The following is a 228,249-nucleotide window of genomic DNA, read 5'->3' as shown; positions in this document are numbered from 1 at the left end:
CGTATTCCGATATAGTGGCCCGAGCGCCGGATAGCAAATTCCGGTCCAGGAGGCTGGGTATGGGGCCGACGGGCTTCGACTTCGAGAAGGTCGTCGTGGTGCGCACCGGTACTCGTGCGCTCGACGGGTTCAGCGCCGCCGTTCCCGGGCAGGGCGTGACGGCGGTCTACGGCCCCTCGGGGTCGGGCAAGTCCACGCTGCTGCGGCTATGTAATCGCCTCGAGGTGCCCACCGAGGGGCGGGTACTGTTCGGCGGGAGGGATATTGCCGGTCTGGATCCGTTGCGCCTGCGCCGGCAGGTGGGCATGGTGTTCCAGCGGCCTACGCCTTTCCCGGGGACGATCGCCGAGAATCTGCGCACCGCGAGCCCGGACGCTGATCTGCCCCGGATGGAACAGGCGCTGGCCGCTGTCGGCTTGCCCGGTTCCTGGCTGGACCATGACGCGAACGCGCTGTCCGGCGGTGAGGCCCAGCGAGTCTGCCTGGCGCGCACGCTGATCACCGGACCCGAGGTGCTGCTGCTCGACGAACCGACCTCCGCCCTCGACGAATCGGCGGTCGGCATAGTCGAACGAGTTGTACTCGGCCTGGCGCGCGCAGGCGTGACCGTGCTGTGGGTGACACACGATCCGCGGCAGGTGCAGCGGGTCGCGGACCGTGTGCTGCGGATCGAAGCGGGCCGCTGCGTCGGTGTGGACCCGGTCGACCGACCGGAGGAGGTGGGAGCATGAATGATCTGATCGGGGCCGGTGGCCTGGCGACCTCGCTGGCGTTGATCGGTGTGGCCGCTGTTGTCTCGCTGTGGCAGCGGCTGGGACTCGAGCGGCAGATCCTGTGGGCCTCCGCCCGGGCCCTGGTGCAACTGCTGCTGGTCGGGGCCGCGCTGACACTGCTGCTGGAACCGGGACGATCCGTGGCGTGGTCATGGCTGTGGGTAGTAGCGATGGTCGCCTACGCCGGTGACGTCGCCCGGCGGCGAGCACCGGAGGTGCCGCGGGTGATGCCGCTGACCATCGCCGCGTTCGCCGCGGCCGCCGCGATCACCCTCGGCGTCGTTTTCGGCTTCCGGGTGCTTGCCCTGGAAGCGCGCACGCTGGTCCCGATTGCCGGGATGATGGTCGGGAATTCCATGACCGCAACAGTTCTGGCGGCACGGCGGCTGGTGGACGAACTGCGCGACAAACGCGACGAGGTCGAAGCGCGGCTCGCGCTCGGCCAGCCGTCCCGGCAAGCCGCCACCCCCTACGTGCGGGCCGCGCTGCGCTCGGCGCTGACCCCGCAGATCGAGACCACCAAAGCCACCGGACTGGTATTCCTGCCCGGCGCGATGACCGGCCTCATCCTCGCCGGTGTGCCTCCAGTCCAGGCCGTGCTGCTGCAAGCGGTGGTCATGTTCCTGGTCCTGGCCTCGGTGTCCAGCACCACCGTGGTCGTCACCCTCGGACTGGTGCGGCGCGTCTTCACCCGCGACCACCGCCTGCTCCCGCTACCCCGGTCGCCGCGGCGCGGTGGGACGGCTACCGCGGAGCGCTCGGCTGCGTGACCGCAGACGACCACCCCTTCGGCGCGCCTTCCAGGACCTCAGCGCACGGGATGAGGCAGGCGCATCGAGGTACTCACGTCCTAACCATCCCCGTTGTAGTGACCGGTCAGCTGGTGACCGGCTGTGCGGTGGTGTGGGTGGCGCGCAGGCGAGCGTCGAGCGACCAGGCTCCGGCGCCGACGAGCAGCAGGAACAGGCTGCCGCACAGCATTGCCAGGTCGGTGCGGGATTCGTGGACGAAGTCCCACCACCCGGAGTCCTTGGTGAACAGTGGTGCGTCGCCCCACAGGATGGGCAGTTTGGTGATCAGCAGCGCGCCTGCCATGTTCACGATCATCGGGATGACCGCGAGACGGGTGAGCAGTCCAGCGAGAATCAAGGCGCCGCAGGCCATTTCGAAGACACCGTCCAGGGGTGCGACGAAGCCGGGGGCGGGGATTCCGGCCTTGTCGAAACGTCCGGTGCCGAGCTGGTCGGGGTAGAGGAATTTCTGGATGCCTTCGAACAAGAAGATCGCGCCGACGTAGAAGCGGATCAGCACCACCGCCGCGGGTGCGGAGGTCGTGGTCAGGCGGGTTATCCAAAGATTGATGGCGGACACGAGCGGGTTCCCTCTTTCCGTTCGGTGTTTCGGGTCATTGTCCGACCTCGTTGTCCTCGGTTCTCACCAGCGCGGCGGTGGTGGCCGCCGGAGCGCTCGTACGACGGCGTCGGTGACGCCGAGGCGGCGACGCAGCTGCCCCGCCGCGTCCTCGGCGAGGGTGGTGCTGGGCCGGTCGGCGTGGGTCACCGGAATCTCCTATCGTCTTCCGATATCGGATGCCGATAGACTCCGCGCGGCCCAACTCGCCACCCGGCAACTCGAACCGACGAACAGACGACAAGCCGCGGCGGGGGAGCGTTCAGCGTGATACGACGTTGCGCGGCTGCCCGCGGGCGAAGGCTTCGATGTTGTCCAGCGTCGTCTAGATGATCCGGTGTAACGCCTCGTCGGTGTTGTAGGCGTTGTGTGGGGTGATCACGGTGACCGTGACGACCGACGAATTCGATCGCCACTCGCGGGTTGGGCATGTTCGCTGTCGACCGATGCGGATGACGGTCTTTCCAGGGCCGACTCCTACCGGAGCCCGTAGGTAACCGGGGGGATGGGCCGATCGGCCCTATCCCGCCGGTGCGGTTGAGACGCAGCCTGTGCTGGACAGCTGGATCGGTGCCGCCGGCACGGGCACCGCGAGTGAGGAGGAGCCATGATGTTCTGGTACGGCGACGGTCTGAACGGGTGGGGGTACGGCCTGATGACCGTCGGCATGGTGGTGTTCTGGGCGCTGGTGATCGGCGGGATCGTCATGCTGGTCCGGTACATGGGAGGGGGTCCGGCAGGCGGTGACCTGTTTCCGCCACAGCAGAGGCCGACCCCGCAGCAGGTGCTCGCCGACCGGTATGCGCGCGGCGAGATCGATGACGAGGAGTACACGCGGCGTCTGAAGACACTGGGGTCCGGCACGCCCCCGACCGCCACGGCCTGAGCACGTGCCGGCGCGCGGACGGTCAGGAGTGACCAGCACATGACTCGTGGAGCCGAAGTCGAGGTCGAAACCCGGTACACGGCACAACCGTTGACGCCAGAGCAGCTGGCAGACATCGATGCGTGGTGGCGGGCGGCGAACTATCTGTCGGTGGGCCAGATCTTCCTGATGGACAACCCGCTGCTGCGGGAACCGTTGCGGCCGGAGCACATCAAGCCGCGGCTGCTCGGTCACTGGGGCACGACACCGGGATTGAATTTCATCTACGCCCACCTGAACCGGGTGATCATGGCGCGGGATCTGAACATGATCTATGTGATGGGCCCGGGACACGGCGGTCCCGGGCCGGTGGCGGCGGCCTGGCTGGAGGGCACCTACAGCGAAACCTATCCCGAGGTGTCCCTGGACGAGGCCGGGATGAAGCGACTGTTCACGCAATTCTCGTTCCCGGGCGGCATTCCCAGCCACGTCGCACCCGAGACCCCGGGCTCCATCCACGAAGGTGGCGAGCTGGGATACTCCCTCACGCACGCCTACGGGGCGGCGTTCGACAATCCGGATCTGATCGTGGCCGCGGTGATCGGCGACGGGGAAGCGGAGACGGGCCCGCTTGCGGCGGGCTGGCACTCGACGAAGTTCGTGAATCCGCGGCGCGATGGGGCGGTGCTGCCGATCCTGCATCTCAACGGCTACAAGATCGCCAACCCCAGTGTGCTGGCGCGCATCGACGACGACGAACTCGACCATCTGCTGCGCGGCTTCGGACATATCCCCTACATCGTGGCCGGTTCGGACCCGGAGCAGATGCATCAGGCGTTCGCCGCCGCACTGGACCGGTGTCTGGACGACATCGCGGCGATCTGGCAGCGCGCCCGGCGCGACGGTGTCACGCAGCGGCCGCGCTGGCCGATGATCGTGCTGAAATCCCCGAAGGGCTGGACCGGCCCGAAACAGGTCGACGGATTGCCGGTGGAAGACTATTGGCGCGCACATCAGGTGCCTTTCGGTGATGCGCGGGGGGCGGAGCACCGCGCGGTGCTCGAGCAGTGGCTGCGCGGCTACCGGCCCGAGGAACTGTTCGATGCGACCGGCGCCCCGGTGGCCCGAATCCGGCAGCTGCATCCGGTGGGGGAGCGGCGGATGAGCGCGAACCCGCACGCGAACGGTGGGCCGACGGTGCGCGGGCTCGACTTTCCCGATTTTCGTGACTACGCGACACCGGTCGCGCAACCGGGCTCCGCGACGGCCGAGTCCACCCGGATCCTGGGTGCGTTCCTGCGGGATGTGATGCGCAAGAACATGACGACGTTCCGGATGTTCGCCCCGGATGAGAACAACTCCAACCGGCTCGGCGCCGTCCTCGAGGTGACCGACCGCGCCTGGAATGCCCGGGCTCTGCCGACCGACGACCACTTGGCCCCAGACGGGCGGGTGATGGAGATCCTGTCCGAGCACACCTGCCAAGGCTGGCTCGAGGGCTATCTGCTGACCGGGCGGCACGGGTTGTTCTCCTGCTACGAGGCGTTCATCCATATCGTCGACTCGATGTTCAACCAGCACGCGAAGTGGCTGCGCACCACCAACCGGATTCCGTGGCGGCGGCCGATCCCGTCGCTGAACTATCTGCTCACCTCGCACGTGTGGCGTCAAGACCACAACGGGTTCTCCCACCAGGACCCGGGCTTCATCGACCATGTGGTCAACAAGAAGTCCGACGTGATCCGCGTGTATCTGCCGCCGGACGCCAACACCCTGCTATCGGTGGCCGATCATTGCCTGCGCAGCCGCCAGTACGTCAATGTGATCGTCGCCGGTAAGCAGCCGCAGGTGCAGTACCTGAACATCGACGACGCGATCGTGCACTGCACCAAGGGAATCGGCATCTGGGAGTGGGCGAGCAACGACGACGGGGTGCGGCCGGATGTGGTGCTCGGCTGCGCGGGCGATGTGCCGACGATGGAGACGCTGGCGGCGGTCGACATTCTGCGGCATCTTTTGCCGGACTTGCGGCTCCGGGTGGTGAACGTGGTCGATCTGATGCGGTTACAGGACGACCGTGAGCATCCGCACGGGCTGTCGGATCGGGAGTTCGACGCGCTGTTCACCACCGACACCCCGGTCGTGTTCGCCTACCACGGTTACCCGTGGCTGATCCACCGGCTGACCTACCGGCGCAGCAACCACCACAACCTCCATGTCCGTGGCTACAAGGAAGAAGGCACCACCACCACACCGTTCGACATGTGCGTGCTCAACCAGATCGACCGCTACAACCTCGCCATCGACGTCATCGACCGGGTGCCGCGGCTGCGACCGATCGCCGCCCACGCGCGAGAACTATTGAAGAACAAGCTGGTCCAGCACCGCCAGTACATCCGCGCCCACGGCCAGGACATGCCCGAGATCACCGGCTGGCACTGGCCGTTTCCGCCACACGGCACCCGCCCCGCTGCGGCCCCGCGGCCGGAGGCGACATGACCGCCCGCGACACCCGCACCGCCTCGGCGACAGGGCGCGAATCCCTGGTCGCCGGAGCCACGCCGCCCTACGACGCGGTCATCTTCGACATGGACGGTGTGGTCACCGACACCGCCGCCCTGCACGCGCAAGCGTGGAAACAGCTGTTCGACACCGCCCTACAGGATCCTCGCGCCGGCCGGAACGCGGCGCGGGAGCCGTTCGACATCGTCCGCGACTACCGCCGCTGGGTCGATGGCCGGACTCGGGAGGACGGTGTCGTGGCCTTCCTCGGTTCGCGTGGGATCGAGATCCCCTATGGTGACGACGGCGATCCGGGGGACGGCTGGACCGCATACGGTCTGGCCGCCCGCAAGAACTCGATCTACCAGGATCTGCTGGCGCGGCAAGGGGTCCGGGTGTTCCCGGGAACCGTCGCCCTGCTGCACAGGCTGCGCGCGGGCGGGATCCGCACCGGGCTGGTCACCGCCAGCCGCAACGCCGGCCCGCTGCTGGAAGCGGCACAACTGCGTGAATTGTTCGACGTCGTCGTCGACGGCGTCGTCGCGATGCGAATGCACCTTGCGGGCAAACCGGATCCGGCCATGTTCCTGGAGGCGGCCCACCGGCTCGGCGTGCGACCGCGGCGCAGCGCGATCGTCGAAGACGCCGTCGCCGGGGTCGAGGCCGGGATTCGTGGGGGATTCGGTCTCGTCGTGGGCATCGACCGTACTGGACAGCGCGCCGCGCTGGAGCGGGCGGGAGCGCACCTGGTGCTCGGCGATGTCGCCGAACTGGATCTCGGTGCGCTGCGTCGGGACCCGTGGCTGCTGGTCTACGAGGGCTTCGATCCGGCGCACGAGGGACATCGCGAAGCGCTGACCGTCTTGGCCAATGGATATCTGGGCACCCGAGGCGCGGCAACCGAACACCGCGCCGACTCGGCGCACTATCCGGGCATCTACCTCGCGGGTGTCTACAACCGGGTCACCAGCACGCTGCACGGTCGTGCGGTCGAGGACGAGCACATGGTCAACACCCCGGACTGGACGGTGCTGGACCTGAGCATCGACGAGGGGCCGTGGTGGTCGGCAGGTGGTCTGAGCGTCCGGCAGGAGCGACGCGAGCTGGATCTTCGCACCGGCGTTCTGACCAGGACCGTGCAGCTGGTCGACGCGGATGGGCGGGTCCTGCACCTGAGTCAGCGTCGGCTGGTGTCGATGGCCCGCCCGCACGTGGCCGCGCTGCAGACCACCCTCCTCGCGCAGGGATGGAGCGGCCGGGTCCGGGTGCGGTCGGGCATCGATGCCGGTGTCAACAACTCCAACGTTGCCGAATATCGGGCGCTCAACAGCCAGCACTTGGTCGGTCTCACCGCTGGCCACACGCCCGACAGCCTTCTGCTGGTGCAAACCCAGACCTCGCTGAGCCGGATCCGGATCGCGACTGCCGTCCGCACCACCGCCAGCAGTGGCAGGACTCGTCATCTTCACTCGGATGAGGTCGACCGCACCGGAATTCACGCGCAGCAGGCGGATGTCCGGCTCCTCGACGGGCAGCCGGTGGTGATCGACAAGACCGCGGCTATCGTCACCTCGCGGGACCCGGCCATCGCGTCACCGAGTCTGGCCGCGTTGACCGAATTGCGTCGCACGCCCGGCGGATTCGCCGACCTGCTGCCCAGCCACCGCGATGCCTGGGCGCAACTGTGGGACCGCTTCGCGATCGAGCTGGACGGTGCGGGCATCCAGCGGCAGCTGGTGCTCAACCTGCACCTGTTTCACCTCGCGCAGACGCTCACCACGCACACCGCGGATCTGGACGCCGGAGTTCCCGCCCGCGGATTGCACGGCGAAGGCTACCGCGGCCATGTGTTCTGGGACGAGTTGTTCGTCCTGCCTATCATCACACTGCACCTACCCGAGGTGGCGCGGTCGCTGCTGCGCTACCGGTCCCGGCGGCTGCCCGCCGCCCGTGCCGCCGCGGCGGCAATCGGCTCGGGCGGCGCGATGTTTCCCTGGCAGAGCGGCAGCGACGGACGCGAGGAAACACCAGCGCACCTGTTCAATCCGCGCTCGGGGCGATGGATGCCCGACAACTCCCACCGGCAGCGCCACATCGGCCTGGCCGTGGCCCACAACGCCTGGCAGTTCTACGAATGCACCGGTGATCTGGATTGGCTCGCAGCACACGGTGCCGAACTCATCATCGAAGTGGCCCGGCTGTTCACATCGATGGCGACCTACGACGCGCAAGCCGGCCGCTACCACCTGGCCGGTGTGGTCGGCCCCGACGAATACCACGACGGCTACCCCGAGACCCCAGGATCCGGGCTGCGCGACAACGCCTACACCAACATTATGACCGCCTGGGTCTGCCGCAGGGCGGTCGAAATCCTCGACCTGCTCGACGGCCACACCCGCGACGAACTCACCGCCCGCATGCGGATCGACGAAGCGAGCGAACCCGACGCCTGGCTCCGGCTGAGCCGCAAGCTGTTCGTCCCGTTCCACGACGGCGTGATCAGCCAGTTCCACGGATACGACGCCCTGGCGGAACTGGATTGGGAACGCTACCGGGCACAATACGGCAACATCGGCCGGCTCGACCTGATCCTCGAAGCCGAGAACGACAGCACCAACCGGTACAAGCTGTCCAAACAGGCCGACGTCCTGATGCTCATCTACCTCCTCGGCCCCGACCAGCTGCCCGAAATCCTCGACCGGCTCGGCTACCCCTGCCCACCGGATCTGCTCGATCGCACGGTCGACTACTACCTCCAGCGCACCGCACACGGATCAACCCTGAGCCGCGTGGTGCACGCCTCCGTGCTGGCCCGGATGCGCCCGGCCCAGGCATGGACCGTTTTCGAGGAAGCCCTTGTCGCCGATCTCGACGACACCCAGGGCGGCACCACCGCACACGGCATCCACCTGGGCGCCATGGCCGGCACCATCGACATCGTCCTGCGTTGCTTCGCCGGATTGCGCTGCCACGGCGGCCAACTCACCTTCGACCCCCGGCTCCCCGGCAACCTGACCGCGATCCGGTTCGGCCTGCACTACCGGGGTCACCGCATCGACGTCGACCTCGACCACACCCGGCTTCGGCTGACCAGCCGCCGCAGCGCCACCGCCGCCGACATCCGGGTCGAGGCGGGCGGGGTTCGAACCTCCCTGAGCGGCGGCGAAGTCCGGGAGTTCCCGCTCGCGCCGACCGGGTATGCCACCACCGAACCAGATACCCGACCGGATCCCGTGACCTCGACATCTGACTGCATCGGTCGGAGCAATCGCGGACTACCAGGCTGATCAGGTGAGATGAGCTTTATGGCGTACCGGTATGACAGTCGTCGCACAGGCATGGTGAGCTGGCGGGGTTGTCACATGGGCGCAGCCAGCCGTTCTCCTCGGTGTTGCGGTACACCCAGCATGTTCCGATCGCCGGGCCATCGGTCGATCACCGGGACGCGCTGATAGCCACGGCTCAACCGCTCGGGCAGGCAGCGCCGGAAGAACCTCCCGCCCCCGTCCGATCCTGCTGCGTCGCCGCGCGAGCAGGCATCGCCGAATGCCAAGCAATTCGGCGCGACACGGGGTCGGTTCACATCAGATGAGCAGCGCTGGATCTGGAGTCGGACCGGATTGTGCACACGATCATGAACTGGCCGCACCGGCAGCAGGGCAATTCCGGCGCCGATGCCACGGTGGTCCGACCGTCCGCTCGTCGGATACCCGAGTCCTGCGGGTTGGACCGCGTCGGATACCCGAAGTCTGTCCGAGGTGGTGGCCGGGCACAGCCTTTTCTGGAGTTGGCGCTCGAGCCCGGCCGCTGTGTCCTACGCGATCACCCGTGTCGCCTGGGAGGTTCCAGCGTGCGCCGGTTTCGGTGTGGGGAGCCGGAGTCGTTTGAGAGCGAGGGCGTTGACGGCGACGATGAGGCTTGATCCGGACATGGACAGTGCGGCGATCTCCGGGCGCAGCATCAGGCCGAAGGCGGGTTCGAAGACGCCGGCGGCGATGGGCAGGGCGATGGTGTTGTATCCGATGGCCCAGGCAAGGTTTTGGCGCATTTTGCCTAGCGTGCCGCGGCCGATGCGCAGGGCGGTGGGCACGTCGAGCGGGTCGGAGCGCATGAGCACGACATCGGCGGTTTCGATGGCGACGTCGGTGCCGGCGCCGATGGCGATGCCGAGGTCGGCTTGGGCGAGGGCGGGGGCGTCGTTGACGCCGTCGCCGACCATGGCGACCTGGCGGCCGCCGGTTTGTAGTTCGGCGATCTTGGTGGCTTTGTCGCCGGGCAGTACTTCGGCGACGACGGTGTCGATGCCGAGCCGCTCGGCGATGCGCCTGGCGGTGGCTTCGTTGTCGCCGGTGAGCATGACCACCTGGATGCCGAGATCGTGCAGCGCGGCGACGGCCGCTGGCGAGGTTTCGCGGGGCGCGTCGGCGATGCCGACGATCGCTGCGGCCTTGCCGTCTACGGCGGCGATCACCGCGGTGCGTCCGGTGGCGGCCAGTTCGTGGCGGCGGGCGGCCAGCGCGCCGAGGTCGATGCCCTCTCGTTCGGCCAGCCGCCGGTTGCCGACGACGACACGGTGGCCCTCGACCTCGGCGATCGCACCGTGGCCGGGGACGTTCTCGAACTTTTCGGCCCGAACCCGAGCTACCCCTGCGTTTTCCGCGTAGCGGACGACGGCTTGGGCAAGGGGGTGTTCGGATTCGCGTTCCACCGCGGCGACCAGGCGCAGCATCTCGGTTTCGCCGATGCCGTTGGTGATGACGTCGGTGACCTCGGGTTCGCCCTTGGTGAGGGTTCCGGTCTTGTCCATAACTACCGTCTGGATTCGGGCTGAAGTCTCCAGTGCCATCGCGTTTTTGAATAGCACACCGCGTTTGGCGCCGAGACCGGTGCCGACCATGATCGCGGTGGGGGTGGCCAGTCCGAGGGCGTCGGGGCAGGTGATGACCACGACGGTGATCGCGAACAGGATCGCTGCCGAGAACGGGCGATCGGACAGCAGCAGCCAGGCCGCGAGCGTGCCGCCACCGCCGATCAGGGCGACGAACACCAGCCAGAAAGCTGCTTTGTCGGCCAGACGCTGGCCGGGGGCCTTCGAATTCTGTGCTTCTTGCACGAGTTGCACGATCTGAGCCAGCGCGGTGTCCGCGCCGACCTTGGTCGCGCGCACCCGCAGGGTGCCGTTGGTGTTGATGGTGGCGCCGATGACCGCGGAGCCGGGGGCCTTGTGCACCGGCAGGCTTTCGCCGGTGACCATCGATTCGTCGATCTCGCTGTCGCCGTCCTCCACGACCCCATCTACGGCGATCTTTGCGCCCGGACGCACCAGCAGCAGATCACCGACCGCGACCGCGGCGGTGGGGATCTCCACGGACTCGCCGTCGCGCAGCACCAGCGCTTTCGGCGGAGCGAGGTCGAGCAGGGTGCGGATGGCGTCGTTGGCGCCGCCGCGGGCGCGCATCTCGAACCAGTGCCCCAGCAGCACGAACGCGGCCAGCACGGTCGCGGCCTCGTAGAACACTTCGCCGCCGCCGGTCAGCGTGATCACCAGCGAGTACAGCCAACCCGAGCCGATCGCGACCGCGACCAGCACCATCATGTCCAGCGTGCGGGCCCGCAGCGCGCGAGCGGCGCCGTCGAAGAAGATCCACGACGAGTAGAAGATCACCGGCAGACTCAGCAGTAGCGCCCAGAGGTCTTCACGCAGACCGAACGGAACCGGCACGTCCAGCCCGAGCACGTCGCGGCCGATGGGTGACCAGATCACGATCGGGATCGAGAACACCAACGCCACCAGGAACCGGTTGCGCATGTCGGCCACCATGGATGCCATCGACATCCCGGCATGCCCGCCGTGGCCCATCGCCTCGTGCGGAGAACGCAGGTCGCCGGCACCGGCTTGGCGTTCGGTGTGAGCAGGGGCCGCCACGGTGTGGCCGACATCGTCGATGGGCTCCGCAGTCGCCAGCTGACCAGCATGTCCGGCGTCATCGTGGTGCCCGGCGTCCACGGGTGGGTCCGGTTCGGTCAGAGGGTCGCAGAGGTGGGCGGGCAGCGACCGACCGGCGCAGTGGTAGCCGCAGTCGATCACCCAGTCCCGCAGCGCGGCAATCGTGGTCTGTGTCTGGTCGTAGACCACGGTGGCGGTCTGCGCCACCGGGTTGACCTCGACTCGATGCACGCCGGGGCGGCGAGCGAGCCTCGCGGCGACAACGTTCTGCTCCGAGGCGAACAGCAGGCCACGCACATCGAGCACGGCGGTGGCGCGTTCCTTCGGCGGGTGTAGATGAGTATCAGAATTGGTTGTCACGGGGGCACTCCTCCAGAGGCCGATAGTCAAAAGTATTAGTCGCGGACGGTGTTTCGGCGCGGGATGCACGACGTGGATCACCGAGCAGTCGGCCATAGTCAATGGGCGGGCGGCGCGACACAGGCGCCGCGTCGGACCGCGAGGCAAATCGACTCCCTCGGCCACGAGGCTGTCCGGGTACGAATCGCTACCCGTCACCGGGGCTCTTCGGACCTGCGCCGGAGCCGATATCGCCGCGCAGCGTAGCCAGTCGATGGTGGTATTCGTCGGCATCGATCTCACCGCGGGCGAATCGCTCGGCCAGCACTTGCTCGGCGCTGGGGCGCACGATCGGCGCGCCGCCGACCGGTGCCGACGGCTGAGCCAGGTATCGGACTGTGAGGATCACCCCGCCGATCACCAGTACCCAGAACACCACCATGCCAACGGTCATGAGCCCGTAATCCCACCCACTCATCCCCTCGTCGCCATACCAGAACATCATCGGACGCTCCTCAATCGATGCGATTCACCAGCGTCGTCGCGACGCCCCATTCCGCTGATGTGTCGGCTTGGGGGTGCGATCGGCGCTTCCTACGGTGCGCGCCGCTGACCGCGGCAGCTAGAGACAAGGTGCCCTTCCGACGCATCCGAAGGTCCCTACCCCCCGCGGGTATTACCGCGCAGACTCGACGTACACGCCGCCGACCTGCTGTCACCGGCTCCGCAAGGTGGCTCCCGCCTGTAGGCGGGCCATTCCGAGCAGATGTAGAAGAGCCCGGACGCCCGCGCGGAGGCCGCGAGCCCTGTCATGCGAGGGATCACAGCCTCGCCAGCAGCGAGATGTCGGCGGACGAGATACGAGCGGTGGCCCCTCATGGAGGTGATCGGATGGGCGAGGTAATGCGCCCGGCGATCGAGGTCGTGGCTATCGCGGTGCGCTGCAACGAGCTGAACTCCGGTCGACCACCCTCATCGACCGACACCTCGTTTCAGTGGTGCGGCGTTTTGTTGCGCCACCCACCGTGCCTAGCCGGGTGAGTTGGGAGCTTGGGGTGGGTGTCACATCGGCTGCCCCATCATCGGGCAACCACCCATCAGGCTGCACATCCACTGACACAACATGTGCATGGGGTTCATGACGCGATTTCCTTCTCGTCGAGCGATCCGGCCGCAGTGGCCGGTCCGCAGGGGTTGGTCGTGCGGTGCCACCGAGGTTGCGCGTCGATACCCCGCGTGCGTAGGGACCTTTGGCGGTTGGATGGGGGTCCTTCGGCGCCGCTCGAGGCGACCTCGTCCCGTCCTGCGCAACCGGTGTGCGAGCGCAGACTCGAGGTGATCGCGAGAGAAGGGAACTGCGATGAACACTCGGCATCTTCCGTGGTACGCGCTGGCGTTGGCGGTCCTGGTCGCCGGTCTGGCCATTTCCGGAGTGTCGATGTCGACACTGCTGGTGCTCCTGGTGGTGCTGGCCTGCCCGCTGATGATGATGTTCATGATGGGCGGCCAGGGACACGGCAACGACGATCAGTCACACCGGATGAGCAAACGCAACGACCACGACCCCACCTCCGACCGACCGTAACCGTGCCGCTAAACGGGACCGTACGAAGGTGCGCCACCCACGGTACGACGGGTTTCTGCTGGTGATGATCGGGTTCCTCTTGCAGTGGCCGACCACTTCGGTTCCTGATCGCCATCGGGGCCTACGTGCGGTTGGCGCACAGCCAGGAACGTGAGCTCGCCGCCGACTTCGGCGATGAATGGGCCGCCTACGCCGCGCGGGCACCGGCGTTTGTGCCGCGGCTGTCTCGCCCCGGGACGAGCGGCCGTGGCGCGATGACTCACCATCGGTACGACGAGCGGTCGGCGGGCTACACGGGAGTACCGCACGTGACGAACCGTTCCGGCAGCGGGCTCGATCACCGCACCTGATCAACTGAGCGGAGCACTCGATGTCCACACAGCATGCCCGGTCTGACACTCCAACCACCGAAATGCTCACAACGGCGACGACCTGTGCGCCGGTGTTGACCGCCTCTGGGATCGGGAAATCGTTCCGTCGTGGCGGGTGGCCCTTCTCGTCGAGGCAGATGGTGCTGCGCGGCGTGGACCTGGCGTTGTGCCCGGGTGAGGTGGTGGGAATGGTCGGGGAGAACGGGTCGGGCAAATCGACGGTGATGAAGATCCTGGTGGGCGAACTGCAACCGGACACCGGCACCGTCACTCGATCTGGGCTGCTCGGATACTGCCCGCAGCAGCCGGTGATCTACGAACGGTTGACCTGTGACGAGCACATCGAGCTGTTCGCCCGCGCCTACCGGATGACCCGGGCGGATCAACAGCGCGCACAGCGAGAACTGTATGCGGCGTTGGGTTTCGAGCGTTACGCCCGGACCAGGGCGGATCGTCTGTCCGGGGGGACGCTGGCCAAACTGAATCTCACCCTCGCCCTGCTGGCCGATCCCGCCGTGCTGCTGCTCGACGAGCCCTACGCCGGATTCGACTGGGACACCTACCTGAAATTCTGGGATCTGGTCGCTCACCGCCGCGCCGCGGGCCGCTCGGTGTTGATCATCAGTCACTTCGTCGCCGACGAGGACCGCTTCGACCGCATCCTGGAACTACGCGACGGGCAGGTGACACCGCGAATCGCCGGCGCTGCGGCATCGGACCGACCGCCCTCCACCAGCGAGCCGCGGCCATGAACCGATCCGTGCTGCCCTACGTGCGGGCCTTCGTCACCGATTACGCCCGCAACCCAGTGAACCTGGTGGTGCTGGTGCTTGTGCCCGCACTGTTCGTGTTCGTCGCCGCGGGAACGATCTCCGATGCCATGGAACTGCTCGGCGGTATCGAGATGTCGGTGGAGACCGCGACAGCCGGCTGGTCAGCTGGTTTCCTCGCGGGCCTGGCGATGTACTTCCAGATCCGCGCTGCCCGCGCCGCCGACCGGCGGCTGGTGATCGCCGGGCTGGCGCCGGGACGACTGGTCGCCGCCCGCGCCGCCACGGGACTGGTGCTGGCCGTGCTGGTGTCCGCGGTGTCGCTGGCGGCGTTGGCAGCGCGCACCGGCCTCGACCACCCGCTCCGCACGATCGCCGGGACGCTGATGTTCGCGGTGATCTATCTGGCCATCGGCGCCGTGATCGGGGTGCTGGCCACCAACCCGGTCAACGGCGCGGTGCTGGTGTTGTTCGTGTGGATCATCGACGTGTTCTTCGGGCCCTCCCGCATGGGCACCGATCAGACCTTTATTCGCTGGTTGCCGACGCATTTCGTGACCTTGTGGATGATCGACCTGCCCTCCGGGCACGGCGGACGGATCACCGACCTCGGCTACGCCCTGCTGTGGTTGATCGCGGCGGTCGCCGTCGGCTCGGTCGTGCTTGTCCGCGCCGCCCGCGCCGCGCCGCCCGCGCGCCGCCCGTCCGGGCAGCTGGTCACCGGGCTGCGGTTGGGTCTGGTCGATCTGCGCCGCAACCCGGCGCTGCTGGCGTTGCTGGTGGTCGTGCCGGTGGTGTTCATCCTGCTCGCCAAGGTGACCACCCCAGAACGCACCATTGCGATCTCGGTGCGTCACGGCGATCGGACCGTTGCCGACACATTCTGGTTCCCCGAGGTACACGCGGGCACGATGGCACCTATCGCGGTCGCCGCGTTGGCCACCCTGGCCGGGCTGTTCGTGGTGGCCGACTCCGAGGCGGGCGATCGACGACTGCGACTGGCCGGATACCGCCGCAGCGTACTGCTCGCCGTTCGTTTCGGCGTCCTCACGGTCGCGGTGGCGGTCATCGGCCTCGCCGCCCTCGCGATCACAGCGACGGTCTTCACGCCCGCGCAGTGGGCCGGATTCATCACCGCCCTCATGCTCGCCGCGATCACCTACGCCCTGATCGGGATGATTCTCGCCCCGCTATTCGGCCGCGTCGCCGGCGTCTTCGTCGCCTTCCTGATCCCGTTCCTGGACCTCGGCCTGATCCAGAGCCCGATGCTGCGCCCCGAACCCGCGCCCTGGGCGCGGTTCTGGCCCGGATACGCGAGCACCCGATTACTGTTCGACACCGGCCTGACCACCGACTTCGACCTGCCCGCAACACTGCTGCTCGCCCTGGCCTGGCCGAGCGGGTTGGTCGTAATCGCAGCCGTGCTCTTCGGTCGCGGCACGCGAGCGCGACCACGCCTGGGCATCTGATCGGGAGGAGCGCCAGTGAAGATCGCGATATACGAAGTCCAGCAGTGGGAACACACAGCGTGCCTACGGCTGCAACCGGAACATGAGCTGATCTGCTCCCCCGCGCCGCTGGACACGCATACCGCGGCCGAAGCGGCCGATGCCGACGTGCTCAGCACGTTCATCCGCTCGCGGCTCGACGCCGATGTGCTCGAACGGTTCCCTAAGCTACAACTGGTGGCCACCCGGTCCACCGGCTACGACCATATCGATCTCGGGTACTGTGCCGCGCACGGCATCACCGTCAGCAATGTTCCCGACTACGGCGACTCCACCGTCGCCGAACACGTCTTCGCCCTGATCCTCGGCCTCGCCCGCCACCTCGTCGACGCGGCCGAACGCACCCGCCGCGGCGGGTTCTCCCAGGCCGGACTGCGCGGATTCGAGCTGCGCGGCAAGACCCTGGGTGTGATCGGGGCAGGGCGGATCGGCCGCCGCGTCATCGAGATCGCGGGCGGGTTCGGCATGGCCGTCGTCGCGACCGACCTCCATCCCGATCATGCGGTCGCCGCGCGTCTCGGATTCCGATACGCCGACCTGGACGACACGCTGGCCGCCGCCGATATTCTCACCCTGCACGTTCCGGCCACCGCGGACACGGTTCATCTCATCTCCGACCGGGAGTTCGACCTGATGAAGGCCGGGGCTGTCCTCATCAATACCGCACGGGGCCGCATCGTCGACGTTGCCGCCCTCATCAGGGCGCTGACCAACGGAAAAGTGAAAGCGGCCGGACTGGACGTGCTGCCCGAGGAATCGGTCATCCAGGAAGAAGCCGAGATCTTCCGGGATCGCGCCCTCAGCCCCCTCGAGCTGAGAACGCTTGTCGCCGAACATGTCTTGTTCGGCTTCTCCAATGTCTTGATCACGCCGCACAACGCCTACAACACTGACGAGGCAGTACACCGGATCATCGAGACAACGCTGCGGAACATCGAAGCATTCGCGCGGGGGGAACCGCGCAATACCGTACCGCCCTGAGCCGGACTCGAATCGCGCGCAGGCGGATCATCCGTTGCGATTGCGGTCAGTTCTGCATTCGGCTCGGTAGACCACGACCGGTCCTCACTCCGAGACCTCCAACCGGTGCCGACCGATGCCAGACCGACATCGACACCGGGTACATCACCCTCGCTCCACCGCGGCTCGTCTGTCGGATGATCGGCACCGACTCACCGTCTCCGTCGACTACCTCTCGAACGAACAACAAGCCGCGATACCGCGCGGCCAACACGACGTGTTTTCTCGGCAGGATAGGACCACCGGATTCGCCTCGATCGGCTACGCACCATCCCGCAGCCTGCGTTCATCCCGGCGGCGTGCTCGTCGTCACCCCGGTGTCATTGGTCCCGGACCGGGATTGCCATCGGCCCTGCCGGTTGTCTGTATACCGGCCCATAGTGGAGGCGTAGGCGAATCGGAGTTCGCGACACCGGAGGCGGCCGACATGACCGGCATATATGGCTTGGTGGCGAGCGGTGTATGGCTGGCGGTCGTGCTGGGCGCTGTGCTGATGGTCATCCTGGCGGCATACGAGGTCTCCGAGCTCGCCCGGCGAGACCTCCAGCGACGGCTGCAGCGAGAAAGCGAACGATCTCAACCACAACACCGCTCCACCGTCGCGCCATCGCCGCCCAGAACGGTCCCCGCCGCTGCGCCACCCTCGACCCTGGCCGATATCTTGCCTGCGCTGCAAGGCATTTCCGAAAACGACGCCGAACTGCTCGACGCGGAGTCGCAGATCACCCGTGACCTGTTCGCCGGCAAAGTCGGTGGAACCGACTACCAACGTCGGATGCGTGATCTGGCCGAACCGAGGCGTACATCGAAGAGTCCCCGGCGAACAGGATGACGCACGTCCCGAGCCACACCTGCCGACGTCACAGCAGTCAGAGCGCATCTGAGAACTCAGCCTCAGGTGCGCTTCGAAGCTTATTCGGTGCTGATCCCTATCTTCGGGGTCGTATCCGGCAGTGGTGCGGCGCGTTCGACCGGTCGCGGTGAGCTTGGACAGTGTGTTTACACGTTAGGGCCGGCGAGCGCATCATCGAGCGGAACAGCGTTGCGTGCGGAGAACTTGCGGCGGGCGCGAAGTTCGGCCCGGGTCCGCGGCCGGTACTTCGGTACCCGGCCACAGCCGCACGGTTCGAAGCCCTCGTAACGCAATCCGGCGCCGACCACGGCAGCGACTACCGACCAAGCCCGGGTGTCACGGCGAGGGGGCGCCGCGAAATCATGCCCCGCACACAGCATCGGTTTACCGCATCGCGGGCAACGGTGCGCTACGCCAGCAGTCGGCGGGTGCCGTTTGAACGACACCCGGCACTCCACGCACACATAGTGCAGTTTGTAGTGCACGAAGGCGTAGGTACACATGAAGCGACGGTATCCCCGATTGGTCCGGCCGGCCATCGCTTGCCACCAACGCTGGGGAGTTCTCGTTGGCCGACCTTCTCCTCGGTCGACACTTCCGGCTGGGGGTTCGATCTCGGTCAAGCCGGAAGGGGCGGGTCGATCGCTCGTCATGCGCGGCGTCGCTCGAGGGCGCGAGGGCGCTCACCGTGCACAATGCTCCCGTCAGCTGACCTCGGCGGGTTCGTGCGCACAGATGACCAGTGCGATCAGGGCAACCTGCCCGATTCCCGGCACCGCAAATGTAGAGGACTCCCGGTACGACTGAAGTTTCCACACTATCTGTCGTAACCCCAGAGTCCCTGTGCCAGTGTCGCTTACCTGCTCGTGTTCGTCGTGCCCGGCTCACAAGTCGCCGGCCGAGTCGCCGAAGTGCCCGTTCTACCCTTCCTCGTCGCTGACCGACCCCGAGTGGACGCTGCTCGAGCCGCTGTTGCCGCTGCCAGGCAATCACGCTGGCCGCGGCGGGCGGCCGGAGAAGTGGCCGCGGCGGCTGGTGTTGGACGCGGTCTTCTACCTGGTGCGCGGCGGGATTGCCTGGGCACAGCTGCCGCACGACTTCCCGCCCGCGAAAACCATGTATGACATCTATCGGCGGTGGACAAAGGCCGGTGTGTGGCAACGCATCCACGACGTGTTGCGGGGACCGGGCACGAGCGCAGGCAGGGCGTGACCCGCGGCCCACTGCCGCGGTAATCGACTCGCAGACCGTTCGTGGCGCCGACACCGTCGCCGCCGGCACGACCGGCTACGCGCGGGCAAGAAGATCAAAGGCCGCAAACGCCACATCGCCACCGACACCAGTGGACTGCAACTGGCTGTCGTGGTGACCGCCGCCTCGATCCAGGACCGCGACGCCGCCAACCGGCTGCTGGTCGCCGTGCGTGCCCGCTTCGCCACCGTGCAGCTCGTGTTCGCTGACAGCGGCTAAGCCGGACGGTTGATCGAACGGGCGAAATCCGTTCTCGCACTGACGATTCAGATCGTAAAACGCAGCGACACCGCGACCGGCTTCGAGGTGCTGCCCCGCCGCTGGGTCGTGGAGCGGTCGTTCGGCTGGCTGACCAAACACCGCCGCCTGGTCCGCGACTACGAAACCCGACCCGACCACCACGAAGCCATGGTCTACATCGCCGCCATCCACACACTGACCAGACGACTCGCCCACACCAGCGACCCAACCTGAGTTCTCAGATGCGCTCTCAGACATGGATGCGTGGGTAGTCACGGCCACAAAAGCCAATCAGCCCCGCCTGCATCGCTGGGCCGGCACCACCATCACGGGACTTGTCACGCCCGGGCGGAAGCGTGAAGCCGCAGCCATCGAAACAGTTCGCCCGCGAGGCGGCGGCCGTGGATTCGGCTGCTGTGGTGCAGGACCGAGGAGCCCGAAGGAGGTGACCCGGGATGGGGTGGTCGATCGCTGCGGTCGTAGTCGGGCTCGCGGTGGTGGTGTTGGCCGCCGAGCAGCTGGTCAAGGTCACTGTCGGACTGGCGCGGGGGATCGGCGCGTCGACGTTTCTGATCGCGGTCGTGTTCCTCGGTTTCGACCCGGAGAACCTTGCTGTCGGCGCGGTCGGGTCCGCGCAGAGCGCGCCGGGCATCGCAGCGGCGACCGTGATCGGTTCGGCGATGGTGGCTATCGCGCTGGCTCTGGGCATCGCCGCGCTGGTGGCGCCCATGCGGTTCGAGCACATGCCGCGACGCATCCTGGCTGTTCCGGTGATCATGGTCGTCCTCATCATCGCCCTGGCGCTCGACGGGCGGCTGTCCCGCCTCGACGGCGCCATGGTGGTGATGGCCTATCTCGCTGCCCTGCTGTGGCTGGGTTGGCTCGGCCGCTGCGGCCTGAACATCCAGCCCGCGGAAGAAACTGCCTCGAGCCGAACGGCTCGGCCCGGTCAAAGCCGCGCTCCTGCTGATCGCCGTGCTGGCTGCGATCGTGGCAGCCAGTGGACTGCTGGTCACCGGAATTCGCGACATCCTCGCCGAACTCGGCTGGTCGCAAACCATCTTCGGCATGACCGCGCCCGCTCTCGCGCTCAGCGCCGAAGAGTTCGTCCGCGTGGTCACCCCCGCCCGGCGCGGCCATCCTGAAATCGCATCGGCAACGTCGTCGGCTCTGTCCTGGCGTTCTTCGGCCTCAACGCTGGCATCATCGCGCTCATCCGGCCTCTGCCCATCGATACCCCTACCCGTGGCTTCTACCTCCCCGTAGCCACTGCCACCGTCTTGGCCTTCTCCGCGGTACTGCTCACCACACGACAGCTGCCACGCTGGGGCATCGGTCTGCTCGCCCTCTACGCCGTCTTCCTCCTCGGCGGATACCTCCGCTACGGCGTCACCATCACCGAGTGAGGTCCGCGGATCACGAGGCACTGGAGATCGTCCGCCGGGTCTGTGCTTGTCGGGCCCAGAGCATCGGACTTCCTGCCCCCAGGATGGCGTCGCGGCTCCTGCAGTGACTGGCGATCTCAGCGATATCAGGAGGACCTGGCGGCGGGGCCGACGGTTTGTTCGGTCGCCCTCGCTGGCGCGATCAGGTAGAACGACGCTGCACGTCCAGGCGCAGATCATCTGCAGCGGTTCCTAGCGTGTTCCTCCTGTCTGTTGTGGTTATCGCACTTCGTGTGGGCCCTGGCGTGGACTCCGGTGCGCGGTCAGCGCACGTAGGACACGACGCTCATCATTCCGGCCTCGCCGTGATAGATGTTGTGGCAGTGCACCATCCACTGGCCGGGATTGTCGGCGTCGAAGTCGACCTCGAGCGTCTGGGTGGGGGGCACGATCGCGGTGTCTTTGCGGGGGCCGCCGCCGCCCGGTCCGACGACCTGGAAGGTGTGGCCGTGCAGGTGCATCGGGTGGAACATCATCGTCTGGTTGACGAAGCGCAACCGGATTCGTTGTCCCTCGGTCACGTCCAGCGCCGCGTGGTCGGGAAACTGTTTGCCGTTGATGGTCCAGATGTATTTGTTCATGTGCGAGCCCAGAGTGACATCGAGCGTCCGGTCGGGTGTGCGGTTCGGCAGTCGCACCGATTCGATCGCGGTGAGCCGGTCGGCCGTGATCGGTGGGCCGGCGAGTTCGGCCGGGTGCACGTCGGCCGGTGGAGGGCTGCCTGCACCGGTGCGAATCAGCGCAAAGCCCTGTCCCGCTTTACCTTCGGCAGAGGCGACCAGAGGAAAGACTCCATCGGCCAGGTCGACGATCACGTCATAGCGTTCACCCATGCTGATCAGCAGGCTGGCACCGGTGACCGGCCGCACCGGGTAGCCGTCGCTGTGGGTGACGCGCAGTTGGTGGCCGCCGACGACGACGCGGAATGGGGTATCTGCGGCGGCGTTGATGATGCGCAGCCGCATCCGCTGGCCCGGCCGGCCGGTGAAGGTCACCGGATCGGTGCCGATCCGGCCATTGATCAGGTAGTAGGGGTATCGCACGTCGCCGGCGTCGGAGCCCAGCGGCGCATTGGGGTCGGTGGGCATCGACATCGTCGACGAACCGCCCATGCTCATGCGACCATGATCCATGCCGCCCATGTTCATCCCGGACATGCCCTTGTCACGCAAGTGCTGTAACTCCTTGTCGGGGTCGCGGCTGTCGACGCCGTCGAGCCAGTCATCGAGTACGACAACAGCTTCCAGGTCATAGTCGTTGCCGTCGGCGGGGTCTTCGATGATCAGCGGCGCGTACAGTCCGCGGTCGAGCTGGACCCCGACATGGGGATGGAAGAAGTAGGTGCCGGCATCGGGCACGGAGAACTCGTAGCGGAAGCCGCTGCCCGGCGTGACCGCGGGCTGGGTGAGATCCGGCATGCCGTCCATGTCGTTGCGCAACGCGATGCCATGCCAGTGAATCGTCGACGGAGCCGGCAGCGTGTTCGTGAACTCTGCCCGCAGCACGTCGCCGCGTGCGAGCCGGATCTCCTGGCCCGGCAGCTTGCCGCCGTAGGTCCAGGTCTGGACCTGCACGCCGCCGAGGTCCATGGTGGCGGGTTCGGCGCGCAGTCGCACCTCCCGGACCTTCGCCGATGCTGCCCGGCGGTTGTGCTCGGCGGCGCGCACGGCATCGGAATCGGGTTGGACGAGAGCGCGTGAGCCTTGTGAGTCCTTGCTGCACGCGGTAAGGACGGCTGCTGCGGTGGCGCCGGTACCGAGGACCAGGAAGCCGCGCCTGGTCATCGGTGTCGGGTGTGGAAATTGCTTGGACGACATGGATTCTCCCTGGTTTCTGGTGTTCGGGTGCATCGCGCCCTCGTCATGCAGGGACGGCGGGGCGTGCGGAGCTCCCGTTCGAGGCGATGAGTTCCTGCCATGGCGGATACTGGGTAGCCGAAGACCGCCTCCGAGCTTGTCGGGCCACGGAACGGGAGGATCTGTCAGATCCGCAGGATCGACAACTCAGCCAGGGAGGGCACCGTCCACGGCGGTGGGCGTTCGTGGTTCACTCGCCAATGCGAGGCTATCGGTACGCCGCTGTCGTCGGTGCCGGTCCCGATCAACCGGTAGAGCAGCATGAGCCCGATCGTCAGGGCGGCGGCGGACAGGATGAATACACACATGTGCATCGCTTCGTGCCCAACGCCATCGTGATCATTCACCGGCACGAGCCCATCGGCTGGGTGGTGATCGGCCATCCTGGTTACCGTGACCGCGGTGCCGGCTTGAATGCGGTGAGAGCCGGGTTGACTCCAGAGCACGCCGATATGCATGGCCGCGACGCCACCGAGCAGCACCAGCAGACCGAGCACCCGGACCGCCCCGGATACCCGACACCGACGGTGCCGATCGACCATGACGTCATCATAGGCGCGCGTAGGATCACACGCGCGATAACCCCGAGGGGGTATACACCGACCCGGCCCGCTGTGCGGACCGCACGCCGCTGGCACACCCAGCACTATCCACGACCTCAACTAATGCAGCTGTCGCGCCCCGCGCTATAACGACCGTCCCACAAACCCTTCGCTCGATGCATACCGTCGCTCCCCGGTGGTATCAGTCGGAGAAGTGCCGCGGTGAACCTGCTGCGGCCGAGATATCGATCGAAGACGTGCGCCACAGGGTTCTCTGTGTGCACCGACCGAGTCGATGGTGTTCTGACCGCGATGGACGCCGCAGCCAGAACCATGCCGCTGAACGTGTGGCAAGCGCTCCGATTCGACCAACGCTCGCAGTTCGAGACGCCAAGGAGTTCACCAATGTACCCAGCATCGACATTGTTCCGGCGGGGCGTTGTCATCGTCGCCGCTGCCGCGATTGCCCTGGTCGGTTGCGGTGACGGCGATGACCAGGGTGGGACGGCGGGGACGACGACACCCGGTGAGACGATGCCGGGGACGACCCAGCAGACGCCAGGGCAGGCGGACTACAACGACGCCGATGTCACGTTCCTGCAGATGATGTATCCACACCACGCCCAGGCGGTGCAGATGGCGGACATGGTGCCCTCGCGCTCGCAGAATCAGCAGGTGCTGGATCTGGCGGCAGCCATCAAGGCTGCTCAGCAGCCGGAAATGGCCCAGATTTCCGCGTTGCTGCAGCAGTTCGGCAAGCCTGCGCCTACGGCGAACCACGGCATGCCAGGGATGCCGGGAATGCCGGGAATGATGTCGCCGGAAAGCATGGCATCGCTGCAATCGATGTCCGGTAGCGAGTTCGACCGGATGTGGCTGTCGATGATGATCGAACATCACCGCGGCGCGATCGAGATGGCACAAACCGAACTGGCGAACGGCAAGAACCCCGAGGCCCGCAAGCTCGCCGAAACCGTCATCTCCACCCAGCAGAGCGAAATCGACCAGATGCAGCGCATGCTGCAGCAGAGCTGACCAGATACCGTCCGCATGGTCTGACTTCCCGCGCAGGTGCGTTCTCGGGCGCTATGTCCGTGTTTGCTGGTTGTGAACTGTCTGGCGTATCCGATATTAGCCGGGTCGTCAGGCGATAACCGACGCTGATAGCGGCAACGAAATGCCCACGCGACCGACCGATGCTGCTCGTCGAGTCGACAGTGTCGACAGCGGTGTTGCATCGCGTTCCACACGCCTGCTACGCACTGGCGATGGCCAAGCGACTGAAAACGATGGGCGCCGACAAGTACCAAGCCGACGGAGACCCCAGGACCTCCGGGCCAGGGTTCGGCGTGACCATTCACCATGCAGCGCTGGACATTCCAACCCAATGGCGGAAACGCGGCTGGTGTTCGTCAACAGCATGAGCGACCTCTTCCACGCCAGGGTGCCGGAATCCTTCATCCGCGACGTGTTCGACGTGATCCGCCAGACACCGCAGCACACCTACCAAGTGCTGACGAAACGGTCGCTGCGCGCTCGCCGGTTGGCCGATCGCCTGAACTGGCCTGCGAACTTGTGGATGGGCGTCTCGGTGGAGAACCAGGAGGCCGTTGTCCGGGCTGAGCACTTGCGGCAGATCCCGGCCGCGGTGCGGTTCGTGTCCTGCGAGCCACTGCTGGGACCGGTCAATTTGTGGCCGAGTCTGTTTCCGAATCCCTGCCCCGCCAGGTGCGGATGCCGGGGAGGCATAGACCGCAGCTGGAACAACTGTGAAAGCCCGGGTGACTGCTGCGACTGGGAGCCGGAACCACAGTTGCATTGGGTCATGGCCGGCGGGGAGTCCGGGCCCGCAGCGCGGCCCATGCGACCGGACTGGGCACGTCAGCTCAACTACCAGTGTCGCCACGCCGGGGTGCCGTTCTTCTTCAAACTTCTCTGCACCATGACTGGCGCAAGCCATGACGAGGTGCTGAGTTTGTCAGGCGCTGCGCAGCCGAATTCTTCGGGTCGCGTCGAGATGTCGGTCGACGGTGAACTGTGCGGTGGTGCCGATGACGGGGGGCGTGCCGGACCAGGACAGGACGGACCAGAGGCCATCGAATACGACGACGTATTCGCGGTTGCTGGGGAAGACGTCGGTGATCTCGGCGGTGACTGCGGAGCCGACGGGGTGGCGGTTCTTGGCGGCGCACCATTCGGACTCGCTCATGATGGGAAACCTTGTTGTGCTCGATCGGAAGGCGGGATCGAGAGGCCAGAGGCGAACCTGGCCGCGTGTGTGCTGGAGGACCTCGAACTCGGTTACTGTGCCGACAGCCGGCCATTGGTCGGCGGAAAACGGCAGATTCAGGATGTCGACGAATCCGGTGGGTGGATGGCCCAAGTCGGCGAACAGTCCGATGACGCCGGGTCGCGGAATCAGCGTGACCACTCCGGTCACATGGTCGCCGATCGGGTAAAGGCTGTGAGCGGCGTTGAGTTCCTCTTCGAGTTGGGGGTCAGGTTCGATCATCGTTGGACTATTTCAACGATCACTTCTGCCGGTTGTCAATGGTCAGGACATGGTGGGAGATCGGTCCCGACCGTTGCCCACGGTGCATTCGTGGTGCAGTCAACTGGGCAGTGGGGCGGCCGAACCCCGAAGCAGCACGGCCGCATCCTCGACGGCCAAACCTGGAACCAGATGCCCAAACCGAATCATGCTCAAGAAAGCCAAATTACAAAGCGTCACTTCGACAGAAAGGGGGCGGTCCATGAAAGATAACGCGCAACTCCAGCCATCAGAGTGGTACACCACCGAAGAGGTAGCGGTGGTCCTCCGCGTGGACGCCTCCAGTCTCCGCCGCTGGCGCACCGCCCGCCCGCCCCAGGGACCCCCGTTCGTGGTGGTCTCCGACCGGGTGATCCGCTACAGCGGTGCCGACCTCATCGCCTACCTAAAGAACCAGCGCATCGATCCGGCGGCGGCGTGATGGACGGTCAGATACAGGTGATCCCACTCGGGGTCTCGATCCGCGGTGACATCGAGTTCCGGGGGAAGGTCGGCGCGCACCGGGCGCGGGTGCGCTGGACCGACCCGGTAACGAAGCGACGCGCGTCCAGGTCCGAGTCGTTCGCCACCCGCGAGGCGGCGGAGGCTTGGATCGAACAGATCGAGCAGGCCGCCGCTCGCGGCGTTGACCCGAAGACCGCGACCGCCACTCTGGCGGAGTACGGAAATGCGCACTGGGACACCGCTATGCGCGGTGTGGAGCCGAAGACGTTAGATCCGTACAGGGCGGGGTGGCGGCTCCGCATTGTGCCAACGCTCGGGCATCTGCCGGTCACGATGATCACGACCGGCCTTGCCGATCGGGCTGTGTCCGCCTGGATTGCCGACGGGTGCGGTGAGTCCACCATCAAGAACACGCTCGCCGCGTTGGGACGCGTGATGGACCAGGCGGTTCGCGATGAGGTCATCGACCGCAACCGTGTTGATGTCGGCGGGTGGCAGCGGCAGCTTGCGAAGCATGAGGATGAACTCGACAATCCGCGGGCGCTGGCTTTGCCGGACTGGTCGACGCTCCAGCAGCTGTCTGCCGCACTCGTCGCCGCTTCGGCTGGCCGGTATCAGGGTTGGGGTGATGTGGTGAAATTCGCGGCTTGCACGGCGACCCGGATCGGCGAGGTCTCCGGCTGTCGGATACGCGACATCGACACCGAGCAGTGGGTGTGGACGCTGCGGCGCCAGACAACCCCCGGTCCCGGTGGGATGCGGGACAAGCGGACGAAAGGCAAACGGGCACGGCCGATCCCGCTCATCGAGGAGATTCGGCCGCTGATCTTGCGCCGGATCAACGCCGCTCGCACCCGCGTGGACTCCGATCCTGCTCTACACAGCGCGAGCGATGAGGACCGACGAGAAGCGTTCATGAGCGAGCGGTTGTTCGTCGGGCCGCGTGGCGGGCGGATCGCTACCGGCGTCCTTCGCGATGCCACCCATTGGGATGACGTCGTCGCGCAGCTGGGCTACGAGCACCTTCGGCGGCACGATCTGCGGCACACCGGGTTGACCTGGTTCGCCGACGCTGGGGTTCCCCTGCACCGACTACAGCGGATCGCCGGACACACCGATCCCCGCATCACGCAGCGGTATCTGCATCCCGATGTCAAGGCATTGCAGAACGATGGCCAGCTGCTGTCGCGGTTCCTCACGACGCCGAACAGCGGACCCCAGATCCCCGAGCTACTGGCCCGCATGGGACCCGGCCATCCCCGCGAAACCGCCGATGGTCCCAAATTGGTCCCAAGGCTACGAGTGGTCGAATAACAGCAAACCCCCTCCGACGCTGGTCGGAGGGGGTTTTTGATTGTCGGGGTGAGCGGACGGTATTTGAAACAGTGGGAACCGGACTGGCTTGCCAAGGTCATCGCCAAGGTGGAGGCTGCTCCGGCCCGTCGGCCTGCGAAGACGGCGAGCAGCAGCGTTCAACCACGGCGGCTGGATCGGCGGCTGTCGGCTGCCACCATCGCCGAGTTGGTCGATGCCTACCAAGGCGGTACCTCCACCAACCAACTGTGTGAGCGGTACGGCCTGTCCAAAGGTGGGCTGCTCAAGATCCTCCAGGAGCATGGCGTCCAGATGCGGTACCAACCGATGACTGAGGAGGAGATCGACTGGGCGGTGCGGCTTTACGGCGCTGGCGACTCCCTCAACAAGGTGGCGCGGACGCTCGGGAAGAGCAAGGGAAGTGTGTGGAAGGCGCTGCGAGGACGTGGAGTTGAGATGCGACCGTCTACGAGGTCGTAGTGCACCTCGAACCCCTAGCGGCGCGCACGCAGTGGAGCGACGAAATCAGCCTGCGATGAAGCATGCTCGCCTACCCAGCGTTCGACCCACCTATTGGCCGGTTTTAATGGTGAAGCAGCGACAGCCAGTACTTCAAATGCACAATCCACTGCCTCACGGCTTGTGGCTGCGTTGAATCTTGCCAGCTCGGCGGTGGACATCACTCCGCCCGGATGTGCCTCAAGTGGTGCCAATTCCGAGTACGGATGAACAGCGAAATTCCGTCGCTCAAATAGCGATTGGAGTCTTGAACCGAGACGCTGTGTAGTCGATTCCGTAAGACCGAATGCGACGCCAAGTGTGTTGCGGACAATCTGGAACTGCTTGTTCTTGCGTCCAGACGTGGTCAGTTTCTGGGAGGGCACAAGGTACTTCAACTCTGCATACAATGCCTCGACTGTGAGAGCGCTCGCGGTTATCGCCACCAGCGATGCGGAGAATTCATCCCCTAGGGCTGAGCTGGAAGGATCAATGTTTGTTCCGGCCGCTCTTGCTTCCAGTTCATGGCGAACTGCAATGTCGATCCAGGACAGCCACATGACCTGACGACCGATTACGCCCACACCGGGTGCTCGGTTGCCGCTCGCTATGTCCTCTTCTCTGTGCCGGGTTCGCTCCGCAACGAAGTCTGCTTGAATCTTCTCCCGCTCTGCATCCGTCGTAGCCGAAGCGCGATCCCGTTCAAACTGCTCTTCCCTGTCTCTGAACCGTTCGCGCCGCTCGACTGCAGCGCGTCGCTTCAGCTCATCTGGTGTTTCCCCTTGTGTCCGGGCGACGGGAGGCATCCCAGTATCATCGCATCGAGAAGGCAGCCCGACAAGATGCTTGCCACGCCAACACTCGATCAGGGATGATCAGAATCGACGGTTAGTGAATTTTTCCTGCCACTCTCGGATGACATCGAGTGTGATGTCAAGACCATACAGATCGAACAACCGCCGTGCAGCATCTGCGGCAAGGTCAAGATGTGAAGATCGCAGTTCCTCAAGGCTCACGTCGTAGCTGCGATCAAACCGTTCCGCACCGGTCGAATAGTCATGAAAGAAGATGCCTGGATCGGATCGAAGCACATGATCTTTCAGTCCAGTCACGCCCAGGTGAATAATGAAATCACCACTATCGGCTACTAAAGCCGCACATCGGCTGGCAAACACAAAGTATTCGGTAATGGTATAGATTGCGGACACATAGCTAATCGAGCCAGCATACCTGTCGGTAAAATCCTCACTAATTAATGATCGCCATGTGAACAGCCCTGATCGATAGAATCGGTGTGCCTCATGGTAGTGAGCCCAGTGCGTGACAGACTGGATGCCGTCCTCAAAGATATGATCATTCTCGCGATCTACGTGCGGAAAGTCCCAACCGCGAAGTGACACCACAGATTCTCGCCGGATCTCCTTCAGTCGGACAACGGTAGGGACGCGCTCCTTGTCATATACCCTGGGAAGAATTTCGACATACCAGTACGCCTTGGGGCTGGTAAGCTCTTCCTTAGAGTACAGGTCCGCAGCGGATGCAATTTCGCTCTGGTAAGCATCTGGCGGACCACTTGCCTCGATGATTAGAGGAGAGCCAACGAGTCCTCGGATCTGAGTTAGAAGAGCTTCTCCTCGTTTCTGAACGGCCAGATCGAGGAAGGCGCGCATGGACTCACCCGAGTCAATGGCAATGCTGCGGGCGTCGACGGTGCGCACGTAAATACTTCCCGCCCGTAGGATAGCCTTGCTATTTTCATCGTGCAGGTCCTTGGTGCAGACAATCGGTTCATTGTCAAATTCTCCAACACGCAGCAAAAGGAGGTCGATACCATCGATTGCTACTACGTGTGAGGAGACCTCAGGAAGGAGCGAGAAATGGTTTTTGGCAAATTCGCCAATCCTCGTCGGGTCAAACGAGGCAGCTTGCTCGGCGGATATCCCAGCCGGTACGAACCGACCGCCGGTTTGTTCTACACCGATAAGTACGTACCCACCATCACGGGTGTTGGACAAAGCAACGATGTCTTGGAGGATCTTGCCCTTATCCTTCTTTGCTGGGCCAAATGACATTGGCGCCTTATAGTCAAGGCTTCGGGACTCAGCTTGCCGGTCCAGTAGCTGCCTGACTAGTGTTGGAAAATTATCGCTAACGGACTCAGTCATAGTATGCGTTGCCTTGCTCTCTTTTCTTGTGGTTAACAGCAACAGTCAACCAGCTGCTGCAGCGACGATGAAGTCGTGTCCAGCAACATAGAACTTCCATCGTGTCAGTTGTCCAGATGCTAAAGCGCGGCCCACACATCGTCTCTAATCTGCTCGGAAATCTCAGTGGCCTTTCCTCGGTACTCAGGATCACGCAGGCCCATCATGCTCAACCGGAACACGAGAAGCGTATCTAAGTACCGTTTTCTGCGTACGCGCTGGCACTGACGGCAGCGCAGCGTTGCATCGAACAGGTGGCCCATCGGCGAATAGCCCACGATCTCTACCTCCTCTATGTACCACGACCGTGGATGTAGATGGAGGTTCATGCCGCTACTCCCAGCGCCCGACGTGGCGTGCCTTTCTTCGGAGCATCGGCAATCACCTTGTCCAGCCAGGCCACGAGGGCTATAGCATCTGGATTGTCTTGCAGTGCATCGCGGACACGCACAAGAAACCCGCTCTTGGCGTAGTTTTGCCATGTCTGGTCGAGGCGGTCGCCGTAGCGTGGTGGCACCTCGGTCCATCGCACGCCCTCCGCGAATTTGTAGCGGATTCCATTGAGATTGCGACGTCTCTGGGCAAGCTGAGACTCTTTCCACGGGCGGAACACGATTTCACCTCTTCGGGTTCCAATCTTTCGCGGTGGTATCGCCGACTCAATGAGCCGCCATTCGTCGTCAGTGAGATCAGATTCGGCCGGACCAAATTGCCACTGCCATGCTGCAAGGAGTTCCGGTGGCGACAGCACGCGCACCAGATCCTGAGGTGCCACCGCACGCCCGTGGTTCCCCATCAGGATGTCTTGTAGCTCGTCGTGGTTGCTTGCTTCCGCAACCGCACGCCACTCGGTCATCGTGGAATTGGCTTCTAACCACACGATGGCGTCGGCCGACTCCTCTCCAGAGGGCCAGGTGTCGAGATGGCCGATCAGCTCGCGAAGTGTCGGAACCGCAGCCACCGCGGCGTTGCGCACCTCGAAGGCTACTTCCCAGGGTTCCAGCTGGAGCAGCTGATCGACTCGTTCCTCAACATCGACGTCAGTAGTGGCACTGTCTTTGGTGCGAAACAACCCATTCCGAACATCCGCCGGTAGTTCGTGGAGCAGATACTGTCTCACTGCGATGCGAAGCTCACCGGTCCATTCCTGGCCGTCAAAACCAGCGTCTTGCCCTTCGCTCAGGTTGTATTCATAGATGTTGCCGAATTGAGCATAGAGCGCTCTCGCGAGGAGTTCGTATTGTGGATAGTCTGGGTCCATCACTATTAATTGTGACATCTTTGCGGCATTAATCAATGGGACGGCTACCGGCATCTTGATTCTCCTCTTACCTTTACTGTTTTAACTCCTTCCGAGAGCAACATCAATAGATCCCGAAGAAAACTGGATGTGGATTTTAGGCCGAATGGCAATTTTCACGACTCAGTCTGGCCCGTTCCCAGTGAATGAGACCGCTCGGTACTAGAGTCCTGTTGGCCCTGGTGAGGGCTGGAAGGGACGATAGGGATCATGGCTGGACGCAAGCGGCATTCCGCGGAGGAGATCGTGCGGAAGCTGCGGCGTGCCGACGAGCTGGCTGCCGAGGGGTGCACTGGCGAGCAGGTCGCCGCCGAGCTGGGAGTGTCGGCGGCGACGTTGTATAACTGGCGCCGGCAATACGGCGGGATGGATACCGATGCAGCCAAGGAGCTGAAGGAACTGCGGGAACAGAACGCCCGCCTGAAGCGGCTGCTGGCCGAGTCGGAGCTGGTGCGGGAGATCGCCAAGGGAAAATGGTGAGCCCAGCGGCCGGACGCCGCGTCGTCGGCATGCTCACGGACGTGATGGGCTTGTCGGAGCGGTTCGCGTGCAAGGTTGTTGGGCTGGCTCGGTCCACCTATCGGCGGGTGCCGGCCGCGCAGTCCCCGGCCGATCCGGACGCTGGTTTGCGGGCATGGTTGCGTTCGTATGCCACGAAACACCCTGGGCACGGGTTCCGGCGGGCGTGGGCGGCGTTGCGGTTCGATGAGGGCTCGGAGGTGAACAAGAAAAAAGTGCACCGGCTCTGGCGTGAGGAGGGCTTGCAGGTTCGCGCCCATTCGCCGCGCAAGCGGGCTGGTGCGTCGTCGGTGCCGCCGATCGGCGCCGATGCACCGAAGGTGGTGTGGGCGTTGGACTTCCAGTTCGACTCCACCGTAGACGGCAAAGCGGTGAAGATCGCGTCGATGATCGACGAGCACACTCGCGAATCGCTGCTGCACCTGGTGGAGCGGTCGATCACCGCCGAAAGACTGGTCGCCGAGTTGGAGAAGGTGTTCACCGCGCGGGGCGGGCCGCCGCGAGTGCTGCGCATGGACAACGGTCCGGAGATGATTTCCCATGCACTGCAACGGTTTTGCGCTGATCGTGTCGGGATCGTCTACATCCCGCCGGGCACGCCGTGGAACAACGGCCATATCGAGTCGTTCAACCGGCGGCTGCGCGCTGAGTGTCTCAACCGCAACCACTGGACCAGCCTGCTCGAGGCCCGGGTGGTGATCGGCGACTTCAAGAACGAACACAATCGACGGCATCGGCATTCGGCGCTGGGCTATCTGACCCCGGCCGAGTACGCTGCCCGCTGCAGCCACACCCACCACCCCGTGGCCTGCAGCATCAACTGAAATTGGATCGAAAACAACCCGGACTCAAGAACCGGGTGGTCCTGTCATCGGGGACCGGTCAAGTCCTCAAGCATCAGGGATATTTACGCGCAAGTCGTTCGATGCGATTCGATCGAAGATCCCACGATGGCTCCGTTGGGTCGAGCTCGATCAACTGTCGAATTGATACTTGCGGATCGCGGCGGTACTTTTCAGCTGCCATGTGAAGCGCTGCGCCGTCGATCTCCTCTGCACCGTCAGGCTGAAGATTCGCTAACCCGATCGTTTCAGCACCGATAACTGATGCGACACCTCGCCGGAGACGAAGGCGCTCAATAGCTGACAAGGCACGCATTGCCGTGTTGGTCGCCGATGCCAGCTGTAGCGCTGCCTTGAAAACCTGATCCACTTCGACAGTCTGATTTTCAAGCCGCTGAAGCCGCGCGCGCCTGTACTCGTGGCGAAAAGTGCGCAGAGATTTTCCGACGTCTGCTCGTGCATCAATTCGCCGTTTGCCTCGCTCCTCACGTTCTGCCTTGGTTGAACCGGCGAGAATGTTCACCACGCCACCGGCTGTCGCTCCGGAAACAGTACTCAGGACGATCTGAGCCCAGCTTATAGATTGTGCCATATTACTATTTTCTGGGCTCCGTGAACTGTTGTGGATGCAAGTCGCAAGGTATCTCCATCCAAGGAGTCTTTGGCATTGCCCGCGCGAGGCGCTTTTGTTCCTTCAGGCGCGTACGTTTTTGGTGGCGATTCTCGGGAGAGAATATGCATTGCCGATGGATATCAATCGGTATCGGTGCGTGAGTTGCCAACTCCACTTCCAAGTCGGTGGTTTCCGATGCCTGTGTGGCGAAATAATACTCATGCCGAGTTATGGGATACGGCCACATGAAGTTCAGATGTTGCCCGCTTGGCAGGATAAGATGATCGATCTCTTCCGGTTCATTGATTAGCGAGCGAAGGTACCAATGTGTGAGCAGCGAACCGGGAAACAAGGCATCGGCGAGATTGGTTCTCTCGTCAAATATGCACATCGTATGATGTTTGGCCATCACCTCTTGCGATGAGTGAGGAAATCTCGCTAACTCAAATAACCGAGCAAATAGCCATGCTGCTTCCGGTGAGGAAAAGTCCCAATCATGTGGTACGTATGTCACCAGTTCGGAACGACGGGTTGGCTTGGTGCTATCACGTGGAACGTCCGCTGCTCCCATGCCTGACGTAGCGAGGGTGACAAATGGTCGTGTTGGCGATGTTCCGTATATGTAGATATCGAGGTGTACATACTCAGATATTCTCTCATGGAACATACGGAATCGGTTATCTCCGAGGAATCGGTCGTAGTGTGCTTCAAGAGCACTCTGATCCTCCTCGGAATATCGTGCGACCGCTCCCGCTTGGGCTTCGTCCCCCAGGTCCAGCTGGTGATCTTCCATTAGTGGACTTCTCCGTCACTACGCACGTACCAATATATCTTTAGCAACTAGTGATCGACCGGCCGCCTGAGCGTGGTCGGCTATCAGCGTACGTCCGTCCATCTGTCGCGAGGTTGCGCCACGCTGTGCGTTCACCACGTTAGGAGAGCGCAGTCCACCCTGCCCAAGGCCGCGATCCCCATTCCCCTCGGATGCACCCCAGTCGATGAAGCGCTTGCTCCTGGTAGGCCGGATTGGCTGTGGCTGCCTGCGCCGCCATCGTGGTCATCCGTAGTTCCCGGATGTCCCGCAGCAGCTCGAACCCCTCCCAGGTGGCGACATCATGGCCGTACACCTGACAGAACTCGGCGTACTGCTGTTCGGTGATCCACCCGAACGAACTCTGCTTGATCGCCGTGTGCACCAGATCCCATTCCGGTGGCCCGACCGATGTCCGCTCCAGATCGAGGAGGACGGCCTCACCATCTTCTATCGCCGCCACGTTGCCGATCCAGGCATCCCCGTGGATCACAGACCAAGGAAGCCCCTTCGGAAGCGACTCCCACCGTTGCCGGAGGTCCGCCAAATGTTCTCGGAGCCAACGCCTATCGGGATCCGACAGGGTATGGGCGGCGGCGATCCGCTCGTCCAGCCGCACGAACGGCGCGATTCTCCCGAGGTTGAGTTCGGTTGGAATCGGCAGATGGTGGAGCTGCTTGAGCAGGGCAGCGACCTGCGTCGGGGTGCCCTGATGGTGCGGCGGTAGTTCGCGCCAGAAGGTAATCGCGTGGCCTTCGACCTCGACGGGCTGGTCGACATCAGGAACAACCTGCACCGCTGGAACGCCGGATTGCTGCAACCAGCGAGCCACGTTGACCTCGCGCCGTGCTGCTGCCAGTTGCCCTGGCCGACTCACCCGAGCGACAACCGATCCTGGTAGCCGGTAGATGGCGTTCTCACTGACCTGAATCGGTTCGGCATGGTCCACGTCCAGGCCGACCGCGGTGCCGGCCGAACGCACGATCGCCAGCCAATCGGTTCCGGTCACGTCCGTCATGCGGAAACCAGCGTGCTGTCGATCTGCGAGCGCAGTTCATCAACCTCCGTTGTTTGGGCATGTGGCTGGGTGAACATGCGAAGCTCACGCAGATCATCCGCCGCCCGGCGGGAACGAAGGTGTCCAGCGTCGCCGAGCGCAGTCTGGCCGAAGGAGGCAGCCTCTACCGGATCGCCAGTGGCCATGGTGAGCGACGCCAGCTTGATGCCAGATATTGCCCGCGAGCGGACAAAGGCGTCGGTGTGTCCGGCAACGGCAATCTCCAATCGTTGCCGGGCCTCACCGACGAACCGGCCTTCGAGTGCCACATCGAACAAGGCATGCCCGGTATCGCCGGAGTGCTGGGCATGGTCGTAGTAGGCCATCCAGGGCGGATCGTTCTCCGGCGCCGCCTGCGCGAACTCCTCGTCAGCTTGTCCAACCGCTCGCACGGCTTCGTCGGTGCGGTGCAGTTTGGCCAGCGCTCGGGCTCTTGCCGCGTGCAGCATGGCCCGCTCCGTCGCCGTTAGTCGATCAGCCCGGACCATAGCCAGTTCGATGAAGGTGAGCCCATCGTCGGGGTGCCCGCACCAGATGGCCTGACGAGCCATAGACGACAACACCTTGCCTCGAAGGTGCCAGTTGCCGACCTCTTCGGCGCAGGTCAGCCCGAGCTGAAACATGCTGCGGGCATCAGCGTGCGCGTAGGCATCGAAGGCCATGAACCCGGCCGTATGTCCAAGGAACCCGACTGCGCTGTGCAGGTCCATGCGGTGCTTCTCGGCACAACTGGCACCCAGCAAGTTCACGGCATAGCGAAGCTGGGCCGAGACCGCTTCTCGAACCAGGCCACCGCCGTAGGTGTGATCCCAGGAGCTGAACTCGCGCGCGGCAGTTCGCACCTGCTCGATTTCCGCCAGGCCGACCGTCGACGGGACAGGCGTTGGTTCAAGCTGGGCCAGCAAATCCAGCAGCGGCTGTTTGGTCGCGACCGCCGCAGTGACGCCCAGCGCGGCGCGAACAAATTCCTGGCGTTTCACATCACCGAGCGTAGCGCCGGACTTTGCTGGCAGCTTGAACCAAAGCAGCTCGGGCGGCACTTCCAGCGCCTCCGCCCAACGGATCAGTTTCGACAGTTGCTCGGGTGCTGGCCCCTTCTCGATACGGCTGAGTTGGGCCTGGGTGAGGCCAAGCCAGGTGGCAACCAGCTCCTGCGGCAGGGGCCGATGGTGAAATGGGTGCGTGCGGTAGGCGAAGATCACCCGGCCCATGTGCCAAGTGGCGAGCGCATCGCGCATCTGATCGGTTTGCCAGAAGGCTGGTGGTACCGGCGACGGCTGCTGTCGTTCATCCCGGAGCGCGATTTCGCATGGCGCGCAACGCGATTCAAGATTGTACCGATTGAGCCTGCTCCCACAACGAGCGCAGTACCGCTCTGTCTGGGGTCCCCGCGTCATGATGGCCGCTCCCGGGTTTTCCTGGGTTTTCTCGCCGTTTCGCTTTGGTCGCGTGACCCTACCAGCGCTTGACAGGCGACGCTATACGTTTCATACATACCCCGAATACCCCCTTGTCGTGGCCCTTTTCACCCCAGAAACCGACCCTTGGGCGGGTCACGAAAACCTTGCCGAGGAAAGGGGTAGGCCGTGGCGTTGTCCCTAGTAGTTCCCATCTTTGGTCCGCCAGCAGCGGGCAAAACGACGCTGACGATGCAGCTCGGATCGGCACCTGGGCGCCGGGTGTTCCGACTGCGGGAGCATGTCTCGCAGGAGGTGCTGGCCGCAACGGCGGTTACGCCGGAGCAGTTGGGGTGGATCGACGACTACACCGTCGCAGCAGCACTCCGCTCCTACTTCGAGACCGTCAATGCGGACCCGACGGTTCAGGCAGTGCTGCTCGACAATTTTCCCGGTTCCGCGGCGCAGGTTGATCAGCTGCTGGCGATCCTGTCGTCGCTGACGCCCTGCCACATCGAAGCCATCGAAGTGGTGACCGACGTCAAGACGCTCCGGCAGCGCGCCCGGAACCGGAAGGTCTGCCATCGCTGCGAGCGTGACCCGATCAACGATCCCCGCTTGCCGGCGATCCCGAGTGATGCCGACCCGTGGCAGTGCGGCCGGTGCGGGGGCTTGCTGCATCCCCGACGCGGCGATTCACCGCGGCTGTTCAAAGCGCGTATGCAGCGCTACCACCAGGCGGCAGTCGGCATCCGCGATGGCTTCGCCCGTGCCGATGTCACCCTCACCCAGCTCGACACCACCAACACCATCGACGGGGCGGCCAATTTACTTGCCCCGCTGCTTATTTCCCGGAGTGCACCACGATGACAACCGTTGATCTGCCTACCCCTGGCCTGCGAGCCAACGGCGACCGCTATGGCCATGCCCGCATGCCCCGTGGTGCCGACGTTCCTGAACCGGACCGGATTGACCGCGTCGCGTACGGCCGGTTCCGCAACGTCTACCTCTACATCACCGAAGCGTGCCAATTACGCTGCGAACACTGCTACATGGGTGAGCGGCTGGACCGCGCGCTCAAGATGCCCTTGCCGCAGATTGTGGACACCCTGACCACCTGGCGGCGGATGGGCGGTGACAAGCTGACCATCCTCGGTGGCGAGCCGACGCTGCACCCGCACTACTGCGAGGCGATTCGTCTCAGTCGGAAATTGGGCTACAAGCACGTCATCACCACGACCAACGCCCAGAAGCCCGCGCTCAAGAAGTTCCGCAAGCTCGAACCCGAGGATTTCGCCTACATCCAAGTCAGTTTGGACGGGGGTAGCGGCGACAGCCACGATGCGATCCGTGGTGCGGGGACCTTCACCCAGGCGCTGGAAACCACCGCCGAACTGACCCGCCGCGGTTTCGACACCCGCATCATCTGCACGGTGAACAAGGCGAACGAGCAGGACGTGCTGCAACTGCTCGACATTGCCGATCAGCTCGGGGTCAGCCTGGTGAAGTTCCATGTCTTCTCGACCATCGGCACCGGGCACGGCAACCCGGAGATGGCCATGAATCCGCAGGAGTGGGTGGACTTCTGCGACAACTTGAATGTTGTTGCACCACAGTATAACACGCGGGTGTGGTATCAGCCGACCTATGCCCGGCGTGACCAAATGGAGCGCTACGCCGCCGAGGGTTACCAGGGGTGCATCGGCCGGACCTTAGATCGGATCTCGATCTTCCCGGACGGCCGCTGCTACGTCTGCTCCTATCTGTTCGACACCGAGCTGCACTTCGCGCAGATGGTCGACGGTCAGGTGCAGCTGAATCACGGGGTCAATGAGTTCGACCTGTTCACCAGCGCGCTGGCCGAAAGCTCCTGCGGCGGTTGCAAAGCCAGTGCCTGCCAGGGTGGCTGCCCGGCCGAGGAGCTGGTGATGGGCAAGGCGTCGTGTGCTGCCTACGACGACATCGTGCCGGTCTGCCGGTTGTGGAAGTCCAGCGCCAAACCCGAAAGCGAGCCTGCCTGATGGACACCATGGAAACCCTGGTCGAGAGTCTTCGCGACCTGGATTGGAACGATATCGACGCCGTCGAAACCGCCTGCATCGAAGTGCTCGACATCTTGGTCGAGGACCCCAGCATCGTGCGCAATCGGATCGCCGTCTTGCCCGCTAGGCCGGAGTTGTTCAACTTGTGCGAGCACTACGACATTCTGGACAAGCTGGTGCTGCACGATGACGCCGAGGCCGGCTTCCGCGTTCGGCTGCACATCTTCCTGCCCGGCTACTTCGACCGGCCGCACAATCACCGGTGGTCGTATGCCAGCCGGATCCTGCGCGGCCAATACCGGCACTATCTGTTTGGCAACGCCGAGGTGGACGAGCATGTCGATCCGGCCAAACTGCCGGTGCTGCAGGCGCGAGAGGAACTCGTCGGCTCCAGCTACGCTCTGCACCACTCGATGGTGCACGCCGTGGTAGCCGAGCCCTACACTGCCTCGTTGGTCATCCGTGGTCCGGCCGTCAAGGATCGCTTCCTGGTCATGGATCGCCTGACGAACGAGGCGTGGTGGCAGTACGGAGCCAAGCAGGAATCCGACGAAGACGCCGTACGGAAGCGGATGACGCCCGAACGACTCGACTGGCTGATCGGGCAGCTGGATGAGTGGAAACTGTTCTGAGCTGCGCAAACGATCAAGATCGACTGTCGGTCCCTCGGATTACGCTCTGCCCGTGAGCACACAGAGCACGAAGAAGTGCAAATACTGCAATGGGCCGGTCCGCTAAGTCGATAGCCCCATCGAGGGCCACGGCGCTGGCGAACCGGCTCGGGTGGACCGGATGTATCACTGCCTACGCGGCTGCGACATGTCGCGCCTCACGGGCGAGTGCGGTCACGACATGCATCGGATTAGCTAGCGTGGCGTGACTGCTGACGCTGGAGACCACCGCCAGCGACGACGGCCTCCAGCTCCGCCAGCGTCGGCAGTGGGGCACTGTGGTGTCGTGCGCACCGCAGTGCCCCACTCGCCGACCCGAGCACCATACTGCTCGCCATCGACCACCCCTCCCGCAGGCCATAGAGCAGCCCGCCCGAGAACGCAGCGCCAGCGCAATGGGTATGCCGCACCGCCACCGGAAAGGCAGGCACGGCAACTTCGTCCGTGGGGCTCACTGCCACCGCCCCGTAGGCTCCAGCCGTCACCACCACCCAGGCCGCGGCCGTTCCCGCCAGCAGCGAACGGGCGACGGTGAACGCTTCGGTATGGGCGCGGTCATCGACGTTGGTTTGCACGAGCAGCTTTTCGTAGCCGGCCGCCGCGGACCGAATCCCATCCGACAGCGGCGATCCGCCGAGGTTAACGAGCACCGGCACCTGCGCCGCACGCGCGGTTTCAATCACTCGCACCGCCGCTGTCTCGATGAGCTGGTAGGCATCGACGTACACGAACGATGCCGTGGCGATTGGTGACAGGTCGACAGCGGCGAGCTGTTCCACCACCCCCGGCAGATGCGCGAACCAGGTCCGGGTGTGGTGCTGATCAGCAATCACCACGATCCATGGCGTGACGACTCCGGGATCGGACATGGCGGTCGTCGTGACATTGCGGCGCCTCAACCAGGTTCGGACAATCCGGCCGTCCTCATCGTCACCAATATCGTTGCCTACGAGAGTGGTTGGCGCATCCAATGCCGCTAGCACCGCTGCGGCCATCGGGCCATCGGCAGCGATGGACTGCTCGGTGGCCCGAACCTCGGCACCGTGGTTGGCAACCGGAAACAGCGGCACGCTCCAAAGTTCGGCCAGGGCAAGATATGAAACACAGACGATCGGGCCGTCAGCACATGCCGCCATCACCACTACCAGCCGTAGACCGAGAAAGGTGTGCTCTTGGCGATGTGCTGCATGGCTGTGCTGCAGTAGTCAATCATGTGGTCGGGCAGGGCATCTGCCGCGAACCACTCAAGCGCGCTGCACTTGTCCGGCTCCAGGTTGGTGGGTTCACCCTGCCAACTGCGCACGGTGAAGAAGAACGCCATCCGGCCGCCCGAGGACGAGTTGTGCATGATGTGGCTGAACTGCACATCAGCCGGAGCGATCGTCACGCCGATCTCTTCTTCGGCTTCACGGATCAGAGCGTCGATGACGGATTCGCCGGCCTCAAGGTGCCCCGAGGGCAAATGCCATGCCCCATCTTCGAATCCGGTGTTCTGTCGTTGACCGAACAGCACTTCGTTACCGCGGCGCAGCAGCAGATGGACATCGCCGGTGACCTTGTGACGCTGGGGCTTGGTTTCGTGACTGGATTCAGTCGTGACGCTCATACGGGCGCGTTTCCTTTCACCTGGACTATATCGCTGACCTGGACTTTTACCGAACTTCGGGGTGAATCACGCCGAGCCTAATCCCTTGGTGACGTCCGGCCTATACGCCGGACGCATAACGCGTCGAGCCAACGCGGTATAGCCCCTGACCAGGGGTTACGCGAATTCTGGACCGCACCAGCCCGCCGGACAACGGCCAAACCGCAAGGGAGGCAACCGGAATGCGTACGAAGCCACGTCATATTCACATCGAAAGCGGTGCCCTGACGCTCGACTACCAGGCCAGTGCCGAACAGGCTCAAAACGTGGCAGCTGAGCTTTCCAGCGGCTACACCGATCTGCAACTCGTGGTGACGATCGACGACAACGTGCCCGAGGATCTGCCGCCGTTGCCCTGCGCGGATTTGTGGGAGTGAGCGCAACGATGGCAAATCCCGTGGAACACAGAACCTTCGTTCATGCCGACGGTGTGCTGGCAGAGTTCATGTGCCAAGTCCACCTACTCGAACTAGCACCGGAACGCGCCAGGGAGTTGCGGCATATCCACCGCAAGCACCATCCAGACGACTGCGTGGTCCATCTGGAGGCTGCCTGGCTTCTACTGCTCGGTGACGAGGCGTGGTGACGGTGCAGCTCCTTCACGGGGCTGGCTGCTGATTCGGATGGCCTCGTCTCTTGTCCCCATCCTCTGGCCCGCCTCGGTGTTATTCACGGCGCTGCTCGGCTTCCGAGTTGGTCGGTGGTGGCAGGGGGTTCAGAAGGAAAACCGCCACACTGTCGCGTTCATCCGGCGTCACAGTGACGCTACGGATTCGACTGACACATCAGGCGATGACAGTGGGGATGACGGTTCCTGGCTGCCGAGGCCGCCGACCTCGCCGCCGGACGGGTGGATGGAAGATGAAGCGGGCGAAGGGTATTCGGACGATCCACGATCCGACATAGACGCTGCTACCTCCCCGATAGAACGGGTGCCGGCCAAGGGCAAAGCTGCGCGATGGGCGCGGGAGGATGAGGACACGGCGGTTTTGCCGCGGTTGCAGGACATCCGGCCTCCGTTGCGGGCGACGCCGATTCGACGGCCACCGTGGGTGTGACGTTGCAGATGACAAGAAACGACACAAGAACGTGCTCCTTGATGTCATTCGATCAGATTATAAACAGCGCTATCACTGCCTTGCGTTCCGCTTTCACCCAGTCGGCAATCCGCAGCTTATCCTGTCGCCCAATTTCCGTCAGCGCGGTAGTGCAAGCAATGCGTGCCGCCTCAATCGCATCAGATGAGCTATTGCGGACAATTTCCAGGACATATCTGGTAATGAGTGCATCGGCATTCCAGTAACGGCACTTCACCTCATTCATGTGAGCCGCAATATCATCGAGCGCCTCTGCGCATAGATCGAGATCATAGCCGTCGGACTCAAACATTTCCAGCTTGATCGCACTCAAAGCGCAGATAAAGACACCTGTTGTGTAGCCGAAACTTTCACACCATGTACCAATCCGAATAAACCAACTGCGACAAAGCGGATGGCCCTCAGGTATATCCGTCATTGGAATCAAGTGATAGAAGTTCACCTCGGCGGCCGCAAGGCCGAGACCCGAATCATTGTAGGCCATAGCGGATTCCTCAAACGATTTACTGAGGAGAGTAACGTACTGCCTATTGCTCTGTCCTTCAGCGGGGTGATTTACTCGCACTATGAGAAGTGCAAGGTTTCTGATTTGCTCATACCGCAAGGCGAGTAGATTATCAAATTCATTGCTAGTGTCGAAGGGGCCGCTTCGGGGAAAATTCGGGTCCGCTTGCAGAAGCGCATCGCCGTACAAGATATATTTCTGTACCAGCGAATAGTTACGACTGTATATCCCCAGCTCGATCAAGCGATGTGCGTACTGAATACGTAGCCGCCCGACTTCTGGATGCAATTGCCGCAATTCTTCACAACGTTCGATCGAGCTTTCCAGCCAAAATTGCGAGGTTTCCCACTGCCCTGCATGGAGATTTGCAACTCCAAGCCACAACCTGCTATTCAAGTCTGCTTGCCAGTGCAGCTGCGCTAGAATGTAAAAGCTGGTATTTTCATTAAGTGGGTCGAATTTTGGCGAGCGGCTTAGTGGATGAAAAAAGCTTCCCAGTGTCGCCTCATAGAGGTACAGGTCAGAACTCATGTCATTCTTCAAAACCTCGCCGAGCGACACGCCTTCCTGATCTATTTCCCCATCCAGATATCCAAGCTCCATTGCCTCACGCTGCAGCGGATTGACCGTGTTGCGATTTTCAATTATGAGTTCATACTTGATGAGGTCGACGAGCATCACGCGGAGTGAATCAGTAAGCATGGCGGTCTCTCTGAACTGCCGCAGCATGGCACCGGTAAAATGGGGCATAATTTCTTGCATGGCCGATATGTCGGCATCTGACATAGTCGCTGGGCGCGTAAGACGAGGCAAGTTCATTGCGGTGTACTGAAGGACCAGCATCGCAATAGAAGGCCAACGGGTTGGAGACGGAAAGCCTCCGATCCAAGATCGAATATCTAGGTGGTACGCTAGCGATCGAATTCCATCATAGACTACCTCAGATATTTCGTCGTGCCGAATCTCATCTATCAAGATATCGGCCGTCAGACTATGGATCACGTACCGGTCCGACCGGCGGATCAAACTGCGCTGTTCCAGTATGTCGAGATATTTTCCCAAGCGAGCAATCTCTATGTAAGCGACCTTCATCGGTTCGCCTTTTTCTGAGAACAGGAGAGGGAATACCGTATCGAAGTTGTTGAAGTACGGGCCGAACGCAACGATTAGATCCAGTACGCGAAGCACCGCATCCCCGTTTTCCTCAGCGGCAAGTTGTCTGGTGATAATCGTGTAGATGGCGTACAGTGTGCGGTCCTGTGCGCGGATGCCTCTACTTTTCTGTGGAGTGTAAGTGCTAAGGACGGCAGGAAGGTCGTCGCAGAATGCATCGACATCGTTAAAGTATGGCGCTTTTGTAAGGCACGTGGAGCCATGAACAATCGCAAGCGGGCGGCAATCGAGCGCTTGCGCTAACTTTATTGCCGCCTCCTCGGACACGCTGGGCAGTTCGTTGCGTATCAGACTCACAGCCTCGGGTTCTTCCATCACGCCGATGCTGATTACTTTTGATGACCCCGGAATTGCATGTACGTGCCGACTTGTGACGATTACCCGACTGTGTGGTTCGTCGGGCAAAATTGCATCTAGTAGGTTGTCACCCTCATCTCCATCTGGGGCGTTGTCAATTAATACAACTGAAGGTGCATTGTCGCCAGCAAGGAGCTTCTTGAATTCCCGGCGCAGCGTGTAGGGATCGGTGCTATTAGGAAGTGCGCGAGCCTCTTCGAGAACGGCCGCGATGGTGTCGGTCAGAGACTGTTCTGTGTGAGCAAAGATAATTGCAGGCAGGGCCGCTTCTTTCCGTGCTACATACTTGGCTAGAGTGCTCTTGCCCATCCCGGCGTCACCATGGATCAAAATGACGTGCTTGCCATCCAAGATGGCTTGATGGATCTGTTTTTCGATTTCAAGGCGAGGAATGTAGTCGAGGTCTACTAGCGGCGGTGATGGCTCATCTGGAGTCATATCCTGGAGGACGAGCACTAAGATTTCACAGAGTAGAAGCAGCTTCCGCCTAACCTTGCTCTCACTGATGGAATCTGTATTCGAATTCCCGGACTCGGCCTTGATAAGATCCACCCGGTCGTTGTAACGTAGCGGAGCTCCCGTAATTTTCTCCTGCTTTACCACACGAGGGTCTATCATGTAGATAAGCTCACCCAGTTGCCGCCAGGAATGCGAGCCAACCTTTCCATACTGCTGTTCGAGTTCGTATGAATCTAGCTTACCGACCGCAGCCTCTATTAACCGCCCGACCGCAGCAGTTGGGTTTTCTGCCCACTCCCTTTTTCCACGTATTCGTATAGTCGCCTTTGCGAGAAAATCATAGTACTCAACATCATTAGTACCGGGGAGGAAGATCTGAAGATCCTTGAGTGTCGCCTCATGTAGTCTATTGGCATCTAATGTCAGGTGTTTGGGCAGCTTGGGCTGCGGTTTAAAGAGCGGTAGCGCCACACACCGAGTATGCCACTAGACGGGCTTGCCCGCAGCTATTCGAGCAGCCTCAACCTGCTCTATGCGCACCCCGAGATCGGCGCCCTGTTCGGGCGTGACGCGCTTCCGTAGACCAAGAAGGCAAACACCGGCCATATCCCACGCGGACTCGGAATTCAGGTATCGCTCAAGAAGTACGCTGCTCGAAAATGCATATTCCGTCGAGCCAAGATAGTACGCCGCTTTGCAGGCAGTTGTGTCGAATACTTCCTGCCAATGAGGGTCATTTGCAAACTGGAAGCCAGTAATGATCTCTTTAGCTCGATCGGGATCTCCGTCTTCGGCAATCCCGGCGATCGCCGCATGGAATATGGACTCAAGCAGGGATTCATCATCAGCCCCGGGAATGGGGTCGCCATAGTCTGTATTCCCCGCCGTATACTCGTCGAGCTCACAGATGACCGCCACATTAAGTCGCTTCAACGTATTGAGGCTGGCGCGGCCAAGCTGAAACATGTGACGCTGTTCGTGCGCCACTCGCTCATAGCCCGGTCTTTCATGGTTCAGCGAAGTCATATGTAGTTATGTCAACCATTGTCGCATGATTTGTATCAATGTCAACCATATGTTGACGTTGCTGCCGCTATCCCATCATCGGCGCGCTCATGTCATACGTGACACCGAAAGTGACACGAGGAGCACCTGTCGGTGTCACCGCCCTTCTACGAAGCTCAGAAGCATCAACTTGATGCTTGAAAACTCCACAGCGTGAACCTCATAGAACCCATTCGGGAACCTGCCCATGAAGTATGTAAGGAGGTGCCCAACCATGGGTACCAAAATGACCCCCGAAACCACCGGCCTGGATATGGCCGAGTCGCTGTACCCGGTCGTTCCGGACAGTGATGACATCAAGGTGGCGAGCGAAATCTTCGCCTTCGCCCATGCCCGCCTCAAGGAGCTGCGCCGGGATCTGGATTCCGTCTTGGCCGAATGCGAAGAGCTCGCCCCCTTCGCGGTCACGCACACCAAGCGCCTCGGTGACCTCCTGGCCAAGGCCCACATCGGCTGGTTCTTCCACTGGCCGCACGAGTAGCTCCGACTCAAGCCGTTCCGGGTGGACATCAGGCGGTGCGCCTGGTGTCCACCCGATCCCAACCATTTGCATTTCTTCTGAAGGAACCCATGTCTCCACCCACCACAAGCGGGCGTATCCACCGCCTGTACCTCCGCATCGCCATCCTGATCGCCATCACCGCCGCCCTGGCTGCATCCCTCGGCCTCACCGCCTGTACCCCAGACACCACTGCCGCATCCGCCCCGATCGTCATCGTGGCCCCATCCACCTCGGCCGAACCGCAGCCCAGCATCCCCAAACCCCTTGAGGCAGAACTTGTCTCCTACGCCAGCTCGGCCAAGAAACCCGGCGACGCTGTGGTGCGCATCGTCAGTTCGGTCAACGGCCCGGTTATCGGGAGGGATTTGACGCCTCTTCGCGGCAAGGACGTCGAACACGGTAGTGCCAAGGACCGCAAGATCCATGAGAGCATCGCGGCCCTGCAACAGGACCTCGCTAACCTTCAGGCATCGGCGCCGGGGTTGGAGCTGGTTCGCCTCATGGATCGCGGCAGCCAATACCCCCGCGCTCGGATGTTCGTACTGAGCAGCGGCGCAAGTACCGAACCGCCCGTTGATTTGGATGCTCGCGGTCTGAACTTCAATCCAGAGGACATCGCCGAATCCATCCATCGTCAGGGTCTCTTGAACCTGACCGGCCACCATGTCACCTATGCCGGCCTCGGCGTGGTGGGTGGCAGCCAGCAGCCCCGACTGCCTGCCTTCGCCCGGAAGCAGTTGGAAGCCTTGTGGCTTCAGATCTGCGAGAAGGCCGGTGCCGACCGTTGCGTCGTTGCCGAATCCGAACCGGTGACGGTACCACCGCGGGCGACCTTGCCCGTCCCGATCGTGCCGGTCCCAGCGGCCTACACCGACGCCGATGGGTGCGCCCGCTACGCCCAGTTGGACGACCAAACCTTGCATTTCGCCCCGGACAGTGCCGCATTGCCCGCTTCCGCCGATGAAGTGCTGCGGCCTCTGGTGGAGTCGGCCCGACGCTGCCGGGTCCGGCAAGTGGATGTGATCGGGCACATTGCCTGCACCACACCGGATGGTCGGGACAGCAGCAACCTCAGTGGCCGGCGGGCCGAAGCTGTGGCAGCACGCCTTGTCGCCCTGGGCCTGCCATCCAGCCTGCTGGGCACCGTGACTGGCCGCGGGGCGAATGAGCCGGTCATCCCGAATCTGACGCCCGATGGCCTCCAGTTCATCGAAGCGGCGGCCGTGCTGAACCGTCGAGTCGAAGTGACGCTCGAACAGTGACGTTTGCCGGTCGGTCCGTGCCGTGAACACGGATGTATTCGTCTCGGCTGCAACGCCTTCCACCCCTTGCACCTGCCAACTAACTCCGAAGGAGTCTGTATGTCCCGTCCGCTGAGCCGGAGATCCCGCTCAACACCGAGAGCGTCCAGCTCGTCACCGCCATCCCCGGCGTACACACCGCCACAGGTATCCAAGGCAGATGTATGGACCGCCGTGCGTGGCCGGTCATCCTCCCGCCGTCAAGCGGCACCGATCGTGTGGGCGCTGTTCCGGGAACAGCTGCGCATCAACAAGTCTCGCTCCGCCGATCGCGTGAGCTACTTGGAGGCCGAAGTTGCCAGCGAAGGCATCCAGGCCGCCACCAAGATTCGGGATGAGGCAGTGGCCAACCTCGGCAAGCTCACCCAGCAGGCGGTGCAGCTACGCGGCACCATCACGCTCGTGGAGGCCGACATGGCCCGCTTGGCGACTCGGCCCATCGTCGGTGCCCATGACGAGCTGCTAACAGCCACCGAGGGCGAGCAACGCCAGTCCGCCGTGGATGCGCAGATCAGGAAGGAAACCGGCACCGGCAGCCTGAAACACCGTCGCGTACCGAAGGCCATACGCCTGGCCGCACTGCTGGTGCCGGTTGTCGATCTGCCGGTGTTCACACTGTTCGCCGGGGACATGTTCAACGTGGCATGGGATCAGGTGGCCGAAGGACGGGCGCTGCTGCCCGCCATCACGTCTGTCGTGTTCGGGTTGCTCGCCACCGCGGGCCTGGCGTTGGCGCTGCATGTGGTGGGCTTCGACCTGCGCGGTACCAAGGATGCTCAGGGCCAGCCGAACATACCGAAGGGGCGGCCTGGAATGGTTTCCCGGCTGCTGATCGCTGGCGTGGCTTCTCTCGGCATACTGACAGCCGTCGTGATGGGCTTCCGGGTGATTCGGGAATCCTTGGCCGCCGAGGTCGGGGTACCCGGCGCGGTGATCCTGGGCTTGTTCTTCGCCTGCGTGGTGGCGGTCCTGAACCTCGTGGTGGCCGTGACGGTGTTCCGCGATGGCTCGGTGCTGACCGACGAACTGTCGCACCTGAGGCGGCAGCTGCGACCCGTGCGGAAGCAGCGGCAACGGTTGGAACGGAAGCGGGATGAACTCGCGAACCGGATCGACCTGCTCATCGCCAAGGGGCAGCAGGTGCGCACGCTGACGGTACTCAAGATGGCCCGGCCCATCGCGGGAGCGGATCAGCTGAGGGCTATCGCCCGCTCCCTGCACCAGGGGTGCGGCTGGGGCGTGGAGTTCCTTCCGGTGGGGCGGGATTCGTTCGGGCTGTTCGCTCCCGCCACCCTCGTGGATACATCGGTGCTGGACGAACTGGTGGTCCGCCTCGAAGGGCTGGCCGTGCGCCGGGATGCAGCCGAGGCCGGCGACGGCAAGACATCGGGCAGCCCGAACCCGGCTACGGCCAACGGGCAGAAGCCGCCTGCGAACACGGTAGCAACGGGGGATCAGGATACGCCGGGCGGTATCACCGACGCAGCAGCCTGATCACTGCCATTCCTGTTACCTCATTTCTACGCAATTCCTGCGGTGCTGCCGCCCTGCCAAAAACAGGCGGCAGCACCGCCGCGCCAACCATTTAGGCGGAAATTATGCCGACCGAAAAGGGAGTTTTTCCATGTCGAATCAACCGGCCGATCCCAACAAGAAACGGAAGCCGCAGCCGAGGCCCTGGGAAGCCGACAGCGGAATTCCGCACGGTGATCATCCCATTGTGGCACGTCACCTCGCGGATTCCACGGTCAGGAAGCTGTCCCTTGTACTGCGCGAAATGATAGATATGGCGGAGGTGCATGAGCAGATGGCCCCGGAAACTGCGGGGCGTGTCTGGGAGCTGGTGACTATTTACCGGGGCGAGCTGGTGGCCTGGGTGAAACGGTGGCGACCGTGAGCGGTCACGAACAACCGGGACTCATCGACCGGCTGGTCGGGGTATGTCTGAAGGTGCTGGGGGCGGCGATTGCTCTCTACGTGGCGGTGTACCTTGTCCAGTCCGTTCTGCCGTTTGTCTTGATGGTTATCGGGTGCGCGGCGTTGTGCTGGCTCGGAATCGTTGTATATAAAACATGGCGCGAGCGGTGGTGAAACCACTGCGCTTAGTGACATTCTCACCGGAGATGTGATGCGGGCGCATCGGGTGTTGTGGAATCCACTGCGACCCTGTCAACCGGATTGAGCCGACGAACAATACCGTGTTACACCGGAATAGACGGGTGTTGGCGCGCAGCAACGATTGCTGCATCGCGGCAGCGTCGTCGGGGGTTATCAAAGTAGTCATATGAAGGAGGGTTTATGTCAAAAACACATCGCGAAAACTATCGGAGACCGGCCAAGGGAGGAATCGTATGAACCGGCCGGAGCGGCAGATCAAGGTACGGAGTGTGCGGCGGCAACCGTTCGATCCACGTCCGTTGGGTCGCGTGGCGATCACGCAGGCGTTGGCGGAAGCGGAGGTCGAGAAAGCGGCTGAAACCGAAGCCGCTCGACAGTCGGAGGGGCACCATAAGGAAGGGGGTGCCAATGACAGCGAGTGACCAGCAAGCACTTCCCCTCACAGCGGATTCTATTGTCTGGTGCCAGGTTTGGTTTCCGCGACCGTACTCGGAAGCGGCGGCATTCGGCCTCATGCGTCACTGGGCGTCGCAGTCCTCACCACAGATCATCCTGGAAGCACGCTCCTCGGTGGGCAAGAACGGCCCGACCGTCGATTACCTGATCGGCTGCCGCCGTCGCTACCGTGAGCGCGTCCAACAGACGGTCGAAACGCTGGTACCGGGCAGCGTGGTGACGAGCTTCCTGGATCGGCGCGATTCGGTGGCCACTGCGCGCCGAGTCGGAGTATCGACAACGGCCCGCTTGCTCGAACCAGCCGATCCAGTGGGATCTGCCAAGTCGGTACTCCAGGCACTCACCGCTATCTCGGCGAACGAGCAGCTCGTCCTGCAGCTGTCGCTTGGGCCGCGGCACCGTCCGCAGCTGCCACCGCCGGAACCGCACCACGAGGAACAGTCGGTGCTCTCCAAGGTGCTCGATGGAATCAAGCCGGCCCCGGCGACCGATGCCAAGCAGGCCCTTACCAAGAAGCGCGGCCAGCACGGATTTTCGGCGACGCTGAGGATCGGTGTGTCTGCGTTCTCTGGGGAGCGCCGTAAGTCCTTGCTGCTGGGCCTAGCGTCGGCGCTGGGTACGGCGAACGCTCCAGGTGTTCATCTCGTTCTGCGGCCGGACAACATCCGGCGGATCAACGATCCGGGAGCCTCATGGGTGTACTGGCCTCTTATCGGGCAGGCGCGGCACCTGGTGGTCAGTGAAGTTGTTCGGCTCAGCGGCTGGCCGGTCAGCGAGAAGGAAGAAGCCTTCCCCGGTCAGGGTTCGCTGCATCCTCGGAAACTACGCCCCACACCAGCGCTGTTGACCGGCGAACGGGTGATCGCCACGGCGAATGCGCCTGGTGTCGATGGAACGATCGGGTATGGGGTTGATGACGCCATGCGGCATACCCATGTGCTCGGTCCGAGCGGCACCGGTAAGTCGACGCTGCTGCTCAATCTGATCGTGGCCGATCTGGAAGCAGGCCGGCCGATCGTCGTCATCGAGCCCAAGGACTTGGTCACTGACATCCTGAGCCGGATTCCCAAGGAACGACAGCGCGACGTGGTGATTCTGGACCCGCTCGACGATCATCCGGTCGGTATCAATCCGCTCGATCGTCTGCGTGCTGGCACACCGCCGGAGGTGGTGGCCGACAACATCTATCACATCTTCCATTCGCTCTACGGCGACGCTTTGGGACGGCGCAGCGGTGACATCCTGCGTGAATCGCTCAAGGCAATCGCTTTGCGCGCCGATCCGTCGCTCATCATGCTGCCGCTGATCATGACGAATTCGCAGTTCCGTCGGCCATTGGTCCATAAGGCGGTCGAGCGTGATCCTTTCGCGGCAGGGACGTTCTGGGGCTGGTACGAGGAACTGTCGCCTGAAGGGGTAATGAACAACATCGCACCGCTCAGCAACAAGGTCCGCCCCTTCCTGGATGTCTACCTGAGAGGCGTTCTGGCACAACAGCATCCGCGCTTCAACGTGCGTCAGACGCTAGAGCAGAAGAAGGTGCTCTTGGTGCCGCTACAGCCTGGTGTCATTGGTCCGGACCGAGCCCAGCTGCTTGCAGCCATGGTGCTGGCGGAACTATGGAACGCCATTCGGGAACGGGCTGCCGTTCCGGAGGCCAAACGGGACCATTTGATGATCTACGTGGACGAGGTACAGGAGTTCTTGAACCTGCCAGTTGATCTTGATGACGCATTGGCTACTGCCCGCAGTCTGCGCACCGGATTCCATCTGGCTCATCAGTACACCAGTCAACTGCCCCCGGCTATGGCTCGGGCCTTCAAGAACAATGCAAGAAACAAGATCGTCTTCCAGCTTGGGCCTGATGACGCCAAGGACATGGCCGCTGGCCAATCGGTCCTGACCCCGGAGGACTTCACTGCCCTCCCGGCTCATGAGGTGTTCGTGAAGTTGATCCGCAATAACAGCATCCAGGCGTGGGCCTCGGGCACGACATTGCCACCTCCAGCGAAGACCAGTGATCCGAATACGATCCGTCGCCTGAGCCGTGAGCAGTACGGCCGCCCACGGGAAGAGATCGAGGCGGAGTTCCGGCAGCTGCTCGAAGGACCAACAGGCGGCCAGCAGCGTTCATCCACGCCTTCCCGCGGCCGTCGACGGAGGCAATCATGAGTACGCACCAGGGGCCAGATGGGAGCCAGATCGACGATCGCTTCGCCGGGCGTTTCGCTCCGGCGGGCACTGCGGAATCGTCCCAAGTCGGTGCCGTTTCCGTGCCGGTAACAGCACCGACTGATAGTGCCTCCGGCACTATCTCCCCGCCACTTCGCCGCGTCTCCCATCGTGATCTGCTGTCCATCGCCGAATCCCTCAGTGATCGTGACCGGTCGATCCTGAAATCTGTAGCTGCCCATCGTTTTCTGACCGTCGACCAGATCCGCCGCTTCCACTTCGCCCACCTCAGCTCGTCATCGAGTTCACGGCTGGCGCAGAAGGCACTCCAACGCCTGCGCCGCGATCGGCTGCTCGCGGCTCTGGATCGACGGGTTGGAGGGGTCGGCTTCGGGAGCGGGAAGCTCGTTCACTACGTCGACGTGGTGGGGTACCGCCTCCTCCAACAGGAGCAGGGCCTGACCGCTCGGCGGCACACCAGGGAGCCAACCGAGACGTTCCTCCGTCACACGCTGGCCGCAGCGGAAACGCACCTGCGGCTCATCGAAGCCGATCGCCGGGGCGAACTGGAACTGGTCCGGGCGGATCTCGAACCAGCTGGCTGGCGCAGCTATCTGTGCCTCGGCGGTGTACGTCGGTGGGTAAAGCCGGATCTGTACATCGAAACGAGTACGGAACGCGGCAGCGATGAGGTGGACAGCGCCTTCGTTGAGGTCGACCTGGGCACAGAGAGCATCCCGCGGCTGATCCGAAAATGCCACGACTACCAGGACTACGAACGAAGCGGCATCGAGCAGAGTGACGACGCACAGGAGTTCCCGCGTGTCATCTGGACCATGGCACATCGCAACATGGCCACTGCCGAACGGCGCCGGCGATCACTGCTGGAAGCCATCGACCATGACCGGAAGCTGATCACCTCTCTGTTCCAGGTCATCGCACCGGATCAGCTGATCCGATTGCTGACGACGGGAGCAGCGGTATGACGAAGCGCTACCGCACACTGCTAATAGATCCCCCGTGGGACGTGCTGCAACGTGGGCACTACGGCGCCAGCGAACACTATCCGTTGATGACGCTGGAGCAGATAAAGGCCCTGCCGGTGGGTGATCTCGCCGAGGACGATGCGCATATCTACCTCTGGACCACCAACGCCACATTGAGACACGGATTCGAGATGCTGGAAGCCTGGGGATTTTCGTACCGCTCGCCTTTGATCTGGGTGAAGCCTCGCCTCCAACTAGGCCAGTACCTGCGCAATATGAACGAAACGATACTGTTCGGCACGCGCGGTCATGCGCCGGTGAACTTCCGCGCGCAACCGACCTGGTTTTTCGCCCCTGTTCACCCTCAGCACAGTCACAAACCAGAAGAGCAGTTCGCCATCATCGAAAGAGTAAGCAGCGGACCGTATTTGGAGCTTTTCGCCCGCAGGCGGCAACCTGGTTGGGACGTGTGGGGCAACGAGATCGACTCGGACATAACCATTCTGGGGTACCCGGTGCCATCGGATCGGAAGTTCTGGACGGGAGAGGCAGCGTGAGACATGTCAGGATCACGGTTCGGGCTGGCCCCGGGGGTAGGTAACGGAGTCGTCCTCGTCGGTGGGCTGCGGCTGGTCGTTCGAGCGCCATGCTGGCACTCACCAGTCGCACCTATCGAGGAGGTAGCTGCTATGTCCATGCCGGACAACGACTCCCAACGCAAGACCATGGCGATTCGGGTAGACCCGGAAATCCATGCGGAGCTGAGTTTGATCGCTCAACTCCGCGGCAAGACGCTGGCAGACGAACATCTGCAAGCCGTGCTGAATCACATCGAGAAAGCACGCGAGGAGGCCGATCTTGCGGAGCGCGCAGAAGAAGCAATAGCCGAGATCGAGCGCGAAGCAGCGATCCGACGGGATGCGATCAACCGGCTGCGACGTTCCAAGCCCACGGCTGCCGCCGAGGCGAGCGAACCCAGCAGCACAGAACCGCCGGCTTCTCCCCAGAAGCGTGGACGGCGCACCGCTGATCCGTCGACGGACTGAGCCCAACTTTCTTCAGGACGTGATGCTCGATTTCTGAGCACGCAGGTCCTGACGATTCCAATGGCTCAGCCGTGAGGGAAACCGGATGCTCGGCAGGTTGGGTGACGGATGGTCACCGCCACTATCGCCTGCCTGCCGGGCTTCGACCACCCTTTTAAAAACACAGTAATCCAGCATGTTAATTGCACATCGATTCCGTACCTCTATTTTTCCAAAGAATTCAACTTCCAGTTGTTGATTTTCGCCAACAAAGGAGTTATTCTTCGGTCAGATTTTATTAACGGAGAATTAAATCGGAATGGATCAGAAGAACGCCTTGCGAGTCGCCGTCAAGATTACCGCCGCACGCGAAGCGCACAACTGGTCGATCAACGAGCTTGCCCGGCAGTCAGGGATTGACAAGAAGACCATATGGCGGATTGAGCAGGGGCATGCGCTTGACACTCGACCGCGCACCTTGCGTGCCTTGGGCGAAACTCTCGGTATCTCAACGGCCGATCTATTTCAGGCCGCCGATTGGATCGGCAAGTGGGAATTGCCAGGGCTGACCAATTATCTGCGCTGCAAGTACCCCAAACTGCCCGCAGGTGGTCGGCGGAAGATGGAGGAGGCTTGTAAGGCAATTGCCGCTGAGCATGGGTTCGACTTTACGACCCTGGATACGGCACCGAACCGCCTCACCGGCCAGCTCCACGCAGGAGCGAAGATTACCACAAAACAAATGGAGGAACGCATACTACACGACATATCTAATACGTAGGGAGGAGGTGACTATGACCAAGACGCCGAACGACAGCAAACTCGATTCAGACCGGATGCTTCGCCTGCTGGCGAACGTGGCCGTGCGGATCGCCGATGGCGAAGTCCTGGACCGCAAGTGGCTCATTGAGCAGATCAATGCCCCGCCGCAATCCGATGACGCTGCGAATGCCAAGGCGCGCGGCCCGCTGCTGACGGTACCCGAGGCGGCAAGTCGGCTGCGTATCAGCCGGTGGGGAATCTATGACCTTATTCATAAGCGGCACCTCCTTTCGGTGAAGATCGGTAGTCGCCGCTTTGTGCCGAGCAGCGAGGTTGCGCGGTATGTCAACTCACTACCCTTAAGCGGCGGGCAGTTGCTATGAGCCGTCGAGTGCGAGGTGGAGGCAGTGTTTACCGGCGAAAGGATGGCCGATGGGAAGGCGCGGTGTATCTGCCGACTGCTAGTGGTGCCTCGCGGCGAATCCGGATCTATGGGAAGACCGCCAAAGAGGTTAACGACAAGCTGACGGTTCGGATGGCTGATACTGAGCGGGGGATCCCTACTCCTGAACGTTCATGGACAGTTCGCGAGTATCTGGATTACTACCTCAACGAAGTTGCGCCGAAAAAGCTGCGGCCATCAACCGTTGCCGTCTACGAGAGCATCGCCCACCTCTACGTAGAGCCATTATTCGGCTCGCGATCGCTGACGCATCTGAGTGTTTCCGGCCTCCAGAAAGTAATGGATGAGCAACTGGCCAAGGGTATGACTACATCAAGGGCCGTTCACGTTAAGACTGTGCTCATGTCGATGCTCACCCAAGCGATGCGCGAAGACCTTGTAGCACGCAATGTTGCGAGGCTGGTAAGTATCGGGCAATACGAACCAAAAGCTTTCACACCGTGGAGAGTTGACGAGGTGAGCCACTTCCTAAAGTCGAATCGCACTGAACGGCTATATCCGGCTTTCCTCATGCTGTCGCTATACGGTATGAGGGAAGGCGAAATTCTTGGTCTGCGTTGGTCGGACATCGACTGGGATCATGGAGTAGTCCGTGTTCGTCAGCAACTTTTGTGTGTGCGCAATAGGTTGCAAACAGGGCCGCTGAAAACCAAACGAAGCAAACGAGACCTCCCACTTCTCGCGCCGATTCGGCAAGCGTTGATCGACTACCGGGACGCCATTGCTGAGCTTGGTGTTCAGCCGGTGGATGATTGGAACCTGGTATTCCGGACCGAAAGTGGTGAGCCTATGAAGGCTAGTAGATTTGCAAGCCTATTCCACAAGCTTGCAAGAAAAGCTGGTCTTCGGCGGACGAAGTTGCACGGATTCCGGCACTCGGCTGCAACCATCCTCAAAAACTTTAGGGTTCCCGATAAAGACATCCAGATGATACTTGGACATGCCCGGCTCGCGATCACACAGGACGTCTACGAACATGCAGATCTTGAAACGCAGATACATGGTCTGACTCGGCTGGAGGGTGCGCTGTTGCATGACGGCGGCGGTGCGATTAGCCGTCAAAATTCACCGTCAAACCCACATTTCGTTGCAGGAACGACATCATTTCAATCTGTTGAAATGATGTCGAGGGGCAAATTCAGCAGAAATATACCATCTTTTTCCCCACTTGTCTCAGACCCAGCTCTCACCTCTGTTATTCACCAACTCCGAGCACGTACAAACGCGCACATTTTCGGTTCATTAGCCGTCAGATTCACCGTCAAAAGCCGTCAGTCCGAGCAGTCGAATATAGAGCTGTGGCAATGGATCTCCCTCCGCGATGCCCTTGCTCCGCAACCCCGACGGTTCGTAGATCGCCTTGCCGCCACCGCATCGACCACCAGGAGCCACGATTGAGAACCACCAGTACCCCGCCGGAAGATCTCGCCCTTCCGGGTGCCCGCAAGAAATCCGTCCTTCTCCTCCGTGTCTCCACCAAAGACCAGCTGACTACCGCGGTTGATGTGGACCCGGAGGGCCTCTCCATCGGCACCCAGCGTGCCGTGTCCGAAGACAAGTCAGAGAAGCTGAACGCGGACGTGGTGAAGGTGTTCATCGAGCCCGGCTACTCGGCTGGGAAGCTGACCATCGACGAGCGGCCGGTGTTCCAGGAGTTGCTGACGTTCGTGCGGACGAACCCGGACATCGACTACGTGATCGTCTACATGCGCTCTCGAATCTTTAGGAACCGCTACGAAGCCGCCATCGTGGACTACCAGCTCAAGAAGATGGGCATTCGCCTGATCAGTGCCAAGGAGGACTTCGGCGAAGGACCCTACGCCGAAGCCATCGAGGGCATGGTCGACGTGATGAACCACTTCACCAACAAGATTCAGGGCCTCGACATCCAGGAGAAGCTGCGCCGCAAAGCAGTTGACCTCGGTGGCACCATCTCCCGTGCCCGGCTGGGCTATCTGAACGTGCGGGTGGATCACGAAGGCACCCTCGTCAACTCCATCGCGGTGGATACGAAGCGGGCACCGTTGGTGCGCAAGGCATTCGAGCTATACGCCACGGGCAAGTACCCAATCGAACGCCTCGAAGCCACCATGGCCGATCTGGGCCTCACCACGCGGCCTACAAAGCGCTACTCGGAGCAGCCGGTGTCCGGCAGCAAGCTGCATGACATGCTCTCCGACCCTTATTACGTGGGTTTATCGTCTATAAAGGCGATATCTACCCCGGCCGGCATGAGCCGATCATCACGCCGGATCTTTTCGAGCGGGTGCAGGAAGTGCTGAAGGCCCGCAGCGGCCGAGGCCAGCGGGATCGGGTGCACCACCACTACCTGAAGGGCTTCCTGTTCTGCGATCGGTGCCATCAGCATGGCCGCACGAGCCGCATGATCTTCGCCGAGGTCACCGGCCGAGGTGGCACCAAGTACCGCTACTTCGTCTGCCGCGGCCGGGAGGATGGTCTCTGCGATCTGCCGCATCTGCGCGTCGAACTGATCGAGCAGGCCATCATCGACCACTACGAGACCCTTCGCCTGCCGGACGACTTCGTGAGCGAGCTTCGTGCCCTGCTGGACGAAACCTTGGCCGATGAATCCGCCGGAGTGAAGGAACGCCACGCCGCCCTGCAGCGACAACTGAAGAAGCTCGATCAGCAGGAGGACCGGCTGGTGGTGGCGCTGGCCGATGACACCATGCCTACGGGCAAGATCAAGGCCAAGTTGCAAGAGATCACCATCCAGCGTGCCCGTATTCAAGCCGGACTGACCAACACGGCGGCAGAACTGAGCCTCGGTGTCGAGATGATGCGGGACGCGCTGCGTCTGGTTGCCAATCCCCGCCAGCTCTACCTGGACGGCACCGACGCGATCCGTCGCCTCCTCAACGAAACATTCTTCGAGCGCTTCTACCTGGATGACCCGGATGTGGCCACGGACGAGAAGACGCCGCTCTTTACCGAACTGCACGATGCTCAGCGGGCCTACCGGCAACGAGCCACTGCCGAGGCTGAGGGTATGCGGCTAGCATCCGATCGGGCCGGACATCACCCGGCAAACGGATCGAAGGGAGCGAAAGGACGGAGGCGTCCACCAACCTCAGATCCAACCGCTGAACAGCAGGTCAGCATGGGAAATGCTCCCAGAAACGACAGTGGCCTTACCCTCGCCAGTGTCTTTTCAGTCACTGGTTCAGGTAAGGCCGTTCTGGTCGGGCTGACAGGATTTGAACCTGCGACCACTTGACCCCCAGTCAAGTGCGCTACCAAACTGCGCCACAGCCCGTTGCGTCCGCTTCGCGGTGCTCGAAGAGATTACCGCACGAGCCGGGGAGGGAGCTAATCGCCTAGTCAGAGTGGGTTCGGATCAGCTGGGTGTTGGGGGAGTGGGGTGACGGTAAGGGGACCCGAGGAGGCGCGGGCGGCTTGGCGGGCCTGGTGCCGCGACTCCTGTGAGGTGTGTCTGTGTCACCTCCATCCGGGGGATGAATCGAGCACGAATAGCGAGTACCGCGCTACTCGGGATTTGGGTGGTCGGTGGGGCTAGGTTCATGCTGGTGCTCGGTTGGCGGGGAAGGAGATCACTGTGCCTACGGCGAATTTCGGTACGAAGGACGATCCTGGTTTCGAGCTCGAGCAGAGTCCGGATCTGATCGTGGTGCGGACCCACATGGGGCGCGGGGTACGGCGGAAAACCGGGTCGGTGCGAACGCCGCTGGCCGGTGAGCTCGATGACGCCACGTTGGTGCAGGCCTACCCGGAGGCGGGGGTCGAGGTGTATCGGCTGCCCGCCGGGGAGTCGGTGGAGGCGCGTAAACCGGTGCTGAACGCCGCGCCGGAGGTGCGGTTCGCCGGGCGCGTGCTGGTGGACCCGGGTACCGACGAGCCGGTGCTGTACACCGAGAACATCTTCGTGAAGTTCGTCGACCGGGTCGATCACGAGCATTGTCTCGGCGTCTTGGCGGAGGCGGGTCTGCGGGTCAAAGAGGTGGTCGAGTATGCGACCAACGCGTATTTCACGGCGGCACCGGAGGGTACCGGGCAGCGGGTGTTCGATATCGCGAACTCGCTGCTGAGCCGCGATGACGTCGAGTACTGCCACCCGGAGCTGATCCGCCGCCGTTCCCGCAAGGCGGTCTTCCCGCAGCAGTGGCATCTGAAGAAGACGGTGATCGGCGGCGCGACGGTCGACGCGCACGCCGGGGTGGAAGCGGCGCACACCGTCACACGCGGCGCCGGGGTGACGATCGCGATCATCGATGACGGCGTCGACATCGACCATCCCGAGTTCACCGGTGGCCGGAAGGTGGTCGCACCGCGCGATGTCACCTTGCAGATCAACGATCCGCGCCCCAAGGACGTGTTCGGCACCGGTCCCGACAACGGCGAGAACCACGGCACCGCGTGCGCGGGTGTGGCGTGCGCGAACGGCAAGGCAGGGGCGTCGGGAGTGGCGCCGGAGGCGGCGCTGATGCCGATCCGGCTCGCCTCGGGCCTCGGATCGCAAGCCGAGGCGCGCGCGTTCGTGTGGGCCGCCGATCACGGTGCCGACGTCATCTCGTGCAGCTGGGGGCCGCCGGACGGCGCTTGGTTCCGGCCGAACGACCCGCTGCACAACAAGGTGGTGCGATTGCCCGCCAGCACGCGTTTGGCGATCGAACACGCTGTCACCAAGGGACGCGGCGGTAAGGGCTGTGTGGTGCTGTTCGCGGCGGGCAACGGAAACGAGTCCGTCGACAACGACGGCTATGCCAGTTTCGCCAAGGTCATCGCCGTCGCGGCCTGCAATGACACCGGGAAACGCAGCGTATACAGCGATTTCGGCAAAGCGGTGTGGTGCGCGTTCCCCAGCAGCGACTTCAGGCACGCACCCTTCGGGCATCCAGCCCCGCTGACTCCGGGCATCTGGACGGTCGACCGGCGCGGTCGGGACGGCTACAACTCGGGCAATCCCGACTCCGGCGATGGAGCGGGCAACTACACCAACGACTTCGGCGGCACCTCCAGCGCGTGCCCGGGTGCTGCCGGTGTGGTGGCTCTGGTGTTGTCGGTGAATCCGGATCTGGCCTGGCATGAGGTCAAGGACCTGCTCAAAGGAGCCTGCGACAAGATCGATCCGCAGGGCGGACGCTACGGCGCGGACGGGCACAGCGACAAGTACGGCTACGGCCGGCTCAACGCGCTCACCGCGGTTCGAGCGGCCCGGCCCGCGGTGCCCAGCCCACTGCCGGTGCGCTGAATCAAAGAATGCGGGTGCGGCTACCTCCGACCCGGCCGTATGACAGCCGTCAGGTCACGCGGGAGCATGCGAGCGAGGTGCTGCTGGAACGTGGTGGAGCCGTCTCACGGCGGGTCGGGTCGTACCGCGCGTTCCCCGGCTGTTGGTCGGGGAGACTGAGTAGGTGATGCAGGACGGTGATCGGCTGATCGTGGTGGACGCCGCGAATGTCATCGGCTCGCGGCCCGATGGATGGTGGCGCGATCGTTCCGGTGCGGCACGGCGACTGCTCACGAAAATGTCCAGGCTCGATGAGCACCTGGCGCAACCGGCCGAGTTGGTCGTCGTGCTGGAGGGAGCGGCGAAGGCCGCTGTTGCCGGTGCGTCGGACCCGGAATTCGCCCACCTCCGTATCGTGCAGGCGGACGGTTCGGGAGACGACGCGATAGTCGGTGTGGTGGCCGCGGCGGGCGCGGAGGACGGCGATCGTGCGATCACGGTCGTGACGGCGGATCGGGGGCTCCGGGACCGCGTCGAGGCGATCGGGGCGAACACGGTCGGTCCTCGCTGGCTCCTGGACCGCATCGGGTCATAGCGATGCAGCGATGTAGCGATCAGAGATGTCGCGGCTCAGCACACATTCGGCGTTTCACCTGTTCGTCCAGTCCGATTTGATGCACTCTGTGCGGTATGACCGCCTCCGACGCCGTGGGGATGCCTCTGCTGTACCTGGTCGAGATCTCCGAACCAGGGTATTTCGGCCAGCCGTGGTGGAAGATCGCCAGCGCGGGCGGGCCGAGCCAGGTCACTGCCGCGCTGATGGAACTGGCCGTCCGGACCGAACGCGATATCCAGCGTGGTCGCAGCGACGGACGCTGCTGGTACCGCTATGACGTGCGGTGGTCCGACGGCGCCATGCTGGAGTGTTTCCAGGGCGCCATCCGATCGGTGCTGATCCCCGGCGAGTTGCGCTGCCTGGCTCTCGCCATTGCCTCGGCCTCGGGCGCCGACCTCCGCTCCGTCGAGCGGCCGCCGTACTGAGCATTGCCCGGTACCGCGGCATCCGGAATCCGCCGGCTCGGCAGAGCATGCTTTCGTCGTGCCCGGCCGCAGCGAAGGCGGGCTTTCCGAACCGCGGATGCTGCGCTCAGTCGAGCAGCGCCGGATCCTGGTTCTGCTCCGGTGCAAGATCAGGTGTTTGCGTCATGCACCGAGAAGAATCGCTTGCGCTAAGCAACTAAGAGGGCGCGTTCACGGCCCGGCGACGTGACGCGCGCTGACTACACACCCAAGGGTGGGATCGGGCCCACCCGGGGTTTGCTGGGCGATCCCTGAGGTTCCTGGTTGCGCGGTTGTAGACGGCAGACAGTAGTAGCCGACACCGATGCCGAGCCCTCCAAAGGAACCACGAGATGCAGCCGAGCTACGTTCACCACGTAAGGCAGCAAATTTTCGACTATGGGGAGACCAGGTCCTACACCTACCTTCGTGAGGCCGGGCGAGAGCTCAGCGAGGATGTCGTCACCTACCTCGAGCTCGACCGCGACGCCAGGGCTGTCGCCGTGTGGCTGGCGGACCGTCCGGAATCGGCTCAGCCGGTCGTGCTCCTCTACCACGACGGGCTGGCGTTCCTCCGGGCTTTTCTCGGGTGCTTGTACGCGGGCGTGATAGCCGTTCCCGCGCCTTTGCCGCACGACGAGCGCAGCACCCAGCGGTTGGCCGGCGTGATCGCCGACTCCGGCGCGCAGCTGGTGCTCACCACCAGTGACGTCCGGCCACTGGTCGCGGACGCGACAAGCCAACTCGTCGCCGCGACCGACGGTCCGCTCGGTGACCCCGACGACTGGCGGATGCCCGACATCGATGCCGGGACGATCGCCTTCCTCCAGTACACCTCGGGCTCCACGGGTACCCCTAAGGGCGTCGTCGTGACGCACGGCAACCTCATGCACAACGAAGCCGCCATCGCCTCGATCGGGCTGAACGACGCCGCGACCGTCGTCAGCTGGATCCCGCACTTCCACGACATGGGCCTGATCGGCTCGCTGCTCGGGGCGTTGTACATCGGAGCGAACCTGGTGTTCATGGCGCCGACGACCTTTCTCAAGCGTCCGGTGCGCTGGCTGCAGGCCATCAGCACCTACCGCGCCACCTATACCGCCGCACCGAACTTCGCCTACGACCTGATTGCTCGCCGGGTGACCGATGTGCAGGTAGCCGAACTCGATCTCAGCACCCTCGAAGTCGCGCTGAGCGGCGCCGAACCGGTGCGTGAACGGACGATCGCCGCCGTGCTCGAGCGTTTCGCGCCCGCAGGCCTGCGACCCACCGTCTTCCTGCCGGCCTACGGGTTGGCCGAGGTGACGCTGTTGGCCAGCGCGGGATCCATCGCCGCCGCGCCGGTTCACCTGGATCACGGCCGCGGGACCCGGCTGGTCGGCTGTGGTCGGGCTGCCCGCGGTCTGGACGTCCGCATCATCGACCCGCACACGCGGCAGCAGCTTCCGGAGGACGAGGTCGGCGAGATCTGGATTCGTGGTGGCAGTGTGGCGGCGGGCTACTGGAACCGTGCCGAGGCGACCCGCGAAACATTCGACGCGTATATCGGCGCCGAGGGGCCGTTCCTGTGTACCGGCGATCTCGGCCTGTTGCACGATGGCGAGCTGTTCGTCACGGGCCGCAGCAAAGATCTGCTGATCATCAACGGCCGCAACATCTATCCCCATGACATCGAAGACCTGGTACGCGATCTGCACCCCGCGCTCGGCGCCGCCGGTGTGGCCGTGTCCGTCGACGCGGGCGGGCGGGAGCGGCTCGTCGTGCTACAGGGCGTGAAGACGGCCCGGCAAGGCGGCAAAACGCTGGTCGACCTGTCCTCGGCGATCAAGAACGCCGTCGCCCGCGGATTCGACGTGGCCGCACCGAGTGTCGTTCTCGTGGAGCCCCGATCGGTGCACCGCACCACCAGCGGCAAGGTCCAACGCAGCTCGATGCGGGAGTCGTTTCTCGCGGATCGCCTCGAGAGTGTCCTGCTCGAGGATCTCGAACCGGCGCTGAGCCGATCACTGACCGCCTGACCCACCCATACCTCATAGGAGCCGAAACATGTTCAGCACCACCGTCACCCGCCCGGCAACCATCCAGGATTGGCTCGTGGAGCGCGTGGCCGACTACACCGAGCGCGCACCCCACCAGATCGATCCCGTGGTCCCGCTCGCCGAACTCGGCCTGGACTCGGTGTCGGCGGTCAACCTGTGTGGCGAGATCGAGGATCAGTGGTCGCTGGAAGTGGATCCGACGCTGGTCTTCGATTACCCCACCATCGCCGACATCGCCGCTCACATCGCGGCCGAATTCGCCCTGGCCGCATGACCGACATCGCCATCGTCGGCCTGGACTGCCGATTCCCGCAGGCACCCGATCCGGCAGCGCTGTGGCAGCTGCTGATCGACGGACGCGACGTGATCGCCGAGGTTCCGGCGAACCGCTGGAACGCCGACGACTTCCACGACCCGGCCGGTGCGCCGGGCACGATCAACACCCGCAGCGGCGGCTTCATCGACGATGCCGATGCGTTCGACGACGAGTTCTTCGGCATCACTCCGCGCGAAGCCGGAGCGATGGACCCGCAACAGCGGTTGCTCTTGCAGGCCACCTGGCGAGCCTTCGAGGACGCCACCCTCGACCCGCGCGCCGAGGCGGGCTCGCGGACCGGGGTCTTCGTCGGGGTGATGGCCAACGAATGGGCCAACCTACAGATGAGCGACTATGCCGCGATCACGCCGCAGCACGGCTCCGGCAACGGGTACTTCATGACCGCCAACCGGCTGTCCTACCAATTCGACCTGAAGGGGCCGAGCATCGCGGTCGACACCGCCTGCTCGTCCTCGCTGGTGGCGATCCATCTCGCCTGCGCGGCATTGACTTCCGGGGAATGCGACCAGGCGATCGCCGGTGGCGTCAACCTCGTGCTCACCCCGGCCGTCGGCGTGTTCTACACCCAAGCTGGGCTCTCCGCGCCGGACGCGCGGTGCAAACCGTTCAGCGGCAACGCCGACGGAATCGTGCGCGGCGAGGGTGTAGCCGTGCTCGTGCTGCGGCGGCTCGCCGACGCCCAGGCCGCGGGCCTGCCGATCTACGCGGTGATCAAGGGCAGCGCGGTCAACTCCGACGGGCGAAGCAACGGCATCACCGCACCGAACCGCTGGGCGCAGCAGCAGGTGATCGGCGAGGCGTGCGACCGGGCCGCAGTCCTGCCCGAGGACGTCGATTTCCTCGAGGCGCACGGCACCGGCACGGTGCTCGGCGACATGATCGAAGTCAAGGCGCTGGGGCAGTTGCACGGCAAGAACCGCGTGCGTCCCTGCGGAATCGGTTCGATAAAAGGCAATCTCGGCCACACCGAGGGCGCTGCAGGCGTCGCGGGCTTGATCAAGGTCGCACTCGCTCTGCACCACGGTGTCGTTCCGCCGTCGAGGTTCGCCGACCAGGAGAACCCGCGGCTGCGGATGGCGCAGCACGGCCTGCGACTGCTCGCCGAACCCATGCCGCTGGAGCGGTCCGCGCACGGCGGTGTCAGCAGCTTCGGCATCGGTGGCACGAACGCCCACATCGTGCTCGGTAGCGCACCCGCGATGGAATCTCCCTCGTCGTCCGGCGGCGGTGTGCTCACCCTGTCGTCGAACGACGCGGCCGGGCTGCGGCGCAACGCGCATCGGATGGCCGAGTCGTTGGCGGCGATGCCGCCGGATCACTTCGCACAGCTGTGCTGGACGAGCAATCGCGCCAAGGCGTCGGGCGCACACCGGCTCGCGATCGTCGCCGCCGACCGCGACGACGCGATCGCACGTCTGCGTGGCGACCTGGAACACGGTGTCGCGCAAGCGGTCCGTATCGGCTGGATGTTCACCGGCCAAGGCTCGCAATTCGCGGGAATGGCCAGGGCGTTGGTCGCGGCGAGCCCATTGTTCCGGCGCGCCCTCGCGGCGGTCGACCACGCCATGACGGCCCATCTCGGCCGTTCGGTGCGCGAGCTGCTGCTCGACCAGAGCGTCGACACTCAGCGATGGAGTGAGCGGTCGCGCATGGACACTCAGCGATGGAGTGAGCGGTCGCGCATGGACATCGACCGGACCGAACTCGCGCAGCCCGCGATCTTCGCGATGGAGTACGCACTCGCCAAGTCGCTCGCCGACGCGGGCGTCCGGCCCGCCTGGCTGATCGGTCACAGCATCGGCGAATTCGCGGCCGCCGCGGTGGCCGGGGTATTCGACCTGGACGACGCCTGCCGACTGGTTGTCGCGCGCGGCGCGCTGATGCAACGGTTGCCGGACGACGGCGCGATGCTCGCCGTGCGCACCGGCACCGAACAGATCGCCGACCTGCTCGCGGACGAACCGGAGGTCGCGCTCGCCGCCGTCAACGGACCTGGAGAGCTCGTGCTCTCCGGTGCGGCCGAGGCGCTCGGCCGGATACGGAATGTGCTCGCCGCGCGTGCGGTGAGCACCAAGGAGCTCAACGTCTCCCACGCATTCCACAGTCCGCTGATGACGCCGATGCTGGAGCAGTTCGAGGCGGTCGCGCGCGAATGCACCTATCGTGCGCCGGTTCTTCCGATCTACTCGACCGTGCACGGCCGCCTACTCGGCGAACACGAGGAGATGGACGCCGCGTATTGGACCGCACACGTCCGTGCCACGGTCCGGTTCGGCGATGCCGTCGAGGCCGCTCTGGCAACGGATCCCACGCACGTGATCGAAGTCGGTCCACGCCGTGTGCTCGCGGCTCTGGTCGGCCGGATTCGTCCCGATCTGGCAGCGCGCTGCCTGGTACCCAGTCCGGGGCCCGCCGCGACCGGCGGCGAATTGGCCGAGACGCTGGCCGCGCTGTACCGCGATGGATTCGACCCGAACTGGGACGAGCTCTACGAACCGGCACACCGCGAGCGCCGTCGCCTGCCGGTGTACGAGTTCTCCACCGAGCACCGGTTCTGGGTCGAACCACCGACTCTCCCTTCGACTTCCGCCCACCCCGAGGAAACGACCATGGATCAAGTGATTTCGTTCTTCCGCGAGCAGAACGCGGTGCTAGCGAGCCTTGTGGCAGGCACAGGGCAAAGCGGCGCGGCGCAACCGGCCGTCCCAGCGATGGTGGCGCCCCAGTCGGTCGCCCCGCAGACGGCCGCGGAGCCCACGGCCCTCCCCCCGGACGCAGCCGCCGGTGTGGTACGCGCGGAACTGGCCCGGGTGAGCGGATTCCCCGTCGATCGACTACGCGACGCGCATACCCTCAGCGACGACCTCGGATTCGATTCGCTGATGCTGACCGACCTGTTCGCCGGACTCATCCGCAAGCTGCCCGGACTGACCATCGACCCCACCTGGTTCACGCGGACGACGACGCTCGGCGACATGATCGGTTACGTCACCGGCCAGGTCGGCGGACCCGGTTCCGGCCCGCCCGGCCCCGGTCCGGGCGCGACGGCTGTGCGCCCGTCCGAACCCAGGCCCGCCGCCGTCGAGGCGGAGTACCGGATCGCCGACTTCGCCGAGGTGAAGGCGATCGCCGATCGACTCTCCGGCGTGGAAGCACTCGGTCTGTCCAATCCCTACTTCCTCGTCAACGACGGGGTCACCACCGACACTTCGGTGATCGACGGGGAACCGACGATCAATTTCTCCAGCTACAACTACCTGGGTCTGTCCGGCCATCCGGCGGTCGTCGCGGCTGTCCAGGACGCCGTGGCGCGCTACGGCAGTTCGTGCTCGGCCAGCCGGATCCTCTCCGGCGAGAAGCCGGTCCACCGCGAGCTGGAGGCCGAACTCGCCGCCCTGCTCGGCACCGAGGACGCGATCGCGCTCGTGGGCGGCCATTCCACCAATGTCACGATCATCGGCCACCTGGTGGGCCCGGAAGACCTCGTGATCCACGACGCTTTGGCGCACGACAGCATCCTGCAAGGCTGCAAGCTGTCGGGCGCGACGCGGCGGCCGTTCCCGCACAACGACCACGCCGCACTCGACCGGCTGCTCACCGAGATCCGGCATCAGTACCGGCGGGTGCTCATCCTGATCGAGGGCGTGTACAGCCAGGACGGCGATATTCCCGATCTGCCCGCGATCATCGCGATCAAGAAGAAGCACAAGGCGCTGCTGATGATCGACGAGGCGCACAGCGTCGGCGTGCTGGGCGAAGGCGGCGGCGGAATCGGCGAATACTTCGGCGTCGATCGCGACGATGTCGAATTGTGGTCCGGCACCATGTCGAAGGCGCTCGCCGGCTGCGGAGGCTACGTCGCGGGCAGTGCGGAGCTGATCCGCTTCTTGAAATACACGACGCCCGGATTCGTCTACAGCGTGGGTATGACGCCGATGAACGCGGCCGCCTCGGCGGCGGCGATCCGGCAGCTGCGAGCCGACCACGAGCCGCTCGAACGTCTGCGGCGCAACGCCCGGCTGTTCCTGCGCCTGGCCCGCGAAGCGGGGATCGACACCGGCGACAGCCACGACACACCGATCATTCCGTGCATCGTGGGCGACTCGCTGAAAACGCTGAAGCTGTCCAACGCACTGCTGCGCCGAGGCGTCAACGTCAACCCGATCCTGTATCCGGCGGTGCCGGAAGACCTCGCGCGTCTTCGGTTCTTCGTCACCGCCTGCCATACCGAAGACCAGATTCGCGACACCATCAAGATCCTCGCCGAGGAAGTCTCCCTGCTTTCGGGGGACTGATCCGAGGCGTCGGCCACAAGTGTTGCCGAGCTTGCGCGGTGCGCGTCGACGCGCTGGGGTCGCGGTAGCATCTGTCCGAGCTGCATGCCGCCGGCCTGGCTGGTCGAGGGCTACTGGTTGGGCTGATGAAGGTCGTTGCTGCCGACCGTAGCGACCGCATCGGAGGTACCCGGCAGCAATGATTCGCTCGGTCATGCGATCCGCGATCTCGGGAATCGCGGCGATCGGCCTCTCGTTGGCGGGCGCTCCGGCGCCCGCGGTCGCGTCGGCGCCACCCCTGGTGGTCGTGACCGGCGGGGAGATCTCCGGGTTCGCCGCGGATGGAATCGTCAAGTATCTGGGTATCCCGTTCGCCGCACCCACCAGCGGTGACGCTCGGTTCCGTGCCCCGGAGCCTCCGGCGCCGTGGCCCGGTGTCCGGCCTGCCCACGACCACGGTCCGCTGTGTCCGCAGAACGGATATCTGCCCGGCACACCGCCAATGGGCCCCACCAGCGAAGACTGCCTGACCATCGACCTGTACGCGCCAGAGGGCGCACGCGACAAAAATCTGCCGGTCATGGTGTTCTTCCACGGCGGCGGTTACGTCACCGGTTCCAACAGCCAATACGACGCACCCGCCCGGATGGTCGCCGAAGGCGACGTGATCGTTGCGGTGCCCAATTACCGCCTCGGACCGTTCGGATTCATGTCCTTACCCGAACTGGCCGCGGAGTCGGATGGAGCGACCGGAACAGTGGGCATCCAGGACCAGCAAGCCGCGCTGCGGTGGGTGCACGAGAACGCCTCCGCCTTCGGCGGTGATCCCGGCAACGTCACGATCTTCGGTGAATCGGCCGGTGGCGGAAGCGTCTGCACACACCTGGCCGCACCCGGCTCCGACGGTCTTTACCACAAGGCCATCGTCCAAAGCGGATCCTGCGCACAGTCGCCCTTGGTTCCCGGCAGCCGCGAGGGTGCCTTCACGCGCTCGCAGCGCTACGCCGAGAGCGTCGGATGCGGCGACCCCGTGACCCAATTGGCGTGTTTGCGGTCCCTGCCCGCCGCGAAACTCCTCGATTCGCCGACCGTCCAATTCGACGGCCCGATGCCCATCTGGGTGCCCAGCATCGACGGCGTCGTCGTCACGCGCACGCTCGACGTCGCCCTGGAAGTGGACGACCGGAAGATACCCCTGATCATCGGAAGCAACGGCAACGAAGGGGCGTTGTTCGTCGCAGAATCCGACTACGCGCGCGGTCATGCACCGGATGCCGCAAGCTACGAACGCTACGTCCGCCAGTCATTCGGCCCCTACGCCGATCGAGTACTGGCCGAATACCCCCTCGATCACTATCCCGCACCCGCGGCCGCTCAATCCGCGGTCATCACCGACGGACTGTTCGCCTGCCCGGCACTCCTCACCAGCCGCGTGGCCCGCGACACCGGACATCCCCTGTGGCAGTACGAATTCGACCAGGCGCCCTTCGGCGAGAGCGATCCCGTGCTGCCGGGCGCCTTCCATTCCGCCGAACTGCCCTACCTGTTCACCGGTCTGATGGGCGTGCCGATCCCGTGGACCGGGGCGTCCGACGCCTTCGCCCGGCAGATGCAGCGATGGTGGACCACCTTCGCCCACACCGGCGACCCGAACGGACCGGGCTTGCCGCAATGGTCTGCCTGGCCCGAGCACGGTGGCCGGACCGACGGTGCGGTGCTGCTCATGCGGGCGACCGGCAGCACCATGTCCCACGACTTCGCCGCCAGGCACAGGTGCGATTTCTGGTCCCAGCTTCCGGGCTGAATCCGAGGGCAAGGGACCGGCGGTCAATCACCGACACCGACAGCCGTCAGTAACACCAGAACTACGGTCGTGACCGCGAATACGCCGTGACCCGCGACGACCGCCACGGGAAAGTGGCTCTCGGCGTTCTCCGGCGTGCCGGATGCGGCCCGTGCGCGGTAGACGGGCAGCCAGCGGGCGAACATGAACAACCCGAGCAAGGCCACGGGAAGAAGGAGAATGAACGCCGTCCACGCGAGCGCGACTTCGTCGGCGAAGAGATAGATGAGCCAGACGATCAAACCGGCGACGGCGAGGACGAAGTGTCCGAAGACGACCGGCGGCGGCAGATTGGTCGTGCCGGGTTGCCGGGTAGCGCCTTTGGAGATCCAGGTGGCGAGCAGGACGAAACCGCCCGCCGCGGTCAGCAGCCAGGTGATCAATGCCGCGATGGCCATGACGATTCCTTTCGATCCGAACGAATAGGGATCAGCGCTGGTAGCCGGCGGCCTGGCTGGCCTCGTCGGCCACTCGGACGCCGTAGTGATAGGCGAGCTTTCCGCCGAGGAAGCCCGATACCCCCAGCACGGCGAGACTCGCCGCGGTCAGCAGCAGCGGGCCGAGGGCGACCGGACCACGCGGCCCATCGCCGGCCTGTCGCCACAGGAAACCGATCGCGAAGGCGACCGTGACGGCGAGATTCAGACTCATGTGCAGCAGCCCGGTCCGGAACGCCCGGGTGCCGCTCGGGATGGCCAGCAGATCCAGAAACCCGATCGCCGCCGCGGCCAGTGCGCCCAGCACGCCGATCGCGATCAGCCACAGCGCGCCTTCGGCGAGGAAGTCCGGTTCGTCCACGACCCGGGAGCCGATGTCGAACACCAGGCTTGCCACCCACGCGCCGATCGGCACGGTCACCAGGATCGGATGGAACGGGTGCCCGTAGGGGCCCGCCAGCAGCGCGCTCACCGGGCGCTTGGCCTGTTGTGGATCGCTGGTCACGACAACCTCCGGGCTGGGCGAATGGTGCCTTGCGATGTCACTGCGGTGCGGCGGCCAACGCCCAGGCAATACCCACTGCATCCCGGATATCACGATCGGCGTCTGCTCCGTTCGGCGCTCGTGGATCGGTGCGGTCGGCCGAGCACGATGTCGGTCTGCGGAACCGCCGACGGACGGCTCGCGGTTGGCGCGTGGACGCTATCGGGCGCCGGTGGTTGTGTGGGCCGGTGTCAGTAAGCGAATGGGTAGTCCTCGTCGGGAAATGGTGTGAGAAAGGACTGCTCTATGCGGTCGTCGGTTCCGGCGGATTCGAACGCGCCACGGATGCGCTCGGCCAGCGGTGTGAGCGCTGTGGTGTCCAATCCGGCCTCCTGATCGGTTCGACAGGCAAAGGTGTGTTGCTCGGCGTGATCGGCGTCGTTGCTCGAGGGAAGCGGGGGCATGCGGAATCTCCTTTCGCTGTCGCTGCTGACCGGCCGGGATATCGCGCCGGGGAAGGGGCCCGTTGCCCCTTCCCCGGCGATTGAAAGGCATACCTGCATATGAGCCCGCGGTAGCCTGCCGTCATCCCTGTGGTGCCACGGGCGTGGCTATGCGCGTAGAGCTGGTCGAACATCGTGCTCGAATGCGCCTGGGGCAGGGTCTGCGGCGGCATTCCGCGGAGCTCGTTGCTCATGGAATACGGGCATCACCTCGCTTTCACTTCGTCGCTTGGGTAATTCGCGGCGCAACTGTGTCCTGCGGAGGACCACGCTGGGTAGCGCGCCCGGTCTCGGGTCGCCGGTCACGCGGCTCCAGCGGCTCCTGGGCGGATTGCCGACCTCCCGTGCGACGTGACCTCGGCGCCGGCCCCCGCATGCGGGCACGGGCGTCGCACAGGATCGCATCGACCTCCGCGAACAATCGTTCGAGGTCCGGGTCCAGCAACCAGACGTCCAGGTCGTCGGGCGATTGCGAGCACGGAACGAGACCGGTCATGACCTGCCTCCACTCGACCGTCCGGTCAGGCGTCGATCGCCGTGTGTCCGTCGCCGCGGTCTATTTCGATCTTGCGCGGCTTGGCCTTCTCCGCGAGCGGAATCGCCAGACGGAGGACGCCGTCGCGGTAGTCGGCGCGGACATGCTCGGTATCGACATTGTCGCCCAGGAACAGCTGGCGGCTGAATTCGCCGCGTGGGCGTTCCGTGGCGATCACTTCCCGATTGACGTCGAGTTCCGGGCGGCGCGCCCGAACCGTCACGGCGCCTCCTTCGACCTCCAAACCGAGGGAGTCCCGGTCGATGCCCGGGGCGTCGATCTCGACCACGAACTGGTCACCCTCGCGCCAAGCGTCCATCGGCAGCACCGTCGGCCCGGCCACCGTGCCGAACACCTGCTGCGTCAACCGCTCCAGATCGCGGAACGGATCGGTGCGCATCAGCATGGTCGTCACCTCCAACCCACTCTATGTCTTCATAGAACGAATCAGAAAACCTGTGCCAAGTGACACAGATTTCTTATAGCACCAACTTTCCTCCGGCGCAAGTGGTTGGGCGGGAAAATATGGCAGATGCCGAGGGGGGTGTGAGCCGCGGACGACGGGGTAGGAGCACACCATGCCTACTACAGCTCCGCTCCCGGAGGATCGCGCGGGTGCGCCGCTGCGGGCCGTGGTCACCGGAAGCGACTCCGGCATCGGCGCTGCGGTCGCGGTCGCGCTCGCGGGCGGTGGAACCGATGTGGGACTGACGTTCCACAGCGACCGGCAGGGTGTCGAGAACACCGCCGCGCAGGTGCGCGAACGGGGTATGACCGCCGCGATCCGCCGGCTCGATCTGGCGGATCTGCCGACCGCCGCCTCGGTGATCGATGAACTGGCCGAGGAGCTCGGCGGCCTCGACGTCTTGGTGAACTGTGCCGGGACCGGCTCGGCCCAGCAGGTCATGGACATGGACTTCGATACCTGGCGGCACGTCTTGTCGGTCGACCTCGACGGTGCGTTCCTCTGCGCGCAGCGCGCCGCCCGGCACATGATCGCCGCCGGCAAAGGCGGGCGGATCATCAACATCACCAGCGTGCACGAGCACGCACCCCGGGTCGGCGCCGCGCCGTACTGCGCGGCCAAGGCGGGCCTCGGTGCGTTGACGAAAGTGCTGGCACTGGAGCTGGCCGAACACGACATCACCGTGAACTCGGTTGCGCCGGGCGAGATCTCGACGCCGATGACCGGCCAAGAAGATGTCGATCCGCGCGACCAGTATCGGCCGGGGGTACCGCTGGGGCGTACCGGTCACGCCAAGGAGGTCGCCGCCGTGGTGGCCTTCCTCGCGACACCGGCGGCAGGCTATGTCACCGGCGCCTCCTATGTCGTCGACGGAGGAATGCTCCTGATGGGCCCGCAGGCCAGCACGCTGCTGCCGGACGAGAAGTGGCGCACGCCTTAGCTTTCCGTCGAGATCGCGCTTGCCGTCCTCGATATCGATACCGAGAGGCATCGGGTGGCCTTCGGGATCGCCGCAACGGTCCCGTTACCGGCGAGGGCCAGGATGCGCGCCCGGTTCTGGACGCCGAGCCTGGTGACGGGCAGTTGGAACCGGTTCATCGCACCTCGGCCGGAAAGGTCCGATGGCATGATCGTGATACCGGGCCGAGCAGTTGCGTGTGCCCCAGCCCGCCGCGGAGGCGGGACTACACTGATAGCCCCAGTAGGAGCTAGGAGCACACTCACGCGATGAACGAATCGGGCGATCCGATCGTGGACACGGCCGAAGGAACGGTAGCCCGGGTGGTCGGTGCGGGCACGCCCCAAACCGCGGGGAGTTTCCGGTTCTGGTTCGGCGATCAGCGGTGGGAGTGGTCGGACGAAGTAGCCGCGATGCACGGCTACGCGCCGGACACGGTGACGCCGACGACGGAGTTGTTGCTGGCCCACAAGCATCCCGAGGATCGGGAGCACGTCGCCGAGGCGATCGAGAAGTCGGTCCGCAACGCCGAGCCGTTCTGCAGCCGCCACCGCATCATCGACACCGCCGGGTCGGTGCATCACGTCATCGTGCTCGGCGACACGATGACCGACAAGGACGGCACCGTGGTCGGCACCGCGGGTTACTACATCGATCTGACCGCAACCATCGCCGAAGAACGGCAGGATTTGCTCGACGACACGCTGCCGAAACTGGTCGAGTCGCGCGCGCTGATCGAGCAAGCCAAAGGCGTGCTGATGCGCATATACCGGATCAACGCCGAGCAGGCATTTCACGTACTGCAATGGCGCTCGCAGGAAACCAACATCAAGCTTCGTGACCTGGCCGCACAGATCATCGCCGAGATGGATCAGGTGCCCCCGGCGCCACCGCAGGTGCAGACCGCCTTCGACCACCTGCTGCTGACCGTGCACGAGCGCGTTCCGAAGCGGTGACGCTCGGCGGTCGGATCCGGGCCGCCGGACTCAACGGTGCCGCAGCAGGGCGCCGACGCCGTCGCGCAGCGCTGTGGCGTCGTCCACCACGGTGATCGCGGCGTCGGTCGCCAGGGCGGCCACCGGCAGCGCCTCATCGGCTCGGCGCATCTCACCCGCCGTGCTGTTCGCCGCAGGGCCGATCAACGGGTTCGGGGTGGTCCCGGCCAGTACGAGCCGGTCGCCGAGTGTCCCGCGGTGGAGCAGCATCCGTTCCACGTTGGCGTCACGGAGCGCATTGGAGGTCCCGGCGAGGCCGTTCACCGCCAGGCCGTCCGGACGCCCGAGCTCGGCGGCGAAGCGGTCGAGCAGCTGCCTGCGCCGGTCGGTCGCCACCCGGTGCAGGATCTCGCGTACTTCGGCGTCGAGCGCTTTCGGATCCGAATTCGGTGCCAGCGTGCCGGATTCGGCCTCGATGACGTCCCGTCCCTTCGCGCCGATCTCCGTGCGCAACTCCGAGCGGGCCTGCACCTCTCCGGCGAGGACGATGACGTCCGCGTGCACTGTGTCGGCCAGTCGGTCCACTTCGCGGGCGAATTCGCGGATATTGCGCCGGGTGGTGTTCTCGACCCGTTGCTGAATCGTGCGATGGGACCACCCGCCGCGCCGCACCTTGTGCACCGGATGATCCGTCCCCCGCAGGGTCTCGCCGAATTCGTCGCGGTGCTCGTCGAGCGAGTAGAGTTCCGAGCCCACCCGGTCCACGACGGCGACCACGTGCGGTATCTGCTCGGACTCCACCTCGATCAGCGGCAGCAGGTAGGGCAGCGGCGAGACCCGGACCGTCTCGGCATCCGGTGGGCTCGGCAGTCGCTCGTCGGCGAGCACCTCGGTCTCATCGGCGATCAGCAGTCTGCCGCACCGTCCCTGCATCGGGGGATGCCGTTCGATCTCTTGGGCGAGCAGCCGGCGAATGCGGGGCCGCGCTCCGCTGCTTTCCAGCTTGGCGTCGATCGAACTCCACCGCAGCTCGAGTTGACGCGCCGCGTCTTCGGTGTCGTGGGAACTGTCGAAACAGACCGATGCGAAGGGGCCGTGCTTTTCGATTATCCGCCGAAGGTCGGCCATCGGTATCACCTGTTTCCGGTATCCCCTGTTTCCCTTTAGCGCACGAATATCCTCGCCGCTGACGCGCGTCTGCGAACGCCCGGAATCACGCGACCTGCGAACTCTCGGCGCCGCGGTGGGTTCGGACCAGCGGGTCGCTGGGGGAGTACCCGCGAATCCCGTTCCGAATCAGCACTCGTCCGTGCGGGCACGAGCGTGTGCCGTTCCGGCTCACGCCGCCGTACCGGTTGTGCGCGAACGCTTTTCGAATATTTTCGGCGGTGCGACGATTGGCCGGGATCGCTTCGGGTAGCGCTGTCGGTGTGGCCGTTGCGGACGGTCACGGATTTGGTTACAACGCACCGAAGGAGGATCCGCGATGCCTGACCCGAAGAATCCAGGTCAGTTCGGCAACCGTTCGGACACCGAGGAGCAGGCGCGCCGCGGCGGCAAGGCCAGCACCGGTAGCTTCGGCGAGAGCAACTCGGCCGATCCCAGTGCGGCCGGGCGCAAGGGCGCGGAAGCGCAGCCGACCGAGGCGAAGGTCCGTGGCGGCGAACACAGCCGCGCCGGACGCTGACGCCAGGAGCTCGAAGGGGCCGGGCGGCGAGTGACCGCCCGGCCCCTTCCCGGTGCGGATGATGACACGCGGGCGAGTGGCCATTTCTGCTGGTCGAACGCCCCGGAGCGGGACCGTGCGCCCTGCGGCGCCGCCGGCGGAAAACCGGAAAGATCGGTTTGTTCTGCGTTCCGCGTGGTATTGGTGGTATATATCGGACCGACAGCGTGGTCGTCCGACCCACGGGCGAGGAACCCGCGCTGCTCGACGACCAGCCGATTCGAAGCGATTCGTCGCGAACCACCGGTGCCGCGCGAACACGAGGGCCCTCCGCACATACCGCTCAGCGCAGAGGAACGTCATCGTGATCGAGAAGCCCGAAGCGCGCGTCGCAGACGACGACGATCGAGATCCCATCGTGTGGCCCGACCCCAGCCCGTTGAGCGGCTGGTGGGCCGAGGTCATGGCCCATCGCCGCATCACCCGATCCCACACGACCGCCGACCCGAGCCGCAACTGAGCCGCCCGGCGACACCCTCAGCGCGCCGGCCGTTGGATTGCTGACGCGTTGCCCAGGCCATCGAGCGCGAGTTTGAAGACAAGGACGCGTTCCGGAGTGGCGGCCCGACGAGTGAAGCAACGCAGCAGCAGCGCGTTGGTCAGCAGGTCGGCCAGGTCCGCGGCGGGCTGGTCGCCGGCGAACGTGCCGTCGCGCTGTCCGTGTTCGATCACCGGAACCACCAGAGCGGGGAAGCTCAATTCGCGTTCCACCGAAATGCGTCCGTCCGGTTCCGCGTATGTGTCATGGGCGACGACGGCCACCAGCGCGTGCATGAACGCGCGTTCGCTGGCGACCAGGCGTGCGAAACGCAGGAAATGGTGCTCCACCACCGAGGCGAATTCCTGGCCGAGCGCGATGTCGTCGGCGATGCCCTGCGCTCGCATGCGATGCCGAGTCGATGCGAAGTGTTGTCACGGAGGTCAGATCGCGGACCGGTGCGGCGGTATCGGTCGATCAGGGGATAGCCGACGACTCCGCTTTTCGCGTCACCGGTCGATCATTCGAACGATATTCCGACTGTCGTGGCGGTGCTACGTTCCCGCGCAGCACCGAAATCATCTATGTCGACGCCGAAATCAGGCATGACGAGAACCACTGGCTGCCGCGGTGCCGGCGTCTTCGAAATATCGGATGACCAGTATGTCGATGTAGCCGGGATCGTCTATGTGCCAGGGTGCCAACGACTTTGCAGTCTGCTTGAATAGTGCCCACATTCGGCGGAGGACACGGGGGTGTTATGTCCGGCACCAGAGTTGTCTCCTTCCAGGGAGTCGACGTGCTCGAAGACTTGCTGCGTTGGTTGGTGCGGCGGCCGCCGCGCGGCGAACGGATGCTGCCGATGGTCGGCCTATCCGGTGATCGCACCAATGTCGGGGCCTGCCTGGAGATGTTCGCCACCGCGCTCGGCAGCGCTGTGCACGTGACCATCGACGCGGCGCGTCTGGAACCCCTGCCCGAGGGCAGCTCCCTGGTGGAGGACACGACACCGGGGCTGACGGCATTGCGGCAACTGCTCTACAGCCTCTGCAAGGGCTTGTCGGCCGATCGCTTCGGAGGATTGCGCCCGTTGCCCTTTCGGCGCTACCGGCTGGCCGAGTGGCTGATGGCGCGCAAGCTCGAGTCCGACAACGAGCTCGACGAGCTGGCGAAGATGCTGCGCGAGAACTTGGGCCGATGGGGCGAGGAGCTGCTCGGCGAAGCGCAGCACTCGGTGGGGCCGCTGCAACGCTTGCTGTTGGGCGTGTTGCGGATCGTGTTGCCGACGGCGGTGTTCCGGGCACGCACCGGCGGACGGATTCCGGGCATCGGCCGCGAGTTCCGCTGGTTCATGCGCCAGCAGTATCTGGCGCCGGAGCAATCCAGTCAGTTCGTCGGGTTCGCCCACCGGCTCACCGAGGGCGCCCGCAGACACGAGAACGCGGAGCAACTGGCCAGGCTGCTGGTGCACGCCTTTCTCGAGGATCTGCGGGTGGCGTACCGCCGTCGGTGGTGGAGCATCGGCGCGGCACGGCGAACCACCTATCCCGTCGTCGTCCTGCGCTCGCTCGACGCCGAAATCGGTCCACGGTTGCTGGACCTGATCAACGACGTCCGCAACGAAACCGGCAAGGACGACCCGCTGCTGGTGCTGATCGGCACTCATACAGCGCCGGCGGACGTCACCGAGCGACCGGCGTATCGAGTGCCACGGATGTACGAGATCTGGCTGGACGGGCTCCCGGTCGCCCGGCAGCGCCAGCGACCGCGGGCTTGGCAGCTGTGGTTCGCGGTGCCCGCGACCAGAACCGACGACTACGAGCCGGATCCGTTCCGCCGGATTCAACCCCCCGCGCCGCCGTGGTGGGCGCGCCGGGTCAAGTCGGTGAGCGTCGCACTGCTGGTGGTCGTGATCGCGGTGGCGGCGGGCGGGTTCGCGGTATGGCAGCCGTGGGGTACGGGCAGGCCCGCGTGCGGCACAGGCGAACCCGTGCGGTGGGTGCGAATCGTGCCGAGTGGGGGCGGCAACTGTGTCGGTTTCAGCGCCTACGATCCCGATGATCCGGCCACCGGCGGTCGCGGCTTCCTGTTCGCCGGCGACGAGCCGGGCAGTCGCCGCCTGGTGGAAGTGCAGCGGCGGGTGTACCGGCAGAATCTGCGCGCCGAGCAGCTGGCCCGTGCGCAGCCGACGCGACCGCTGTTCACCCTGGTCTATTTCGGCCAGCTCAGCGGTGTTCCGGGCGATTACCCGGCGCAGAGCGAGGACATCGAGGGACTCGCGCTCGCCCAGTACCACGCGCTGGAATCGGTGCCGCCGTCGGAGCAGGTCACGCCGGACACGGTCCCGCTGATCCGGCTGTTGCTGGCCAACACCGGTCCGGCCAACCTGCAGGGCGAGCAGGTGGTCGCCCTGCTGGCCCCGCTGGTCCGCGCCGAGCCGAGCATCGTCGGGGCGATCGGACTCGATCAGAGCCGTACCGCGACGCTGGCCATGATCAACGAGCTGACCGGGCTCGGCGTGCCGATGGTGGCGCCGAGCCTGTCGGCCGACGAGATGGTGCGGTCCTCGCCGCTGTATTTCCAGATCGCCGCGCCGAACTACGCGATCGCCGACATGATCAGGCAGTATCTGAACTCCCTTCCCGGGTTTGCCCGGCGTGGGGCGCGCATCTACCACCGTCCCGATCCCACCGATCTCTATACCGAGAACATGGCCGCGGACCTGCACATCCTCGCCGAAGACGGGCGTGCGATCTGGGATGGGTCGTGGGACCTGCGCGACGCGTTCGTCAAGCCCGACAACACGGACGCGTGCGACGAGGTGCTGTTCTTCGCAGGCCGGGATTCGGAGTTCCCGGATTTCCTGCGCAGCCTCAACAAGGCCTGCGGCGACCAGCGCGTCATGCTGATCGCGGACGATTCGGTGAACCGGTTCATGGCCAGCGCGGAGCGGCGCCGGGCGGCCAACAGCGCACGCCCGCTGATCTATGTGGCCAAAGCCAGCCTGGTCACCTGCCGGAACAAAGGCCAGGGATTCCGTAGCCGCGTCGAGTTCTACAACCTTGCCACCACCGTGGATCCGGAGATCCCGAGTTGGAACGCCTGCGCCGAAGCGGACAAGCCCTTGGGTGAACGGGTTCAGTTGCATCCGCTGGGCGAGCGCGTCGCGTTGACCTATGACGCGGTTGGATTGTTCGTACGGGCCGTGCAGGCGTTGGCTCCGGCCGTCTCCGGTGTCTGGACCGAGCCGATCCCGATCAGCGCGGCCGCGGTGTGGGCCGCGCTGCGTGATCTGCCGCGTCAACCGGTGATCGAATCCAGCAGCGGCGTGCTGGATTTCTCGGTGAGCGAGGGCGCGGACGCGGGCCGGGTGGCGCAGGACAAGTGGGTCGGCCTGCTCAGTGTGGAGCAGATCTGGGATCCCTCGACCACCGCGGAGCCCGTGATGATCTACGGCTGCGGCCGGGCCACCGCGACCGACACCGCGCAGTGCCGTCCCTATCCGCTGGGCGGAGGCTGAGCGGCGGCCGTGCGAGCCGGCTCGCGGGTCGCGCTGAGCGGTTCGGCGAGCTCCTCCAGCGCACGCCGTTCGGCGCGCACGCCGTACGCCAGCTCCACCAGCCCGGCGGCGAACATGGCCAGCGCGCCGATGGTGAATGCCAGGGCGGTCTTGCCGGGGTCGCCCTCGTCGGACAGTTCGGCGAACACCAGCGGTCCCGCGACGCCGCCCGCGACGGTCCCGATCGCGTAGAAGAAGGCGATGGCCATCGCCCTGGTCTCCATCGGAAAGATCTCGCTGACGGTCAGATAGGCCGCGCTCGCGCCGCAGGAGGCGACGAACAACACGGCGGTCCAGCAGACGGTGAGCGTCACGGCGGACAACTGGCCCGCCGCGAAAAGCCATGCGGTGCACAGCAGGAGCACGGCGGAGCCGAGGTAGCTGCCCGCGATCATCGGTTTGCGGCCGACCGTGTCGAAAAGCCTGCCCAGCAACAGCGGGCCGAGGAAGTTGCCGAGGCACAGGACGGCGAAGTAGTAGCCGACCCGGTGGTCGGGAACGCCGAACGCTCTGGACAGGATGAGCGCGTAGTTGAACGTGATGGCGTTGTAGAGGAACGCCTGCCCGATGAACAGCGCAAGCCCCAGCGCGCTGCGGCGCGGATAATGCCGCACCATCACCGCCGCGATCTCACGGAAGGAGATGGCGCGCCGCTGCCGGATAACGATCCGCTGATCGGAGACATCGTCCAACGCCGCACCGCTGTCCGCACGGACCTGCTGTTCGATCGCGGTGACGGTCCGCTCCGCGTCGTCCTCGTGGCCATGGATGAACATCCAGCGCGGGCTTTCCGGAACATGCCTGCGCACCACCAGGATGACCAGCCCGAATACGGCGCCGAGCGCGAAAGTCAAGCGCCAGCCGATATTCGGTGCGAACAAGTCGGTGTTGAGCGCGACGATGGACAGCAGCGCGCCGCCGACCGCGCCGAGCCAGTAGGTGCCGTTGATGACGATGTCGGCGCGTCCGCGGTACTGGCGCGGAATCAGTTCGTCGATCGCGGAGTTGATCGCCGCGTATTCGCCGCCGATGCCGAAGCCGGTGAGGAAGCGGAAGAGCACGAACCACCACATCGAGAACGACAGTGCCGTCAGCGCGGTGGCGCAGAGGTACACCGCGAGGGTGATCAGGAAGAGCTTCTTGCGGCCGAATCTGTCGGTCAGCCAACCGAAGAACAGCGCGCCGGAGCCCGCGCCCGCGACGTACATCGCCGCGGCGACGCCGGATACCTGTGCCGCCGTGATGTTCAGGCCACTGGCCGGTTCCGACAACCGGCTCGCCACGCTGCCGACGACGGTCACCTCTAGCCCGTCGAGGATCCATACCGACCCGAGTCCGATCACGATCATCCAGTGCCAGCGTGACCACGGCAGACGATCCAGCCTGGCCGGGATATCGGTAGATATGGTCCGCACGGGTCACCACCTTCGCCGAAGACTGACGATCGGTTACCCCGGGCCGCCGCGGCCAACCGCTTGGTGGGCTAGGCTCGGAACGCGAGTGAAACGTGTTCTAGAAAGTGGTCCGCGGATGAAGACGATCTTCGCGCTGTGGGGTGTTCGGGACCTGCTGCAGGCCGACCTGGCGGCAAAACTGACCGGGACGGACGCGGTGCAGGTGAACGTCTCGGATGCCGCGGTCGCGACGGCGATGCTGCGGATCACGACGTTCGACACGCCGGTGCAGGCCGTCGTCAGCGTGTGGTGGACCGCGGATCCCCGACCGGCCGGGGCAGTCCAGGTGCTCGGCACCGTCGCCGAGCGGGTCGCGGGCTGGCACGTCGAGGAGGTGACTCCGATTCCGCCGCCGGTGGTCGCTCCGTTGGAGCGTGCGCCGGGACTGTCGAACATCGCTTTCCTGCGCAAGCCGGACGATCTACCGCATGCCGACTGGCTGGACCGCTGGCGCATCCGGCACACGCACGTCGCGATCGAGACCCAGGCGACGTTCGGCTATGTGCAGAACATCGTGACCGGACCCGCAACGGACGACGCTCCCGCCATCGCGGGCATCGTGGAGGAACTCTTCCCGATCGAGGCGCTCACCGATCCGCACGCCTTCTACGGCAGCGGCGGTGACGACGCCGAGCTGGCGCGCCGCGTGGACCGGCTGATGACCAGCGTGGCGACCTTCGGCGGTGACCGGAACCTGGACGTGGTGCCCACCAGTCGATATCGGCTGCGGTGACCGCTCAACGGTGCGAACGTCCCGCCGATTCGCGCAGCGCCACCCGCGCGGCGCGCACTGCGGGATGGTTGCCGGTGCCGCGTCGATAGGCCAGGCGGGTCCTTCGCCGCGTCGGCAGCGGGCTGAGGACGACCCCGGCCGGGCATTCCCGCGCGCCGAATTCGGGAACCAGTGCGACACCCTGTCCCGCGGCGACCAGCGCGAGCACGGTGCCGAAGTCGTCGGCATGGTGGCGGATGCGCGGGGTGAATCCGGCCGCCTCGCAGGCTCGCACGGTCATCGTGTGACACAGTGTGCCGGGAGTGCTTGCGATCCACGGGCTTTCGCGGTGATCGGCGAGGGGTTCGGTGCCGCGCGCGGCGAGGTAGACGATCTCTTCGAACAGCGGCTCGCTGTGCAGGGCGGGGTCGGCCGCGACCGGCACGTAGTCGTATTCCTGTACCAGCGCGACATCCAGCGTCTCGGCCCGCAGCGCGTCCGGCGCGAGCGCCGGATCCAGTTCGGTCACCCGCAGTTCCAGCCGAGGATGCGCAGTGCTCAGGGCGACGAGCGCGGAAGCGAGGATGGTCCGCACCGCGGTCGGGAACGCGCCGATGCGCAGCGTTCCGGTCAACTCGGTCCGGGTCGTGGCCAGTTCCGCGGTGGCCTGCTCGAGCACCGCGAGAATCGTCTCGGTGTGCGCGACCAGGGCCAGAGCCGCCGGGGTCAGCGTCACCCGGCGGCCGGTCCGCGCCAGCAGCGGTACGCCCGCCTCGCGTTCCAGCGCGGCGAGTTGCTGCGAGACGGCGGACGGCGTGTAGGCGAGCGCCTCGGCGACGGCGGCGATGGTCTCGCGGTGCGCGAGTTCCCGCAGCAGCCGAAGCTTGCGGACATCGAGCATCAGCTCAGCTTAAGTTCTGCGATAGAGATGTGAACTGGTTCTGATGTATTGATGCGATCAGGCTGGTGACATGACGCTCGCAGGTCTCTTCGTCCCTTTGATCACGCCGTTCACCGCCGATGGCGCGCTGGCCGCCGACGCTCTGGAGCGACTCGCCTGCGAGGTGCTCGGCGGCGGTGCGACCGGGATCGTCGCGCTCGGTACCACCGGGGAACCCGCGACGCTGACGGACTCCGAACGCGCGCAAGTGATCGGCATCTGCGCGCGGGTCTGCCGGGAGCACGACGCGCCGCTGATCGTCGGTGCGGGAACGAACTCGACGACCGGCTCGGTGGCGGCTCTCGCGCGGCTCGACGCCGGCAGCACCGCCGCGCTCGCCGTGGTCCCGTACTACACCCGGCCCTCTGAAGCCGGAGTCCTGGAGCACTTCCGCAGACTCGCCGCCGCCAGCCCGGTCCCGCTGATCGTCTATCACGTCCCATACCGGACCGGTCTGCCACTCGGCGCGGACACCTTGCTCGAACTCGCCGATCTGCCGAACGTTATCGGCCTCAAACACGCCGTCGGAGCCATCGACGACGCGACCATCGCGCTGATGAGTGCGCGTCCGGCCGACTTCGCGGTGCTGGCGGGCGATGACCGCTTCGCGGCACCGCTGCTCGCTCTGGGCGCATCCGGCGCGATCGCGGCCTCGGCGGTCGTGCACACCGCACCGTTCGCCGCGCTGGTCGATGCTTGGCGCGCCGGGCCGGTTGATTCGGCCCGGCTGCTCGGTCACCAGCTCGCGCCCTTGTCGGCCGCGCTGTTCGCCGAACCCAATCCGGCGGTCATCAAAGCAGTGCTCGCGGCGCAGGGCCGCATTCCGAGTCCGGCGGTCCGATTGCCCCTGCTGCCTGCGAGCGACAGTGCGACACGAGCGGCCTTGACGGCGCTGGCGGAATTGTCGGCACCAGGAATGCCGAATCGCTAGTGCGAACCTCGTGGAGCTGCCACCCTGAAGCGGTGACACAACCTCCGGATACCCAGGCGGCCGGGCCCGGCCCGACGGCCGACAAACTGGACGCGGCCGTCTTCAAGGTCGCGGGCGTGGTCGTCCTCGGCGCGATCATGTCGATTCTCGACATCACCGTCGTCAGCGTCGCGATCCCGACCTTCCAACGCGAGTTCGACACGAGCTACGCCATCGCGGCGTGGACGATGACCGGCTACACCCTCGCGTTGGCCACCGTGATTCCCTTGACCGGGTGGGCGGCGGACCGGTTCGGCACCAAGCGCCTGTACATCATGGCGCTGACTTTCTTCGTGCTGGGCTCGGTGTTGTGCAGCACGGCGTGGAACATCGAGTCGCTCATCGCGTTCCGCGTGATCCAGGGCATCGGCGGCGGCATGCTGATGCCGCTGGGCATGACGATCATGACGCATGCGGCCGGCCCGCAGCGGGTCGGCCGCGTGATGGCGGTGCTCGGCGTGCCGATGCTGCTCGGCCCGATCGGCGGCCCGATCCTGGGCGGCTGGCTGATCGAGAATTTCAGCTGGCATTGGATCTTCCTGATCAACCTGCCGATCGGCGTGGTCGCGCTGGTGCTGGCGGTCATCGTGTTCCCCGGGGACAAGCCGGAGCCGTCGGAGTCGTTCGACTTCCTCGGCATGCTGCTGGCCTCACCCGGTCTCGCGCTGTTCCTGTTCGGCGTCTCCTCCATTCCCGAGGAGGAGACGGTCATCGCGGCGAAGGTGCTGATTCCCGCCGCCATCGGCGTGCTGCTGATGGTCGCGTTCGTGTTCCACGCGCTGCGCACCGAGCACCCGCTGATCGATCTGCACCTGTTCGGCAACCGCGCGCTGACCTTCGCGGTGCTCACCATGGTGCTGTTCGCGATCGCGTTCTTCGGCGCGGGTCTGCTGCTGCCGACCTATCTGCAACAGGTGCGCGGTGAATCGGCGCTGCAAGCCGGTCTGCTGATCGCGCCGCAGGGCATCGGCGCGATGCTCACCATGCCGGTCGCAGGCCGCCTGGTGGACAAGATCGGCCCCGGCAAGATCGTGATCTTCGGCATCACGCTGATCGCGATCGGCACGGCCTACTTCGTCCAGCTCGACGCGGACAGCCCCTACCTCCCCATGATCGCCGCCTTGTTCGTGATGGGCCTCGGCATGGGCTGCACGATGATGCCGATCATGACCGCGGCCATCCAGACCCTGACCCACCAGCAGGTGGCGCGCGGCTCCACGCTGATGAACATCGTCAACCAGACCGCCGGTTCCATCGGCACGGCGACGATGTCGGTGGTGCTCACCAACCTGCTGAACAACGAGCCGCTCGCCCGCCCCGCGATCGCGGCGAACTTCGATCCCACGCTGGCGGAGAAACTTCCGCCGGGTGCGGTGGAAACCGGTCTCCAGCAGGCGGCGGAGGCATTCAGCCAAACCTACGTGGTGGCGCTGGTGCTGATCGTGCTGACGTTGATCCCCGCGTTCTTCCTGCCGCGGACCAAGCCGACGAATCCGGAGGTCGCCGAGGCGGCGGCCGCGGTGCACGCGTAGCCTCTTTCGTCCCGAGATCGCGTGTCCGAATGGCGATCTCGGGACGTCGCGTCCGATCGGCCGAGTGTCGGGTCGTACGTCCCTGCGCGGTCAGTGGTTCCCGAGGCCGTCGAGCACGATGGACCGCGGCCGACAAATCGAGATCGGCAATACCGGTTCGTTATAACAAAATTCGATGAATTGCGTTCAGGCGTAAAGGGCGATGAAACGGTCGAGGGATCGTTGGATATCCCCTTTGACGGCGCGGGCGACGCCCGAGCCGATCGGGCCGAACAGCGGTGGGCCGCCGAGTTCGATGTCGACGGTGACTTCCGAACCCGAGCCCTTCGGGCTGACGAGCAGTTGCAGGCCCAGTTTGGTGCCGCCCTTGCCCGCGCCGGTCAGTTGCAGCCTGCGTGGCGGTTCGGCGGCTCGCACGGTCCAGGTCACCCGGTTGCGCAGGCCCTTCACGGAGGCGATGCCGACCAGCTGGGTGCCGACGGTCAATTCGGCCGGAACGTCGCCGCGCCACGTTTCGTGCATGGTCAGCCACTTGTCGAGTTCGGCGAGGTTGGACGTGTGCGCCCAGGCCTCCGCGGGGGAGATCGGGACGTCGACCGAGACCTTCAGCTTTGCCATGGGCGCATGGTATCCGGTACCGGCGGTCCGCCCTCATCGGCGAACGCGGCTTCTGTCCGCTGATCTTCCGGACTCGGGTCCTACGCAGGGCGAACGGTGATCGAGTTACAGGGCAGCCCAACATTATTGCGCATCTATGTCGTGATCAGCGGCACCTATCGTCCCAGTTCGGAGAATCCGAAAAGTGTCTGCAGGATCGGCAGAGACTTCGCTGGAATGCTGCTAATGTGCGAATGGTCGGGTTCTGGTAACCGTTCGGACACGATTCGGGCGGTCGGCGATTCACGTGTAATCGCCTGTCCTGTGGGCACTGTGCGGTAGGGCGCTTCGGCGAGCGCCGGTGTCGACGCGGGGCTCCGGGGCTCCGACGCGGACTCAACCGACCGGTCCGTCCATGGTCGGCAGGCGAGGGAAGGCGAGCGAAGCAGGATGGCAGAGGGCCGATTCCCCGAGACCAGTCAACGACGAAAGAACTGATGAATCAAGATATCGCCGTGGTGCTTTCATGGATCCTCGCCGTCGCTGTGGTGATCGCCGTAGCGGTGGCGTTGTACGCAGTACAGTATGCCAAGGCTCAGCGGGTCAAAGTCGAGGCTCTGACCAGGGAACAGCGCGCGACGGAGGACACGCTGGAGCGGTTCGCCGCCACCACGCTCCCCGCGGTGGCCGAATCGATCCGCCGGTTCGACCCGCAGGTGCCGCCGGTCGAAGTCCAGGCGGGCATGGAGAATTCGCGGCTGGCGCAATGCCTGCGCTGGATCTCCGAGCGGTACGCCGACGAACTGAGCCTGATGCGCTCGGAGACCAGGGAACAGACCAACGCCGAAGCGCAGCAGGCGATCAAAGGCGCCGAGGAGGCCGCGCGTAACGAGGTCGCCGCCGCGTCACGCCAGGCGTCCAGCGCCGCGGTCCGCTCGTTCGGTACCTCCGTGGTCAGCCTCGGCGCCGACGTCAGCCAGGTGGTCAGCGCCGCGCTGCGCGAACACCGCGATGACCAGGTGTACGAAACCCTTACCCGGATCGACCACACCGTGCAGCAGATGATCCGTCAGGCGCAGTCCTACGTAATCGTCTGTGGTGGCCTGCCCGGCCGTCGCTGGCCCGCGCAGACGCTGACCGACGTGATCGGCGGCGCCATCGGCCGCGTCCGCGAATACCTGCGCGTGCGGCCGGCCCAGCTCGATCGCGTGGTGATCAGCCGTGCGGTGGAACCGCTCGTGCACACGCTGGCGACCTTGCTCGACAACGCGTTGCGGTATTCCCCGCCGACCTCCCACGTGGACGTCAGCTTCCAGGAGGGCCACCACGGCGTCACCGTGATCATCGATGACGCGGGCGTGCGGATGAACGCCGAGCAGATGGAGGAGGCCCGCCAGGTTCTCGCGCACGAGCGCCCCGTCGACATCCACCAGCTCGGCCCGTCGCCGAAAGTCGGCTTCCCAGGTATCGCCGCGCTGGCGCGCCGCTACGGCTTCACCGTCTACATCGACGGCCCGAACGTCTACGGCGGCATGCGCGCGATGGTCTACATCCCGGAGTCGCTGCTGGTCACCCCGCAGAACGTCCAGGAGGTCGCGCCCGTGACGGAGGCACAACCCGATCCGGTCACGGTTCCGGCTCCGGACGCGCCGAGCGAGCGGTCCGGCGAGGACGAGCAGTCGCTCGCGGTGCACGAGATCACCAGTGGCGGCCTACCGAAGCGACGCCGCCGAACGGTCGCGTTGGCCCCGGTCGGGCCGCGCACCGAACCCGGTCTCGCTCGCCCCGAGATCGCCGCAGCTTGGCAGACGGGTTCCAAGAGCGGCCGCGCCGCCGCATCCGATGACACGGAAGGGATGACATCCTGATGGCCACACCCGTGACCGACAGCAGCAACAAACTGGGCTGGCTACTCGAAGATCTCAGTATCGCCGGGGTCAGATTCGCGGTATTGCTGTCCGAGGACGGCCTGCGGATCGCGCACTCAACGGGGATCACCCGCGACGAGGCGGAACGTTTCGCCGCCGCCGCCTCCGGTCTGCGCTCGCTCGGCAAGGCGCTGGGCGAGTTCTGCGGTGATGCCACCAACGGTGTGCGGCAGAACATGACCGAGTACGACCAGGGCATGATCCTGATCACCGCCGCGGGGGAGGGCGCGCTGCTCGGCGTCGCGACCACCAACGACATCGATGTGGCCCTCATCGCGCACCGGATGAACGAGCTGGCCGGCCGGGTCGGACGCGAGCTGGGCAGCCAGCCGCGCAGGCGTGTAGACGGCGGCGAAATGCCATGATCGAGTGCGGCGAGCGAGTCACAGGCACCGCGCCGCTGGGCAGTACGGACCCGAGTAACCGCGAGGGACTGTTATGAGCAAGCCGCGGCGCGATCCGGACCTGGTCCGGGCTTACGTGCGCACCGGAGGACGCACCCGTCCCACTCGCGAGCTGGACCTGGTCACTTTGGTCCTGACCGCCAAAGATCCACTCCCCGGCGCGTCGCCCGATGCGCGCCGGGTCATGGCCCTGTGCAGTCGTCGGGGTGCGCTGTCGATCGCGGAGATCGCCGCGTACCTCGACCTGCCGCCATCCGTTGTCAAGATCGTCGCGTCCGACCTCATGGACGGCGGACATCTGGTCACTCCCACCCCGGCCGAGTCCCTGCCGGAGATCGCTCTGCTGGAGGAGGTACTCAATGGGCTCCGTGCTCTCGCCGTCTGATCGCGCCGTCGACTACGTGCCCGAGACCGTGACGCGCTCGGTGAAACTGTTGGTCGCGGGCAATTTCGGTGTCGGCAAGACCACGTTCGTGAGCAGCGTCTCGGAGATCAAGCCGCTGCGCACGGAGGAGACCATCACCGAAGCCAGTGTCGGCGTCGACGACATGGCCGGACTGCCCGGCAAGTCGCAGACGACCGTCGCGATGGACTTCGGCCGCATCACCCTCAGCCCCAAACTCGCGCTCTACCTGTTCGGCACGCCGGGCCAGCAGCGTTTCGTCCCCTTGTGGGAGGAGCTGGCCCGCGGTGCCCTCGGTGCGCTGGTGCTGGTCGACACCCGCCGCATCGAGAAGTCCGACGAGGTTTTGTCGGTGCTCGAAGAACGCGGTGTCCCGTATTCGGTGGCGGTCAACCAGTTCGAAGGCGCGCGGCACTACCCGCTCGACGAGGTGCGCGATGCTCTCGACCTGGAACCCGGCACGCCGCTGACGTCGCTGGACGCGCGGGACCGTGGCACCTGCCTGCGTTCGCTGATCACGCTCGTCGAATTCTTGTTCCACCGTTTGGAGTCTCGTCTTTGACCACGCCCCAGTCCTCGTCGACGCTCACCACCCATATGGCGGCGGCCGGCTGTCCGGTCGCGCACGGATCGCCGATCGACACCGATGGCCCCCGCATTCCGCTGTACTCGGAGGAATTCGCGGCCGATCCGCACGGGATCTACCGGGAGATGCGCAGACGTCACGGTTCGCTGGTGCCGATCGAACTGTCACCCGGTGTACCGGCCACGCTGGTGATCGGATACCAGGAGGCCGTGCGGATCCTCAACGATCCCGAGCACTTTCCGGCCGATCCGCGCACCTGGCAGAAGAACATTCCCGAGGATTCGCCCATCCGCCCCATGATGGAGTGGTACCCGAACGCGCTGCGCAACAGCGGGGCCGCGCATGCCCGCTATCGGGGTGCGTACACCACCAGCATCGACGCCATCGACCTGCACGAGGTGCACGCGACGGTCGAGCGCATCGCCATCCCGCTGATCAACACCTTCTGCCAGGCCGGATCCGCCGACCTCGTCACGCAATACGCGTTCCCGCTCGTCTTCGAAGTGCTCAACCAGATGGTGGGCTGCTCGGCGGAGCTGGGTCAGCGCGTGGCGACCGGCATGGCGATGCTCTTCGACACGGTCGAAGCCGCGAAGGGTATGCAGATGCTCTCCGAGGCGCTGATGGAGCTGGTGCACCTGCGCCGTGCGGATCCCGGCGACGACGTCACCTCGCGGCTGGTCCATCACCCGGCCGGCCTCGACGACGAGGAGATGCTGTCGCAGCTGATCAGCCTCTACGGCGCGGGAATCGAACCGCAGCAGAACCTGATCACCAACACGCTGCTGCTGATGCTCACCGACGACCGCTTCGGCGGCGACGTGCTCGGAGGCAGCCTGTCCACGCGCGACGCGCTCGACGAGGTGCTGTTCAACGACCCGCCGATGGCGAACTTCTGCATCACCTACCCGCGCCAGCCCATCCTCATCGCCGACACCTGGCTGCCCGCCCATCAACCGGTGCTGGTCAGTCTCGCGGCCTGCAACAACGATCCGGCGATCCGCGGTGGTGATCGCGCCGGTAACCGCTCCCATCTGGCGTGGGCGGTCGGACCGCACGCCTGCCCCGCGAAGTCCGTGGCGTCCGTGGTCGTCCAGGAAGCCATCGATCAGCTCCTCGATGCTCTCCCCGAAATGCGGTTGGCCGTGCCCGCGGACCAAGTGGTCTGGCGGCCCGGCCCGTTCCACCGGGCGCTGGCTGCCTTGCCGGTGGTCTTTCCCGCGTCCCCTCCGTTGAACCTCGTATAGGAGAGCGTCCCGATGTCGCATGAACCGATCGTCCTGGACCTCACCGGTTCCGATATCCAAGGCGAGTCCGCGCGGCTGCGCGAGCGTGGGCCGGTGGTCCTGGTGGAACTACCCGGCGGGGTGCCCGCGTGGTCGGTCACCGACGCCGTCGTGCTGAAGAGCCTGCTGGCCGACCCGCGGGTGTCGAAGGACCCACGGCAGCACTGGGCGGCCTTCATGAACGGTGAGATCACCCAGGAGTGGCCGCTGCACCCCTGGGTCGCGGTGGACAACATGTTCACCGCGTACGGGTCCGATCATCGACGGCTGCGCAAGCTGGTCGCGCCCGCGTTCACACACCGGCGCACCATGGCGCTGCGTCCACGCATCGAGGCGATCACCGAAAGCCTGCTCGACCAGCTGGCCGCGACCCCGCCGGGAGAGGCGGTCGATCTGCGCGAGGGCTACGCCTACCCGGTGCCGATCCAGGTCATCACGGAGCTGATGGGTGTGCCCGAGCACCTCGGCCCGGCCGTGCGCACCTGTGTCGACGGGTTCTTCGACACCTCGTTCGGGCCGGAACAGGCCCAAGCCAATTACCTCGAAATGTACCGGCTGATGAGCGAACTCGTGGCGTACCGGCGGGAGACTCCGGGCGAGGACATCACCAGCGTGCTGATCGCCACCCGTGACGAGGACGACGGGTCGCAGCTGACCGAGAAGGAACTCGTCGACACGCTGATGCTCGTCATCAACGCCGGGCACGAGACCACCGTGAACCTGCTCGACCAGGCCATCTTCGCGCTGCTGACCCGCGCGGACCAGCGCGCCGACGTGGTCGAGGGCCGGGTCCCCTGGTCCGACGTGGTGGAGGAGGCGCTGCGTTACGAGGCGCCGGTCGCGCACCTGCCGCTGCGGTATGCCGTCGACGAGATCGAGATCGCCGGTATCCGTATCCCCAAGGGCGAGGCGATTCTCGCCTCCTACGCGGCGGCCAACCGCGATCCGAAGGTGCACGGCCCCACGGCCGGCGAGTTCGACGTGCGGCGCTCCAACAAGGACCACTTGGCGTTCGGTTACGGCGCGCACCACTGCCTGGGTGCGCCGCTGGCCCGGATGGAAGCCGAGATCGCACTGCCCGCCATCTTCCGGCGCTTCCCGGAGATGCGCCTTGCGGTCGACCCGTCCGAAGTCGGCACCGTGCTGAGTCTGATCTCCAATGGACACTCCGAACTGCCGGTGTTCCTGGCGGCGGAGCAGTAGGACCGACCGACCGGGTCGAATTAGCACCGCGAACACGAACTTCGCTGACATGACATGCCAGACCGAAACCCGCGTAACCCTGATGGGAGACGCGGGTGCGGGTCTGTTCTCTGCTGCGGGCGAAGACGCCATCTCGGCCCGCATTGCGGTTTCGGCGCGAGATATGCTGTGCCCCAGGCGAATACGGCATCAGTCCGGATCCGCCACGACCACATCGACCACCTCGACGCACGTGACCGAGGCACGTGCGGTGCGCTTTCACCTTGCTCGTCGAACGTTTTGTCCCCGTTTTGGAGTCACGTTTTTGACCACGCCACAGTTCTCGCCGCACCCTACGGCCGCCGCGAACGGCTGCCCTGTCAAGCACGGTTCGCCGATCGATACCGACGGCCCGCGCGTCGCCCTGTACTCGGAAGAATTCGCCGCGGACCCGCACCGCGTCTACCGCGAGATGCGCAGCCGTTACGGGCCGCTGGTGCCGGTGGAACTGGCGCCCGGTGTACCGGCGACGCTGGTGGTCGGCTATCACACCGCGCTGCGCATCCTGAACGATCCCGACCACTTTCCGGCCGATTCGCGCACCTGGCAGGCAACGGTGCCCAGTGACTGCCCGGTCCTGCCGATGCTGGAGTGGCGTCCGGCCGCGATCCGCACGACCGGGGCGGCGCACACCCGCTACCGGCAGGCCACCGTCGCGGGCATCGAAGAGATCGACCTGTTCGGGCTGCGCGCCACGGTCGAGCAGATCGCGATTCCGCTGATCAACACATTCTGCGGCGAAGGTTCCGCCGACCTGGTCGCTCAGTACGCGTTCCCGCTGGCCTTCGCGGTGATCAACGCCATGCTCGGCTGCCCGCCGGACATCGGGCAGCGGGCGGCGATAGGCCTGGCCGCGATGTTCGAAGGTATCGAGGCCGAGCAGGGCAATGCGATGTTCGCTTCGGCGATGGCGGATCTGGTCGCGCTCAAGCGAACCCAGCCCGGCGACGACATCGTCACGGGGCTGCTGCGGCATCCGGCCGGGCTCGACGACGAAGAGATGATCCACCAGGTGCTGTCCGTGTACGGCGCCGGCATAGAGCCCACGAAGAACCTGATCATCAACACCCTTCGGCTGATGCTCACCGACCAGCGATTCGCGGGCGGCATTCTCGGTGGCAGCCTCTCGACCCGCGACGCGCTGGACGAGGTGTTGTTCACCGATCCGCCGCTCTCGAACTACTGCGTCACGTTCCCGCGGCAGCCGATGCTGATCGACGGTGTCTGGCTACCGGCGCACCAGCCCGTGGTCGTCAGCATGACCGCCTGCAACAACGATCCCCAGATCAACACGGGTGCGTACACCGACAACCGAGCGCACCTCGCCTGGAGTGTCGGTCCGCACGCCTGCCCGGCCAGGTCGGTGGCCTACCTGATCGTCCAGGACGCCATCGACCAGTTGCTCGACGCCCTGCCCGAGATGCGGCTCGCGGTCACCGCCGAGGAGCTGGTCTGGCGGCCGGGTCCGTTCCAACGGGCGCTGGCCGCGCTCCCGGTCGTCTTCCCGCCATCCCCTCCGTTGAACGTATTCCCGGACCCTCGAGGACCGTCGGCGTCATAGCCTCGATCCGCTCGGCGAGAGGACTGTCGCATACCGATTCAGAAGGGAGACAACCGCCCAGGGGCGTGTACATCGAGGTACGCGCCGATCGACCTGGCACCCCCGATACGCCTGTACCGAGTCGGCGTCCGTGACCGGAGCGCGTGCCCGCATGCTCGACCGCGGTCGCCGGCTGTCTGTTCGTTTCTGGAGTTACCTTCGTGACCACGCCACACTTCCCGCCGCCCGCCTCACCGAGCGGTTGCCCTGTCCAGCACGGTTCGCCGATCGACACCGACGGGCCCCGCTACGCGCTGTATTCGGAGGAATACGCCGCCGATCCCCATCGGGCCTACCGAGACATGCGCCGCAAGTACGGTCCGCTCGTTCCGGTGGAGCTGTCGCCCGGTGTGCCAGCCACCTTGGTGATCGGCTACCACACCGCGCTGCGCATTCTCAATGATCCCGAGCATTTCCCGGCCGACCCGCGCACTTGGCAGAAGGGCATTCCCGGCGAGTGCCCGATCCTGCCGATGCTGGAGTGGCGGCCGAACGCGTTGCGCAGCGCGGGCCTGGAACACCTGCGCTATCGGCAGGCGAACGTGGCGAGCATCGCGGAGATCGATCTGCACGCCCTGCACAGCACCGTCGAGCGGATCGCCATCCCGCTGATCAACGCCTTCTGCGAGGACGGCGCCGCGGATCTGATCAGCCAGTACGCCTTTCCGCTCACGTTCGCGGTGCTCAACTCCATGCTCGGCTGCCCGCCGGATATCGGGCAGCAGGTCGCGACCGGCATGGCCGCCATCTTCGAAGGCGTCAACGCGGACAAGGGCAACGCCATGCTCACCGATGCGCTGTTCGAGCTGGTGCAGATGAAGCGGAAGGAACCGGGCGACGACGTCACTTCCCGGTTGCTGCGGCACCCCGCGAACCTGGACGACGTGGAGATGATCCACCAGCTGGTCACCTTGTACGGCGCGGGCATCGAGCCGCAGCAGAACTTGATCGTCAACACCCTGCGGCTGATGCTCACCGACGACCGGTTCGCGGGAAACTTTCTCGGCGGGAGCCTTTCGACGCGCGACGCCCTCGACGAGGTCTTGTTCAACGACCCGCCGATGGCCAACTATTGCGTCAGCTATCCGAAGCAGCCGATCCTCATCGACGGGGTGTGGTTGCCCGCGCACCAACCGGTCGTGATCAGCATGGCCGGCTGCAACAACGACCCGGCGATCGGCGTCGGCGAACGCACCGACAGCCGCGCGCATCTGTCCTGGAGTGTCGGACCGCATGCCTGCCCCGCCCGGTCGGCCGCCTACCTGGTGGTGCAGGACGCGATCGATCAACTGCTCGACGCACTGCCCGAGCTGCGTCTGGCCGTCGCGCCGGAGCAATTGACCTGGCGGCCCGGTCCGTTCCACCGCGCCCTGGTGTCCCTACCTGTCGTTTTTCCGAAATCCCCTCCGTTGACAGTGCTTTAAGGAGATCCGATGGACACACAGCCCCTAGTACTAGACCCCGCGGGCACCGATATCCAAGGCGAGTCCGCTCGACTCCGTGCGCGTGGACCGGTCACCCTCGTCGAGCTGCCCGGCGGCGTGCGTGCGTGGTCGGTGACCGATGCCGAGCTGCTCAAGCGCCTGCTGGCCGACCCGCGGGTGTCCAAGGACGCCAGGCAGCACTGGCCTGCGTTCATCAACGGGGAGATACCGCAGGACTGGCCGTTGTTCCTGTGGGTGGCGGTGAACAACATGTTCACCGCGTACGGCGCCGATCATCGCAGGCTGCGCAAGCTGGTCGCGCCCGCGTTCACCCACCGCCGCACCCAGGCGATGCGTCCGTTGATCGAGGAGATCACCGAGAACCTGCTGGCCGAGCTGGCGGCGACCCCCGCGGGCGAGGCGGTGGACCTGCGCGAGGGTTTCGCCTACCCGCTGCCGATTCAAGTGATCAGCGCGCTGATGGGCGTTCCGGAATCCCTGAACGCCGGTCTGCGCAAGTGCGTCGACGGTATCTTCGACACCTCGCTCGGCCCGGAGGAGTCCCAGGCCAACTACATGGAGATGTACCGGATCCTGGGGGAGCTCGTCGCCTACCGGCGCGAGACGCCCGGTGACGACATGACCAGCCTGCTGATCTCGCACCGCGACGAGGAGGACGGTTCGCAGCTGACCGAACAGGAGTTGATCGACACGCTGCTGCTGGTCATCAGCGCGGGGCACGAGACCACGGTGAACCTGCTCGACCAGGCCATCTTCGCGCTGCTGACCCGCGACGATCAGCGCGCCCAGGTGACCGGCGGCGGTTCGGCATGGACCGACGTGATCGAGGAGGCGCTGCGCTTCGAGGCGCCGGTGGCGCACCTGCCGCTGCGCTTCGCGGCCGACGACATCGAGATGGACGGGATTCGCATCGCCAAGGGCGAGCCGATTCTCGCGTCGTACGCCGCGGCCAACCGTGACCCGAAGCTGCACGGCGCGACCGCGGACGAGTTCGACGTGCGCAGGCCCACCAAGGAGCACTTGGCCTTCGGCTACGGAGCGCATCACTGCTTGGGCGCACCGCTGGCCCGGCTGGAAGCCGAGATCGCCCTGCCCGGCATCTTCCAGCGCTTCCCGAAGATGCGGTTGGCCGCCGATCCGGCCGACCTCGGCACCGTATCCAGCTTCATCTCCAACGGCCATGCGAAGCTCCCGGTCTACCTGGAGCCCGCGGACTGACCCTGGCTGCCGCCGACGTGCCCGCGGCCCAGCGCGGGCACGTCAGCGCACGGCCTCGGACCTGCCGGACTTGCGGGCACGGGCGAGTCCGCGGCGGGCGAGAAAACCGTTTGCCAGCAACAGGATCGTCTTGTTCGGCGGCGCTGTGAACCCGGCGGCGGTGTGCGGCGCGTACACCGCCGCCGATTCGGAGACTTCGAGCCAACCGGTGTACTGCCGTGATTCCAGGCCGATCAGCTGCGGGCGATAGGCGTGCGCCAGCAGTCCGGCGCGGCGCCCGCCTTGCGGCAAGCCCGCCGGGACGGTGAGATGGACACCGCCGCCGCCGTTTTCGGCTACCCGCACCGGGACCACCGTGGGGAAGCCGTCGGCCTGCCGGTAGCCGAGCAGCCGATGCGGCAATTTCGCCACCCGCGCCGCGGCCTTCGTGACATCCACGCGCGCGCCGGTGCCTTTCGCGGGCGGCCGCTGCGGCTCCGGCTCGACGGATGGCATTGCCGCGCCGAAGATCTCGGGCGAGCCCGCGCCGTCGAGATCCGGCCACACGACGATCCGCTCGATCGTCACCGTCACCAGCACACGGTCGGCGTAGTACGCGCGAAGCCATCGATCCCAGAACACGCCGCGCCGCGGTGGGCCCAGATAGGGCGCCGACTGGTCGCCGATGCGGTCGAGCGTGTCCTGGTCCGGTGTCGGATCGAAGCTCGCCGTGCCCTGCACCAGCACGAATCGCGGGTTGTCGAGGTCGCCGACACCGTGCTCGCGAGCGTGGTACGCCAGCGCCGCCTTCGGGTCCCGTTTCATGCGCTCGAGTTTGCGCCCGAACCCGAGCGACGTCGTGAACCCGACCGTGCCCGCCGCCCGGTCGCGCAGCCCGATCGGCGCCACCGCCGATACCACCGCGCCGCCCGCCGGCGTCAGGTACGCCGCCGCGCAGGTCAGGTCGCCGGCGAGTACTTCGTCCACCTCGTCCGGCCAGGTGACTGCCATGGCCGGAGTCTACCGGCCTACGCCATCCCGCTCCGCGGCGTGTCGGCGGGATTTCGACTGGTTCGGGGTACGCCGGGAGCTGCCGTGGACGTGGGGTTGTGCGCTGGTAAGCGCAGGTGCGCACGCAATGTGGCAAGCGCCACTCGACATTCTCAGTGTAGGCGCGGAAGTCGTTGCCGTGGACTATCATCCACGGGATGTAGATCAGAAAGCGCTGATCTACGCAGCCGTCGCATGGGCACCGCACTCCTGGTTGGCGTCGCCGTCTCGGACGATTTGCCGCCACAGCTGTAGGGTGGGCGGTGCCCAGCCCGGAAGGTTTGCCCGTGGATCGCGCGGGCATCCGGGGAAGACGCATCACGCTGGGAGGACCGATGGCTACCGAAGACCGGACCGCAGTGTTCGACGCGGTGGTCGCGGCGGCGGACTACCCCGTGCTGCTGGTGACCGTCCAGGCCGATGGGCGGCGGGCCGGATGCCTCGTCGGCTTCGCGACGCAGGTGAGCGTCGAGCCGCGCCGGTTCCTGGTCGGTCTGTCCAAACGCAACCACACCTATCGGGTCGCCCAGCGCGCCGAGCGGCTCGCGGTGCATGTGCTCGCCAGCGAGCAGTTGTCGCTCGCCCGGCTGTTCGGCGGTGAGACCGGCGACGACATCGACAAGTTCGTGCACTGCGACTGGGCCCCTGGTCCCGGCGGCGTGCCCGTGATCAACACGGTCCCCAGCTGGTTCAGTGCCCGCATCCGGGACCGCTACGACTTCGGCGACCACGTGGGAATACTGCTGGAACCGGAGGACGGAGCCGCGTCGCGCCGCGGGGCCGAGACGCTGCACTACCACGCGGTGGCCGACCTGGCCGCCGGACACGCGGTCTGAAGCCGTTCGCGCCGGCGAGGTCAGATCGGCGCGTGCGCGAGTCCGAAGCGCTCCGCGAAGGCGGACAACTCGTCGCGCGCCTGCTGCGGCTCGCCCGTGCTCGCGCTCACCACGATGCGTGTGACGCCCTGCTCGGCCAGCGCTTCGACGCGCTCGACCGGCATATCGAGCGACCCCCAGCGCGTGTATTCGAACGCGTCGTTGCCCCGGTCCGCCGCGGCGGCGCGGGCGATCTCCAGTTGGACGGCCCGTTCGCCGGGACCGAGCGCGCCGCCGGGGAAGTAGCCGTCACCACGGCCTCCCGCCCGCCGTGCGGCGGCCCGGCTCGATCCGCCCACATGAATCGGCAGCGGCTCGGTCGCATAGGGTTTCGGGAAGCTGCACAGATTCTCGAAGCGGAAGAACTCGCCCTGGAAGCTCACCCCGTCCGCGTCGCCCGACCACAGCAGGCGCAGCACATCGATGGCCTCGTCGGCCCGGCGGCCGCGGGTGCCGAAATCAACCCCCACCGCCTGCGCCTCACCGGGCAGCGTGCCCAGCCCCACCGTCAGCAGGCGCATCCGCCCCCGGGACAGCACATCGATGGTCGCCAGGCGTTTGGCCAGCACCACCGGATGGTGGTACGGCAGCAGCAGCACCGCCGTGCCGAGCAGGATCCGGTCCGTCGCGGCGGCCACGAAGCTCAGCGCGTCGAGTGGGTCGGCGAACGGCACCGACGGGGTGATCTCCATCGGCCCGACCGTCGCGCCCGGGTACAGCGCGATGTGCTCGGGCAGGTAGACGGCTTCGAAACCGCAGTGTTCGGCGTGCCGGGCATAGCCGATCAACCGGTCCGGGTCGGTACCGAAGAATGGCGTGCTGTAACTGACCGCGAACTTCACCTGCCCTCCTCGATCCGGTCGAACTCGCAGGCCGCCGCGAGCTGGCCGCGCAGTTGACGGCGAACGGTCTCCAGGCGGTCGACGTAGGAATCGACCTCGGCCAGCTTGCGCCGCAACGTGGACACCGAGTCCGGGCATACGTCGCCGGAGGGGTTGCCCGCCCGCAGGCAGGCGACGAACGGGCGGATGTCGTCGAGATCGAATCCGGCTCCGAGCAGTGTGCGAATCTGCGCCACGATCAGCAGCTCGGACTCGTCGTAGGAGCGGTACCCGTTGGCGGCCCGGCGCGGCCGTACCAAGCCGTGTTCCTCGTAATAGCGCAGGGCGCGTGTGCTGGTGCCCGCCCGCCGCGCCAGTTCGCCGATTCGCATGCATTCTCCTTCTCGACGTCATCGCAAACGCTAAACCTTCTCGTCGACGTCAAGGCAAGCCCGCGCATTCGGTGTTACGACCGCGAAATGGCGGACATATCGCACGAACCGGTCGTGACGTATTCACTCGTCGCCGCTACACTGCGCGCATTGTGAGTACTGCCGCGGCGCCCGGAGCGCGAAAAGAGCACTACGTCTGGGGCGCCGCCACCGTCATCGGGGTGATCGCCGGGTACCTGGCGGTACTGCTCGGCGACGCCAGGCACTACTACACCGACGACACCGAGGCCCAGTACGCCCCGATGTGGGTCAGGCTCGGAGAGCTGTTGCGCGAGGGCCGTTTTCCCGCTCTCGTTCCACACGAGTGGATGGCGGGCAACTACACCCTGGAAGAGGCGGCGCTGTTCAATCCGCCGCAGCTGCTGGTCTACCTGCTCGCACCGTCGATGGACGATCTGGCCGCCTACGCGACGGCGGTGAAGCTCGTCTTCTCGATCATCGCGGCGCTCGGCGTGTTCCGCATCTGCCTCGCCTACGGAGCCCGTCCCCGCTGGGCGGCGGTGGCGGGGATCGCGTTCCCGCTCAGCGGTTGGTTCCTGTTCTTCGATCAGGCCAGCTGGTTCACCCCGCACGTCGCGACGGCCTGGATGGTGCACGCCTGGGCATCGGCGGTGCAGTATGCCCGCGGCCGGAGCGGACCGTTGCCGGTGTTCGTCTTCCTGTATCTGACGCTCACCGTCCAATATGCCTTCCCCGCCGTGGAGTCCGCGCTGATCATCGCCGCGGTCGCGGCCGGCGAAGTGGTGCATCAGCGCCGGTGGGCGCCCACGGTGCGATTGTGCCTCGCGGCGGGATTCGCCGCGCTCACGGCGGCCGTCGCGAATCTGTCCGGGATCCTGTCCTCGCAGGTGACCTGGCGCGGAAGCGTCCAGATCCACAACGATCCGTTCTTGACGGTGCCGTGGTCGGAGTCGCTGAACGCCAGCCTGCCGAGCACCACGCCGGCGTTCACCGCATGGTGGGGGCATGTCCAGCCGCTGCCGATGGTCTACATCGCCTGGTTCCTCATCCCGGCGCTCGCCTTCGTCGACTGGCGTGCCGCGCGTGCCGCGGCACGAGAGTTGAGCGGTCTCGCCTTCTTCGCGACGGCGGTGCTGATGTGGACGGCCGGGCCGGGCGCCATCGGACCGCTGCGCTGGCCCGCCCGGGTCCTGCCGATGCTGGCCGTCGTCCTGCTCGTGCTGGTGTGCGTACTGCTCAGTCGCTACGGCGCTTTCGCCGCCTCGCGCCGCCGCGTCACGGCCGCCGCCGTGCTGGTCGGCTTGTTGTTCATCCGGTCGGTTTCCGCAGCACCGGAATTGGTGCTGCGCCATCTGGTCGCGGTGCTGGCGGTCGGGGCGCTCGGCGCCGCCGCCGTGTGGCTGGCCCGCCACCGAGGGACCGTCGCCGCGTGCGCGCTGACCATCGCCGCCATGTTCCCCATCGCCTACGAGCAGGTGCGAGGGGCGCCGCCGACGCCGATGTCCTACGACTTCCCGGAACGGCGCTCGGCGATGCGTGCGGCCTTCCCCGATTTCGACGGCCTCACCCTGCAACTGGCCGACCGCGCCGCCGTGCCCCCCGAGGACCGGAACCTCGCGGGCGCCTACGGTTCGCTGGCCATCGGCAACTACGCCAAGGCCGTCGGGCTCGACTACGTCAACGCCTACACGCCCATCGGCCACGCGGCCTTCGCGGGCATGTTGTGCATGGCCTGGGATGGCAGCACGTGTCCCGACGCGTACCGCCGCGCCTTCGCGGCCGAAACCGTCACCGGGGCGCCCATCGTCGATCTGATGAAGGTCGACCGGGTGGTATTGCATCGCGTGCAGTACCCGGACGCGCGCGAACGTCCCGCACCCTCCGGTTGGCGGTGGGCCGACTATCCGGGACACGAACGGCACATCTGGGTGCTGGAACGCGCCGATGGGCGGATGTCCACGCGCAACGGCCCGATCGCCCACACCGCGGGCGTCACCGCCGTGTCGAGCAGTTCCCTCGACGACATCACGGCCCGCGCCGTGGTGAACTCGCCGAACGGTGGGAGCGTCGTGTTCGCGCGGCTGGCCTGGCCCGGCCACCGGGTCACGCTGAACGGCCGGGAGCTGGCGGCCCGCGCGATCGGCGGCGTGTTCCTGGCCGTCGACATCCCCGCGGGCACCGAGGACGCGGAACTGGTCGTCGACTGGCGTCCGCCCGGCAGCCTGATCGGCATCGCGACCACCGCTGCCGGGCTCATCGGGATCGGTCTGCTGCAGTGGGCCCATTACCGGACGCGGAGGCGCACTGACGACGAGCCCTCTGAGCCGTCCGAGACCACGGAGATCCTGGAGACCCCAGAGAACCCGGCAGCTCCAGCCGAACTGGAGACCGTGAAAGTCTGATCCGGATCGGCGGCTGGCCGACGGGTGGCCATCGGACGTCGTCGCGCCGGTACGTGGCACAGGTGGTGGCTGGCGGTCGCTGCATCGGCATGAAGCGCGGGTGGAAGCTCATGCCGGCTCGACAACGCTGGTGCTCTGGCCCCGCAGCCCGTTCGGCACGTGTGCGCATCGCCCGCGCGTCGAGCTTCTTGGCCAACGTCTACCGCGTGTTCGGGCCCGGAGTGGCGCGGTGTTCGGCCAGGAACGCCGACATCGCCTCGGCGACCGCGGCGGGCTGGTCGAGCATGGAAAGGACGTAGGCGTCGTCGATTTCGAGCAGCCGCCCGCGCGGGATGAGTTCGGCCAGCCGACGCCCGTGCTCGCGCGGCATCACCTTGCCCGCCGACGACCACAGGATCAACGCATCGCCCGAGAAGTTCGCCAACGCTTCGGTATGGGCGATGAGTTCTCGCTTGCGGAAGCCCGATCTGGTGTAGGCGAGCAGGTCGCGCCGGATGCGGGCGTCGCGCAGTCCGGGCTCGGTCCAGCCGCGCACCAGGTCGTCGGGCAGTGGGCGGCGTGCCATCCAGCCGAACAGCAGTGGTGAGCGACGCAGCCACGGAACCCGTAACTGCCGCAGCGCCAAGGAGATTCCGCCGGGCAGATAGGTCGCGACGGTAGCCATCTTGCCCGGCAGGCCGGGCGGGAAGTTGTCGAAAGCCTCGCACGGCAGGACGATCAGCCTGCCGACGCGCTCGTCGAGACCGTAAGCGGTGAGAAACAGCGCACCACCCCAGTCGCTGTGCACCAGCGTCACCTCGCGCAGATCCAGTGCGGCGAGGAAGTCGGCGAGCAGCTGGTTCAGGCCGCGCAGGCTCAGGTCGACGCCCGGCTTCAGCGGGATGGGGTGCGCGCCCAGGGGGAGGTCCGGAAGCACGTAGCGGAAACCGCCGGGGAGTAGATCGAGCACCTCGTCCCACAACGTGTGGTTCATCAGCAGGCCGTGCAACAGGACGACGGGCGGTCCTTCGCCCCGCTCGGCATAGTGCACCGGGCCCACGGGAAGGTCGATTGTCGGCATGTTCGCCTCCGTTCGAGCGATCGCTCTAGAGTATTTGCTCTAGTCTGGTGGGGTGACCGAGAAGATGTCAACCAGCACCTCCGAACGCCTGGTCACCGCGACGGCCGAGCTGATGCGCACGCAGGGCTACGCCGGAACCAGCGTCAAGCAGATCACCGTCGCCGCCCGCGCGCCGATGGGCTCGCTCTATCACCACTTCCCCGGAGGAAAACCACAGGTCGCCGCCGCAGCCCTGCGCGCATCCGGGGCCGCCTACATCCAGTTGCTCCCGCTGCTGCTCGACCCGCACGACGACCTGCGCGACGCGGTCCCCGCCGCCTTCGAAGCCGCCGCCGAACAGATCGAACAGACCGGCTGGATCAACATGTGCCCGGTCGGGACCATCGCCGGCGAGATCGCCGACAGCGAACCCGCCCTGCGCGAGGTCGCCGCCGAGGTCATCGGCTCCTGGGTCGACGAGGGCACCGCCTACTTCGTCCGCCGCGGCCTGTCGGCTCCGGATGCCCGCGACTTCATCCTCGCGGTTCTCGCCGCCCTCGAGGGCGCCTTCGTCCTCAGTCGCACGCTCCGCTCGACCGAACCACTGCTGGCCGCGGGCCGGTCGCTGCGCGGTCGCATCGACGAAATGGTGGCGGCCGTGCGCGACTGACGGCGCGAAACGAGCAGGGGAGGGGCGGTTCGGGTGCCGGCGCCGCGTCGTCACGGGCGTGGGCGCAGCCCCTCGATCATGTGCGTGGTGGTCTCGTCCAAGAGTTCGTCGGCGGTCTCGGCGGCGAACACGCCGGCGCTGACGAAGGTGGCCAGGCCTTGCAGGGCGGCGACGGCGGACAGCGCGATGCGGCGCGGGTCGCCCGCGATCACCTCGCCGCGCGCTTGCGCTTCGGCGATGAGCGCGACCGGTGTCGCGAACACCGCGTCCACCGCCTGGGACATCGCGTCGCCCGCGGCGGGGCTGTGCCTGCGCGCGAACATCAGCGCAACGAGGGCCGAGTTCTCCGTCGCGAAGCGGAGGTAGATCCTGGCCAGCGCGCGAATGCGCCCCTCGATCGAGCCGGCGGCGGCGGTCTGCCCCAGCGCGGCGGCGAGGCGCTCGAATCCGGCCACCGCGAGGGCGTCCAGCAATGCCTGCTTGTCCTTGAAATGCCGGGTCGGGGCGGCGTGGCTGACACCGATGTCGCGAGCCAGCCCGCGCAGCGACAGGCCGTCGACCCCGGACTCGCGCAGCGTCGCCTCGGCCCGCTGCAGCAACTCGGCGCGCAGGTCGCCGTGATGGTAGGAGCGGGCTCGGTTGATCGGCATGGTGTTGGCAGGATAACAAAATGTAGTCATTGCCTACTTTGTAGTCACTGACTACATTGACTGGACATGACGGTTCGGACTTTCACCGCCCCGATCGCGGTGCTGATGGTTTTCGCGGCGCTGCTCGCGACCATGTATCTCGGCTACTCCGGCAATACCGAGAAGAACCTGCACGACTTTCCGGTGGCCCTGGTCAATCAGGACGTCGGCGACACGATCGACGGCAAGCCCGCCAATATCGGCGCTCAGGTCACCGACGCGCTGGTCGCGGGCATATCGCCGGAGACGATCGACCTGCGTGTCGTCGGCATCGCCGAGGCGCGCAGACAGTTGGGACACGGCGAGGTCTACGGCGCGATCGTGATCCCGTCCGATTTCACCAAACGGCTGGCGATTCTCGGCGCCGCCGCCGTGGTGCCAGGTGCGATCGAGCGCCCGGTGATCACGGTCCACACCAACCCGCGCGTCGGCCCCTACACCACCGGGATCATGCAGCGTATCGCCGACCGAGCGCTGAACCAGGTGGACGAGACGGTCGGCAAGAACCTGACCGATCAGGTGCACGCCGCCCTCGCGGCGGGTCCCGGCGCGCCGGTCGAGCCCAGTGGCGCCGCCCGCCTGATGCTCACCGACCCGGTCGAGATCGTCACCGCGCCTTACCATCCCATGGACGAGTCCGCCGGACAGGGTCTCGTCGCCTTCTTCTACACCCTGATCCTGCTGCTCGCCGGCTTCACCGGCGCCATGATCATCCACACTCTCGTCGATTCGGTACTCGGCTTCACTCCCACCGAATACGGCCCGTGGTTCGTGCATCCCCCGGCCACTGGGATTTCCCGCTTCCGCACCCTGCTCGTGAAGTGGGCTGTCATCGCCACCGCGGCGCCGATTCTGTCCGGGATATTTCTCGCCGTCGCAACGGCATTGGGCGTCCCGCTGGGCAGTTCGCTGCTGTTGTGGCTGTATGGAACCCTGGCCATCATCGCCGTCGGCGTGACCGCACTTGCTGTTCTCGCCGCCTTCGGTACCGCGGGATTGATGGTCAACCTGGTCCTGTTCGTCGTCCTCGGCCTGCCGTCCTCGGCCGCCACGGTCCCGCTGGAGGCGACGCCCACCTACATCGCGAACTTGGCCGCGTTCGAACCCATGCACCAGATCTATTTGGCGGTGCGCGCCATTCTGTTCTTCGACGCGCGTATCGAAGCCGGTTTCGGCCACGGCCTCTGGATGACGGTGCTCGGCCTGGTCGTGGGACTGCTTCTCGGCGCAGGCGTCACCTACGCCTACGACCGCCGCGGACTGCACCGCGCCACGGATACCGCGATGGTCATCCGCGCGGCCGCCGTTGCTGGTTGATTCGTGTAACGCTCGTCGGAGTGTGGCGGCGGCGCGCAGTCGCCATATCGGATGGGGGACGCCGAAACTGGGCGTGCACTACCTGCAGCAGGCTCTCGCGCGCCTCGCGGCGTAGTCCGAGATCGAGCTGACACACCGCCAGTGCGTAGCGGGCGCCGATATCCCCGGGCCGCTCGGCCAGCAGTTGGGTGAGCACCGCGCTCGCCTCCCCGCCCGGCCGTCTCGCCGCAGCACCTTGGCATGTTCATAGCGCGGATCCCGCACGATGTTTCCCCTGTCCTGCGGCCGACCCCGTACTAGGTCTCCGTTGCCCGAGTCCGACCCGTCACCGACCAGATGCGAACCGAAAGGGTGGTGCAGCAGTCGATTACACGCCCTGAAAAAAGAGGGCATCGTGCGTGGCGCACATCGGTTGCAGGTGGCGCGCCGACCGCGGACTCGTCAAAGTTCGGTCGGTGCGGGCAATCCGGCCGCGTTGCGCATGGCGGCACGTCCGCGTTCGGCGGCGGAAATGTCGCCGAGCAGCTGGATCTCCTGGTTCACCGCCATGGAGATGCCGATGAGGACGGTGGCCACCTCCTCCGGAGGTCGATGCGGGCTGGGCGTTTCGGCTTGTGCCGCGGCGACTTCCGCGGTGAGGAAGGCGCGCCAGTCGGTGACCACGGTGTGCAGGCGGTCGCGCAGCGGCCCCGGCCGTCCGTCGAGTTCGGTCGAGGCCGCGGTGACGAAACATCCTCCAGGGAAGGGGCATTCGGCCAAATAGTCGATCCAGATATCGATCAGCCGGGCCAGGCGGGCCGGGCCGAGTGACAACTCGGCGAGTGGTTCGATGACGGCTGCGCGAAAGATTCGTCCAGCCTGTTCCAATGCGGCGTGCTGGAGGTTCTCGCGGGATCCGAAGGGGCCGACGACACCGGCCTTGCTCATTCCGAGCCGGTCGGCGAGTGCGCCGATGGTGAGGCCGTCCACGCCGATCCGCGACGCGTCCTCGACGGCGACCCGGACGATTCGGTCCCTGGTGCGTGCTGCTTCGGCGTGTGAGCTGCGGGGAGACACGGAGCCCATCGTAGCGTCCGGTCGTTCGCTATCATTTTAGCGAACGACCGGACGCTAATTTTTGGGAGAGACCTTGAGCGATCTGCTGCGACTCGACGCGATGGCCCTGGCGCTGATCGGCCACGATGTGGCAACTGTCGCCGACACCGACCTCGGTGCGCCGACGCCGTGTACCGGCTGGACGGTTGCGGACCTGATCGAGCATATGAACGAACGCCACGAGGCTGTCATCGCGACAGTGTTCGCGCCGCTCGAAGATCATGCCGACGACCCACGAGATGGCTTCGCCCGCACCGCCGCCCGGTGGGTGGTGGCGATGGAACAGGTCGGCGGCGTCGTGCATCTGCCCGAAGCCGGCGCGATGGCGACCGACGTGGTGCTCTCGGTCCACTTCGTCGACATGCTGACCCACCGCTGGGACCTGTCCCGTGCGCTCGGCCGACCCTGCACGGTCCCGGACCGTCTCACCGCGATAGCGCTGCCGATCGCGCGGTCGATCACCGGCCCCGGTAGTCCGCTCAATGGCCCGGGCGGAGTTTACCGTCGCGCGTTGAAGGAGGACCCAGCGCTATCGGCGATGGACAATATCGCGGCACTCCTCGGCCGGGACCCGCGCTGGCAGGCCGCCGACGTCCCGAAGTAGCGCCCTGTCCACTTGGCGGGGGCGCTACCTGCCTCAATCGTCGAGGTGCCTGCGCAGGGCGTCGAGCTGGCTGTCCCAATCGCGGGCGAGCGCGGCCAGAAACTGTTGCGCCACTTGCATCGGGCTGGACTCGAGCCGGAATCGGATCCGGCGCCGTTCCCCTGGTTCGGCCGTGACCAGGCCCGCGTCCGCCAGCAGGGCGAGGTGTTTGGCGATCGCCTGCCGAGTGATCGGCAGGCGATCGGCCAGATCCGTTGCCGTGGCGGGGCCGCCCGCTGCCAGCGCGGCGAGGACGCCGCGGCGGCTGGGGTCGGCCAAGGCGATGAAGACCCGCTCGGCGATCGCCTCGATATCAGGCTGCGTCAAGGTATTCGACCAGCTCACCCAGCTCGCTCGCCCAACCCTCGGTGTTGCCGTCGAATGCCTTGCGGTGGTCGTCGGCCGACAGCTGAGCGAAACCCGTCTCCGTCACCGTGAGCCGGGTCCCCGCGCCGGCCGGTTCCAGCGTGAACTCGACATAGGTGCGGCGTGGGTCGTCCTCCGGCAGTCCGTAGATGTGCCAGGTGAACCCGAACACGCTCGGCTCCTCGACCCGCTCGATCCGCATATCGGCGCTGTGGCCGTTCTGCCAGGTCATCTGCGCGACGCCACCGGGGCGCAGGTCGATCGTCGCCGAATTGCCGAACCACGTGCCGAGGCCCTCGGCCGTGGTCAGCGCCGTCCACACCTTGGCGGGCGGGTGCGCGAGCTCGACTGTCCGCACGATCTGATCGGGGAATCCCATAACAACCTCCAATGTATAGCAACCAATCGGTTGCCATTGACTGTATTGCAACCAACTGGTTGCGTCAAGGGCTGTCGGTCGCTGCTGCCGTCCGCGGGCGTGCTCGTAGAGCTCTGCTGCGGCGTGCGACTTGGCGGCCGGCGGCGGACATCGAGGGGCGGCCTATCAGCCGATCGAAAGTCGGAATGCAACCGGGCGCGGTCGGGTGGAGTTCATCGGGCGCTGATCGAATATCGGGGCAACGTTCGCGAGGGAGGCAAAGCCATGACCAGCATCGACACTCACGCCAACGGGACCGTCGCGTCCCGTGTCACCGAACTGACCACGGTTTTCGAGCGGGGTCTTCGCGAGAATCTCGGCGTCGGCGCGTCTCTGGGGATTCGGTTGGAGACGGCCGGGGACGGCTACACCCGGTACTACCTCGACCCGAATCCGGCCACCATCAACGCCATGTTCACCGTGCACGGCGGTGTCCTGGCCACCTTGATGGACACCGCGATGGGCAGCGCGGTCTTCACCAAACTCGGTGACGGCGTGGCGTATACGACGCTGGAGTTGAAGGTGAACTTCATCCGGGCGGTGACGCTGGACGGTTCCCGCCTGACCTGCGAAGCCACCGCGGTGCACGTCGGGCGGCGCACGGCCACCGCCGAGGGACGGATCACCGACGCGAGCGGCAAGCTGATCGCGCACGGCTCCACCACGATCCTGGTGCTGCATCCCGAAGGGTGACCTGCGGACGCCGAACGGCCCTGCCCCGAAACATGCTCGGCGGCAGGGTCGTTCGGCTTCCGAGCTCACGCGAGCGAACGGCACTCCCCGATGAAGCGCACCAGTTCGTCCAGGCGGTCGCTGCGGGCGTCCACGGCGCGGTCGATGACCTTCACCAAGTGCTCGTAGGCCTCCGTGTGGTCGTAGGAGGCCACATCGGCGATCCGGAGCGCCCACCGCCAGTAGCCGCGCATGGTGTCGGCCAAGGGCATGCGGAAGGTGGCGATCACGTCGCGGATCGGCTCGACGGTCGCGTCGCCCTGTACCCGCAGGTAGCGCGCGACGACATCGGCCATGAAGCTGAAATGCCGTGCCTCGTCGCGGGACAGCCGCGCAAGCACCGCCCCGAGCACCGGGTCGTCCACCACGTCGCGCAGGTGCTGGTAGTACATCTGCGTCGCCTTCTCCTGCACCAGCGCGTAGGCGAAGAACTGCACCGGGTGCTGGTAGGGCAGGTCGAACGGCTTCTGGCCCTCGACCGCCAATTCCGCACGCAGCGCATGGCGTTCGGCCATCCCGGACGCCTCCTGGTAGCGGGTCAGCGCGCGAGCGTGCGTGTCCTCCTCCAGCGCCCACCGGACGGTGAAGTGGTACAGCTCGCGGTTGTGGATGAACGCCGATCGGCCCACGCTGTCGTCCACCGGGAAATACCGGTGGTAGACATCGAAATAGCCGGGCAGGTGGTCCTCGATCAGGGTGACGAACCGCACCGCGGAGCGCTGGCCCTCGGTGAGCCTGCCCGCGTCGGCGCGCGACCAGTCGAACGCCGTCTCCACGTCCCAGGCCCGCGCGGCCGGGGACGCCGCGAGGAACCCGTCGACGGCCGCGGCCACCTCGTCGACGGGAATCAGCGCCGATTCGATGTTCATGTGCTCCTCCTCCGGTCAGCGGGCGTTACGGCAGGTCAGCGCGTAATGCTTGGTGGTGTAGCCCCATCCGGCGTTCGCGATCTCGAGGTAGTGCCGCAGTTTCGCGGCCAGGCCCGGGCCGTGCGCGTCGATGCGGCCGGCGGCGGCGTCGACGCCCGCGATCCAGTCGTCGATGGTGCGGCGGTAGTGGTCGGTGAGATCGTCCACCGCGATGATCGAGAACCCCGCGTCCTCGGCGGCGGTCACCAGATCCGACAGCGGACGCAGGTCACCCCATCCGAAGATGTCCTCGCGGACGAATTCGGTGCCGTCCTTGGCGTCGAACGCCGTGCGCGCCGCCGCGTTGCGGAAGCAGCTCTCGGATACGTACAGCGTGCCGCCGCGGCGCAGCACCGCGCGGGCGCGACGGAAGATCGCGCCGAGATCGGGCATGTGCACGATCGAGCCGAGCAGCGTCACGGCGTCGAAACTCCGGGGCGCCAGCTCGATCCGCTCGAAATGGCCCACGCGCGTGTGCACCCGATCCGCGACGCCGCGAGCGCGCGCTTGCTCGGCAATGTACTCGTGCTGGCGCGGGGCCGGGCTGATACCGACTGTCTCGCAACCCAATTCCGTGGCCATGAACAAGATCAGCGATCCCCAGCCGCAGCCGACGTCCAGCAGCCGTTCGCCACCGGTGAGGCCGAGCCGGTCGGCCACGAACCGCAGCTTCCGCCGCTGCGCCTGCTCGAGGGTGTCGGCGTCGGACGTGTAGAGCGCGGAGCTGTACTTGCGCAGCGGGTCGAGGAACTGGCCGAAGATGTCCGGATCGAGGTCGTAGTGCTGATTGGTGTCGGCGGTGACCGGCTGGTCGGCGACGGTCACGCCGCCGCCTCGGCCAGTGCCTTGCCGACCACCGCGACGACGTCGTCCAGCGTGGACATACCGAAGACGTCCTGGTCCTCGAGCTCGATGTCGTAGGTGCGCTCGATCTTGGCGACCATGCGCAGCACGCGTACCGAGTCGACGCCCGCCATGCCGCGCAGGTCGGCGTCGGGGCGCAGCTCGGCCTCCGGGATGCCGGTCTCGGCGACGGCGATGCCGGTGACGGTGCGCAGGATGTCGTCGGCGGTGTGGGTGCTGGTCATGACGGGACTCCGTTCGGTGTGCGGGCGGTGCCCGCGGACAGGGCGTGGGCGAGCGCGGCGACCTCGTCGTCGCCGAGGGTGAGTTGGTGGCGCACGTCGTCGAGCGCGAACGGCTGGTAGGCCGCGGTGGAGCTGGCACAGACGAGATCGTCGGCGTCGCGGATCTCCGCGGCCGCCTGGATCGGCCGGTCCGCCCGTGTGTCGGTCAACGTTGCGACGCAGCGGTATTCGCGGCCGATGAGCAGTGGTGTGAGGAATCTGGTCCGCTGTGACACGGTGAACGCGGGGTGGTGGCGGGCCAGGACGATCAGGTTGCCCATCACCTCGTCGCAGATCACGCCGATCAGGCCGCCGTGCACGACGCCCGGATAGGACTCGAACTCGCGACCGAGCCGGAACCGCGCCTGCAGGCCGTCCGGGTGCGGGGTGAAACGCAGGCGCAGGCCGGTCGCGTTGTGCGGCGAGCAGCCGAAGCAGTGATAGTCCGGGATCACCGACCAGGGCACCCGGACGGTGTCCACCCCGCCGTGCATGGTGGCCTCGCCGGGCATGGTGTGGCGGTCCATGGCGCTAGGCGATCGCGTCGGCCAGAGCGCGGCGGACCTTGGCGTTGCTGGACAGGTCCAGCCCGGTCATGTTGCCGAACGTGCGACGGATCTTGTCGTGCAACACGTCCAGCTCGCCCTCCGCGGCGACCTGCTCCAGGAACAGGTCGAACCCGGTGTCGATGGTCTCGTGGTCGCCCAGCTCGCTGATGCCGGCCTTGAAGGTGCTGACCGGGTGCTTGATCTTGGCCTCGGAGCTGTAGACGTACAGGGTCTCCAGCACCGAGGGCAGCTCTTCGGGCCGCTGCCGCAGCCGCTCGGTGGCGTAGTGGATGAACTCGCGTGCGTGGCCTGCCTCGTCGCGACTGGCGTCGAGCAGCAGGCTTTTCAGCACCGGCTCCTCGACCCAGCTCGCGACCGCGCGGTAGATGTGGTTGACGGTGAGCTCGGAGATGATGTTGGTGGCCAGCGTCGCCGAGGGCGTGGTGCCCGGCGCGTACGGCTCGCGCATCGAGTCGACGGCCTTGTCGTCCACGCTCTCGCCGAGCGCGCCGAGCCAGGAGCGGAAAGCGTAGTGGTGCTGGACCTCCTGGTAGCCCCACACCACCGCGAAGGTGGAGAAGTCGTAGTCGTCGAGGAATTCGTTCAGGAACCCGTGCACCGCGGCGATCACGTTGGACTCGCCCATCGTCGCGCTCTTGGCCAGCGTGATGTACTCGGGACGGACCAGGGACTTGTCGATGGCGTCGAGATCGAGGTCGGCCAGCTTCCAATGCAGGCGCTCGTAGTGGCGGAAGACGTCATAGCTGTGCACGAGAGAACTCCAGTTCGGTCGGGTTACCGGCGGTGCGTGATGAGGTCGCGGGCGGCGAGCCGCTGGAGCTTGCCGCTGCTGGTCCGGGGGATGCTGCGGGGCGCGACGAGATAGACCGCGACCGCGGCCAGGCCGAGTCCGGCGGAGATCCTGGCGCGGATCGCCTCGGCAAGGGCGTCGGCTTCTGCTCCGGTGCACTCGGATTCGGCGATCAGCGCGATCACGTCCGCTCCGTCGGGGTCGATCGCCGCCGTGCACCGGCCCTTGTACACGCCGTCGAGGTCGCGCACGGCGGCTTCGACGTCCTGCGCGTAGTAGTTCACGCCGCGGACGGTGATCATGTCCTTGCACCGGCCGGTGACGAAGAGCTCGCCGTCGCGCAGATATCCGAGGTCGCCGGTGCGCAGCCAGCCGTCGGTGAACAGCCCGGCGACCCGCGCCGGGTCGACGGCCAGGTATCCGCCGGTGACCGCGTCGCCCTGGATGAGAATCTCGCCGACCGCGCCGTCGGGCAGGTCGCGGTCGCCGTCCGGGGTGACCACGCGCAACCGCAGCCGGTCTACCGGCGCGCCCACGCCCGCGACCGCCCGCGCGCCCGGCACGTCCGGCGCAACCGGTTGTGCCACAGCGTTATCGGACAACTCGGCACGGTCGACCCACTCGAAGACAGGTTCCCGGCCGAGCGGGGGAAAGGTCACCGCCAAGGTGGCCTCGGCCATGCCGTAGACGCCGAACATCGTCGTCGGCCGGAATCCCGTGGGAGCGAAACGCTCGCAGAAGGCGAGTACCACATCCCGGGATATCGGTTCCGATCCGTTGAACGCAATCCGCCAGCGGCTCAGGTCGTAATCGCGTACCCGCTCCGGCGGCACGGCCGACAGCAGCGCCTCGTAGCCGAAGTTGGGCATCGCGGTGATGGTCGTGCCGCCGGCGGCGAATTCGGCGAGCCAGCGCGCCGGGTCCTTGACGAACGCGACCGGCGACCACACGTGCGCGGGAATCCCGCGCAGGATCGCCGAGAGCGTGCCGAACAGGCCCATGTCATGGAACAGCGGCAGCCAGAAGCCGCCCTGATCGTCCGGGCCCAGCTGAATGCCGGTGCGGATCGACGCGAGGCCGCTGAGCACGTTGTGGTGGGTCAGGCGGACGCCTTTGGGTGTCGCGGTGCTGCCGGAGGTGAACTGCACGATGGCCAAGTCGCCGGCCCCGAGCGTGGGAAGCGGAACATCCGAGGTCGCCACGTACTCCATAAGCGCTGTGGTGTCGAGAAATTCGATGTCCATCGCGTCGTGCAGCGCTGCGGTCAGATCGGCGAAGCGATGCGACACCAGGACGGTGCGCATGCCCGCGGCCGCGGTGATGGCCGCCAGCCTCCGTGGGTAAACGCTGGTCGCCCGTGCGCCAGTGGGCAGCGGCAGGGGAGTGGCCGCGCCCCCCGCCGCCGCGATGCCGAACAGGCTGGTGAGAAACTCGGGCGCGTTCGGAGCGAGGATGCCCATCGGTTCCCCGCGCCGCACACCCCGGCGGACCAGTGCCGCCGCGACCGCCAGGGACCGCCGACGCAGCTCGGCGTAGTCCACGGTCTCCGGCACCGACCAGAACGTGGCCGCCACCGCGGGATGGGCGGCGGCGATCTCGACGAGGCGGCCGTGCAGGGTTCCGGCCGATTCCGCGGAATTCATGTCTGCCACGACAACAGCGAATTGTGACGATGCTTTGAACTCGTTGTGAACTGATATCGGCGATAAAGAATGCCGATCATCCGATCACACTGGCGGACAAGGTATTTGCACTATGGCCCGATAGGAACGGGCAATCGCCACCGCGCCACGCGTCCGCGGGCCACCACCATGGACGACGGAATTTCTTTCCGTCCGGCCGGGGAATTCCGTGTCGCGTCCATTTCTATCCAGGAGTTTCCGGTGAGTTCGGACCATTCCGCGGTCGAGGAATTGACCCCGGTTCAGCTGGCGGTCGTCGAGAGCGTCGCTCCGCACATGCGGCACAACCCGTACGGCAGTTACGAGGTGCTGCGGGCAGCGGGCCCGTTCGTGCCCGGTCCACACGACACCCACTTGGTCACCCGCCATCACGAGGCGCAGGCGATCATGCAGGACCCGCGCTGGAGCCACGCCGAGGAACCGGATCTGCTGCACGGCGACAGCGATGTCGAGCTGCCCGGGTCGTTCCTCTGGATGGAGCCGCCGGAGCACACCCGGCTGCGCGGACTGGTGAGCAAGGCGTTCACCGCACGCACCGTCAGCGGCATGCGGGAACGTGCCGAACAGCTGGTGGACGACCTGATGGCGAAAGTGCTCGCCGATCGCGACGTCGATCTGCTGGACGCGCTGGCCTACCCGCTGCCGCTGACCATGGTGTGCGAACTGCTCGGCGTGCCCGCGGAGGCGCATGAGCACGTCCGGCAGATCTCCACCGGCATCGCGCGCGGCCTCGACCCCGATGTGCTGCTGTCGCAAGCGGAGTTGGACGCGCGCACCGCCGCCGTCCACGCCTTCCTGGAGTTCTTCGGCGACCTGGTGGAGCAGCGCCGCCGCGCCCCGCGCGCGGACCTGATCACCGCGCTGGTGCAGGCCGACGACGCGGGCGCGCGCCTTACCCGCACCGAATTGCTCGGCACGCTGCTGATCCTCGTCGTCGCGGGACACGAGACCACGGTCAACCTGATCGGCAACGGCGTACTCGCGCTCATCCGCAATCCGGACCAGTTCGAACGGCTGCGCGGCTTCCCGGAACTGGCCGAACCCGCCGTGGACGAAGTGCTGCGCTACGACGCGCCGGTGCACCTGACCACGCGCACCGCGCATGACGAGATCACGATCTCCGGACACACTTTCGCGCCGGGAGACGCGGTGATCGTGCTGCTCGCCTCGGCCAACCGCGACCCGGCGGCGTTCCCGCACGCCGACGAATTCGACGTCGCCCGGTACGCGCGAGGACGGAAAGCCGAGCGGCACTTGTCTTTCGGACTCGGTCTGCACTACTGCCTCGGCGCGCCCCTGGCCCGGCTGGAGATGCAGGTGGTGCTGCGGGCGATCGCCGATCGGGTCGCGTCCATGACCCTGCTCGAGGAACCGCCGTACCGGCCGAATGTGGTCGTGCGCGGCATGTCGCGACTTCGTGTCCGGATGGAGGCGCGATGAGGGGCGATTCGCACCGACCGGGTGCGCGCAAGTTACAGGAGGCCCGATGAACACCGCTACCCCCACCGATGTGACCTTCGATGCCTTCGACCCGAGCGAGCGCGCCGACCCCTATCCGGCGTACCAGCGCGTGCGTGAGGCGGCGCCGCTGTTCCCGTACGCCTTGGGCGACGTGCCGGTCACCTTGATCACCCGCTACGAGGAGTGCGCCGCGATCCTGACCGGCGCCGACTGGGGCCATGGCTACGCGGCGGGCATCAGCCCGTTCCGGGACACCACGGCCGCGATCCCCGGTTCGTTCGTCCGGATGGATCCGCCCGAGCACGGCCGCTACCGCAAGCTGGTGGCGAAGGCCTTCACGCCACGGCTGATGGCCGAGATGGTGCCGGCGGGACAGGTCGTGCGGGAGATCATCGACACCGCCCTCGAGCGCGGCGAACTGGATGTGCTCAACGATTTGGCCGTGCCGCTGGCGGTGGCGATGGTCCCGGTCCGGCTCCTGGGCGCCGACCCGGCCGACGGTGCGAAGTTCCGGGAGTGGCAGCTGGCCATCGCGCGCGGCAGCGACCCGGACTCGCTGCTCGCTCCGGAGGACGTGGCCGCGCGCGGCGCGGCGGCAATGGAGTGCATGGGCTACTTCGCCCGCCTGGTCCAGCAGAAGAAGGCGAATCCGACCGCGGACCTGCTGAGTGCTCTGGTCGCGGCGAGCGCGGACGGCGACCAGCTCGCCGAGCCGGAGGTGATCGGCATGGCGCTGCTGACGCTGGTCGCGGGCATGGAGACCTCGATCAACCTGATCGGCAACGGCATGCTCGCGGTGCTGCGCAATCCGGATCAGCTCGCGCGACTGCGGGACAACCCGGAGCTGATCGCGCCCGCGCTCGACGAGATGCTGCGCTACGACGCGCCCACCCAGTTCACCATCCGCGTCGCCCTGGCCGACACCACGGTCGGCGAGCACCAGTTCCGCCGCGGCGACGGCGTCGTGGTGCTCACGGCGTCGGCCAGCAGGGACGAGCGGGTGTACCCGGACGCGGATACCTTCGACGTCACCCGCTATGCCGGAAACCGCCCGGCCCGAAAGCATCTCGGCTTCAGCCTGGGCATCCACTACTGCGTTGGCGCGCCGCTGGCGCGGATCGAGGCGGAGGCCGCGGTGGGCGCGCTGCTGGCGCGGGCGCCGAAGCTGGCCCTGGCGACCGACGCGATCGAGTACCGGCCCAGCCTGATCCACCGCGGCATATTGTCCCTGCCGGTGACCCTGTGAACGAGAAGCGGCACGCGGTCGTCATCGGCGCTGGTGTCGCCGGGCTGCTGACGGCCCGGGTACTGGCGGAACACTTCGCACAGGTGACCGTGGTCGAACGCGACGGGTTCGACATCCACGGCATGCGCAAAGGCGTGCCGCAGGCGCGGCATCTGCACGGGCTGCTGGACCGTGGCCGGACCATCCTCGAGGAACTCTTCCCTGGGTTCACCGCCGAGATGGCGGCCCGCGGCGCGACCATCGCCGAGGCGCTGGCCGACACCCGGTGGTATGTGGGCGGACTGCGGGCCGCGCCGACCTCGACCGGCCTGACGTCCGTGATAGCGACCAGACCGCTGTTGGAAGCGGTGCTGCGTGAACGCGTTTCGGCCCTGCCCAGCGTTCGGTTGCGGACCGGGACCGCGCGCGGTCTGATCGGTGACGCGCGCCGGGTACGCGCGGTCGCGGTATCCGGCGAATCGTGCGAGGAGACATACGCCACGGACCTCGTCGTCGACGCTTCCGGGCGCGGTTCGCGTGCTTCGGTCTGGCTCACCGCGCTCGGCGCTCAACCGCCGGACGAGCAGCGGATCGAGGTGGATCTGGGCTACGCCTCACGGTTCTACCGGCGCACCGAAGGACAGCTGGAAAATCAGTCCTCGGTGATCATCTCCACCGAGGCCGATGGGCGCGGCGGCGGCGCGATCCGGGTGGAGGGCGATCGCTGGCACATCACCCTCGCCGGGATCCTGGGCGATCATCCGCCCACCGATCCGGACGGTTTCGTGCGCTTCGCCGCCACACTCGCCGCGCCGGATATTCACGACATCGTCCGGAGTTCCGAACCGCTCGGCGACGCGGTGCCGCACCGGTTCCGCTCGCCGGTGCGCAAGCGCTACCCGCGCCGCGCGGCGGTGCCGGATGGATTCCTCCTGCTCGGCGACGCGCTGTGCAGCTTCAACCCGCTGTATGCCCAGGGCATGGCAGTCGCTGCCCAGCAGGCGATCGCGCTGCGCGAATGCCTGCGCACGGGTCTGAGCGAATCCGGTCTGCCCGCGCGGTTCTACGCGGCGGCGGACAAGGTGCTCGACGTCGCGTGGCAACTGTCGGCGGGGGCCGACCTGGCGCATCCGGGTGTGGCCGGACCACGCACGGTAAGGACCCGGCTCGGCAACGCGTACGTCGCCCGCGTTCATCGCGCCGCGCACGTCGACCCGCGGGTGGCGCGAACGTTCCTGCGGGTGGCGAACCTGGCCGACCCGCCGGCGGCACTGCTGCACCCGCTGCTCGCGGGTCGGATCCTGCTGCGCGGCGGCGGATCCGCGGACAGGCCGCCGCGCACCCGCCCGTCCAGTCCCGGACCTGTTCCGGAGCCGGATCCGTCATCGCGGCCGGGCCCGCGCTCCCGCATCCATTCCGATCACTGACGCATTCCGAACGACCGGCAGCACCGGCCAGCGTCGGTGCTCCGCACAGGAGGGACCACCATGGACTCGTCAACCGCGGATATCGCTGTCGCGGAACCGGATTCCAGCATCCAGACAGCGCTGACCCAGCTCTTCGGCCCCGAAGGCCGACCGGATCCGTACACGCCCGCCCGGGTGCTGCGCGAGGCAGGCAGACTGCACCGGACGCCACTCGGCCACTATCTGCTCACCCGCTACGACGACTGCGCCGCCGTGCTGTCGACCACCGCGTGGAGCCACGCGGAGGAAGCGGCCATGATGCATCCGACGGTGTCGCCGGAGGACGCGGCCGAGGAACTGCCCACCTCGTTCCTCTGGATGGAGCCGCCGGACCACACCCGGCTGCGCAACTTGGTGACCAAGGGCTTCACCCCGCGCATGGTGACCAGGCTGCGTCCGCGCATCGCGGAGCTCGCCGAGCAATTGGTCGACCAGGCCTTGGCGGCAGGGGAATTCGACCTCGTCGAGATGATCGCCTACCCGCTGCCGCTGATCATCGCCTGCGAACTGATCGGCGTGCCGCCGGATGCCTACGACCAGGTGCATCGCTGGTCGCAGGATCTGGCCCGCGGTTTCGACCACGATTACACACTGCCCGGGGAAGCACTGAAGGCGCGCAGCGCGGCTTCGCGCGGCTTCATGGCGTACTTCCGCGAGTTGCTGAACGAGCGCCGCCGCGATCCGAAAGACGACCTGCTCAGTGCGCTGTCGCAGGTCGAGGACCGCGGTGACGTGCTCACCGAACAGGAGTTGCTGGCCACCTGCATCACCACGTTCGTGGCCGGGCACGAGACCACCGCCAATCTGATCGGCACCGGCATGCTCCAGCTGATGCGCAACCCCGGCCAGATCGACGCGATGCGCAAACGCCCGGAGCTGACCGCGTCGGCGCCCGACGAACTCTTGCGCCTCGAGCCGTCGGTGCAGATCACCACGCGCGCCGCGACCCGCCCGATCACCCTGGCCGGGCACGACTTCGAGCCGGGCGAAGGCGTTGTGGTGCTGATCAATTCGGCCAACCGCGACGCCGCCGCCTACGCCGATCCCGACCGCGTCGACGTCGCCCGCTACGCCGACCCGATGAACCCGGCCAAGAAGCACCTCGGCTTCAGCCTCGGCATCCACTACTGCCTCGGCGCACCGCTCGCGCTGCTCGAGATGGAAGTGCTGCTGGAGGTGTTGTTGCGGAAGGTTCGCGACATCGAGTTGCTTTCGGATACACCGCCGTACAAGCCCAACGTGGTGATCCGCGGCTTGGCGGCACTGCCGACTCGCTTCACGGCCGCGTAACAGGTGCCGTTGAACGGAGACCGTTGCAGCCCTGCGCCGGGGTAGAGCAGGCGAGGTAGCCGCATAAAGCAATGCGGCCGGACGAAGTCGATACCTACCCATGCGCCGGGCGAGCGGAGTCTGCGGCAGCCGTAGCCGTAGCCGGGCCGCGCAGCCGATACGTTCCTTGCGCGGGGCCGAGGTAGCCGCCTCGGTCCGCCCGCCCGGGCCGAAAAGAACTCTGCCCGGGCGGGTTTCACCGGTCGGTCACAACGACAGCAATACCCGGCGGCCCATCCGCGGATCCGCCAGCGGACGCAACGCGATACGCATCAGCGCCACCGCGTTGTCGTCGCCCGCGATGCGGTTCGCCCGGACGCAGCCGCAGGCCAGGCATTGGTGGACCAGCAGCCATTCGCCGTCGTCCCGGGCCGACATGCTCACCGCGGCCATCCGGCCGCGGCAGGATTCGGCGCGGTCGCCCGGCGCGCGCCGGTCGACGTGCTTGCTGGCCAGGCAGTGCGGACAGTGATTGCGGTGCGCGGTGCCCGGTGCGATGACCGGGACCTCCTTGCGGCACTCGACGCAGCGGAACCTGTCGCCGGATTCGCCTCCGCGCCCGTGCAATACATGCTTGGGGCGCTGGGGGCGACGTGCCTCGGGTTTCCTTCGTGGCATCACGCACCCCCTACAGATCGCCGAACACTTCGAGCGGGAACGGCGGCTCGGCAAGCGGGCGCACGGCCATGCGCATCAGCATCAGCTGATTGTCGTCGCCGCACACGGGGTGCAGCGCGAGCTCGTGGCAGCGTGTGCACCGGTGCACCACGGCCCATTCGCCGGTGCGCAGCACGGCGATCGAGAGCGGAGCCATGCGGGCGCCGCAGTCGGACGCGCCGCCCTCGACGTGGTCGTGGGTGTGCCGCGAACTCAGGCAGCTCGGGCAGTGGTTGCGCCAGCTGTCGTCCGGCGCGAGCGTCGCGACGACGAGCCCGCAGCGGATGCAGGTGAAGGTATCGGTCCGCAGCGACGGGCTGGGACCGCGATGAAAGGAAGAGGTGTTGCTCGACACCCGGATCACTCCTAACTGAGCAGTGTGCATTGCAGCAGGAGAAGACCGAGCGCGCCTCGATAAGCGCTGTATGGCGTCGGCTGGGTCAGTCGTGGCCGGACGGGTCGTTCGAACCCTCACGGTGAGGCGCGCTCGGCGCTCGCCGGGACATAAACCACTCCTTCGCACGTCGGCCAACCCTCGCAGTGGCGAGGTCGCGCAACCCTATCGCCGCCCGCCGCGACACCACCACCGAATTTTGCTACCTGGTCGGGAGGTCGAGCAGAAAGCTGCCGGCGCGTGCGACGACTTCCTCGCGGGTGCGACCGCCGTGGTCGGCGGCGAGGAAGTGCTTGCCGATCGCCAGGCAGAAGGCGAGCATGCTGCGGGCTTCGACCTCGTCCGGGTCCGAGCAGAGGCTGCCGAACAACTTGCGCAAGTAGTCCATGCGCCGGTTGTCCACACGACGCAGCCGCTCGGCGACGCGGGGGTCGCGCCGGGCCCAATCACGGACGGCGAGGTCGATCGGGCGCAGCCGGTCGTCGGAAAAGGTGAGCAGACCCGCACGCCTGATCTTCGCGCGCGCGTCGCCGCCGTCGCTTTCCACCCGGGTGATGACATCGTCGGTGGTTTCGCGTTCCCAGGCGTCGAGCATCTCGGCCAGCAGCGCGTTCCGGTCGGCGAAGTGCCCGTAGAAACCACCTTTGGTCACCCCGAGCGCCGCCGCCAGGCTCTCGATCCGCACGGCCTCCGGCCCGCCCGCCGCGAGCGCCGCGAGGCCCTGCTCGATCCAGCTGCTGCGTGGGGTGCGTGTGGCGGCGACCATGCCCCCAAGTATGGCCGACAGTGTCGACGGCGGTTTCGCGCCTAGTCGCCCACCTTGATCCCCGCCTCGTCGACCTCGACATCCTCGCCGGTCGGGTTGGCCTCGGCTTTCACGCTGATGCGCGCCTTGTCGATGCCCTCGGACTCGAGTTCGGCCGCGACGTTGTCGCCCCGGGCCTGGGCCAGGGCCTTGGCGGTCGCGGGGTTCGCATCCTGGGCGTAGGTCGTGATCTCTACCTTGGCGTCGGTGCCCTTCAAGGGGACCGCGACCGCTTTGATGGTGGCGACGTCCCCCGCACTGAGGTCCGAGCTGCCACTGTCGAAGGTGATCGGCGCGGCGGCCAGCGCCGCGTTGACCGCGTCTTGGAGCGCGTTCCGCGCGGTCGTGGCGATACTGCTGCGCATGGGGTGCGTCTGTTCGGTGGTCGTCGGCGTCGTCTCCGCGCCGTTGTCGTCCCCGCATGCCGCGGCCATCAGCAGGACGACCGCCGTAGCGGCAATTCCGGTGACGCTTTTCCTGGGTATCATCGGTCTACTCCTGGTCGGGTGGAGAATTCCGGTTTGCGTCATTCGATGTCTGGAATTGATCAGCGTTCGTGCGGTCGAATCCTGGCGACGGATCCGAGTACGTCGATCGATCACGCCGGTGCACAGATCCTCGCATAGTTGCCTCATCCGGACGGTCGTTTCGAAGCCGCTCGATATCCGGAAAACCGTCGCGCCGAGAATTCGGTGCCGGAATTGATCTACTTCGGCGAGGAGGGCCGGTAGCGTCGATCCGGCAGTAGGCATGTTCCTTGTGATCCAGCAGGCGACCGGGCCGGACGCCGATGCGGAGGGGACCTTCGATGTCGACAGCGAACGGTTCGCACAGCGGATCGGCCGGAGACCGGCGGTGGGTGCTCCGCCGGGCGCTGCTGCCGCCGACCATCACCATCACCGCCTTGCTGCTGGCGTATTTCTCGCTGCCCTTCACTCGCATCAGCGGCATGCACACGTTGCTAATTCTGCTGCTCGGTCTGGTGGCGGTGTGCGCGGTGGGTGCTTGGCAGATCCGTCAGGTGCTGCGTGCGGTCGACCCGGTCGCGCAGGCGTTGCAAGCGCTGGCGGCGACGTTCGGCCTCTATCTCGTCGGCTACGCGACGGTCTACGCGGTGCTGTCGGATGCCGCTCCCGGCGACTTCAGCGAGCCGCTGACGCGGCTCGACGCGCTCTATTTCTGCGCAACGGTTTTCACCACAGTCGGATTCGGCGACATCGTGGCCACGTCCCAAACTTCCCGAGCCGTCGTGCTCAGCCAAATGCTCGCCAACCTGGTTTTGATCGGCTTGGTGCTCCGGCTCCTGATTCTCTCGGTTCGGCTCCGGCGAGAGCAGCTGCACCGATCCCACCCATTCTCGACCGGCAACAGCGAGGAGAAGTGAGTGCTTCTCGTGGATTACCAGTCGACCGCGCCGAGTTCGTGCAGTCTGCGGAAGACCATCATCGAGCCGGGGGCGACCTGGTCCATGGCGGCGTACTCGCGCACGGTGAAGTAGCGCAGCTCGGCGATCTCGCTGGTCGGTCGCGGTTCGCCGTCGAGTTCGGCGGTGAAGCAGGTCATGTGCAGCCGGGTACCGGGGGAGTGCCCGTACGCCTCGGCCTGGAACACCCCGAGCTCGGCGTAGGAGACGACGCCGACGCCGAGTTCCTCGCGTACTTCACGATGCAGCGCCGCCTCGGGCGTCTCCCCGGGGTCGATCTTGCCGCCGGCCATGTAGAACACGTCCTTGCCGACCGAGCGCGCCTGCAGCAGGCGACGATCCCGGATGTGGGCCAGCGCCGCGGTGCGAATCACCGGCCCACTGTACTGAGCGGCCCGAGCCGGCCGTAAACCGGATTTCGCGCGGGCTACATCATTTGGCGGGAGACGGCCGCGACCAGTCCGCCATCGATGATCAGGTCCTGCCCGTTGACGTAGGACGCCTCGTCGGACGCGAGGAAGGCCACCGCGTCGGCGACGTCCTCAGCGGTGCCGAGCCGACCGCCGGCCACCTCGGCGACCACCGCGGTGTGCGCTTCCGGGCTGACGTTGTCGTGGAACATCGGTGTCTCGATAAACCCGGGACTCACGGAATTGACGCGAATTCTCCTAAGCGCCAGCTCGGCGGCGAGGGTGTGGGCCAGGTTGTGCACCGCCGCTTTGGTCGCCGCGTACAGGGAGGCGCCGGGCAGACCGCGGTGCAGCGTCCACGACGCGTTGATGACGATCGCCGCGTGCTCGGACAGCAGCGGCAGGGTCTTCTGGATGGTGAAGAACACGCCTTTGAAGTTGATGCCGACGACGCGGTCGAATTCGTCCTCGGTGATCTCGCCGTGCGGCTGGAACGACGCGACGCCCGCGTTGGCGAACACCACGTCCAGCCGTCCGCACCGCTCGCGGACGGCGGCGGCGAGCGCGTCGAGATCGGCGGGCCGCCCCGCGTCGCCTGGTATCGCCACCACGCGGGTTTTGCCGAGTTGTTCGACCGCGGCGTCCAGCCGGGTCTTGTCCCGGCCGGTGATGATCACCTGTGCGCCCTCGGCGAGCAATCGCCGGGCGGTGGCCAGCCCCATGCCGCTCGAGCCGCCGGTGATGAGCGCGATCTTGCCGTCGAATCGGGAAATGCTGTGCGTCATGGGATTCAGCGTGCCGAAGGGCACTGTGGGCGAACAGTGTGCGGTTCACCTAGGTGTGGCACCACCAGGCTACGGTCACGCCGGGGCGGCGAGCCGGATGCGCATCAGACCGTCCACTCGGTCCGCGGTCTCGGTGCCGGGCTGCGGGTTGTACAGCACCAGGAACCAGTCCGGATTGTCCGCCACCGCAAGGGTCGTCGTATCGAAGAACAGGTCACCGGCCTCGGGATGACGCACCGCCTTGACGGCCTGGACCGGGGCATTCACCTCGTGGCGGGCCCACATCTCGGCGAACTCGGGGCTGGCGGCGGCGAGTTCGCCGATCACCTTGCCGAATCGCGGGTCGCCGGGGGAGTGCGCCGCGTCGGCGCGGAAGGCGGCGACCACCGCGGGCGCGATCGCGTTCCACTGCGTGTGCATGCCGCGGTATCCGGCATTGGTGAAGAACGAGACCAGGCAGTTGTAGTCGGCGTCGCCGAACCCGAAAACCGCGCGGGCCGTGTCGTTGATCGCGAGCAGATTCCAATACCGGTCCCGCAGCACCGCGGGCCGCGATCCCCACGCGTCGAGCAGCCCGCGCAGCTGCGGGGTGACTTCGGCGTCGCCCGCCGCGCCTGGCGGCGGCGGGTTGAGACCGGCGAGCCGATACAGGTGCGCGCGCTCCGGCTCGGTCAGCCGAAGCGCCGCGGAGATCGCGTCGAGCACCTCGGTCGAGACGGTGATGTCGCGCCCCTGCTCGAGCCAGGTGTACCAGGAGACGCCGACCCCGGCGAGTATCGCCACTTCCTCTCGTCGTAGGCCGGGTGTCCGCCGTCGCCCGACCGAGGCCAAGCCGATGTCCTGCGGTGTGAGGCGGGCGCGGCGGGTGCGGAGGAAGTCGCGGAGTTCGGCGCGCCGGTGCAGCGCCGCCGCAGAGGATTCGCTGGCCATAGGCCACGGTAACAATCGGGGTGTGCGGCGTTCAGTTCCGGAGATACACGGGGAACGCTTCGATGTCGTTCTGTGTGAGCACCGGGAGATTCCGGATCTCTTCGACCGGCACCGCCAAGCGTAGGTCGGGGAAGCGGGCGAACAAGGCGGGCAAGGCGATTCCCGCCTCCAAGCGGGCAAGGGCCGCGCCGGGGCAGATGTGCGTGCCGTGGCCGAAAGCCATGTGCCGGTTGGCCGTTGGGCGGGTGATGTCGAAGTCGTCGGCATCCGTGCCGTGCACGGCGGTGTCGCGCCCGATCGCGGATCGACCACCGCCCCGTCCTCGCCCGGAAGCGGCCGGAGCGCGCCGACTACGACGACGCTCCGCACATGGCCAGCGCGGTTCGCGCCAGCCCACGCAGCCAGGCGTGGGCGTGGTCGGTGTCGTAGCGCTGATGCCACGACAGGTATATCGGTGCCGACGGCAGTTCGAGCGGGAGGGGGAGCACGACCAGGCCGAGGTCGGCGACCGCTGACCGCGTGGTGGCTTCGGGGACGCAGATCAGGAGATCGGAGCCGCGCGCGAACTCCAGCGCGGCCGCTTCCGTGGGTGCGGTCGCCACCACGCGGCGGGTGAGGCCGAGCCGCGCTAGGGCGTCGTCGAGGGCATTGCTCAGGTTTCCACGTCGCGAGACGGCGACGTGCTCAGCGGCGGCGTACTCCTTCGCGGTGACAGTCCTGACGCGGGTGAGGGGGTGCCCCTGCCTCACGACGATGACGAGCGGGGTCTCGCCCACGTTCTCGGTACGGATGTCCGGGGCGCTCGGCCGGTTGGCGTTCGCCTCCAGGTCGACCTCGCCGCGCCGCAAGTCGGGGGTGTCGGTGCTCGATTCCGCGACGAAGCGCAATCGCACGCCCGGCGCCTGTCCGCGCACGGCCGAGAGCAGTGTGGGGCCGCTCGAGGCGACCAGGGAATCATGCCAGCGGAGTGTGAAAGTGCGCTCCAACGTTGCCAGATCGAGTTCACGGCTCGGTGCCAGCACCCCCTGGACCTGTTGCAGCAGCTCGTGCACCTGTTCCCGGACGGCGATCGCATACGGCGTCGGGGTCATCGTGTGGCCGGTGCGCACCAGGATCTGATCCCCGGTCGTGCGCCGGATTCGGCCCAGAGTCCGGCTCATCGCGGGGGCGGTGACGTGCAGGCGCGCGGCCGCCCCGGCCACACTTCCCTCCTCCAGCAGCGCGTCGAGCGCGGCGAGCAGGTTCAAATCCAATTGCATGTGAGTAATTCTATCCGATGCTTGACATGCACTTGAAGTTAATTAATGGGCTGCATACCTTCGAGGCGAAAGCGCAAGACGGAACGCACAGCTTCGCCCGACCCCCTCATCACCCCTCCTCACACGGGAGTACCACCATGTCCGAAACGCTTCAGACCACTGACGTCGCCGCCTCCGACGCCGACCTGCTCGGCCAGACCACGATCGCCGTGCACGCGGCCGGTTCGGCGCTGCGCGAAGGCTTCGGCGAGGTGGTCCGCTACCAGACCCGCGAAGAGCTGATGCGCGCGCTCGCCGCCAACGACGACACGGCCCTCGACATCCTGCGCCCCCGCCTCACGCGTCTGCGCCCGGACGCCGGCTGGGTGGAGGACGAGCTGGACGGCGGGGCGCTGCCGCCCGGCGAATGGTGGGTCGTGGATCCGGCCGAAGGCAACGTCAACCACCTGCACGCCCTGCCGGAGTGGGCGGTGACCGCCACCCTCGTGCGTGACAACCAGCCGGTGCTCACCGCGGTCCACCTGCCGTTGACCGGCGAGACCTACACCGCGCTCAACGGCGCGGGCGCCTACCTCGACGGCCGACCGCTGCACGTCTCCCAGACCGCGGACCTCGGCCTGAGCATCGTGGCCACCAGCCAAGCCCGGCCGGACGAGGACGAGAAGGTCGTGCGGCGCGTCGGCTCCTCGATCACCGCGATGCTCTTCGACGCGCTCGTCGTCCGCACCGCCGTGCCCGCGACCCTGCACTTGCTGAACGTGGCCGCCGGCCGGATCGACGCCTTCTGGCAGTTCGCCGGCGCCCGCGCGGACCTGCTGCCCGGGGCGCTACTCGTCACCGAGGCCGGCGGACAGGTCTCCGACGCCGAGGGCCGCCCCTGGACCCCGCAGAGCGAGAGCTTCCTGGCCGCCGCGCCCGGCGTCCACGCCGAGGCCGTCGCCACGCTCTCGCGCTGATTGCGCACCACAACCTGCATACCCGGAAGGACCAGATCATCATGACCACGATCGCAGTTCTCGGAAACGGCCGCGTCGGCGGCAACCTTGCCACGGCCCTCACCCGGGCAGGGCATGAGGTGACCGTGGCGGACCGCGCGCCGGGCGCCGCCGCCGCCGCTGCCCGGACAGCCCAGATCGTCATCAACGCCACCCCGGGAGCCGGCTCGCTGGACCTGCTCGTCGCCCTGCGCGAGGAACTGCGCAACAAGATCCTCATCGACGTCTCCAACGCCACCGTCGACGGACCGGACGGACTGCCTGCCCACCTGATCTACCCTGGCTCGAGCCTCGCCGAGCAACTCCAGCAAGCGCTTCCCGAAACGCGCGTCGTCAAGACACTCAACACCATGCTCTTCCCGGTGATGACCGCGCCAGTCACGCTCACCCAGACACCAACCGCGTTCCTCTCCGGCGAGGACCCCCAGGCCAAGCAGACCGTCCGTGAACTGCTTACGGACCTCGGCTGGCGCAAGGAGTGGATCACTGATCTCGGCAGGATCCAGACCGCCCGCGCCACGGAGGCCGCGATACTGTTCGTACCGCACGTGATTCGGTCCAGCGGATTCGCGCCCTTCGCGATCTCGATCGCCCGCTGATCCGCACACAGTGCACCGCCCCCGGCGGGCCCACATCCAGAACGGATACGACGGCGCAGCCAGGGCCAGCGATTCAGCGCCGGACGGCGACCCGTGGCCACCCTGCCCGGGGTCGTCGGCCTCGCACCGAGGAACCGGCCCATCTCACGGCGGACGCGCTTGCGGAGCTGGTCGCGAATCTGCCCGCGGATACCCGCGGCGGCCGCCGGCACCGGCCTCACACTCGCCGATCCAAGTGCGCGTGCGTGTGCATGGCGCTGGCGCCGGACGGCATCACGCTGCCGCTGAAGTAGTGCGTGGCCGTGATGGCACCAAGTTAGTTCTCGCGGGCCGGACTGTGCTCGGTTGCGAGGCGTTTCTGCCCCTCGGGCATGGGCAGGACCGCCAGTGCGGTGTCTGCAATGTTCCGCAGCGTCTCCGGGTCCAGGCCGGCCTTGCCTACCGCCTCGATACCGCGGACCACCGTCAGCAGCAGTGCCGCCAACCGCTCCGGATCCGCAGCGCTATCGATGTCGCCGTGGCGCTGGGCGGCGCTGATCTCGGTCCGCAGCAGGTTCAGCAGTGCCGTCATGGTCTCGGCCGACCGTCCGGCAACCGTCGGATCGCGCTGGGCCAGTTCCGCCACGCCCTTGGCCAACAGGCACCCGCGGCGCTCGGTGTCGGAGGCGGTGTTCTCCGCCATGAGGTGCACGTATCCCGACAGCCGGGCCAAGGCCTCTGCGTCCGGGCCACCTGCCAGCCGCCCTTCGGCCACCTCGACGACTGCGGTGCACCAGTCGCCGAACACACGGTGGAACAGCTTGCCTTTGTCGCCGAATGCGCCGTACAGGCTGCCCTTGCCCAGGCCGGTCGCCTGGGCGATGTCGTCCATCCGGGTTCCTGCATAGCCGGTCGCCCAGAACTGTTCCCGGGCCCGCTTCAGGACTTGGCGTTCGTCGAATGCGCGTGGTCTCGGCATGGTCTCAGGCTATCCATTCTTGACTCGATCGTCCATTACTGCTTACGTTATGGACGATCTATTCCATAACTGAAGGGGTTCGACATGCCAGGCGTGCTGCAGGAGAAGGTGGCCGTGATCACCGGAGGGACCAGCGGGATCGGGCTGGCCATCGCCCACCGCTTCGTCCGGGAGGGCGCACGGGTCTTCGTGACCGGCCGGGACATCGACCGCCTCGAAGCGGCAGTCAAGGAGATGGGCCCTGCGGCCACCGGCGTACGATCCGACGTCTCGGTCCTGGCCGACCTGGACGCGCTCTACGCGCGAGTCCGCGAGGAGGCCGGACGCATCGACGTGCTGGTGGCCAACGCGGGAATCGTCGCGGACGCCGCGCTCGGCGCCCACACCGAGGCGAACGTCGACCTGACGCTCGCCGTCAACGTCAAGGGCCCACTGTTCACTGTTCAGAAGGCGCTTCCGCTGCTGGCGGAGAACGCCTCCATCCTGGTCGTCGGCTCGAGCAACAGCGTGCGGCCCAATGAGCAACTCGAGGTCTACAGCGCCTCGAAGGCGGCGGTGAGCAACCTCGTGCACAACTGGGCCCGGCAGTCGCGGGGGCGCCGATTCCGGGTCAACGTGCTCAGCCCGGGACCCACGCGGACCCCTGGCCTGCTGGGCGCCGCGGGGCCGGACGTCGACCAGTTCGCCGAGGCCGTCGTGCCACTGGGGCGGCTGGCCGACGCCGAGGAAATCGCCGAGGCCGCCCTCTTCCTGGCTTCGGACGCCTCGTCTTTCGTCACCGGCGCCGAACTCTTCGCCGACGGCGGCTACACCCGGGCCTGAACGATGGCCGGTGGTGCGCATCCGGTTCCCGCGAAGCGATGGGGCGCACTCCCGGCCGCGCGTGTGCGTCGTACGAGGCCCAGTGCGCCCGATCCGCGTTGCCGGGGTTACCTGTGGGTTCGGTATCTGCCGTCGGCGGCCGCGGTCAGTCGGCGAGCCAGGGTGCGCACGGCGTCGTTGAGGATGTCAGGGTGTTCGATGACGAACGGGCGGTTCAGGTCGGCGAGGAGCGGGGGAATCCAGTCGAGTTGTTCGGCCCGGATTCGGACCCGGACCCATGGGTCGGTGTCAGAGGGTGGTGAGTCGATCTCCTGCACGGTCGCGATCGCGCCGGGCAGCAGTGGGCGGATCTCGGTGAGCGTTCCCTGAACTCGGACCGACACATCGTGCCGATAGGGTGCAGTGGCAAGTGCGGATAGCAGATGTGCGGCCGGCTCGAATTCGGCGGGCGGAGTGAATGTTCCGGGTCGTGTGGTCACCGCGGTGATGCGGTCGAGCCGAAACTGGCGTAGTTCGTCACTGCTGCTGTCCTTTGCCGTCAGGTACCACCGGCCGGAGTGCTCGACGAGCCCGTACGGGTGCACGGTGCGCTCGCTGGGCCGCCCGTTGCGGTCGGTGTAATCGATTGCGACCGGTCGGTGTTCGCGGGTGGCTTCGGCGAGCAGGAGCAGGACGGAGCTCTCGAAAGCGACGTCCGGGCGGGCGTCGGCGGTGAATTCGGCGGTGTTGATCAGTGCGTCCAGCCGGGCCGTCAGACGTGCGGGCAGGACGCGGCGGAGTTTGGCCGTCGCGCTGTCGGCTGCGCGGACGGAAGCTGTCGATCGGTCGGCGCCGCGGTTGGTGAGGAGCCCGAGTAACACCGCCACCGCCTCGTCGTCGGTCAGCATCAGCGGTGGCATGCGGTACCCGGGGGCGAGCTGGTAGCCCCCGTAGCGGCCCCGCACCGATCGGACGGGGATATCCAGGTCGGTGAGGTGGGTGACGTATCGCCTGACGGTGCGTTCATCGACGCCGAGCCGTCCGGCGAGTGCACCGACGGTATGGGCACCGCCGGCCTGCAACAGCTCGAGCAGGGCCAGCACTCGGGCGGTGGGGCGCGTCATCGGGAAATTCTCGCATCTATACCGGGCGGAAACTGTCCGGTATCGACTCTATCGTGGCATGCGGCGGCGGAACGTCCGCCGCCTCCGACAGCAGGAGCACGCGATGAAGCTCGTCTCGATCCGCCTGATCACCGATGACATCCAGCGGTTGGTCAGCTTCTATCAACACGTGACCGGTGTCGAAGCAACATGGGCTACACCGGATTTCGCCGAAATCGTCACACCGGCTGGCACCCTCGCGATCGGAAGCACCCGCACCGTGGCGCTGTTCGCGGCGGGCAGCGCCCGCCCGGCCGACAACCACACCGCGATCATCGAATTCCTGGTCCCCGACGTCGATGCCGATTACCGGCGGTTGCGGGAGGCGGTCGAGGATTTCGTCAACGAGCCCACGACGATGCCGTGGGGGAACCGGTCGTTGCTGTTTCGCGATCCCGACGGCAACCTGATCAACCTCTTCACCCCGGTCACCGCGCAGGCCATCGCGAAATTCGCCGGCTGACAGCCGCTCATCCGCTCGTCGGCATTATGTTGCGTTAACTGCCGCGAGCTCGGATTCAGGTCAGCCACTCCTTAGCCGGGAATCCAGGCCGAACGAGAACGCAATGTTCGGATCCGGGACGGGTACGACGGAATCGAATATTGTTCGCGCATGTTCCCCACCTGGCGAATCCCCTCTGCCAAAGCGACCTTTCAGCGCTCCTCCCGGCATGCCACCCTTGGGCTGGCGAAATCGATCGCACTCGTCGGGCTTCCAGCAGCACTTATCGGAGTTGCAGTGAGGGCCGGATTACCCTCCACCGCAACCGAACTCATCGTTGTAGTCTGGCTGCTGCTCATGGTCGCCACCGTCCTCGTCGCGGGCTGGCTCTGGGCGTGGCGCGTCAGCGAATTCGCCAAGAAGGAAATCAGTGCGCGCTACGACGTGCTGCGGGACATCGAAACCTCGCGGCTCACCCTGCGCCGACCGGCGCCGAAGGACGCAGTCTCGCTCGAAGCCACGATCGACGATGCGATGCTCGCCGGCAACGGCTGGACAGAACGAAATGGCCGGGCACTGATCAAGGCGATCGGCGGCGGCCACCCGACTCCAGGGCTTCTCGTGTTCGAGTCGCGGTCGGACGCAAGCGTGATCGGTGGCGCAACCGTGCACCCCACCGGCGACGAGACGTCGTCGCGTTCCCTCGGTTGGTGGATTGGCCCCAGTCACCGGGGAGCCGGTTATGCGAGCGAAGCGGTGGCGGCACTCGTCGACGCGATCCACGACGCCGGATATACCAACGTCGAGATCGGCACGAAAGAGTCGAATCTCGCGGTACAGCGCATCTGCGACAAGATCGGCGCAACGGTAGTGGACCGGCGACCGCAGCTGTTGCCGAACGGATCGACCGTCCCTGGGATCTGGTATGAACATCAACGTGTGGTCACAGAACCAACGTGATCAGGTGCTCTCTCCCAGATGTGAATGGGCCCACGGCAGCCCGCGGTGGGTCCGGCAGATCAGCTCTAATATGACCTGCATCGAATATGCAGGGTTACCGGTGCGTCCGGCCATCTGCGGGTCACGTTCAGGCCAGATGGGTCAAGGATCGGGCTTGATGCTGTAACCGTCACCCGGGGTGGCGTGGAGCGGCGTAGACCGTCCGGTTCATATACCCTCCTCCAGGTCCACTTCGGAAGAGGGCGATCCGGCGTGGCTCGCACTCTTCTTCGCGTCGATGGTTGTATGGGGTAGAGAGATGGCGAGTAGCGACGTCGAGCTGGCAGCTCGTTGGTGGCAGTGGGCGATGTCGGTGCCGAACGCCAAGAATCCGGTAGTGGACAAGACCGGAGAGTTCGCCGCGATCGATCAGCCCACGGATGTCTGGTTCCTGGCAGGCACCTTCGGTGGGCGAGTCGAGCGGCGGTGCACGATTCCGCACGGCCGGCCGATCTTCTTCCCGGCTTTCAATATGTTCCAGAAGGTTCCGGACGGATTTTTCGCGCGTGGCGAGGTGCCGGTGGCGCCCGCGGCGTCCGGTCACGCCGCATTGAACGGAGTCCCACTGCCCGTGCGGGTAGTGACCAACGACAAGGCATTCCGGATCACAGCGGCAGCGGGCGGTCCCTTCGGTCACACCGGCCGGTTCAAGGCCAAAGCTTGGGGTCTGTGGGTCCGTCTCGATGATCTCGCGCCCGGCGACTACGTCCTCACCTTCGGTGGCGAATGCGAGCCCGGCGGCTTCTGGGTCGAGATCACCTATCAGTTGGAGATCCGCTAGTGCCGCGTCAGGACCCGGTTCATCTTCTCGGTGAACGCGGGGCCGTTGCTGGACTTCCATGTGTTCGTGGAACTGCCACGACACCCGCCGGCCTTCAGGATTGCGCGCAGCGCCCGTGCGTTCGCGTGCCGGTCAGAACGCGCGGGTCTCGGCATTATGGGATGTCCGGAACCGCCATCGAGAAAAACACCGTTGCACGAGGCGTAGACCATCGCGCGAGTTCGGCGCACACGAGTACGCGATAGCCCGTGGCGAACTCATCGCGCAACCCAATTGTCGAGCTCCATGTTCGAACACGCGGTAGCCTCGCAGCTGCTCGACTGAAAACTCCTGCTCCAGACCAGGGCCGATATTCTGGTGAGGTGCGTTTTGTCAGGGGTCGGCCTGGGGCCACGCTGGGACGGTTCATCGCGTATTTCTGGGCGTTGGAGGGCCTCCCGCCGCGGGGGTCGGCGCGGCTGGTGCCCAGCGGAACGCTGGATCTGGTGGTCAACCTGGACCACGACCGGGTGCGGGTGAATGGGCAGGCACACTCGGGGATAGTCGTTGCGGGAGCCTACGGTGGGCCCGTCACATCGGACAATCCCACACTCACCTCAGCCATGGGTGTTCATTTCAAACCGGGCGGTGCACTGCCGTTCTTCGCCGCGCCGCCGGGAGAACTCGCCGATCGACACGTCGACCTCGAAGTATTGTGGGGCCGTTCGGCTTCGGAGTTGCGTGAGCGCCTCTGCGCAGCGCCAACGACCACCGAGCGATTCGCCATCATGGCGGCAGCGCTGCGGTCGCGGCTGCCGAACCGGGTTCCGGGACATCGCGCGGTGCCGTTTGCGCTTCAGCAGCTCGCCCAGCCTGGTTGTACGGTCGGCGACGTGGCGTCGAGCGTGCAACTCAGCCGTCGCCGGTTCATCCAGGTGTTCACGCGTGAAGTCGGGATGACGCCGAAACACCTGAGCCGGGTACTGCGATTCCAGCGTTTCAGCGAACTCGCGCGGCGCGCCGATACTCCCGACTGGGGGCAACTGGCCGCGGCATGCGGCTACTTCGATCAAGCCCATCTCATCAACGAGGTCCGCGAGTTCACCGGCACGACACCCGTCGGCCTGAGCCGCGCAACACGGTATTTCGATGACCTGCACCTGCTCGGCTAGAGGTCACATTTCTCCAATACCGATGTCGGCACGGGTCCTAGCGTGTGGGCACGCGTCGAAACGGAGAGATAGAGATGACGATCGAGCAGAAGACACCGTCCGCGGTACGGACCGGTACGTTGCTGGCCTGCGGCGCCGTGGCAGGTCCGCTCTACATCGCGGTGACCGCGATCGAAGCGATGACCCGGGCGGGCTTCGACCCGAGGCAGCACCGCTACAACGTGTTGTCAACCGGCGATCTCGGCTGGATCCATCGCCTCAACTACGGAGTAGCGGGGGTATTGATGATCCTGTTCGCGGTCGGGATCAGCCGCGTCCTGCACGACGGCCGGGTCGCACGGTGGGTGCCGCGCCTGTTCGGGTTGTACGGGGTCGCCTACATCTGCAGCGGCCTGTTCGCCGCCGACCCGGTGACCGGCTTCCCGCAAGGGACCGTGTCGGAGTCGACCACATGGCACGGCATGCTCCTGATGGCCTCCCGTGCGGCCAGTTCCGCCTTCCTCATCGGTGCCATCGTGCTGATCGCGGGATGGTTCATGGCCCGAGGACTCCGCACCTGGGCGTGGTTCACCTGGGCGGTACCGGCTTCCATGGCAGGCTACGAAGTCGCCGGGGCTGTAGTCGACACCTCCACGAAGTACCTGTTGTTCCTGATACCGGGCATCTCGATGTGGGCTTGGATCACCGCCCTTGCCCTGCATCTGAACTCGACAACCAACCACTGACTCACGGACAGGGTCGCTCATAGCGCAGTGAACGGCCCTGTCGGAACTCTTACCCGCCCGGCTCACATGTCGAAGGGGCCACGGATTCGATCCAGGTAGGCCGTCGGTGAACAAACCACGGCAGGTAACTCGCATTCCCGTCCGGCGAGCCGATGTGCCGGCGGCACACCGAGCGGCGCTCCCTCCCGAAAGATCGAGCACGTGCCGAGATATATCCGTTGATACGTGGACTGTTACGCGACGTCGCGGCCGCCCACCGCTTCGCGCGACGCCCAGATCTTTCCGGTCGAACGCCACGACACAGTCCCCCGCAACGGACATCGAGGTCTACCGCGCCGCCGTCCCAGCCAGCGCTCGTCGCAAACCGGGTGTCCGCCGTCGCCCGACCGAGGCCAAGCCGATGTCCTGCGGTGTGAGGCGGGCGCGGCGGGTGCGGAGGAAGTCGCGGAGTTCGGCGCGCCGGTGCAGCGCCGCCGCAGAGGATTCGCTGGCCATAGGCCACGGTAACAATCGGGGTGTGCGGCGTTCAGTTCCGGAGATACACGGGGAACGTTTCGATGTCGTTCTGTGTGAGCACCGGGAGATTCCGGATCTCCTCGACCGGCACCGCCAAGCGTAGGTCGGGGAAGCGGGCGAACAAGGCGGGCAAGGCGATTCCCGCTTCCAGGCGGGCCAGGGCCGCGCCGGGGCAGATGTGCGGACCGTGGCCGAATGCCATGTGCCGGTTGGTTGTTGGGCGGGTGATGTCGAAGTCGTCGGCATCCGTGCCGTGCACGGCGGTGTCGCGCCCGATGGCGCGGTAGGACATCACCACTCCCTCGCCTTGCTCGATCACGATGTCGCCGACGGTGATGTCCTCGGTGGCGAAACGCATCAGCAGATGCGTCACCGGACTGTCCCAGCGCAGTGTTTCCTCCACCGCGGCGTCCCAGGCGAACTCGCCGCCGCGGATGGCGCGCAACTGGTCGGGGCGGCCGAGCAGAGCGCGCACGGCATTGAGGATGAGGCCGATCGTGGTTTCGTGCCCGGCGGCGACCAGGGCCTTCAGGTTGCCCACCACTTCTTCCTCGGTCAGCGGTTCGCCATCGACGCTGCCGACGATGAAGGCGCTGGTCAGGTCGTCGGTCGGGGCGGCGGTCTTGGTGCGAACCAGGTCGGTGAAATACGCGTCCAGCTCGTCGATCACGCGCAGCCGCTCGTCCTGTGGTGTCAGCAGCGAGAAGAACGCCTTGTACCAGGCGAGCAGCATCGGATGGTCGGCGCGGTCGACACCCATCAGCTCGCTGATCACCCGCATCGGCAGCGGATAGGCGAACACCGTCTTCAGATCGACCACCGCCCCGTCCCGCCCGGCCTGCTCGAGATCGTCCAGCAGCTCGGCGGTCATCCGTTCGATGGTCGGGCGCAGCGCGTCCAGACGACGTTTGGTGAGCGCCTGCGTGGTCTTGATCCGGAGTCGGCGGTGCTCGGCGCCGTCCACCGTGAACATCGAACGGCCCGCCTCGATCATGCCGATCAGCGGCCACTGCCTGGTCACCACGCCGGACCGCCACAGCGACCAGGCGTTGATGTCCTTGACCAGCCTGGTGTCCACGAGCAGCTGCCTGGCCAGCGCGTGGCGGGTCACCGTCCAGGCAGGCACGCCGAGCAGGTCGATGCGGGTGAGCGGACCCGCGGCGCGCAGGCGGTCGGTCTCCCCGGCGAGGTCGCCGACCATGGGATCGATGGCGAGGATCGCTGCGTGCGGGCATTCTCGAGTCACGGGGTACCTCCGACGGCGCGAACGGGTGTGAAGCGGACAGGCAGGGACGTCATTCCGCGCAGGAAGGCCGACGGTCGCCGGACCAGGTTCTGGGCAGGCACCGCCAGGTCGAGGTCGGGCAGCCGGTCGAGCAGGACCTCGATACCGGTGCGCGCGATGACCTCGGCGATCTGCTGGGCGGGGAAAGGACAGCGGTATTCCCCGTAGCTGAAGGCGAAGTGCGCGCTGTTGCCCGCGTGGGCCGGTTCGGCGCCGTCGGAGGCGTGCTGGCGCACATGCGGATCGGCGTTGGCGGCGGCCAGGCCGAGCAACAGCATGTCCCCGGACCGGATCAGCTTGTCGCCGAGCCGGGTGTCGCGCGCGGCCCAGCGCCCGGCGACGATCTGCGTCGGCGTGTCCTCCCACAGCACTTCGTTCATCGCCTGCCCCACGCTGTGGCGCCCGCCGCCCAGCGCCGCGGCGAACCGATCGTCGGTGAGCATCAGCCGTACCGAGTTGCCGATCCAGTCGGCGGTGGGCAGATGGCCCGCGGCGGTGATCGCCATCAGGTCGAGGACGTATTCCTGATCGGTGAACAGGCCGGGATGCGCCAGCATCCGGGAGACCAGATCGGGGCCGCGCTCGGCCTTCTTGGCCGCGAGCAGGTGCTGCATGCGCTCGGCGAATTGCTGATGCGCGGCCTGGGCGTCGGCCCCGCCGTCTGCGAGCGTCTTCATCGTCCACGCCAGCCGCGGCCCGTCTTCGTCCGGGAAGCCGAGGATTCGTGCCAGCGACAGCACCGGCAACGGCTCGGCGAAATCGGCGACCAGCTCCGCTTCGCCCCGGCCGCAGAACGTGTCGATCAGACGGTCGGCCAATTCCTCGCAGGTACGCCGCAGTTCGAAAGTGTCGACCGTTTCCAGGGCCGGTTCCACCATGGCCAGGTGTCTGCGGTGCTCCGCGCCCGCGGTGAAGTAGATCGACGGCATGGGTTGTCCGACCATCGGCAGCAGCGGCCAGTCCGCGGGGATGTTCGGCCACTGGTTCCACAAGCCGACGTCGCGCGGAAACAACACCGGATCGCTGGTCACCTGGTGTAATTCGCGATAACCGATGACCAGCCAGGCGGGCACGCCACCGGGTAGCTCGACGGCGACAACCGGGCCGTGCTCGCGGCGCATCTCGTGATAGAGCTGGTGCGGGTCGGTGTGGAAACGTGGACCGCTCAACGCGACCGCGGCGGGGTCGGCGTGCACGGGGCAGCCGCGGGCGGAACTCGGTGCTGGCGTGGTCATGACGCGGCCTCCGGAGTCGGGAGCAGGGTGTGCCGCGGCGTCGGGGCGAGGGAGGAGAGGTGCTCGACGAGGGTGATGAGGACTCCCTTGCCGGACGCGCGGGATCTGGCGTCGCAGTCGGTGAGCGGTACGTGCGGGTCCAGATCGAGGGCGTCACGGACCTGGTCGGGCCGATGCCCGCCGCCGAAGTCGTTGCAGGCGACGATGAACGGCGTCCGCTGGTGTTCCAGCCGGTCGATGGCGTACCAGGAGTCGGCGATCCGGCGCGGGTCGACCAGCACGATCGCGCCGAGCGCGCCGGCGAACAGGCGATCCCAGAGAAACCGGAACCGTTCCTGTCCCGGTGCGCCGAACAGGTACAGCACATGCTCGCTATCGATGGTGATCCGCCCGAAGTCGAAGGCGACGGTCGTCGTCGATTTGCCCGGCGCGCCGCTCGGGTCGTCGACGCCGAGGCCCTCGTCGGTCATGATCGCCTCGGTGTCGAGGGGACGGATTTCGCTGACCGCCCGGACCATCGTGGTTTTGCCGACGCCGAAGCCGCCGACGATGACGACTTTCAGTCCCTGCCTGGTCGCGTGGTGCAGGGGCGCGTCGGCGCGGGCGGGGCGCGGATCAGAGTTTGCGGAGTCCAACGAGCACCTTCTCGAGGGTGGTGGGGTCCGGTTGGGAGTGCCATGGCGCGCCGGGAAGGCCGGTCCGCGGTGGACGCACGGTGATCTTGCCCGCGTGCAGCAGGTCGGAGAGCAGGATCGTCGCGATGCCGACCGGAATACGCAGTTCCGCGGCGATTTCCACGACAGCGGCCGGAGCGCGGCACATGTCCAGGATCGCCACGTGCTCGGACTGCATGCCCGGTGTCGGATCGCACTCGCTCACCACCAGGGTGACCAGGTCGAAGGTGTCCACGTCCGGTTTGCTGCGTCCGCCGGTCAGGGTGTAGAGCCGATCGGGGTCGTCGTCCCGGCCTGGCCTGGTCACGACACGCTCGCTCCCCGGAAGCGCGGCGCGGCCGCCAGATGCTCGCCGAGCTGCTCCACCAGCTCGCGCATGTTGTGCCCGACCAGCCCGGCGTCGGCGTCCTCCGCGGCGACGACCGCGATGTGGGCGCCCAACCCGGCCTCGACGATGAATAGGATGCCGCCGTAGAACTCGGTCATCGATTGGCGCACGCCGGCGCGTCCGTCGCCGAACTCCACCGACGCGCCGTGCGAGAGACTTTGGATGCCGGCGGCGATGGCGGCGAGCTGGTCGGCTTGGTCCACGGTCAGTTCGGGCGTGTGGCAGATCTTCAACCCGTCGCTCGACAGCAGCAGGGCGTGTCTGGTGCGCGGTGTGCGGGTCAGCAGCTGTTCCAGTAGCCAGCTCAGCTGGGCGGACTCGGAGGTCGTCATCGTTCGTTCTCCACGGCGGCGGAAGGGGCGGGGGAAGGGGTTGTGGCGCCGTCGGTCCGCTTGGTCACCGCCCGCTGGAACGCACCGAGTGAGTCGGGCCGCGACGCGGGAGGCGTCGGTGCGGCGGGCTCCGGCGCGGACAATCCGTCGGGGTGAACGGCGGCCAGGGTGCTGCCGCGGCGTCGCTTGGGAAGCGCGGGGACGGTGACGGCGGAGGGGGCTTCGGCGGCGGCGGTTATGTGCGAGGTACCGGTGGGCGTGTGCGCGGGCTCGTTGGGCGGGCGCAGTGGCTGCGCGGTGGTGGGGGCGAACTCCCGAGTGACGGGCAGCGTGCCGGTGATGGTGGACGGCTGGGGCCGTTCCACCCGGATGGTGAGTTCCCGGGGGACCACCACGACCACCGCCGTGCCGCCGATGGCGGAAGGACGATAGGACACGGTGAGGCCGTGCTTGCGCGCGAGGCTGCCGACCACCGCGAGGCCGAGCCTGGTCCCGGTGAGCGAGGACAGGTCGACCCCGGAACCGGGTCCGGCGCCGCCCCGGCCCGTGGCCGATACGGCTGCCTCGGCGCGGCGCAGCGCCGAGTCGCTCATGACCAACCCGCTGTCCTCGATCGTGATCACGACGCCCGCGGGGACCTCGGCGGCATAGACGTGTACCTCGGTTGTGGGCGGGGAGAAGTTGCACGCGTTGTCGAGCAGTTCCGCCAGTGCGTGCATGACGCCCTCGGCGGCGTGGCCGGAAACCGCGATATCGGCGACGGCACGCAATCGGACGCGCTGATAGCCCGCGACGCGACCCATCGCGCCGCGCAGAATCGATTCCATCGCAATCGGTTTGGCCCACCTGCGTCCGGATCGCGCGCCGCTGAGCACGGCGATGCTGTCGGCCAGCCGCCCCGCCTGGGCGGTGCGGTGATCGAGTTGCAGCAGGTCGGCGAGCACGGCGGGATCACCGTGCCGGTGCTCCATCTCGCGTAGTTCCGCGAGCATGCTGGTGGTCATCGCCTGCATGCGGCCGGCCGCTCCCGCGAAAGCCGCCATCGCCGCGGCGCGACGGCTGTCGCTGCTCTTCGACCGTGCGGCGTGCTCGGCCGCGGCATCATTGGCGGCGGTGATTCCGGCGTCGGCGGCGGCTGCGGCGAGCGCGCTGTCCTTCCGGGCCTGGGCGGCATCCCGCCGGGCGCGGACGGCTTCCTGCCGGAAATGGACCGCCGCGGTGACAGCGGCGCACAGGGCGATCGCCGCGGCTGCGGCGCCTGCCGCCAGCGATACCCGGAATTCGGCGGGTGCGTAGTACACCGCCGCCGCCACGACGGACGCGCTCACGATTACGCAGGACACGAATGTCGCGTACGGCGGTTTCGCGCGCCGAACAGCGCTTTCGCCGTGCTCGCTTCGGGTCGTTTCCAATAACTGTGACAAGTTCCGTACTTCCGCATTCGCGGCGTCGAGGGGAAATCGTCCCCTGACCCCCTTCTGCGTGCCGGTAGCCGAAATGCGCAGCCCAGCAAGCAGTTTCGAACCTTGCGGGCCTGAGCATAGCGGGACGGCCAGTGCGGCGCCACTCGAAAGGAATGCGGCCGAACCCGCCACGGCGGATATTCCGCATGCGGCGAAGATGCTCCGTCGCCGCCCTCGATGGCCGAAAACTGCCATGACCCAGCGTGTTCGGCGGGCGAATTGTTCGATAGACGTTTGCTCGAAATTCACTATTGCTGCGAGGCTGGATTTGTCCAGACGCCTGTATTCGCTTTGTGGTACTTAAGTTTTAGATTATTCGCGCGGTGGCCGGTGTCGTGTGCCGGTGCATCGGGTGCTGTTCACCGGCGACACGCCGGCCGACGCCCGGGGTGTGACCATGCCGGGCGTGTTCGACGCCGACAGCGCCGCCGTCGAGCGCGCGGCGATCCGGCTGGCGGAACTGGATGTCGAGACCATCTGTGTCGGCCACGGCGACGTGCGCCGCGGCTGGGACGTGGCGGCTCGGCAGGCGCCGGAAGGCGGAGACGTGGTGCCACGTGGTCGGCGGTGAAATCGGCCCACCGGGCTGCCCGAGCCGTCCACCTGGTGGCCGTCCGTCCACTTGGTGGCCGTCCGGGGGCCGATCCGAGCCGCTGTTTCTGGTCGATCAGAGTTGTGCGGTTTGCTCGGTCGGGGGCAGGCCGTCGGCTTCGCGGAGGACATCCGCGACCGACTCCAAGTAGAGCAGGGTGCGCAGCGAGACGCCGTCCACGGCTTGTCCGAGGCGGCGCAGGGCCGAATTGTCGAGATGGGCGAGAACTTCCGCGTCCTCCGCCTGGCCGGGCCCCGGGTCGAAGCCGAAGTAGTTGGGGTCGAGGCCGAACACGTGGGCCAGGCCTGCGCGGGCCTGCTCGGGGAGCGTGGTGGCCTGCCCGCGCCGCACCTGCCCCAGGTAGCCGGGCGCCAGGTCGTACCCGGCGGCGGTCAGCCATGAGGCGACCGTCTCGTCGGCCAGTGGGCGCCCGTTCGCGCGTTCCCACATCTCGAACGCTAGGTTCAGCCTCGTTGTGATATCGATGTCCACTACCGCCTTCCTTCTGGCGACAACGCCTGTTGACGGGTCAAACATTGACTCGACCGTAGCGTGGGACTGGACGATCGCCGGGATTTCACGGCAAATGTCCGTATGCATAGGGGGCGGAACGGACTCGATCCCCGATTAGCGGGTTGCCGACATCGAGGAGGCGTGTGTGCGGCTCAGTTCCGAGGAGGCGCGCGAGCGATTCGCGGCAAGTCCGGTCGCGCGGTTGGCGACCGTTTCGGCGGCGGCCCGCCCGCATCTGGTGCCGATCGTGTTCGTCGTCGTCGGTGACCGGATCTACACCAGCGTCGACGCGAAGCCCAAGACAACCATGGCGCTGCGCCGGCTGGCCAATATCGCGGCCAACCCCGCGGTGACCGTGCTCGTCGATCACTACAGCGACGACTGGACTCGGCTGTGGTGGGCGCGCGCCGACGGAGACGCCCGCATCGCGGACGCCGCCGAGGCCGACGTGGCGAAGCGCCGATTGGCCGCCCGCTATCCCGACTACCAGGATCAGCCGCCGCCGGGACCGGTGATCGCCATCGAGGTGACGCGCTGGTCGGGGTGGTCTGCGCGGTGATCGCCTCCGGTACAGTCCGAATCGTCGCTGACGCAGCCGTCGCGCCGAGCCATCCGAAGAAGACTGTGAGGATCACATGCCCTCGAATTTCCAGCTGAAGGCCATGAATACGGCACATCGCGTACTGCTGAAGATCAGCTTCGGGAAGTTCGGCAACGAGGTCGCGGGTATGCCGTCGCTCGAGCTCACCACCATCGGCCGCAAATCCGGGCGCCCCCACGCGGTCATGCTCACCGCGCCGATCGTGGATGGCGACACCTATGTTCTTGTCGCCTCGCGCGGTGGCGACCCCGTGCATCCCGCGTGGTTTCTGAACCTGCGCGACAACCCGGACGTCGTCGTGTCCGTGCGGAGCGGCCCGAAGGTCCCCATGACCGCTCGGGTGGCGACGGCGGAGGAGCGGGCAGTGCTGTGGCCGAAGGTGGTCGAGGCGTTTCCCACGTACGGCGATTACCAGAAGAAGACCACCCGGGAGATTCCGCTCGTCTTGGTGACGCCGAAGGGCTGAGGCCAGGAGCCCGGTCCGAAGATATTGCGGAGGGTGGCCGGTAGAGCGCTTCTTATTCGTTGATTCGACTTCGTATCACACCTATTCGAGAATTATATTCAGAAATATAGCGCTGATCTTGCAGAATATTCATACTCCTGACAGGCGGTGATCGCACTCCCGTGCGGGTCGCCGATACCCGTCCCATCGACGATCAGGAGTGCAGGTGCGAATCGGAATCCCCCGCGAGATCAAGAACCATGAGTACCGCGTCGCGTGCACGCCGGCGGGCGTGCACGAGCTCGTCTCCCGCGGCCACGACGTGTACCTCGAGGCGGGTGCCGGACAGGGATCGGCCTTCCCGGACGAGGCATACACGGTCGCGGGCGCGCGTGTGCTCGACAGCGCCGACGAGGTGTGGGCGACCGCCGAACTGGTGCTCAAGGTGAAGGAACCGGTGGCCGAGGAATACCGGCGCCTGCGCGCGGACCAAGTGCTGTTCACCTACCTGCATCTGGCCGCGTCGAAGGCATGCACCGACGCGCTGCTCGCTTCCGGTGTCACCGCGATCGCCTATGAAACGGTGACCGGCAGCGACGGCTCCCTGCCGCTGCTCGCGCCGATGAGCGAGGTCGCGGGACGGCTGGCCGCGCAGGCGGGCGCCTACCACCTGATGCGCAGCGCCGGTGGACGCGGTGTGCTGATGGGCGGCGTGCCGGGCGTGCGGCCCGCGAAGGTCGTCGTGCTCGGCGCGGGCGTCGCGGGCGGCAACGCGATCGCCGTGGCACACGGCATGCGCGCCGAGGTCACCGTGCTGGATCTGAACATCACCCGGCTGCGCGAGATCGATGCGCAGTATCGCGGACGGGTGCGCACCATCATGTCGAACAAGCTGGAGGTGGAGACCGCGGTGCGGGAGGCGGACTTGGTGATCGGCGCCGTGCTGGTGCCGGGCGCGAAGGCGCCGACTCTGGTGTCCAACGAGTTGGTCGCCCAGATGAAACCGGGCTCCGTGCTGGTCGATATCGCGATCGACCAGGGCGGCTGCTTCGCGGACTCGCGGCCGACCACGCATGCCGAGCCGACCTACCAGGTGCACGATTCGGTGTTCTACTGCGTGGCCAACATGCCCGGCGCGGTGCCCAACACCTCCACCGTTGCGCTGACCAATGCCACTCTCCCGCATGTCGTTTCGCTCGCCGACCGGGGATGGCGCGGCGCGTTGGCCGCCGACCCCGGACTGGCCGCGGGGCTGAGCACCGACCGCGGCGTGCTGCTGTCGGCAACGGTGGCGCAGGCGCACGGTTACGTGGCGAAAAGCACTGCGGCGTAACGGCCGCGGCCGAACCTTTCCGGTAGGCGTTCGCCCGTCAGTCGGTACCCGACCGGGGCCGCATGTGCTCGAAGATGAGGATGGTCTCGGTCGAGGCGACCGCGGGGTGCGCGCTGAGATGATTCAGCACGAAGGCGCGCAGCTCGTCGGTGTTCGCGGTGGCCACGTGCACGAGATAGTCGTCGGCGCCCGCGATGAAGTACACGTTGAGCACCTCGTCGAGCGCCGACATTCGCTCGCCGAACTCGGCCAGTTGCCTGCGCGCGCTGGCGCGCAGGCGTACCGCGATCATGGCTTGCAGGCTGCGGCCGAGCGCCGCCGGGTCGATGTCGGCGTGGAAGCCGCGAATGACGCCGCGCTGCACCAGCGACCGCACCCGTCCCAGGCAGGTGGACGCCGCGATCCCCGCGGCGGCGGCGAGGGCGTTGTTCGTCATCCGCCCGTCCCGCGCGAGGTGGTCGAGCAGGATCCGGTCGATGTCGTCGAGCGCGACACCTGAAGGGGGGTGGCCGGAGCCGCCCATGCCGCCCACCGAGTCGGTCTTCCGCATATCCTGACGGTACCGAATTTCGTTCGCCAGCCGAGCTCTCTCGGTGAATCTCCTTCGGTTACCTGGCTCCACCGCCCGGGCGAGGCTGCGGTCGTGCCTGCTCCAGTTGCGCCGCAACCGGGAGAATCGTCGTCTCACCGTTCGTGGGAGCGACCAGCTGAACCGACAGCGGCAACCCGTCCGCTCCGACGCCCGCGGGCACGGCGGCCGCCGGATGCCCGGTCACGTTCCACACCGCGGTGTAGGCGACCATCGGAACGGAGGCCAGCTGGGCACGCACCGTATTCGCGCCGTCGAGCACGCCGAGCAGCGGCGGGCGGATCGCGATGGTGGGGATCAGCAGCAGATCGCATTCGGTGAAGATCCGATCGACTTTGCGCGTCAACACCTCTCCGCGGCGGATCGCCCATTCGACCACGGGCCTGCGCGCCCACGCGCCGAGTGCGACCGTCTGCCTGGTGCGGCGTTCGAGCAACTCGGGATGATCCACCTCGGACAGTTCGGCGCGCACGCCGCCGTAGAACTGCGGAAAGAAGGCGTGTGTCGTGTCCGGGTAATCCGGGTTGATCTCCAGCACCGTATGACCGAGCTCCGCAAGGAGTTTCGCGGTCTCCAGGACCGCCCGCACATGCATCGGGTCGGGCTTCACCAGCGGGATGGGGGATTTCACGCTGTAGCCGATGCGCAGCGGTCGAGCGGGCGTGCGGGCCGCCGCCTCGAACGACATCTCCGGGTCGGCCGCCCGGAATCGGTCGGTGCTGGTGCTGCCGCGGATGACGTCGTAGATGACGGCGGAGTCCAGCACATTCCGGGTGAGCGGTCCGGCGACACCCAGCGCCCACCACAGGTGCTCGTCCGGGGCGAGCGGCACCCGCCCGCGCTGCGGTTTGAGTCCGAACAACCCGCAGCACGCCGCCGGAATCCGGATCGATCCGCCGCCGTCGCCGCCGAGTGCCGCGGGCACCAGCCCGGCCGCCACCGCCGCCGCGGACCCGCCGCTCGAGCCGCCGGTGGAGCGGGCGGGATCCCATGGATTGTGCGTCATGCCGAAGGTGCTGGACTCGGTGAACGGCCACTGCCCGAACTCCGGCATCGCGGTCTTGCCGACGATGACCGCCCCAGCCGCGCGCAACCTGCGCACCACCTCGGCGTCGGCCACGGCAGGCGTCGCGTTCGCCCGGGTGCCGAACGTGGTGGCCACACCGGCGACGTGGAACTCGTCCTTCACCGCGATCGGGACGCCGTGCAGCGGTCCGACCGCATCGCCCGCGGCGCGCTCGCGATCCCGCTCGGCGGCCTCGGCCCTGGCTGCTGCATGCAGCACGTGGGCGAAGGCGCCGAGGTCGGCGGCCGCATCGATGCCGTCGAGGGTCGCCTCGACGAGTTGCCGCGCCGAAACAAGCCCCTGCGCCAGCAGTTCGCGCTGTTCGAGTACGCCTGACTCGACGACGTCCTGGAGTTCCATCCGCTACCGCTCCTCTCGGCTCCTGCGAGCCGCCACGTATGGCCCCCGGCATCGATGCCCGACACCCCCGACCGTATGGAGTCGAGCGACCATTCCGCAAGGAACACTCTCGGCGAGCCGCTTCGGTTCACCGGCGGCGTTCGGCGAGGCCGGATGGGTGGACGGTCCACCCATCCGGCCGTTTCCGAGTGGCCGGCGTCACTGCCCCTCGGAGATTTTCGGGCCCGCCGGCGCGGCGGAACCGGTGCGCTCGAGCTTGGAGTGCGTGCGCGAGTAGCCGAAGTAGACGATCAGGCCGACGATCAGCCAGGCGGCGAACCTGGCCCAGGTCTCCCAGGGCAGCGACCAGATCAGGTACACCGAGAATCCGATGCCGATCAGCGGGACCACCGGCATGAACGGCAGCCGGAACTCGCGCGGCTCGTCGGGCCGGGTGCGCCGCAGCACGATCACCGCGACCGACACCACGATGAACGCCATCAGGATGCCGATATTGGTCAGCTCGGCGACCACCGTGATATCCAGCAAGCCGGCCATCAGCGCCGATCCGATACCGACGATCCAGGTCACCCTCGTTGGCACCTTCCGGACCGGATGGGTCTTGGCGAACCATTCCGGCAGCAGGCCGTCGCGGCTCATGGCGAACCACACGCGGGTCACGCCGAGCATGAAGGTGAGCACCACGGTGACGATGCCGACGATGGCGCCGACCGCGATGATGTTCGCGACGCCGGGCTGCCCGACCGACTCGAACGCGGTGGAGAAACCACTGGTCGGGCTGATCTCGGTGTACTTCTGCATGCCGGTCAGCACCAAGGTGGCCAGCACGTAGAGCACCATGGCGATGGCCAGCGAATAGATGATCGCCTTCGGCAGGTGCTTCTTTCCGTCGGTGGACTCCTCGGCGGCGGTGCTCATCGCGTCGTAACCGAATACGGCGAAGAAGACGGTGGCCGCGCCGGTCCACACCGCACCGGCGCCGAACGGGAAATACGGGGTGTAGTTGGAGCTGTCGATGTGGAACACGCCGAGCACGATGATGAGCACGACCAAGGCGACTTTGATGCCGACCGCGACCGTCTCGAACCGGCCGACGCTGCGGATGCCGCGTGAGAGCAGCCACGCCGTGCCGAGGCAGAACAGCACGGCGAACACGTCGATCACGTGTCCCTCGCCGGTGCCGGAAGCTCCCATCATCCAGTCCGGCAGCGTGATGTCGACTCCCTCGAGCAGGAACTTGAAGTACCCGGATACGCCGATGGCGACCACCGCGGCGACCGCGATGTACTCCAGCAGCAGATCCCAGCCGATGAACCAGCCCGCGATCTCGCCGAGTGACACGTACCCGTAGGTGTAGGCGGACCCGGCTTTGGGCACCATCCCGGCGAACTCCGCATAGCAGAGGGCGGCGGCGCCGCTCGCCACGCCCGCGATGAGGAACGAGATGAGCACCGAAGGCCCGGTCACGGAGTGCGCCACCGCACCGGCCAGGGTGAAGATGCCCGCGCCGATGATGCCGCCGACGCCGATCGCCGTGAGCTGCCACAAACCGAGCGACCGCGCCAGCCGCTCATCGGCGGGAGCGGACTCCTCCTCGATCTCGCCGAGGGGTTTGCGGCGCGTCATCTGGCTGCGTAGCTGCGCGAGGGACATGTACTTCCTTTCGTCCACTGCGGTACGCGAAGAGGCAGTAACGCAGATCACATTTCCAGCTGCCTACTCAATACGACCACAGCAGCGCTGTGATCGTTCAGTTGGACAAATAAAGTTCAAGCCGTTTGTGCAGCGCTGGCCGCTGTGCCTGATATCCACTCGTCCGTGCAATGGGCGACCACATCGGCCAGCCATCGTTTTCGGTTGAAGTGAGACCTACCCGTTCGCCGCCCGGCTCGCGTTGGAGTGGCCGCCGTGTCCGCTACGAAGGCACCAGCGGCGGTCGTTCGGACGCGGGCCACGGGGCGCGAACACGCAGCGCCGCAGGCGCTGCAAACCAGGCACGAATCAGCGGTTCCGGCCGAAGGAGCGCAAGAAGAATGCGATGTTGGCCGGGCGCTCGGCCAATCTGCGCATGAAGTAGCCGTACCACTGGTCGCCGTAGGGCACGTAGACGCGCAGCGCGTGGCCCGCCGCGACCAGCCGCCGCTGTTCGGCGTCGCGAATGCCGTGCAGCATCTGGAACTCGAAGTCGCCGGAGGAGCGGCCGGTTTCGTGCACGTACCGCAATGCCTCGTCGATGAGCGCGGGATCGTGTGTGGCGACCATGGGATAGCCCTTGCCCTCCATCAGGACCCGCAAGCAGCGCGCGTAGGACTCATCGACCGCGGCTCGGCTCTGATACGCCACCTTCGCGGGTTCGCGGTAGGCGCCCTTGCACAACCGGATCCTCGATCCGGTGCCGGCGAACATCCGGCAGTCTTCCTCGGTGCGTTTGAGATAGGCCTGCAAAACCGTGCCCAGCCAGGGGAAATCCAGGCGCAGCTCGCGCACGATCGCCAGGGTCGAGTCGGTGGTGGTGTGGTCTTCCGCGTCGATGGTCACCCAGATGCCCGCGTCCCTCGCGGCGGTGCAGATCTGATGCGCGTGCTCGCGGGCGATGGCGTACCCGTTCCGGGGAAGCGACTGACCCAGCGCGGACAGTTTGAGCGACACCTCCAGCGGTCGCACGGGTTGGTCGTCCTCGGCCCGCCCTTTCGACAGTGCCGACAGCAGCCGCAAATAGTGCGCCACGGTGCCTTGGGCCCGGTCCAGATCTGTGGTGTCCTCGCCGAGGTAGTCGATCGTCACGAGGCGTCCGGAGCGCAGCAGCGCCGAGGTCGTGCTCACCGCGGCGTCCTCGGTCTCGCCCGCGACGAAGCGATCGACCACCTTCTTGGTGACCGGCATGCGGGTGATCGTGCGCTCGATGCGCGGGGAACGGGAGGCCGCCAGCACGGCGGGCCGCAGCAGTCCGGAGAAAGCCATCACAGCTCCTGGTGCGGGTAACGGTGGTCGGTCGCGGGAACGAACGTTTCCTTGATCGTGCGGGCGGAGGTCCAGCGCAGCAGGTTCTGCGCCGAGCCTGCCTTGTCGTTGGTGCCCGACGCGCGCGACCCGCCGAAGGGCTGCTGCCCGACGACCGCGCCGGTGGGTTTGTCGTTGATGTAGAAGTTGCCCGCCGCGAAACGCAACCGGTCGGTGGCAGTCACGATGGCCGCACGGTCGTCGGCGATGACCGCGCCGGTGAGGCCGTAGGGTGAGCCCTTGTCCACCAGGTCGAGCGTGGACTCGAACGATCCGCGCACCGAATCGTCGTAGACGTGCACGGCCAGGATCGGGCCGAAGTACTCGGTGCGAAAGGCCTCGTCGGCTGGGTCGTCGCCGAGCAGGACGGTGGGCTCGACGAAGTAGCCGACGCTGTCGTCGGCGTGCCCGCCCGTGGCGATGGTCAGGCTCGGGGTCGCCTTGGCGCGCGCGAGAGCGTCGGTGTTCTTGCTGAAGGCGCGCCGGTCGATGAGAGCGCCGCCGAAGTGGGTGAAGTCCGTGACGTCACCGTAGCTGAGGGCGGCGACCCGGTCGACGAACTCGCGGCCCATCTTGGCCCACACCGACTTCGGGATGAACGCGCGTGAGGCGGCCGAGCACTTCTGGCCCTGGTAGTCGAACGCGCCGCGGATCAGCGCCGTGCTCAGCACATCGGGGTCGGCGGAACTGTGCGCCACGACGAAATCCTTGCCGCCGGTTTCGCCGACCAGGCGCGGATAGGTGTCGTAGCGGTCGATGTTCGTCGCCACCGTCCGCCACAGGTGCTGAAAGGTCGCGGTCGATCCGGTGAAGTGGATGCCGGCGAGACGGCGATCGGCGAGGGCGACCTCCGACACCTCGGGCCCCGCACCGTGCACCATGTTGATGACGCCTGGCGGCAGGCCCGCCGCCTCCAGCAGTTTCATCGTCCAGTACGCCGCCACCGACTGGGTGACCGCGGGCTTCCACACGACGGTGTTGCCCATCAGCGCGGGCGCGGTGGGCAGGTTGCCCGCGATGGCGGAGAAGTTGAACGGCGTGATCGCGTAGACGAAGCCCTCCAGCGGGCGATAGTCCACCTTGTTCCACACACCGGGAGCCGAGATCGGCTGGTCCGCCAGGATGCGGCGGGCGAAGTGCACGTTGAACCGCCAGAAGTCGACCAGCTCGCAGGGTGTGTCGATCTCCGCCTGGTAGGCCGTCTTGGACTGGCCCAGCATCGTTGCCGCGGCGATGGTTTCGCGCCACGGCCCGGCCAGCAGGTCGGCGGCACGCAGGAAGATCGCGGCGCGGTCGGTGAACGACAGCGCCCGCCAACCCGGGGCCGCTGCGGTCGCCGCCGCGATAGCGTCGTCGATGTCGTTCGGCTCCGCGGTGGTGAGCGTGCCCAGTACCGCGGCGTGCCGGTGCGGTTGCACCACCTCGAGCCGCCGGCCGTGACCACGCCGATGCTCGCCGCCGATGACATGATGGATTTCGGTCGGTGTCGCGCCGAGCTCGGCCAGCTTCGCCTGCAGGCGCGCGCGTTCGGCGCTGCCAGGGGCGAAGGTGCCCACCGGCTCGTTGACCGGCCGGGGTGGCGACACGACGTTGTCCATTTGTCCTCCTGGTGGTGGTATCGGGCCTGCGGTGCATTAGGTGAATTTCCGGTAGGGCGAAGTCAACACCGGAAAACTGCCCGAAGAATGAGTCAGTCGGACAAAGATGGGGCGAGTGCGTTGTCGAGTTGGCCGAAGGATGGACATGGCCGGGGATGAGGAGTTGGTCGACGCGGACATCGATCTGTTCGGCCTGGCGCAGATGGTCGCGGAGAACGCGGGCGGGATGGTGTCCATCGAGGACCCGTATTCGCACGTGCTGGCGTACTCGGCGTCCGACGAAACCGCCGACCAGTTGCGCGTGCTGTCGATCCTGGGCCGGGAAGGCCCGCCCGAATATCTGACGGTGCTGCGGAAGTGGGGCGTGTACGACCGACTGCGCAACAGCGACGAGGTCATCGACGTACCCGCGCACGACGAGCTGAACATCAAGCGCAGGCTTGCGATCGGCATCCGGCATCCGGCGGACTCGGGCGCCCGCGCGGTTCGGGTGCTCGGCGCGATTTGGTTGCAGCAGGGCGATCGACCGTTCAAGCCGGACGCAGCCGAGGTTCTGCGGGGTGCTGCGGCCATCGCGGGGCGCCTGATATCCCGCACGCTCGACGCGCCGACCACCGAGGCGCTGCTGATCCGGCGACTGTTCGGCGCGGCAGGCGGCGCGGTCGACGTTGCGGCGGTAGCGAGAGCGTTGAGTCTGCCGCCGACCGGTCCGGCCGCGGTGGTCGGGTTCGCCCTCACGGCCACCGAGCAGGCCACCACCACCGAGCCCACTGCCCTCGGCGGCATTCTTCGCCTGCGCGCCAGCTCTTTTCGCGCCGATTCGGTGACCGCCACGCTCCGCGACCGCGTCTACGTGCTGCTCCCGGATTACCGCTCCGCACAGACGGTGACCGCCTGGACACGGCAATTGGTCGAACAGCTGGAAACGAAGCGCTCGCTGGCGCTGCGGGCCGCGATCGCCTGTCCCGTCGCGGATCTCGGCCGCGTAGCGGACGCACGGGTCGAGGTCGATCGCGTCCTGGACAGCACCATCGCGACCTACCCGAAGCATCGGGTGACCACCCTCGCCGAGTCGCGGACCGCGGTGCTGCTCGGCGAGGTGCTCGACCTGGTCGGCTCGCGCGCCGAACTGCACGATCCGCGCCTGCGCGCGCTACTCGACTACGACCGCAAACATTCCGCGAGCTTGAGCGACAGCGTGGAGACCTATCTGCGCGAACACGGCGACGTCCGCAACGCCGCCGCGGTGTTGCGCGTGCATCCGAACACCCTGCGCTACCGCATTCGCCGCGTCGAGGAAATCCTCGGCATGGATCTCGGCGATCCCGCCGACCGGCTGTTACTGGAGATCCAGCTCGCATTGCACCGCCGCACACCCGGCCGCTCGGCCGAGCCGACGATGTGACGGTCGTATATCCGTAATCACCAGACGGCCTCCGGGCAGGCCGTCATCGGGCGTTCTTGGTATGCGGACACCGGGGTCACCATCACGTAGCTGATTCGTTTCGCCCAGTTACCGGAGGAGTCGCCGGCAGCGATGTTGCCGAGGTTGTCCCAGGCGCGGCCAGGCGTATTTCCGCCGGGCTCGAAGGGCTCACCGCCCCAGAAGCTCACACAGGCGCCTTGTCGGTCCTCGTCCTCCCACACGGTCAGCCAGGTGTGCGGGGCGACATGCAGGGAGGACGGCACGTTGTTCCAGTCGTTCCAGCAGAAGATTACGCAGTCCCTGGTGACGGATCGCAGGTCGTAAGCCCCCGGTCCGAGTTCGACGCCGTCGTTGCTGAAGCCGGTGGTCTCCCAAAACCGTACCGTGTTCGACCACCAGGAATCTGGGATCTGCCCGGCACTGGCGGGAGTCGCTGTCAGACCGAAAGCCGCGGTCGCGGCGACGACAAGGGTGGCCCATCGTGCTGCGTGATGCGCTTTTCGGTGGAGCATCGACTTCTTCCTTTCGGCACGTCCCCGCTGCCCGACCACCTCGGCGCTCGCCTGCGCCGATGCCGTCCCCGTTATCGACGAGACGAGCGCAGCCGCGGCCAAGACCACCCTGGCCGTCGTTGTCGTGCGTCGCATGTCGTTCCCCTCTCCCGGTCTCCGCGACCTCTTTGCTGCCGAGCTCAGATTCGATGGAATCGACTCGTGCCCAGACGTTTTCGTACAGAAACGACAGTAGGATCCAGCACGGTACGCAAACCATACGAACAACTTCGTATAGCGGTCTTCACTTCGGCCAGACGCGGAGTGCGGCCAGGTCATGCCTGCCCAGGTGCGGGAAGGCTGCTCGCACCGTAGCCAGCAGCACGCGTGCCGATGCCGGTAGGTGTCGTGGGGTGCTTCGATCCAGGAGCGGAAACCCGTCTGTTCGTCGAGTGGAGACGGCAACGCGATAAGCCCGCCGCTGCACATGACCTCGACGCGGCTCACCCTGCAGTTGTGGCACGCGTCCAGGCGGGCCCCGGGAGATGAGCTGCGCGAAGCGGTCAATCGCTACGTGGAGACCGATTCCGCTGAGGCGTTACGGTTCCATCCGTTCTTTCAGACGATTGATCCCGCGACGATCGACCCGAAGGACGTGGAGTCCGTGCCCTGGGAGGTGCCGTTCCGCGACAAGCCGCCCGTCATGGCCATCAACGCAAGTCTCGCGTCACCGCGGCTCGACGACATAGACGCAGCGCCGGTCGACAATGTCCTCCTGCAAGTGCGCGCGGGCCGGAAGCGGGAAACCGTCGCCGTCGGTGAAGCGGACTACGCTCGGATACTGGCGGGCAACAAGTACTTCCAACGGGCCGTCGAGCAGAACGGTGGGACGGTCGCCTTGCTGTCCCATGCGCCGCTCTCCGATGTGGGTGCCCGCGCGGCCAAGATCCTGCATTCCGATGCCGGAGTCACCGAAGTCCACGCCAATACCGGCTACCTGGAACTCGGGCAAAGCGGGCAGGGTATGGGCCCTGGTACGTCCAGGGCCGCCGATTTGAAGGTGCACAGTTCGGACGGACAGTCGCCGTGGGCACTGCACAAACCGGGAGCGCCACCCTGACGTTCGGCGGGGGCGCTCGAGCGCGTTCGTGCCGGTGGCGGCGGAGCCATCATGGCTCGAGTGCCGCAACGAGGCGATAACCGAACTCGGCGTGATGGCCGCCCACCGCCTAGCGATCGACGACCTTGCGCCTGCGCCAGCGAGGCCGTCTTCGCAGGTAGGATGCCTGGTGTATGCCAGCGCCGTGGACGGACTGTGTCGTACTTCCGCCTGAGCGCCGGACCCGCCACATCACCAGGGAGGGTGAAGGAGCGCCACATGCCGTCGGTGCCGACAGAGAGGTCCAGCTCCACCCTCGTGCTGGTGGTGCTGGCGTCGGGCCAGTTCTTGATGACGCTCGACAGCTCGGTGATGAACGTGTCGATGGCTACCGTCGCCCAGGACGTCGGCACCACGATCACGGGAATCCAGACCGCGATCACCCTGTACACGTTGGTGATGGCCTCGCTGATGATCACAGGCGGCCGAGTGGGCACCATTCTCGGTCGGCGCCGGGCTTTCGGAATCGGTCTCGTGATCTACGGCGCGGGATCGTTCACCACCGGGCTGGCGCCGAACCTGCCGATCCTCCTCCTGGGTTGGTCGCTGCTGGAAGGCATCGGCGCTGCCCTGATCATGCCCGCGATCGTCGCCCTCGTGGCGGGGAATTTCCCTCCCGAACGCCGGTCCGCGGCCTACGGACTGGTGGCCGCGGCGGGAGCGATGGCCGTCGCGGTAGGCCCGCTGCTCGGTGGTGCCGTGACCACGTTCGCGTCGTGGCGGTACGTCTTCTTCGGCGAGGTGGTCGTCGTCGTGATGATTCTGCTGGTCTTGCGCCGGGTCGAGGACGCTCCCGCGGAACGTGTCCGGCTGGATCTCGTCGGATCGGTCCTCTCCGTGATCGGGCTCGGGATGGTCGTATACGGCGTGTTGCGGTCGAGCGAATGGGGCTGGGTGCAGACAAAAGCCGACGGCCCTACCGTGCTCGGTTTGTCGCCTGTCATCTGGCTGTTGATCGGTGGCCTGCTGCTGCTGTATCTGTTCTTGCGGCGGCAGACCTATTTGGTGGCGCAGGGTCGCGACGCGCTGGTTGATCCGGCCCTGCTGGCGAACCGACAGCTCGCCGGGGGCTTGAGCATGTTCTTCGCGCAGTTCGCGGTGCAGGCCGGGGTGTTCTTCTCGGTGCCGCTATTTCTATCGGTGGTGCTCGAACTCAGCGCGGTCGAGACCGGGGTGCGGATCCTTCCACTCTCGATCGCACTGGTCCTTGCCGCGGCAGGCATCCCCCGGTTCTTGCCGCGTGCGAATCCGCGCCGCGTCGTTCGCCTGGGTCTGTGCGCGATGATCGTCGGCGTCCTGATCCTCGCTGCCGGGATGGACCCGGGCGCCAATGCGGGCGTCGTGTCGATTCCGATGCTGTTGATGGGATTGGGCTTGGGCGCCTTGGCTTCTCAACTGGGGGCCGTCACGGTGTCCGCCGTGCCCGATTCGGAGAGTGCCGAGGTCGGGGGACTGCAGAACACCGCGAGCACCCTCGGCGCGTCCCTGGGCACCGCACTGATCGGGTCGATCCTGATCGCCACGCTCAGCTCGTCCGTGATCTCGGGCATCGAGAACAATCCGGCCATTCCGGCCTCCGTGCAAGAGCAGGCCACCACGGATTTGGCTGACGGAGTGCCTTTCCTGTCCAACACTCAGTTGGCGGGCGCTCTCGACACTGCCGGAGTCGGCGATACCACAGCTGATGCCATCCTCGCGGTCAACTCCGCCGCCCGCCTCGAGGCTCTGCAGGTGGCATTCGCCGTGACCGCTCTCCTCGCGATCGCCGCGCTGTTCGGCACCGGCCTGCTGCCTCGCCGACCAGTCGGCCCACCGGACACGAAGGCCCCGCCCACGCAAGGCCGGGGTGGGTAGCAAGTCGGCTCGCGCCGCTGAACCCCACGAGCCACGCCTGCGCCCGCTACTCGACCACGACCGCAAACATTCCGCGATCCGGCGCGACAGCGTGGAGACCTGCGCGAACCGGCGACGTCCGCAACGCCGCCGCGGTATTGCGCGTGTATCCGTACACGCTGCGTTACCGCATCCGTCGCGTCGAGGAAATCCTCGGCATGGACGTCGGCGACCCGGCTGCTGCTGGAGATCCAGCTCGCACTGCATCGGCGTACCCATGGCCGCAGATCGAGAGCGCGCCGGTCCGTTATTGGGCTGAATTGATGGGTGTGGCGACTTTTGGAAAAATGTCCCTTATGACATCGAACCGACGAAAGGCTCGTGGCGCGTAAGCGACCGGGCCAGGTCCGCGCGAGCCTGCCGCGCAACCTCCGCTCAGGGTATGGCAGGAAGACAGTTGCTGGGGTCTCGGCGCGAGCGCAAAGCGAGATCGCCGTGTTCGAGGATTCACGTCTTTGGCCTGGCGCCATTGCCGACGCAATGACATGTTGGGCCAACACCGTTCAGGGGCCAGCCCGCAGGCTGACGGAGCCGGAGGTTCGTGGTTGCGGCGTCGAGGCGTGCTGTCCTTTCGACGCTCATCCGCGAAAGTTGTTGGACCAGGCCCTGCGCGAGCTTTCGCCGGGTCCGTCGCGGGAACTCTGGCGACGGGTGCAGCCGCTCGATGAGTTGTACTGTTCCCGCACGATCGCGGACCCCTATGTTGATCCGTCCGAACCATGGTGGTTGCGGAGATGCTGAACCTCGAGCAGGAGGATGCCGCGTAAGCGCCCCTCCGCCCTGCGGTCAGGGACCAAATCATGTCAGCGGTGCAACGCCCGAACGGACTATTCCGACCGATTCGACGCAGCGCTATGCGTGGTGTGCGACCAGTGGCGTGAAAGCGTCTGCGGCGATCCCGGTTGCAATTACTGCCGACAACGGCCCGAACGGCCAAGCCTTGCTCGAGAACTTGCCCCCAACGAGCCCGCCTTGCGCCGGGCGGCTCGGTTTGCCAGTCGGCGGTTTCGCCCGCCCGGCTGACGGACCTGCGGTCGGACATATTCCCGATGGCGACCGGTCCTGATGCAACTGGAGCCCGCTGAAATCAGTCCGGTTCATAACGAGCCGGCCGACCTGGCGATAGGGCAACTCTCTGATTCCTGGCAGTTTCCGCGTGATCTGCTTGCCGACACACCGCGCTGTCCGAACCCGCCACGCGGCCGTGCGGGTCATGGCTCGAGGTAGAGGCGCTCGGTGGGCAGGCGGGGGAGTCCGGCGGTGCCGTCGTGGTGCACGGTCAGGGCGGCGGAGTGGTGATTTCGCGCCGCCCATGCTTGCACGAACACCAACGCGGCGGTCAGGCACGCGACGAACTCGAGGCGCATGTCGTCGGCGAAGGTGATCGACAGACGCACGTCCGGTTCCTCCGGGCATGGCGATTCGCCGGAGTGCGGCCAGGTCATACCTGCCCTGGTGCGGGCAGGCAGGCTCGCACCGTATCCAGCAGCACGCGTGCCGAGGGCCGGTAGGTGTCGTGGGGTGCTTCGATCCAGGAGCGGAAGCCGGTCTGTTCGTCCAGTGGACACGGCAACGCGATAACCCCGCCGCTGCTGATGACCTTCACTTGGTACCGGAATAGTCCCTCGAACACCTCCGGGAAGTCGGGCAAGTCGGGTCGCGTCAGGAACGTCCAGGTGCGCGAACGAGGGTGCGCCACAATCGGGCCGAGACTTTGGCATCGGGTGCGGATCGCGTCGACCACAGCGACCCCAAGGGTTTCGGGCATGCAGATCGCGCAGACGGATTTACTTGCGCGCACGATGATCCGGTCCGGTTCCGCCTCAGCTGCGAGATTGGCGACCCGCTTGTAGAACGCGACTCGCCCCTCCACCGTCCCGATACTCGGGGAGCGCAGCCCGATGGACTCGTCGCGTAGCGACTTCGCCATCCGCTCCAGATCGGCGACCCCCGCCGAATACCACCTGCCGCTATCGGTACCGCCATCGCTCGCGTTCATCCCCTGCGCCTCCCTGCCAGTCGTGGTGAGGCACCCGATGCCGGGGGCTCCTGCACTCAGTCAGCGGCAATGCCTGCACAACAGAGGGAGGCCGCACCAAGCGCGCCGGGATGAGGAACCCGGCCGCTCACCCCGGCGTCGGGGCCGAAGTCAGCGTCACAGGATCAGGAGGGTGTCAACAATGGCACTCTCATCGCGGCGCGGACAGAAGTGTCAGCGGCGGAGATGTAATGCACTGTGCTACTTAATATTCCAGCCGAACGAGATTGGCCAGCTCTCGCATCTCGGGGGTCAGGGTGCGTCGCCTGGCGATGATTCGGCCGAGTAGATCCTTTGCGGATCGTTGCTCGATCAACCACGGGCGTGCCTCGCGGGACAGCTGGAACAGGACATCGAAGGCGGAGTCATAGCTTCGGAGTTCGATGTGTGCCGTCGCGATATCGAGCAGATGCCGGTTCCGATTGTCAGAGGTCGGACGCAGCCCCGGCGGCACGTCCCGGGCGAGTCGCAGCGCGATGTCGGGGCGGTCGTCCACGATGGCGTTCTCCACCCGCTTCATCGCTACCGTCGCGGGGCCGAACGTCGTCCAGTACTGGTGGTAGCTACCCGAATCGCGCTTGACCGCTACCGCTGCCGCATGGGCCAAGCGAATCATGTCGTCTGCCTCATCGGACCGGTTGTCTCGGATCGCGGCGGCGGATCCGCGCAACAGGAGCCACCCCCAGGTCGATAGTTCCCTTGTCGTCGCCACTGACAAACGCGGCTCGATACGGTCGGCCCACGAGGTTGCGAGTGTGCGAACTTGCTCGAACTGTCGTTCCACGAGCAAAAGCCAACACAGAGTGATCACCGCTGACGCGGCATCGAGAACGTTCCCGGTTGTTTCCGCATCCGTCAGAGATCGCTCGAGGGAGGTTCTCGCGGGTTCCAGCTGGCGCGTCTGCACCATCACGGAGCCGACCAATTGCAGAATTCGTGATCGCATGAGCGGCGACGCGTCCCGTCCGTCCGCTATCAGGCGCGGAAGTACACGAGCCAGCTGGTCGTACTCATTGTCGTGGTAAAGCTTTACTGCGGCGGCGAGCGCCTCGTTGATACCCCGCTCAGGGGGTGGCTCCGTCGCTTGCCCGCTTGCCGTGGACATGAGCGCTTCCCGCGTCGGATGCCAGAGCTTGCCGTTCCCGCTCTCTGGTTGCGGGGGATTGGGACCGAGAAGTGCCGAGAGTGGGCAACTCATCGCGACCGCGAGCCGCCGGAGCGTCTGCATCCGGGTGTCGTCGCGCTCGCCCTGTTCGATCTTGCGAATCAGGGACAGCGACACGCCCGAACCCTCCGCGAGTTCACGCTGTGTCAGACCGCTGCGCTTACGAACCGATCGCAAGCGTTCCCCGAGATCTGCGCTCATGGTCCGAGGCTACGACTGGACTTGCCCTCCGGCACGGTTTCGGGCAATCCTGCGTGGTCACGGGTGCTAGTAGCACACCGGTCCCGGCTTCGGGGGCAGTTCACGCAGCCTACGTCCGACTTCGTTCGGTGGAATGTCGTTCATGGCGTACTCCTCCGCCGATGATGGCTACCCACCTGCGACGGTACCGGTCATCTCGTCAGAGGCGCGAGCGGCGAGGAAGAAGACTTGAACCTGGCCTGACGTGCGACAATGCAGGCGTATAGCACAGTTGATGGGCAGTTGACCCTCGACTCAGCTGGAATGCAGCGTGAAGACCATCTGAAAGTCAGCGCGACCAGGCGACAAGACATGGCCGTTGGTGGCCTGGAAGGCGCAGTTCATGACTAGTTTGTACTGTTTGTCGAGTTGGAGATTCGGCACCACCGAATGCCATCGGTAGTCCGCCGGTATGGCGCTGTGGTTGTCCGAGTATCCGGTCTTACCCTCCACGTAGGCGCCGCAAGCCATCGTGTTGCCGACGATGAGCCTTTGCACGTATGGCGAGAGCGTCAGCGACCAGATGAGCCGGTTGCCGCCATCGGGTTGCTGACTTGCGTAAACGACATCTCCCGTGAATGTGCCGTGCTGGCCGTTGTACCTGTAGCTCTGGTGGCCGGGCCTGAAGTCGGCATACCCGGGGATGGCGTTCGCTGGGCCTGCGGCGAGGACGCCAATGGCGGTGGCCAGGGCCGCGAGGATCAGTTTCTTCGGTGTACCGACTTTGCGCGGCATGTGTATTCCCCCTGTGGGATCGGTTCGATTTCGACCTCGACCGGTAGTCCCTCGGCGATTGTGGCGATGTCGAGATCGCCGCGAGCATCCGACAGGTGGAACCAGACAAGAGTGCTGTCGGCGTCATCGAGCTTGATCACGCCGGTACCGTTTCGCGGTTTCCAGCGCCACACTGTGCCTGTCTCCACCTGTTGCACCTCTCTTGTCGCGGCCTGTCCTGTCGCGTTCCATCATCCAGCGAAAGCGTCTCACACTGATGCAGATTCGCTACTGCTTGCCAAGCCTATGACGTTGAGCCGCCCCCGAACCGTTCCCGGCGCTTTGGCGTCGGCGCGGCGCCGGGTTCGGAAACTGGAGGACTTCGGATCCGGCCGCACCGACTTGCCCTCCGGCACGGTTTCCGGCATCCTGGGTGGTCACGGGTGCTAGTAACACACCCGTACCGGCTTCGGGGCCAGTTCACCCAGCCGCCAAGTTCTCAGCACCATTTGTGCGATTCCGGTTCATCCTCGGTTACCTACTGCGGCTACCGTTTCGGGTACGCGGAAAAGGAGCCGGCGGCATGGAGTTCCGACATCTGGTTTCGTTCATCACAATCGCCGAAGAGCTGCATTTCGGCCGCGCAGCGCAGCGCTTGCATCTCACGCAGCCCAGTCTCAGTGCCCAGCTGCAGAAGCTGGAGAAATCGCTCGGCGTGCAACTGGTCGCACGCAACTCGCACGAGGTCAAGCTGACCCCCGCGGGCCGGGAGTTCGAGAGCCAGGCCCGGCTCATCGTGGCGCAGCTCGACCGCGCGGCTCAGGCCGCGAAGGCGACCGCCGAAGGGCGGGCGGGCACCCTCAATATCGGCTACAACCTTCCGGCCAGCAGGCACGTGCTGCCGGAGGCGCTCACCAGGATGACCGAACGACACCCCGACATCGTGGTGTCACTGTGGGAGAAGCGCACCGGCCCGCAGCTGGCCGGGCTCGGCGACGGGTCATTGGATGTGGCTCTCGTATACGGACATCCGAGCACCACCGACTTCCGGTACCGGCGGCTGCTGCACCGAGTGCCGTTGGTCGCCGTGGTCGGGCGCAGGCACCGGTGGGCCGATCGGCCCGGGGTCCAGTTCGCCGAACTGGAGGGCCAGGACTGCGTACTGTTCGCCCGCGAGCAGTGTCCGGCCATGTACGACTCGATCTTCCGGGCGGCGGCGGACACCAGGATCTCGCTCGCGATCACGCACACCGCCGACGATCCCGGTGCGACCGCGCACATGGTCTCGGTACGTCCGCTGGTCGGGTTCGCCTCGCTGCCGCGCGCGATTTCGATGGGCATGGGCGGGCCGGGGAGCGCTTCGGTCGCGGTGAAACTGTTCGATCCGGTGCCGACCCTCGATTTGTACGCGGTGTGGCGTGCGGACGAGTCGAATCCGGCCGTACGCTTTTTCTTGGACTGCGTCGATTCCCCGGAACCGGCGCATATCGATATTGCCCGCGCGGTGTCGGCCTGACCACGTCGATAGGTGATGACATTCGTGCGGTAGGAACCGCAATGGCGACAGACCTGTAATTCGCTGTCGGCGACGAGAATTCGACATTGTGAACACAGTGTCTGTCACCGCGGTCTCGGTCAGTGAAAATGGATACGATCTTTCCGACACCGCGAGTTTGTACTCGGTGATTTCCGGCGCCGCCGCCGACCAGCCGGATCGGCTTTCGCTGTGCGACGCCGACGGAACGCAACTGACCTGCGCCGAGGTCGATCGCCGGGCCAGGGCGGTTGCCTCGGCGCTGGTCGCGCGCGGCGTCGCGGCAGGCGATCGGGTCGCGGTGCTCGGCCGGACGAACCTGGCCTGGGCGCTGCTGGATTGCGCGCTGCTGGCGATCGGGGCGGTGGTGGTCCCGGTGTATCCCACCTCCTCGCACAGCCAGATCGAGCACATCCTGCGCGACAGCGGGAGCGCCTACTTCGCCGCCGAGAGCGCCGAAGACGCCGAACGGCTGTGCGCCGCGGGCGCAGGGGAGGTCTGGACCTTCGAGCAGGTCGCGGAATGGGCTGTCGGCGAGATCGATCCGGGAATCGAGGACCGCATCGACGCCGTGCGGCCGAACGACCTGGCGATGATCGTGTACACCAGCGGCACCACGGGTGTGTCGAAGGGATGCCTGATCACCCACCGCAACATGTTCGTGTCCTCGGCCAACACGGTCCGTCAGACCGGGGATGTGTTCGACGGGACAACCGTCCTGGCGCTGCCGCTGTCGCACGTGTTCGGGCAGACCATCCTGTTCGCCTGCCTGTTCGGCGGCAGCCGAACCCACCTGCTGCCGGGCATACCGGACCTGGTGCCCGTGCTGCCGACGCTGAGGCCGACCTTCCTGGCCATGATTCCGTACGGCATGGAGAAGATCCGCAAGTATTGCCGCACCCTGCTCAGCGAGGCCGAGGAGCGGGAAGCGGTCGAGCGCGGTCTCGACCTGATGCGGGCGCGGAAGACACCGGACCCCGTGACGCACCCGGTGGCGGCCGCGCTCGGCGGCGAGCTCAGATACGTCATCTCCGGCGGCGCCTCGCTGGACGACTCGACCGTCGGGTTCTACGCGGCCTTCGGCGTGGTGCTGCTGAACTGCTACGGGCTCACCGAAGCCGCCACCGCCGTGACGGTCAGCGCCCCGGAGACCAACCGGCTCGGCACGGTCGGCAGGCCGATCCCGGGCACGTCGGTGGCTATCGCCGAGGAAGACGGCGAGGTGCTGGTCGGGGGCCCGCACGTGTCGCCGGGCTATTGGGGCGCGGCCGCCGACCAGACGCCGGTGGACGCGGAAGGCTGGCTGCACACCGGTGACATCGGGGAACTCGACGACGACGGCTTCCTGCGGATCACCGGACGCAAGAAGGAGATCCTGGTGACCTCCGGCGGCAAGAACGTCGCCCCTACACCGCTGGAGGACCGAATCCGGCTGCATCCGTTGGTGTCCAACTGCATGGTGCTCGGCGACGGCCGCGACTTCGTCGCCGCGCTGGTGACCCTGGACCCGGTGCAGGTGGAACGCTGGCGAGCCGCCGAACCGGACGGTGATCTCACCGCCGCCGTCCAATCCGCCGTCGACGACGCGAATTCTCTCGTCTCCCGCGCGGAATCGATTCGAGCATTCCGGATCGTGGACGGTGATTTCACGGTCGAAGGCGGATTGTCGACTTCGTCACGAAAACTGCGCCGCGCCGCGATCGCCGAGGCCTATGCGGCGGATATCGAACTGCTGTATTCGGCGCCGCGACCCGCACGATAGCCGCAACCGATCGGCCGATGAATCACGGCCCGTCGCGGTGGTTGTCCGCGCGCGGCGGCCACAGACTCGAAATCGGAATTCGACTACCGGAAAGTGATGCGAACAATGTACGACGTCATCGTTGTCGGAACCCGGGTGGCGGGCTCCCCTCTTGCCATGTTGCTCGCCAGGAAGGGCTACCAGGTGCTCGCCGTCGACCGCGCGAGCTTCCCGAGCGACACCCCGTCGACCCACTACATCCACCAGGCCGGGCTGGGTTTCCTGAAGTCCTGGGGCCTGCTGGACGAGGTCGTCGCCACCGGGTGCCCGCCGATCCGGCACCTGAACTTCTCCTACACCGACATCGTCATCAACGGCATGGCCGACCCGTCCGCCGACGGCATCGACGCCGTCTACTGCCCGCGCCGCACGGTGCTGGACAAGATCCTGGTCGAGGCCGCGGGCAACGCCGGCGTCGAGGTCATCCAGGGATTCACCGTCTCGGAGCTGGTGTTCGACGGCGACCGCGTGGCCGGCATCCGCGGCGCGGTCGGCGACGGCGCCGAACAGGAGTTCCGCGCGAAGCTGGTGGTCGGCGCCGACGGCTCGAACTCGATGGTGGCCAAGGCGGTCGGCGCGCAGGAGTACGAGGGCTCGCCCGCGGCGTGCTTCATCTACTACTCCTACTACGAGGGCGTGGACTGGGGCATGCACCACCGCACCGGTTTCGGGGAGCAGCAGTTCGCGTCCTGGCCGACCAACGACGGGCTCGCGCTGGTCGCGGTCATGCGCAAGCGGGAGCGGTTCCGCGAGTTCCGCGCCGACCCGGACGCCGGCGTGCAGGAGATCGTCGCGCAGATCGACCCGGAAATCGGTGCGCGCCTGCGTGATACCGGCAAGCGGGTGGAGCAGTTCCGCCCGATGCTGTACCCGGACAACTACCGCCGTCAGTCCTACGGTCCCGGCTGGGCGCTGGTCGGCGACGCCGCCTACCACAAGGACCCGTTCACCGGCTGGGGCATCACCGACGCGTTCAAGTACGCGCAGCTGCTGGCCGACCTCGTGGATGAAGGTTTGTCCGGCGCCCGCCCGATGGACGAGGTGATGGCCGAGTACCAGCGCGAGCGCGACGCGCAGAGCGCGAGCACTTACGAGCTGACCCAGAGCATTTCGGAGCTCTCGCTGACCCCGTACTACGACTCGGTGTTCCGCGCGACCTCGATGGACGCCGACTACATCAAGCACTTCTTCGGGCTGATCGCCGGAATCTACTCGCCGGACAAGTACTTCGGCGAGGAAGAGCTTTCCGCGCTGTACGAGAAGGTGAACTTCCCCATGGCGGCCCGGCACGTCACGAAGGACGGAGTCACCGCATGAGTGCCCCGGTGCTGACCGCGCTGGGCGACAGCTTCGTCGAAGGGCGCGGCGACGCCGCGCCCGGCGGCGGCTACCGCGGCTGGGTGCCGCGCCTCGGTGGCCAGCTCGGCCTGCGACCCGCGGCGGTGCGCAACTTCGGCGAGCACGGCGCCACGACCACCGTGGTGCTGGAAGTCCAACTGCGACAGGCCGTTTCGACCCGATCCAGCCTCTACGGCGTCGTGGTCGGCGTGAACGATCTGGTGAGCGAATTCGACGCGGATCGGTTCGCGCGCAACGTCGCCGAGCTGTTCGGCACGCTGCGCGCGGGCGGAGCGACGGTCTTCACCGCAAGCTACCCCGATATCCCGGCCCGCCTGCCGGTGCCGGATGGTTTCCGCGCACTGCTGCGCGAACGGTTCGACTTCGCCAACGCGGTGCTCGCCGACGTCGTCGCCGACACCGGCACGCTGCTGCTCGACATCGCCGCCCAGCCCGAATGGGAACGGCCGGAGGTGTGGACCGCCGACGGCCTGCACCCGAGTTCGCTCGGCCACCGCCTGTTCGCGGCGGGTGCGGCCGAGCTGATCGCGTCGAGCACCGCGACCACCGTCGCCGCTTGATCTCCCACCCCGGTTCGAGAGGAAATTTCGTGACAGACGACAGACGCCTGGCGCGCAACCCGATCGCCATCGTCGGCATGTCCGGCCTGCTGCCCAACGCGCACAACCATCGAGAGTACTGGCAGAACATCGTCGACGGCGTTGACTGCACCGCCGAGGTCCCCGCGTCACGCTGGAGCCTGGACGACTACTTCGACCCGGACCCCGCGACGCCGGACAAGACCTACTCGCGCCGGGGTGCGTTCCTGCCCGACATCGAGTTCGACCCGCTGGAATTCGGGCTGCCGCCCAACCAGCTCGAGGTCACCAGCACGATGCAGACGCTCAGCCTGGGCGTCGCGCGGGACCTGCTGCGCGACGCGGGGGCGGTGGATTCCGCCTGGTACGACCCGAGCCGCACCGGCGTCGTGCTCGGCACCACCGGCCCGGTGCCGCTCATGCACCCCTTGGCGGCGCGGTTGTCCACGCCGGTGCTGAAGGAGGCGGCGCGCTCGGTCGGTCTGTCCGACACCGATGCCGACGCCATCGCCGACCGGTTCGTCGCGGCGTTCGCGCCGTGGGAGGCGAACTCGTTCCCGGGGCTGCTGGCCAACATCACCGCGGGCCGGGTGGCCAACCGTCTCGGCCTCGGCGGCATCAACTGCACCGTCGACGCGGCCTGCGCGGCTTCGCTGGCCGCATTGCGCACCGCCATCGCCGAACTCCAGGACGGCCGGGCGGACATGATGATCACCGGTGGCGTGGACACCGAGAACACCATCTTCATCTACATGTGCTTCAGCAAGGTCGGCGCGCTGTCGTCCAGCGGGCGGATCAGCCCGTTCGCCGCCGACGCCAACGGCACGCTGCTCGGTGAGGGCATCACCATGCTCGCGCTGCGCAGGCTGGAAGACGCACGCCGCGACGGCAACCGGATCTACGCCGTCATCCGCGGTCTCGGTTCCTCCAGCGACGGTCGCGCCAAGAGCATCTACGCCCCCCGCGCGGGCGGGCAGCGCGTCGCGCTCGACCGGGCCTACGCCGACGCCGAGATCTCGCCCGCCGATGTCGCGCTCATCGAGGCGCACGCCACCGGCACGCCCGTCGGCGACAAGACCGAGCTCACCGCGCTCAAGGAACTGCTCACCGACGCGACGTCCGAGCCCGCGTTCGCCGCGCTGGGCAGCGTGAAGTCGCAGATCGGGCACACCAAGGGCGCCGCGGGCACCGCGAGCGTGATGAAGCTGGCGTTGGCGCTGCATCAGAAAGTGCTGCCCGGCACCATCAACGTGTCCGCGCCAAACGCCGAGATCGCCGCTGCGGACGCGCCGTACTACGTGAACACGCGCACCCGGCCCTGGATCCGCGACCCGCATCGCCCGGTGCGCCGGGCCGCGGCGTCGGCATTCGGGTTCGGCGGCACCAACTTTCACGTCGTGCTGGAGGAGGCGGACGCCGATCGGGGCGCGCACCCGGTGCTGCACCGGACGGCACGCGCGCACCTGTGGCACGCCCCGGACGTCGCGGGTCTGATCGACGCGGTGCGCAGTGTGGCGCCCAGCGACGGCGGTGAGATCCCGGAGCAGCATGGACGGATCGGGTTCGTGTCGGTCGACGAGGAGAACGCCGCGCACCTGCGCACGCTGGCGGTGGATGAACTCGTCCGCAACCCCGAGGCGACCGCCTGGGACCACCCCGAAGGCGTGTACTTCCGGGCGGCCGCCCTGCCTGCTCGCAAGGTCGGCGCGCTGTTCGCGGGGCAGGGCAGCCAGTACGTCGACATGGGTCTGGAGGCGGCGCTGAACAATCCGGCCGTCGGTGCGGCGTTCGACGCGGCCAACGACGCTTTCGCGGGCGCGTCCGTGCGGCTGTCGTCGGTGGTTTTCCCGCCGCCCGCGTTCGACGACGCCGTGGCGGCGCAGCAAGAAGAGGCCCTGCGCCGCACCGAGTTCGCCCAGCCCGCGATCGGCGCGCTGTCGGCGGGGCAGTTCACGGCGTTGTCCGAGTACGGATTCCGCGCCGACGGCTATCTCGGGCACAGCTTCGGTGAGCTGACCGCGCTGTGGGCTTCCGGCGCGCTGGCCACCGCGGACTTCTACGCGCTGGCCCGGGCGCGGGGCGTGGCCATGACGCCCGAGGAGGGGGTCGAGGCGGGCACCATGGTTGCGCTCGGCGCGTCCAGGCAGATCGCGGAGGAACTGCTCGACGGCGTCGACGACGTGTGGATCTGCAATCACAACGCGCCCGACCAGGTCGTCGTCGGCGGCGGGCCGGAGGGGATCGCCGCCGTAGTGGCCCGCTGCGAGGAGCGCGGGGTGGCCACTCGCGCTCTGCCGGTCTCGGGGGCGTTCCACACGCCTTATGTCGCCCACGCCACCGCGGCGTTCGCGCCCGCGGTCGCCGGGGTGCACATCGGCGCGCCCGACGCGCCGGTCTTCGCCAATACTTCCGACGCGCGCTATGGCAGCGATGTCGCGGCCAACCGGGCCGTGCTGACCGAACAGCTCGGCAGACCGGTCGAATTCGTCGCCGCGCTCACCGCGATGCGCGACGCGGGCTGCACGGTGTTCGTGGAGTTCGGGCCGAAGCAGGTGCTGACCTCGCTGGTGCGGCGCACCCTCGGCGACGACGTCGTCGTCATCGCCACCGATTCCGGTCCGATCGGCGACAGCGACCTCGCCTTGGCCCGCGCGGCGGTGCGCCTGGCCGTGCTCGGCTTCGGCCTGCACGGCATCAACCGCCATACCGCCCCCGCGCCGGAGGCCCAGGTCTCCCGCCGCGCGATGACGGTGACGCTGTCGGCCCCCGAATACGTGCCCGAGACCCGCCGCACCGCCTACGCCGCCGCGCTCGACGACGAATACCGGCTCAGCGTCCTCGCGGCTTCCCCCGCTCCGGTCGACAGCGTGGTCGATCACCAGCCCGCCGCCGAAAAGCCGGTCGGGCCACCCGCTTTCACCGCAGCATCGGAGACCACCGTGTATCCCACACCGCAGCCCGGCGACGCCGGTTCGGACGCGCTGGAGAGCGCGCTCGTGCAGCATCTGCACACGCACCGCCAGTTCTTGGACGGCCAGCTGGACATGGCCCGCGGCCTGGCCGGCGCGCTCGGCGACGGCCGGTTGGACGCGGCCACGGTGCGCGCCATCGAGGCGGTGAAGGAGCACGGCGTCGCGATCAGCCACAGCCATGCACGCGCGAGTGAAGTGCTGGCCCAGCTGGTGGAGCTGGAAAGCGGATTCGCTCCCGTTTCGCGGCCTTCGACCCAGGTCACGCGCCCGGCCTCGCCCGCGCCGCGTGCGGCGATCGAGCCCGCACCTGTGCGCCGTCCCCTCGCCACGGCCATGGTCGTGGATGACCACCGTGCCGCGGCTGCGGCGGAAGCCGTTGCAGTACCGGCCACTCCGGAAGCCGTGACGAACGGGCACTCGACGGGAGCCCCGGCCGAGACCCGCGCGGAAGACGGTCAGGTGTCGAGTGAGGCGTTGCGGCGTGCGTTGCGCGAGGTAGTCGCGGAGAAGACCGGTTATCCCGTGGAGATGGTGGATCCGTCGATGGATCTGGAGGCCGATCTCGGTGTGGATTCGATCAAGCGGGTCCAGGTGATCGGCGCGGTGCAGGAACGGTTCCCGCATCTGCCGAACCTCGGCCCCGAGCAGCTGGGCACGGTACGGACGCTGGATCAGGTCGCCGATCTGCTCGGCGGCGCGCCGACCACTGAAACTGTTGAAACGCCTGCGGCCTCGAACGGAAACGCCACCATCGCCGCGGCCGACGGCCAGGTGCCGAGTGATGTGTTGCGGCGTGCGTTGCAGGAGGTGGTCGCGGAGAAGACCGGCTATCCGGTGGAGATGGTGGATCCGTCGATGGATCTGGAGGCCGATCTCGGTGTGGATTCGATCAAACGGGTGCAGGTGATCGGCGCGTTGCAGGAGCGGTTTCCGGACCTACCGAGTCTGGGTCCGGAGCAGCTGGGCACGCTGCGCACACTGGATCAGGTCGCCGACCTGCTCGGCGCGTCCGGCGGTGCGCCGACCAGCACCTCCGCCATGGCGACGAACGGCACAAGCGCGGATGACCGAGTATCCGGCGAGGCCTTGCGGCGTGCGCTGCTGGAGGTGGTCGCGGAGAAGACGGGCTATCCGGTGGAGATGGTGGATCCGTCGATGGATCTGGAGGCCGATCTCGGTGTGGATTCGATCAAACGGGTGCAGGTGATCGGCGCGTTGCAGGAGCGGTTTCCGGACCTACCGAGCCTGGGTCCGGAGCAGCTGGGCACGCTGCGCACACTGGATCAGATCGTGCTGGAACTCGCCGGTGCGGCGGGCGGTGATGTCCACCCAAAAGCTGAGGCCGCGGCGGGAACGTCGCGGCATGCCGTCGAACTCGTCTCCCTGCCGTCGCCGGATCGGGCGGTCGCGCCCTACCGGGCCCGGGCCCGGGCCGTGCTCGTCGACCTGACCGGCGAGCAAGACGCCGACTCGGCCGCGCTCGGCGCGGCGCTGGACGGGCTGGGTTGGACGGTCCGCTACGCGGATTCGGCCGGTGATGTGGACACCGGAGGCGAACCGATCGACCTGTGCCTCGTCCTGGTCGGTGGTTCCGCGGACTGGGAGTCGGCCCGGCGTTCCCTGACCGATTGCATCCTCCTGGCCGGTCGTGCCGTACCACCGCTGCGGCGCGCACCGGGACGGGCGGCCTTCGTGACGGTGACTCGGCTCGACGGGGGACTCGGCTTCCTCGGCGCCGAGCCGGTGCCCGCCCTGCTCGGCGGTGTCGGCGGAGTGGTGAAAACCCTTGTGGCCGAAGAACCCCAGCTGTTCAGCCGGGCGCTCGACATCGCTCCCTCCTGCACGCCTGCTCAGCTGGCCGAGCTCGTGACGGCCGAACTGCTCGACCCGGCCCGCGACACCCATGAGGTCGGCATCGACGCGGCGGGCGTGCGGAGGACCCTGGTGCCGAGCGGGCACGCACCCGCACGATCGGTCACCGCGGTGCGTCCCGGCGCCGAGCAGGAGCCGATGGTGCTCACCGCCGACGACGTGCTGCTGGTCACCGGCGGCGCGCGCGGCGTCACCGCCACTTGCGTCCTGGCGCTCGCCGCGCGGAGCGAGGCGCGTTTCCTGCTCCTCGGCCGATCCGAGCTCGGCACCGAACCCGACTGGGCGGACGGAGTTTCCGATGCGGAGCTCAAGCCTGCCGCGGTGCGCGCGCTGGCCGCTACCGGCGCGACACCACGCGACGTCGAGCGTGCCGTGTCCGGGGTTCGCGCCACCCGGGAGGTCCGGCAGACGCTGGCTGCTCTCGGGTCGCGGGCCGACTACCTCGCCGTCGACGCGACCGACGAGAAAGCGGTCGCCGCGGCCATCGCCCCGTGGCGCGACTCCATCACCGGCGTCGTGCACGGTGCCGGGGTATTGGCCGACTCCGTGATCACGGACAAGACCGCGGAATCCGTCGCCAGGGTGCTCGATCCGAAGATCGGTGGACTCGCCGCGGTGCTCGGCGCGCTCGGGGAGCTACGGCATCTGGTGTTGTTCACGTCGGTGGCCGGGCTGTTCGGCAATGCCGGTCAGGCCGACTACGCGGCCGCGAACGAAGCGCTCTCGCGATTCGCGGCGAGCTGGCGGCGGCACCACCCGGATTGCCATGTCACGGCAATTGATTGGGGTGCATGGGACGGCGGCATGGTCACTCCCGCCCTGCGGGAACACTTCCGCCTCCGCGGTGTCGAACTTTTGGACCCGCAGGCCGGTGCGGCGGCGTTCACGGAGCAATTCACCGCCGCCCGCGCCGCCGACACGGTCGTTCTGATCGGACCTGCGAAGTCGCTGTCGGACACGACGGGTATCGGTACGGCGACCGTGCGTGCCCGGCGAACGATCACCGGGATCACCGGGGATCCGATCATCGCGGCGCACCGGATCGGCGAGCACGTCGTCCTACCCGCCACCTTCGGTCTCGGCGCCATGGTCAATCTGGCCGAACGCGCTCTGCCAGGACGGGTAGTGGTCGGTGTCCGCGACTTCCAGGTGCTCAAAGGGATCGTGTTCGACCATCCGGTCGACGAGCTCGAGCTCGAACTGGCACCGGGGGATAACGCCACGCTGCGAGCGGACAACGCGATCCGCCGTCCGGTCGGCGAACCCGAACCGGGCGAGCAGACGACCACGGTGCATGCGACGGTCCGCGGCGACGACGCGGTCCATTTCCGCGCGACGCTCCTGCTCGCCGACGCCGCGGAGCGCGCGCCGCGACGGCCGGTCCCCGGCGGCCCCGCCGACGACACGGACATCTACCGCGACGCCATCCAGTTCCACGCACCCGCTCTGCAAGGCTTGCGCCGGATTCGGGCGGTCACGGACGACGCGATCGTGTTCGACTGCGAACTACCCGCCGCCACGGTGGCGCGGGGCGCGTACGCCGGGAGGTTGCACGACCCGGTCCTCGCGGACCTGATCCTGCAGGGCCCGCCCGTGCTCGGCTACCGGTTGCTCGGGACGGCCTGCCTGCCGCTCGGTGTGGGGCGAGTCGAGTATTACCGGCCGCTCCCCGCGGGCGAGCCTTTCGTGCTCATCGTGGACAACCCGCGGCCCGGTCGTTTCGACGCCCGGATCGACGCCACCGCGACGACGGCGGATGGCGAAGTGTTGCAACGTTTCTCGGACGTCACCGTGGTGACGACTCCTGATCTGACGGAGAAATTCCAGACCTCGGTGAGGCGGTGGATGGCATGACAACGCTGGAGTTCGACGGTGTTCCGTTCGATCCGGTAACCGCACCGGCCGCGCCGGCGGCGATGGTGCGCGGAAGCGAAGAGGGTCGGCCTCTGCGACGCGCGGATTCCGATACTGCATTTTCCGGGTCGGTCAACGACCATCGGCCAGCTACCGGAACCGGCAGTGCAACAATGGATCTCGCATACGCAGAAACGGATCAGGATAGCGTCGACGGTCAGCCGCCGCGCCGAGCAGGTTCCGGCATCGATGTCGCGCATCGGGGACACAGCGAAGATCTTGCGGATGCTGCCGGATTACCCAATGCAGCCTCGGAAACGGAGCAGGGGAGTGTCGGCGGTCAGCGGCCGCGCCGAGTAGGTTCCGGCCTCGACGATGCACATCGAGGACACGGTGACCACCGTGCGGACGCTCCGGGAATGCTCAGCGCAGCAATGCATCCCGCATCCTCGGAGGCCGAAGGCGATTCGCTCGCATCTCCGGCGCGCACGGAGGCCTCCGATCCATTCGAGGTGGCCGATCGGTCGGCGAGTCCGCTCGCCGAGATCCGCTCCGGTGTCGTCGCGGCACACCGGGCGGCACTGAGCGCACAGCTGGCCATGCAACGGGCAGTGTGGCAGCGGGCCCTGCGTCGAACGACGGCGGCAACCGAACCGAACGCGACCGAGCATGAAAGCGGCGTCGGGCTCGGTTCGTCCGTCAGCGGTAGCGGTCACTTGCCCGCCCATGACGAACCAGCGCACCGGCGACCGCAGCATGGTCGCGACCACGACGGCCCGCACTTGCGGCGCGGCAACCACCCACAGCGGGGCGCTGAAGATTCGCTCTTTTCGACGCCCGGCGACGACTCGCAGACACCTGTCGGGGTGGCCGCCGCGGAGTCGGCGTTCAAGCCGCTGGCCCGCACCGATCGCATCGGCCTGGATCCAGCCGCGCTCACCCGCCTCGCCGAAGGCGATCTGACCGGCGTATTCGGACCGGCGTACCGGCGTCCCGGAGTCGAGTCGGCGGCCAGGCTCGCCGAATCGGGGCCGCTCGCCCTCACCGAGGTCACCGAGATCGCGCTGTACGGCGGCAGGGGCAACGGCAGCGTCACGGCACGGTTCGAGGGTGACTCGCGCGCCGCGGCGATTCAGGCCGCGGAGGTGTTCGCCCTGTACCTCGGCATGCCGCTGGTGCTGTCGGGTAGCTCGCTGGTCGCCGAGTGCACCGGTGCAGTAGAGGGCGCCGGGTCCGGCACGATCACACTGACCGTGACCGCTCTCGACTTGGTGCCGCGACCGCACGTCACCGGGACAGCGATCGTGACCGGCGCGCAGGGCGAAATCGACGTCACGGTCACGGTGACCGAACGCCCCGGCAGCGGTGTCGGCCCGGGGCAGGTCTCGGAAAGCCTGCTGCTCAACGAGTTCCATATGGCTCATCTCGCCCGCGGTGACCAGGCCGTCGCCATGGGCCCGGAATTCGCCCCGTACACCGGCGTGCGGGCGACCAGGCTGCCGACCGGCGGCCTGCTGCTGGTCGACCGGGTGCTCGACTTCGATGGCAGCCGCGGTCAGCTGGACGGAGCCGCTTACACCACCGAATACGATTCGCCCGCGGACTCCTGGTACTACGCCGACACCGCCAACGAGTCGATGCCGCACTTCGTCTACATGGAGACCTCACTCCAGGCGGCGCTGCTGATGGGCTACTACGCGGGCCCCACGCTCACCCAGCCCGGCACCACGCTGAGCCTGCGCAACCTCGGCGGCACCGCCACCGTGCTGCGGCGGATCGATCTGCGGGGCAAGACGATCCACCAGTCGTCCCGGATGCTGTCGACCACTATCCTGCCCGGTTCGTCGCTGCAGACCTTCGACTACACGCTCAGCGTGGACGGCGAACCGTTCTACACGGGCGAGACGATGTTCGGCTACTTCAGCGACCAGGCCCTGGCCAACCAGACCGGCCTGGACGCGGGCCGCGCGGTGCCGACCTGGCTGGCGGAGAACCCCGCCGCGCGGCTGCGCACTATCGACGTCGCCGCCCGGCGCGCCGACCCGAATGCCCAGCTGTGCGCCCGGAACACGCTCGCGCTGATCGACCGGGTCGACGTGGTCGACGGCGGCGGCAGATACGCAGCGGGATATCTGCATTCGCTGCGCGAAATCGACCCGTCGGACTGGTACTTCACCCGACACTTCCACCTCGACCCGGTGATCCCGGGGTCGCTGGGAGTGGAATCGGTGATCCACGCGATCCAGGAGTGGATGATCGACGCCGGATTCGCCGACACGATCGGCGATCCGGTCTTCCGCATCCCCGCCGATATCCCGTTCCGCTGGCGCTACCGCGGGCAGTTCCTGCCCACCGACGGCACCGTCGAACTCGAAGCGCACATCAAGGAGGTCCGTCGCGGCCCGGATCGGGTCACCGTGATCGCCGACGGCTCGTTGTGGAAGCCGGGACTGCGCATCTACGAATTGCTCGACCTCGCGGTCGAACTCGGCGAACGGAAGGAACGGTGATGACGACCCCGATCGGCGTCGCCGCCGCGACCGCAGACGATGTCGCGACCGACTCGGGCCGCCCACGCTGGATCGTGCGGCACGGCGGCTGCGTGGGTGCGACCTCCGACAAGCGGATGGCGGAACTCGCCGACGATCCGCTCGAACCCGGCAAGGGGAGGGAGCGGCGATGACCACGACCCGGATCAGCGTCGCCGCGACCGTCGACGGTGTCGCGACCGTGCTGTGGGAGCTGGGCCCGCGCCGGACCATGCGTCACGGCGGCCGGGTGAGCGCGATCTCTGACAAGCGGATCGCCGAACTCGCCGGACCGCTCGATCTCTTGGTCGAACTCGGCAAGCGGAGGGAGCGGCGATGACCACGTCCCCGATCAGCGCGGTCGCGGAGACCGCCGACGACATCACCGCCGTGCTGCTGAACCTGAATCGCCCGTGCTGGATAGTGCGGCACGAGGGCCGGGTCGGCGCGACATCCGACGAGCGGATCGCGGCACACGCCGATGTCCTGGCCGCGGTCGCGCCACTGCCGCTCGAGCAGTTGGGTGACCGGCGTTTCGCCGCAGCCCACGGTGTGCGCGCGGCCTATGCCGCCGGTGCCATGGCCAACGGGATCGCCTCGCCCGCATTGGTTTCAGCGATGGCACAGGCGGGATATCTCGCCTCCTACGGTGCCGCGGGCGTGCCACCCAGCGCGGTCGACACGGCATTGGCCGACTTGAGCCGCACGCTGGTGGGAAAGCCGTTCGCGTGCAACCTGATCCACAGTCCATCCGAGCCCGCATTGGAGCGCGCGATCGTGGACGCGTGCCTGCGTCATCAGGTTCGGTGCGTGGAAGCGTCGGCGTTCATGGGTCTGACCGGTGAGGTCGTGCGCTACCGCGCCATGGGACTCGCCGTCGACCGACAGGGCCGAATCGAGATACGGAACCGGTTGATCGCCAAAGTCTCCCGGGTCGAGGTGGCCGAGTTGTTCCTGCGTCCGGCCCCCGAGCGGCTGCTGCGCGGATTGGTCGAGTCCGGTGAGCTGACGCCGGAGCAGGCCCGTCTCGCCGAACAGGCTCCGATGGCCGACGACATCACCGCCGAAGCCGACTCCGGCGGGCACACCGATCGCAGGCCGCTGCCGGTGCTGCTGCCGGAGCTGATCGCGACGCGGGACCGCCTCGCCCGCACCGTGCCCGCCGCCGCGGCGGTCCGCGTCGGCGCGGCGGGCGGCATCGGTACCCCCGCCGCCGCGGCCGCGGCCTTCGCCATGGGCGCCGCCTACGTGGTGAGCGGTTCGGTCAATCAGGCCACCCGGGAAGCGGCTCAGTGCGACGCCACCAAACAGCTGCTCGCCCAAGCGGATTTCGCCGACTGTGCCATGTCGCCGTCCTCGGACATGTTCGAGCTCGGCGTCCAGGTGCAGGTGCTGCGCCGAGGCACCATGTTCGCCGCCCGCGCGCAGCGGCTCTACGACACCTATCGCGCGTACGACGGCATCGACGACCTCCCGGCCGACCTGCGCCGCGATCTCGAGGCCACGCTGTTCCGGCGACCGCTCGACGCGGTGTGGGCCGACTGCGTCACGTATTTCACCGAACGCGATCCGGCCCAGCTGGTCGGCGCGGAAGCGGAGCCGAAACGCAAGATGGCGCTGGTGTTCCGGTGGTATCTGGGGCTGTCGTCGGGGTGGAGCATCCGCGGCGAGGCCGATCGCGTCGCCGACTATCAGATCTGGTGCGGACCCGCGATGGGCGGGTTCAACAACTGGGTGGCCGGCACCTACCTGGCGGCACCGCGCAACCGGCACGTCGCCGACATCGCCGATCAGATGATGCTGGGCGCGGCCTACCTGACCCGGGTCGCCCAGCTGCGCACCGCGGGCGTGCGGTTGCCCGCCGACTGCGCCCGGTTCGTGCCCCGACCGAGGGAGGAACGATGACCACGCTCGAGACCGGCTCGGACACCCGGGCCTCCTGGATGGTGTGCCCTTCCTGCGCCACCATGATCTACGCCAAACGCTACGAGCGCGCAGGCCGGGTCTGCCCGGACTGCGACGGCCACGGCATGCTGACGGCCGACCAGCGCGTCGAGGCGCTGCTCGACCCGGGCTCCGCGCAGCACATCGAACCGGCGGCCACCGCGGCGGACCCGCTCGGCTTCAGCGATTCGCGCCCCTATCCCGAGCGGCACGCCGAAGCGCGGCGACGCACCGGACTCACCGACGCCATCCGGTGCGTGCGCGGCACGATCGGCGGCGCGCCGCTGGTGCTGGCGGTGATGGACTTCCGCTTCCTCGGCGGCAGCCTGGGCAGCGCGGTCGGCGAGGCGGTCACCGCCGCGGCCGAAACGGCGCTGGCGGCGCGGGTTCCCCTGGTGCTGGTCACCGCATCGGGCGGCGCCCGCATGCAGGAGGGCATCCTCGCGCTGATGCAGATGGCCAAGACCAGCCAGGCACTGCGCGAACTGGACGACGCGGGCGTGCTGACCATCTCGGTGATCACCGATCCCACCTACGGCGGCGTCGCGGCCTCCTACGCCACCTCCACCGACGTCATCATCGCCGAACCCGGGGCGCGGCTCGGCTTCGCCGGTCCCCGGGTGATCCAGCAGACCATCGGCGAGACGCTGCCAGCCGGATTCCAGACCGCGGAATTCCTGCTCGAACACGGTGTGGTGGACATGATCTGCCACCGCTCGGCGTTGCGGGACCGGTTGGCCCGGTTGCTGGCGCTGGCCGCCGATACTCCGAGCCGCCTCGACCTTGGAGATCTCGACACACCGGTCCGAACCGATGCCGCGGATCTGCCGCCGCGCGAGGCATGGCACAGCGTGCGAGCCGCACGCGAATTGGGCCGGCCGACGACGCTGGACTATCTGGCCGCGTCCTTCGACGAGTTCGTCGAGCTGCACGGTGACCGGCTGTCGGCCGACTGCCCGGCGATGATCACCGCGCTGGCTCGCCTGGACGGCGCGCCCGTCGTGGTGATCGGCACGCAGAAAGGCCATACCGCCACGGAATTGGCGCAGCGCAATTACGGCATGCCGACACCTGCCGGATACCGCAAGTCGGCCCGCGTGCTACGGCTGGCCGCCAAGCTGGGCTTACCGGTGATCACCTTGGTCGACACCGCGGGCGCCTATCCGGGTGTCACCGCCGAGGAGCAGGGACAGGCGGTCGCCATCGCCGAATCGCTGAAACTGCTTGCCGGGCTGCCTGTTCCGATCGTCACGGTGATCACCGGTGAGGGCGGCAGCGGGGGAGCGCTTGCACTCGCGGTGGCCGATCGCGTGATCGTGTGCGAGAACGCGGTCTACTCCGTGATCAGCCCGGAGGGATGCGCCTCCATCCTGTGGAAGGACGCGGCTGCCGCGCCGCGGGCCGCGGCGGCCCTGCGGGTGGACTCGACCTCCCTGCTCGAGCTCGGCGTCGCCGACGCCGTCCTGCCCGAGCCTCCGGGCGGCGCCCACCGCGATCCCGCCGCGGCCGCCGCAGCACTGCGGCTCGCGTTGCGCCACGCGGTCGCCGACCTGAGCGCGCTATCCCTCTCGGAGCTACTCGACCACCGCCACCACCGTTTCCGGGTCTTCGGACTGTCCAGGAACAACCAGGTCTCCCGATGATCGTGTCACTCCCAGCACTGATCGAGGCTGGTGTCTCGATGGTGCTGGCGCGGTTGGCACCTAAGCGATCAGCCACCCCTCACGGCGCCCAGCCTGAACAACCTTATGGAGAAGTGATGACCGAGTCCGTGACCACCGAGCCGGTCGGCCGCGCGCTGAACCCGGTCGACGCCGACCACGCGCTGGCCGTGCTATCGCGTTACGCGCTGGCCGTGCGAGCCGAGACCGCACCGAGCTCCGTGACTGTCGCCAATGGCCCGTTGGTGTTGCGCGTCAGCTGGGACGGGCAGGCTGGGCCGGGCACGCCCGCCACCGTCGCGCCCGTTCCGTCTGTCGCGCCCATTCCCGGGGTGCCTGCCGCGGCCGATGACTCAGCGTCCGCCGAAAAACCTTCGGATGCCGACACTTTCACCGTGAACGCCGAGACCGTCGGCGTCTTCTATCGCGCCCCCGAGCCCGGGGCCGCCCCGTTCGTCACCGAAGGCGACCCGGTGCGGGCCGGTCAGCAGGTCGGCATCGTCGAGGCGATGAAGCTGATGATCCCGGTCACCGCGGCCAGGGAGGGACGGGTGGCGGAATTCCTGGTGGAGAACGGGGAGGCGGTCGAGCACGGCGCGCCGCTGATGGTGCTCGAGGTGGTGCGGTGACCGTGCGCCCGATCCGTAAGGTGCTCGTCGCCAATCGCGGCGAGATCGCCGTGCGGGTCATCCGGACCTGCGCGGAACTCGGCATCGCCACCGTCGCGGTGTATTCCGCGGCCGACGCCGATTCCGCCGCCGTCCGGCTCGCCGATCAGGCGTTCCGGATCGGTCCCGGCCCCGCGAAGCGCAGTTACTCCTATATTCCCGCTGTGATCGAGGCCGCGCGGGCCACCGGCGCCGACGCGATCCACCCCGGATACGGGTTTCTGTCCGAGGACCCGGATTTCGCGGAAGTCTGCGAGGCGGAGGGATTGGTGTTCGTCGGCACGCCCGCCGCGATCATGGCCGATCTCGGCGACAAGTCCACGGCGCGGTCGCTGATGGCGGCGGCCGGGCTGCCGTTGCTGCCCGGCAGCCGCGATCCGCTCGACACGGTGGACGAGGCGCACGCGCTCGCCGACGACATCGGCTATCCGGTGATCATCAAGGCGGTGGCAGGTGGTGGCGGCCGCGGCATGCGCGTCGTGCGGGATTCCGCCGACTTCGCCGCGGCTTGGCAGGAGACCCGCGCGAATGCCACTGCGGTGTTCGGTGACGGCAGGCTCTACGTCGAGCGCTATCTCGACTCGGCCCGGCACATCGAAGTGCAAATTCTCGCCGACCGGCACGGGACGGTGCGGCATCTCGGCGCGCGGGATTGCTCCCTGCAACGGCGGCACCAGAAACTCGTAGAGGAGTCGCCCGCACCCGGTCTGTCCGACGAACTCGTGGCCCGGATCGGCGCCGCCGCCGTGCGCGGCGCGGAAGCCGTCGGCTACGTCGGAGCCGGAACCTTCGAATTCCTCTTGGACCAGCAGGGACGCTTCTACTTCATGGAGGTCAACTGCCGCCTGCAAGTGGAGCATCCGGTCACCGAGATGGTCACCGGAATCGACCTGGTCGCCGAGCAGCTGCGTATCGCCTCCGGCCTGCCGCTGTCGCTGCCCGCCGACGCCGCCACCCCACGCGGGGTGTCCATCGAGTGCCGCATCAACGCCGAGGATCCACAACGCGAATTCGCGCCCGCGCCGGGGACGCTCACCGAATGCACGTTGCCCGGCGGCCCCTTCGTCCGGATCGACACCCATGTCGGCCCCGGCTATGCCGTTCCACCGCATTACGATTCGCTGCTCGCCAAGATCATCGTCTGGGCGCCGGACCGTCCCACTGCCATCGCGCGGATGCGCCGCGCCCTGGCCGAAACCAGGATCCGCGGCCGCGGCATCGCCACCACCACCGACTTTCTGCACGACATCCTCGACCACCCCCGCTTCCGCGCCGCGGACCACGACACCGCCCTCATCAGCACCCTCACCACGGTGTCCCGCGTCGCCTCATGAAAGCCGCCGCCATCGGACGCGGTTGACGGCCCGCGTCCGATGGCGGCGCACCCCCGGCCCCGGTGCTGTCGGAGCTCCGATGGTGTCGACCGCGTGCCGGAGGATTTGTAATGGGCTTTGTAACGGGCGGAGCCTGGCGCTCGATTCAGCCACCGCGGTCATGTTCGTGGCCGAAACCAACTCAAAGAGATCGGGTTTGAGATGATTCGAGTCAATCGCCACATCGTCGCGGGTGCCCTGCTGGCCGGTGCGGTGCTGATGTCCGTCTCTCCTGCGCAGGCTGAGGCACCGCTCCAGCTCGAGCAGGCTCAGGCCCCGGTCGAGCCGCAGGCGATTGGCAATAGCGAGATTTCCAGCGGTTCGGCCGATCTGAACCGCTGGTTCTGCGGCACGATCTGGCGTACCTGCGTCTGATCGCCCGGCGCGCAGAACGACGAAACCCACGGCGGCATCTCGCGCCGTGGGTTTTGCTCTACAACCACGTCGTCGGCGATATTCGCTGGCGGTAACCCGCCTGGACGCGGGATCATTGCTCACCTGCATCGCTCGTTGATTCGAGACGAGAGGGGGGAGCATGAGTTCACGCGCAACGGCGGTCAAGCTGGTGCTGCGTTTTTATGGCCGGGAAATGGCCTCGCGCAAGGCCACGACGATTCCGGCGCTGCTGGCACCGGCACTCGGCAATATCTGCAACCTGTACATCGCACCGCTGATCGTCGCCATGATGGTCGGCCGGGTCGCGGTGACCGGGGATACGAGTTTCGGGGCCCTGGCTTCCTATATCCTCGCCTTCGGTGGCACCCTGCTGCTCGCGGAAGTGCTGTGGCGCATCGGGATTCACTGTCTGAATCGAGTCGACGCCTACGGTATCGAGCACCTGTACGTGCTCGCCATGGACGAGCTGCTCGCCAAGGACGCGGCGTTCTTCCACAACAACTTCGCCGGTTCGCTGACGAAGCGCTCGCTCAGCTTCGCGGCTCGGTTCGAGCAGTTCGTGGACACCCTGGCCTTCGAGCTCCTGGCGGCACTGGTGCCGCTGATGTTCGCCTCGGTGGTGTTGTGGCGCTACAACCCCATGCTTGTCGTCGTGCTGATCGGGATGATCGTGATGACGGCGCTGGTCATCACGCCCTTGATCCAGCGCCGCCAGAAGCTCGTCGACGACCGGGAGGCCGCCATTGCGCAGGTTTCCGGGCATGTGGCCGACAGCTTGGCCAATATGCAGGTGGTGCGCGCCTTCGCCGCCGAACCGCAGGAGGCGGCCGAGCATCGGCGGCGGGTCGTCTCGTCGCGGCAAAAGTCGTTGCGCTCCTGGGACTACGCGAACCTGCGGATAGATACGCTGGTGGCGCCGCTGCTGGTGCTCACCAACGTGATCGGCCTGCTGATCGCGCTGGGCCTCAGCGGCGGGAATGCGGGGGTGGAGGCCATTGTGGTGGCATTCACCTACTACTTCAACGCCACCGGGATCATGTTCCGGTTCAACCAGATCTACCGGCGGTTGGAGACCGTGCTCACCGAGGCGGCGCAGTTCACCGAACTGCTGCTCGATGAGCCGAAGGTGCTCGATACCGAACATCCGGAACCACCGCGGCCCCAGGGCTTCAGCGTGCGGTTCGAGAACGTGAACTTCACGCACGCGGGTGCGCGGCAGCTGTTCCACGGACTGGATCTGCACGTGCCCAGCGGCGCCAAGGTAGGCCTGGTCGGACGATCCGGTGGTGGCAAGACCACCATCACCCAACTGCTGCTGCGGTTGATGGATATCCAATCCGGAACGATACGCATCGGCGGGCAGGACATCGCCCGGCTGCGGCAGGCGGATCTGCGCAGTCTGATCGCCTACGTGCCCCAGGACCCGGCCATGTTCCACCGGACCCTGAGCGAGAACATCCGGTTCGCGCGCCCGGACGCCACGGACGAGGAGATCCTGCGGGCCGCCGAGGCCGCGCACGTCACCGAGTTCGCGGACGCACTGCCGCAGGGTATGGAAACGCTCATCGGCGAGCGCGGCGTGAAACTGTCCGGCGGCCAGCGCCAGCGGGTCGCACTGGCCCGGGCCATGCTGCGGGACGCGCCCATCCTGCTCCTGGACGAGGCCACCAGCGCTCTCGACTCGGAAAGCGAATTGCTTGTGCAGCAAGCGCTCTGGGAATTGATGGAAGGGCGTACGGCGCTGGTCGTCGCGCACCGGCTGAGCACTGTGGCCGGGATGGACCGGCTGGTGGTGCTAGACCACGGGCGAGTCGTCGAGGATGGGACACACGAAGAGCTGCTATGTGCGCAAGGAACATACGCGCAGCTGTGGCGGCACCAGTCGGGTGGATTCCTCGGCGAGGAAGTGGTCGCCAGTTGATCGGAGTTCGAGTTCGCTCGATCGGATTCCCCGGCGCTCAGCGGACGGCCTGACCGTGCCGTGCGGAGCAGTTGGGCATTCCGCCCGAGGTCGCTCCGCACATCTCCTTCTCCGCGGAGTTCATCAGCGACTCCACCGCGCCCAGCTGCGCGCCGCCGGCTGGCGCACCGGCCGCGGTTAGTGCAGCGCAATGGTCACTCAGATGTATCGTCCGTCGGTACGTCAGTTAGCCTGGCGGTGGTCTCATCGCGACATTCTGTTGTCGAGGTAGGCGAGTCTCCATTTCTTGACTTCCGATAGCCCGCTGTGCTGGGCAGGGCCGTGGGGTAACGGTTCGAGCCCGGAGACCGACAACGACGACAGGATGCGTAGGCAACCCGTGGTAATCGAAAGCAGTACCGGCCGGGTGGTGCCGAAATCCGCCGCCGCAACGAGCGCGCCCGTAGCGTGGGAACACATCGATCCACGCGCACAGCGAGCGGGGCGACTTGCCTCGTCGTCGACCGCACAGACCGGGGGACACGGGCCGGCGCGTGGCAGCGAGTACGCGGTCTTGTTGCGTCGGGTGCGGCAGGCGGGGCTGCTGGATCGGCGGTTGCGCTACTACGCCTGGAAGAGCGCGGTCACCGCGGTGGCGTTCGTTGCCGGGTGGGCGGCGTTCGTCCTCGTCGGCGACTCGTGGTGGCAACTGGGCGTCGCCGCGTTCTTGGCGGTGGTGTTCGCCCAGATCGCGTTCCTCGGTCATGATGCCGGGCACAGACAGATCTTCGGCAGTCGGCGGGCCAACTACCTGTTCGGTGTGATAGCGGGCAATCTCGGTATCGGGCTGAGCATCGGTTGGTGGGTCAGTAACCACAACCGGCACCACGCTCACCCCAACACCGAAGGTGCGGACCCCGACGTAATGGGAGTGCTGGCCCATTCCGGTGATCGGGCGCGGGAGGGCAAGGGTTTCCGGCGGCTGATCTTCCGCTACCAAGGCTGGCTGTTCTTTCCGATGCTGTTCCTCGAGGCAGGCAGTCTGCACTACGCGAGTGTCCGGGCGGTGCTGCGCTGGGCGATACCCAATCGCATCTGGGAGGCCGTCCTGCTAGCCGCGCACGCCGCCGGGTATCTCGCCGCGGTATTCCTGGTCCTGTCGCCCGGCAAAGCGGTGGCCTTCATCGTCGTGCAGCAGGGGCTGTTCGGGTTCTACATGGGCTGCACCTTCGCCCCCAACCACAAGGGGATGGAAGTACTGGCCGAAGGCGAATCGACAGACTTCCTCCGCCGTCAAGTGCTCACCTCTCGTAACGTCCGCGGCGGTTGGCTCGTCGACGCGGCCCTGGGCGGTCTGAATTACCAGATCGAGCACCACCTGTTCCCGTCCATGCCGCGGGCCAACCTGCGCCGAGCGCAGCCGATGGTCGAAGAGTTCTGCCTCGAGCTCCAGGTGCCCTATTGCCAGACCGGCCTCCTCGACTCCTACCGCCAAGCATTGAGCCATCTGCACACCGTCGGCAAACTCGCCCGCCCGCTACCTCTGGGGTGACCGCCAGTCGAGGTAACTGAGTTTCATTTGCGGCCAAGGTGCTCGCCGGTTTCTTTGGTTCCGGGCTTGACCTTGCCCTAGGGGCAAGGTTCGACGATGGTTCGCATGAACAACAACGCACTGCGCACCGTCGAAGCCCAGATCCGCGAGCAGGTCGCCGCCTACTGCGAGTCCGGCAACGTCCCGGGGTTCGTCGCCGGCGTCTACCACGCGGGCGAGCAGATCGTCGTCGCCCACGGCACCGCGAACGTCGCCACCGGCGCACCGATGCTCGAAGACACCGGATTCCTCTTCGGCTCGGTCACCAAGGTCCTGACCACCACGCTGGTCCTCCAGCAGGTCGAGCGCGGCCACCTGGACCTCGACACCCCGGTCGTGAAGTACCTGCCCGAATTCGCCCTGACCGCATCGGGCGCGGCAGACAAGATCCTGGTCCGGCACCTGCTTTCGCACACGAACGGCATCGACGCGGACCTGTTCTTCCCTGACGCCGAGGGTCGCGACGCGCTGAAGACCTACGTCGACGGGCTCGCGAGCAGGTGCGGCACCCTGTTCGAACCCGGCGAGCAGCTCAGCTACTCCAACGGCGGCATGATCCTCGCGGGCCGCCTGCTCGAAGTGGTGACCGGCCTGCCCTTCCACGACCTGCTCGAGCGCGACATCTACGCGCCCGCCGGCATGGCGGACGCCAGCACCTCGGCCGCGCAGGCCATCCTGCGCAGCACCGCTGTCGGCCACTTCCTGAACGTCGAGACCATGGCGGCCGAGCCCACCCGCATGTTCATGCTGCCCGAGACCTGGGGGCCGGCAGGCGGCACGCCGATCGGCACGATCGCCGACCTGCTCGCCTTCGGACGCACCCACCTCGCGGGCGGTGTGTCCCCTTCGGGCACACGCGTCCTCTCTGCCGAGTCGACCGCACTGATGCAGCAGGTCTCGTACGACATGGCCAGCCCGAACGTCCCACCGATGGGCCTGGGTTGGGTGCGGTATCCGTTCGGTGAAACGACCGTCCTCGCCATGTCGGGCGCGTCGCCCGGCGGCGTGTCGATCCTCTGCGTCGTGCCCGAATACGACCTGGTCTTCACCGCTTTCGGCAATACCCCGGGAGCGATCATGCTGCAGGACCAGATCCTGCAGTGGCTCGTGAGCGAGCATCTCGGCGTCGAGATCCCCACTCTCGTCGGCGAATTGGAGCGGGAGGTCGACCTCACCCCATACGTGGGCACCTACCGCTCCGATCAGCTCCGCATCGATGTCAGCATCGTCGATGGTCAGCTCGAGGAGCGGATGACCTACGAACCGGCGGACGAATCGCAGGAGCGGATCTTCACCGAGTTCGCCGGCGGTATGACCGCCGCACCGCCGCAGCGCTACGTGGCGATCCGGCCCGGCCTTTTCGCGCCCGCCGGGTACCCGCTGGAGACGTTCGACGGATACCTGCGACTGCTGCTCGTCTCCTACCACGACGTCCGTGACGGTCGAGCCCGCTTCCGCAACGGCGGCGGCCGCCTGACCCGACGGGCCGACCGTTCCGAGTGACCTGACCGCCGAGTGAAAGGATGTGCAGCATGATCACGATCGGCCGGCTCGCGGACTACGCCGGAGTGACCATCAAAGCCATCCGCCACTATCACGAGCGCGGTCTGCTCGCCGAGCCCGACCGCGACTCGTCCGGCTACCGGCGCTATACCGCCGAACACGCCATCGATCTCGTCAAGATCAGGACCCTGGCCGATGCGGGCGTGCCACTGGCCCGCATCAAGGACCTCCTCGCCGCCGACCCGGACGCGCTCACGGCAGCCATCGCCGAGATCGACCGCGACCTCCGGGACCGCATCGCGCAGCTGCGGCGAACCCGCGACAAACTCGCCCAGCTGCGCGGCGGTGACCGGCTTTTCGTCTCCCAGGAAGTCGCCGACTATCTGGACGACTTGCGCGAACTCGGCGTCAGCGAGCGCCACATCCGCCTGGAACGTGGCGGCTGGATCCTCATGCAGACAGCCTCACCCGAGGACGCCGCCGTGTGGATCGCCGAAAAACGCGAACTTCTCACCGATCCCGAGTTCCGCGCCCTAATTCTCGACCACGACGCCGCCTACGACTGGTCACCGAACGATCCCCGCCTTTCCGCGCTCGCGGCGCGTACTCGGAGCTGGTTCGCCAACCACCACAGCCGATCCGAGACCCGCGCAGTCGCGAACCCGGCTATCGCCCGCTGGCCGCGCAGACTCAGCCCGGAGCTTCATCCCCAGCGTGGGACCGCCTCGCCCAACTCATGAACGGCTAGCGCCCGATCACGGAGGTCCGGCCGGACGCTCCACCCTGCCTGCTTCTCCATGGCGATCTGGACAGCGGTCCTCGGACACCGCTACTGGGGAGCTGTAAGGGCTTTGCGGAGTAGCTCGGTCAGCTGGAGTTGTTCGTCGGGGGTGAGGTTGGCGCCGGCGCGGCGGGGGAAGTCGAAGGATTCTTCGAAGGCGGCGTTGACGGCGTCGCCCTCCGCGGTGCGCTGGATTTGCCGGGAGCGGCGGTCTTCGGGGTTGGTTTGGCGCTGGACCAGTGAGCGGGCCTCCAGGCGCGTGACGATCTGGGTGATGTTGGAGGCGTCGCAGCCGAGTTCCTCGGCGAGTTCGCCCATCCCCCTCGGGGTGCCGACCCTGCCGAGCACGCATGCGTGGGCCATGCTCATCGCGTGTTGCCGGGCTGCGGCCTCGAAGGCGTTGTTGTAGGCGTCCACGAACTCGAACATCACTCGCTCGAGCTCGGTGGATGCGCTCACGGGGCCTGCCGGTACTGCCATGCCGGAAATTCTAGGCTAACTTTGCGGAAGATACTTGATCCGCTAAAGCAATCCTGTCACGATGATGCTTGATTCAATAAAGTATTCGCGCTCGGGCGCCGTGCGCGAATCGGACAAGCAAGGAGTACATGGTGAGCACCCTGTTCGATCCGGTCACGATCGGCGGATTGCAGCTTCCGAACCGACTGGTGATGGCTCCGATGACGCGGAACCGGGCCACCCCCGAGGGCCTCGTCACCGAGCTGGCCGGCGAGTACTACGCCCAGCGGGCGAGCGCGGGTCTGATCATCAGCGAGGGAATCCAGCCCAGCGTCATCGGACAGGGCTACTTCCTGACCCCAGGGCTGCACAACGCCGAGCAGACCGACGCTTGGCGGCAGGTCACCGATGCCGTGCACCGGGCGGGCGGGCGAATCTTCGCCCAAATCAACCACTGTGGCCGCATCGGACACCCGGCACTCTACCCGGACAACGCGCTTCCGCTGGCCCCGTCTGCGGTGGCGTCCGGCGAGCAGCTGTTCACACCCGACGGGATGCTCGACCACCCCACGCCCCGGGAAATGACCACCGAGGACATCGCCGCCACGATCACCGACTTCACCGCCGCCGCGCGCAACGCCATCGCGGCCGGGTTCGACGGTGTCGAACTGCACGGCGCCAACGGCTATCTGCTGCACCAGTTCTTGGCCGACAACACCAACCTGCGCACGGATTCCTACGGCGGATCGGTGGCCAACCGCATCCGGTTCGTCACCGAGGTCGTGGCCGCGGTGTCCGAAGCCATCGGTGCCGACCGCACGGGCATCCGGCTCTCGCCCGGCAACCCGTTCAACCACATCGAAGAGTCCGATCCGGCGCCGCTGTACGTCGAACTGCTGACGAAGCTGGCCGAACAGGACATCGCCTATGTGCACATCGTCGAAGGCGGCGACCGCGAGCTGACCACGAAGCTGCGCGCCGCCTGGCCCGGCTCGCTCATTCTCAACCCGCACCGCACCCCGGACGCGTTCCCCGCGACCGTCGAAGCGGCCGAGGAGGCGCTGGAATCCGGTGTCACGGACGCGGTTTCGCTCGGTGCCCTGTGGCTGGCGAACCCGGATCTCGACGCCAGGATCAAGGTGGGCGGGCCGTACAACACCGCCGACCAGGCCACCTTCTACGGCGGCGACAGCGCCGGGTACACCGACTACCCGACCCTCGACCAGGTCACGTCGGCCTGACATCCGCGATGACCGCTCCGATGCCGGTCCGGGGTTCCTGGCGGCGTCGGGGCGGTCGTGGCGCGCCCGCATCACATCCGCCAGCGCAGCGTGGCACCGCCGGAATACTGAACTCCGACTTCGACTATCTGGAGTCGATGCCGCAGACTGGGTCGGCGAAGGTGCGGGCCGAGCCCGAAACCGGTCAAAGTCGAGAAGTGGGCGGGCAACCCGAATTACGTCGAGATCCGCACACGTAGCGGTGCCCACGAAGCGGCATGTGCTGGGAAAGGAACGACTGGCCGTGACGGTCGAAAAGGGCCCCGAAGACACCCCACCATCCGGCCGGTGGAGGTCGACGATCGACGTCCTCGCCGACAGCCTCGCCACTCACCTCGGCGAGCAGGTGACCGTAGTCGACCCAGGCGAAATGGAGGACGGGTTCTCCTGTCTCGTCCGAGGTCCTGAGCTGTCCAGTCCAACGCTCCAGCTGGCGTGGGAGGGAATACTCGGTATGCATTACAGCGACGGACAGCCGGACATCAGCGTGTCGCTGTTCCTGTACAGCCGAGGCCGCCGCCTCCGGCTCGACGACCAGCCTGGCAGTTATCTGGAGATCGTCTATGAGGGCCCCCTCGACGGCTCCGGAACCTGGCGCGATCTGGGCTGGCTACAGGACGACTTCGGCGAGTTCGAGGCACATGATCGTTACGGCCACTGACCGCCCACTGCGATCAGAGCAGCGCGCGCCGGTCCGACCGTCCGATCGCAGTGGTCGTCTACTTCAACCCCGACCGCACGAACGCGTTGACGATGTGGCGTTGCAGCAGCAGATACATCAGCAACACCGGGAGGCAGGCGAGGCTGGCCACCGCCATCATCGGTCCCCAGTGGTCGCCCTCGGTGCCCATGAAACTGCGCAGGCCCAGTTGGAGCACGCTGTTGGATTGGCGTAGTACGACCGCGGGCCAGAAGTATTCGTTCCAGGCGTTGATGAACAGCAGGATCGCCAGCGCCGCCAGGGCTGGGCGCAGATTCGGCACGACCACGGTCCACAGGATCGACCACGAGGAACGGCCGTCGATCTTCGCCGCCGCCACGAGTTCCTTCGGGAAGCCGGCCATGTGCTGGCGCAGCAGCAGGACCGCGAGCGCCGAGCACAGTGTCGGAAGCACCACGCCGATCAGCGAATTGAGCAGGCCGAGCTTGGTCAGCAGCACGTAGTTGGGCAGCATGGTGACCTGGAACGGAACCAGCCACGTGCCGACGAAGGCCAGGTAGAGCAACCGCTGGAACGGAAAGGTGTACATCGCGAACGCATAGGAGGCCAGCAGCGCGACGAGCAGCTGGCCCGCCGCGGACAACGCGGCGACGAAGAAGGTGTTGCCGATCAGGCCCAGCACGTCGACCTTGTCGGCCGCGTCGCCGTAGTTGGCGAACGAGATCGGCCAGGGTACCGGGGACAGCGAGGTCACGTCCTCGGGCCGCCGCAGCGACGTGGCGAACAGCCAGTAGATCGGAAACGCGCACAATATCGCGGTCGCGGCGAGCAGAACGTGGCTGCCCGCGGTGCGCAGTCGGTCAATCGTCATGGAAGGAAACCTTTTCCGAGACCCACACCAGGACTCCGGCGATCACCCCGAATCCGGCGAACAGCAGCACACCGGCCGCGGCGCTGAGTCCGGCGTCGAAGCTGTGGAACGCGTAGTCCCATAGCAGGTAGTAGATATTGGTGGTCGCCTGTGCCGGGCCACCCTGCGTCATCGAGTCGATCAGCGGGAAAGTCAGAGTCGGACTGAGCAATACCGTGGTGAGCACCAGAAACAGCAGCGTGGGCGACAGCAGCGGCAAGGTGATCCACCGGCGGATCTGACCGGGACTCGCGCCGTCCACCCGGGCGGCCTCGTCGTACTCGCCGTTGATGCCCGCCAGCCCGGCCCAGACCACGAGCACCGCGAAACCGAGCAGCTGCCATCCGGTGATCAGGATGATCACCTCGTGCGCGGTGCTCGCGTCGTAGACCCAGTTGCGATCCGAGCGCAGAACTTGATCGACGAAACCGCTGCCGGGATGCAGCAGCCAGCGCCACACGGCCGCCGCCGCGACGGGCGCGACGAGGAACGGCGCGAAGACGAACGCGTGGTAGACCGTGCGTGCCCGGCCGTGCACCCGCCTGCTGGCCAGCGCGATGAGCAGCGGAAGCAGCACGGTGAACGGCAGCATGCCCGCGATCAGCACCCCGGTGCGGCCGATGGAGTCCCAGAAGGCCGGAAGATCGAGCAGCCGTTGGTAATTGCCGAGGCCGACCGGCTTCATCGGCGCGGTCGGCAGCAGATTCCACGAGTACGTGGACAGCTCGACCGCTTGGACCAGCGGCCGATAGATCCATACGACGAGCAACACCAGCGCGGGCGTCAGATACAGGTACGGCACGGCGAACCGCCCCGCCCGGCGAAACCGGGCGAGGCGGTTCGGCGACGCGACCGAATCGGGGACCTCCGTGATCACGGTGTCACCAGCACGGCCGGCCGGGGATTCGATGACGAACATCGAGTTACCCGGCCTCCGTCGCGAGCGCGGCGAGCTGGTCGAGCACGTCCTGCTCGGGCCGTTCGTAGAGGGTCTCGGCGGGTGTCGCCTCGATAGCGGTGGCCACCAGCGTCGAGCCGAGCAGATCGATGCGGCTGTAGCCGAATCCGATCAACCCCCGATGCCGTCCCACCGGCGCGATCGGATCGATCCGGTAAGCCAGCGCGGGCCCGATCCAGACCGGTATCCCGGCCAGCGCCGCCGCGGCGGTGAGGTGGTTGTGCCCGCAGATGATCAGCCGCACATCGGAATCCGCCAGGACCTCGGCGAGCAGCTCCGGCCGTGCCAACCGCAAGTACTCGGTGGCCGCGATCGGCGAGGGGATCGGCGGGTGGTGCAGCACCAGCAGCGTGCCGTGCCGGGCCCGTTCGCGCAGCTGGTCGGCGAGCCAGTCCAGCTGCCGCTCCTCCAGCCGCCCGTCGTGCCGCCGCGGCGTCGTGCTGTCCAGCGCGATCACCCGCAGTCCCGCCACATCGACGACCTGGTCGAGCGGGGCGTCGGGATCCACCGCGGCGGAATCCATGCCGAGTAGTTCGGTGGCGAAGGCCGCGCGCTCGTCATGGTTGCCCATGACGTAGACCGTCTTCGCGCCGAGCTCCTCGGCTACCGGCTCGACCGCCGAGCGCAGCCGGCGATAGGCCTCGGGCGACCCGGTGTCGGTCAGATCGCCCGAGAGCACCAGCGCGTCGATGCGCTGTCGCGACGCCCGCAGCTGCTGCAACACGTGCGTCAGGTTGGCGTAGGTGTCCACCATGCCGTGGACCCGTTCCCCAGCAGGGCGGATATGGGTGTCGGTGAGCTGGACGATCGTCGCCGCGCTCATGACGCCGGAAGGAGTTCGGCGCCCTCGTCCCTGGCGGCGGTGAGAGTGGACTGCGGGTCCTTACCCTGGAACACGATCGCCTCGACGGCTTCCATCATGCCGTCGCGGATCTGCAGGTAGTTGGTGCCGGGCATGGAGATCCACGGCTCCATGTTCGCCAGCTGGGCGACGTTCGGGGCCAGCAGCGGGTTCTTCTTCGACCACGCCTGCAATCCGTCCGGATCGTCCATCAGGCCGGTGCGCAGCGGCAGGTAGCCGATGCCCTGCGAGATCTTGGTGTAGGCCGGTTCACTGGTGAGGAACTTGATCAGTTCCCACGACGCGCGCTGCTTGGCCGGGTCGTTGGACAGGATGTGCAGCGAGGCGCCGGAATTCGTCGGCACGGTGGGCTTGCCCGCGAAGCTCGGCATCGGCGCCGAGCGCAGATCCCACTTGTCCTTGGCGCCGGTGACGAAGGTGCCCTGGATCGCGCTGGTCTCCAGGATCATGCCGATCTCACCGCGGGCGAACGCCTCGTAGCCCTGCTTCTGGTTGAACTTGGGCATGCCGCCGGAGTTGACCAGCTGCTGGCCCATCGCCGTGACCTCGACCGCGGGCGCGTCGGCGAAAGTGAGCTTCGTGCGGTCCTCGGAGATCACCCGGCCGCCGTTGGAGCGCACCAGCGACTGGAAGCACCAGTCCTTGGCCGTCTTGGTCAAGCAGTCGATGTAGATCCCGCCTTTGCCGGTCTTCCCGGTGATCGCCGCGGCGGCCTCGGCGACCTGCTGCCAGGTGGCCGGGGGCTTCGCGGGGTCGAGACCCGCTTCGGTGAACAGCGAAGCGTTGTAATACAGCACCGGAGTGGAGAACACGAACGGAACGCCGTAGGTGTGGCCGTCCCAGTCGGCCAGCGTCCGGGCCTTCGGCGCGAACGGATGCTCGGCGCCGTCGAAGTTGCGCTGCACCTCCTGCTTGCTGACCAGGGTGTCCAGCGGCTTCGCGCCGAGCTGGTGAATGGTGAAGTCCAGGTCGCTGAAGCCGAGCTGCGCGACGTCCGGCGGCGCGCCGGCCACCATCTGGTTCTGGATGCTGGAGATGGTGTCGCTGGCCGGGTTGGGGCTGTTGCCCTGCGGCTTCTGCGCGGTCACCGTGATGTTCGGGAACTTCGTGCGGAAGTCGGCGATCAGCGAGTTGAAGGTGTCGGTCCAGGCGCCGGCGAGTCCGTAGTTGTAGGACTCGAACACGATCGACACCTGCTGATCCGGCTTCAGCTCCGGGATCAGCGCGGCGTCGGTTTTCGAGTCGGTGGTGGTGCTCCCCAGTCCGCCGCAAGCGCTGAGCGCGACGGTGGTTGCGAACACCAGGCCCAGAATGGGCGCGGTGCGTTTCACGGTGTGTCTCCTCATCGAGTCGGGTGTGCGGGTTCAGGCGACGGCTACGGGTTCGTCCGCGCTGTCGATTCGGGCGTTCTGCCGGGCCTCCCGCCAAGTCAGGCGTAGTCCGGAGGCGGCATCGAAGAGATGGATGTGCGCCGGGTCGACCCGCAGCGCGATGCTGTCGTCGACCACCACGCCCGCGGGCCGGGGCGCGCGGGCGCAGAGGGAGCGATCGCCGGTGGTGAAGTGGATGAGCTCTTCGCTGCCCAGGTTCTCGACCATCGTGACCCGGCCGCGAATGTCGGAGCCGGTGGGATCCAGCCGCAGCTGTTCAGGGCGGATGCCCGCTACCACGTCGATGTCATCTCGGAAATCGACTGTGCTGATGGCCGATTCGGTATCGATTCCGTCGGCGACCACGCGCAGGACGCCGTCACGTTCGGTGACGACGGCGGGGAAGAGGTTCATCGGCGGCGCGCCGAGGAACCCGGCGACGAAGGTCGAACGCGGACGGTCGTAGAGCTCGGTCGGCGTGCCCACCTGCTCCACCCGGCCTTCGTTGAGCAGCGCGATCCGGTCGGCCATGGTCATCGCCTCGACCTGGTCGTGGGTCACGTACAGGAACGTCGCGCGGAGGCGCTGGTGCAGGGCGATCAGTTCGGCGCGGGTCGCGCTGCGCAGCTTGGCGTCCAGGTTGGACAGCGGCTCGTCCATCAGGAACGCGCCGGGATCGCGAACCATGGCGCGCGCCAGCGCCACTCGCTGCCGCTGCCCGCCCGACAGCGCGGCGGGCCTGCGGCGCAGCAGCTCGGTGAGGCCGAGTATTCCGGCCACCTCCGACACCCGCTCGGCGATCTCCGCTCTGCGCGTGCGCCGGGCACGCAGCGGGAACCCGATGTTCTTCGCGACGGTCAGGTGCGGGTAGAGCGCATAGCTCTGGAACACCATGGCCAAGTCCCGCCGCTGCGGCGCCTGGTGGGTGATATCCGTGTCGTCCAGGAGAATTCGGCCGCCGGTCAGGTCCTCCAGGCCGGCGACCATGCGCAGCAGCGTGGATTTGCCGCATCCGCTGGGGCCGAGCAGCACCAAGAACTCGCCGTCGGCGATATCGAGGCTCACCTCGCGCACCGCGTGAGCGGCGCCGAATTGCTTCGACACCGCCTCGATTCGCAGTCGTGCCACAGATACCCCTCAGCCCGGCAGGTCGCCCGCGACGATCCAGGTCGCCACCCTGGCCGCGATCGCGGGCGAATCCTTCACCCAGAGGAAGTGGTCGCGGTGCTCGACCGGCGAGTTCTCGTCGATGTGCCAGTGGGTCACCCGGGCGCTCGGCATCCGGGAGACCAGGAAGTCGACGTTGGACTTCGGGCCGAGCACGTCGTCGGACAGCGAGATGGCCAGCACCGGCGCGGTCATGGTCCGCAGCAGTGTGTTGTATCGCCGCTTGCTGCCCTTCGGGCGGTAGTAGCTGGTCAGCGAGTGCATCGACCAGTCGCGCATGACGCCGCCGGGCATCGGGGCCGGGATGAGCACGCCGCCGGGCCAGTGACCCTTCCACCGGGAGACCAGGCCGATCCACTGGATCTGGCTCAGCGCCTCCCACCAGCGGCGGGCGCCGAACGCCCACCAGAACACGGTGCCGGTGCCGATGACGGTCACGCCCGCGATCCGCTCGGGTTCGGCCGCGGTGAACAGCAGCGCCAGCTGACCGCCGAGGCTGTGCCCGAACAGGTGGATCGGCGCCTCGGGGAAGCGTTCCCGCACGGCGCCGACCAGCGCGGGCAGGTCGGTCTCCAGCATCTCGCGGTAGCCGAAATCGCGGTGCAGCCCCAGCTCGGGCTGGGCCTCGCCGTGCGCGCGCAGATCGGTCGTCGCGACCGAAAGCCCTTGGGCATGTAACTCTTTCGCGAGCAGTAGATAGTTCTTCGCCTTCATGGCCATGGCGGGCAGGATCAGCACGACCGGCGCGGCCGCCTTCTTCGCGGGCAGGAAGCGGACGGTGAAGGTGACGCCGTCGGCGGTGCCGACCTTGGCCGACTCCAGCGTGGTGAACTCCGAGCGATTGTGCGGTGCCGCGGTGGTCATCGGCCGGCCTCCGGAATGGTGACGTCGCAGACGTAGTCGAAGGTGAACTTGGCGACGGCCACGTCGCCGTCGTCGAGCAGCGTCGCCTTGCCGGACAGCTCGAACCGGTTCGACGCGGTGGCGGCGAGTATGTCGGCGAGCTCGCGCTGGTCGACGGTGGCGACCGCGCGGATGCGGCCGACGGCGGGCTTGCGGTAGGAGGCGCTTCCGCCGCGCAGCACCAGCCGTTCGACGCTGGGCAGCCGGGTGGCCGCGGCACCGACGAACGCTGCGGCTCCGCCGATGTCGGCGGCGGTGAACAGAGCACCGGCGTGCACGGTGCCCATGTGGTTGCGCACGGTGCCGGTGGCGGGGATCTCGACGACGGCGCGTTCCGGGCCGATCTCGGTGATCACCGTCCCGACGTGACGGCCGAACGGGACCATCTCCTGCGACACCGCCCGCAGGTATTCGTAATCCACTGCGGCGCAGTCGAGTTCGGGGTAGGCCGCCGCGAAGCCGGTGATTTCACGTGTGGTCATGATGTCTCCTTCAGCGTTTGGTGCGCAGGGCGCGGCGGGCGATGGACCAGCGCAGGACTTCCGAGGGGCCTTCGTAGATGCGGAAAGCCCTGGCCTCCACCAGGAATCGGGCGACCAGGTGGTCTTCGCAGACGCCGAGTCCGCCATGCAGCTGCACCGCACGGTCGAGCACCCGCCAGACCGCCTCGGAGACGAATGTCTTGGCGATCGACGCCTCGTGCCGCGCCTGCGAGGACGTCGGCCCCTGCGCGTCGATGGTCTCGGCGGCGGTGCGGATCACCCCGCGGGCCGCGGCGATGTCGATCTCGTTGTCGGCGATCATCGCCTGCGCCATGCCGTGCTCGGCGATCGGGACGCCGAACGAGGTGCGCGTGCCGATGTGCTCGATGGTCAGCTGGTGCGCGCGCACGGCCAGCCCGAGCCAGTTCATGCAGAACACCAGGCGCGAGGGCGCGAGCCGGACCTGAGCGAGCGCCAGACCCTGGCCGACCTCGCCCAGCACGGCGGAATCGGGCACCTCGCAGTCGGCGAAGGTCACCTCGCAGTGACCGCCCGGCGCGCTGGTGTGGTCGAGCGTCGGCATCCGGCGGCCCACCCGCAACCCAGGGTTGTCCTGGTCGACCAGGAACATCGTCGGCCCGTCGCCGGTGCGGGCCACACAGATGGTGAACGCCGCACCCTGCGCGCCGGTGGTGAAATGCTTGGCGCCGTTGATGACCCAGCCGGAGTCGGTCTCCTCGGCGACGGTCCGCAGCATGCCGGGGTCGGATCCGGCGCCGGGCGCCGGCTCCGTCATCGCGATCGCGGAACGTACGTCGCCCGAGGCCAGCGGCGCGAGGTAGCGCTGTTTCTGGTCCTCGTTCGCCACGTGCGCGAGCAGGTGGATGTTGCCGTCGTCCGGCGCCCACGCGTTCAGCGCGATCGGTCCGAGCAGGCTGGCGCCCGCGGCCTCGAGCACCTGCGCCTGGGCGCGGGTGTCCAGCCCGAGTCCGCCGTACCGCGGATCCGACAGGGGGCCGAAGACACCGGCCTCCTTCGCCTTCTTCTGCAGCTCGAGCCGCAGCGCGTCGTCCATCACCCGCCCGTCGACGACGACCTCGCGTTCCACCGGAACTACCTGATCCCGAATGAACTGGGTGGTCTTGTCCACCAATTCCGCCACAGTGGTCATGGCGTCAGTCTCCGGGCGGCGCGCGGGTGCGGGCGGGGGCGATAGTCAACGTCGATTGTGCGAATCGACTGCCCGTTCGTCTGCTGCGGGCGCGGTCCATCTCGGCGACGGTGATCGCGGAGACGTTGCCGGGCTAGGGGACGGAAATGACTGAGATAGCGGTACGAGTCTGGCGCCGCCGCGACGCGGCCGTGGGCGTGTTCTCGCTGGATCTGGCGGCCGTCGACGGCAGCGAACTGCCGTCGTGGACGCCGGGTGCGCACATCGACGTCGCGGTGGGCGCGGCAGGGGTACGGCAGTACTCGCTGTGCGGCGACCTCGATGACCGGTCGCGCTGGCGCATCGCGGTGCTGCACGAGCCGGACGGACGCGGCGGCTCGGCCTACCTGCACCGCGCGGCGCAGCCCGGGTCGGTACTGCGAGTATCGCAGCCGCGCAACAACTTCGAACTCGTCGACCACGCGAGCTACGCATTCCTGGCCGGGGGGATCGGGATCACCCCGATTTTGCCGATGCTGGCCGCCGCGGACGCCGCGGGCGCGCGCTGGTCGCTCTACTACGGCGGCCGCACCCGGCGGCACATGGCCTTCGCCGACGCCATCGCCGAGCGCTACCCGCGAGCGCACCTGCTGCCGCAGGACGAGCACGGCCTGCTGCCGCTGGCGCGGATTCTCGACGGCCTCCGCGACACCGCCGTGTACTGCTGTGGCCCCGAACCGCTCTTGGCCGCCGTCGAAACCGAAGGAGCGCGCCGCGGTCTCTCCGTGCACCTGGAACGTTTCGTGCCGCGGCGGGTGCAGTTCGCCCCGAACGAGACGTTCGAAGTGCGGTTGGCCGCCAGCGGAAGGACATTCCAGATCGGGGCGAACCAGTCCATCGCCGACGTCCTGGAACGGGCCGGGATCGGCATCGTCACCTCATGCCGCGAAGGCACCTGTGGCAGTTGCGAAACCGCGGTTCTCGCAGGCGATATCGAGCACCGCGACACGGTGCTCACCGCCGAGGAGCAGGCGCGCGGCGACACGATGATGCTGTGCGTCTCCCGAGCCAGGTCGGGCCCGCTCGTGCTCGATCTCTGACCTGCCGGCCGTGATCCGCGGCAGGCGTGCGGCACGTGCGACGTGGCCGCTTCCCCCGAGAAAACCCGAGAGGAAAGAAGCAAGGATGAGGAAAATCGTCGCGGTGGCCACAGGTCTGGTCGCCGCAATCGGGATCGCGTCCGGCGCGGCCGGTGCGCAGCCCGGGACCGAGGACGCGGTCGACTTCACCGCCTACGCCACCGAGACCCAGTCCATCGTCACCACCGACGCCGGCTCGATGGTCGTCGAGAACGGTGTCTTCAAGATCAAGGCCGCCAACGGCACCGTGCTCACCGGCATGCCGATGAAGTTCCGGGTCGACGACTTCGAATTCCCGATCGTGGCCGACATCGCCGGTCGCACGGCGACGCTGACCCCGCAGTTCGACATGGCGCACGCGGCCTACAAGCCGGTCGCCCTGCCGTTCGAGGACAAGGCGCCCTGGAAGAACGAATACGACCGGGAGCAGGCCGCCTGGTCCCGGATGACCAGCACCATCTCGATGGGCGCAACGCTCGGCACCCTGGTCGGCGGCATCGGCGGTGCGGCGGTCGGCTGCGTGCTCGGCGGCATCGCCGGCGCGACCGTCGCCTCCGCGGCGATCGTCGGCCTGTTCGGCGCGTTCATCCCGGCCGCCGCCATCGGCTGCCTCGGCGGCATCGTCGCCATCGGCGCCCTCGGCACCATCGCGGGCCAGCTGCTGGTTACCGCGCCGGTCGCCATCGGCGCGGCCATCCAGTACTTCTCCACTATCAACCAGCCTGCGCCCGCCCCGGCGAAGTAGGTAGTGGCGAAGAACCCAACGTCGCATTCGTTGGGGGACACCCGACCCCGTTCGGCCACCCGGCCGAGCGGGGTCTTCGCCGTTGTGGCCGGGACACCGCCGGTTCCGCGACCAGGCAGGCTACCCAGGAGTGTGTCCGCCCCGTCTCTGCCACGCTGTCTGCTGCAGCTATTTTCTAGCGAATCGACTTGGGTGGATGCGGCAGGGCGTACCGTGATCGAGGAAGAAGGTCACTCTTCGGCGGATCCGCCGTGACACCGAAAAAGGAGCCCTTCATGCCGCAGCTTCCGAACCCTCCCGAACCGGTCCTGGAGCCAGAGGCCCGGCGCCTTGCCGAGGCGACCGCGGCGCACCCTCGAATCTACGAGGTTTCGCTCGCGCAGGGTCGTGAGCTTCTCGCCGATCTGCAGTGCGGAGAAGGGGTCGACAAACCTCCGATCGATGCGCAGCGGGTGACCGTCCCCGGCGGTCCGACGGGCTCGGTGCGCACCCGCATCATCCGGCCCAAGGGCGTGCGCGGCCGGCTGCCGGTAATCCTTTACATCCACGGCGCCGGGTGGGTCTTCGGTGACGAGGACACCCACGACCGGTTGGTCCGCGAACTGGCCGACGGCGCCCAGGCGGCGGTGGTGTTCCCGGTGTACGACCGGGCGCCGGAGGCGAAGTACCCGACCGCGATCGAACAGAACTGGGCCGTCGGAACCTGGGTCGTGGAACATGGCGCCGAACACGACCTGGACGGTTCCCGGATGGCTGTCTGCGGCGACTCCGTCGGCGGCAACATGGCGGCGGTGTTCGCGCTGATGGCGAAGGACCGCGGCGGAGTGAACCTGTCGGCGCAGGTGCTGTTGTACCCGGTGACGAACGCCGGTTTCGACACCGGCTCCTACCTGCAGTTCGCCGAGGGCTACTACCTGACTCGCGAAGGCATGCAATGGTTCTGGGATCAATACACCACCCACTCCGAGGAGCGTAAGGAGGTCTACGCCTCGCCGCTGCGGGCGAGCCTGGACCGGTTGCGCGGACTGCCGACCACGCTGGTGATCACCGGCGAGGCCGACGTGCTGCGCGACGAGGGCGAGGCATACGCGGCCAAGCTGCGCGCAGCCGGAGTCGAGGTGACCGCGGTACGCGTGCTGGGCATGGTGCACGACTTCCTGATGCTGGACAGCCTCCGTGAGTGCCACGCCACCAAAGTCGCTCGCACGCTCGTTGTAGAAGCGCTCGCCGAGGCGCTGCACGGTTCCAATGCTCGTGCCACCATCCCGCACTGGTTCCACGCACCGGCACAAGTGTGACTCGGAGACACGGCCGGGCTGCCTCCATCGTGCGGGATGATGTCTCGGGCTCCGATCAATCGGTTGGTCGTACCGGCAGGTCTACCGCCGCTCGACGCTGGGGCGGCTCTTCGGCGGGGTGAATCCGTCCGGCCATCGTGTCGCGTGGTCGTAGTAGATGTCGGTGAGGTTCGCGTCGAGAGTCCCTGTTCCGGTGAACCTGTCGGTCAGCTGTGCGTTGGTGAGGTCGGCGCCGACGAGGTTGGCGCCGGTCAGGTTCGCGCCGAGGAGGTTGGCGTCGGTCAGGTTCGCGCGGGCGAGGTCTGCATCGGCGAGATTCGCTCGTACGAACGTTGCGGCGGTGAGGTGGGCGTCGGCCAGGTGTGCCTCGGTGAGATTCGCTTCGTCGAGGCTCGCGCAGCTCCAGACGCCGTCGCTGTCTTTCGCGCAGCTCACGTCCGCGCCACCGAGGTGTGCGCGGGTCAGGTTCGCACCGTCGAACTGAACCCCGACGAGGTTCGCGAAGGCGAGGTCTGCCTGGGTGAGATTCGCGTATCGGAGTTCTGTACGCGTCAGATTCGCCGCATTCAGTTGCATGCCGGACAAACATGTCCGACGAAGGTCGAACGTCCGGCGGTGGTCGTCGCGGCTCGCTTCGCGGGTGCCGATGACGGTGAGCACGGCTTGGACGTCGACCGGTGCCGGAGTTGCCGGAGTCGGCGTGTCGCACGCGGATGCGCTGGTGTGGGTACGCAGAAACGCCGAGAGCACCGCAAATATCGTCGGATGATCAGCGGGTGAGTCTTTTGCGAGCCGTTCGAGCAAATAGATACCGCCCAGGCGGATGTCGATCTTGTCGGAGGTCAACTGGTCGACCGCCTTCTGGAAACGGTCGGTCACCGCTACCTGCCGGGACAGGTTGTATTGATTGTCAGTGGCCCGCAACGACTGACTGGTGAACCAGAGCGCGGCGATCGCGGCGACCGTCGTCGTCATCGCCGCAAGCTTCGTCCAGCCCGACCAGTCGACGAGGCGGTGCAGCGCCTGCTTCACCCGGGAAGCCGGTGCGGGCGGTCTCAGTGAGCGGCCACGACCTGCAACCGGACCGCGCCGTCGCGGCGACCGCGTGCCCTCCGTGATCATCGGTGTCTCTCCTCGAAAGTGCCTGACCCACATCGATCCCGGCGGATCGATGCCGGAACCGCTGTGCCGCCCTCGCGCTCGGTGTTCGCGCCGCTGCCCGGTCCGGCCAGTTCGCCGCGCACCCACTCCGGCAGCCGGAACTCCACCCGGACGAACAACGTGCTCGCCGTGACCGGCCTCGACTGGATCGATCTGGGCGACACGGCCGCGCAGCATTCGATCATCGATTCACCGACCGCACTGGCGGATTCGCTGACATTTCCGGCCGCCGACTGCTCAGGGCGCTCGGTTCTACTGCGAATCCTGCTGTGCCACCAGTCGGCACAAGCCTGCACCGACCGGGGCAGAAGGTGCGGTAGGGCAGGGGCGGGCGAGCGTGGCCCCTCGGGGGTTGAGCTCGCCGCCCGCTGTCCGGCAAGCCACGGCGACGGGGTCGGCGACGATTTCGGTGATGGATCGTGGCCGGCGCAGGCGTGCTCGCGGCGTCGGTGCTGGCGGCAGCCGTCTGGATCTCCGTCCATCTGGTCGTCCATCCGGTCCTGCACACAGCCGGGCTGTTCGTGCACCTGGCCGCACTGGTCGGCCTGATCGCCAGCGGCTGCGTGCTGGAGCCGAACCTCGCCTCGATGCTGACCCGGACCAAACTGGCCTTGGTCCTCGTCCTCACGCTCAACGGACCCCAGGCCATGATGCTCAGTAAGCGACTCGACCAGCACTGGTCGGCCGCGCTGCCTCCGCGCGTGCTGATCTGGGCGGCGGCTACCGGCGTTGTCTCGCAGATTTGCTGGTGGGGAGCGGTTTTGATCGGTTTCTGGAACGCCGAGCACTGACGTGGGGTCAACCTCGGCCGGGTGGCCGACGGCGGTCGTTGCGCGCTCGAGCAGGGTGGAAGCAAATACCCCGAGGTGACCTTGGTGGATACCGCACCGGACGGCGGTGCGTTGTCGGCGAGGATGCTGTCGTCCCGACGCGATCCGTGCTATCGAGGACGGATGACGCCGACACGCTCCTCCTACGATGTGGTGATCGTCGGCGGCGGCCACAACGGTTTGGTGGCGGCCGCGTACCTGGCGCGGGCCGGGCGGTCGGTGCTCGTGCTCGAGCGGCAGCGGCATACGGGTGGCGCCGCGGTGTCGGAACAGGTGTTCGCGGGCGTCGACGCGCGATTGTCGCGGTACTCGTATCTGGTGAGCCTGCTGCCGCGGTCGATCGTGGACGAGTTGGGCTTGCGGTTCGCGACCCGGCGGCGGCAGATCTCGTCCTATACGCCGGTCGGCGACGGCGGACTGCTCGTGTCCGCGGAGCAGGCGCGGACCGAGGCGAGCTTCGCGCGGCTCACCGGGGCGCAGCGGGAGTTCCGCGCCTGGCAACGGTTCTACGGCGCCACCGGGCAGCTGGCGCAGCGTGTGTTCCCGACGCTGACGCAGCCGCTGCCCACCAAGGACGGGCTGCGAAATCTGGTAGCTGACGTGGCCATTTGGGAAGCGCTGTTCGAACGGCCGTTGGGCGAGACCATCGAGTCGACCTTCGACAACGACACCGTGCGCGGCGTGGTGCTCACCGACGCGCTGATCGGCACGTTCACCCATGCGCACGATCCCTCGCTGCGGCAGAACCGCTGCTTCCTCTACCACGTGATCGGCGGAGGCACCGGCGACTGGGACGTGCCGGTCGGCGGCATGGGCGCACTCACCGACGCACTGACCGAGGCGGCGCGCACGGCAGGCGCCGAGATCGTCACCGGTTGCGCGGCAACCAGCATCGAAACCGACGGAAACACAGCCGAAGTGGGCTATCCGGACGGAAGGGTCGGCGCGCGCTACGTCTTGGTGAACGCCGCGCCGTACCTACTCGCCGAGTTGCTCGGCGACCCTTTGCCGCCGAAACCAGAAGGCGCGCAGTTGAAAGTGAACATGCTGCTGCGCCGGTTGCCGCGCTTGCGCGACGCCGAAGTGGATCCCCGGGACGCGTTCGCCGGGACCTTTCACATCGGCGAGTCGTACGCCCAGCTCGATCGAGCTTATGGCGAGGCGGCGATCGGTCGTATCCCATCCGCCCCGCCCGCCGAAATCTACTGCCACACCTTGACCGACCCGACGATCCTGGCCCCCGACCTCGCCGCGCAGGGCATGCACACCCTCACCCTGTTCGGTCTGCACGCACGGGCTGAACTCTTCGCCGCCGATCCCGGGGGCGCGAAGGCTGAATTGTTGAAAGCAACACTGACACAACTTGATTCAGTGCTGGCCGAACCTATCACGGACTGTCTGGCGACAGATGCGAACGGCGCGCCGTGCCTGGAGGCGAAGACCCCACCCGAACTCGAGCGCGAGATCGGGCTCCCCGGCGGTCACATCTTCCACCGCGATCTGGCCTTCCCCTACCTCCCCGAGGACGCCGATCCGGCCGACCCCGCCGCCCGGTGGGGCGTGTCGACCGGCCATCGCAACGTGTTCCTGTGCGGTGCGGGAGCGATCCGGGGTGGCGGGGTCAGCGGCATCCCTGGGCACAACGCCGCGATGGCCGTGCTCGACTACGGTCAGGACTGAGCTGTCAACGCGATCTTCGCGTTGCGCCCTGGCGTCTCGGTGGCGACCGCGGCCTCAACCGCGGAATCCAGTGGGTAGGTGGCTTCGATGTCCAGCCGCAGCACACCGCGCGCGGCGAGGTCGATCAGCTCGCCGATCAGGCGCCTGCGCTGCTCGGCGCCGACCTCCTCGATCCGCTTGGTGGCCCAGAAGCCCTTGACCACAGTCTGTTTGAAGATGAGACTGCCGGGATCGAGCGACAGCGGCTGGCCCGACAGCGCGCCGAAGGAGATCAGCTGCCCGCCTGGTGCGAGCAGAGCCAGCTCGTCGGCCGCGGCACGCCCGCCGACCTGGTCGACCGCGCGCGCGATCGGCGCGCCCGAGGTCACGGCTTCGACTTGGTCGCGCCACCCCTCGCTCTCGGTGTCGAGCACCGGCTCGAAACCGAGTTCGCGCAGCGCCGCCACCGAGGCGGCCCCGCGCACCAGGTTCAGCACGTTCAATCCGCGCTGCCGCGCGAAGATGTTGACCTGCCTGCCGACCGCGCCATTTGCGGCGTTGATCACCAGCCACTCGCCTTCGTTCAGACCGAGGTCTTCCACCAGCATCAGCGAACTCAACGGCATGGCGAGCAGCTGTGCCGCGGTCTCGTCGGACACCGACTCCGGCACCGGGATCACCGCCCGGGCCGGGACCACGAAGTACTCGGCCCACACATTCTGCGCTCCGGAGACCGTGACGCGCTGGCCCACCGACAGCCCGGTGACCTCAGGACCCACCGCGTCGACACGGGCGACCGCCTCGCTGCCCGGGATGGCGGGCAACTCGGGCCGGTAGCCGTACACGCCGCGCACGATGGCCAAGTCGTGATTGTGGATCGGCGACAGGATCAGCGCCAGCCGCACCTCGCCCGGTCCGGGCTCCGGAGCCGGGCGTTCGGTGGTGGTGAGCACGTCCTTCGGTTCGCCGAATGCTTCGATGACAACGGCACGCATATCCGCTCCTTCTCGTCAGTCTTCGGCGACAACGACGTCGACGTCGATGTTGCCGCGGGTCGCGTTGGAGTACGGGCACACCTGGTGCGCCTTGTCGGCAAGCGCCTGCGCATCCTCCCTGGACAGATTGGGAAGCGAGACCTCCAAGGTAACCGCCAGACCGAAGCCGCCGGCGCCGTTCGGGCCGATGCCGACCTTCGCGCCGACCGCGGAATCGTCGATGTTCGCCTTGACCTGCTTGCCAACCAGGCGCAGTGCCGAGTGGAAGCACGCCGCGTAGCCCGCCGCGAACAGCTGCTCGGGGTTGGTGCCCTCGCCGCTGCCGCCCAGCTCCTTCGGGGTGGACAGTGCCACGTCGATCTTGCCGTCGGTGGTGCGTGCGTGGCCGTTGCGTCCGTCGCCGCTGGCCAGGGCTTCGGCGGTGTAGAGGATCTGCATGTCTACTCTCTTTCGTTCAACTGGGACAGCAGCGATCGCGTCAGTCGCCGCAGGATGTCGCGCAACGCGAGGAAGTCCGCTGGGGACAGGCCACTGGCCTCGGCCATCTCGGCCGGGATGTCGCCCGCCTCGGCGCGCAGGGCGCGTCCGCGCTCGGTGAGCTGGATATCGACGCGACGTTCATCGGCCGCCGATCGCCGCCGCTCGACCAGACCCGCCGCCTCCAGCCGCTTGAGCAGCGGGGACAGCGTGCCGGAATCCAGAGCGAGCGTGTGGCAGACGTCGCCGACACTGCGTCCGTCGCGTTCCCACAGCGCCAGCATCACCAGGTACTGCGGATAGGTGAGCCCGAGTCGTTCGAGCTTCGGGCGGTAGACCGCGGTCATCGCCCGGGACGCCGCGTACAGCGGGAAGCACAGCTGCGCGTCGAGGGCGAGGTGATCGGTCATGAACAACAATGTAGTGGGCAATTAAGTTGTGCACAACTGATCTGGCCGGTGGTGGCCGTCACGCTCGAACAGGATTCCGGCTCAGCGAGCGGGGAAGCGGAGCACGCGATCCTCGCCGGGGTCGACGTTCCCGCGGCCATCGGTGTCGGAGGTGGTCAGCCACAGCGCGCCGTCCGGTGCGACGGCCACCGTGCGCAAGCGGCCGTAGTGGTCGCGCAGTTCCGCGCGAGGTGTGCCCAAGCGGCCGTCTTCCAGCGGTACGGTCCAGAGCCGTCGGCCGCGCAGCGCGGCGGCGTACAGCGTGTCCGCGGTAATGGCGATGCCCGAGGGCGAGGCTTCCGCGGTGGTCCACGTGATCAGCGGATCGGTGTAGCCGCGGTCGGTACCACCCGCGCCCTCGACGGCGGGCCAGCCGTAGTTGCGGCCCGGCTCGATCAAGTTGATTTCGTCGAACCGGTCTTGACCGAACTCCGCCGCGAACAAGCGGCCGGCCCGATCCCATGCCAGTCCCTGCACGTTGCGGTGGCCGAGGCTGTAGACCGGCGAGCCGGGATCCGGATTGCCGGGCGCGGGCCGGCCTTCGGGAGTGAGCCGGAGGATCTTGCCGTTCGGACTCGCGGGGTCCTGCGACCGGCGGGATTGCCCGGCATCGCCCGTTCCGGCGTAGAGCATGCCGTCCGGCCCGAACGCGATCCGCCCACCGTTGTGGTTACCGGCCTTCGCAATGTCCGCGACCAGCACTTCCGGTTGCCCGTCGAGCCGGAACCGCACGATTCGGTTGTCCGTGTCCGCGGTGAAATACGCATAGACATAACGGCTTTCGGCATAGTCCGGCGGAACGGCGAGCCCGAGCAGCCCACCCTCGCCGCGTGCGGCCACGCCGGGCACTCGGTACACCTGTTCCGGTGCACGACCCGGAACCAGTCGCAGTATCCGTCCGGTGTCGCGCTCGGCCACCAGCGCGGCGCCGTCCGGCAGAAACGCCAACCCCCATGGAACGTCGATATTCTCAGCTACCTGCTCGGGCGCGTCGAGATCGGGTTGCCCTGTCGGGCTACTCGGCGAGGTAGTGCCGACTCCGGTGGGTATCGGCGCGACGCTTGGTCCGGTCGGGTTCTCCTCGCCGCACGCCACGACCGCCCCGGTGATCAGCAACCCGGCGACGGCCGCGCAGAATCGTGGAAGCATCAGCCGAGATACGCGCTGTACCAGTCGAGTACGCGCCGCCAGGCTTCGGTGGCGGCCGTCGCGTTGTAGCGCGGGCCGGTGTCGTTGAAGAAGGCGTGGTCAGCGTTCGGTGCGGTGAAGACCTCGGAGGGGTTGCCGTTGCGGGCCAGGGCCGCCTCGGCGGCAGGACGGGAGGCGTTCACGCGGGCGTCGGCCGCCGCGTAGATCGCCAGCACCGCGGCTTTCGACGCGGAGAGATCGCCGTTGTCCGGGAACGGTCCGTAGAAAGGCGTCGCCGCGGCCAGTAGCGGCGCGCCGGAGGTCAACAACAACCACGTCAGGCCGCCGCCGAAGCAGAAACCGGTGGCTCCCAGCTTCTTTCCGCCGACTCGGCGCTGGAGTTCGTCGAGTCCGGCGCTCAGGTCCGCGACGAACTGTTCCTGCGGAATACGGCTCAGCTCGGCGGTTGCCGCCGCCGGGTCGGTGAACGCGGCGGTGCCGCCACGGGAGGAGAGCAGATCCACCGCGAGCGCGGAATATCCGGCCCCCGCGAATCGCCCCGCCACCGAGCGAATGTGGTCGGTGAGGCCCTTGTTCTCATGGATGACCAGCACCCCGCCGCGCGGCTGCTGCGCCGCCGCCCACGCGGCCTGCAGCTGCGTCTCGCCCGGCCCGGCGAACGTGATGGCGGTAGTGGGTACCGCGTCGGCCGCGCCGGGCGGCGAGGAGGGAGCCGTGGGCGAGGGACCCCCGTCGGTGATCCTGGTGTCGTTCCCCGCACATGCGGCGAGCAGCGCGACCGCGGCACTGGCGCCGACCCCGAGCAGAGCCAATCGCCGCAGCGCCTCCCGCCGGGGGAGGATGCCGTCGGCGTGGTCGGTGGCGATCTCCTCTGCGATATAGCGCTGCAGCGGCGTCATAGGCCCAACCATAGGCTGGTTCGGCCCCGCTCGCGGCTGTTCGCCGACGGGTCGTCCCGCGACGAACCGCCGGGCCGTGCTTCCCGTCCGCCACATCCGGAGAGCGTGCGGACATGGCGAACTATCGCAGGGCGATCGGGTGGCCGCCGTGCCACTCAGAGCTGCGACTGCACCTGGGTGGAGATCAGTTCGAGATGATCGAGGTCGGACAGATCCAGAACCTGGAGGTAGATGCGGTCGGTGCCGATCTCGGCGTACCGGCCGATTTTGTCCACCACCTCGGCGGGCGAACCGGCCAGGCCGTTGGTCTTCAGTTCGTCCACCTCCCGTCCGATGGCCGCGGCTCGGCGCGCCACTTCGGCGTCGGTCGCGCCGACGCACACCACCAGGGCATTGGAGTAGACCAGGTCGTCGGCCTTGCGTCCGTATGATTCTGCGGCGGTGCGAACCCGATCGAACTGTCGCGTGCTGTCCTCGATCGAGGAGAACGGCATGTTGAACTCGCTCGCGTACTGTGCGGCCAGCCGCGGGGTGCGGGTGGCGCCTTGGCCGCCGATCAGCACCGGTATCGGGTCCTGCACCGGCTTGGGCAGGGCGGGCGAGTCGGTGAGCTGATAGTGCTTGCCGTCGTAGCTGAAGGTGTCGCCGGGCTTGGTGGCCCAGAGCCCGGTGATGATCGCCAGCTGCTCTTCCATCCGCGCGAACTTGTCGGCGGGGAACGGGATGCCGTAAGCGGCGTGCTCCGCGGCGAACCAGCCGGTGCCTAGGCCGAATTCCACGCGGCCGCAGGACATCTGGTCCACCTGGGCGACCTGGATGGCCAGCGGGCCCGGCAGCCGGAACGTGGCCGCGGTGACCAGGGTGCCCAGCCGGATCCGCTTGGTCTCCCTGGCCAGCCCGGCCAGCGTGATCCAGGCGTCGGTCGGACCGGGCAGGCCGTCGGCGTCACCCATGCTCAGGTAGTGGTCGGAGCGGAAGAACGCGTCGAAGCCCAGGTCCTCGGTGGCCTTGGCGACGGTGAGCAGCGTGTCGTAGCTCGCGCCCTGCTGCGGCTCGGTGAAGATGCGTAGTTCCATGTCAGACGACACTAGCCGGTAGGTTCGGTCGATCAGGCCGCGGACCTGAGCGCTTCAGGGTGCGCGGAAAAAGCGATTCCGCCGGTCACGGGGTGCGCATGGATGTCGGTTGTGCGTAGCTACGTGCGATGAATGCGGCGCGCAGACGGTACAGCGCGTGGGGGAGTGCGGTATCCAGGCCGGTGAGGCGGCCGATCCGCTTGAGGCGGTGGTCGACGGTGTTGGGGTGCAGGTACATCGCACGCGAGGTGCGCTGGCGATTGAAGTCGTTGCGAATGTGCTCGCGCAGGGTTTGCACCAGCTCGGGATGGTCGTCCAAGGGGTCGAGCAGGGCGGCCAGCCGTTCGCGGCCGGGGCCGGGTCGCGTGAGCTGGTATTCCAGGGCCAAGTCGTCGAAACGGTACAGTCCGGGTGGGCTCTGCAGGCGTTGCACCATGTCGAGCAATTCGTGCGCTTGGTCGGCGGCGTCGGGAAGCCGGTCCTGGTCGGCCGCGACCGCGGCGGCCGTGATCGGTGCGGAGGTGGCCGTGGCCAGTGCGGCGACCAGGTCGTCCAAGGCGTTCTCGGCGAGCAGTGACACCGGTACCAGGATGGTGCCACCGATAACGCTCAGCAGGCTCGGCACATGCCGCCCACACTGGACGGCTAGGCAGATCCGCATGCGTTGCCGCAGGGCGTGCCCGTCCCCGCCGTGTCGAATGGGATGCTTCTCGCCGTGCTCGCCGACCGCGACGGCCAGCACGCTGTAGCGGTCGGCGACCGGAAAACCGTGCTCGCGGTAGACCTTCGCGGTGTGCTGCCCACCGAGCAGTGCCGCGGCTACGGCGTGCGGAGCCGCCTGCTCCGCGCCGGGCGCGATCGACAGGTAGGCGAGCGACACGGTCGCCATGACCGCATGGAGGACGTCGAAGATTCGCCGTATGTCCTTGTGCCGCAAGGTACGTGCGGATCCTTGCAGGTGATCGTCGAGATACAGCCGGAAACCCGCGTGGACGAGATGCTGGACGGTATCCAGCGGAATGCCGACGCAGGCCCATCGTGTCGCCGCGGTCAGGATGCGATCCATCCGGGCCGGGTGCTCAGCCCGATCGGATGCCACCAGGTCCAGGCAGTGGGCGACGGTGGCGCGGATCTCCTCCCGCAGCAGGTTCGCTCGCGAGGCGTGCCGCTGGGGAATGCTGTCCAGCAGGTGTCGCACGATGTGCTCGTCAGCGGGGACGAATTCGGCGGATGCGGTCGGCGTGGAAGGCATGGCCGCCCGCTCAGACGCTCGAGGCGGCCACGGCTCCGGTACCGAGTCCGTCGGTCGGCGCCCGCCTCGGGGTCGTCAGGGCGGTATGGTGCGCCCGTTGCTCCGTTGCAAACATGTCGCTCTTCTCGTTCGTCGATCCGCGTTCACTCGAAAGCCTTGGCGCAGCGGATAGTTCACACCACCGAGGGTTCGCGCTGTCACGAGGTCGCGGTCATTGAAATCTAAGACCCGGTGGCTTCGATCGTCACTGCACGGGTAGACGAAGTAATGGCCGCCAGGTTGTCGCCGATGACGAAAGTCCGCGACGCGGTATAGGGACAGGACGGAGTGTTCGAGTGCGCGATCTACCGGTGATCGTCGTGATGGGCGTGTCGGGTTCGGGGAAGACGACAGTCGGCACCCGCCTCGCAGACGCCTTGGGCGTCGCATACACCGAGGGCGACGACTTCCACCCGCCCGCGAACATCGCGAAGATGGCGGCGGGGACACCCTTGGATGACGCCGACCGCGCCCCATGGCTGGACGCTCTTGCCGCCGCGATGGCCGAGCGGTCCGATCGGGGCGCTGTCGTCGCCTGTTCGGCCCTCAAGCGGGTCTACCGCGACCGGCTGCGCGCGACCGTGCCCGAGGCATTCTTCCTGCATCTGGATGTGCCGCGCGTTGAACTGGAGCGACGCATCACGAATCGTCGCGAGCACTTCCTGCCGCCGAGTCTGCTCGACTCCCAGCTCGCCACGCTGGAGCCACTGGACGCCGATGAGAAGGGCGTCACCGTCGATGCGACCCGCACGCCCGAGGAGTTGGTCCGTGAGGTCGTGGCGATGCTGGGCAGGTGACCTGCGCGGCGTGGCAGGAGTTACCGCAGCGGTGTGTGGGCCGGCTGGCGCAGGGCTGAATCCTTGTGGTTGCTGATGATGTCACCGAGTCGGAGGACCTCGCGCGGGTCCGGTAGCAGATGCCGCCTGACGAAAGCGCCGATGCGGGCGATTCCGCGTACCGCGGTCGTGAAAGCTTTCGGCGGCGCGGCGAGTCGGAGCGTCGAGACAACATGATCTTCACATAGGGCGACGGCCAGCCATCGGCCGAGCCACTGGAGGGGTCGTGGGAACCATCGGGTGGCGAATTGGTCGATCAATGCGTTCGCCAACCGTTGCCCTTCGGGTGAGTAAGCGAAATCCGGGCCGTGCTCATAGTTTTCGAGATAGGTCTCGGCCTCTTGCCAAGTGCGGGGCACCTCGGCGATGCCCATTCCTTCCGACACCCGGTGCCAATGCGCGTATTGGGCGCGGCGTTCCGTTTCGGTCAACCCGGGTGCTCCCGCCACCTTTCGCAAGAGCCGGTCGTAGAAGAGGGCGAAGACGACCGCGCTATGCAGGAAGGTATGTGTCGGCATCGGCCAAGCGCGCGCCACTGAGGAATGCCAGTTGCGCACGTAGTTCATGCTTTCGCCGCTCGCGCTGCTGGTCACGCCGTCATCGATCCACGAGAACAAGTGGAACATGGTCTCGTCCGCGCGCCGGATGCCGTGCTCGTAGAGCATTCCGGCGCCGTCGCGATCCACCGGCGCCGCGGCTTCCGGTGGCCCGGCGAAGCGGACGAAACCGATCGTGTACAGCAGGTGCACGACCATCAGGCTCCGGGGCAGGAGCTGGGCGGTGGTCAGCCGCACAATGCGTTCCGCGTCGACGTCCGGATCGAGCCGCGCGATCTCGGCGCGGATCCATTTGTAGCCATGCCTTCCAGCTGTCATGGCGGCCTCCATTCAGGTATCGGGGTCGGTGTGTCGGAGCGCTCCTCCCGCGCGCGGCCGCGGCAGCGCAGCCACTTCGCTGGAGTCGCAGTCTAGTGAAATATTTCATTAGAGTGGCGGTCTAGTCAAGGGGTGGCTGTGCGAATGGCGAGCAGCGCGTTTTCGCCGAGTGCGGCGCGGGGAAGGGGAGTCGGCCTCGTGCTCGAAGCCGCGAGTCGGCTAGAGACCGCCGAGGTGGGACAGCACTGCGAAAGCGAGATCGAGGCCGCGCCAGAGAGCGTCGATCTCGGCGGTCGCGGTGGGCGCCAGGACCGGGTCACTGAGGGCGAGACCGTTACCGAAGATGACGACGTTGGCGCCCGCGTCGGCGAAACGAAGCAGCGGGCCGGTCGCGACGCCTTGCCCGAGCAGTGCGTCCAGGCCCTCGCCGACGAAGTAGAAGCGCCACAGTGGTCCGAGGTCGGCGCCGTAGACCGTCTTGGTCGAGCCGACGATCAGCGCGCCCTGCTGGGCGATCGCGTCGACGAGGCTGAAATAGTCGGCAGCGTTTGCTGGTGTGCTGCCGACCGCCGCGACGGAGTAGGACAGGTCGACGGTCAGGTGTGCGTTGTAACCCGCCATCGCGACGCGCGCAGGGGACAGCTCGCAGTGGCGGGCCAGGTAGAAGTAGTGCGCCCAGTGTGGTTCCGCGGGCGTGCCGGTGAATTCGGCATGCACATTGCGCAGGAAGCGGGACAGCAGCTCGAGGCTGATCCGGTGCGCCCACTCCGGGTCTGCGAACGACGCGGGGTCGCGCTGCAACGGCAGCACCGCGGCGTATTCGACCGCGTCGAGCCCGAGCGGGAAGAGTCCGCGCCAGTCGCGATGACGGACCAGGATTTCGGTGATCCGCCGATGATTGCCGATCGCCTGTTCCAGTTGCCGCAGCGACGAACCGGTCAGCGTCGTGGTGTCGGAGAGCGCTGCCACGGTCGCGGTTTCGGCGGCTGTCAAGGGGGTTCCGCAGGCCGTTTCGATCGGTGCGGCGGAAGCCGTGGCGCCACCGAACACACCGGTGCAGAGAAACACCGCGAGCAGCGTGATCATCGAGAAGGACGGGCGCAGCCTCGAGCTGCGCGTACGGGTGTATCGCATCGTCGCTCCGGATGTCGTGAATCGCGAGGTGGCATCGGGACGCCCGAAGCGACTGTGCTCGGCGATGTGCCGCCGCCGAATCGGGCGGCGGCACAGGGCGGGGTTCGAGCCTAACCCAGCTGATCGCCTTGCGCCGCAACGGTCGGCGCGGATCAGGAACCGGCGGACACGTTCGGCAGGTTGAGTTCGGCGATATCGGAGATCAGCAGTCCCGCGCCGAGCAGCAGCGAACCCACGGCGATCGCGCCGAACACGAAGACCCACAGTAAGCCGGGCAGCCGGGTGAGCCGCGCGAGTTGATCGGCGTCGGAGTCGACCTCGTGATACCGGGAACGCTGCTGGCGGGAGCGGCCGCGCTGCAGTTCGGCCACCGGACGCGCCCCGGCGAACAGCAGGAACCACGCGCCCAGGTACGCGAAACCCGCCTGCAGCGTGTCGGTTCCGAACCAGGACACCGCGAAGACCATACCGCCGAGACCGAGCACGGTGATGCCCCCGTAGATGTTCCTGATCTTGATCAAGAGCGCCGCCAGCAGCGCGATCGCGGTCCACAGCATCAGCGTGATCCGGCTCGCGCCGAGCAGGGCGGCGAACCCGAGCCCGAGCAGCGGCGGCGCCGGGTAGCCCGCCATGGTGGTGAGGATCATCCCGAGGCCGTAGGGTTTTCCGCTCGACACCGTCAGGCCTGACGTATCCGAATGCAAGCGGATGCTGTTGAGCTTCCGCCCGGTCAGCAGCGCGACGACGGCATGCCCGCCTTCGTGCGCGATGGTGACGATGTTGCGGGTGAACCGCCAGATCGGGGTGTAACCCACCAGCACGAGCGCCGCCACAGCGGCCGCCGCCACCAGCCACCACGGCGGTTGCGCCTGCGTAGTCGTCAGACGGTCGGCGATGGAGGCGCCGCGCTCGACAAATTCCGCTCTATCCACCGCCGCACCTTAACCGCCCGCACACGCCCGCGCTCGCGCAAGCGTTCCCGGCCGCGACACCGGCCGCGACCGCCTCAACTCCTGCGCAGCACGCCTTCGATGTTGCCGACCCCGCCGGAAGTGCTGTAGGACAACGAACCATCGGGCCGCAGCGTGACGGTCGAGGCGGAGCCGTTGTCGAAGCATCCGGCGGAGCCGCCGGACAGGCGTGCGACGAATGCTATCTGGGTCTCGGTGGCACCGGTCAGCCTCTCGGCGCGTTCGCAGCGCTCGCCGGAGAGCTTGCCGGTGTTCGACGACTGCGCTACTTCTTCACCGACAGCGCCGTCGCGGATGATCAGCACGATGTCGAAGGTCGCGAGAGCATCGCGGGCAACCCCTCGCCATTCCCCGACGAATGCTTGGGGCACCGTTGTGACGGGAGAACCGGCCAACGTCCGGGCCGCCGTTGTCGTCGTGACCACCTCTGGGGAGGGGGCGGCAGTGGCCGCGGTGGAGTCGCTGCCGCGCAGCTTGGCGCCGACCGCGAAGGCCGCCACCGCTACGGCGACAGCGACAGCGAGTGCACCCGCGATCAGGATCGCGCGGCGCAGAGTGGATGCCTGCGCAGACGCGAACTGCGGCGAATGCTGGTGCGCGGGTGAGTAAGTAGGCTGACCGGCAGCTGGGTGGCCGAATGCGGGGGAGGGGTGTGGGCCTGGTTGCCACGTTTGTGTCGGCGCCGAATGCTCGGCGTTGCCGCTTCGGGTATGCGGTGGCGGAGTCGTCGGGCGGGCAATGGTGTCGGCGGTGCGCGCCGGATCCGCCGACCCCGGCGTCGTACGGTCCGGCCGGTCGATCGAGCCGGGCGCTGGAGAGTGCGGCCGGTCGCCCGTGGTGAGCGTCGGAGACTGCGGCCGGTCTATCGAGCCGGGTGTCGGAGCGTGCGGCCGGTCGCCCGGAGTGGGTGGCGGAAACTGCGGCCGGTCGATTGAGCTGGGTGTCGGAGACTGTGGCTGGTCGGCCGGACCGCGCGTTGAAGACTGCGGCCGGTCGAGTGAAGCGGGCGTTGAAGACTCCAGCCGGTCCAGCTGGCCGAGCGTCGTGGGCTCCAGCCGGTCGATCGTGCCGGAGTCCAGGTCGAGCAGTTCTATCGCGCGTCTGCTGACCTGTTCGAGCAGTGGGCCGGGCAGCCAGCCGCCGCGGTCGGGGATGCCGAGTTCGGTCAGTCGCGTGAGCAGCTGGTCCAGGGTCGGGCGCGCCGCGGCGTCCTTGGTCAGGCAGGCCGCCACCAGGGGACGCAGACGCTCCGGCACGTCGTCGAGCTGGGGCTGCTCGTACACCACCCGCCACAGCATCTGCAACGTCTCGCCGATGCCGAACGGCCCGTGGCCGGTCGCCGCGAAGACGAGCACGCCGCCGAGCGCGAAAATGTCCGCGGGTGGACCGATCGGATCGCCGGTCACCTGTTCCGGGCACATGAATCCCGGTGAGCCGATGACCTTTCCGGTCGTGGTGAGCTTGCTGTCGTCGATGGCGCGGGCGATGCCGAAATCGATCACCTTCGGCCCGTCGAGGGCCAGCAGGACATTCGACGGTTTGAGGTCGCGGTGCACCACGCCCGCCTGATGGACCGCCATCAGCGCCTCGACCAGTCCGTGAGCCAGCACGAGCAGCGAGTTCTCGGTGAACGGACCGTATGTGTCGACCGCGTCGGCCAGCGCGAAACCGGCCACATAACCGGTGGCCAGCCAGGGTGGATCGGCGTCGACGTCGGCGTCGAGCACCGGCGCGGTGAACCGTCCGCCGACCCGGCGCGCCGCGGTGACCTCGCGCCGGAAGCGCTCGCGGAATTCGGCGTCGATCATGTCCGGACGGATGACCTTGACCGCGAGAGTGCGCCCACCCGCGTTCCGCCCCAGATAGACCCGGCCCATGCCGCCCGCGCCCAGCACACCGAGCAGCCGATAGTCGCCGATCCGCGTCGGATCGCTCGCACCGAGGGGTTGCATCGCGCTGCTGGCTCCCTTCGAATGGCGTCGACCCTCCGAAAGGCTACTCAGTGGGCGAACCGATGTCCGGATCGCCCGGGCTGATCGGTATCGAAGCTAGCTCGCCATGCTGTGCTCTGGTGCGCTCCGGTCCCGTCGCGCCCGCCTGGCCAGCAGATATGCCGCGAGTGCTGCGGGGATGTTCATCAGCACGCCGTACACCGCGCCCGGCACAGCCATTGCGTCCTCGTGCAGAACCGAAGCGGCGACGGCGATCGCGATCGCCCCGTTGTGGATGCCGATCTCCATGCTGGAAGCGATCGCCTGGTCGGTATCCACCCGGAACAACCGGGGCACGAAGTAGCCGATGGTCAGGCTGACCACCGCGAACGACAGGCAGATCGAGGCCAGCGTGCCGATGTTCTCGGTGAGCGTCTCGAAGTTCTTGCCGACCGCCGCGGCGACCACCAGTGCGAGCACCACGATGGACAGGATCTTGACCGTGCCGCGCATCCGCTCCGACCACGCCTGGAACCGGCGGTGGACCACCATGCCGATCGCGACCGGCACCAGCACGATGGCGAACACCTGCGCGAACTTGTCCGGTCGCAGTCCCAGCGATCCGTCCCCGTCCAGGAACAACGTGTAGGCCAGCGCGACCACCACCGGCATGGTGAACACCGCGAGCACCGAATTGATCGCCGTCAGCGTGATGTTCAGCGCGACATTGCCGCCGGCGATGTGGCTGAACAGGTTCGCCGAGGGTCCACCCGGTGACGCGGCGAGCAGCATCATGCCGACGGCCAGTGCGCCGTCGAGGCCGAACAGGTAGATCATGCCCAGGCACAGTGCGGGCAGCACCACCATCTGGCACACCAGCGCGATCACCGCCGCCTTCGGAAACCGAAGCACGCGCGCGAAATCGTCCACCGTCAAAGTCAGTCCGAGCCCGAACATCACCAAGGCCAGGGCCAGTGGCAGAAATACCGCGAAAACCGTTGAACCCATTCGGATCTCCTCTCCACCCAACCGGCCCGGCCCGGGCCGACCTCGGAGATCGACGTTATCGAGTCGCGCCGGAGGTGGCCAGTCCCGGTCAGGCGGTGACGATCACACCCGCCGCAGCCGACTCCCGCGCCTTCGCCAAAAGGCGCACCGTGGTGACAGCGTCGCGCGGGTCCACCGGAACCGGTGCGCCGTCGAGCACGGCGGCGGCCATCGCGGAGTAGAACGCGGGATAGTCGCCCGGCGCTGTCGGTAGCGGCGCGAAGTCCGGTTCGGCGCCGAAGACGCCCCAGCGCTCGGGTCCGACAGTGCCCCACGGCAATCCGTCGTCGGGGCGGCGACCGGAGCGCAGCGCGTCTTCCTGCGGGTCGAGCCCGTAGGTGACGTAACCTGCTTCGGAGCCGAGCACCCGGAAACGCGGACCGAGTTGCGGCGCGACGGCGTTCATCCAGAGCTGGGACCGGACGCCGCTGGTGTGGGTGAGCGCGACGAACGCGTCGTCTTCCGTGGTGATCGCCTCGCGCCGCCGGTCGAGTTCGCAGTACACCGAGCGCACCGGGCCGAACAGCGTCACGGCTTGGTCCACCAAGTGGCTGCCGAGGTCGAGCAGAATGCCCGCGCCCTCGTCGCCGGAGCCGATCTCCCGCCAGCCGCCTTTCGGGACCGGGCGCCAGCGTTCGAACCGCGACTCGAAACGGTGCACTCGGCCCAGCTTTCCGGTCCGCACGAGTTCCCACACGGTACGGAAGTCGCCGTCCCAGCGCCGGTTCTGGAAGACCGACAGCGCGAGCCCGGAGCGCTCCGCTCGGGCGACGAGGTCCTCGGCGTCGGCCACCGACACCGCGAACGGCTTGTCCACCACCACCGGCAACCCGGCGTCGAGCGCCAGTCGGGCCAGTGGCGCGTGCGTGCGGTTGGGCGTCGCGATCACGACCAGATCGATCCCGGCCGGTGCCGCGAACAGCTCCTCGGCGTGCGAGACGACACGCACACCCGGGTGCTCCTGGCGCGCTCGCTCGGCCCGTTCCGGCGACGAGGTGACCACCGCGGCCACCCGCATCCGAGGCTCGGCGGCGATCAGCGGAGCGTGGAACACCGACCCAGCCAACCCATATCCGACAATGGCGACGTCGAGCAAACTCATACCGCGACGCTACCGTCGCCGGATAGACACCGCGGCCGTCTTGGCGACGCCGCCTTCGGCGCTTGCACGGAGCGGATCAAGGGCCCGGGACACAAGCCAGCGTCCGAACCGGCTACTCAGCCGCCGTGGGTGCGCGGCCGCACGATATGGACGGTCCTCGGTGGCGGAAGCTCAGTTCGGTTCGTCTCCGGCTTCGCCGGTCCAACGCTGCACCCATTCCTGTAGCGGGGCGAGCGCCGCGACCAGATCTACCCCGTCGCCGCTGAGCTGATACCCATTGGTTCCCGCGACGACGATGTGCGCCGCACGCAATTCACGCAGCCGATCGTTGAGCACGCTGGCCGACACACCATCGCAGCGCGCCTGCAACTCACGAAACGTAACCGCGCGCCCGTCACGCAGTTCCCACAGCACCCGCAGCGCCCACCGCCTTCCGAGCAGATCCAGCAGCACCATGATCGGGCGCCCGGAGCGCGATCCGCGCACCGGAGAGCCGACCGCGGGCATCTTGTCTGCTTCGGATTCCGAAGCTACCATCGTCACCGTCCTTGCTCTGATTTTCGAAGCAAGGATACCTACATCGAGAGGCCTGACCATGACAGCGAAACAACCCAGCCCGCGCATCGCACCGCTGAGCCCGCCGTACGCGCCCGGCATCGAGGAACAGCTGCGCAAATGGATGCCGCCCGGCGCCGCGGTCGAGCCGCTGGCGCTGTTCCGCACCCTCGCGATCCACGAGGAACTCTTCGGGCGGATGCGTCCGCTCGGCGCGGGCATCCTCGGTCACGGTCGCGTCCCGCCGCGCGACCGCGAGATCGTCATCCATCGCGTCTGCGCCAGGGCGGGCGCGGAGTACGAGTGGGGTGTGCACGCCGTGGTCCAAGCGCCCGAGGTCGGTTTGACCGCCGAGCAGACCGACGCCGCCGCGTCCGGAACCGCCGACGACCCGGTGTGGTCGCCGCAGGACGCCGTGCTCGTGCGGCTCGCCGACGAATTGCACGACACCGCGGACATCTCCGATGACCTGTGGCCGGAACTCACCGCCCGCTACCGCGACGATCAGATCCTCGAACTCGTCACCATCGCGGGCTGGTATCGACTGCTCAGCTCCGTGCTCAACGCCGCGCGTACGCCGCACGAGCCGTGGGCGCGGCGATTCCCCGTCCGCACCGCGTGAACGGCCGCGACGGGCGGTCCGTTCAGCGGGTCGCCGCCGAGTACTCCTGCTCGGGCCGTCCGGTGCTGCCGTAGCGCAAGCGCATGCGCACGGCGCCGCTGGAGACCAGGGCGGCTAGGTAGCGCTGGGCGGTGGCGCGGGAGACGCCGATGGCGGTGGCCACCTCACCGGCGGACAGCGGCCCACCCGCCTCGCGAATGGACTGCAGGACAAGGTCTTTCGTGGGGGACGAGGCTACCGTGGCCGGCGCGGCCGTGGTGGCGGCGGGGCGCAGTGCGTGCAGCGCGGCGGACACCCGGGTGTTGTCGATCTGCGGTGTGGCGAGGATATGCCGGTAGCGGGCGTAGGCGGCGAGCCGCGCGGCCAGTTCGGTGTGCGGAAAAGGCTTGACCAGGTAGGCCAACGCGCCCGCCGCGATCGCCGCCCGCACGGCCGCACTCTCCGTGGACGCGGTGAGAACCATGGCGTCGCAGCGGATCTCGCGAACGAAATCGATGCCGGAACCATCGGGCAGGTAGATATCGACCAGAGCGAGGTCGACCGGCTCCGCCGCGACGATCCTCCGCGCGGCGGCGAGCGTATTGGCGGTGCCTGCCACGGTGAATCCCGCGATGGATTCGACTATTCCGGCGTGCAGATTCGCCACGCGAAAATCGTCGTCGACGACGAGGACGGTCAGAGCTGCTGCGGCCATGGCACCTCGCTGTCGACGAGCACCCCGGGCATGCGCGCGATGAATTCGGCGCCGGTGAGCGGCGGCCTGCCGCCACCCGGGCTGGACAGACGCACGTCGCCACCGTGTGCGCGCGCGATCTGGCGGATCAGGGCCAGGCCGACCCCGCGCCCGCCGGGAACACCGTGGTCCTCATGGGTGGAGATGCCCTCGATGAACAGCGTGTCGGCCAGCTCCGGCGCTACTCCGCCTCCGCTGTCCGCGACCGCGATATGCAACGTCGAATCCTCCTGCACCAGTTCGACTTCCACTTGACGCACGGAATGGTCGCTGGCGCGGACGGCCTCCATCGCGTTGTCCAGGAGGTTGCCCAGCACCGTCGTCACGTCCACCGGATCGGCGAGACTGCCCTCGACCCACGTATTGGCTCCGAGCAGCAGCTCGACGCCGTTCTCCCTGGCGTGCGCGGCCTTGGCGGCCAGGAATGCTTGGAGATAGGCGTCATGGATGGCGTCGATGCCGGGGGTCGCGGCGCCGAGCGGGCCCGCGCCGACCAGCTCGTCGATCGATCGCGACGCCTCCTCGACCCGCCCGCTGTGCAGCAGGCCGCTGATCAGGTGCATTTTGTTGGAGAACTCGTGGCGCTGCGCGCGCAGCACCGTGCTCATCGACTGCACGGCGTCCAGTTGCCTGGTCAGCGACTCCACGTCGGTGCGGTCACGCACGGTGAGCACCGCGCCGAGGTCGCGTCCGTCCCGGCTGACCCGGCGCGCCGAGATGATGACGACATGCGAACCGACCGTCGCCGAAGCCGGCTGTTCGTCCATCCGGCGAAACGCCTCCAGCACCCGGGGTGTCAACCCGATTTCGTCCACCGGCTGCCCGATATCCGGTGTGATTCCGAGCAGCCTGCGCGCCTCGTCGTTGACGAAGGTCGTACGCCACGACGCGTCGACGGCGAGCACGCCGCCGCCGATGCCGTGCAGCACGGCGGCCTGGCCGCGGACCAGTTCGGCCAGTTCGTCCGGCTCCAGCCCGAGCGTCAGGCCACGCCACCGCCGGGCGAGCAGGATCGAGCCCGCGATGCCGACCAGCAGCGCCGCGCCGACCAGCACGCCCGCGGTACGCAGATCGTCGAGTAGTTGATCGTGTACCGCCTCGGTTGAGATGCCGACGCTCACCGCGCCGACCACCTGCTCGGAATCCGGGGCGCGGACCGGCACTTTCGCGCGTACCGAGTCGCCGAGTGTGCCGCGCGCCTCGGTGATCGACTCCTGTCCGGCAAGCGCTTCGGACGGGTCGGTGCTGACAAGCTCGGCGAGCCGGCCGGGGTCCGGATGCGCGAGGCGAATGCCCGCGTCGTCGACGATCACCACGAACAACGCCTCATTGCGCAGGGTGGCGTCCACTGCCAGCCGCTCCAGAGGACCCGTCTCGAGCTCCTGGTATGTAGCCAGATCGTTGGTGATCGCGCCCGGTGCGTACCGAGCCACCTCGCGGCGTACCACCGGGTCGGCGGCGACGGTGCGGGCGATGGCCAGCGCGCGCTGGCCGTAGCTGTCCCGCAGCCGCTGGTCGCTGAGATAGCCGAATACCGCGAACGCGACACCGAGAGTCAGCGCGACGACCACGATCTGCAAGAGCAGAACTTGCGTCCGCAACCGCACGGCCCTCGCGCCCTCACTGGCCATAGCCGCAGCATAGACCACTCGGACGAGCGTGAGCAGAATGCGCAAAACCTGCGAATCCCGCAATTGTGGCGGTTGTGCGCACAAGCTCCACGGTGTGACGCGGGACACGTACGGTCGCCCTATCCCGATCTCGCAGGAGTAGGAAGCAATGACGCAATCACTCATCGAGCTGCGGAGCGCGACCAAGCGTTTCCCCGGCACCGGCGGCGGCATCCACACCGCCGTACGGAATTTGAACCTCGAGGTGCGGCCCGGCGAATTCGTCGCCGTCGTCGGCCCGACCGGATGTGGGAAGTCCACCACGCTTTCGCTGGTATCCGGTCTGGAACCGGCGTCGGCCGGGCGGACGCTGGTGCGCGGCAAGGATGTCCACGGCATCCCGGACGGGATCGGCTACATGTTCCAGCAAGACGCGGTGCTGCCGTGGAAGAGCGTGCTGGACAACGTCGCGCTCGGCCCTCGCCTGCGCGGCGCGTCGAAAGCCGAGGCGCGTGCGAAGGCGTCGGCGTGGGTGCGCAAGGTCGGCTTGGCCGGGTTCGAGCGCTACTACCCGCACCAGCTGTCCGGCGGTATGCGCAAGCGCGTCGCGCTGGCGCAGACGCTGGTCAACGAGCCGGAGATCCTGCTGATGGACGAGCCGTTCAGCGCGCTGGACGTGCAGACCCGCCAGCTCATGCAGGACGAGCTGCTGCGGGTCTGGGCGGGCACCAACGCGGCGGTCATCTTCGTCACCCACGATCTGGAAGAGGCGATCGTGCTCGCCGATCGGGTGGTGGTCATGACCGCGAGCCCGGCCACCGTCTGCGGTGACTTCACCGTCGGCCTCGAGCGACCGCGCAGCGTGGAGGACGTGCGGCTGACCGTCGAGTTCCGGGACATCTACAAGGAAATCTGGGAAACGCTGCGCGACGAGGTCGAGGCAGCCCGGGCGAAGGGAGCCTCCTGTGTCGCATGACGTACTGGTCAAGGACGCCGCCGCAACGCCGGTGGTGGAGAACGAGACCGAAGAGCAGATTCTGGCTAGGGTGCGCACCAACGCCCGGCGCGCGCGCCTGCGTACCTGGGGGCTGCGCGGCGCGCTGGTCGCGCTGTGGCTGGGCGCGTGGGAGCTCACCGCGACGGTGTGGATCGACCCGTTCTTCTACTCCAAGCCGTCGCTGATCTGGGCGCGGCTGGTCGAATGGTTCACCGAGGGCACCCAGTTCGGCTCGATCTGGCTGCAGATCTACACCACGGTGCAGGAGGCCGTGCTCGGCTTCGCGATCGGCACGGTGGCCGGTGTGGTGCTCGGCGTGCTGCTCGGCCGCAGCCGGTACTGGGCCGAGGTGCTCGCGCCGTTCATCAAGGCGCTCAACGCGGTTCCGCGTATCGTGCTCGCCTCGCTGTTCATCATCTGGTTCGGCCTCGGACTGAGTTCCAAGGTGGCGACCGTGGTGGTGCTGGTGTTCTTCGCGGTGTTCTTCAACGCGTTCACCGGGGCGCGCGAGGTGGACGGCAACGTGATCAACAACGCCCGCATCCTCGGCGCGAGCCGCAGGCAAGTGCTGGTGTCGATCGTGCTGCCGAGCGCGACCACCTGGATTCTGTCCAGCCTGCACACCGCCTTCGGCTTTGCCCTGATCGGCGCGGTTGTCGGCGAATATGCCGGTGCGAGCAAGGGTTTGGGTCTGCTGATCAGCAACGCGCAGGGCACCTTCGACTCGGCCGGCATCTACGCGGGCATGATCATCATCACCGTGATCGCGCTGATCGCGGAGTGGGGGATCGGCATGGCGGAGAACCGGTTGCTGAAATGGCGGCCGTCCCAGGCGAACTCCAACCACGGGATCTGATCATGAAGCATCGTAAGCATTGGGCGCTCGTCGTCGTCGCGATCGCGGCACTGCTGCTGACCACCGGATGCCGGGACTCCCGCACCATTCCGATGGCCGACGGACGCCCGCAGATCACCATCATGGTGGGCGGGCTGGAGAAGGTGATCTACCTGCCCGCCATGCTCACCCAGCAACTCGGCTTCTTCGAGAGCAACGACATCGACGTGAAGCTGCTCGGCGAGCAGTCCGGCGCCACCGCGGAGACCGCACTGCTCAGCGGTGACGTGCAGGGCGTGATCGGGTTCTACGACCACACCATCGACCTGCAAGCCAAGGACCAGTGCATCCGCTCGGTGGTACAGATGTCGGACGTGCCGGGCGAGGTGGAGCTGGTGTCGGCGGCCGACGCGGCCGCCATCACGTCGGTCGCGGACCTGCGCGGCAGGAATCTGGGCGTCACCTCGCTCGGCTCCTCGACCGACTTCCTCACCCAGGCGCTCACCGGCAAGGAGGGCATGACCACCGCGGACTACACCCGGGTGAAAGTCGGTGCGGGACAGACGTTCATCGCGGGCATGAACCATAACGGCATCGACGCGGGCATGACCACGGACCCGACGGTGGCGCAGATGGTGAACTCCGGCGAGGCGCGGATTCTGGTCGACATGCGCACCGAGGCGGGGACGAGGGCCGCCCTGGGTGGACTGTATCCGGCGACGTCGCTGTACATGAGCTGCGCGACCGTCGATGCCCATCCGGAGATCGTGCAGAAGCTCGCCACCGCGTTCGTGCAGACGCTGCAGTGGATCAAGACGCACACCCCGGAGGAGATCGCGGCGAAGATGCCACCGCAGTACGCCGGCGCGGGCAAGGACCTCTACGTCCAGTCGATCCGCGACTCGGTCGGCATGTTCAACGGCGACGGCCTGATGAAACCCGAAGGCGCGCAGAACGTGCTGGACATCCTCGGGAAGTACTCGAAGAACGTGCGCCCCGTGCGCGACCGCATCAACCTGTCGGAGACCTACACCACGCAATTCGTGGAGGAGGCGTTGCGCACGCCACGACAGTAGGAGGGTCTTCCGTTGAGCCGCCCGAGGGCCAGCCACCCTTGGGCGGCCCACGACTGGCGCATCTCAGAGACTTCCCACGATCGCTTTGGTCACCACCTGCATCAATTTCCGCTTGTCTGGTCCGCCAGGAGGCTCATGGCGCGTTCGTACTGCGGGTGATCATGTGTCCGTGTTCTGGTCGAGGTAGATGAGGACGGCGCGGACGCGTTGGCTGTTGGCGGGGTCTTTGGTCAGGCCGAGTTTGGTGAATATGGCGTTGACGTGTTTTTCGACCGCGCTGATCGAAAGGGACAGTGTATCGGCGATGCCTGCGTTGGTGAGTCCTTGTGACAGCAATCGGAGGACGTCGAGTTCGCGGGGTGACAGCGCGGTGAGCGGGTTGTGGCGGCGTTGCCGGGCGAAGAGTTGCCGGACTACTTCGGGGTCGAATGCGGTTCCGCCGGAGGCGATTCGGTCGAGGTCGGCCAGGAATGCGTCGATGTCGGCGACCCGGTCCTTGAGCAGGTAGCCGATTCCGCCCTTGCCGGCGGTAATGAGTTCGATCGCGTTGTGCTGCTCGACGTACTGGGACAGCACGAGCACGCCCAGCTGCGGGTAGCGGGCCTTGAGTGTTCGTGCGGCCTCGAGTCCCTCGGCGGAGTGGGTGGGTGGCATCCGGACGTCGACGATGACGAGGTCCGGTGTGCCGTGGGTGGTTTCGTGGAGCAGTTCGGTCGCGGTGCCGACCGCAACGACCTGGTGTCCCTCGTCGGTCAACAGCCGGGTCAATCCCTCCCGCAGTAGTGCGGAGTCCTCGGCGATCACGATGCGCACGGCAGCTCCGCGGTCAGGACGGTCGGCCCGCCGGTCGGGCTGTGCACGTCGAGTGTGCCGTCGAGGGCCGCGACGCGCCACCGCAGCCCCGTGAGACCGGCACCGCCCGGATCGGCGCCGCCGCGGCCGTTGTCGTGCACGATCGCGGTGATGGTTCCCGGTGTGGTGCGCACCGCTATCGAAACGTGATCGGCGCCGGAATGTTTGGCGGCATTGGTGACGGATTCGGCGACCACGAAATAGGTCGCCGCCGCTACGTCGGGTGGTGGTTCGTGGTCGAGGTCGATGTCGAGTTGCAGCGGCACGACGGTGTGTGCGGACAACCCGCGCAGCGCGACCGCGAGGCCGTGTTCGTCGAGGACCGACGGATAGATTCGCCACGCCACCTCCCGCAGATCGTCGATCAACCGCCCGGCCTCGGCGGCGGCGTGGTCGAGTTCGGCGGCCCAGTCCGCGCGGTCGCCACGGGCGCCCCGGCGGGCGCGACCGAGCTGCAGCGCCAGCGCGACGGCGCGCTGCTGGACACCGTCGTGCAGCGCGCGCTCGATGCGTCGCCGTTCGTCGTCGACCGCGCGGACGACGCCGGACCGGGTGCGTTCGAGCTCGCGCAGCCGGCGCTGCGTGGCGTCGTCGCCGAGGCGGCGCACCGCCACCCGGGTGTCCCAGGTTCCCCACGTGACCGCGAATCGCACGCACAAATACATCCCGACCGCGCCCACGGCCAGCGACACCACGCTGTCGCCGAGCGGGATTCGGCCAAGCACCGTCAGACCGGCTGTCCACCCGAGGTAGCCGAGCACGACCGTCAGCACGGCGATAAGCGCAGCGCCGCAGGCGATTCCGTATCCGGCACGGAGTAGCGCATAACCCGCCGGATCGCGATCGGGCAGATCACGCACCGCGTCGGCGTCGAACCAGTGCACCAGCCGGTGCCGGTCGCGGCGCACATGCCGCCGCAGCCGCGGTCCCCGCCCAGCCAGCACCGCGATGCCGGTGACGGCGCTGACGGTGCCGAGCAGCGCGCCCACGATGGCGCGCCCGGCCCGCCGGGACGCGTCGAGAACATGCGGTGCGATCATGAACTCAGTGTGACCCGGCCCCGTAGGCGACGGGCGAGCCACTCCACGACCGCGACCGGTGCGATCACACATCGTCTGCATCGGCTGGGGCCGGGCAATCGCGCTCGGTGCGCCTGGTGCGGATTGCGACCACGACCAGGCCGGCCAGTGCGGTCAGGCACAGCCAGCCGAAAAGGTCGCCCACCGCGCCATAAACGGTTTGTGTGCCGCGTGTCGGCACCTGGGCCACCATCGTCGGATCGTCGCCGCTTGTGAAGTAGTCGCTGGCGGCTACGACGCGGCCGAGGTGATCGACGACCTCGGATATGCCTTCGGTGGTGGGGCGGACCAGGGTGTAGCCGTTCTCGATCGCGCGGAACCTCGCGTTCTGCGCGTGCATGTCCTTGATGCCGCGCCAGTCGTTCGACGGCGCCAGCATGACGTCGGCTCGCTGCTGACCTGCATGCCGCACGAGCGCGGGAAAGTTCATGTCGAAACAGATCGCCGTGGCCAGCCGTCCGAACGGGGTGTCCGCGGTGGGCACCACACCGTCGCCGGCGGCGTAGGGCTCCAGAACCGGGATGGGATGCGCCTTCTGGTAGGCCCACACGGGTGCGCCGCTCGGCGCGACCAGCACCGTCTGGTTACGGACATACGGCGCGGTGGTGGTGTACACGGTCATGCCGGCCGACAGGTAGATGTGGTGCCGTTCGGCGAATTGCCGGAAGCCGGCCAGCAGAGCCGACTCGTCGCGTGCCATGGTCACCACCGCCGACTCCGGCCAGGCCACGAGTTTCGCGCCGGCACCGGCTTCGCGGGCACTGCGTGCCAGCAAGTCGTCCACGACGTGTGCGAACGCCTCGCGCAGCACGGCGGGGTCGGCCCTGTTCAGCTCCTCCACCGATTGGTATGGGGCGAGCGCGCCGACAGTATGCGCCCAGGCGCTGGGGGAGGGTGCGACACCGGCCATCCGCACGGTCGTATCGGTTGACGTGGACGAGACAATCCGCGCCCCGCCGGCCGTGAGGACCACGGCCAGCACGCTCAGGTAGGTCACGACGGTGGTGCGCAACCACCGGGGACGCGACCGGTGCTGCCAGCAGGTCACGGTGACCGAGGCGAACCAGGCGACCATGAAGCTCACGCCGTAGACACCGGTCACGGATGCGAGCTGAGCCAAGGGCAGGTTGCCGTGCTGCGTGGTGCCCAGCACGCCGTAGATGCCGCCGACCGGGGTCATAGTCGACACCACGAACTCGACGGCCACCTTCGCCAGCGGGAACGCGAGAGTGCTCACCAGCGCCCAGTTTCCGAGCCTCGCCGCGACCAGCCGATCGATCAGATACGGCACGCTGAACACCAGGCTGAGCGCGCCGCCGATCAGAATGAAGGCCGGATTGCCGAGCTCCGCGTGCCACATCCACACCGCCAGGTCCAGCGTCATGACCAGCCACATCCACAGCCCGGCTACCCACCACCGGCTCTGTCGGCTGAACCGGAGCAACAGAACATGGCACAGCCACGCCGCCAGCGCCACGTCCCAGCGGGCATGGATGGCGAACAACGACAGAACGCAGCCACCGAGCAAGATCAGATACCGCACAGCGGCGACGCTACGGAACACCCCAGTGCATCACCATGCGGAAACCCGCACAATCCAAAGCGGGGAACCACCGGACCGAACTGCGGGAACCCACAACCCCAGCAACAGCGACAACCAGCCACCGGAATCCACCATTTGCGGCCGGAATGGACGGGACCGGGGTCCCGCTGTTGCTGGGCTCGCGGCGTGCTGCCGGAAGTCTCGCTCAGAAACGTAGTTCGCGGACGGTGTTGAGGTCGAGGCCGTGCTGTGCGTAGAGACGAGCGGCTTCGATCGTGGAAATAGTTGGTGCACAGGGAAATAACTGTTGACGGTATGCCGCGCAATACTGGACATCCTCGGGAAGTATGGCCGGGCGGCTGTGATCCAGTCGGCCCGGCCATCGGCGTCGGCAGTTGTGCCGCGCTACCTGCTAGACCACCACTAGGGCCTGTGTCGAAGTGAGTTGAGGGGTGGCACCGCTGTGCGGTGCCACCCCTCAACTGTTTGTTTGAAAGTGGTTGTCCGCGTTGGCAGATGGGC

General features: G+C 66.8%; 215 protein-coding genes, 1 tRNA gene and 4 pseudogenes. 120 read left to right on the top strand and 100 right to left on the bottom strand.

Annotated features, from left to right (window positions below; all coding sequences use genetic code 11):
• Window positions 1-59: 59 nt before the first annotated feature.
• Window positions 60-731 (top strand): ABC transporter ATP-binding protein, encoded by a 672-nt coding sequence (locus IU459_RS15875; protein ID WP_195130288.1) that lies wholly within the window; start codon window positions 60-62, stop codon window positions 729-731.
• On the top strand, window positions 728-1,543 hold the full coding sequence (locus tag IU459_RS15870) for an ABC transporter permease (RefSeq protein ID WP_195130287.1): 816 nt from the start codon (window positions 728-730) through the stop codon (window positions 1,541-1,543). The genes IU459_RS15875 and IU459_RS15870 overlap by 4 nt, the downstream gene beginning before the upstream one ends.
• 106 nt (window positions 1,544-1,649) lie before the next feature.
• On the opposite strand, the gene IU459_RS15865 is transcribed toward IU459_RS15870, so the two are convergent.
• Both IU459_RS15865 and IU459_RS39310 read right to left on the bottom strand, forming a co-directional pair.
• Window positions 1,650-2,144, bottom strand: coding sequence for a DoxX family protein (locus IU459_RS15865; protein ID WP_324198888.1), 495 nt, complete (start codon window positions 2,142-2,144; stop codon window positions 1,650-1,652).
• 63 nt (window positions 2,145-2,207) lie between these two features.
• On the bottom strand, window positions 2,208-2,333 hold the full coding sequence (locus IU459_RS39310; protein WP_267469813.1) for a hypothetical protein: 126 nt from the start codon (window positions 2,331-2,333) through the stop codon (window positions 2,208-2,210).
• A gap of 457 nt (window positions 2,334-2,790) precedes the next feature.
• Here IU459_RS39310 and IU459_RS15860 point away from each other — a divergent pair, with 457 nt between their 5' ends.
• The 3 genes from IU459_RS15860 to IU459_RS15850 are packed head-to-tail and all read left to right on the top strand — an operon-like array spanning window position 2,791 to window position 8,837.
• On the top strand, window positions 2,791-3,069 hold the full coding sequence (locus tag IU459_RS15860) for an SHOCT domain-containing protein (RefSeq protein WP_195130286.1): 279 nt from the start codon (window positions 2,791-2,793) through the stop codon (window positions 3,067-3,069).
• 39 nt (window positions 3,070-3,108) lie between these two features.
• Window positions 3,109-5,547 carry a phosphoketolase family protein gene (locus IU459_RS15855; protein WP_195130285.1) on the top strand — a complete coding sequence of 813 codons (2,439 nt, stop codon included), beginning with the start codon at window positions 3,109-3,111 and terminating at the stop codon, window positions 5,545-5,547.
• Window positions 5,544-8,837 carry a beta-phosphoglucomutase family hydrolase gene (locus tag IU459_RS15850; protein WP_195130284.1) on the top strand — a complete coding sequence of 1,098 codons (3,294 nt, stop codon included), beginning with the start codon at window positions 5,544-5,546 and terminating at the stop codon, window positions 8,835-8,837. The genes IU459_RS15855 and IU459_RS15850 overlap by 4 nt, the downstream gene beginning before the upstream one ends.
• A gap of 527 nt (window positions 8,838-9,364) precedes the next feature.
• Here IU459_RS15850 and IU459_RS15845 read toward each other — a convergent pair.
• Window positions 9,365-11,857 carry a heavy metal translocating P-type ATPase gene (locus tag IU459_RS15845; protein ID WP_195130283.1) on the bottom strand — a complete coding sequence of 831 codons (2,493 nt, stop codon included), beginning with the start codon at window positions 11,855-11,857 and terminating at the stop codon, window positions 9,365-9,367.
• Window positions 11,858-12,044: 187 nt separating this feature from the next.
• Window positions 12,045-12,341 carry an SHOCT domain-containing protein gene (locus tag IU459_RS15840; RefSeq protein ID WP_195130282.1) on the bottom strand — a complete coding sequence of 99 codons (297 nt, stop codon included), beginning with the start codon at window positions 12,339-12,341 and terminating at the stop codon, window positions 12,045-12,047.
• Window positions 12,342-13,196: 855 nt separating this feature from the next.
• On the opposite strand from IU459_RS15840, the gene IU459_RS15835 reads away from it, so the two are divergent.
• The 9 genes and pseudogenes from IU459_RS15835 (at window position 13,197) to IU459_RS40085 (ending at window position 20,840) form a co-directional block, all read left to right on the top strand.
• Window positions 13,197-13,421, top strand: coding sequence for a DUF2933 domain-containing protein (locus tag IU459_RS15835; protein WP_195130281.1), 225 nt, complete (start codon window positions 13,197-13,199; stop codon window positions 13,419-13,421).
• Between the two features lie 511 nt (window positions 13,422-13,932).
• The gene (locus IU459_RS15830; protein ID WP_440446497.1) at window positions 13,933-14,544 is read left to right on the top strand and encodes an ATP-binding cassette domain-containing protein; all 612 of its coding nucleotides are present in this window, start codon (window positions 13,933-13,935) and stop codon (window positions 14,542-14,544) included.
• Entirely contained in the window at window positions 14,541-16,031 is a 1,491-nt protein-coding gene (locus tag IU459_RS15825) for an ABC transporter permease (RefSeq protein WP_195130280.1), read from the top strand. The genes IU459_RS15830 and IU459_RS15825 overlap by 4 nt, the downstream gene beginning before the upstream one ends.
• 15 nt (window positions 16,032-16,046) lie before the next feature.
• Window positions 16,047-17,051 carry a hydroxyacid dehydrogenase gene (locus IU459_RS15820; protein ID WP_195130279.1) on the top strand — a complete coding sequence of 335 codons (1,005 nt, stop codon included), beginning with the start codon at window positions 16,047-16,049 and terminating at the stop codon, window positions 17,049-17,051.
• 466 nt (window positions 17,052-17,517) lie between these two features.
• Window positions 17,518-17,922 (top strand): hypothetical protein, encoded by a 405-nt coding sequence (locus tag IU459_RS15815; protein WP_195130278.1) that lies wholly within the window; start codon window positions 17,518-17,520, stop codon window positions 17,920-17,922.
• A gap of 870 nt (window positions 17,923-18,792) precedes the next feature.
• Entirely contained in the window at window positions 18,793-19,155 is a 363-nt protein-coding gene (locus IU459_RS38495) for a transposase (RefSeq protein WP_324198887.1), read from the top strand.
• Window positions 19,156-19,245: 90 nt separating this feature from the next.
• Window positions 19,246-19,668: pseudogene (locus tag IU459_RS38490) on the top strand (transposase); the annotation flags it as partial.
• Between the two features lie 221 nt (window positions 19,669-19,889).
• Window positions 19,890-20,297 (top strand): annotated as a pseudogene (locus IU459_RS40090) (hypothetical protein); the annotation flags it as partial.
• Between the two features lie 112 nt (window positions 20,298-20,409).
• Window positions 20,410-20,840, top strand: a pseudogene (locus IU459_RS40085) (hypothetical protein).
• A 302-nt stretch (window positions 20,841-21,142) separates the two neighbouring features.
• On the opposite strand, the gene IU459_RS15795 reads toward IU459_RS40085, so the two are convergent.
• The gene (locus IU459_RS15795) at window positions 21,143-22,696 is read right to left on the bottom strand and encodes a multicopper oxidase family protein (RefSeq protein ID WP_195130276.1); all 1,554 of its coding nucleotides are present in this window, start codon (window positions 22,694-22,696) and stop codon (window positions 21,143-21,145) included.
• 164 nt (window positions 22,697-22,860) lie between these two features.
• Entirely contained in the window at window positions 22,861-23,277 is a 417-nt protein-coding gene (locus tag IU459_RS15790; RefSeq protein ID WP_195130275.1) for a DUF6153 family protein, read from the bottom strand.
• Window positions 23,278-23,589: 312 nt separating this feature from the next.
• On the opposite strand from IU459_RS15790, the gene IU459_RS15785 reads away from it, so the two are divergent.
• The 5 genes and pseudogenes from IU459_RS15785 to IU459_RS15765 all read left to right on the top strand — a co-directional run bounded on the left by IU459_RS15785 (window position 23,590) and on the right by IU459_RS15765 (window position 28,066).
• Entirely contained in the window at window positions 23,590-24,312 is a 723-nt protein-coding gene (locus IU459_RS15785) for a DUF305 domain-containing protein (RefSeq protein ID WP_228837966.1), read from the top strand.
• Between the two features lie 218 nt (window positions 24,313-24,530).
• A pseudogene (locus IU459_RS39670) lies at window positions 24,531-25,207 on the top strand (DUF5131 family protein); the annotation flags it as partial.
• A gap of 823 nt (window positions 25,208-26,030) precedes the next feature.
• The gene (locus IU459_RS15775; RefSeq protein ID WP_195130273.1) at window positions 26,031-26,249 is read left to right on the top strand and encodes a helix-turn-helix domain-containing protein; all 219 of its coding nucleotides are present in this window, start codon (window positions 26,031-26,033) and stop codon (window positions 26,247-26,249) included.
• Window positions 26,249-27,586: a site-specific integrase gene (locus IU459_RS15770; protein WP_195130272.1), complete on the top strand. Its 1,338-nt coding sequence runs from the start codon at window positions 26,249-26,251 to the stop codon at window positions 27,584-27,586. Before IU459_RS15775 ends, IU459_RS15770 begins: the two co-directional genes overlap by 1 nt.
• A gap of 48 nt (window positions 27,587-27,634) precedes the next feature.
• Entirely contained in the window at window positions 27,635-28,066 is a 432-nt protein-coding gene (locus tag IU459_RS15765; protein ID WP_324198886.1) for a helix-turn-helix domain-containing protein, read from the top strand.
• Window positions 28,067-28,080: 14 nt separating this feature from the next.
• Here the strand turns inward: IU459_RS15765 and IU459_RS15760 are convergent, their stop codons facing one another.
• From IU459_RS15760 to IU459_RS15750, 3 genes are all read right to left on the bottom strand, one after another.
• Complete coding sequence (locus tag IU459_RS15760) at window positions 28,081-28,890, bottom strand: hypothetical protein (protein WP_195130271.1); 810 nt, start codon at window positions 28,888-28,890, stop codon at window positions 28,081-28,083.
• Between the two features lie 69 nt (window positions 28,891-28,959).
• Window positions 28,960-30,249 (bottom strand): ATP-binding protein, encoded by a 1,290-nt coding sequence (locus IU459_RS15755; protein WP_267469812.1) that lies wholly within the window; start codon window positions 30,247-30,249, stop codon window positions 28,960-28,962.
• A 364-nt stretch (window positions 30,250-30,613) separates the two neighbouring features.
• Window positions 30,614-31,603 carry a transposase gene (locus tag IU459_RS15750; protein WP_195130269.1) on the bottom strand — a complete coding sequence of 330 codons (990 nt, stop codon included), beginning with the start codon at window positions 31,601-31,603 and terminating at the stop codon, window positions 30,614-30,616.
• A 195-nt stretch (window positions 31,604-31,798) separates the two neighbouring features.
• Between IU459_RS15750 and IU459_RS15745 the strand changes: the two genes are divergently transcribed.
• Window positions 31,799-32,931, top strand: a protein-coding gene (locus tag IU459_RS15745) for an IS3 family transposase (RefSeq protein ID WP_195130268.1) whose coding sequence is annotated in 2 segments (ribosomal slippage) — window positions 31,799-32,054 and window positions 32,054-32,931 — 1,134 coding nt in all. Because the reading frame shifts where the segments join, the coding sequence is not laid out codon by codon here.
• Window positions 32,932-33,004: 73 nt separating this feature from the next.
• Here IU459_RS15745 and IU459_RS15740 read toward each other — a convergent pair.
• The 4 genes from IU459_RS15740 to IU459_RS15725 all read right to left on the bottom strand — a co-directional run bounded on the left by IU459_RS15740 (window position 33,005) and on the right by IU459_RS15725 (window position 36,668).
• Complete coding sequence (locus tag IU459_RS15740) at window positions 33,005-33,541, bottom strand: hypothetical protein (protein WP_195130267.1); 537 nt, start codon at window positions 33,539-33,541, stop codon at window positions 33,005-33,007.
• Between the two features lie 4 nt (window positions 33,542-33,545).
• The gene (locus IU459_RS15735; RefSeq protein ID WP_195130266.1) at window positions 33,546-34,355 is read right to left on the bottom strand and encodes a suppressor of fused domain protein; all 810 of its coding nucleotides are present in this window, start codon (window positions 34,353-34,355) and stop codon (window positions 33,546-33,548) included.
• 139 nt (window positions 34,356-34,494) lie between these two features.
• On the bottom strand, window positions 34,495-35,391 hold the full coding sequence (locus IU459_RS15730) for a phosphotransferase enzyme family protein (RefSeq protein ID WP_195130265.1): 897 nt from the start codon (window positions 35,389-35,391) through the stop codon (window positions 34,495-34,497).
• Window positions 35,388-36,668 (bottom strand): helix-turn-helix domain-containing protein, encoded by a 1,281-nt coding sequence (locus IU459_RS15725; RefSeq protein ID WP_195130264.1) that lies wholly within the window; start codon window positions 36,666-36,668, stop codon window positions 35,388-35,390. Before IU459_RS15725 ends, IU459_RS15730 begins: the two co-directional genes overlap by 4 nt.
• A 348-nt stretch (window positions 36,669-37,016) precedes the next feature.
• Here IU459_RS15725 and IU459_RS15720 point away from each other — a divergent pair, with 348 nt between their 5' ends.
• From IU459_RS15720 to IU459_RS15710, 3 genes are read left to right on the top strand one after another with little or no spacing between them, the layout of a single operon-like run.
• Window positions 37,017-37,697, top strand: a complete 681-nt coding sequence (locus IU459_RS15720; protein ID WP_195130263.1) for a hypothetical protein — start codon at window positions 37,017-37,019, stop codon at window positions 37,695-37,697.
• Window positions 37,694-38,848, top strand: a complete 1,155-nt coding sequence (locus IU459_RS15715) for a radical SAM protein (protein ID WP_195130262.1) — start codon at window positions 37,694-37,696, stop codon at window positions 38,846-38,848. The genes IU459_RS15720 and IU459_RS15715 overlap by 4 nt, the downstream gene beginning before the upstream one ends.
• Entirely contained in the window at window positions 38,848-39,501 is a 654-nt protein-coding gene (locus IU459_RS15710) for a hypothetical protein (RefSeq protein WP_228837965.1), read from the top strand. Before IU459_RS15715 ends, IU459_RS15710 begins: the two co-directional genes overlap by 1 nt.
• Window positions 39,502-39,731: 230 nt before the next feature.
• Here the strand turns inward: IU459_RS15710 and IU459_RS15705 are convergent, their stop codons facing one another.
• Both IU459_RS15705 and IU459_RS15700 read right to left on the bottom strand, forming a co-directional pair.
• The gene (locus IU459_RS15705; RefSeq protein ID WP_195130315.1) at window positions 39,732-40,676 is read right to left on the bottom strand and encodes a carbohydrate kinase family protein; all 945 of its coding nucleotides are present in this window, start codon (window positions 40,674-40,676) and stop codon (window positions 39,732-39,734) included.
• 5 nt (window positions 40,677-40,681) lie between these two features.
• Window positions 40,682-41,146, bottom strand: coding sequence for an NUDIX hydrolase (locus IU459_RS15700; protein ID WP_195130261.1), 465 nt, complete (start codon window positions 41,144-41,146; stop codon window positions 40,682-40,684).
• Between the two features lie 221 nt (window positions 41,147-41,367).
• On the opposite strand from IU459_RS15700, the gene IU459_RS15695 reads away from it, so the two are divergent.
• Together IU459_RS15695 and IU459_RS15690 are read left to right on the top strand one after the other, a co-directional pair.
• Entirely contained in the window at window positions 41,368-41,562 is a 195-nt protein-coding gene (locus tag IU459_RS15695) for a hypothetical protein (RefSeq protein ID WP_195130260.1), read from the top strand.
• 20 nt (window positions 41,563-41,582) lie between these two features.
• A complete protein-coding gene (locus tag IU459_RS15690; protein ID WP_324198885.1) occupies window positions 41,583-41,771 on the top strand; it encodes a hypothetical protein in 189 nt (62 codons plus the stop codon).
• Window positions 41,772-42,295: 524 nt separating this feature from the next.
• On the opposite strand, the gene IU459_RS15685 is transcribed toward IU459_RS15690, so the two are convergent.
• Together IU459_RS15685 and IU459_RS15680 are read right to left on the bottom strand one after the other, a co-directional pair.
• Complete coding sequence (locus IU459_RS15685) at window positions 42,296-45,247, bottom strand: NB-ARC domain-containing protein (protein ID WP_195130258.1); 2,952 nt, start codon at window positions 45,245-45,247, stop codon at window positions 42,296-42,298.
• A 15-nt stretch (window positions 45,248-45,262) separates the two neighbouring features.
• A complete protein-coding gene (locus IU459_RS15680; RefSeq protein WP_195130257.1) occupies window positions 45,263-45,802 on the bottom strand; it encodes a hypothetical protein in 540 nt (179 codons plus the stop codon).
• Between the two features lie 253 nt (window positions 45,803-46,055).
• On the opposite strand from IU459_RS15680, the gene IU459_RS15675 reads away from it, so the two are divergent.
• From IU459_RS15675 to IU459_RS15605, 15 genes are all read left to right on the top strand, one after another.
• A complete protein-coding gene (locus IU459_RS15675; protein ID WP_195130256.1) occupies window positions 46,056-46,322 on the top strand; it encodes a hypothetical protein in 267 nt (88 codons plus the stop codon).
• 89 nt (window positions 46,323-46,411) lie between these two features.
• Window positions 46,412-47,605 (top strand): OmpA family protein, encoded by a 1,194-nt coding sequence (locus IU459_RS15670; protein WP_195130255.1) that lies wholly within the window; start codon window positions 46,412-46,414, stop codon window positions 47,603-47,605.
• Window positions 47,606-47,818: 213 nt separating this feature from the next.
• Window positions 47,819-49,138 (top strand): hypothetical protein, encoded by a 1,320-nt coding sequence (locus IU459_RS15665; RefSeq protein ID WP_195130254.1) that lies wholly within the window; start codon window positions 47,819-47,821, stop codon window positions 49,136-49,138.
• A gap of 130 nt (window positions 49,139-49,268) precedes the next feature.
• Window positions 49,269-49,541, top strand: a complete 273-nt coding sequence (locus IU459_RS15660) for a hypothetical protein (RefSeq protein ID WP_195130253.1) — start codon at window positions 49,269-49,271, stop codon at window positions 49,539-49,541.
• Window positions 49,538-49,735, top strand: coding sequence for a hypothetical protein (locus IU459_RS15655; RefSeq protein ID WP_195130252.1), 198 nt, complete (start codon window positions 49,538-49,540; stop codon window positions 49,733-49,735). The genes IU459_RS15660 and IU459_RS15655 overlap by 4 nt, the downstream gene beginning before the upstream one ends.
• A 260-nt stretch (window positions 49,736-49,995) precedes the next feature.
• On the top strand, window positions 49,996-50,184 hold the full coding sequence (locus tag IU459_RS15650; RefSeq protein ID WP_195130251.1) for a hypothetical protein: 189 nt from the start codon (window positions 49,996-49,998) through the stop codon (window positions 50,182-50,184).
• Window positions 50,171-52,390 carry a type IV secretory system conjugative DNA transfer family protein gene (locus tag IU459_RS15645; protein WP_195130250.1) on the top strand — a complete coding sequence of 740 codons (2,220 nt, stop codon included), beginning with the start codon at window positions 50,171-50,173 and terminating at the stop codon, window positions 52,388-52,390. The genes IU459_RS15650 and IU459_RS15645 overlap by 14 nt, the downstream gene beginning before the upstream one ends.
• Window positions 52,387-53,376, top strand: coding sequence for a replication-relaxation family protein (locus tag IU459_RS15640; RefSeq protein ID WP_195130249.1), 990 nt, complete (start codon window positions 52,387-52,389; stop codon window positions 53,374-53,376). The genes IU459_RS15645 and IU459_RS15640 overlap by 4 nt, the downstream gene beginning before the upstream one ends.
• The gene (locus IU459_RS15635) at window positions 53,373-53,933 is read left to right on the top strand and encodes an MT-A70 family methyltransferase (RefSeq protein WP_195130248.1); all 561 of its coding nucleotides are present in this window, start codon (window positions 53,373-53,375) and stop codon (window positions 53,931-53,933) included. The genes IU459_RS15640 and IU459_RS15635 overlap by 4 nt, the downstream gene beginning before the upstream one ends.
• Window positions 53,934-54,065: 132 nt before the next feature.
• The gene (locus IU459_RS15630) at window positions 54,066-54,422 is read left to right on the top strand and encodes a hypothetical protein (protein WP_195130247.1); all 357 of its coding nucleotides are present in this window, start codon (window positions 54,066-54,068) and stop codon (window positions 54,420-54,422) included.
• Window positions 54,423-54,720: 298 nt separating this feature from the next.
• Window positions 54,721-55,182, top strand: coding sequence for a helix-turn-helix domain-containing protein (locus IU459_RS15625; RefSeq protein WP_195130246.1), 462 nt, complete (start codon window positions 54,721-54,723; stop codon window positions 55,180-55,182).
• A gap of 13 nt (window positions 55,183-55,195) precedes the next feature.
• Complete coding sequence (locus IU459_RS15620; RefSeq protein WP_228837964.1) at window positions 55,196-55,546, top strand: helix-turn-helix domain-containing protein; 351 nt, start codon at window positions 55,196-55,198, stop codon at window positions 55,544-55,546.
• 62 nt (window positions 55,547-55,608) lie between these two features.
• Window positions 55,609-57,024 carry a tyrosine-type recombinase/integrase gene (locus IU459_RS15615; RefSeq protein WP_195130245.1) on the top strand — a complete coding sequence of 472 codons (1,416 nt, stop codon included), beginning with the start codon at window positions 55,609-55,611 and terminating at the stop codon, window positions 57,022-57,024.
• Window positions 57,021-57,908, top strand: a complete 888-nt coding sequence (locus tag IU459_RS15610) for a recombinase family protein (RefSeq protein WP_195130244.1) — start codon at window positions 57,021-57,023, stop codon at window positions 57,906-57,908. The genes IU459_RS15615 and IU459_RS15610 overlap by 4 nt, the downstream gene beginning before the upstream one ends.
• Window positions 57,893-58,864 (top strand): zinc ribbon domain-containing protein, encoded by a 972-nt coding sequence (locus IU459_RS15605; protein ID WP_195130243.1) that lies wholly within the window; start codon window positions 57,893-57,895, stop codon window positions 58,862-58,864. The genes IU459_RS15610 and IU459_RS15605 overlap by 16 nt, the downstream gene beginning before the upstream one ends.
• Here IU459_RS15605 and IU459_RS15600 read toward each other — a convergent pair.
• Window positions 58,827-58,903 (bottom strand) — tRNA-Pro (locus IU459_RS15600). The genes IU459_RS15605 and IU459_RS15600 overlap by 38 nt on opposite strands.
• Before the next feature lie 300 nt (window positions 58,904-59,203).
• On the opposite strand from IU459_RS15600, the gene IU459_RS15595 reads away from it, so the two are divergent.
• The 7 genes from IU459_RS15595 to IU459_RS15565 all read left to right on the top strand — a co-directional run bounded on the left by IU459_RS15595 (window position 59,204) and on the right by IU459_RS15565 (window position 70,348).
• The gene (locus tag IU459_RS15595) at window positions 59,204-60,856 is read left to right on the top strand and encodes a S8 family peptidase (protein WP_324198884.1); all 1,653 of its coding nucleotides are present in this window, start codon (window positions 59,204-59,206) and stop codon (window positions 60,854-60,856) included.
• Between the two features lie 166 nt (window positions 60,857-61,022).
• Entirely contained in the window at window positions 61,023-61,430 is a 408-nt protein-coding gene (locus IU459_RS15590) for a hypothetical protein (protein ID WP_195130312.1), read from the top strand.
• 95 nt (window positions 61,431-61,525) lie between these two features.
• Window positions 61,526-61,876 carry a hypothetical protein gene (locus tag IU459_RS15585; RefSeq protein WP_195130242.1) on the top strand — a complete coding sequence of 117 codons (351 nt, stop codon included), beginning with the start codon at window positions 61,526-61,528 and terminating at the stop codon, window positions 61,874-61,876.
• A gap of 371 nt (window positions 61,877-62,247) precedes the next feature.
• Window positions 62,248-63,912 (top strand): fatty acyl-AMP ligase, encoded by a 1,665-nt coding sequence (locus tag IU459_RS15580; RefSeq protein ID WP_195130241.1) that lies wholly within the window; start codon window positions 62,248-62,250, stop codon window positions 63,910-63,912.
• A 28-nt stretch (window positions 63,913-63,940) separates the two neighbouring features.
• Complete coding sequence (locus IU459_RS15575; protein WP_195130240.1) at window positions 63,941-64,207, top strand: acyl carrier protein; 267 nt, start codon at window positions 63,941-63,943, stop codon at window positions 64,205-64,207.
• Window positions 64,204-68,565, top strand: coding sequence for a type I polyketide synthase (locus tag IU459_RS15570; protein ID WP_195130239.1), 4,362 nt, complete (start codon window positions 64,204-64,206; stop codon window positions 68,563-68,565). The genes IU459_RS15575 and IU459_RS15570 overlap by 4 nt, the downstream gene beginning before the upstream one ends.
• A 193-nt stretch (window positions 68,566-68,758) precedes the next feature.
• Window positions 68,759-70,348 carry a carboxylesterase/lipase family protein gene (locus IU459_RS15565; protein WP_195130238.1) on the top strand — a complete coding sequence of 530 codons (1,590 nt, stop codon included), beginning with the start codon at window positions 68,759-68,761 and terminating at the stop codon, window positions 70,346-70,348.
• Window positions 70,349-70,371: 23 nt separating this feature from the next.
• Here IU459_RS15565 and IU459_RS15560 read toward each other — a convergent pair whose 3' ends face one another.
• The 4 genes from IU459_RS15560 to IU459_RS15545 form a co-directional block, all read right to left on the bottom strand.
• Entirely contained in the window at window positions 70,372-70,785 is a 414-nt protein-coding gene (locus IU459_RS15560) for a hypothetical protein (protein WP_195130237.1), read from the bottom strand.
• 31 nt (window positions 70,786-70,816) lie between these two features.
• Complete coding sequence (locus IU459_RS15555) at window positions 70,817-71,329, bottom strand: DUF2231 domain-containing protein (RefSeq protein ID WP_324198883.1); 513 nt, start codon at window positions 71,327-71,329, stop codon at window positions 70,817-70,819.
• 230 nt (window positions 71,330-71,559) lie between these two features.
• Complete coding sequence (locus IU459_RS15550) at window positions 71,560-71,772, bottom strand: hypothetical protein (RefSeq protein WP_195130235.1); 213 nt, start codon at window positions 71,770-71,772, stop codon at window positions 71,560-71,562.
• 560 nt (window positions 71,773-72,332) lie between these two features.
• Window positions 72,333-72,752 (bottom strand): Hsp20/alpha crystallin family protein, encoded by a 420-nt coding sequence (locus IU459_RS15545; RefSeq protein ID WP_195130234.1) that lies wholly within the window; start codon window positions 72,750-72,752, stop codon window positions 72,333-72,335.
• Between the two features lie 172 nt (window positions 72,753-72,924).
• Between IU459_RS15545 and IU459_RS15540 the strand changes: the two genes are divergently transcribed.
• Both IU459_RS15540 and IU459_RS15535 read left to right on the top strand, forming a co-directional pair.
• Complete coding sequence (locus IU459_RS15540) at window positions 72,925-73,752, top strand: SDR family oxidoreductase (RefSeq protein WP_195130233.1); 828 nt, start codon at window positions 72,925-72,927, stop codon at window positions 73,750-73,752.
• 287 nt (window positions 73,753-74,039) lie between these two features.
• Window positions 74,040-74,726: a PAS and ANTAR domain-containing protein gene (locus IU459_RS15535; RefSeq protein WP_195130232.1), complete on the top strand. Its 687-nt coding sequence runs from the start codon at window positions 74,040-74,042 to the stop codon at window positions 74,724-74,726.
• Between the two features lie 30 nt (window positions 74,727-74,756).
• On the opposite strand, the gene IU459_RS15530 is transcribed toward IU459_RS15535, so the two are convergent.
• A complete protein-coding gene (locus tag IU459_RS15530; protein ID WP_195130231.1) occupies window positions 74,757-75,833 on the bottom strand; it encodes an Rv2629 family ribosome hibernation factor in 1,077 nt (358 codons plus the stop codon).
• Between the two features lie 358 nt (window positions 75,834-76,191).
• Between IU459_RS15530 and IU459_RS15525 the strand changes: the two genes are divergently transcribed.
• Together IU459_RS15525 and IU459_RS15520 are read left to right on the top strand one after the other, a co-directional pair.
• Complete coding sequence (locus IU459_RS15525) at window positions 76,192-76,392, top strand: hypothetical protein (RefSeq protein WP_195130230.1); 201 nt, start codon at window positions 76,192-76,194, stop codon at window positions 76,390-76,392.
• A 343-nt stretch (window positions 76,393-76,735) separates the two neighbouring features.
• Window positions 76,736-76,891 (top strand): hypothetical protein, encoded by a 156-nt coding sequence (locus tag IU459_RS15520; protein ID WP_195130229.1) that lies wholly within the window; start codon window positions 76,736-76,738, stop codon window positions 76,889-76,891.
• A gap of 17 nt (window positions 76,892-76,908) precedes the next feature.
• Here IU459_RS15520 and IU459_RS15515 read toward each other — a convergent pair whose 3' ends face one another.
• Window positions 76,909-77,316, bottom strand: a complete 408-nt coding sequence (locus IU459_RS15515) for a hypothetical protein (RefSeq protein WP_195130228.1) — start codon at window positions 77,314-77,316, stop codon at window positions 76,909-76,911.
• Between the two features lie 353 nt (window positions 77,317-77,669).
• Between IU459_RS15515 and IU459_RS15510 the strand changes: the two genes are divergently transcribed.
• Window positions 77,670-80,429 (top strand): hypothetical protein, encoded by a 2,760-nt coding sequence (locus tag IU459_RS15510; RefSeq protein ID WP_195130227.1) that lies wholly within the window; start codon window positions 77,670-77,672, stop codon window positions 80,427-80,429.
• Here IU459_RS15510 and IU459_RS15505 read toward each other — a convergent pair.
• Complete coding sequence (locus IU459_RS15505) at window positions 80,408-81,883, bottom strand: MFS transporter (protein WP_195130226.1); 1,476 nt, start codon at window positions 81,881-81,883, stop codon at window positions 80,408-80,410. The genes IU459_RS15510 and IU459_RS15505 overlap by 22 nt on opposite strands.
• Window positions 81,884-81,998: 115 nt before the next feature.
• On the opposite strand from IU459_RS15505, the gene IU459_RS15500 reads away from it, so the two are divergent.
• A complete protein-coding gene (locus IU459_RS15500; protein ID WP_195130225.1) occupies window positions 81,999-82,655 on the top strand; it encodes a hypothetical protein in 657 nt (218 codons plus the stop codon).
• Between the two features lie 4 nt (window positions 82,656-82,659).
• On the opposite strand, the gene IU459_RS15495 is transcribed toward IU459_RS15500, so the two are convergent.
• The gene (locus tag IU459_RS15495; RefSeq protein ID WP_195130224.1) at window positions 82,660-83,535 is read right to left on the bottom strand and encodes a LysR family transcriptional regulator; all 876 of its coding nucleotides are present in this window, start codon (window positions 83,533-83,535) and stop codon (window positions 82,660-82,662) included.
• A gap of 70 nt (window positions 83,536-83,605) precedes the next feature.
• Here IU459_RS15495 and dapA point away from each other — a divergent pair, with 70 nt between their 5' ends.
• Both dapA and IU459_RS15485 read left to right on the top strand, forming a co-directional pair.
• Window positions 83,606-84,505 carry a 4-hydroxy-tetrahydrodipicolinate synthase gene (gene dapA / locus IU459_RS15490; protein ID WP_195130223.1) on the top strand — a complete coding sequence of 300 codons (900 nt, stop codon included), beginning with the start codon at window positions 83,606-83,608 and terminating at the stop codon, window positions 84,503-84,505.
• 32 nt (window positions 84,506-84,537) lie between these two features.
• Window positions 84,538-86,076, top strand: coding sequence for a DHA2 family efflux MFS transporter permease subunit (locus IU459_RS15485; RefSeq protein ID WP_195130222.1), 1,539 nt, complete (start codon window positions 84,538-84,540; stop codon window positions 86,074-86,076).
• Window positions 86,077-86,262: 186 nt separating this feature from the next.
• Here the strand turns inward: IU459_RS15485 and IU459_RS15480 are convergent, their stop codons facing one another.
• A complete protein-coding gene (locus IU459_RS15480) occupies window positions 86,263-86,694 on the bottom strand; it encodes a type II toxin-antitoxin system Rv0910 family toxin (protein WP_195130221.1) in 432 nt (143 codons plus the stop codon).
• Window positions 86,695-87,170: 476 nt separating this feature from the next.
• Here IU459_RS15480 and IU459_RS15475 point away from each other — a divergent pair, with 476 nt between their 5' ends.
• The 9 genes from IU459_RS15475 (at window position 87,171) to IU459_RS15435 (ending at window position 96,785) form a co-directional block, all read left to right on the top strand.
• Window positions 87,171-88,541 (top strand): ATP-binding protein, encoded by a 1,371-nt coding sequence (locus IU459_RS15475; RefSeq protein ID WP_195130220.1) that lies wholly within the window; start codon window positions 87,171-87,173, stop codon window positions 88,539-88,541.
• Window positions 88,541-88,966, top strand: a complete 426-nt coding sequence (locus tag IU459_RS15470; RefSeq protein WP_195130219.1) for a roadblock/LC7 domain-containing protein — start codon at window positions 88,541-88,543, stop codon at window positions 88,964-88,966. Before IU459_RS15475 ends, IU459_RS15470 begins: the two co-directional genes overlap by 1 nt.
• A gap of 73 nt (window positions 88,967-89,039) precedes the next feature.
• Window positions 89,040-89,390, top strand: coding sequence for a DUF742 domain-containing protein (locus tag IU459_RS15465; protein ID WP_039805398.1), 351 nt, complete (start codon window positions 89,040-89,042; stop codon window positions 89,388-89,390).
• Entirely contained in the window at window positions 89,365-89,970 is a 606-nt protein-coding gene (locus IU459_RS15460) for a GTP-binding protein (protein WP_195130218.1), read from the top strand. Before IU459_RS15465 ends, IU459_RS15460 begins: the two co-directional genes overlap by 26 nt.
• Window positions 89,971-90,005: 35 nt before the next feature.
• Window positions 90,006-91,241 (top strand): cytochrome P450, encoded by a 1,236-nt coding sequence (locus IU459_RS15455; protein ID WP_195130311.1) that lies wholly within the window; start codon window positions 90,006-90,008, stop codon window positions 91,239-91,241.
• A 12-nt stretch (window positions 91,242-91,253) separates the two neighbouring features.
• Window positions 91,254-92,483: a cytochrome P450 family protein gene (locus tag IU459_RS15450; RefSeq protein ID WP_195130217.1), complete on the top strand. Its 1,230-nt coding sequence runs from the start codon at window positions 91,254-91,256 to the stop codon at window positions 92,481-92,483.
• Between the two features lie 304 nt (window positions 92,484-92,787).
• Window positions 92,788-94,083, top strand: coding sequence for a cytochrome P450 (locus IU459_RS15445; protein WP_195130216.1), 1,296 nt, complete (start codon window positions 92,788-92,790; stop codon window positions 94,081-94,083).
• Between the two features lie 200 nt (window positions 94,084-94,283).
• The gene (locus IU459_RS15440) at window positions 94,284-95,546 is read left to right on the top strand and encodes a cytochrome P450 (protein ID WP_195130215.1); all 1,263 of its coding nucleotides are present in this window, start codon (window positions 94,284-94,286) and stop codon (window positions 95,544-95,546) included.
• Between the two features lie 9 nt (window positions 95,547-95,555).
• The gene (locus IU459_RS15435; RefSeq protein WP_195130214.1) at window positions 95,556-96,785 is read left to right on the top strand and encodes a cytochrome P450 family protein; all 1,230 of its coding nucleotides are present in this window, start codon (window positions 95,556-95,558) and stop codon (window positions 96,783-96,785) included.
• A 42-nt stretch (window positions 96,786-96,827) separates the two neighbouring features.
• On the opposite strand, the gene IU459_RS15430 is transcribed toward IU459_RS15435, so the two are convergent.
• Window positions 96,828-97,775, bottom strand: a complete 948-nt coding sequence (locus IU459_RS15430) for a pyridoxamine 5'-phosphate oxidase family protein (RefSeq protein ID WP_195130213.1) — start codon at window positions 97,773-97,775, stop codon at window positions 96,828-96,830.
• A 374-nt stretch (window positions 97,776-98,149) separates the two neighbouring features.
• On the opposite strand from IU459_RS15430, the gene IU459_RS15425 reads away from it, so the two are divergent.
• Complete coding sequence (locus IU459_RS15425) at window positions 98,150-98,650, top strand: flavin reductase family protein (RefSeq protein ID WP_195130212.1); 501 nt, start codon at window positions 98,150-98,152, stop codon at window positions 98,648-98,650.
• Between the two features lie 20 nt (window positions 98,651-98,670).
• Here IU459_RS15425 and IU459_RS15420 read toward each other — a convergent pair whose 3' ends face one another.
• Window positions 98,671-99,531 (bottom strand): TIGR03619 family F420-dependent LLM class oxidoreductase, encoded by an 861-nt coding sequence (locus IU459_RS15420; protein WP_195130211.1) that lies wholly within the window; start codon window positions 99,529-99,531, stop codon window positions 98,671-98,673.
• Entirely contained in the window at window positions 99,528-99,902 is a 375-nt protein-coding gene (locus tag IU459_RS15415) for a MerR family transcriptional regulator (protein WP_195130210.1), read from the bottom strand. Before IU459_RS15415 ends, IU459_RS15420 begins: the two co-directional genes overlap by 4 nt.
• A 152-nt stretch (window positions 99,903-100,054) precedes the next feature.
• Here IU459_RS15415 and IU459_RS15410 point away from each other — a divergent pair, with 152 nt between their 5' ends.
• A complete protein-coding gene (locus tag IU459_RS15410) occupies window positions 100,055-102,325 on the top strand; it encodes a hypothetical protein (RefSeq protein WP_324198882.1) in 2,271 nt (756 codons plus the stop codon).
• A gap of 199 nt (window positions 102,326-102,524) precedes the next feature.
• Here the strand turns inward: IU459_RS15410 and IU459_RS15405 are convergent, their stop codons facing one another.
• The gene (locus IU459_RS15405; protein WP_195130209.1) at window positions 102,525-103,385 is read right to left on the bottom strand and encodes an alpha/beta fold hydrolase; all 861 of its coding nucleotides are present in this window, start codon (window positions 103,383-103,385) and stop codon (window positions 102,525-102,527) included.
• Between the two features lie 64 nt (window positions 103,386-103,449).
• On the opposite strand from IU459_RS15405, the gene IU459_RS15400 reads away from it, so the two are divergent.
• Complete coding sequence (locus IU459_RS15400; RefSeq protein WP_195130310.1) at window positions 103,450-104,034, top strand: TetR/AcrR family transcriptional regulator; 585 nt, start codon at window positions 103,450-103,452, stop codon at window positions 104,032-104,034.
• A 50-nt stretch (window positions 104,035-104,084) separates the two neighbouring features.
• Here IU459_RS15400 and IU459_RS15395 read toward each other — a convergent pair whose 3' ends face one another.
• Complete coding sequence (locus IU459_RS15395) at window positions 104,085-104,684, bottom strand: TetR/AcrR family transcriptional regulator (RefSeq protein ID WP_195130208.1); 600 nt, start codon at window positions 104,682-104,684, stop codon at window positions 104,085-104,087.
• 66 nt (window positions 104,685-104,750) lie between these two features.
• Here IU459_RS15395 and IU459_RS15390 point away from each other — a divergent pair, with 66 nt between their 5' ends.
• Window positions 104,751-106,040, top strand: a complete 1,290-nt coding sequence (locus tag IU459_RS15390) for a YhgE/Pip domain-containing protein (protein WP_195130207.1) — start codon at window positions 104,751-104,753, stop codon at window positions 106,038-106,040.
• Here IU459_RS15390 and IU459_RS40080 read toward each other — a convergent pair.
• On the bottom strand, window positions 106,012-106,236 hold the full coding sequence (locus IU459_RS40080; RefSeq protein WP_195130206.1) for a tetratricopeptide repeat protein: 225 nt from the start codon (window positions 106,234-106,236) through the stop codon (window positions 106,012-106,014). The genes IU459_RS15390 and IU459_RS40080 overlap by 29 nt on opposite strands.
• Window positions 106,237-106,481: 245 nt before the next feature.
• Complete coding sequence (locus IU459_RS15380; RefSeq protein WP_228837963.1) at window positions 106,482-107,096, bottom strand: TetR/AcrR family transcriptional regulator; 615 nt, start codon at window positions 107,094-107,096, stop codon at window positions 106,482-106,484.
• Between the two features lie 73 nt (window positions 107,097-107,169).
• Here IU459_RS15380 and IU459_RS15375 point away from each other — a divergent pair, with 73 nt between their 5' ends.
• The gene (locus IU459_RS15375; RefSeq protein ID WP_228837962.1) at window positions 107,170-107,739 is read left to right on the top strand and encodes a maleylpyruvate isomerase family mycothiol-dependent enzyme; all 570 of its coding nucleotides are present in this window, start codon (window positions 107,170-107,172) and stop codon (window positions 107,737-107,739) included.
• Between the two features lie 33 nt (window positions 107,740-107,772).
• Here IU459_RS15375 and IU459_RS15370 read toward each other — a convergent pair whose 3' ends face one another.
• Both IU459_RS15370 and IU459_RS15365 read right to left on the bottom strand, forming a co-directional pair.
• Window positions 107,773-108,105 (bottom strand): ArsR/SmtB family transcription factor, encoded by a 333-nt coding sequence (locus IU459_RS15370; protein ID WP_228837961.1) that lies wholly within the window; start codon window positions 108,103-108,105, stop codon window positions 107,773-107,775.
• Window positions 108,092-108,523, bottom strand: coding sequence for an SRPBCC domain-containing protein (locus tag IU459_RS15365; RefSeq protein ID WP_195130203.1), 432 nt, complete (start codon window positions 108,521-108,523; stop codon window positions 108,092-108,094). The genes IU459_RS15370 and IU459_RS15365 overlap by 14 nt, the downstream gene beginning before the upstream one ends.
• 264 nt (window positions 108,524-108,787) lie before the next feature.
• On the opposite strand from IU459_RS15365, the gene IU459_RS15360 reads away from it, so the two are divergent.
• Window positions 108,788-109,255 (top strand): PaaI family thioesterase, encoded by a 468-nt coding sequence (locus tag IU459_RS15360; protein WP_067465243.1) that lies wholly within the window; start codon window positions 108,788-108,790, stop codon window positions 109,253-109,255.
• Window positions 109,256-109,320: 65 nt separating this feature from the next.
• Here the strand turns inward: IU459_RS15360 and IU459_RS15355 are convergent, their stop codons facing one another.
• The 6 genes from IU459_RS15355 to IU459_RS15330 are packed head-to-tail and all read right to left on the bottom strand — an operon-like array spanning window position 109,321 to window position 114,331.
• Window positions 109,321-110,163, bottom strand: a complete 843-nt coding sequence (locus IU459_RS15355) for an acyl-ACP desaturase (protein ID WP_195130202.1) — start codon at window positions 110,161-110,163, stop codon at window positions 109,321-109,323.
• A 15-nt stretch (window positions 110,164-110,178) separates the two neighbouring features.
• Window positions 110,179-111,027 carry an SAM-dependent methyltransferase gene (locus IU459_RS15350; protein WP_195130201.1) on the bottom strand — a complete coding sequence of 283 codons (849 nt, stop codon included), beginning with the start codon at window positions 111,025-111,027 and terminating at the stop codon, window positions 110,179-110,181.
• The gene (locus tag IU459_RS15345) at window positions 111,024-111,290 is read right to left on the bottom strand and encodes an acyl carrier protein (RefSeq protein ID WP_195130200.1); all 267 of its coding nucleotides are present in this window, start codon (window positions 111,288-111,290) and stop codon (window positions 111,024-111,026) included. Before IU459_RS15345 ends, IU459_RS15350 begins: the two co-directional genes overlap by 4 nt.
• A complete protein-coding gene (locus IU459_RS15340) occupies window positions 111,287-111,856 on the bottom strand; it encodes a PaaI family thioesterase (protein WP_228837960.1) in 570 nt (189 codons plus the stop codon). Before IU459_RS15340 ends, IU459_RS15345 begins: the two co-directional genes overlap by 4 nt.
• Window positions 111,857-111,860: 4 nt before the next feature.
• Window positions 111,861-112,649, bottom strand: coding sequence for a ferritin-like domain-containing protein (locus tag IU459_RS15335; RefSeq protein ID WP_195130199.1), 789 nt, complete (start codon window positions 112,647-112,649; stop codon window positions 111,861-111,863).
• A gap of 23 nt (window positions 112,650-112,672) precedes the next feature.
• Window positions 112,673-114,331 carry a fatty acyl-AMP ligase gene (locus tag IU459_RS15330; protein WP_195130307.1) on the bottom strand — a complete coding sequence of 553 codons (1,659 nt, stop codon included), beginning with the start codon at window positions 114,329-114,331 and terminating at the stop codon, window positions 112,673-112,675.
• A gap of 240 nt (window positions 114,332-114,571) precedes the next feature.
• On the opposite strand from IU459_RS15330, the gene IU459_RS15325 reads away from it, so the two are divergent.
• Genes IU459_RS15325 through IU459_RS15310 form a run of 4 tightly spaced genes read left to right on the top strand, consistent with a single transcriptional unit; the run spans window position 114,572 to window position 119,812 of the window.
• Window positions 114,572-115,810 (top strand): cytochrome P450, encoded by a 1,239-nt coding sequence (locus IU459_RS15325; RefSeq protein ID WP_195130198.1) that lies wholly within the window; start codon window positions 114,572-114,574, stop codon window positions 115,808-115,810.
• Window positions 115,811-115,856: 46 nt separating this feature from the next.
• A complete protein-coding gene (locus tag IU459_RS15320; RefSeq protein WP_195130197.1) occupies window positions 115,857-117,077 on the top strand; it encodes a cytochrome P450 in 1,221 nt (406 codons plus the stop codon).
• Entirely contained in the window at window positions 117,074-118,483 is a 1,410-nt protein-coding gene (locus tag IU459_RS15315; RefSeq protein ID WP_195130196.1) for an FAD-dependent oxidoreductase, read from the top strand. Before IU459_RS15320 ends, IU459_RS15315 begins: the two co-directional genes overlap by 4 nt.
• 60 nt (window positions 118,484-118,543) lie before the next feature.
• The gene (locus IU459_RS15310; protein WP_195130195.1) at window positions 118,544-119,812 is read left to right on the top strand and encodes a cytochrome P450; all 1,269 of its coding nucleotides are present in this window, start codon (window positions 118,544-118,546) and stop codon (window positions 119,810-119,812) included.
• Window positions 119,813-120,058: 246 nt separating this feature from the next.
• Here IU459_RS15310 and IU459_RS15305 read toward each other — a convergent pair whose 3' ends face one another.
• The 4 genes from IU459_RS15305 to IU459_RS15290 all read right to left on the bottom strand — a co-directional run bounded on the left by IU459_RS15305 (window position 120,059) and on the right by IU459_RS15290 (window position 122,195).
• The gene (locus tag IU459_RS15305) at window positions 120,059-120,469 is read right to left on the bottom strand and encodes an RNHCP domain-containing protein (protein WP_195130194.1); all 411 of its coding nucleotides are present in this window, start codon (window positions 120,467-120,469) and stop codon (window positions 120,059-120,061) included.
• Window positions 120,470-120,479: 10 nt separating this feature from the next.
• A complete protein-coding gene (locus IU459_RS15300; RefSeq protein ID WP_324198881.1) occupies window positions 120,480-120,863 on the bottom strand; it encodes an RNHCP domain-containing protein in 384 nt (127 codons plus the stop codon).
• Between the two features lie 241 nt (window positions 120,864-121,104).
• Window positions 121,105-121,668, bottom strand: coding sequence for a TetR/AcrR family transcriptional regulator (locus IU459_RS15295; RefSeq protein WP_195130192.1), 564 nt, complete (start codon window positions 121,666-121,668; stop codon window positions 121,105-121,107).
• A 41-nt stretch (window positions 121,669-121,709) separates the two neighbouring features.
• Entirely contained in the window at window positions 121,710-122,195 is a 486-nt protein-coding gene (locus IU459_RS15290) for an OmpA family protein (RefSeq protein ID WP_195130191.1), read from the bottom strand.
• 320 nt (window positions 122,196-122,515) lie between these two features.
• Here IU459_RS15290 and IU459_RS15285 point away from each other — a divergent pair, with 320 nt between their 5' ends.
• A complete protein-coding gene (locus tag IU459_RS15285; RefSeq protein WP_195130190.1) occupies window positions 122,516-123,091 on the top strand; it encodes a potassium channel family protein in 576 nt (191 codons plus the stop codon).
• Between the two features lie 14 nt (window positions 123,092-123,105).
• Here IU459_RS15285 and IU459_RS15280 read toward each other — a convergent pair whose 3' ends face one another.
• From IU459_RS15280 to IU459_RS15260, 5 genes are all read right to left on the bottom strand, one after another.
• Window positions 123,106-123,504: an NUDIX hydrolase gene (locus tag IU459_RS15280; protein ID WP_195130189.1), complete on the bottom strand. Its 399-nt coding sequence runs from the start codon at window positions 123,502-123,504 to the stop codon at window positions 123,106-123,108.
• Window positions 123,505-123,557: 53 nt separating this feature from the next.
• Window positions 123,558-124,325 (bottom strand): glucose 1-dehydrogenase, encoded by a 768-nt coding sequence (locus tag IU459_RS15275; RefSeq protein WP_195130188.1) that lies wholly within the window; start codon window positions 124,323-124,325, stop codon window positions 123,558-123,560.
• 75 nt (window positions 124,326-124,400) lie between these two features.
• The gene (locus tag IU459_RS15270) at window positions 124,401-125,255 is read right to left on the bottom strand and encodes a helix-turn-helix transcriptional regulator (protein WP_195130187.1); all 855 of its coding nucleotides are present in this window, start codon (window positions 125,253-125,255) and stop codon (window positions 124,401-124,403) included.
• Window positions 125,256-125,286: 31 nt separating this feature from the next.
• Window positions 125,287-125,652: a cytochrome P450 gene (locus IU459_RS15265; RefSeq protein ID WP_440446495.1), complete on the bottom strand. Its 366-nt coding sequence runs from the start codon at window positions 125,650-125,652 to the stop codon at window positions 125,287-125,289.
• On the bottom strand, window positions 125,606-126,514 hold the full coding sequence (locus IU459_RS15260; RefSeq protein WP_195130186.1) for a LysR family transcriptional regulator: 909 nt from the start codon (window positions 126,512-126,514) through the stop codon (window positions 125,606-125,608). The genes IU459_RS15265 and IU459_RS15260 overlap by 47 nt, the downstream gene beginning before the upstream one ends.
• A gap of 137 nt (window positions 126,515-126,651) precedes the next feature.
• Here IU459_RS15260 and IU459_RS15255 point away from each other — a divergent pair, with 137 nt between their 5' ends.
• Both IU459_RS15255 and IU459_RS15250 read left to right on the top strand, forming a co-directional pair.
• Window positions 126,652-127,470 (top strand): 3'(2'),5'-bisphosphate nucleotidase CysQ, encoded by an 819-nt coding sequence (locus IU459_RS15255; protein ID WP_195130185.1) that lies wholly within the window; start codon window positions 126,652-126,654, stop codon window positions 127,468-127,470.
• A 41-nt stretch (window positions 127,471-127,511) separates the two neighbouring features.
• Window positions 127,512-128,108, top strand: a complete 597-nt coding sequence (locus IU459_RS15250; RefSeq protein ID WP_195130184.1) for an NADPH-dependent F420 reductase — start codon at window positions 127,512-127,514, stop codon at window positions 128,106-128,108.
• Window positions 128,109-128,424: 316 nt separating this feature from the next.
• Here the strand turns inward: IU459_RS15250 and IU459_RS15245 are convergent, their stop codons facing one another.
• Window positions 128,425-129,066, bottom strand: a complete 642-nt coding sequence (locus IU459_RS15245) for a TetR/AcrR family transcriptional regulator (protein WP_195130183.1) — start codon at window positions 129,064-129,066, stop codon at window positions 128,425-128,427.
• Between the two features lie 84 nt (window positions 129,067-129,150).
• Between IU459_RS15245 and IU459_RS15240 the strand changes: the two genes are divergently transcribed.
• Window positions 129,151-129,888, top strand: coding sequence for an SDR family NAD(P)-dependent oxidoreductase (locus IU459_RS15240; protein ID WP_195130182.1), 738 nt, complete (start codon window positions 129,151-129,153; stop codon window positions 129,886-129,888).
• A gap of 107 nt (window positions 129,889-129,995) precedes the next feature.
• On the opposite strand, the gene IU459_RS15235 is transcribed toward IU459_RS15240, so the two are convergent.
• On the bottom strand, window positions 129,996-130,991 hold the full coding sequence (locus IU459_RS15235; RefSeq protein ID WP_195130181.1) for a helix-turn-helix transcriptional regulator: 996 nt from the start codon (window positions 130,989-130,991) through the stop codon (window positions 129,996-129,998).
• A 103-nt stretch (window positions 130,992-131,094) separates the two neighbouring features.
• Here IU459_RS15235 and IU459_RS15230 point away from each other — a divergent pair, with 103 nt between their 5' ends.
• The 5 genes from IU459_RS15230 (at window position 131,095) to IU459_RS15210 (ending at window position 135,128) form a co-directional block, all read left to right on the top strand.
• Window positions 131,095-131,493 carry a VOC family protein gene (locus tag IU459_RS15230; protein ID WP_195130180.1) on the top strand — a complete coding sequence of 133 codons (399 nt, stop codon included), beginning with the start codon at window positions 131,095-131,097 and terminating at the stop codon, window positions 131,491-131,493.
• A gap of 150 nt (window positions 131,494-131,643) precedes the next feature.
• Window positions 131,644-132,432: a GNAT family N-acetyltransferase gene (locus tag IU459_RS15225; protein ID WP_195130179.1), complete on the top strand. Its 789-nt coding sequence runs from the start codon at window positions 131,644-131,646 to the stop codon at window positions 132,430-132,432.
• Window positions 132,433-132,730: 298 nt separating this feature from the next.
• The gene (locus tag IU459_RS15220) at window positions 132,731-133,252 is read left to right on the top strand and encodes a hypothetical protein (RefSeq protein WP_195130178.1); all 522 of its coding nucleotides are present in this window, start codon (window positions 132,731-132,733) and stop codon (window positions 133,250-133,252) included.
• Window positions 133,253-133,614: 362 nt separating this feature from the next.
• Window positions 133,615-134,403, top strand: a complete 789-nt coding sequence (locus IU459_RS39665; protein ID WP_195130177.1) for a DUF6597 domain-containing transcriptional factor — start codon at window positions 133,615-133,617, stop codon at window positions 134,401-134,403.
• Between the two features lie 74 nt (window positions 134,404-134,477).
• A complete protein-coding gene (locus IU459_RS15210; RefSeq protein ID WP_195130176.1) occupies window positions 134,478-135,128 on the top strand; it encodes a DUF998 domain-containing protein in 651 nt (216 codons plus the stop codon).
• A 327-nt stretch (window positions 135,129-135,455) separates the two neighbouring features.
• Here IU459_RS15210 and IU459_RS38480 read toward each other — a convergent pair whose 3' ends face one another.
• From IU459_RS38480 to IU459_RS15180, 7 genes are read right to left on the bottom strand one after another with little or no spacing between them, the layout of a single operon-like run.
• Complete coding sequence (locus IU459_RS38480) at window positions 135,456-135,623, bottom strand: hypothetical protein (protein ID WP_440446494.1); 168 nt, start codon at window positions 135,621-135,623, stop codon at window positions 135,456-135,458.
• 31 nt (window positions 135,624-135,654) lie between these two features.
• The gene (locus IU459_RS15205) at window positions 135,655-136,890 is read right to left on the bottom strand and encodes a cytochrome P450 family protein (protein ID WP_324198880.1); all 1,236 of its coding nucleotides are present in this window, start codon (window positions 136,888-136,890) and stop codon (window positions 135,655-135,657) included.
• Entirely contained in the window at window positions 136,887-138,164 is a 1,278-nt protein-coding gene (locus IU459_RS15200) for a cytochrome P450 (protein WP_195130175.1), read from the bottom strand. The genes IU459_RS15205 and IU459_RS15200 overlap by 4 nt, the downstream gene beginning before the upstream one ends.
• Complete coding sequence (locus tag IU459_RS15195; RefSeq protein WP_440446496.1) at window positions 138,161-138,751, bottom strand: GTP-binding protein; 591 nt, start codon at window positions 138,749-138,751, stop codon at window positions 138,161-138,163. Before IU459_RS15195 ends, IU459_RS15200 begins: the two co-directional genes overlap by 4 nt.
• A 28-nt stretch (window positions 138,752-138,779) precedes the next feature.
• Window positions 138,780-139,145 carry a DUF742 domain-containing protein gene (locus tag IU459_RS15190; protein ID WP_195130173.1) on the bottom strand — a complete coding sequence of 122 codons (366 nt, stop codon included), beginning with the start codon at window positions 139,143-139,145 and terminating at the stop codon, window positions 138,780-138,782.
• Complete coding sequence (locus IU459_RS15185) at window positions 139,142-139,558, bottom strand: roadblock/LC7 domain-containing protein (protein WP_195130172.1); 417 nt, start codon at window positions 139,556-139,558, stop codon at window positions 139,142-139,144. The genes IU459_RS15190 and IU459_RS15185 overlap by 4 nt, the downstream gene beginning before the upstream one ends.
• Window positions 139,555-140,886, bottom strand: coding sequence for a sensor histidine kinase (locus IU459_RS15180; RefSeq protein ID WP_324198879.1), 1,332 nt, complete (start codon window positions 140,884-140,886; stop codon window positions 139,555-139,557). Before IU459_RS15180 ends, IU459_RS15185 begins: the two co-directional genes overlap by 4 nt.
• Before the next feature lie 487 nt (window positions 140,887-141,373).
• Between IU459_RS15180 and IU459_RS15175 the strand changes: the two genes are divergently transcribed.
• Complete coding sequence (locus IU459_RS15175) at window positions 141,374-141,592, top strand: hypothetical protein (protein ID WP_195130170.1); 219 nt, start codon at window positions 141,374-141,376, stop codon at window positions 141,590-141,592.
• 96 nt (window positions 141,593-141,688) lie between these two features.
• Here IU459_RS15175 and IU459_RS15170 read toward each other — a convergent pair whose 3' ends face one another.
• On the bottom strand, window positions 141,689-142,105 hold the full coding sequence (locus IU459_RS15170) for a hypothetical protein (RefSeq protein ID WP_195130169.1): 417 nt from the start codon (window positions 142,103-142,105) through the stop codon (window positions 141,689-141,691).
• A gap of 166 nt (window positions 142,106-142,271) precedes the next feature.
• Between IU459_RS15170 and IU459_RS15165 the strand changes: the two genes are divergently transcribed.
• From IU459_RS15165 to ald, 3 genes are all read left to right on the top strand, one after another.
• Window positions 142,272-142,685, top strand: a complete 414-nt coding sequence (locus tag IU459_RS15165; protein WP_195130168.1) for a TIGR03668 family PPOX class F420-dependent oxidoreductase — start codon at window positions 142,272-142,274, stop codon at window positions 142,683-142,685.
• 76 nt (window positions 142,686-142,761) lie between these two features.
• On the top strand, window positions 142,762-143,193 hold the full coding sequence (locus tag IU459_RS15160; protein ID WP_195130167.1) for a nitroreductase/quinone reductase family protein: 432 nt from the start codon (window positions 142,762-142,764) through the stop codon (window positions 143,191-143,193).
• Window positions 143,194-143,398: 205 nt separating this feature from the next.
• Window positions 143,399-144,505: an alanine dehydrogenase gene (gene ald / locus IU459_RS15155; RefSeq protein ID WP_195130166.1), complete on the top strand. Its 1,107-nt coding sequence runs from the start codon at window positions 143,399-143,401 to the stop codon at window positions 144,503-144,505.
• 37 nt (window positions 144,506-144,542) lie between these two features.
• Here the strand turns inward: ald and IU459_RS15150 are convergent, their stop codons facing one another.
• From IU459_RS15150 to pruA, 5 genes are all read right to left on the bottom strand, one after another.
• A complete protein-coding gene (locus IU459_RS15150; protein WP_195130165.1) occupies window positions 144,543-145,055 on the bottom strand; it encodes an Lrp/AsnC family transcriptional regulator in 513 nt (170 codons plus the stop codon).
• 58 nt (window positions 145,056-145,113) lie between these two features.
• A complete protein-coding gene (locus tag IU459_RS15145) occupies window positions 145,114-146,520 on the bottom strand; it encodes an amidase (RefSeq protein WP_195130164.1) in 1,407 nt (468 codons plus the stop codon).
• Window positions 146,521-146,718: 198 nt separating this feature from the next.
• Window positions 146,719-148,173: an amino acid permease gene (locus IU459_RS15140; protein ID WP_195130163.1), complete on the bottom strand. Its 1,455-nt coding sequence runs from the start codon at window positions 148,171-148,173 to the stop codon at window positions 146,719-146,721.
• A gap of 348 nt (window positions 148,174-148,521) precedes the next feature.
• The gene (locus IU459_RS15135) at window positions 148,522-149,481 is read right to left on the bottom strand and encodes a proline dehydrogenase family protein (protein ID WP_195130162.1); all 960 of its coding nucleotides are present in this window, start codon (window positions 149,479-149,481) and stop codon (window positions 148,522-148,524) included.
• Window positions 149,481-151,118, bottom strand: a complete 1,638-nt coding sequence (pruA, locus tag IU459_RS15130; protein ID WP_195130161.1) for an L-glutamate gamma-semialdehyde dehydrogenase — start codon at window positions 151,116-151,118, stop codon at window positions 149,481-149,483. Before pruA ends, IU459_RS15135 begins: the two co-directional genes overlap by 1 nt.
• A 145-nt stretch (window positions 151,119-151,263) precedes the next feature.
• On the opposite strand from pruA, the gene IU459_RS15125 reads away from it, so the two are divergent.
• Window positions 151,264-152,523: a PucR family transcriptional regulator gene (locus IU459_RS15125; RefSeq protein WP_324198878.1), complete on the top strand. Its 1,260-nt coding sequence runs from the start codon at window positions 151,264-151,266 to the stop codon at window positions 152,521-152,523.
• Between the two features lie 17 nt (window positions 152,524-152,540).
• Here the strand turns inward: IU459_RS15125 and IU459_RS15120 are convergent, their stop codons facing one another.
• Window positions 152,541-153,191, bottom strand: a complete 651-nt coding sequence (locus IU459_RS15120; RefSeq protein WP_195130159.1) for a hypothetical protein — start codon at window positions 153,189-153,191, stop codon at window positions 152,541-152,543.
• A gap of 331 nt (window positions 153,192-153,522) precedes the next feature.
• Between IU459_RS15120 and IU459_RS15115 the strand changes: the two genes are divergently transcribed.
• The 3 genes from IU459_RS15115 (at window position 153,523) to IU459_RS40075 (ending at window position 156,419) form a co-directional block, all read left to right on the top strand.
• Window positions 153,523-154,155, top strand: coding sequence for a hypothetical protein (locus IU459_RS15115; RefSeq protein WP_195130158.1), 633 nt, complete (start codon window positions 153,523-153,525; stop codon window positions 154,153-154,155).
• A 258-nt stretch (window positions 154,156-154,413) separates the two neighbouring features.
• The gene (locus tag IU459_RS15110) at window positions 154,414-156,048 is read left to right on the top strand and encodes an MFS transporter (RefSeq protein ID WP_195130157.1); all 1,635 of its coding nucleotides are present in this window, start codon (window positions 154,414-154,416) and stop codon (window positions 156,046-156,048) included.
• A gap of 143 nt (window positions 156,049-156,191) precedes the next feature.
• Window positions 156,192-156,419, top strand: coding sequence for a helix-turn-helix domain-containing protein (locus IU459_RS40075; RefSeq protein ID WP_369123096.1), 228 nt, complete (start codon window positions 156,192-156,194; stop codon window positions 156,417-156,419).
• A gap of 879 nt (window positions 156,420-157,298) precedes the next feature.
• Here the strand turns inward: IU459_RS40075 and IU459_RS15100 are convergent.
• From IU459_RS15100 to IU459_RS15085, 4 genes are all read right to left on the bottom strand, one after another.
• Complete coding sequence (locus IU459_RS15100) at window positions 157,299-157,484, bottom strand: hypothetical protein (protein ID WP_195130156.1); 186 nt, start codon at window positions 157,482-157,484, stop codon at window positions 157,299-157,301.
• 44 nt (window positions 157,485-157,528) lie between these two features.
• Window positions 157,529-158,086 carry a DNA-directed RNA polymerase subunit beta gene (locus IU459_RS15095; protein ID WP_195130155.1) on the bottom strand — a complete coding sequence of 186 codons (558 nt, stop codon included), beginning with the start codon at window positions 158,084-158,086 and terminating at the stop codon, window positions 157,529-157,531.
• A gap of 244 nt (window positions 158,087-158,330) precedes the next feature.
• Window positions 158,331-159,491 (bottom strand): helix-turn-helix domain-containing protein, encoded by a 1,161-nt coding sequence (locus IU459_RS15090; protein WP_195130154.1) that lies wholly within the window; start codon window positions 159,489-159,491, stop codon window positions 158,331-158,333.
• Between the two features lie 294 nt (window positions 159,492-159,785).
• A complete protein-coding gene (locus tag IU459_RS15085) occupies window positions 159,786-160,265 on the bottom strand; it encodes a hypothetical protein (RefSeq protein WP_195130153.1) in 480 nt (159 codons plus the stop codon).
• Between the two features lie 562 nt (window positions 160,266-160,827).
• Between IU459_RS15085 and IU459_RS15080 the strand changes: the two genes are divergently transcribed.
• From IU459_RS15080 to IU459_RS15000, 17 genes are all read left to right on the top strand, one after another.
• Window positions 160,828-161,760 carry a LysR family transcriptional regulator gene (locus IU459_RS15080; RefSeq protein ID WP_195130152.1) on the top strand — a complete coding sequence of 311 codons (933 nt, stop codon included), beginning with the start codon at window positions 160,828-160,830 and terminating at the stop codon, window positions 161,758-161,760.
• A gap of 88 nt (window positions 161,761-161,848) precedes the next feature.
• Complete coding sequence (locus tag IU459_RS15075) at window positions 161,849-163,540, top strand: AMP-dependent synthetase/ligase (RefSeq protein WP_324198877.1); 1,692 nt, start codon at window positions 161,849-161,851, stop codon at window positions 163,538-163,540.
• 96 nt (window positions 163,541-163,636) lie between these two features.
• A complete protein-coding gene (locus IU459_RS15070; protein ID WP_228837959.1) occupies window positions 163,637-164,896 on the top strand; it encodes an NAD(P)/FAD-dependent oxidoreductase in 1,260 nt (419 codons plus the stop codon).
• The gene (locus tag IU459_RS15065) at window positions 164,893-165,498 is read left to right on the top strand and encodes an SGNH/GDSL hydrolase family protein (RefSeq protein ID WP_195130151.1); all 606 of its coding nucleotides are present in this window, start codon (window positions 164,893-164,895) and stop codon (window positions 165,496-165,498) included. The genes IU459_RS15070 and IU459_RS15065 overlap by 4 nt, the downstream gene beginning before the upstream one ends.
• A 29-nt stretch (window positions 165,499-165,527) precedes the next feature.
• On the top strand, window positions 165,528-172,214 hold the full coding sequence (locus IU459_RS15060; RefSeq protein WP_324198876.1) for an SDR family NAD(P)-dependent oxidoreductase: 6,687 nt from the start codon (window positions 165,528-165,530) through the stop codon (window positions 172,212-172,214).
• Window positions 172,215-172,633: 419 nt separating this feature from the next.
• A complete protein-coding gene (locus tag IU459_RS15055) occupies window positions 172,634-174,724 on the top strand; it encodes a beta-hydroxydecanoyl-ACP dehydratase (protein ID WP_228837958.1) in 2,091 nt (696 codons plus the stop codon).
• On the top strand, window positions 174,724-174,897 hold the full coding sequence (locus IU459_RS15050) for a hypothetical protein (protein WP_195130150.1): 174 nt from the start codon (window positions 174,724-174,726) through the stop codon (window positions 174,895-174,897). The genes IU459_RS15055 and IU459_RS15050 overlap by 1 nt, the downstream gene beginning before the upstream one ends.
• On the top strand, window positions 174,894-175,082 hold the full coding sequence (locus IU459_RS15045; protein ID WP_195130149.1) for a hypothetical protein: 189 nt from the start codon (window positions 174,894-174,896) through the stop codon (window positions 175,080-175,082). Before IU459_RS15050 ends, IU459_RS15045 begins: the two co-directional genes overlap by 4 nt.
• A complete protein-coding gene (locus IU459_RS15040) occupies window positions 175,079-176,647 on the top strand; it encodes a PfaD family polyunsaturated fatty acid/polyketide biosynthesis protein (protein WP_195130148.1) in 1,569 nt (522 codons plus the stop codon). Before IU459_RS15045 ends, IU459_RS15040 begins: the two co-directional genes overlap by 4 nt.
• Complete coding sequence (gene accD, locus IU459_RS15035; protein WP_195130147.1) at window positions 176,644-178,329, top strand: acetyl-CoA carboxylase, carboxyltransferase subunit beta; 1,686 nt, start codon at window positions 176,644-176,646, stop codon at window positions 178,327-178,329. Before IU459_RS15040 ends, accD begins: the two co-directional genes overlap by 4 nt.
• A 116-nt stretch (window positions 178,330-178,445) precedes the next feature.
• Window positions 178,446-178,976 carry an acetyl-CoA carboxylase biotin carboxyl carrier protein gene (locus tag IU459_RS15030; RefSeq protein WP_195130146.1) on the top strand — a complete coding sequence of 177 codons (531 nt, stop codon included), beginning with the start codon at window positions 178,446-178,448 and terminating at the stop codon, window positions 178,974-178,976.
• Complete coding sequence (locus tag IU459_RS15025) at window positions 178,973-180,349, top strand: acetyl-CoA carboxylase biotin carboxylase subunit (protein WP_324198875.1); 1,377 nt, start codon at window positions 178,973-178,975, stop codon at window positions 180,347-180,349. Before IU459_RS15030 ends, IU459_RS15025 begins: the two co-directional genes overlap by 4 nt.
• 201 nt (window positions 180,350-180,550) lie before the next feature.
• Window positions 180,551-180,763 carry a hypothetical protein gene (locus IU459_RS15020; RefSeq protein WP_195130145.1) on the top strand — a complete coding sequence of 71 codons (213 nt, stop codon included), beginning with the start codon at window positions 180,551-180,553 and terminating at the stop codon, window positions 180,761-180,763.
• Between the two features lie 160 nt (window positions 180,764-180,923).
• Window positions 180,924-182,705, top strand: coding sequence for an ABC transporter ATP-binding protein (locus IU459_RS15015; RefSeq protein WP_228837957.1), 1,782 nt, complete (start codon window positions 180,924-180,926; stop codon window positions 182,703-182,705).
• Between the two features lie 286 nt (window positions 182,706-182,991).
• On the top strand, window positions 182,992-184,236 hold the full coding sequence (locus IU459_RS15010; RefSeq protein ID WP_228837956.1) for a fatty acid desaturase family protein: 1,245 nt from the start codon (window positions 182,992-182,994) through the stop codon (window positions 184,234-184,236).
• Window positions 184,237-184,341: 105 nt separating this feature from the next.
• Window positions 184,342-185,778, top strand: a complete 1,437-nt coding sequence (locus tag IU459_RS15005; protein WP_228837955.1) for a serine hydrolase domain-containing protein — start codon at window positions 184,342-184,344, stop codon at window positions 185,776-185,778.
• A gap of 29 nt (window positions 185,779-185,807) precedes the next feature.
• Complete coding sequence (locus tag IU459_RS15000) at window positions 185,808-186,518, top strand: MerR family transcriptional regulator (RefSeq protein ID WP_228837954.1); 711 nt, start codon at window positions 185,808-185,810, stop codon at window positions 186,516-186,518.
• 89 nt (window positions 186,519-186,607) lie between these two features.
• Here the strand turns inward: IU459_RS15000 and IU459_RS14995 are convergent, their stop codons facing one another.
• Window positions 186,608-187,039 (bottom strand): MarR family winged helix-turn-helix transcriptional regulator, encoded by a 432-nt coding sequence (locus IU459_RS14995; protein ID WP_195130143.1) that lies wholly within the window; start codon window positions 187,037-187,039, stop codon window positions 186,608-186,610.
• 131 nt (window positions 187,040-187,170) lie between these two features.
• Here IU459_RS14995 and IU459_RS14990 point away from each other — a divergent pair, with 131 nt between their 5' ends.
• Window positions 187,171-188,259 (top strand): alkene reductase, encoded by a 1,089-nt coding sequence (locus tag IU459_RS14990; protein WP_324198874.1) that lies wholly within the window; start codon window positions 187,171-187,173, stop codon window positions 188,257-188,259.
• 283 nt (window positions 188,260-188,542) lie between these two features.
• A complete protein-coding gene (locus IU459_RS14985) occupies window positions 188,543-188,959 on the top strand; it encodes a hypothetical protein (protein WP_195130141.1) in 417 nt (138 codons plus the stop codon).
• Window positions 188,960-189,017: 58 nt separating this feature from the next.
• On the opposite strand, the gene IU459_RS14980 is transcribed toward IU459_RS14985, so the two are convergent.
• From IU459_RS14980 to IU459_RS14945, 8 genes are read right to left on the bottom strand one after another with little or no spacing between them, the layout of a single operon-like run.
• Complete coding sequence (locus IU459_RS14980; protein ID WP_195130140.1) at window positions 189,018-189,830, bottom strand: carbohydrate ABC transporter permease; 813 nt, start codon at window positions 189,828-189,830, stop codon at window positions 189,018-189,020.
• Entirely contained in the window at window positions 189,820-190,788 is a 969-nt protein-coding gene (locus IU459_RS14975; RefSeq protein WP_195130139.1) for a carbohydrate ABC transporter permease, read from the bottom strand. The genes IU459_RS14980 and IU459_RS14975 overlap by 11 nt, the downstream gene beginning before the upstream one ends.
• A 4-nt stretch (window positions 190,789-190,792) precedes the next feature.
• A complete protein-coding gene (locus IU459_RS14970) occupies window positions 190,793-191,650 on the bottom strand; it encodes a metallophosphoesterase (RefSeq protein ID WP_195130138.1) in 858 nt (285 codons plus the stop codon).
• Complete coding sequence (locus IU459_RS14965; protein ID WP_324198873.1) at window positions 191,647-193,020, bottom strand: ABC transporter substrate-binding protein; 1,374 nt, start codon at window positions 193,018-193,020, stop codon at window positions 191,647-191,649. Before IU459_RS14965 ends, IU459_RS14970 begins: the two co-directional genes overlap by 4 nt.
• A gap of 33 nt (window positions 193,021-193,053) precedes the next feature.
• Window positions 193,054-194,187 carry an ABC transporter ATP-binding protein gene (locus IU459_RS14960; protein WP_195130136.1) on the bottom strand — a complete coding sequence of 378 codons (1,134 nt, stop codon included), beginning with the start codon at window positions 194,185-194,187 and terminating at the stop codon, window positions 193,054-193,056.
• Window positions 194,188-194,196: 9 nt separating this feature from the next.
• Window positions 194,197-195,090 carry an alpha/beta hydrolase family protein gene (locus IU459_RS14955; RefSeq protein WP_195130135.1) on the bottom strand — a complete coding sequence of 298 codons (894 nt, stop codon included), beginning with the start codon at window positions 195,088-195,090 and terminating at the stop codon, window positions 194,197-194,199.
• Window positions 195,087-195,611, bottom strand: a complete 525-nt coding sequence (locus IU459_RS14950; RefSeq protein ID WP_195130134.1) for a YiiD C-terminal domain-containing protein — start codon at window positions 195,609-195,611, stop codon at window positions 195,087-195,089. Before IU459_RS14950 ends, IU459_RS14955 begins: the two co-directional genes overlap by 4 nt.
• Window positions 195,612-195,621: 10 nt before the next feature.
• Entirely contained in the window at window positions 195,622-196,782 is a 1,161-nt protein-coding gene (locus IU459_RS14945; protein ID WP_195130133.1) for an acyl-CoA dehydrogenase family protein, read from the bottom strand.
• Between the two features lie 146 nt (window positions 196,783-196,928).
• On the opposite strand from IU459_RS14945, the gene IU459_RS14940 reads away from it, so the two are divergent.
• The 3 genes from IU459_RS14940 to IU459_RS14930 all read left to right on the top strand — a co-directional run bounded on the left by IU459_RS14940 (window position 196,929) and on the right by IU459_RS14930 (window position 199,943).
• Window positions 196,929-197,861 (top strand): PDR/VanB family oxidoreductase, encoded by a 933-nt coding sequence (locus IU459_RS14940; RefSeq protein ID WP_195130132.1) that lies wholly within the window; start codon window positions 196,929-196,931, stop codon window positions 197,859-197,861.
• A gap of 85 nt (window positions 197,862-197,946) precedes the next feature.
• Complete coding sequence (locus tag IU459_RS14935; protein ID WP_195130131.1) at window positions 197,947-198,645, top strand: hypothetical protein; 699 nt, start codon at window positions 197,947-197,949, stop codon at window positions 198,643-198,645.
• Window positions 198,646-198,920: 275 nt separating this feature from the next.
• Window positions 198,921-199,943 (top strand): alpha/beta hydrolase, encoded by a 1,023-nt coding sequence (locus IU459_RS14930; protein WP_195130130.1) that lies wholly within the window; start codon window positions 198,921-198,923, stop codon window positions 199,941-199,943.
• Window positions 199,944-200,024: 81 nt separating this feature from the next.
• On the opposite strand, the gene IU459_RS14925 is transcribed toward IU459_RS14930, so the two are convergent.
• The gene (locus tag IU459_RS14925) at window positions 200,025-200,918 is read right to left on the bottom strand and encodes a pentapeptide repeat-containing protein (RefSeq protein WP_195130129.1); all 894 of its coding nucleotides are present in this window, start codon (window positions 200,916-200,918) and stop codon (window positions 200,025-200,027) included.
• A 605-nt stretch (window positions 200,919-201,523) separates the two neighbouring features.
• Between IU459_RS14925 and IU459_RS14920 the strand changes: the two genes are divergently transcribed.
• Window positions 201,524-201,895 (top strand): hypothetical protein, encoded by a 372-nt coding sequence (locus tag IU459_RS14920; protein ID WP_324198872.1) that lies wholly within the window; start codon window positions 201,524-201,526, stop codon window positions 201,893-201,895.
• 162 nt (window positions 201,896-202,057) lie between these two features.
• Window positions 202,058-203,614, top strand: a complete 1,557-nt coding sequence (locus tag IU459_RS14915; RefSeq protein WP_195130128.1) for a phytoene desaturase family protein — start codon at window positions 202,058-202,060, stop codon at window positions 203,612-203,614.
• Here IU459_RS14915 and IU459_RS14910 read toward each other — a convergent pair.
• From IU459_RS14910 to IU459_RS14880, 7 genes are all read right to left on the bottom strand, one after another.
• The gene (locus IU459_RS14910) at window positions 203,605-204,588 is read right to left on the bottom strand and encodes a zinc-binding dehydrogenase (protein ID WP_195130127.1); all 984 of its coding nucleotides are present in this window, start codon (window positions 204,586-204,588) and stop codon (window positions 203,605-203,607) included. The two genes, IU459_RS14915 and IU459_RS14910, sit on opposite strands and share 10 nt — an antisense overlap.
• 15 nt (window positions 204,589-204,603) lie before the next feature.
• A complete protein-coding gene (locus tag IU459_RS14905; protein WP_195130126.1) occupies window positions 204,604-205,026 on the bottom strand; it encodes an organic hydroperoxide resistance protein in 423 nt (140 codons plus the stop codon).
• Between the two features lie 2 nt (window positions 205,027-205,028).
• Entirely contained in the window at window positions 205,029-205,475 is a 447-nt protein-coding gene (locus IU459_RS14900) for a MarR family winged helix-turn-helix transcriptional regulator (protein ID WP_195130125.1), read from the bottom strand.
• An 81-nt stretch (window positions 205,476-205,556) separates the two neighbouring features.
• Window positions 205,557-206,663 (bottom strand): PQQ-dependent sugar dehydrogenase, encoded by a 1,107-nt coding sequence (locus IU459_RS14895; RefSeq protein WP_195130124.1) that lies wholly within the window; start codon window positions 206,661-206,663, stop codon window positions 205,557-205,559.
• A complete protein-coding gene (locus IU459_RS14890) occupies window positions 206,663-207,562 on the bottom strand; it encodes a dienelactone hydrolase family protein (RefSeq protein ID WP_195130123.1) in 900 nt (299 codons plus the stop codon). The genes IU459_RS14895 and IU459_RS14890 overlap by 1 nt, the downstream gene beginning before the upstream one ends.
• A 155-nt stretch (window positions 207,563-207,717) precedes the next feature.
• Window positions 207,718-208,638 carry an LLM class F420-dependent oxidoreductase gene (locus tag IU459_RS14885; protein WP_195130122.1) on the bottom strand — a complete coding sequence of 307 codons (921 nt, stop codon included), beginning with the start codon at window positions 208,636-208,638 and terminating at the stop codon, window positions 207,718-207,720.
• An 85-nt stretch (window positions 208,639-208,723) separates the two neighbouring features.
• Entirely contained in the window at window positions 208,724-209,890 is a 1,167-nt protein-coding gene (locus tag IU459_RS14880) for a PucR family transcriptional regulator (RefSeq protein ID WP_195130121.1), read from the bottom strand.
• A 362-nt stretch (window positions 209,891-210,252) separates the two neighbouring features.
• Here IU459_RS14880 and IU459_RS14875 point away from each other — a divergent pair, with 362 nt between their 5' ends.
• Window positions 210,253-210,726 carry a gluconokinase gene (locus tag IU459_RS14875; RefSeq protein ID WP_195130296.1) on the top strand — a complete coding sequence of 158 codons (474 nt, stop codon included), beginning with the start codon at window positions 210,253-210,255 and terminating at the stop codon, window positions 210,724-210,726.
• Between the two features lie 20 nt (window positions 210,727-210,746).
• Here IU459_RS14875 and IU459_RS14870 read toward each other — a convergent pair whose 3' ends face one another.
• The 7 genes from IU459_RS14870 to IU459_RS14840 all read right to left on the bottom strand — a co-directional run bounded on the left by IU459_RS14870 (window position 210,747) and on the right by IU459_RS14840 (window position 218,362).
• On the bottom strand, window positions 210,747-211,640 hold the full coding sequence (locus tag IU459_RS14870; protein ID WP_195130120.1) for an oxygenase MpaB family protein: 894 nt from the start codon (window positions 211,638-211,640) through the stop codon (window positions 210,747-210,749).
• Between the two features lie 219 nt (window positions 211,641-211,859).
• Complete coding sequence (locus tag IU459_RS14865) at window positions 211,860-212,774, bottom strand: DUF5995 family protein (protein WP_228837953.1); 915 nt, start codon at window positions 212,772-212,774, stop codon at window positions 211,860-211,862.
• Between the two features lie 152 nt (window positions 212,775-212,926).
• Window positions 212,927-213,706, bottom strand: coding sequence for a M50 family metallopeptidase (locus IU459_RS14860; RefSeq protein WP_195130119.1), 780 nt, complete (start codon window positions 213,704-213,706; stop codon window positions 212,927-212,929).
• Between the two features lie 74 nt (window positions 213,707-213,780).
• Window positions 213,781-215,697, bottom strand: a complete 1,917-nt coding sequence (locus IU459_RS14855) for a protein kinase domain-containing protein (protein ID WP_195130118.1) — start codon at window positions 215,695-215,697, stop codon at window positions 213,781-213,783.
• A 96-nt stretch (window positions 215,698-215,793) separates the two neighbouring features.
• Complete coding sequence (locus IU459_RS14850) at window positions 215,794-216,684, bottom strand: bile acid:sodium symporter family protein (RefSeq protein ID WP_195130117.1); 891 nt, start codon at window positions 216,682-216,684, stop codon at window positions 215,794-215,796.
• Window positions 216,685-216,772: 88 nt separating this feature from the next.
• On the bottom strand, window positions 216,773-217,825 hold the full coding sequence (locus IU459_RS14845; RefSeq protein ID WP_195130116.1) for a Gfo/Idh/MocA family protein: 1,053 nt from the start codon (window positions 217,823-217,825) through the stop codon (window positions 216,773-216,775).
• Between the two features lie 171 nt (window positions 217,826-217,996).
• Window positions 217,997-218,362, bottom strand: a complete 366-nt coding sequence (locus IU459_RS14840; RefSeq protein WP_195130115.1) for a winged helix-turn-helix transcriptional regulator — start codon at window positions 218,360-218,362, stop codon at window positions 217,997-217,999.
• Window positions 218,363-218,420: 58 nt separating this feature from the next.
• On the opposite strand from IU459_RS14840, the gene IU459_RS14835 reads away from it, so the two are divergent.
• Window positions 218,421-219,002, top strand: a complete 582-nt coding sequence (locus IU459_RS14835) for a carboxymuconolactone decarboxylase family protein (protein ID WP_195130114.1) — start codon at window positions 218,421-218,423, stop codon at window positions 219,000-219,002.
• A gap of 22 nt (window positions 219,003-219,024) precedes the next feature.
• Here the strand turns inward: IU459_RS14835 and IU459_RS14830 are convergent, their stop codons facing one another.
• A complete protein-coding gene (locus IU459_RS14830) occupies window positions 219,025-219,696 on the bottom strand; it encodes a response regulator transcription factor (protein WP_195130113.1) in 672 nt (223 codons plus the stop codon).
• Window positions 219,678-221,366: an ATP-binding protein gene (locus IU459_RS14825; RefSeq protein ID WP_195130112.1), complete on the bottom strand. Its 1,689-nt coding sequence runs from the start codon at window positions 221,364-221,366 to the stop codon at window positions 219,678-219,680. The genes IU459_RS14830 and IU459_RS14825 overlap by 19 nt, the downstream gene beginning before the upstream one ends.
• A gap of 148 nt (window positions 221,367-221,514) precedes the next feature.
• Between IU459_RS14825 and IU459_RS14820 the strand changes: the two genes are divergently transcribed.
• The 3 genes from IU459_RS14820 to IU459_RS14810 are packed head-to-tail and all read left to right on the top strand — an operon-like array spanning window position 221,515 to window position 224,253.
• A complete protein-coding gene (locus tag IU459_RS14820; RefSeq protein ID WP_195130111.1) occupies window positions 221,515-222,321 on the top strand; it encodes an ABC transporter ATP-binding protein in 807 nt (268 codons plus the stop codon).
• The gene (locus IU459_RS14815; protein WP_195130110.1) at window positions 222,311-223,198 is read left to right on the top strand and encodes an ABC transporter permease; all 888 of its coding nucleotides are present in this window, start codon (window positions 222,311-222,313) and stop codon (window positions 223,196-223,198) included. The genes IU459_RS14820 and IU459_RS14815 overlap by 11 nt, the downstream gene beginning before the upstream one ends.
• 2 nt (window positions 223,199-223,200) lie before the next feature.
• Window positions 223,201-224,253 carry an ABC transporter substrate-binding protein gene (locus IU459_RS14810; RefSeq protein ID WP_195130109.1) on the top strand — a complete coding sequence of 351 codons (1,053 nt, stop codon included), beginning with the start codon at window positions 223,201-223,203 and terminating at the stop codon, window positions 224,251-224,253.
• Window positions 224,254-224,412: 159 nt separating this feature from the next.
• On the opposite strand, the gene IU459_RS14805 is transcribed toward IU459_RS14810, so the two are convergent.
• The 3 genes from IU459_RS14805 to IU459_RS14795 form a co-directional block, all read right to left on the bottom strand.
• On the bottom strand, window positions 224,413-225,066 hold the full coding sequence (locus IU459_RS14805; protein ID WP_195130108.1) for a response regulator transcription factor: 654 nt from the start codon (window positions 225,064-225,066) through the stop codon (window positions 224,413-224,415).
• On the bottom strand, window positions 225,054-226,145 hold the full coding sequence (locus IU459_RS14800) for a sensor histidine kinase (protein ID WP_195130107.1): 1,092 nt from the start codon (window positions 226,143-226,145) through the stop codon (window positions 225,054-225,056). Before IU459_RS14800 ends, IU459_RS14805 begins: the two co-directional genes overlap by 13 nt.
• 64 nt (window positions 226,146-226,209) lie before the next feature.
• Window positions 226,210-227,727, bottom strand: coding sequence for an apolipoprotein N-acyltransferase (locus IU459_RS14795; RefSeq protein WP_324198871.1), 1,518 nt, complete (start codon window positions 227,725-227,727; stop codon window positions 226,210-226,212).
• Between the last annotated feature and the right edge of the window lie 522 nt (window positions 227,728-228,249).

This window comes from Nocardia amamiensis (assembly GCF_015477605.1).
GTDB classification, from domain to species: Bacteria; Actinomycetota; Actinomycetes; order Mycobacteriales; family Mycobacteriaceae; genus Nocardia; species Nocardia amamiensis_A.
This window is presented reverse-complemented; position numbering and strand designations above follow the sequence as displayed.

Coding starts and splice junctions, on each gene's coding strand:
- IU459_RS15875 (WP_195130288.1), top strand. CDS start 60: ATGGGGCCGACGGGCTTCGACTTCGAGAAGGTCGTCGTGGTGCGCACC.
- IU459_RS15870 (WP_195130287.1), top strand. CDS start 728: ATGAATGATCTGATCGGGGCCGGTGGCCTGGCGACCTCGCTGGCGTTG.
- IU459_RS15860 (WP_195130286.1), top strand. CDS start 2,791: ATGATGTTCTGGTACGGCGACGGTCTGAACGGGTGGGGGTACGGCCTG.
- IU459_RS15855 (WP_195130285.1), top strand. CDS start 3,109: ATGACTCGTGGAGCCGAAGTCGAGGTCGAAACCCGGTACACGGCACAA.
- IU459_RS15850 (WP_195130284.1), top strand. CDS start 5,544: ATGACCGCCCGCGACACCCGCACCGCCTCGGCGACAGGGCGCGAATCC.
- IU459_RS15840 (WP_195130282.1), bottom strand. CDS start 12,341: ATGATGTTCTGGTATGGCGACGAGGGGATGAGTGGGTGGGATTACGGG.
- IU459_RS15835 (WP_195130281.1), top strand. CDS start 13,197: ATGAACACTCGGCATCTTCCGTGGTACGCGCTGGCGTTGGCGGTCCTG.
- IU459_RS15825 (WP_195130280.1), top strand. CDS start 14,541: ATGAACCGATCCGTGCTGCCCTACGTGCGGGCCTTCGTCACCGATTAC.
- IU459_RS15815 (WP_195130278.1), top strand. CDS start 17,518: ATGACCGGCATATATGGCTTGGTGGCGAGCGGTGTATGGCTGGCGGTC.
- IU459_RS15795 (WP_195130276.1), bottom strand. CDS start 22,696: ATGTCGTCCAAGCAATTTCCACACCCGACACCGATGACCAGGCGCGGC.
- IU459_RS15790 (WP_195130275.1), bottom strand. CDS start 23,277: ATGGTCGATCGGCACCGTCGGTGTCGGGTATCCGGGGCGGTCCGGGTG.
- IU459_RS15785 (WP_228837966.1), top strand. CDS start 23,590: ATGGACGCCGCAGCCAGAACCATGCCGCTGAACGTGTGGCAAGCGCTC.
- IU459_RS15775 (WP_195130273.1), top strand. CDS start 26,031: ATGAAAGATAACGCGCAACTCCAGCCATCAGAGTGGTACACCACCGAA.
- IU459_RS15770 (WP_195130272.1), top strand. CDS start 26,249: ATGGACGGTCAGATACAGGTGATCCCACTCGGGGTCTCGATCCGCGGT.
- IU459_RS15760 (WP_195130271.1), bottom strand. CDS start 28,890: ATGCCTCCCGTCGCCCGGACACAAGGGGAAACACCAGATGAGCTGAAG.
- IU459_RS15755 (WP_267469812.1), bottom strand. CDS start 30,249: ATGACTGAGTCCGTTAGCGATAATTTTCCAACACTAGTCAGGCAGCTA.
- IU459_RS15750 (WP_195130269.1), bottom strand. CDS start 31,603: ATGCCGGTAGCCGTCCCATTGATTAATGCCGCAAAGATGTCACAATTA.
- IU459_RS15740 (WP_195130267.1), bottom strand. CDS start 33,541: ATGGCACAATCTATAAGCTGGGCTCAGATCGTCCTGAGTACTGTTTCC.
- IU459_RS15735 (WP_195130266.1), bottom strand. CDS start 34,355: ATGGAAGATCACCAGCTGGACCTGGGGGACGAAGCCCAAGCGGGAGCG.
- IU459_RS15730 (WP_195130265.1), bottom strand. CDS start 35,391: ATGACGGACGTGACCGGAACCGATTGGCTGGCGATCGTGCGTTCGGCC.
- IU459_RS15725 (WP_195130264.1), bottom strand. CDS start 36,668: ATGCGCGATGCGCTCGCCACTTGGCACATGGGCCGGGTGATCTTCGCC.
- IU459_RS15715 (WP_195130262.1), top strand. CDS start 37,694: ATGACAACCGTTGATCTGCCTACCCCTGGCCTGCGAGCCAACGGCGAC.
- IU459_RS15710 (WP_228837965.1), top strand. CDS start 38,848: ATGGACACCATGGAAACCCTGGTCGAGAGTCTTCGCGACCTGGATTGG.
- IU459_RS15705 (WP_195130315.1), bottom strand. CDS start 40,676: ATGGCGGCATGTGCTGACGGCCCGATCGTCTGTGTTTCATATCTTGCC.
- IU459_RS15700 (WP_195130261.1), bottom strand. CDS start 41,146: ATGAGCGTCACGACTGAATCCAGTCACGAAACCAAGCCCCAGCGTCAC.
- IU459_RS15695 (WP_195130260.1), top strand. CDS start 41,368: ATGCGTACGAAGCCACGTCATATTCACATCGAAAGCGGTGCCCTGACG.
- IU459_RS15680 (WP_195130257.1), bottom strand. CDS start 45,802: ATGACTTCGCTGAACCATGAAAGACCGGGCTATGAGCGAGTGGCGCAC.
- IU459_RS15675 (WP_195130256.1), top strand. CDS start 46,056: ATGGGTACCAAAATGACCCCCGAAACCACCGGCCTGGATATGGCCGAG.
- IU459_RS15670 (WP_195130255.1), top strand. CDS start 46,412: ATGTCTCCACCCACCACAAGCGGGCGTATCCACCGCCTGTACCTCCGC.
- IU459_RS15660 (WP_195130253.1), top strand. CDS start 49,269: ATGTCGAATCAACCGGCCGATCCCAACAAGAAACGGAAGCCGCAGCCG.
- IU459_RS15650 (WP_195130251.1), top strand. CDS start 49,996: ATGAACCGGCCGGAGCGGCAGATCAAGGTACGGAGTGTGCGGCGGCAA.
- IU459_RS15645 (WP_195130250.1), top strand. CDS start 50,171: ATGACAGCGAGTGACCAGCAAGCACTTCCCCTCACAGCGGATTCTATT.
- IU459_RS15640 (WP_195130249.1), top strand. CDS start 52,387: ATGAGTACGCACCAGGGGCCAGATGGGAGCCAGATCGACGATCGCTTC.
- IU459_RS15635 (WP_195130248.1), top strand. CDS start 53,373: ATGACGAAGCGCTACCGCACACTGCTAATAGATCCCCCGTGGGACGTG.
- IU459_RS15630 (WP_195130247.1), top strand. CDS start 54,066: ATGTCCATGCCGGACAACGACTCCCAACGCAAGACCATGGCGATTCGG.
- IU459_RS15625 (WP_195130246.1), top strand. CDS start 54,721: ATGGATCAGAAGAACGCCTTGCGAGTCGCCGTCAAGATTACCGCCGCA.
- IU459_RS15620 (WP_228837964.1), top strand. CDS start 55,196: ATGACCAAGACGCCGAACGACAGCAAACTCGATTCAGACCGGATGCTT.
- IU459_RS15590 (WP_195130312.1), top strand. CDS start 61,023: ATGCAGGACGGTGATCGGCTGATCGTGGTGGACGCCGCGAATGTCATC.
- IU459_RS15585 (WP_195130242.1), top strand. CDS start 61,526: ATGACCGCCTCCGACGCCGTGGGGATGCCTCTGCTGTACCTGGTCGAG.
- IU459_RS15580 (WP_195130241.1), top strand. CDS start 62,248: ATGCAGCCGAGCTACGTTCACCACGTAAGGCAGCAAATTTTCGACTAT.
- IU459_RS15575 (WP_195130240.1), top strand. CDS start 63,941: ATGTTCAGCACCACCGTCACCCGCCCGGCAACCATCCAGGATTGGCTC.
- IU459_RS15570 (WP_195130239.1), top strand. CDS start 64,204: ATGACCGACATCGCCATCGTCGGCCTGGACTGCCGATTCCCGCAGGCA.
- IU459_RS15565 (WP_195130238.1), top strand. CDS start 68,759: ATGCGATCCGCGATCTCGGGAATCGCGGCGATCGGCCTCTCGTTGGCG.
- IU459_RS15560 (WP_195130237.1), bottom strand. CDS start 70,785: ATGGCCATCGCGGCATTGATCACCTGGCTGCTGACCGCGGCGGGCGGT.
- IU459_RS15550 (WP_195130235.1), bottom strand. CDS start 71,772: ATGCCCCCGCTTCCCTCGAGCAACGACGCCGATCACGCCGAGCAACAC.
- IU459_RS15545 (WP_195130234.1), bottom strand. CDS start 72,752: ATGCTGATGCGCACCGATCCGTTCCGCGATCTGGAGCGGTTGACGCAG.
- IU459_RS15540 (WP_195130233.1), top strand. CDS start 72,925: ATGCCTACTACAGCTCCGCTCCCGGAGGATCGCGCGGGTGCGCCGCTG.
- IU459_RS15535 (WP_195130232.1), top strand. CDS start 74,040: ATGAACGAATCGGGCGATCCGATCGTGGACACGGCCGAAGGAACGGTA.
- IU459_RS15530 (WP_195130231.1), bottom strand. CDS start 75,833: ATGGCCGACCTTCGGCGGATAATCGAAAAGCACGGCCCCTTCGCATCG.
- IU459_RS15525 (WP_195130230.1), top strand. CDS start 76,192: ATGCCTGACCCGAAGAATCCAGGTCAGTTCGGCAACCGTTCGGACACC.
- IU459_RS15515 (WP_195130228.1), bottom strand. CDS start 77,316: ATGCGAGCGCAGGGCATCGCCGACGACATCGCGCTCGGCCAGGAATTC.
- IU459_RS15510 (WP_195130227.1), top strand. CDS start 77,670: ATGTCCGGCACCAGAGTTGTCTCCTTCCAGGGAGTCGACGTGCTCGAA.
- IU459_RS15500 (WP_195130225.1), top strand. CDS start 81,999: ATGAAGACGATCTTCGCGCTGTGGGGTGTTCGGGACCTGCTGCAGGCC.
- IU459_RS15495 (WP_195130224.1), bottom strand. CDS start 83,535: ATGCTCGATGTCCGCAAGCTTCGGCTGCTGCGGGAACTCGCGCACCGC.
- dapA (WP_195130223.1), top strand. CDS start 83,606: ATGACGCTCGCAGGTCTCTTCGTCCCTTTGATCACGCCGTTCACCGCC.
- IU459_RS15480 (WP_195130221.1), bottom strand. CDS start 86,694: ATGGCAAAGCTGAAGGTCTCGGTCGACGTCCCGATCTCCCCCGCGGAG.
- IU459_RS15475 (WP_195130220.1), top strand. CDS start 87,171: ATGAATCAAGATATCGCCGTGGTGCTTTCATGGATCCTCGCCGTCGCT.
- IU459_RS15470 (WP_195130219.1), top strand. CDS start 88,541: ATGGCCACACCCGTGACCGACAGCAGCAACAAACTGGGCTGGCTACTC.
- IU459_RS15465 (WP_039805398.1), top strand. CDS start 89,040: ATGAGCAAGCCGCGGCGCGATCCGGACCTGGTCCGGGCTTACGTGCGC.
- IU459_RS15460 (WP_195130218.1), top strand. CDS start 89,365: ATGGGCTCCGTGCTCTCGCCGTCTGATCGCGCCGTCGACTACGTGCCC.
- IU459_RS15455 (WP_195130311.1), top strand. CDS start 90,006: ATGGCGGCGGCCGGCTGTCCGGTCGCGCACGGATCGCCGATCGACACC.
- IU459_RS15450 (WP_195130217.1), top strand. CDS start 91,254: ATGTCGCATGAACCGATCGTCCTGGACCTCACCGGTTCCGATATCCAA.
- IU459_RS15435 (WP_195130214.1), top strand. CDS start 95,556: ATGGACACACAGCCCCTAGTACTAGACCCCGCGGGCACCGATATCCAA.
- IU459_RS15430 (WP_195130213.1), bottom strand. CDS start 97,775: ATGGCAGTCACCTGGCCGGACGAGGTGGACGAAGTACTCGCCGGCGAC.
- IU459_RS15425 (WP_195130212.1), top strand. CDS start 98,150: ATGGCTACCGAAGACCGGACCGCAGTGTTCGACGCGGTGGTCGCGGCG.
- IU459_RS15415 (WP_195130210.1), bottom strand. CDS start 99,902: ATGCGAATCGGCGAACTGGCGCGGCGGGCGGGCACCAGCACACGCGCC.
- IU459_RS15405 (WP_195130209.1), bottom strand. CDS start 103,385: ATGCCGACAATCGACCTTCCCGTGGGCCCGGTGCACTATGCCGAGCGG.
- IU459_RS15400 (WP_195130310.1), top strand. CDS start 103,450: ATGTCAACCAGCACCTCCGAACGCCTGGTCACCGCGACGGCCGAGCTG.
- IU459_RS15395 (WP_195130208.1), bottom strand. CDS start 104,684: ATGCCGATCAACCGAGCCCGCTCCTACCATCACGGCGACCTGCGCGCC.
- IU459_RS15390 (WP_195130207.1), top strand. CDS start 104,751: ATGACGGTTCGGACTTTCACCGCCCCGATCGCGGTGCTGATGGTTTTC.
- IU459_RS15365 (WP_195130203.1), bottom strand. CDS start 108,523: ATGGGATTCCCCGATCAGATCGTGCGGACAGTCGAGCTCGCGCACCCG.
- IU459_RS15360 (WP_067465243.1), top strand. CDS start 108,788: ATGACCAGCATCGACACTCACGCCAACGGGACCGTCGCGTCCCGTGTC.
- IU459_RS15355 (WP_195130202.1), bottom strand. CDS start 110,163: ATGAACATCGAATCGGCGCTGATTCCCGTCGACGAGGTGGCCGCGGCC.
- IU459_RS15345 (WP_195130200.1), bottom strand. CDS start 111,290: ATGACCAGCACCCACACCGCCGACGACATCCTGCGCACCGTCACCGGC.
- IU459_RS15340 (WP_228837960.1), bottom strand. CDS start 111,856: ATGGACCGCCACACCATGCCCGGCGAGGCCACCATGCACGGCGGGGTG.
- IU459_RS15330 (WP_195130307.1), bottom strand. CDS start 114,331: ATGAATTCCGCGGAATCGGCCGGAACCCTGCACGGCCGCCTCGTCGAG.
- IU459_RS15320 (WP_195130197.1), top strand. CDS start 115,857: ATGAACACCGCTACCCCCACCGATGTGACCTTCGATGCCTTCGACCCG.
- IU459_RS15310 (WP_195130195.1), top strand. CDS start 118,544: ATGGACTCGTCAACCGCGGATATCGCTGTCGCGGAACCGGATTCCAGC.
- IU459_RS15305 (WP_195130194.1), bottom strand. CDS start 120,469: ATGCCACGAAGGAAACCCGAGGCACGTCGCCCCCAGCGCCCCAAGCAT.
- IU459_RS15295 (WP_195130192.1), bottom strand. CDS start 121,668: ATGGTCGCCGCCACACGCACCCCACGCAGCAGCTGGATCGAGCAGGGC.
- IU459_RS15290 (WP_195130191.1), bottom strand. CDS start 122,195: ATGATACCCAGGAAAAGCGTCACCGGAATTGCCGCTACGGCGGTCGTC.
- IU459_RS15285 (WP_195130190.1), top strand. CDS start 122,516: ATGTCGACAGCGAACGGTTCGCACAGCGGATCGGCCGGAGACCGGCGG.
- IU459_RS15275 (WP_195130188.1), bottom strand. CDS start 124,325: ATGACGCACAGCATTTCCCGATTCGACGGCAAGATCGCGCTCATCACC.
- IU459_RS15270 (WP_195130187.1), bottom strand. CDS start 125,255: ATGGCCAGCGAATCCTCTGCGGCGGCGCTGCACCGGCGCGCCGAACTC.
- IU459_RS15260 (WP_195130186.1), bottom strand. CDS start 126,514: ATGCAATTGGATTTGAACCTGCTCGCCGCGCTCGACGCGCTGCTGGAG.
- IU459_RS15255 (WP_195130185.1), top strand. CDS start 126,652: ATGTCCGAAACGCTTCAGACCACTGACGTCGCCGCCTCCGACGCCGAC.
- IU459_RS15250 (WP_195130184.1), top strand. CDS start 127,512: ATGACCACGATCGCAGTTCTCGGAAACGGCCGCGTCGGCGGCAACCTT.
- IU459_RS15245 (WP_195130183.1), bottom strand. CDS start 129,066: ATGCCGAGACCACGCGCATTCGACGAACGCCAAGTCCTGAAGCGGGCC.
- IU459_RS15240 (WP_195130182.1), top strand. CDS start 129,151: ATGCCAGGCGTGCTGCAGGAGAAGGTGGCCGTGATCACCGGAGGGACC.
- IU459_RS15235 (WP_195130181.1), bottom strand. CDS start 130,991: ATGACGCGCCCCACCGCCCGAGTGCTGGCCCTGCTCGAGCTGTTGCAG.
- IU459_RS15230 (WP_195130180.1), top strand. CDS start 131,095: ATGAAGCTCGTCTCGATCCGCCTGATCACCGATGACATCCAGCGGTTG.
- IU459_RS15225 (WP_195130179.1), top strand. CDS start 131,644: ATGTTCCCCACCTGGCGAATCCCCTCTGCCAAAGCGACCTTTCAGCGC.
- IU459_RS15220 (WP_195130178.1), top strand. CDS start 132,731: ATGGCGAGTAGCGACGTCGAGCTGGCAGCTCGTTGGTGGCAGTGGGCG.
- IU459_RS15210 (WP_195130176.1), top strand. CDS start 134,478: ATGACGATCGAGCAGAAGACACCGTCCGCGGTACGGACCGGTACGTTG.
- IU459_RS38480 (WP_440446494.1), bottom strand. CDS start 135,623: ATGGCCAGCGAATCCTCTGCGGCGGCGCTGCACCGGCGCGCCGAACTC.
- IU459_RS15200 (WP_195130175.1), bottom strand. CDS start 138,164: ATGACCACGCCAGCACCGAGTTCCGCCCGCGGCTGCCCCGTGCACGCC.
- IU459_RS15185 (WP_195130172.1), bottom strand. CDS start 139,558: ATGACGACCTCCGAGTCCGCCCAGCTGAGCTGGCTACTGGAACAGCTG.
- IU459_RS15160 (WP_195130167.1), top strand. CDS start 142,762: ATGCCCTCGAATTTCCAGCTGAAGGCCATGAATACGGCACATCGCGTA.
- IU459_RS15150 (WP_195130165.1), bottom strand. CDS start 145,055: ATGCGGAAGACCGACTCGGTGGGCGGCATGGGCGGCTCCGGCCACCCC.
- IU459_RS15145 (WP_195130164.1), bottom strand. CDS start 146,520: ATGGAACTCCAGGACGTCGTCGAGTCAGGCGTACTCGAACAGCGCGAA.
- IU459_RS15140 (WP_195130163.1), bottom strand. CDS start 148,173: ATGTCCCTCGCGCAGCTACGCAGCCAGATGACGCGCCGCAAACCCCTC.
- IU459_RS15135 (WP_195130162.1), bottom strand. CDS start 149,481: ATGGCTTTCTCCGGACTGCTGCGGCCCGCCGTGCTGGCGGCCTCCCGT.
- pruA (WP_195130161.1), bottom strand. CDS start 151,118: ATGGACAACGTCGTGTCGCCACCCCGGCCGGTCAACGAGCCGGTGGGC.
- IU459_RS15125 (WP_324198878.1), top strand. CDS start 151,264: ATGGCCGGGGATGAGGAGTTGGTCGACGCGGACATCGATCTGTTCGGC.
- IU459_RS15120 (WP_195130159.1), bottom strand. CDS start 153,191: ATGCGACGCACGACAACGACGGCCAGGGTGGTCTTGGCCGCGGCTGCG.
- IU459_RS15115 (WP_195130158.1), top strand. CDS start 153,523: ATGACCTCGACGCGGCTCACCCTGCAGTTGTGGCACGCGTCCAGGCGG.
- IU459_RS15110 (WP_195130157.1), top strand. CDS start 154,414: ATGCCGTCGGTGCCGACAGAGAGGTCCAGCTCCACCCTCGTGCTGGTG.
- IU459_RS15095 (WP_195130155.1), bottom strand. CDS start 158,086: ATGAACGCGAGCGATGGCGGTACCGATAGCGGCAGGTGGTATTCGGCG.
- IU459_RS15090 (WP_195130154.1), bottom strand. CDS start 159,491: ATGAGCGCAGATCTCGGGGAACGCTTGCGATCGGTTCGTAAGCGCAGC.
- IU459_RS15085 (WP_195130153.1), bottom strand. CDS start 160,265: ATGCCGCGCAAAGTCGGTACACCGAAGAAACTGATCCTCGCGGCCCTG.
- IU459_RS15080 (WP_195130152.1), top strand. CDS start 160,828: ATGGAGTTCCGACATCTGGTTTCGTTCATCACAATCGCCGAAGAGCTG.
- IU459_RS15070 (WP_228837959.1), top strand. CDS start 163,637: ATGCGAACAATGTACGACGTCATCGTTGTCGGAACCCGGGTGGCGGGC.
- IU459_RS15065 (WP_195130151.1), top strand. CDS start 164,893: ATGAGTGCCCCGGTGCTGACCGCGCTGGGCGACAGCTTCGTCGAAGGG.
- IU459_RS15055 (WP_228837958.1), top strand. CDS start 172,634: ATGCTCAGCGCAGCAATGCATCCCGCATCCTCGGAGGCCGAAGGCGAT.
- IU459_RS15050 (WP_195130150.1), top strand. CDS start 174,724: ATGACGACCCCGATCGGCGTCGCCGCCGCGACCGCAGACGATGTCGCG.
- IU459_RS15045 (WP_195130149.1), top strand. CDS start 174,894: ATGACCACGACCCGGATCAGCGTCGCCGCGACCGTCGACGGTGTCGCG.
- IU459_RS15040 (WP_195130148.1), top strand. CDS start 175,079: ATGACCACGTCCCCGATCAGCGCGGTCGCGGAGACCGCCGACGACATC.
- accD (WP_195130147.1), top strand. CDS start 176,644: ATGACCACGCTCGAGACCGGCTCGGACACCCGGGCCTCCTGGATGGTG.
- IU459_RS15030 (WP_195130146.1), top strand. CDS start 178,446: ATGACCGAGTCCGTGACCACCGAGCCGGTCGGCCGCGCGCTGAACCCG.
- IU459_RS15020 (WP_195130145.1), top strand. CDS start 180,551: ATGATTCGAGTCAATCGCCACATCGTCGCGGGTGCCCTGCTGGCCGGT.
- IU459_RS15015 (WP_228837957.1), top strand. CDS start 180,924: ATGAGTTCACGCGCAACGGCGGTCAAGCTGGTGCTGCGTTTTTATGGC.
- IU459_RS15005 (WP_228837955.1), top strand. CDS start 184,342: ATGAACAACAACGCACTGCGCACCGTCGAAGCCCAGATCCGCGAGCAG.
- IU459_RS15000 (WP_228837954.1), top strand. CDS start 185,808: ATGATCACGATCGGCCGGCTCGCGGACTACGCCGGAGTGACCATCAAA.
- IU459_RS14995 (WP_195130143.1), bottom strand. CDS start 187,039: ATGGCAGTACCGGCAGGCCCCGTGAGCGCATCCACCGAGCTCGAGCGA.
- IU459_RS14980 (WP_195130140.1), bottom strand. CDS start 189,830: ATGACGATTGACCGACTGCGCACCGCGGGCAGCCACGTTCTGCTCGCC.
- IU459_RS14975 (WP_195130139.1), bottom strand. CDS start 190,788: ATGTTCGTCATCGAATCCCCGGCCGGCCGTGCTGGTGACACCGTGATC.
- IU459_RS14970 (WP_195130138.1), bottom strand. CDS start 191,650: ATGAGCGCGGCGACGATCGTCCAGCTCACCGACACCCATATCCGCCCT.
- IU459_RS14955 (WP_195130135.1), bottom strand. CDS start 195,090: ATGACCACCGCGGCACCGCACAATCGCTCGGAGTTCACCACGCTGGAG.
- IU459_RS14950 (WP_195130134.1), bottom strand. CDS start 195,611: ATGACCACACGTGAAATCACCGGCTTCGCGGCGGCCTACCCCGAACTC.
- IU459_RS14945 (WP_195130133.1), bottom strand. CDS start 196,782: ATGACCACTGTGGCGGAATTGGTGGACAAGACCACCCAGTTCATTCGG.
- IU459_RS14940 (WP_195130132.1), top strand. CDS start 196,929: ATGACTGAGATAGCGGTACGAGTCTGGCGCCGCCGCGACGCGGCCGTG.
- IU459_RS14935 (WP_195130131.1), top strand. CDS start 197,947: ATGAGGAAAATCGTCGCGGTGGCCACAGGTCTGGTCGCCGCAATCGGG.
- IU459_RS14930 (WP_195130130.1), top strand. CDS start 198,921: ATGCCGCAGCTTCCGAACCCTCCCGAACCGGTCCTGGAGCCAGAGGCC.
- IU459_RS14925 (WP_195130129.1), bottom strand. CDS start 200,918: ATGACGACGACGGTCGCCGCGATCGCCGCGCTCTGGTTCACCAGTCAG.
- IU459_RS14915 (WP_195130128.1), top strand. CDS start 202,058: ATGACGCCGACACGCTCCTCCTACGATGTGGTGATCGTCGGCGGCGGC.
- IU459_RS14910 (WP_195130127.1), bottom strand. CDS start 204,588: ATGCGTGCCGTTGTCATCGAAGCATTCGGCGAACCGAAGGACGTGCTC.
- IU459_RS14905 (WP_195130126.1), bottom strand. CDS start 205,026: ATGCAGATCCTCTACACCGCCGAAGCCCTGGCCAGCGGCGACGGACGC.
- IU459_RS14900 (WP_195130125.1), bottom strand. CDS start 205,475: ATGACCGATCACCTCGCCCTCGACGCGCAGCTGTGCTTCCCGCTGTAC.
- IU459_RS14895 (WP_195130124.1), bottom strand. CDS start 206,663: ATGCTTCCACGATTCTGCGCGGCCGTCGCCGGGTTGCTGATCACCGGG.
- IU459_RS14890 (WP_195130123.1), bottom strand. CDS start 207,562: ATGACGCCGCTGCAGCGCTATATCGCAGAGGAGATCGCCACCGACCAC.
- IU459_RS14885 (WP_195130122.1), bottom strand. CDS start 208,638: ATGGAACTACGCATCTTCACCGAGCCGCAGCAGGGCGCGAGCTACGAC.
- IU459_RS14880 (WP_195130121.1), bottom strand. CDS start 209,890: ATGCCTTCCACGCCGACCGCATCCGCCGAATTCGTCCCCGCTGACGAG.
- IU459_RS14875 (WP_195130296.1), top strand. CDS start 210,253: ATGGGCGTGTCGGGTTCGGGGAAGACGACAGTCGGCACCCGCCTCGCA.
- IU459_RS14870 (WP_195130120.1), bottom strand. CDS start 211,640: ATGACAGCTGGAAGGCATGGCTACAAATGGATCCGCGCCGAGATCGCG.
- IU459_RS14865 (WP_228837953.1), bottom strand. CDS start 212,774: ATGCGATACACCCGTACGCGCAGCTCGAGGCTGCGCCCGTCCTTCTCG.
- IU459_RS14855 (WP_195130118.1), bottom strand. CDS start 215,697: ATGCAACCCCTCGGTGCGAGCGATCCGACGCGGATCGGCGACTATCGG.
- IU459_RS14850 (WP_195130117.1), bottom strand. CDS start 216,684: ATGGGTTCAACGGTTTTCGCGGTATTTCTGCCACTGGCCCTGGCCTTG.
- IU459_RS14845 (WP_195130116.1), bottom strand. CDS start 217,825: ATGAGTTTGCTCGACGTCGCCATTGTCGGATATGGGTTGGCTGGGTCG.
- IU459_RS14840 (WP_195130115.1), bottom strand. CDS start 218,362: ATGGTAGCTTCGGAATCCGAAGCAGACAAGATGCCCGCGGTCGGCTCT.
- IU459_RS14835 (WP_195130114.1), top strand. CDS start 218,421: ATGACAGCGAAACAACCCAGCCCGCGCATCGCACCGCTGAGCCCGCCG.
- IU459_RS14830 (WP_195130113.1), bottom strand. CDS start 219,696: ATGGCCGCAGCAGCTCTGACCGTCCTCGTCGTCGACGACGATTTTCGC.
- IU459_RS14825 (WP_195130112.1), bottom strand. CDS start 221,366: ATGGCCAGTGAGGGCGCGAGGGCCGTGCGGTTGCGGACGCAAGTTCTG.
- IU459_RS14820 (WP_195130111.1), top strand. CDS start 221,515: ATGACGCAATCACTCATCGAGCTGCGGAGCGCGACCAAGCGTTTCCCC.
- IU459_RS14810 (WP_195130109.1), top strand. CDS start 223,201: ATGAAGCATCGTAAGCATTGGGCGCTCGTCGTCGTCGCGATCGCGGCA.
- IU459_RS14800 (WP_195130107.1), bottom strand. CDS start 226,145: ATGATCGCACCGCATGTTCTCGACGCGTCCCGGCGGGCCGGGCGCGCC.